Here is a 230,686-nt window from a genome sequence, read left to right on the forward strand (position 1 = left end):
AATCTATCGACAAGCCTGCTACGCCAGTTGCAGAGCCTGTGCCGGAGCCTGCACCGGCTTCCGGTCGCCAACCTTTGAGCTATGGCCGTGTCTGATTACCTGATACTACAAACTGCTTTGCGGGATGCCACCGCGCACCTGCTGATGTTGGCGCGAGAAGAGGCTTGGGATGAGTTGCAGTTGGCTTTGCCCGCCCAGAAAGCTGCCTTTGCCGCGCTTCAGTCTGCGCCCGCCGGCCTGGCTGCGCTGCCGGCGACGCTGCAGCTTGACCTGAGAAAACTGATCACGGAAACAGAATCTGCGAATCAGGAGCTTCTGTTGCGGCTTGCTGCATGGCAGCGTGAAGTTTCGACTATCCTTAAAGAAATCGATATGACCCGCAGCAATGGCAAGAAGATCAGCCGTGCTTATGGTGCTTGAATGTGTTTCTTTGGCGGACAGTGAAACATGAATGCTTTGTTCTCCAGTGGATGGCAGTGGCTCACCAGCCTGTTTCTGTTCTTGGCCTGTCTGGCCTATCTGGTGGTATTGCTGCGACGAGCAGCGCAGGACCGGCAATCTTCCCGGCAGTTGCTGGAGCGTGTTGAGACGCTGGAAGACCAGCTCCATGCGGTGCGGCGTGAGCTGGCTGGCCTGGCGGATTCCGTGCAGCCACAAACACCACCGCCCGATGAGGGCGAGACCGCCTATTCCCAAGCGATCCGGCTGGCCAAGCAGGGGCTTGACTCCTCTGCGGTGGCGGCCGGTTGTGGCATTTCCCGTGGCGAGGCGGAATTGATCGTCGCGCTCTATCGCGCTTCCCAGCGCCCCTGAACCGGTAGGCGGCCATGATTCCCGCCAATGCACTGGTATCGTCGCTTCAGACCTATATCAAGACAGCCGATACGCCGCTGATCCAGGTGGTGGATGCACTTCAGGAAATACAGCAGCTCTTTACGGTGGGCGAGCAAGTGCGTGCCACCGTTACCGGACTGCTGCCCAGCGGCCGTTTTTCGGTACTGATCAAGGATCAGTTGCTGGATCTGAACTTGCCGCGCAATACCGAGGAGGGTGAAGTACTGGATATGCGAGTGCTGGCCAACTCGCCCCGGTTGACGTTCCTTCTCCCCCGGCAAGAGGAGGCTGCGACACAGACGCAGACCTTGCCGCAGGCCCCGCCGGATACGTCCAGCAATGTCGACTTGAGTGATACCGCGCGTTTCCTGGGAAATCTGTTGACTGAGTCGGCCCAGCAGGAAGAACAGCCTGTGCAACCCCGGCTGACCTCCCTAGTGCAGCCCCCCTTGATCGAAACGCAGACCTCCCGTCCCGATACCATCAAGCTGGCGGAAGCACTCAAGCAGGCCTTGAGCGAAGGCGGCCTGTTTTACGAATCTCATCTTGCACAGTGGGTAACCGGCTCTCGTACCCTGGAGCAGATGCTGGCTGAGCCCCAGGCCAAGGCCTACGAAGCAGCCAAGCAAGCTGCCGAGCAGAAGCAGACTCCGGCTGCAGCAGAGCAGGGGCGCAGCGCGCGCCTGCCGAGCGATGCCAAGGCAGCACTGGCAGGTGCCTTGCTGGCATCCGACAGCGAGCAGACGGTGGATGAGCGGGCACGTCAAACCGCAGGGCAGAGTTTGCTGGATGGCAGTACCCAGGACTTGGACAATATGCCGCCGGCGGCGCGGCAGTTGATCCAGCAGCAGCTGCTGTTGATCGACCAGCGCCAATTGATCTGGCAGGGGCATGCCTGGCCGGGTCAGCCGCTGCGGCTGGAAGTGGAGGAGGACGAGCATGGTCGCAACGGCGATGAGCCGGAAGCCGCCAAGGTCTGGAGAACCCGCTTGCACCTGACCCTGCCTCATATGGGCAGCGTAGAAGCTATCATCAGCCTGACTGACCGCAGCCGCGTAGAGGTCGGTTTCCGCGTCAAGCAGGGCGATACTGCAGCGCGGATTCGCGTTGCGCAGCCGCGCCTGCAATCCCAGCTGGAATCCGCGGGCCTCGAGTTGCGGGCCAATCAGGTCATGGTCGTGGACGAGGAGTCGAATCTTGAGTAACGCGCGTCGCCCGCCGCTGCCGGAGGCGGTCGCGCTCGCCTACCGGGAGGGCGCCGCGGCCCCTCGCGTCGTGGCCAAAGGTCGTGGGATGCTGGCGGAAACCATCATCGAGAAAGCTCGGGCGGTGGGCATCTATGTCCATGAGTCTCCCGAGCTGGTTTCCTTGCTGATGCAGGTGGATCTGGACCAGCATATTCCTGCAGAGCTTTACCGAGCGGTAGCTGAACTGCTCGCCTTCATTCATTTCCTGGAGCGCGGCGTTGCCGCCGATGCACCAGCGTTCGATCTCAGCGCGGCCCTTCTGCCTAGCGTCGAATCCGACCAGGCCTGAACGTATTTCCCTCGCGCCGATTCCGGCGCGCTACTTCCTGTGATTTTCATTTCCTGTACGGGTTGTCCTTGCGGATAACGCCGTCGGCTACCTAGTTTCTTCCACTTTGCGTCTGAACGCCCTCCGGGCGGCAAGAACTTGCCGCCCCGGCTGCCGCTGACGGCGGTAGAGAGGAAATCTTTGCCGTCGGCGTATTTTCCCCGGAAATTTCTTGCCGCATTGCCGGCAATTGGGCGGCATTTATTGCCAGATGATTTGCCGTAAGCCATGGAAAGGAAAGAAATTTCCTGAAATATGGCATTTTTTATTTCTGGCACACCCTGTGCTTATAGTCATTCGTCCAAACTGTCATTAGCGTTGGAAATAGCCATGCTTAGACCGAAACGATTACAGGAGCTTCGCCATACACGCTGCAAAGTCGGCGCGATGGGGCTTGGACAGGACGTGAGAGCGGGGTGGGGTATGGATGCACATTAGCGACCTTACTCCCCGCGCAAGGATTCGAATTTTTCGATCCATTGCGTCTTGTGTAGTCGGTTTGTTGCCCGGGGGCATGGGTAGCAACCGTGGGGAAATGAAAGCAAACAAATAGCCACATTTCCTATTCGGTGATCGACATTGACCGCGTCCTGCTACCCAGGGCACACGGCGAAGGAGAGCAATCATGCAAGTAATCAATACCAACATTCCGTCGCTGAATGCGCAACGGAATCTGGATACCTCAAAAGGTAGTCTCGAGACGTCGCTGCAACGACTTTCCTCGGGTCTGCGTATCAACTCTGCGCGTGATGACGCTGCCGGGTTAGCCATTTCCGAGCGTATGACCACGCAAATCCGTGGTTCAGACCAGGCTCGCCGCAACGCTAACGACGGTGTGTCTTTGGCGCAGGTGGGTGAAGGTGCGCTATCGCAGATGGGTGACCTGCTGCAACGGGTGCGCGAACTGGCAGTGCAATCTGCCAACGCGACGAACTCGCCGCAGGATCGTGCCGCACTGAATGCCGAAGTGTCGCAACTGACCGCAGAACTGGACCGTTTTGCCGTCTCGACCGACTTCAACGGTTTGAAACTGTTCGACGGCAGTTACGGGGCTGCGATCTATCAGGTGGGCGCCAACGCCAACCAGACGATCACCGCGACCACCGCAAACTTCCGTACCAATAATTACGGTACTTACCAGATCTCGAATGTGACCCAGTTCGCCACCTATGCGGTGACGGGTAGCCTCACCGGCACCACGTTCGGTGGTCAGCTCGCCAGTGGCGGCACGGTGATTGCCGGTTCGGGCGGTGCGTCGGGTAGCGTGGCGATCAACGGTGGCAATGGTGGCGCGACCATCAGCACCTTGACTTCCGCATCCAGCGCCCGTGATGTGGCTGCTGCGATCAACGCCAGTAATACCGGTGTCCGTGCCACGGCGCGTAACCAGGCCAACGTCCAGTTTGCCAACACAACCGGCCTCTCGTACTCCGTGAACGTGACGGGTGCCAACCAGGTCCCGGTCAACGTGACCTTCCAGGTCAAGGATGGTCGCACGGCTGCGGGTCTGTCCGAAGCGGTCCAGGCATTCAACGATCGCTCGTCCCAGACCGGGATCACGGCGCGCCTGAATGACACTGCCGACGGCATCGTGCTGACCAATGACGACGGTAGCGACATCATGTTGCAATCGGTGTCGACCACGCAGAATGGTACCGTTTGCGGCACCATCTCCTTGTCAACCGGTGGCTTGGGCGGTACCCCGCTGGGGCAGGCCTTCACCATCACGGCAAACGGTTCCGGTGGTGCGGCAGGTGGCGCGACGGCAACGTCAGGGGATGTGCTGCGTATCGGTGGTCAGATTACGTTGGATTCGGACAAGAGCTATTCGATCGCAACCAGTAGCTTTGGCTTCCAGAGCGGTACGGTCGCCTCGTCCGGTAACTCCATCAATGCGACGTCCGGTCGGTTCCTGACTTCCGGTGTCAGTCTCGGTTCCAACCTGAAAGCCGTGAATACGCTGGATATCAGCACGGTTGATGGCGCCACCCAGGCACTGCGCATTGTCGATAGCGCCTTGGCAACCATCAGCGGCCAGCGTGCAGCCTTCGGTGCACTGCAGAACCGCTTCCTGGCAACAATCACCAATCTGCAGGTTACGTCGGAAAACCTGACGGCATCCCGCTCACGTATTCGTGACGCAGACTTTGCCGCAGAAACCGCCAACCTGACACGGGCACAAATTCTTCAACAAGCGGGTACGGCGATGCTGTCGCAAGCAAACGCCTTGCCCAATCAGGTCCTGTCGCTGCTGCGTAGTTAAGCCCCCGGATACTGGGCAGCAGTCTTTCCAGCCAGCGGTTAACTCCGCTGGCTTTTTTGCTTTGTACCCGGGGCGGGATGTGATCAGGCTGCCAATTGTTCCAGCTGGAAGCTGGCGCCGGCATCGAGCGCGAGTCGCTCGCGAAGATAGGGCAGGGTGGTTTGCAATTCTTCATGCAAGGACCACGGCGGGTTGAGGATGAACAAGCCGCTGCCGTGCATGCCAAATCCGTCTATGCGAGGGCGATGCACCGTCAGGCTGGCATGGAGCCAGCTCTTTACCGGTAGTTGCTTCAGATATTCCACCATCTGGCGGGGTTCGCTACGTTGCAAAAGCGGGTACCAGACGACATAGACGCCAGTCGCAAAGCGCGTGAGCGCGTCTTCCAGTGTTTCGACTACGCGCTGATAGTCCTTCTTCTCTTCATAAGGCGGGTCGATCAGCGTCAGCGCACGGCGCGTGGCTGGCGGCAATAGGGATTTCAGGCCGGCAAAACCATCCCCTTTCACCAGCTTGGCCTGCCGCCGGGCGGCGGCCATGTTTTCCTCTAATATGGGGAAATCGGTGGGATGCAACTCAAATAGCCGGAGCTTGTCCTCGGCGCGCAGCAGCGGTTGGGCAACCAGCGGCGAGCCGGGGTACAGCCGCAGTTGACCATCCTCATTCAACTCCCGCACTTGCGCTACATAGTCGGCCAATCCCTCCGGCAGATCCTGACGGTCCCAAAGCCGTGCAATGCCCCCCGCGTACTCTGCGTTCTTTGCCGCATAGCCTTCGTCGAGCTGATAGCAGCCAGCGCCAGCATGCGTGTCGATATACCAGTAGGGCTTGTCCTTCTGGTTCAGGTAGCTGATCAGGCGAGCCAGCACATAGTGTTTGAGTACGTCGGCATGGTTGCCGGCGTGGAAGGCGTGACGGTAGCTGAGCATGATGCAGACAATAAGGAGGTAAGCCTTGATTTTACCCTGTGCAGGCGGCCGTGCCGAATCGAAGGGAGCCTGGCTGGATAACCATATAGCAATTCGGTTTTTCTGCTTGCTCTGGCCTTCTGGTAAAACGTCTGTTCCGCTGGCCAGACTATTGGCTGCTCCCCGACATCAAGCGATACCAGTGTATGACCTCGATTTCTGATGCACGGCTGACTCATCTGAAGCAGCTTGAGGCCGAATCCATTCACATCATCCGTGAAGTGGCGGCCGAGTTCGACAATCCCGTGATGCTGTACTCCATCGGCAAGGATTCCGCCGTGATGCTGCATCTGGCCAAGAAGGCATTTGCACCCGGCAAGCCACCGTTCCCCTTGATGCATGTGGATACGACCTGGAAGTTCCAGGCCATGTACGAACTGCGCGAGAAACAGGCTGCCGAAGGCTGGAAGCTGATCACCCACGTGAACGAGGAGGGGGTGAAGGCGGGCATCAACCCCTTTACTGCCGGTAGCGCCAAGCATACCGATGTGATGAAGACGCAGGGGCTGAAGCAGGCGCTGGACAAGTATGGCTTCGACGCCGCCTTTGGTGGTGCGCGTCGTGACGAAGAAAAGAGCCGCGCCAAAGAGCGCGTGTACTCGTTCCGTGATCGCAATCATCGCTGGGATCCGAAGAACCAGCGGCCGGAGCTGTGGAATATCTATAACGCCCGGATAGACAAGGGCGAAAGCATCCGGGTCTTTCCGCTGTCGAACTGGACCGAACTCGACATCTGGCAGTACATCTATCTTGAGAATATCGAGATCGTGCCGCTGTACTTCTCTGCCGAGCGGCCGGTAGTCAATCTGAACGGCACGCTGGTGATGATCGACGATGACCGTATCCTCGAATATCTCACGCCCGAGCAGAAGGCCAGCATTACGAACAAGTCGGTCCGCTTCCGTACACTGGGATGCTACCCGCTGACCGGGGCGGTGGAATCCACCGCCGCGACGCTGCCGGAAATCATCCAGGAAATGCTGCTTGCCACGACGAGTGAGCGGCAGGGACGTGTAATCGACCACGACTCCAGTGGCTCGATGGAAAAGAAGAAAATGGAAGGGTACTTCTGATGTCGCATCAATCTGATCTGATCGCCAGCGACATCCTGGCCTACCTGAAGCAGCATGAGAATAAGGATATGCTGCGCTTCATCACCTGCGGCAATGTGGATGATGGCAAGTCCACCCTGATAGGTCGGTTGCTGCACGACTCCAAGCTGATCTTCGAGGACCAGCTCGCTGCGATCCAGCGTGACTCGCAGAAGTACAACACCACCGACGGCGAGATTGATCTCGCGCTGCTGGTCGATGGTCTGCAGGCCGAGCGCGAGCAGGGTATTACCATCGACGTAGCCTATCGCTACTTCAGTACCGACAAGCGCAAGTTCATCATTGCGGACTGCCCGGGCCATGAGCAGTACACCCGGAACATGGCGACCGGTGCTTCCACCAGCAATCTGGCCATCATCCTGATCGATGCCCGTCGTGGGGTGCAGACACAGACGCGCCGACACAGCTTTATCGTCAGCCTGCTCGGTATCAAGCATGTGGTCGTGGCGGTCAACAAGATGGATCTGGTCGATTTTGACCAAACGGTATTTGAGCGCATTCAAGCGGAATACCTGGCGTTCGCCGAGCAGTTGGGCATAGCCGATATCCGTTTCGTGCCGATTTCTGCCCTGCGTGGCGATAACGTCGTGACGCCGTCGGAGCGAGCTGGCTGGTATCAGGGCCCGACCCTGATGAACCTGCTGGAGTCCATTGAAGTGGAGGGCGATGTGCATCTCGATGCCTTCCGCTTGCCGGTGCAGTACGTCAACCGACCCAACCTAGATTTTCGTGGCTTTTGCGGCACCATCGCTGCGGGACATATTGCCCCCGGCGATACCATTGTGGCTTTGCCTTCCGGCAAGCAGAGCAAGGTCAAGGCCATCGTCAGCTATGAAGGTGAGTTGCCCCACGCGCATGCCGGGCAGGCGATCACGCTGACCTTGCAGGACGAGATTGATGTGTCGCGCGGCGACATGCTGGTCAAGCTCAATGAGACCCGGCCCAACATCTCGACATCGTTCGATGCCCACATTGTCTGGATGAACGAGCAGCCCTTGCTGCTCGACAAGGAATACGCCTTCAAGCTTGCCGGCAAGCAGGTCTTTGGCAAGGTGCAGCGGATTCTGCAGCGGGTGGACGTCAATAGCCTGGCGGCATCGGATGCCGATCAGCTCGCGCTCAATGAGATTGGCCTGTGCCGTATCAGTGTCAATTCGCCGGTGGTGTTCGATGCCTATCGGGAGTGTCGTGCCAGCGGCAGTTTCATCATTGTCGACCGGCTTAGCAATGCGACCGCCGGCGCCGGCATGATAGAAGGTGCTGCTGTGACGGAAGCCGGGCAGGAGACGCTGGATGAATTACAGCGCCTGAAGGCCTTCGAGCTTGAACTCAATGCGCTGGTTCGCAAGTATTTCCCGCATTGGGATGCGAAGGACATCAGCAAGTTGCTACCCAAGTAGTTAACCAGGCAGGCTGTACGTAGATAGCGGGTCGGCGCATGCGTCGGCCCGTTTCTTTTTCCGTGGCTTGTACTTGCAGGTACGTCGGCTACAGGGCTATTTTGGTTCAGAATGTCGGGGAAATATGAAACCGATTTCATATTATATACAACTGCAATGCATCTCCCTGTAAGGCTCGCCGCATGACCGCCACTTCCTCGAAATCCCGGCAAGGCCTGATTGGGCTCGCCTGGCCCATTTTCGTCGAACAGCTATTACATCTGACCACGGGCGTGATGGGTACCTTCATGGTCAGTCACATCTCGGATGATGCGGTGGCGGCGCTGGGTACGGCCAATCAGCTTGTCGTGCTCTTTGTCATCCTGTTCGGCTTCATCGGCATCGGCACCAGTGTCGTGGTGACCCATCATCTGGGTGGTGGCGACAGGGCTGGGGCGGACCAGATCGCCTCTACTGCGATCGGCATCAACACCTGGTTCGGCCTGATTGTCAGCGTGGCGGTGTATTTCCTGGCGGAGCCCATGCTGCGTCTGATGCAGCTCTCCGATCATCTGCTGGAGTATGCCGTCCCCTTTCTGGCGCTGATGGGGGGGACCTTGTTCCTGGAGGCCATGAATCTCGCTATCTCGGCGGTACTGCGCGCCCACGGCCATACCCGCGATCCCATGCTGGTGACACTGGGGCAAAATGTCCTGAACCTGATTGGCAACTGCGTCCTGCTGTTCGGCCTGTTTGGCGCGCCCAAGATGGGTGTGGTCGGGATTGCGCTGGCGACGATATTCAGCAGGCTGGTGGCCTGTCTGGTGATGTGGGCGCTGCTGGAGTACCGCACGCACCTCAAGGTACGGGCACGGGACTTCTTCAACTTCTCCCGCGAGCGCCTGGCGAAGATCCTGCATATTGGTTTGCCCGCGGCGGGTGAGCAGGTGAGCTGGTATCTGGCCTTCATGACGGTCACGGCTTTCACCGCCCGGATGGGCGACACCGAGCTGGCGACCCAGTCCTACGCCATGCAGCTGGTGTGGGTGATTGTCCTGTGCAGCGTGGCCATTGGCCTCGCGACCGAGATCATGATCGGCCATCTTGTCGGTGCCGGCGAGTTTGACGAGGTCTACCGACAGCTGCTGCGCAGTTTGCGGGTCGGCTTTGCGGTGGCCATCACCGTGGTCGTAATCGTGGCATTTTCGGCCCGCTGGTTGCTGGGCTGGTTTACCCATAACGAGGCGATCATTTCCGGCGGTGTGACGTTGATGTTCATCGGCATCCTGCTGGAGCCTGGGCGCGTCTTCAATCTCATCGTCATCAATGCCTTGCGTGCCACCGGTGACGCCCGCTATCCGGTCATGATCGGCGCGGTGTCCATGTGGGGCGTCATGGCTTTCGGTGCCTGGCTGTTGGGTACCTTCTTTGGACTTGGCCTGGTCGGGGTGTGGATCGCTTTTGCGCTGGATGAATGGTTGCGCGGCATCCTGATGTACCGGCGCTGGAAGCAGCGCAAGTGGCTGAAGTATGCCGAGCGTACCCACCAGGCGGTGAAATCCGCCGCCCAGGCAGCCTGACTCTCCCAGCCACCGCTTTGCCGGTGGCTTTTTTCGGGGCGGCAAAGCTTGCCGTCCCGCCACTTGCCGCAACCCTGCTAAACACCCAAGTGCTTGAAGTATCAGCACATGCTAAGGCTGGCATGGGCTGTGCTTTAGTTGTCCCGACAGGATCAATACAACAGAAAACGCCAGCGAGAACGCCATGCTCTCCAGCATCAACAAATACTTTGCTTCCAACGAAGCCGCCCTGAAGCTCAGGGCGACCCGTCAGGAAGTGATCGCCAGCAATATCGCTAACGCGGATACGCCGGGCTACAAGGCACGCGAATTCGACTTTGCGGCGGCCTACACCAATGCGTTGACGTCGCAGAAGGGTGGGCAGGGTATGGGGATGGCAAAGACCGATGCGCGCCACCTTGCCGGCAAGACCGGCAGCACGCTTGAGGCGGATCTGTTGTATCGAAATGATGTGCAGCCTTCCATCGATGGCAACACGGTGGATATGAATATCGAGATGAGCAATTTCACCGACAACGCCATCCGTTATCAGGCCAGCCTAACCTTCATGCAAAAACGTATCGAAGGCATGCGCGCCGCGCTGCAATCGCAATAAGTAGCAAGCCTCCGGGAAACGGGAGTAGTACACCATGTCATTGTTCCGAGTGTTCGATATAGCAGGCTCCGCCATGACGGCGCAGTCCATTCGCCTGAATGCGACGGCCAGCAACTTGGCCAACGCAGAAAGTGCGACGAGCTCGACCGGCCAGCCTTACCGCGCCAAGCAAGTGGTGTTCTCCGCGACGCAGCTCAACGCCAACCAGCCCCAGGCGGTCGGTGTCAGCGTGGCGGCCGTCTCCGAAGACCAGGCGCCGCCCCGGCTGGTGTACGACCCCAAGAATCCGCTCGCTGATGGCAATGGCTATATCGCCATGCCCAATGTGAACGTGGTGGAAGAAATGACCAACATGATCTCCGCTTCGCGTTCCTATCAGACCAATGCGGACATGATGAATACCGCCAAGACCTTGTTGCAGCGGACGCTGCAACTGGGTCAGGCTTGATTGAGGTGAATTGAAATGAGTACCGTCGGCGACGTCAAGAGCAGTGCAGACCTATTCACCAATCTCAATCAGGCCAGAGATACCAAGAGTAAGTCGCAGGAGACCCAGGATCGTTTCCTGAAGCTGCTGATCACGCAGTTGCAGAACCAGGATCCGATGAACCCGGTCGACAACGCGCAGAGCACCAGCCAGATGGCACAGATGAGTACCGTGACCGGTATCGAGAATCTGAACGCCAGTATCACCAGCATGATGACTACCTTTAACGCCGGCCAGTCCTATCAGGCGGCTGCGTTGATCGGCAAGCAGGTGCTGGTCGAGGGCGACACCATGCAGTTCGATGGCAAGACCGCGCTGACCGGTGAAATCGACGTGCCGGAAGGTGGCGCCCGAGTCTCGGTGGGGATTTATAACGCCAACAACCAGAAGGTTGACGAGATCGACCTGGGTGACCTGAAGGCGGGCCGCCAGGCCGTGACCTGGGATGGCGTGGGTTCGGATGGCAAGACCTTACCGGCAGGCACTTACTACGTCTCGGCCAACACAGAGGTCGCGACCGGCGCAGGCAAAGTGCTACCGACCTACACCTACGTCAACGTCAAGAGCGTCGCCCTGGAATCCGGCAATGTGAACCTGAGCCTCGCGGATGGCCGTGTCGTGCCCTACAGCAAAGTCAATAGCATCATGTAAGTCCCTGTCCCAACTCATAGATCGCGTTCAGTCTCGGCACTATTCGGTAGGAGAAACACCATGGGTTTTCAGCAGGGTCTCAGCGGGCTTAACTCCGCATCCAAATTCCTCGACGTCGTCGGTAACAACGTCGCCAACGCCAACACGGTCGGCTTCAAGGGCTCGCGTGCCGAGTTTGCCGACGTCTACGCCAATACGCTGGCCAGTACCAATGTGCAGGTGGGTATTGGTGGCAGAACCTCAAATGTGGCGCAGCAGTTTTCTCAGGGCAACATTACGAGTACCAGTAACCCGCTGGATATTGCCATTCAGGGGAACGGCTTCTTTCGCATGATCGATGCGGCGGGCTCGTACAGTTATGCCCGAAACGGTCAATTCCAGCTGGATCGTGAGGGTTATATCGTCAATAACGGGCAGAAGTTGGCCGGCTATGGCGTCAACCCCTCCACCAACCAGTTGATCACCGGTGCCAATCCGGCCCCCTTGCAGATCAAGACGTCCAATATTGGCGCGCAGGCAACTGGTGGCTCCACACTGAACAATGCTGGCCTGACCCTGGGGATGAACTTCGACGCACGTGCTCCTATCGTGTCGCGTGGTACAACCACGGCGTCGATAAGCGGTGCGCAACTGAATACGGCAGCTGCGGTTGGCGCGACGGTCGCTTATCAGACGCGCGTGACCGACTCGACCGGGCAGTTTCATGAAATGGATGTGACCTTGACCAAGGTTGCGCCAAATACCTGGTCTGTTGCAACCGCGTTGGATGGTGGCGCTTCTACGCCTACGGCGACACCGCTGGTATTCAATGCTGCCGGGCAGCTTCAATCAGGCGGCACACAGGCCGTGTCGTACAATCTGGGCTCACCCGCACCGGCTTACGGTACGACGCCACTGAATTTCAACCTGAATTTTTCAGGTATTCAGGAAACTGCGACTCCAGCGCCTGGCACGATTACCGTCAACGACACGGCCGCGCAGAATACGACGGTCTCGATCTACAACTCCAATTTGGACGCGGCAGATGCCGTGGGTATTTCGCATACCTACTCAAGTACTTTTCTTGACCCGAATGGTGCGAGCCATACCATTGATGTCACCTTGACCAAGGCCGCCACCAATACTTGGACGGCAACCTATTCGGTCGCCGGTGGGCCACCGGTTGCCGTGCCCGCTTCGGTAGTTTTCAATAGTCAGGGGCAATTGGTGGGCGGTGGCACCATTGCGGCTACCTACGCTTATCCCGCGGTGGGTACCTCGCCTGCGGGGACGATGAACTTCAATATCGGCGTTCAGGGCGTCACACAAAAAGCGTCGGCGTTCACTGCCGGTAGTATGCAGGCGCGCAGTACGCCGCCGGTTGTGCCATCGGATCCGACCAGCTACACCCACAGTACCTCGGCGGACGTTTACGACTCGCAAGGTATTGCCCATACGCTGACGTTCTATTTCACCAAGGTAGGTGTCAATGCCTGGGAGACCCAGACTAGCTTTGATGGCGGTGCACCGGTTACTCAGCCTGGTTACGTCACGTTCGATGCTTCAGGCAAGATGAATGGTGGTAGTCAATTGGCTTATACCTCGCCGATTCCGTCACCGAGCGGTGCTCAGACGCCGCTGTCGTTCAATACCTATTTCACGGGTACGACGCAATTCGGTAATCAGTTTGGTGTCAATACCCTTAGCCAGGATGGCTATGCGGACGGCAATATCACCGGACTGAGTATAGGCAAGGACGGCATCATCCTCGGTCGTTACTCCAACGGTCAGAACCGGACTATTGGTCAGATCACGCTGTACAACTTCGCTAATCCGCAAGGCTTGCAGCCCTTGGGGGATAACCGCTGGGCTGAGACATTTGCATCGAATCAGGCGCGCCTCGGTACGCCTGGGACCAGTGACTTTGGCTCTCTGCAATCCGGTGCCGTGGAAGATTCGAATATCGATCTGACCAAGGAACTGGTCGACATGATCACCGCGCAGCGCAGCTACCAGGCCAACGCGCAAACCATCAAGACGCAGGATTCCGTCCTGCAGACCCTGGTGAACCTCCGCTAAGGCATTGCCGTAGCCCGCTGAATCTCGCTCTGACGCTTGTTCGCCTGGTTTTGCCGGGCGTCAGGCGGCAGCGAGGGCGTATCGCTACGCCAAGGCTTGCCGCTGGCGGCCATTCTTGCCGCCACTGCCTGCATCCAGACCGACCATTGTCCGCGCAATGGCCGGTCTTTGCTTGATCTCGGCTATCTGGCACAGTTGGTGCTTATCTCTGTTCGACGCATCAACGCGACCCGTATAGAGGGACTAGCACATGGATCGGCTTATCTACGTGGCAATGACAGGGGCGAAGCACGCCACCCTGCAGCAAGCCACCGTTGCCAACAATCTGGCCAATGCCACCACGCCTGGCTTCAAGCAGGAGCTGGCTGCCTCACGCGCCGTACAAGCCGTGGGCGGTACGGGCTATGCCACTCGCAGCTTTACCCTGGAACAGACGATAGGTTCGGATTTTTCTCCGGGAACCTTGCAAACCACCGGGCGTGAGCTGGATCTGGCCGTGACGACCGAAGGCATGTTCGCGGTGCAGACCGGCAATGGTGAGGCCTACACCCGCAACGGTAGCCTCGAGATTGATGCCACCGGCTTGTTGAAGACGAGATCCGGCAATCCGGTGCTCAGCGATTCCGGCCCGATCATCGTGCCGGAAAACACCGTACTGACCTTCGGCAAGGATGGCACCGTGACCGCGGCGCCGATCAACGATCCCGCACAGACCAATGAAATAGGGCGGCTCAAGCTGGTGAAACCCGACGAGCGCCAGCTTGAGCGCGGCAGCGATGGTTTGTTCCGCTTGCGCGATGGCCAGCCGGCCCAGGTGGATGCCTCCGTGCAGGTCGGTAACGGCATGCTGGAAGCCAGCAACGTGAGCGCGGTCGATCAATTGGTGAAGATGATCGATTACCAGCGCAACTACGACCTTCAGGTACGAATGTTGCAAACAGCTGACCAGAACGCCCGTGCAGCTGCCCAAGTCATGGCGCTGAGCTGAGTTGGCGGCAATGAATAGTCAGAACGACAGGAATAACAGGAAAGGATTGCCGCTATGATGCGCTCACTTTGGATCGCCAAGACCGGCATGGACGCGATGCAGATGAACATCGACGTCGTGTCCAACAACCTCGCCAACGTCAATACCAACGGCTTCAAACGCAGCCGGGCCGTGTTCGAGGATCTGCTCTATCAAACCCTGCGCCAGCCTGGTGGGGCGACGAGCCAGCAGACCCAGTTGCCAACCGGCTTACAGCTGGGTACCGGTGTGAAGCCGGTGGCGACCGAGCGCATCCATACCCAGGGTAACCTGCAGCTGACCGACAATCCTTACGATCTGGCGATCAACGGCAAGGGCTTCTTCCAGGTAGATCTGCCTGATGGCACGATCGGCTATACCCGTGATGGCGCCTTCCAGCTCAACAACCAGGGCGTGATCGTGACGGCCGAGGGCTATCCTCTTTCGGGCAATATCACCGTGCCGCAAGGGACTACCCAGTTTGGCGTAAGCCGGGACGGTATCGTCACCGCACTGCAGGCCGGCCAGACCCAGGCGACCCAGATCGGCAATATCCAGCTGGCTAGCTTCATCAATACCGCAGGCCTGCAAAGCGTGGGTGAGAACATCTATCTGGAAACCTCCGCCTCCGGTGCGCCGCAGGTAGGAACGCCCGGCCAGAACAGCCTGGGTGTGCTCAACCAGCAGTATGTTGAAACGTCCAACGTGAATATCACGGAAGAACTGATCAACATGATCCAGGCTCAACGCGCCTATGAAATCAACTCCCGTTCGATCCAGACCTCGGATCAGATGCTGCAGAAGCTGACGCAGCTCTAATGCTGCTGGTGCCTAGAACCTAGAAGACGGGAGCGACTCATGTTTCGACTCATTCTTACTGCCGCGGCCGGATTGCTGCTCAGCGCCTGCGCAACCAGCGTGCCGCGCACGATTGTCAGCCAACCCACCAGCGTCCGGGTGCCGGCACCGACCACCCAGTTGGCCAGTAACGGCTCGATCTACCATATGGCCAATGCCCGTCTGCTATTTGAGGACCGGATGGCGCGCCATGTCGGTGACAACATCACCGTCCAGATCCAGGAGCAGGTCTCGGCCTCCAGTAACTCTGCCAACAAGGCGGCGCGCAAGACCAAGAACACAGGCTCCGTGACGGCAGGTACGTCGGGTACGTTGCGCGGCATTCTGGGTGGTATGAACATGGGGCTGGAGTCGGAGAACACCCATGACGGCAGCGGTTCGACCACGGCCAACAATAGCTTTAACGGCCAGATCACCGCGCAGGTCATGGATTTGCTGCCGAATGGCAATCTGGTGATCGGTGGCGAAAAGCAGGTAAATATCCGTGGTGAAATCAGCTACTTGCGTGTCTCAGGGATCGTGAACCCCAGCGATATACAGGCAGGCAATGTGGTATCCTCGCAGAAGATAGCTGAGGCCCGGATTGAAGAGATGGGCTCCGGCACGGTAGCCGCGGCCGATAAGGCAGGCTGGTTACAAAACCTCTTCTACAGCTTCTTACCATTCTGACCTGATGACTTTTGCCCGCACCGTCCGCCTGATCGCCTGCGTTCTCCTGATCTCCGGTAGCGGTGCGGTTTACGCCCAGCGTATCAAGGAGCTGGCCAGTATCGGCGGTGTACGTAGCAACCAGTTGATCGGTTATGGCCTGGTGGTAGGTCTGGATGGCAGCGGCGACCAGACCACGCAGACACCGTTTACGGTGCAAAGCGTCATCAATATGTTGACCCAGCTTGGCGTGACCATGCCGCCGGGTACCAATCTCCAGCTCAAGAACGTGGCGGCCGTCACGGTGACCGCGTCGATGCCAGCATTCTCACGTGCAGGCCAGGCGATAGACGTAACCGTCTCTTCCATTGGCAATGCCAAGAGCCTGCGTGGCGGCACTTTGCTGATGAGCCCCTTGAAGGGCGCGGATGGCCAAGTCTATGCGATTGCCCAGGGAAATCTGGTGGTGGCGGGAGCGGGCGCTTCAGCCGCTGGTTCCAGTACCCAGGTGAATCAGTTGGCGGTTGGGCGTATTCCCAACGGCGCAACGGTTGAGCGCGAAGTCCCGGGCGGGGTAGGCCAAGGTGAATTCATTACGCTGTCGCTGAACGATGCGGATTTCAGCACGGCAAGCAAGGTGGCTCAGGCCGTAAATGCCGGTATGGGAGCTACCACCGCTCGCGCGCTGGATGCCCGTACCATTCAGGTGAAAGCCCCGCAGGATCCGGATGCTCGCGTCAGTTTCATGGCCAAGCTGGAGAATCTGACGGTGACGCCGTCCGATGCCACTGCCAAGGTCATCATCAATGCACGCACCGGTTCTGTTGTGATGAACAAGGCCGTGACACTGGAGCCGTGTGCGATCTCCCACGGCAACCTGACGGTCACGATCTCGGCCAAGAATGATGTCAGTCAGCCCAATGCGCTGTCGGGCGGAAAGACCAAGCCGGTGCAGAATGCCACCGTCGACATCAAGGCAGAAAAGGGCGGGGTGACCGCCGTGCCCAAGAGTGCCTCCCTCAATGAAGTCGTGCGCGCGCTCAACCAGATTGGCGCGACACCGCAGGATCTGCTCGCCATCCTGCAGGCGATGAAATCCGCAGGCGCCTTGCAGGCCGAGCTGGAAGTCATCTGACCGGCAGCGGCAGAGCAAAGGGCGCTTCGGCGCCCTTTTTTATTGCTGCCGCCCAAGCGGACGATTTTGCCGCCTGGTTTGCCGCCACCCCGGATTTCCGCTTCTGTATTCTAATAATACTTAATTAAATCAATATATTGAGTGTTGGCATGTTATGTGCTTTTGATCATCCAGACTGATCTGGATGTTCGAAAGCACCATGCAAACCTCTACCGCCAACAATGCCAGCCTGAATGCCCGCCTCGCGATCGATGCCCAGGCTGTCGGTGACTTGCGCGCGAAGGCGGCCCGGGACCCCAAGGGAGCGGCCCGTGAGGTAGCAGGGCAGTTCGAGAAGATGTTCCTCGACATGGTCATGAAGTCCATGCGCGAAGCGACCCCCAAGTTCGATGAGCTGGAAAGTGACCAGGTCGGCATGTTCCGCTCGATGTATGACCAGCAGCTGTCGCAAACCCTGACTAGCGGTAAAGGCCTTGGCCTCGCCGACGTCATTGCCGCCCAGGTCGAACGCATGAACAACCCAACCAGCCTGCAAGTGCCGTTGCAACGCCCACTGCGTGACGCATATGGCCTCAAGTCGGCAACGGCTGCCGGCACCACCGGCACAAGCAGCGCACCGGTTGCCGCCAGCAAGTCCGAAGGTACCGCTGACGATTTCGTCAGCACCCTGGGGCAGGCTGCCGTCGGCGCTGCCCAATCGCTGGGCCTGTCGCCGCACCTGATGCTGGCGCATGCCGCGCTCGAAAGCGGCTGGGGCAAAAAGCCCATCACCGACAGCGCGGGCAACAACACCTACAACCTGTTCGGTATCAAGGCCAGTCGTGATTGGACCGGCAAGACAGCCGACATCACCACAACCGAGTACGTGGATGGTGTGGCACAGAAGCGTGTCGAGAAATTCCGGGCCTATGACAGCTATGCCGATGCCTTCTCCGATTACGCCCGCCTCCTGAGCAAGCGTTATGGCGATGCCGCCCAGGCAGGCAGCGATGCCAAGACCTTTGCCAGCGAACTCCAGCAAGGCGGTTATGCCACCGACCCGGCCTACGCCAAGAAGCTGACCCGCGTGGCTGAACACCCGGCACTGCGCGCCTATCGCGCAGCCGCCTGAGCGACAAGACAGCATGAAATCAAAGCCGCCCTGCGCGGCGAGGATGGAAGATCATGGGTAACAGTATTTACGGTATTGCCGTATCCGGCCTGAAGGCGGCGCAGATTGGTCTGACCACGACCGGTCACAACATCGCCAACGCCAACACGCCCGGCTATAACCGGCAGCAGATTGTCCAGAGCGCCGTGACGCCCTTCCCAACGGGTGGTGGCTTCCAGGGCCGCGGTGTAGAAGTAGATACCATTACGCGTATCTATAACGAGTTCATGGCGCGTCAGGTACAGACCGCAACGTCCCAGGACGGCTATCTGAGTAATCTTCAGTCTCATCTCTCCGATCTGGATAACCTGCTGGCCGATCCGTCTGCGGGTTTTTCGCCCTCGCTGCAGAGTTTCTTTACCGGTGTCCAGACGGTCGCCAATAGCCCACAAAATGTCCCAGCGCGGCAGGCCTTGCTGGGCCTCGCCCAGTCCATGATCACCAAGCTCAATACGGTCAATGACCGCATGGCGACCTTGCGTGACGACGTGAACACCGAGATCAAGGCCACGGTTGGCAATATCAATTCCATTACCAGCCAGATTGCCAATCTGAATGACCAAATCGCACTGGCGACGGGAGCGGGTGGTGGTAACCCGCCTAACGACCTGCTGGACCAGCGCGATCAACTGGTGACGGACCTCAACAAGTATGTCAAGAGTACTGTCATCAAGCAGTCCGATGGCAGCTACAACATCTTCATCGGCAATGGCCAGAATCTGGTTGTCGGTACACACGCATTCACCTTGGGGGCGGTACAGGCTGCAGATGATCCTTCACGCCTGGATGTGGCCTACCAGCAATTTGGTACGACAGCGGTCATTCCGTCGGAAATGATTACGGGTGGCTCGCTCGGTGGGGTATTGGAGTTCCGTAAAGACGTACTGGATGTAGCGCAGAATTCTTTGGGCCGGGTTGCAATTGCCTTGGCCCAGACTGTCAATGACCAACATCGCAAGGGGCAGGATCTTAACGGCAACTATGGTGGCAATTTCTTCCAGTTTCCGGTCGAGAACACCAATGCTCAGTACAACCTTGGTGGTGTTGCCGGTACCAACCTCACCGCGCAGTTGACGTCTGCGCAGCCGTTTATCGAAAGCGATTTCAATATCTCGCTCGACAGCACCGGTACCAACTACACGATTACCCGATTGACCGATGGGCAGACGGCATCCACTTCTCTGGCTGGTGGTGCCTTGACCTCTGCTACAGGTTTTGTGGCATTTGGCGTTCGCTTTACCCTTAGCGCAAATATCGCCAACAACACCAATTACGGCGTGAGTTTTAAACCTGCGGCATCAAACATTATTGCCAATGCCAAAAACACCGGTAATGCGGACTTGCAGGTGTCGCTGTCGAACCCCAGTCAGCTTACTACCAGTGACTATGAGTTCATTTACGACGGTCCAGACTATCGCGTGGTCCGCAAGGAGGACGGCGCGGTATTCAACGTCAACGCGGCGGCTTGGAATAATCCGCCTGTGACGGTTGATGGCATGCAGTTCCGTATCAATAGCGGGACCATCAAGCCCGGTGACCGTTTCACCGTGCAACCTACTCGTGGCTTTGCCGAGAATATGTCGGTAATGATCACCGATACGGCAAAGATTGCCGCGGCAGCGCCTATCAGCACCTCATCGGACACCGCAAGCATCGTGGCGTCGGTCAATAACACCAATACCGGTACCGGCACGATCACCGGTATTTCTGCATCCATTCCTGCGCAGGGCGGCGCTGCCACTAAGAAGATTGAATTGGTCTTCACTGGTGCCGCCACCTATGACATCCGTGATAGCGCCACAGGGGCGACCTTGGTCGCCAACCAAGCGTATACGGCGGGTAGCAACATTACCTACAACGGCTGGACCGTTCAGGTTGCCGGGGCACCAGCGATCGGCGATCGCTTTGTGATTGACCCGCGTAAAAACACGGGTAACGCAACTATCACCGCTGGCGCCGTAAGTACGGTTCCCGTCGATCTCAACCTCAAGGTGCCTGTTGCCATTCGTTTTAACACGCCAGCAACGACCTATGATCTGGTTGATCCTGCAACCGGAACGGTATTGAACAACCCTGCTGGCGCGCCCATGAGTAACCAGCCTTATACCTCGGGTGCCAATATCACCTTTAATGGTTGGACCGCGCAGGTCACCGGTATTCCAGCTGCAGGCGACACCTTCACTATCGGCCCGAACACGGCAGGCAAGGCGGACGCCAGGAACATGCTGTCGATTGGTCAGCTACAGACTGCGAACACCATGTCCGGCGGTACCACCAACTATCAAGGCGCTTATAGCAAGATCGTCTCGGATGTGGGGGTGCGGGCTAACCAGGCCAACATTAACCAGAAAGCTCAGGCGTCCTTGCTGCAGCAGGCCCAGACCAAGATGTCAGAGACATCCGGCGTGAACATGGATGAGGAGGCATCAAACCTGCTTATCTATCAACAGGCCTATTTGGCAGCCAGCCGCACGATCCAGATTGCCCAGAAAGCCTTTGAAGAAGTCTTGAACATCGGCCGCTAAGCCGGTTTCCAGTAGTAGCAGGAGTTAAGAATATGCGCGTCGCTACCAGTTCCATCTACAGCCAAGGCGTGTTCAATATGAACAATCGCCAAGTGGATTTGTTCAAGCTGCAAAATCAGCTTTCCACTGGCCGTGCCATTTTGACGCCGTCGGATGATCCCGTTGCCTCGGCTCGATCCCTGGATCTCTCTCAAGCGGTCAGCCTCAATAGCCAGTACGTTGAGAACAACAAGTACGCCAACGATGCGCTGGCGCTCACTGAAACCAATCTGCAGAACGTGATCTCCGCGATTCAGGATATCCAGACCCTTGCGGTGCAATCGGGCAATCCAGCATTGACTGCCTCCGAGAAGCGCACCATTGATGCGGATATCAAGGGCAAGTATCAACAATTGCTGGGTTTGGCCAATACCACCGATGGCAATGGCCTGTATCTCTTCTCAGGATACAAGGGCGACACCAAGCCGTTCAATGAGCTAGGCTTTGGTAATGTGCGCTACGACGGCGATCAGGGCCAGCGTGCAGTACAGATCTCACCATCCCGGCAAATTCCCGTATCGAACTCGGGTAACGATGTATTTGTAAACCTTAAGACGGGGAACGGTACCTTCGCTAGCAGCATGGGCCGCCCTGATTTTCCGCGTACTGTCGCTGTGGGTGATGGCGGGCCGCTTGAGTTCAGTCGCGATCCTGCTGGCGGCGCCGTCCCGGCAGATTACCGGGTAGATTGGAATGCGGCATCCGGTAACTACACCATTTCCAGGACGGGTACCCCGGCCGTTGCTCCGCTCGTGGTGAGCCATGCCGCGTTGGTTGGTGCTGCAGCGCCTGGCTTTTCCTGGCCAGGTAGCGGCTTGGTCATCAAGGCCCAGGGTAACCAGCCTACCGCCGCTACTGGCAGTGTCACGTTTGATGCTAACCAGACCAATAACCTGGGTACTGGCGTGATTAGTCCGGGGGTGGTGACAGACCCGCTCAAGTGGGCCAATGCCAATAATACCGAGCGCTATCGCGTCCAGTTCCATTCGGTCCCCGATCCGACTGATGCGACGAAGACGATTACCAACTACGACATCATTGATAACGATACGGCATCACCTAACTACAATCGTTCTTTGATTGACGGCTACAACTACAGTACCAATGTCCCGGCAGCGGGCCGGACCGATTCCGCCGGCACGCCAAATAGCTTCCCGAGGACCTATACAACAGGTGCCGATATTACTTTTGCCCAGCAGACCGGTGAAGCAACCCCGCTGATTGCCGGTTGGGATTTCGGCGCCAAGGTAGCCGTTTCGGGTGTTCCTAAGGATGGAGATAGCTTCAGCCTTGAGCCTAGCGTCGATAAAGACCTGTTCAGCACTTTGGGTGATTTCTCGAATGCACTGACCAGCTATACCAATAATGAGCTGGGCGGGGCTGAATTCCAGAATCGGCTGAATACCACCTTATCCAATCTCGATAATGCGCTCACCCATATTCTCAGCGTGCAATCGAGCGTCGGCTCGCGACAGAACGAAGGCTCATCGGTACAGGCTACCAACGAGGACCTCAATGTGCAGTTCAAGGCAACGATCTCCAAGTTGACTGACCTGGATTATGTGCAGGCCATCAGTGACTTCACCCAGACTCAGACCTATCTGGATGCAGCTCGCAAGTCGTTCTCCTCGATCCAGAACCTGTCCCTGTTCCAGTACATCAGCTGATCCAGAACCTGAAACGAAAAAACGCCGTGGTATATCACGGCGTTATTTCGTTTCGGATTCTCACTATCGAGTGGGGCTCAGTACTGTACCTTCACGGCATCCTCACCCAGCCAGCCTCGTAGCTCGGCCAGTAACTCATCACGCAAGGTCACGCCCCATTCCTGACCAAGCTGCACGGCGCAGGCAGCGCGTTCGTTGCGATAATCGATGCGTACCGGGCAGGCGCCGCCGGCGAAGGGGGCGACAAGCTTGCGCAACTTGGCCACGTCGCCATTGCCATTGATACCCAGGTTCAGCGAACGGGCAAAGCGGCTGCGCGCTTCGGCCAGGTCCAGAATACGCTCGGCGATAATCCGTAAGCCACCGCCGCCGCCGTAGCTGTCTTCGCTGGCCTTGACCTCCATGACCAGCAAGGCATCTTCCTTCAGCTTGTTGCGGGCTTCTTCATAGGCTTCGGCATACACCATGACATCGCGCTTGGTCGTGGCGTCATCCAGCGTGACAAAGGCCATCTTGCCGCGCTGGCCGATCTTGATCCGGACCTCCATGACCACGCCCGTCACCCATTGCGTCTCCTTGCGCGGCGAGAGGCGGGACAGTTCGGTCTTGGCGAACGGCCGCACGGCGCGCGCCTGCGCGGTAAATGGATGGCCGGAGAGGAAGAAGCCAATGGCGGTTTTTTCCTCCGCCAGCTTGGTCACTTCTTCCCAGCGCGGCACCTCAACCAGTTGCAGCGTGTGCTCCGGTTCCGGTTCGAAGGCATCGAACAGCCCACCCTGGTTGGCATTGGCCGCTGCCTGCTCAGCCGCCTCAAGCGCGAGACCTACCGTTGCCAGCAAGCTGGCACGGTGATCGCAGAGGGCGTCGAATGCACCGCCACGGATCAGTGCCTCGATCACACGTCGGTTGACGATGCGCTTGTCGGTACGGTGGCAAAAGTCGAACAGGTCCTTGAATGGGCCGCCCTGCTGGCGTACCGCGATCAGGTGTTCCACCGCGGCTTCACCGGTGCCCTTGATGGCACCTAGCGCGTAGCGGATCTCGGTGCGCGAGACCGGCAGGAAACGGTAGATGCTGTGATTGACGTCCGGCGGCAGGAACTTGAGCTTGTTGAACAGGCAGTCGTCGTAGAAGAACTGGAGCTGGTCGGTGTTGTCCAGTTCAGTCGACATGGTGGCAGCCATATAGGCCGCGCAGTGATGGGCCTTCAGCCAGGCGGTGTGGTAGGCCACCAGGGCGTAGGCCGCAGCGTGCGACTTGTTGAAGCCGTAGCCCGCGAACTTCTCCATGTAGTCGAAGATTTCGTTGGCCTTGGCCTCGTTGATATTGTTCTTGGCCGCACCTTCCACGAACATAGCGCGCTGGGCGACCATTTCCTCGAGCTTTTTCTTACCCATGGCACGGCGCAGCAAGTCGGCGCCGCCGAGCGAGTAGCCGCCGCATACCTGGGCGGCCTGCATCACCTGTTCCTGGTACACCATGATGCCGTAGGTCGGTGCCAGCACCGGCTCCAGCAGCGGGTGCAGGTATTCGAACTTCTCGCCGTGCATACGGCGGGTAAAGTCCGGGATCAGGTCCATCGGACCCGGGCGATACAAGGCCACGAAGGCGATAATTTCTTCGAACTGCTTGGGCTTGGCGTCCACCAGCATTTTCTTCATGCCGCTGGATTCAAACTGGAACACGGCGGTGGTATTGCCGTTGGCGAAGATCTTGTAGGCGGGGGCGTCATCGAGCGGCAGCTTGGAGACATCAACGTCCTCGCCGCTGAGCTGCTTGATGTACTTCTGCGCCAACTCGATGATGGTCAGGTTACGCAGGCCCAGAAAGTCGAACTTCACCAGGCCGACTTGCTCCACGTCGTCCTTGTCATACTGCGATACCGGCGAAGCATCTTCGCCGCTGGCGATGTACAACGGGCAGAAGTCGGTCAGCTTGCCGGGCGCGATCAACACGCCACCGGCGTGCATGCCGATACCACGGGTCAAGTCTTCCAGCTTCTCGGCCAGCTCCAGCAGTTCGCCCGCATCCTCCGCGTCGATCAATTCCTTGATCTGCGGTTCCATTTCCATGGCCTTGGAGAGCGATACCGGCTTGTTGGCCTCGAGCGGGATCAGCTTGGACAGGCGATCGCACAGAAAGAACGGCAGATCGAGTACGCGGCCGACGTCGCGCACCACGGCCTTGGACGACATGGTGCCGAAGGTCGCGATCTGGCTGACTGCCTCCACGCCGTACTTCTGCCGCGTGTATTCGATCACGCGCCAGCGATTTTCCTGGCAGAAGTCTACGTCGAAGTCGGGCATGGATACCCGCTCCGGGTTCAGGAAGCGCTCGAACAGCAGGGCGTATTTGAGCGGGTCCAGATCGGTAATATTCAGCACATAGGCGACCAGCGATCCAGCACCCGAGCCCCGGCCAGGTCCCACCGGGCAGCCGTTGTTCTTACCCCAATTGATAAAGTCGGCCACGATCAGGAAGTAGCCGGGGAAGCCCATCTTGATGATGGTGTCGCATTCGAACTTCAACCGCGCATCGTATTCCGGCCGGCGCGCTTCGCGCTCTGCCGGGTCCGGATAGAGGTGGGCCAATCGTACTTCGAGTCCGGCCTTGGCCTCCTGGACCAGGAAGTCATCCAGCGTCATGCCCTCAGGCACCGGGAACAGCGGCAGGTAATTCTTGCCGAGCACCACCGTCAGGTTGCAACGGCGGGCGATCTCTACGGTGTTGGCCAATGCCTCCGGGACGTCGTGAAACAGCTCGGCCATTTCATCGGGCGACTTGAAATACTGTTCTTCCGTATACAGCTTGGGCCGACGCTTATCGGCCAGGACATAGCCTTCCGCAATACAGGTACGGGCCTCGTGGGCCTTGAAATCATCGCGATCCAGAAACTGGATGGGGTGGGTGGCGACCACCGGTAGATCCAGCTGGCTGGCCAGATCAAGCGCACCGTTATTGGCGACATCGCACTTGCTGTCGCCAGTGCGTTGCAGTTCAAGGTAGTAGCTGTCAGGGAAATGCTGCGCCCACCAGCGTGCCTGGCTCTCGGCCAGTTCCAGATTGCCACTGAGCACCGCTTGCCCGACGTCGCCCAATTGGGCGCCGGACAGGGCGATCAAATGACGGTTGTCGCCATTTTCCAGCCAGGCGCGTTTGAGCTCGGCCCGACCTCGGTACTGGTTGTGGCGGAAAGCTTCGGTAATTAGCTCACACAGGCGGCCATAACCTTCGCGGTTTTTTGCAATCAGCAGGGCGCGGAAAGGTTTATCACGGTCTTCTTCGTTTTCCAGCCAGACATCGACACCGGCGATGGGCTTGAGACCGCTGCCGCGAGCGGTCTTGTAGTGTTTGACCATGCCAAACAGGTTCATCAGATCACTGATGCCCAGGGCCGGCATGTTGTATTGTTTGGCGCGTTGTACCGCGTCGTCGATGCGGACGATACCGTCGGTAACGGAGTATTCGGAATGCAGGCGGAGATGGATAAAAGCAGGGGACGTCATCCCCCGATTTTACCCGTCGGCAGCCTTGTCAGGGCTGGGGGAGGGCAGAAAAAAGTGGTGTGCGCCCCTGTGGGCGAGGACGTAGGGCGGTGGCAGGCGGTACTAGGCAGTAGGGAGTCGCCGGAATCCACGTTCGCCAGTCGTCGTGGCCTCGGATACCACTACCTGGGTGACCGTCGCGGCGGGTGGGCCGCGATGGCTCCAGGCCACCATCGCCACAACTGCTTCCTCCGAGCCTTCGATCTGCGCTTCGACCGTACCGTCGAATCGATTGCGTACCCAGCCCTGCAAGCCAAACTGCTCGGCCATGTTCTCGAAGGCATAGCGATAACCCACGCCTTGAACCCGACCATGGATCAGCAGGTGGCGACAGATCATGGAGACACTGTCCTTGCTCTCAGGACGGTCGTCAGCAACTGCCGGGCGTCGTCCAGGGATGCCACGATGCGGTGGCCCAAAGCGCGGACTTCATCCGAAGGCGGTTTCATGTCGGGCACTTGGATCGGCGTCATACCGGCGGCGAGAGCTGCCCGCACGCCGGGTTCGGAGTCTTCCAGTACCAGGCAATGTCTGGGGTCCACGCCGAGCAAGCCTGCAGCCTTCAGATAGATATCCGGCGCGGGCTTGGGATGTTCGATATCGCTACCCGTCACCACCACGGGGAAGTACTTGATCAAACCGCTGTGCGAGAGTTTCTGGTCAGCCCGTTCACGGCGGGTCGAGGTGGCAACGGCCTTGGGGATGCCCAGTGCGGTGAGCCATTCCAGCAAGGGTACGATCCCGGGCTTGAGTGGCAGCCCCTGCTCGACCTTCAGGTGATAGAGCTTGTCGGTGGCCAGCGCGATCGACATGGCATCCAGATCCGGCCGACGCGTGCGCAACAGCTCGAAACAGAGCTTCTCATGCAGGCCGACCATGGCATGCAGCAGCTCCTCCTCAAGCTCCGCCCCATGCTGGCGGGTGGCTTCCTGCCAGCAGGCCATGACGGCACTTTCGCTGTCTATCATCAGGCCGTCCATATCGAACAGGACGGCCGCGGGAAGGAAATCAATCTGCATGATTGGGTTTACCTGGCAAGGGCCACTCATGGGCCAGCAGGCCAAAGCAGTCCAGATCGTGGAATTGTCCGCTCCAATAGCCCTGTTGGCGATGCCGGCCCTCCAGGCGGAAGCCCAGCCGTTCGATTAGGCGGATGGAGGCCAGATTGTCGGGATGAATTTCAGCCTGCACGCGATGCAGGTCCATCTCGTCAAAGCCATAGGCCAATACGGCACGCAGGGCCTCACTCATCCAGCCCTGGCCCCAATGGGGTTTGCCCAGTTCATAACCCAGCACGCAATTGCGCCAGCCGCGGTTCCACTTGAACAGGCCGCAACTGCCCAACAACTGGCCGGTATCACGACGGGTGATGCCCCAGCGTATGCCGGGTGTCGGCGCTTTCCGCCATTCGGCAAACAACTCGATCAGTTGCAGGGCCTGCTTGCGGTCCTGGATCGGATCGGCGCCGAACCAGCGCATGGCATCGGTATCCGCATGGATGGCCAGTACGGCATCCGCATCGGCGGGTTTGAGCTCACGTAACAACAACCGGGGGGTGGTCAGTACAGGGAAGGGCATCTGCGTCCGGATAGGGGCGGGAGGCATGATGCGACCCCGGTCGGGCGATGCCGATCGAGGCCGCAGGGGAGTGTGTTAGCTGACGCGCATGCCGGGCTGTGCGCCGCTGTCCGGGTTCAGCAGGTAGATGCCGGGGCCTTCGCCGCTGGCAGCCAGGACCATGCCCTCGCTGATGCCGAACTTCATCTTGCGCGGCGCTAGGTTGGCGACCATGACGGTCATTTTGCCCACCAGGTCTTCCGGTTTGTAGGCCGACTTGATGCCGGAGAACACGTTGCGGGTATGGTCACCCAGGTCCAGGGTCAGCTGCAGCAGCTTCTCTGCGCCTTCAACATGCTTGCAGTCGATGATCTTGGCGATACGCAGGTCGATCTTGCCGAAGTCATCGATATTGATGGTCGGCGCAATCGCTTCGATCGTCGATACGGCGGGTTCTGAGGCGGCGGGCGCTGCGCTTTGCTTGTTGGCTTCTACCATGGCGTCTACTTGCTTGGGATCGATACGGGTCATCAGGTGGGAATATGGCTTGATTTCATGGTTCAGCAGCACGGTTGCGCTGTCGGCCCAGGTCAGTGGGGCAATATTCAGGAAAGCTTCAATGTCGGCGGCCAGTTTAGGCAACACCGGTTTGAGATAGACGGTCAGCAGGCGGAAGGCGTTGATCAGCAGGGAGCAGGCACCATGCAGCTCAGCGGCGCGTTCCTCCTGCTTGGCCAGCTCCCAAGGCTTGACCACGTCTACATACTGGTTGACCTCATCAGCGAGTGCCATGACCAGGCGCTGGGCCTGGCTGTACTCACGGGTTTCCAGCAGATTGGCGACTTCCTCGGCTGCGCCTTGCAGACGGGCGATCAGGGTGTTTTCCGGCAAGGTTGCGGCGAGACGGCCGTTGAACTTCTTGCTGATGAAGCCGGCAGCACGGCTGGCGATATTGATGTACTTGCCAACCAGGTCACTGTTGACGCGCGCAACGAAGTCATCGAGTGCCAGGTCGGCATCTTCGATCTTGCTGTTAAGCTTGGCGGCGTAGTAATAGCGCAGCCATTCGGGGTTCAGGCCGGCATCCAGGTATTCACGGATCGTGATGCCGGTACCGCGCGACTTGGACATCTTCTGGCCGTTGACGGTCAGGAAACCGTGGACGTTCACGGATGTCGGCGTACGGTAGCCGCTGTACTTCAGCATGGCGGGCCAGAACAGGGCATGGAAGTACAGGATGTCCTTGCCGATGAAGTGGTACAGCTCGGTTTCCGAGTCCGGCTTCCACCAGGCGTTGAAATCCTCGCCGATACGATCGAACAGGTTCTTGCAGGAGCCCATGTAGCCGACAGGTGCATCCAGCCAGACATAGAAATACTTGCCAGGTGCGTCAGGGATCTCGAAGCCGAAGTAGGGCGCATCGCGGCTGATATCCCAGTCCTGCAGGCCCGCTTCGAACCATTCGTCCATCTTGTTGGCGGCTTCATGCTGCAGGCGGCCGGTTTCGCGGGTCCAGCCTTTCAGGAAAGCTTCGCAATCGCCCAGCTTGAAGAAGAAGTGCTCGGAGTCGCGCATTTCCGGCGTCGCACCGGATACGACCGAGTACGGGTTCTTCAGGTCCGTCGGGCCATAGGTGGCGCCACAGACTTCGCAGTTGTCGCCGTACTGGTCCTTGGCGTTGCACTTGGGGCAATCGCCCTTCACAAAGCGATCCGGCAGGAACATCTGCTTGACCGGGTCGTACAGCTGGTTGATCACCCGACGGGCAATCTTGTTGTCGTCCTTGAGCTTGCGATAGATGTCGTAAGCCAGTTCCTTGGTTTCTTCCGAATCGGTGGTGTAGTAGTTGTCAAAACCGATCAGGAAGCCCTCGAAGTCCCGCAGTTGCTGGGCGTGCGACTTCTCGACCAGCTCCTTGGGCGTGATGCCCTGCTTCTCGGCGCTGATCATGATGGGCGTACCATGCGTATCCGATGCACACACGTAATAGCAGGTGTGGCCACGCATTTTCTGGAACCTGACCCAGATGTCGGTCTGTACGTGCTCCAGCAAATGACCAAGGTGCAAGGCTGAATTGGCGTAGGGCAGGGCGGAGGTAACGAGGATCTTGCGGGCGGACACGATGGAATCCTGACTGTGAAACGGATACGGAAGCTGCCGATTATAGCCGAACAGCTTAAAATGCCTGCCCTGCCGCTTAACTAAACTGTTGCCGCCGATGTTTGTACAGACGATTGATTACCGTGCCGAAGATGCGCCCAGCCACTTTGTCGCCTCGTTGCGCGAGACGGGCTTTGCCGTCTTGGAGCACCATCCGCTGCCGTTCTCGCTGATTGAAGCCATCTATGGCGAATGGCTGGATTTCTTCAATGGCGATGACAAGCAGCCCTGGCGCTACGATCCTGCACAGCAGGACGGCTGGTTCCCGCCCGATGTATCCGAAACTGCCAAAGGCAGCCGGCAACGGGATCTGAAAGAGTTCTACCATGTGTTCCCTTGGGGACGCATACCGCCGCAGTTGCAGGCCAATGCCGTGGCCTACCACAAGGAGGCCAACAAGCTGGCCGCCGAACTATTGGGCTGGATCGAGGCGGCCTTGCCTGCGGATGTCGCCAGTGGCCTGAGCGAGCCTTTATCCGGCATGATTGCCGAGAGTCCGCAAACGCTGCTGCGGGTGCTGCGTTACCCGCCGCTGGTGGGCGATGAGGCACCGGGTGCCTTGCGTGCCGCCGAGCATGAAGACATCAACCTGATCACGCTTCTGCCGGCAGCCACCGGGCCTGGCCTGGAGGTACGGGATCGCCAGGGTAACTGGCATGCCGTACCGTGCGAACTTGGCGCACTGGTCGTCAACGTTGGCGACATGCTGCAGGAAGCCAGCCGCGGCTGGCTGCCCTCCACGCCGCACCGGGTAGTGAACCCGGTTGGCGAGGCGGCCACCCGCTCCCGCATTTCCCTGCCCTTGTTCCTGCACCCGCGCAACGAGGTCGTGCTGTCCGAGCGGCACACGGCAGGTAGCTATCTGGATGAGCGCCTGCGTGAGCTGGGCGTACGCAAATAATCGATAGGCCGGTTTGTGCCGGCCGTCTGGAGTACTGAAGCATGGCTACCCTCAATGAACTGAATGCCGCACTGGCCCTGTGCGTGGACGAAGATACCGGCCGCGACTATGTGGCCATGCGCGCCGTCCGTGACCTGCAACTGGTCGGTACGGTTGCCAGTGTCACCATTTCGCTGCCGTTCCCGGCCCAAAGCCGCCACGCCGCCATCGCCCAACAGGTGGAAGCCGCCTTGCGTGCCGTAGCCGGTGTCGATACGGCTTCCGTCAAGGTCGAGACCCGTATCGAGGCCCACACGGTGCAGCGTGGTCTCACGCCGTTGCCAGGGGTGAAGAATGTCATCGCCGTTGCCAGCGGCAAAGGCGGCGTGGGCAAATCCACCACCGCGGTCAACCTGGCGCTGGCGCTGGCCGCGGAAGGCGCCAATGTTGGCATTCTGGATGCCGACATCTATGGCCCGTCCCAGCCATTGATGCTCGGCCTGCAAGGCCAGCGTCCGGAATCACCCGACGGCAAGTCCATCCTGCCCATGCGGGCGCACGGTCTGCAGGCCATGTCGATCGGTTTCCTGATCGATGCCGAGCAGCCCATGGTCTGGCGAGGCCCGATGGTGACCCAGGCCTTGATGCAATTGCTGAACGATACCCGCTGGGAGAGCCTCGATTACCTGTTGATCGACCTGCCGCCGGGTACGGGTGATATCCAGCTGACCTTGTCGCAAAAGGTGCCGGTCACCGGTGCCGTGATCGTCACGACGCCACAGGATATTGCCCTGCTCGATGCCCGCAAGGGGTTGAAAATGTTCGAGAAAGTCGGCGTGCCGGTGACGGGTGTGGTGGAAAATATGGCCATGCACATCTGCTCCAACTGCGGCCACGTGGAAGCGATCTTCGGCGAAGGCGGAGGAGGGCGCATGGCTGAAGAAAATGGCATCGAACTCTTGGGCCAACTGCCACTGGAGCTGTCGATCCGCCTCGCTACCGATCAAGGCAAGCCCAGCGTTGCGGCAGAGCCGGACAGCAAGGTCGCTGCGCTTTACAAGGCAATCGCTCGCAAGGTCGCCGTGAAGGTTGGTGAGAAAGCCAAGGATTTCTCGGCTAAGCTGCCGAAAATTGTGATTCAAAATACGTGAGGAACCCTTTCAGGAGCCACAGCTTGGTCCCTGAACGGACAACTCACTCCACGCGGAGTAAGCAATGAGCATCAAATCAGACCGCTGGATACGCCGGATGGCCGAACAGCACGGCATGATCGAACCGTATGAGCCCGGTCAGGTCAAGACAGTCAACGGCGAGCGTATCGTGTCCTATGGTACGTCCAGCTATGGCTACGATATTCGCTGCGCCGACGAGTTCAAGCTGTTCACCAACCTGAATTCGACCGTGGTGGACCCGAAGAACTTCGACCAGAACAGCTTTGTCGATGTGTCCGGCAAAGGCTATTGCATCATCCCGCCGAACAGCTTTGCTTTGGCCCGTACCGTGGAATACTTCCGTATTCCGCGTAACGTACTGACCATCTGCCTCGGCAAATCCACCTACGCCCGTTGCGGCATCATCGTTAACGTCACCCCGTTCGAACCTGAATGGGAAGGCTATGTCACGCTGGAGTTCAGCAACACCACACCGTTGCCTGCCAAAATCTACGCTGGTGAAGGTTGTGCGCAGGTGCTGTTCCTGGAAGCGGATCCTGACGATATTTGCGAAACCTCGTACCGTGATCGTGGTGGCAAGTATCAGGGCCAGGTGGGTGTGACACTGCCGAAGACCTGATTAGCGGCGACGCGATTGAGGCACCAAGAAAGACAGTCTGCATGGGCTGTCTTTCTTGGTAACTTAACTTCGTATAATGTTTATTATGTAAAGTTGTACAGATGGCTACACCGTCGCGTCAAGGCAACACTTGGCTTGTCTGATGGCGGACATATGGTTATGAATTTCCAGACACGAGATCTGAATATTCATAACCGTTTGTCTTCCGCTCTCTGCCGAGGCTCCGCCTGATATATTACTTTCCCGGAGAGATTTTAGGGTCGTCGGGCAGCCTGGCGGCCTCTTCAGGAGAGAGGACTCTATCAGGCGTAAAGAATTTCTGCTCGACGCTCCTCCTTTTTTTACCGTTACACCATGGCTTTACTGGTTTTTCCTTTCCCACCTCTAATTTACCAACATGCTTTAGCACTTCTTTGTATAAAGGGTGCTTTTTGTCCAGCAACAGCATCGCTCCGCTGTGAGTCTGCTCGGAAGGCCACAAATCTAGAGAAATGACCCCTTCTTCGTTAATTGAGGCTACGCCAATATACACGTTCTGCACGCCGCAACCCGCATGTACAGAAGCTGCAAGAACAGTTGCTACTAGTGTTGCTGCATATTTTATATTTAGCATCCCGATCCACCCTGCAAGCAAGCTCCCAGATTGTTCATGTATTCGAACAATTTTGGCCAATCGCTTTTAAATTTTTGATCCTTCCCAGCATATCTTGAGAAGCTTTCCGCAAAAGTTTCACTGCGACTATCTCTAAAATAGCTACGGATATCACTTCTATAATAGAAGTCATTGGAAACGGCAACCCTAAACGCTTTGCGGTTTGATAGCTCTCCTCCTCTGTCAATTGAATGGCCGAACTCATGAAAGAAAAGGTCATGGCTGCCATGCTGATATTTTCCCGACGTGGAAACCACAAGCGCCCTTGGACTTTTCCCTCCAGCTTCCGCCACCGGGAAGTCAATATAACCACCTGGAATTTTGTCCCAAGTTACATTTCCCCAGCCTCGGGCTACCGTATTCGTGAGGCTAGGAAAAGCATCTGCAACAGAATCTTTTGTAATGATCAGTTGGTTTCCAAGCTCTTGGAATCTATTTTTGTATACGTCCGGAAGAGCGTCAAATTTTGCGCGAATTGATGCTGCTGTTTCATATTTTTTGCTTATATCTCCAGGAGGGGCTGCATTACCAGAGCCCGCATTGACTTCTGTACTGCTGCCGTCTTCGCGAACTACTTGTACGTAACCGTCGCCGACTCTAATCTCTTTGACATCCTTTGCGCTCATTCCTTCCAAATCTTTTTTACACTCGGCGTTTCCCTTGCAAATCCCATCGACAGGATCTGGCACTGGCAGGTCTTTCGGGTCGCGCTTGCTTGGGTCATCTTTGTCTCCACCCAACCAAATCTCTTCCGCTCCTCCTCCAAAGGCGGGAATGGCCAAAAAACCAGTTGGATCTGTTAAGTTAGTAGGATTGTTCCAAACATAAGTGTAGCGGTTATAGCTTTGGCTATGCTCTGGATCCTGAATCAAAGGATCTGGACTAATAAATCGTGTTATGAGCGGGTCATACACACGACCATTCATGTGCACCAAATCTAACTGGTCCAACATCTCGTGGCCGGTAAAGCCCTTGTTGTCGATTCGACCATCAAGGCCATCAGTGGCGACGCTACCGTTCAAATTCCGGCGCTTGCCCCAAGCATCGTAAGCTAGACGCTCGATTAAATCGCCGGACTCATTGCTGATACCGATGACACTACCCAATCGGTCCGTGTGGGTCCAGTTTAGTTTAGTCGTCTGACCTGGCTCATCAATCTCAACGCCAAGCCCTGCCGGCCAATAGGTTTTGACAGTGTCATTGCCGTTCTTGGTTTCCACCTCCATCGCACCCGCATAGAGGATGTCTGTGCCATCACTCTTATGTTGCCGAGTACGTTGATGTTCTGGTCCGTAGACAAAGCTACTCCAAGCTCCCGTATTGTCATCACAACTGCTGCCGCCCTTGTTGATGCGGCGTGGCATATCAAAGCCGTTCCAACAAAGCGTGCGGCCAGCCCCCTCTGTTAGGTTTCCGTTTTGGTCATATGTGAAGGTACCAACACCAGGTACGCTACTGACCGCGTGGGGCAATCGGCCGCCACTATTGGGGTAGACATAGTTACCCGTTCCCACGCCAGTCTTACTGACGATGTTGCCGATTTCGTTGTAGGTAAACGTCTGCGCCTGGCTGGACTGGCCTACCACCTCGCTGTACTCCAAGCGATTGATCCGGTCGTAGTTAAATAGCTCCTGGAAGCCACCTTGGTCCCAGAACTGACTGCGTTGCTTGACGTTGCCAACAGCATCGTATTGATACGCTTCTTTTAGCCGCAGCGCGTCCGGTGCCAACGTAAGATCAGCTTCAAACAAGCGGCCAGAATACCGATTAAAGAGGCGATTGATCTGTAGCCGGTTCCCTAGGGCCGCATTGACAACCCGATTCGAAGCATCCTGAGCGGTGCTTTCCCACAGCAGACTGCCATTTCGCTCAATGCGATGCTGATAGCCGAGTTCGTTGTACTTGAAATCAAAAACCTTCGCCGCCGAGCCGCCGCGTTGCTGCTGTTGCTGCGTCACAAGGCCGCGGTTGTCATACGTCGTCGTGGAGGTATAAGTATCAGTGCCGAATTTGATCGTCGTTGCTTTGGGCCTGCCGAGATCCTCGTAGGTATGGGTACGGATGTAGTCCTTCGATGAGGAAGTGCCGGTATAGGCCTCGACCACCTGACCACAGCTCTTGGTGATCGCACACCCCCCGCTGACCTGGCCATAGACCCAATGGCTTTCCAGATCACCCTCGTCATAGCGAGCAGTCATCCGCCCCAAGTCATCGAATTCCATGCGTGTTGACTTGCCCGCGGCCAGCTGGGTTGGACTGACTTGTTTCAATGTTTGGCCCAGCGGATCAACCGTGTAGGTAATCGTGCCCAGGTCTGGGTCTCGCAACTCCTTTTTGCGACCCAAGTCATCGTAGACAACGGTGACGGCATTACCCTTATGGTCGGTAACGGTAGTCAAATTACCGAAGGCGTCATGGTCGTACTTTGTGGTAATGACGGTGCCCGCGTTATCACAACACAGCTCAACCTTCTCCAGTTGGCCGACAATATTGCGGTACTCAGTCTTTTTCTGCTTGAGCGGGTTTTCATAAGCTGTTACTGGGCCGCTATAAGTCGTGATGGAGACTCTTCCTACTCCCCCGTCATCGTAGGTTGTCGTCTTCTGTATGCGGTTGAGTTGGTCATAGCTTAGCGTCGAGCCCCGTTCCGGGGTCTCACCCTTGAAGAATGGCTGGTAAGTCGTTGACACACGATCTTGGCTATCAAATTCGCTCTGCGTATAAATCTCGCGCCCATCAAAGCCCCAGCTTTGGGAGCCGACAGTTCGCCCAAGCTTGTCGGCAAAAACTAGACTTGGTACAGCGATACGCTCTGTACTTTTGTAGCTCTCTGTAATTGCCACTTGATTTGCCCCAGAAATTGGACAGGCGGCCATGCACTGCTTACGATAGTAGAAGGTTTCCGTGATGTGAGGAGTGCCCGCAGCGCGTATCTCGCGGGTGCGTCGACCAAAACCATCTATATCCCAGCTCGTGGTTACATTGTTAGAGTCGGTAACAGAAGTTTGAACACCGGTCCGGCTGTCGTAGGTGCGAGTCTCAATATGATCGAGCGCATTCTTGATCCAGACCGGGAAGCGGTACATGTTGTCATAGCCAGTCTCGTTCAACTTGCGACTCTTGTCTTTACTACTAATCGGATCGCGCCAGTACTGAGTGCGCCTGCTTATTAACCCGACTGGGTTATCACGCGCATACACCGTCTTAAGCTGAAGTTCAACGTTGCCCGGTTCGATTGTTTCGGTATACAGCCGCCCCTTGCTGTCGTATTCAAAAGATGTATGTCGCGTCTGCTGACCCGCTGGCGATTGCTTAGTAAGTGCAACGTTACGAAGCACACCCAGTCGCCAAGTGCCAGGATCGTTGTCGTAACCATTGATTGTTCGAGTTAGAAACTGGCGACCATCGGCACCCACGGCAAGCACATCTACTTGGGTTGGGTTGCCATAGTTATCCTCGAACTTCGTCGTCGTGGTCGTCTTGCCTACGTAAGAACCGCCATAATCCCGGCGCTCGCTCACGCTGCTTGCCACGTAAACAAATGAGGTCTGCCCGTGGAGCTGCGGAATCACTTTCTCGGCGAACGTGCTCTCTGTTTCCTCCAACGCCGTTCCGTCGGACATGACGGTACGATGTTGCAACATGCCTACGTAAGGCCAGTCCTGACGATATACCTCAGTAGTACGCATTGCTACTTCTGACAGTTGTACTGTACGGCTTGCCATACCCACGCTACCACGGCCTGAGAGGTCAAGCGCCGCGTCAGCATAGCTGTAACTGTGCTCTCTATACCCGCTAACTGCTCCGTAGTCGAATTGCAGGCGGGATACCAACTGCCCTGGGTTAGCAATTGGCCTCAATGGATAGCTATATGTTTTCCCCTGGCTCTGTTGGAAGGCACCGCTACTCGCATATTTGGCACGTTGCTCGTGACCAAAGCCATTTTTGACACGAACAATTCGATCCAACCCATCATCGACATTTGGAGTGAAGAGTTCCCAGTGAGGGTCATCCGTGCCACCGATATAGGTCGCCATTTCCAGGCGTCCCTCACCCGTGAAGTCGCCTGCCATCGTGGCATTGGGAATACCTGGCTTGGAGGTAAACCAAGACGAGGGGGCACTCCCCTCGGTACAAGTGAACTTGTCGCCAAACAGACTGCAAGTACCCGCGTTGTAGAGCCACTGTATAGCGCCATTACCGAAGGCGTCACCGAACGCCATGGACTCATTCAGATTGGGGAGGCCGCCAGTTGTCAAACGGCAATCAAGGCTCGTTCCAGTTCCGTAGCATATCCCTCGTGGTGTACCTAGCTCCGGCTGACTGCGATCCACAAAGGGGTAGTCCAGATAGCCATCACCGTTAATGTCTACAACTAGCGAAGTCTGCCTTACGGTTGCAATCGTATCGAGCAATCCAGATACAGTTGGAGAGACAGTTGAAACCGGGTTGCAATCGAAGCCGTCCTTCCCTGTAAGACAGAGATCTCCGGTCGCAAACATATAGTCCGCAATACCATCACCATCAAAATCACTGCTTGCGCGTTCAACGTTGTTACGTACCCAAACGCCGTCAATGTCATCAGACATGATGCGTGCTTTGATTTTGTCGACATTGCGCCAAGGTTTACAAGTTACGCTCTGGCCAATGACGTTGCAGCGCTGACCTCCATTCAGCGTCAGCAGCATCTCACTCTTACCGTCGCCATCAACATCTGCAACGATGTCCGAGAACAGTTCCTCAGGTCCAAGATTGATCTCTGGGTCGCAACCCAGTGTTGCGGCATCTGCTCGACCGTTCACCCGGCAACGCAAAATCGCGAACTGGTTTCGTTCGTTTTCTGCGTCCCAGCTGACGCGTGGCCACAGAAGCTCGGGTCGACCATCACCATCAAAATCACTGATGATGGGCATGTAGATTTTCGACGCGGTACCCGAATACGTATAAGGGAGCGTCGGGAGTGTAGCGGGGGTCTGAAGCTTCACAAAGTTGGAACCCGTCGACAGGAAAATTCCGTCGCGAGCAACAATGTCGGACTTTCCGTCGCCATTCAGATCGACGACGGAAATTGACCCCTCGAAACTCTTATCCAGTAGTCCCGAGGCACCTTGTTTCAATGGAATACTGGGTCCCTGCCAACGTCCGAGCCCAACGTAGCTGATATTCGAAGCATTGCCCCAGTCAAATTGGGTAGCAGGCAAACAGTTATCCTGAGCATCACAAGCCTGTACCGATACCAATCGACTACGATAGCTGGTTGGGCTTTGGTCATAGGCAAGTCGATATTGCAATGCCTGAACGCCACGCGAACCATCTGGTTCCGTATCGGTAAACGATGTTACTTGACGCAAACGTTGGCGTTGATCCACATGACTGCCAAATAAATATGCAATACCAGTATCGGGGCGTTCTGCATTGGGATCTGCATCTGTGCCGTAGGCAAACTCAACTTTGCCATAATGGCTTAATCCCGCTGCGCTGTTGCCCCCCCAGCGAATCGCTTTCGGGGTGTGTTCCCCAGTCGAGGCATTCTCGTTGTACTCGTAGTCAATGGCATTCCCCGAACGATCTTCGGTGTGATGCAATGCCCAGCGCCAAGCAAGGCCATCGGCTCTTCCTTGTCCTTCTACATAGCTATCGGCGGTATCACCGTAGAAAAGTGTCTGTCCGCCCTTTGTCAGAATCTTGAAGCTCCGCTTTCCATTGGTGACCTGAGCAAGGATTCGACTAAATCCTTCGCGTTCGGTGCGATATTCCGCGCCATCCGACCAATAGTTCGCATTGCTCAACGGAAGGTTGATCAAAATCAAACGCTGCCCATCTAAGCAAAGTCGATCAGCCGTATTAAATCGAACAGCTCCTGCCGCACCATCGATGGCGATGCTCTGCGAACAACGAGTGATAGAAGACAGGCCGTTTAGCGCCCAGCCGATACCTAAAAGGCCATTCTTACTTTGGCTGCTATAGGCCAAATTGAGCGACGGCACCATCTGGCCCGTGCCCGGTGGCAACGTAAGAGGGATTTCGTAGGTGGCCGCACCGTTAGGCGTTGAATCGAGCGTGCCGGGGAGAGTGCCCGCGTCAGGGTTACGCAAATATGGCGTGACCAAATTGGCAAGCGTCACCCCCGTGCCAGCAGGGATTACCGTCAATTGCTTGTTAGAGGTCACAATCTCCGCTCCCCCCGTCGCATAAGCCGTTGCGACCAGCGAATACGTCCCGGCCGGCACAGCAGTCCAGGTATAGCGCCAAGCACCTGCACTAAAGACAGCATCACCTATACTTGCGCCGTTCTGCTGCGTGAACTTCACACTGGCCACGGCAGGCGTGGTGGCCCCTACGGTCACTGCCAATTCAATGTTGGCACCTGCTTGATAGCTTGTGCCAGCACTTGGACTGGTCCAGCCTATCGGGCTTGTACTGGCATCCCCATCCACAAAGACCTGCCGCTCTGCGGAATACAACGTGGTATTGCCCTGCCGCACCATTGCCTGGATACGGTATGGCGTGGTGCGGCCGGAGACGTCAGTGCGGCGGGCGTAGTAGGCGCCCTCCTCCGTGTCCTTGACGCCGTCTACCCATGTCTGTCCTTCGTCGAAGAAGAACTTCACCTCATCATACGAACCAGTGCCATTGCTGATCTTGGCTTTGGCAAAGATATCGGCCTTACCGGCGTAATGGCTCTGGTCAGCCGGGGTGGTCAGCGCAATGCGCAAGCTACCTGGCATGGTGCAGGTGTTATCCGCGCAAGGCAGTACGATGCTTTGTGTCTGTGCCGCGTTCTGTGCCACAGCATAGATTGGTGCACCCGCGAATGAACTGGTGTAAGCGCTAAGGTCGATGCGGAAGCGATGAGCCGTAGTCGTGCCACAGGAAGCAAATACACCTTTGTCGAACTCTTCCGCGAGATTCGCGACGGCATTTCCAATCAGGGTGCCGCCTGTGCTGGACGGAAAATTGGCGAACAGCTGAATGTTGATTCCCGCCTCTACGCCCTTCTCGCAAGCCCAGCCTATCAACTCCGGCTTGTCCGCCGTGTTGATGCGCACCCCCTGTGCTTGGCCACCTAGCTGATTTGCGGGATTGACGATATTGACCAGTACTGGCGTGGAGTCCTGATAGTTGCCCTGGCTATCGGTCGCCCGCAGCATGAATTGATAGGCGCCCGCCGAGACGGTCAAGCTCTTGCTGTAGGCCAGGCTGGCGGCGTTACCGGTTACGGTATCGACCGGTACTGGCTCGTAGCCCGAACCGGGATTACGGAAAAGCTCCAGTTTCACGACGTTACCGTCGCTGTCGCTGGCCGAGCCCTGGAAATTCACCGACGCCGAGGCCGCGCTGACGTTGTTATTGCTGGCCTTCAGTGTGACAGTCGGCTTGACACCAACGGGAACCGAAACCTTGAACGGTATGGTCTTGGTAACCTTGTAGCCAACATTGTCGGTTGCCTCCAGATAAAGGGAATAGTCCCCTACCGGCAATGAGCGAGTGTCATCAAAGCTCGCGTAACCGCTCTCGGCCAATACTGAGCCGTTCAGCTTCACAAGCAGGCTGATGATGCTGCCGCTCGGTGATTCCGCCTTGGCGAAAAGGCGCACTGAGGCTTGGCCTCCGCTCACAACTTTGAAGTCCTGGTCGACTTGCGGGGACGTGACCGTGAGGGTGGGCGGGCGATTGATATTCACCCAGATAAACGCGGGGTCCAAAGGCCCCAAGCCCTTGTTGTCCGTTGCCGTCAAGCCAACAATGTAGACATTAGGATCCAGCGTGAGCGTACCTTCAAAGGTGTCACCACTCATGTAGGAAACAGGTGCCTGCTGCGCTGTTGGTGGAGCACCATTTACCAGTAGTTGAATACCTGCAATCGTCCCATCGGGATCGGTAGCTTTGCCCTTAACCGTAAAGGTGTAGGGGCCACTCGAAGTTTGTGTGATGGATCCTGCTGGCTGGATGAAGCTGACTGTGGGCCGTTGGTTCTGTGCTGTCACCCTGATGGTGAACGGGTCCGAGTTTTTGGATAAACCGTTCTCGGTATACGCCCGGATATACACCACATGGTCGCCCACGCTCAGATTGGTGAGCAGGGTATCGTTACGCTGGGTATTGATCGGATAGGGCTCAGCCGTCTGCGAATAGCTGACGCTATAAGTCTGCCACTTAAGGATGTTCTCGCCTTCTCGCAGCTCGACTCTATTGACGGCATCGCGGTTTGAAGTCGCCTGGACGGTAAAGGCAATGCCAGCACTCAGAGTACCGCCTGCGGAGGCATCCCCTCCGGTGGTGGTCGGTGCTACCGACACGAAATTGACACCCATCCCGGTGTTTAAACTGATGTTTGGTTGGGCACTCTTGGTGGATGCGCCTGCGTTGTCACGCGCAATGGCGTAGATCGAATAGCTACCAGTGGCGTAACCGGCGGTATTCCACACGTAGACGTAGTGATTGTTGGTGCCCGTAGTTACCGTGCCGAGAACGGTATCCTGGTTGCTGGGATTGACCAGATGAAACTCGACGCTTGCGACGGAAACGTCATCTGTCGCCGTCACATCAATTGAAACGCGGTCACCTACCAACTTGTTGCCGGTATCAGCAACTATGCTGACAACGGGGGGCGGGTTGGTTGGCGCCGGGGTAACAGTGACAGTGATGGCGTTGCTCAGTGCACTAAGACCACCATTGTCTGTAGCGCGGACCCGTAGGGTGTGGGTGCCCACGGCCAGATTGACGCTCTGATTAACGGACGGGCCATTACCGTAGGCGATCTGGGTGCTGCCATCCACTACTTCGGTCAGAACTATCGCACCATCTGTATCGGCGCCATAGCCAGTCACAGTGAGGGTAGCATTACCATTGGCAGCGGCTTGAATCGTGATGTTGCTGGTCGGACTTGCCCACGAAGCCGTTGGCGGGACATTCGGCACGATGGCGCTGACAGTGACCGAGATGGCCGAGCTGTAGCCGTAGTCGCCGCTATCATCTTTGGCGCGTAATTGCAGGCTGTGGTTGCCAACCGCGAGGGTCAGGGTGCCGGATATTGAATTGGTGGTGACGGTCCGCTGCGGTTGGCCGTTATCAAATAACACCAGCTCAACGACCGAACCATCGGTATCTGCGCCCGAGCCGCTATACGGTACGGACGCACTTGTCCCTGCTGTTACCGAATAGCTGGAAGCCGGCCCCGAGAGGCTTGCCGTTGGCACCTTTTGATCAATGGTTGTTACCGGCGGCTCGGTAAAGTTGGCGGTACCGCCAGGGCCTGTAGCAGTCCATATACAGCTGGAGGGATAGCCAACCCAAGCTTTGCTGGCGACCGAAGTGCTGCTGTTGTTGACGCCTGAAACCGTACCACCACCATTAAATCCAGTCCCACTGGCTATGCAGCTGTAAGAGACCGACGTTGCGTTGCTGGTAGTCCACGTCACCGTAGCATTCTTGGTAGCGACCATCGGGGATGGGGTGCGGGAGATGGAGATCGTCGGCTGGGGGATCGCCTGCCCAACTGTAACCACAATGGGACTCGATATTCCAACGCCAGAATGGCGATACGAAGTCGTCGCACTGTAGTTGATGTCGTAAGCACGGGCGGTAAACGTGTAGGTACCGGCGGGCAAGCTACTCACACTAAAGCCGTAGCTGGGTTGGGCGCCAGACAGCGTCGCTATCAAGCTCCCGTCGCGGTAGAGCTCGACTTTGGAGATGGGCTTGTCAGCCCATTCGTCGTAGGCATAGACGCTGAAATTGACGCTGGCGGGTGCGGATACCGAGATATTCCCGGTTGGGGAGGTGAAGCTGACGGTAGGTGGCGCGCAGTTCCAGGAATCGTCGCACCCGGCCATGGCCGGTGCACTGAGAAGCAGCAATAAGACGCCTATCCATAATGCGGCAACAGCATGCCAAGAACGTTGAACAAACGTACCCACAACGTATGCATGGCGCATACGCCCTCCCCGATTAATTGTTCGCATCAAATTGTGGTCAGGACTGCGATCGAGCGCAGTCGCTGAAACCACTTCTCGCAGAGATCTTCCTTATCCCTACGTTTTTTGGGCTTAGTCGACTGTTAGTACATCAGTACAAACTGAAGCCGGCGGGATACTAGAGGAGCTTTTGAGAGGGCCGCATCCCCCAAATGGATGAAACTGGTGTTTTACCAACACAGAAATCGCGACTGTGCAAATTCGCCTGTTTTTCCGAGTTTGGGTAACGATGTGCCGTGAGCTCCTCTGCTAGACTCGCGCCGCATCATGATTCCCGCATTAACCCGTAGCGACGGGCTAAAGCGGCATTCATGCGAATGACTAAAACAATCCAGCAGAGGGAGCGGCACATGCGCAAGGCATGAGCCGGGGTGTGCCTGTTCCTATTTGCGACCCGAATGGCAGCGCTCCAAAACGCTTATGTGGCCCCCTACTTTCTCCGCCTATTTTTACGCTTTGCGCCGGCTGGCCAATGCGAGGCCATGGCTACTTGGCCTGGTAGGGCTGTCTTTGGTGGTTTTGAGCGTCTCGACCGTCGCCAACCTGCAGCAGCGCCGTAATCTGCACAACTTACGCAACGAAGCCGGTGCCCTACGCGCGGCCCCCAAGGCCAATTCAGCAGTGCAGGCGGAATCCGCCAAGCACGGGGTGATCAAGCTACCCGCGTTCAAGAGCGCGGCCTTTGTCGATGGCCTGGGCAAGCTCGCCGATGCGGCCAAGCTGCCCATGAATGAGATCACCTTCTCGCTCGACGACAATGCAGATCAACCTTATCTGCGCTATCGCGCCACGATGACGGTAGAGGCCAGCTATCCGGCGATCCGCCGGTTTGTAGAGAAGGTACAGGCCGACATGGATAACGTCTCGCTCGATACGCTCAATTGCACTCGAGCCGACATCGACGTCGCGGAAGTCAGCTGTGATCTGGGCTTGTCGGCCTTCTACGCACGAGGTGAGCGTGGATAAGGCCAGCCAGCGCCGCTGGTGGATCTGGCTGGGTTTGCTCGGGGCAACCATCGCCGCCATGGTGTACCCGACGGAAGAGGATGGGGCCGCGGTCAGCGAGGTAGCCCAGCCGAACCGGCCGGCCGCCGTCAGCGCGGTGCCGGGCCAGCCTGTGGCGTCTGCCGCGTCCGAGCCCTCTGCTGCCCTGCCGGACATGAAGGCCGACCCATTTGCGCCGCGTGGCTGGCAAGCGCCGCCCCCACCGCCGCCTCCGGCACCGGTGGTCGTCGCGCCCATTGCGCCACCTGCACCTGTCGGACCGCCGCCCCTGCCCTATCGCTTCATGGGCCGCCTCAATGATGGCGGCGACCAGGTGATCTACCTGAGCCATGGCGACCAGACCGTGATCGCCCGCGCTGGCGAGACCCTGGAAAGCACCTACAAGGTGCTGGGCATCGACGCCCAGCGCATCGAATTCGAATACCTGCCGACAGGCGACAAGCAGTCGCTGACGATTGCTGCTCCAGAAAACTGAACCTTATGCCGTCTCATTCTTCCTTTCATTTTCCGCTCAAGCCGCTATGTGCACTGGCGCTGCTGGCGCTCTCTGGTTGCGCCGCCGGCTACCATCACCGTAGCGGCCTGGAATACATGGACAAAGGGGCGTATGCGGAAGCCGTGCAGGAACTGCAGCAAGCGGCCGAGCTGGAGCCGCAGGATGTACGGTTCCGCACCGACTGGCTCAAGAACCGGGAGACTGCCACTCGCCGCTTGCTCGCGGCGGCCGACACGGCCTACCAGGCCGGCAAGCAGGACGAAGCCGAGCAACACTACCGTACCATCCTGAAATACGAGCGCAGCAATGCCCGCGCGGAAGCCGGCCTGGAAAAAATCACCCGGACCAGACTGGCGACAGAAGAAGCCACCAAGGCACGCGAGGCACTGACGCTGGGCGACACCGTTACAGCCATGAAGCTGGTCGGCCGCGCCCTGGACAATATGCCGGACCAACCGGAAGCCAAGGCGGTACGGCGCGAGATCGAAGCCCTGCAGGCCAAGGACATGCTGACCGCACCGACCTTGGGCACGTTGTACAAGAAGCCGATCAACCTCGAGTTCCGCGATGCCAGTATCAAGATGGTGTTCGAGGCGCTCTCGCGCACCACGGGCATCAACTTTATCTTCGACCGGGAAGTAAAAAGCGACCAGCGCACCACGGTGTTCCTGCGCCAGACCACGCTGGAAGACGCGATCGATGTGATCCTGACCACCAACCAGCTCGACAAGAAGATACTCAACGCCAGCAGCGTGCTGATCTACCCGAACAGCGGCAACAAGACCAAGGAATACCAGGATCTGGTTGTCCGGGCCTTCTACCTGGGCAGCGCAGAGGCCAAGCAGACCGCGTCCATGCTCAAGACGGTATTGAAGCTGAAGGATGTGTTTGTCGACGACAAGCTCAATATGCTGATTCTGCGCGAGCCGCCGGAGACCATCACCCTCGCCGAAAAGCTGATTGCGTTGCATGACCTGGACGAGCCGGAAGTGATGCTGGAAGTGGAAGTCCTGGAAGTAAACCGCTCGCGCCTGTTGGACCTGGGTATCAAGGTGACCGATCAGCTCACCGTGACACCGCTCGGCGGTACGGCCAGCGGTGGTAGCGATTCAGCCGGCTCGTCGAGCATCAGGCTCAGTGACCTCAAGCACCTGAATGCCGACAAGCTGGGCATTACGCTGCCGAGCGCCACGGTAAGCTTCCGCAAGGAAGATGGCGACGCCAACCTGCTGGCCAACCCACGTATCCGTGTGCGCGACCGGGAAAAAGCCAAGATCCTGATCGGCGACAAGGTGCCTGTCGTGACCACCACGACTACGCCCAATGGTTTCCTCAGCGAGAACATCCAGTACCTGGACGTCGGCCTTAAGCTGGACGTCGAACCGGATGTCCATGTCCGCGATGAGATCGGGCTCAAAATCGCGCTGGAAGTCAGCTCATTGGTCAGCACAGTCAAGACCAACAACGGTTCTCAGGCCTACCAGATCGGTACCCGCACCGCGAGCAGCGTGCTGCGCCTGAAGGATGGCGAGACGCAGGTGCTGGCCGGTTTGATCAGTGACGAAGACCGCTCCGCTGCAAACCGTATCCCTCTGCTCGGGGATTTGCCTATGTTGGGTCGCCTGTTCTCCAGCCAGAAGGACGACCGCAAGAAGACCGAAATCGTACTGTCGATCACGCCACGGTTGATCCGCAATATCCAGCGCAAGGAACCTGCAGCAGAGTCGTTCTGGTCCGGTACCGAGGCCAGCCTGCGGACCAAGCCCTTGCAGTTGCGCAGTATTGAAAGTGTGCCCGCCACATCCAAAACAAATGCGGTGAATACATCCGCCCCAGCAAGTAGCGGCCCAGTCGCCAAGCCTGCGCCCGCAGCCGCCACGGGGGGTATCAAACTCAATTGGCAGGGACCTAATCAGGCCAAGGTGGGTGAACCGATTACGTTGGAGCTACGGCTGGATAGCGTTGAGACATTACGTGCCGCACCGATCCAGTTTGCCTACAACCCGGCGATGTTCGAGGTCGTGGCGGTGAAGGAAGGCGATTATTTCAGCAAGGCAGGCAAGGCCAACTTCACCCAGTTAATCGACAAACCCAGCGGCCGAGTGTCGATTGGCCTGGCCAGCGGTGAATCTACAGGCGCGAAGGGCGAAGGCCGTTTGTTCAGCGTAGAGCTCAAACCACTACAGGTACAGCCGGAGGCGGAGATCAGCCTGGTCGCGATGACCCCAGTCGGTAGTCAGCAGGCGGTGGCTAGGCCTAACCTGCCCATCGCCCACAAGATCAATATCGTTCAATGACCCAGGCGCCGCCCTCTTCTTCGCGTCACCTGCGCGGCTTCAGCTTTGTCGAGTTGTTGGCCTCGTTGGCCATTCTCGCGCTGCTGGCGTCCGTCGCCATGCCGCTGGCGCAGACCACGGTCAAGCGCAGCAAGGAGATGGAATTGCGGCGAGCCCTGCGTGATATCCGCCAAGGGCTCGACGCCTATAAGCAAGCGTCATCGCAAGGCCTGGTTGCGACCTTACCCGAACAAAGCGGTTACCCGGCGACCTTGATGACCCTGGTCAACGGCGTGAGCAACGCCAAGAACCCCACTGGCCCCAAGCTTTATTTCCTGCGCCGACTACCGCGTGATCCCTTCTTCACCGATGCGACCGTGACAGCGGCCGACACCTGGGGCAAGCGCAGCTATGAGTCGCCGCCGGATAACCCCAGAACAGGCGACGATGTATTCGATGTGTATTCCCTGTCCGATCAGGTCGGCCTCAATGGCATCGCCTACAAGGAGTGGTAAGCGTGCGTAATCGTGGCTTCACCATTATCGAACTGCTGGTGGCCTTGGCCATCATCGCAACCTTGTTGTCCATCGCGGCGCCCCGTTATATCGGCAATGTGGACAAGGCCAAGGAGGATGTCTTGCGCGAGGATTTGTACATCCTTCGCGATGCCATCGACAAATTCTACTCGGACAAGGGCAAGTACCCGGAGAAGCTCGATGACTTGGTCGAGCAGAAGTACCTGCGGGCGATCCCGGTCGACCCGTTTACCGAGAGCGCTAAAAGTTGGGTATCGGTTGCACCGACCGACAAGTCGGCGGGCCTGATACAGGATGTAAGGAGTGCCGCACCCAACAAGGCCCGCGACGGTACTTTCTTTAAGGACTGGTAGCGGTGCGACATCAAACGGGTTTTAGCTATTTCGTGGCGCTGTTTGTGGTGGCGATTGCGTCCATCGTCGCACTGCGGGCGGTGCAGAACAGCGCGACCGCCGAGCGACGCGCGCGCGAAGCGGACCTGCTGTATGTCGGCCAGGCCTACCAGGAGGCGATACGCCAGTACTACGAGCTGTCACCAGGGTCCGGCAAACGTTACCCACCCAATATGGAGGCGCTGCTTAGGGATTCGGACACCACACGAACCCGGCGCTATCTGCGACGCGTGTACCGTGACCCGATCACTGGAAGCCCTACCTGGGGCGAAGTACCGGCCTTGGATGCGACCGGCAAGGTAGTAGGGATCAAGGGTGTGTACTCCTTATCCACCCAGCAACCGATCAAGGTAGATGGATTTCCGGCGGCGCTGGCGAGTTTTACTGGCGCAAAGCGCTACATGGATTGGCAGTTTGTGTATCAACCCAATTAAGGGCGCCATGCCCACAGGAGCGGAGCGATGAAGAAGAAACAATATGGTTTTACCTTGCTGGAACTGCTGGTGGTCTTGCTGATCATCGGCCTGCTATCGGCCTTTGTCGGCCCCAAGTACTTCTCGCAGATTGGCCGGTCAGAGCAGAAGGTGGCCAAGGCGCAGATCGAGGCATTCGACAAGGCGCTGGACCAGTACCGGATCGATGTCGGTGCCTACCCTACTACCGCGCAAGGCTTGGCGGCCCTGTATGCCGCGCCCAATGGCGAAGGCAAATGGCATGGCCCCTACCTCAAGAAGGCAGTTCCGGCGGACCCCTGGGGCAAGGCCTACGAGTACAAGTCCCCCGGCGACAACAAGCGCGACTTCGACATCATTTCCTATGGCAAGGACGGTAAGACCGGTGGCGCTGACGACGATGCCGACGTGACCAGCTGGACCGACCAGGCCAAGAGCTGACGGGCGGGCACGGTGCCACGTTTCCAGGCCAAGGTATTGAACGCCAGCATGGCGGTGGAGCTGGTGGAGCTTGAGGCTTCCAGCGAGGAAGAGGCACGCCATTTCCTGGCGTCGTCCGGCAAACGTTTGCTGGCCTTGCAGGCCAAAGGATCGAGCCGCCCGAGTGCATCCCGTAGCCGCTTCAACCTGACAGTCTTCAACCAGCAGTTGCACTCCTTGCTGGAAGCAGGCCAACCGATTGTCGATACGATCGAGATCCTGGGCCGTAACGACAAGGCCGGTCGACACCAGGCGGTATACGACAGCTTGCTGCTGAGCCTGCAGCAGGGTAAGCAGCTATCTGAAGCCATGGCAGGTCTGCCCTCGGTCTTCCCTCCGCTGTATGTGGCGATGGTCAGGGCCAGCGAGACCACGGGTACCGTGCGGGCCTCGATTCGCCGCTTCATGCACTATCAGAAGCAGGTGGACGACATACGCGGCAAGCTTGTCTCGGCGGCGATCTATCCCGCTATCCTGGTCAGCGTCGGCTTTCTGGTGATCGCATTCCTGATGCTGTACGTGGTGCCGCGTTTCAGTGCCGTGTTCGACGATGTGGCCGTCCGCAACGCCAGCTCGGCTGGTTTTATCCAGATATGGGGCGGCTTTGTACGCCACCACGGTGCGGTGGCCTGGACGAGCTTCTTTGCCGTCATCGGCATCCTGTTGGTTCTGGTACTGCACCCCAGCGTGCGTGGCTGGCTATCCCGCCGCTTGCTGACCCTGCCCTGGGTGGGGGAGAAGCTGTGGATACTCCAGTTGGCGCGCCTTTACCGTACCTTGGGCATGTTGCTCAAGAGCGGCGTGAGCGTGCTGGCCGCGATGCGGATGACCGAAGCGTCGCTGCCGATCGCCATGCGGGCTGATCTGCAAACGGCGGCCCAGGCGGTGGCGGAGGGGCGGCCGCTGTCGGCCGTATTGACGGAAAACCAGCTCAGCACCGAGGTGGCGCAACGGCTGCTGGTGGCTGGGGAATCCTCCGGCAATCTCGACGAAATGATGGAGCGCATTGCCGACTTTTACGATCAGGAAGTCGCCACCTGGGTGGACGTGGTCGGCCGCCTGGTCGAGCCGGTACTGATGGTCGGCATCGGCCTCGTGATCGGCGCCATTGTGATGATGCTCTACACGCCTATCTTTGATCTGGCCAACGCAATCTGATGACTCAAACGCTTACCCTACCCTCTCTCAAAGCTGCCACGCTGGCGGCGACGCCAATGCATGACTGGCTGAGCCTGTTGGTCGAACAAACCGATGCCAGCCGCGCCGACTTGTTGGCGCAGGCCGCGACATTGGCGGGTTATGCCGTGCTTGATCACCATGCACGCTGGCCGCTGCGGCCGGATTTCGAATCCGCTGCCTATAGCGACATGGTGGAACGCGCGGCCATGGTGGGCATTGATGAGGCTGGCCGACATTGCGCCGTGAGTGGTCAGCCGCTCGATGGCACCCTCGGCGCGTGGTTGGCGGGCCTGGGGGTCGCGCTGCATGAGGTCTACCTGGTCGATCCGCAAGTGCTCCGTCGCGAACTGGACAAGCATGAATCCGCTTTCAGTGCGGTGGCGGATGCCGTCGGCGTCGAGCAGGTGATTGAGCTGGCGCGCGATGACAGCGCCGACCTGACGTTGACCTCGATCCAAGGGGAATCGAGCCCCGCCGTGCGGCTGGTCAATTCGACAGTGTTCGATGCCTTGCGCTATGAGGCCAGCGACATCCACCTCGAATCCATCCCTCAGGGACTGGTGGTGAAGTTCCGTATCGATGGCGTGTTGACCAAGATCGCGACTGTCAATAACCCTGCGCTAGCCGAGCAAACCATAGCCCGTATCAAGGTACTGGCTGAACTGGACATTGCCGAGAAGCGGGTGCCGCAGGATGGCCGTTTCCGGGTTGCCTCCAAAGGCCGGGATATCGATATCCGGGTGTCGATCATGCCGAGCATCCATGGTGAGGACGCGGTGCTGCGTATTCTCGACAAGCAAGCCTTGATCGACCAGGTGCAGCGCCTGTCGCTCAATTCCTTGGGCTTTGATCAGGAGACCATACGCTTGCTGCGGCGCCTCTCGGCGGAGCCCTACGGCATGATGCTGGTCACCGGCCCGACCGGTAGCGGCAAGACCACCACGCTCTATGCGGCGCTGACGGAGATCAATAATGGTGAAGACAAGGTCATCACCATTGAAGACCCGGTGGAATACCAGTTACCCGGTGTGCTGCAGATACCGGTCAACGAGAAAAAGGGCCTGACTTTCTCGGTCGGTTTACGCTCCATTCTGCGGCACGACCCGGACAAGATATTGGTGGGTGAGATCCGTGACCCTGACACCGCCCAGATTGCGGTGCAATCCGCCTTGACAGGCCACTTGGTGTTTACCTCGGTACACGCCAATAACACCTTCGATGTGATCGGCCGTTTCATGCACATGGGCGTGGACCCCTATAACTTTGTGTCCTCGCTCAATGGCGTGGTGGCGCAGCGTTTGGTGCGGCAGAACTGCCCATCCTGCGTGGAGGATATCGAGATCGACCCCGAATTGTTGGCGGAGTCCGGCATTCTGGATAGCCGCAGTTATCGATTCCGTGCCGGCAAGGGCTGCACCCACTGCCGTGGTACCGGCTACAAGGGTCGCCGCGCGGTGGCGGAAGTACTGCGGTTGACCGATGAAATACGGGAGATGATCGTGAGTCGGGCCTCGATCCGGGCGCTCAAGGAACAAGCCCGCAAGGAAGGTACCCGTTTTCTGCGCGATGTTGCGCTGGAACTGGTGCGTGAAGGACATACCACGTTGCAGGAGGTGAACCGTGTCACTTTTGTGGCCTGATACCCTCCAGCTAGGGTTGTTTCCTGGGCATTGCTGGCTGGCAGATCGCGCCGGCACCATTGACCATAATCCAGCACAAGGCATGAAACTGGGCGATGCCCTGCTCAATGCCTTGGCCGATCTATTGGCACAGCAGGCGGAACGGCGACATAAAGGGAGCCGTATGACCGTCATCGTCTCCGATAATCTGGCTGCGCTCTCCACCTTGCCCTGGCAAAGCGATCTACAGCGCAAGGAGGAACGTGAGGCCTATGCCCTCGCCTGCTTTGAACAGCAGAATCTCACCGTGGATAGCAACTGGGTAATGCAAGCTGATTTCCGCCACCATGGTGCAGTGGGACTGGCCTATGCCTTGCCGCGAGATTGGCTGATCCGCCTTGTGGACCTGCTAAGCGCCCATGATCTGAAGCTGCTGGAAGTCTTGCCCGTAACCGCCGCCGCCTATTACCGCCACAAGGCCGTACGTAAGGGAGGCAGTACCCTGCTATTACGCGAAGCAACGCGAACCACCGCACTGCACTACAGCGGGGCCACCTTGCGGGAAGTCGATGTGGAGCCCGTTACCGGCGGGAGTCAGGACCCGGGCCGGCGGCTTTTGACACGCCGGTGTGCCGAGATAGACGATATCGACACGGTGTTCGAATGGTCACCGGAACCATCGGATCACGCCAAGCTGGCCAGCTATGTCACGGCCATGCTGCCGACTGCCCAGCATGTGCGTATCGCCCGGGAGGCATGGCGTTAAGATGGATAGACTCGATCACTACCTGCGCCCCCGTCCAAGGCACGGCTGGGTGTTTGTTCTATTTGCCGGGCTGATACTGGCCGGTGCCGCATGGCTTGGATATCAAGCCTATCGGCAGCATCAAACCAGCTTGCTTGCAGAGGCGGGCAATGCGCGTTTGCGCAGCCAACTCGTCCAGAAGGTTGAACCGGTAGATAGCAAGGAACAGCAAGCCGAACAGAAACATTGGGCAAGCATCAAGGCCGAACGGGACTTCCCCTGGCAGACGGTGTTGATCGCCATGGAGAATACCGCTGCCAAGGACATTGAACTGCTTGAGTTCTTGCCTGAGAAGCGTAACCGGCAATTGGTGTTGAAAGGCGAGGCAAAGGACCAGAAAGCGCTGGTTGCCTATATCGAGGCTTTGTCCGCGCAACCCGCCTTGCGGCAGGTCCATCTCGCGCATCAGCAGGCCTTGGTGCGCGATCGGCTGGAGACCGTGGAATTCGAGATCAAGGCGAGACTTTGACCACGACAGCAGGTTCAGGGCACCGCGTCGCGTGCGAGTATCGATCTAGGCCGGTTAGTCGGCGGTTAAAAACGGAGAGAACCATGGGGCTGGCGGCGATGTGCAGTCGGCCGCTCTCAGGGGCGTATACGGCGTTTATGTGGCATGACACCAGAAATCTGCTGGTGTCCAAGGTAGCGGCTGTTTAGTGTGGTGCCGCCGAGCCCGTAAACTCCCCCATTTGGTGATCTACGAATCAAACGATCCTCGACGTATACTGGGCCTGCCTGTCGTCGGTAGCCTACCGACCCCTTCGCCACTGGCGTTGATGAGGGCTAGCGCGGGCGGCTCCCGCGCGGCAGGCTTTTCCCCGCCCTTCCGCCTAGGCGTGGATCGCTGAATCACGCGATGTAGTGATCACACCTACCGACATGCCTATCACCGGCTGTAGTTGAATGTCGAGCTCAAGACTTAATGAGGTCTCGCACCCGTCGCGTGGACAGTTGCAGACGGCGGGCAATCTGATTGGTCGACTCCCCTGCTTGGTATGCCACGAGTATTTCTCGGTTCCGTTGAGCGAGTTGAGCGCCCTGCCCTTTGGGGATGTAGATTTGCTCGCCGGCCAAGTGCTTTAACAGTCGGTCGGTGCTCTCTGGCCCGATGGCAGAGACCAACTGGTTGAACACGGTGCTACGCTCGTTGCCCAATTTGGGCAGCTTGATGGAGACCCCGCCCAACTGCTGGCGCAGTCGATCCGCAATGTTGTCCCCGAGAAGCTGGATGACGGCTTGATAGGCCGATTCTGAGGTTGGTGCACGCATGTCGTCTCCTGGGCGATGGAATGGTTTCCAGCTGGCAGAGCGAATGGTGGGTGTTTCTGAGCGGTTTGCTAAGAGTGACCGATGTCAGCGCTTTGGCGGGTATTTATCAGGTGGGGGCTTTGAGGATTCGCCAGATCTGTCGGTCCGAGATCCGATTCCGTATCGACAAGCTCATGACGGGGTATGACCGGGATGAAGCGGAAATTCCACCACATCACCTGCAAGGCACTGATTTGTAGTAGATAAGTGCGCTAAGTCGTTCTCCCCTCTTTCGACCAAACCATGTCCTATGATCATTCATATCTATGGTGGCTCATGGAGGGGAAATGGCTTCAATCGAGAGGACTGCTTATCCAGTATTTGCCAAGGCCTACAGCGCGAAGGAGTTACAGCAGTACTTCGTGCCCACGGCGGACGAGATCGCGTGGCTGACCACGCGGGGACGTACCGCCTCCCTCCGATTGGGCCTTGCCGTATTGCTGAAATCTTTCCAGCATCTGCACTACTTCCCTGCCCTTGATGACATCCCCACCGTAGTTGCTGACCACATTCGCAGTGCACTCGGCCTGGGGGAAGGTATCGAGGTGGACTACTCCGCCAAAAATACTATCTATCGCCACATGGCGGCAGTCCGCGATTACCTCCAGGTAACCCCCGTGTACGGCCAAGCGAGTCTGGAGGCGGCGCAGCGGTTTGCTTATGCAGCTGCCAAGCTGATGGATCAGCGCGTCGATATCATCAATTCGGTGGTCGAAGAGCTTGTTGGTCAACGATTTGAGTTACCTGCATTCAGCACCTTGGATGAGTTGGCCGAACGTGTTCATGCCGACGTTCAAGGCAACATCTTCGATACCGTATTCAACCGGCTTTCTGCGAACCATATTGCCACGCTGGTGGCGCTCTATCGCACCGACAATATGGAGCGGCGCCTGAGTGAGTACAACGAGCTCAAGCGATCAGCGCGCAGCCCGACACGCAAGCACATGGACATGGTGGCAGATCACCTGGCGTGGCTGGAGTCGTTAGGTACGGTTGAGGATGTATTCGCTGGTATTCCCGACACCAAGATCAGGCACTTTGCGGCCCAAGCCCTCGCCTATGATGTGGCCGAGCTGAATGAGTGTGCCGAGCCCAAGCGCCATACCTTGACCCTGGCGCTGATCCACCGGATGCAAGTCCGGGCGCGTGACCAGCTCACGGAAATGTTTCTGCGACGAATGGCCACCATCCACAAACGCGCTAAAGAGGAACTCGAAGGGATACAGCGCAAGCAACGTGGCCAGGTTGAGCGCTTGGTCTGCACGCTTGATGGTGTGCTGGAAATCGTAGAACGGGAAGCCGACGACGCGATTGCTGGGCGGGAGGTCCGTGAATACCTCGCCCCCTCTGGTGGCATTAATCAGCTTCGTCTCAACTGCGCACAGGTCCAGGCCAATAGCGGCACCAATCATCTTCCCCTGGTCTGGGAGCACTTCAAGAGCCACCGATCAATCCTTTTCCGACTGGCGCACTTACTGGATATTCGGCCCACCAGCCAAGATACCGCCCTCCTGGATGCGCTAGAAGTGATCACGCACTATCAGGACAAGCACCGGATTGAATGGATTCCAGAAAGTCTCAGTCTGTCCTTCGCCTCAGAACGCTGGCGCAAACTGCTCATGCCGGCATCCGGTACGGGCGTGGGCATCAATCGCCGATACCTTGAAGTGTGTGTGTTCTCCTACCTCGCTGAGGAATTGCGCTCTGGCGATCTCAGTATTGCAGGATCTGAGGAGTTTGATGATTACCGGCGGCAGCTTCTGTCTTGGGAAGAATGTGAGGCCTTGTTGCCCGCCTATTGCGAGAAGATCGGCCTGCCACTGACTGGCAAGGATTTCGTGGACAGCTTGCGAACCTGGCTGACAGAAACTGCCAAGACGCTCGATGATAAGTTCCCCCAATGCCACGGCGACGTCGCCATCGGTGCCAACGGCGAACCCATTGTTCGGAAGGTCATTGCCAGGGAGATCCCGCCCTCAGCCATTTCGCTGCAGAACGCCCTGGTACAACGTATGCCAGCCCGGCATGTATTGGATGGTTTGGCCAATATCGAACAATGGATAAATTACACACGTCATTTTGGGCTGCTGTCAGGCAATGAGACCAAGCTCAAGCAGCCCGCTGAGCGCTACCTGATGACGATCTTTGCCATGGGCTGCAACCTGGGACCCTCTCAAGCAGCGCGGCACCTGGTCAAAAAGAACATCAGTGCGCATACCCTGTCCTTCGTCAATCGACGGCACCTTTCCCTGGAGAACCTGGGGACTGCCCAGCGAGAGCTCAACGAGATCTACTTGCGGCTGGACCTGCCCAAGGTATGGGGCGACGGCAAAACGGTAGCGGCTGACGGTACCCAGTACGATTTCTATGATGAAAACCTGCTGGCGGGCTACCACTTCCGCTACCGCAAGATGGGCGCGGTAGCCTATCGGCACGTTGCCAATAACTACATCGCCGTGTTTCGGCATTTCATACCACCCGGCGTCTGGGAGGCCATCTATGTGATCGAGGGCTTGCTGAAAGCGGGCCTCAGCGTCGAAGCCGATACGGTGCATTCCGACACGCAAGGCCAGTCGGCGACGGTCTTCGCCTTTACCCATCTGCTGGGTATCAAGTTGATGCCGCGGATACGGAACTGGCGCAACCTGATCCTGTATCGTCCCGATAAGGCCACCAAGTACGAGCACATCAATCGTCTCTTCAGCGAAACGGTCGATTGGGATCTGATCGACAAGCATTGGCAGGACTTGATGCAGGTCGCCCTGTCCATCTATGCCGGCCGTATATCCTCGGCAACCTTGCTCCGCAAGTTGGGTTCCTATAGCCGGAAGAATCGGCTGTACTTCGCCGCCCAGCAACTGGGGAACGTCGTCCGCACCGGCTTCCTGCTGGAGTGGATCGGCAGCCGCGAATTAAGACAAGAGATCACTGCCAATACCAACAAGATCGAGTCGTACAACGGCTTTTCAAAGTATTTTTCTTTTGGCGGCGATGTGATTGCCGTGAATGAACCTGATGAGCAGCAAAAGCGCCTCCGCTACAACGACCTGGTATCCAGTGCGATGATCCTGCAGAACACGGTAGACATGATGCGGACATTGCGCACCTTGGAGAGCGAAGGCTGGAAGGTGACCGAGGAGGACCTCTCCTTTCTCAGTCCCTACCTCGTGGCCCATATCAAGCGGTTTGGCGAATACAACGTCAGGCTGAACAAGACACCAGAATCCTGGATACATGAGGAGGCGTTTCAATACGCTGCTGGGTCGGCCCGGATGCAGAGCCGGACCGCAAAGAAGACGATGAGGACGTAAATGGCGAGCTTTACTGCGATCTCGAAAGAGCGCTTCAACGCTATCTGCTATTGCCGGGCACCCACGCTGAAACTCTTTACCGAAGAGATCGAATGGTTCGAGCTCGAACAAGAGGGTATTCGCCTGGTAGCGGCGGTTGCGCTCTGCAAGATTGATAAGGACTACAACGCCATCATTTTGGGTAGAGATGCTCGCCGGCTCTACCGCGCAATCCACGTGATCGTGTCTAAAGCGAGCGTGGCTGAGGTTTTGGCGGCCATGACGGAGCAAGTGGCAGCGCTGATTGCGAGCCATGTGGATGGTGTCTTCCCGCAAGGGGATGAAGAGATCGGCCCGTTTTACCTACTCCGGCAAAAGGTCCATTCGGACAAGTTCAACCGATACTTTCAGATGTTGAACAATGACCCTATGTACCATCCGGCCAAAGTGATGCTGGAGGAGCTGGCTTACTCGTATACCGATCCAGATGGTGTGTTCATCCGGCACTTCCAGTCCAATGACTTCAATGCCCGTCTATTGGAGTTGTACTTGCATGCGGTCTTCTATGAGCTCGACTTCACGGCCGATCGCCAGCATCCGCAGCCCGATTTTCTGATCAGCAAATGGGGAAACACGATTGCAGTCGAGGCGGTCAGCGTCGCCCAGATTGATCCGGATGAAGCGCCCGTGGCGTTGACAGCGGCCGTGGCTGAAGAGCTGGATCGGCACGCCATGGAGGACATGCCTTTTCGGTTCCATCGTGCCTTATTGAAAAAGATGCGGCACAAGCCTGAACCAGCGAACAAGCACTACTGGGAATTGGCGCATACCGTAGGACACCCCTTTGTCCTGGCGATACAGGATTACTCCCGCAAGATGTCGATGACCATTTCAGGTGAGGCGCTCCAGCGCTACCTTTACGGTTTTACGGTCGATCAGGAGGGATGCCTGCAAAGAGCCGAATCGCATACCGTCGGCAATCGCAGCATTCCCGTCGGCTTTTTCCGGAACCCACAGAATCGCCATGTTGCAGCGGTCATGCTGGCGAGAGGAGCGACGCTGCCCAAGTTCAATCGCATGGGGCGTATGGCCGGTCTGATCAGTCCAACGTCTTTTGCCGTGCTGGAGGGACTGCGAACAAACGGCAAAGGCGAGTACGAGGAGTTTGTGAGCATTGTCGATCATCCCGGTCACAAAGAGAGCTGGCACGAAAGCCTGGTCATTTTCCATAACCCGCTGGCAGACAACCCTCTGAATATGGATCTCTTTCCGCATGTGATTCATGTCAGGGGCGAGGAAGACGGGTTTTCAGAGTACATCCCTTCAAACTTCATCGTCTCCTCGGCAACCAGGATGTACCGCGTCACAGAAGACATGGCCATCGAGCTGCGGCAGAAATGGCATGAATCTCCTGCAAACCCGGCTGCAGCGTCATTTACAGACCAGGCAGACCCTGGACCGCCTGCGCCGACATAACCCTGGCACAGTGGTCAGTTCGGCCTACGCTTGACCTTGTTGTTGCCACCTTGGAGGTGTGTATGGAGTTTCCAGAGCCAAATTTCAGCCTCACCCCCTATGGAGAGGTCGACACCAAAAGGCTAGCCTGGCTACGGGAGACCTATGACACGGCAACCCTCCTCCAGTTCGTGGACCAACTGGACGCCCTGAAGCCGAGGTTAGCCGCTAACGGAGGGATTCGGGATGATCTGCTTCAGCTTCATCGCATGGCACATACAGTGATCAACGACGCCAATTTGGCCGAGCCTCAGAACGAAATGACGCTCTGGGAAGTGGCGAATGAGTTGGCTGACGAGTTGTACAACATTTCCGATGTTTTTTCCCAAGCTGCACAGCGATTACGCCCTTTGGTAGCTTTGCGACCAGATCAGGGAGACTGAGGCTGCTGTTCCGCGGAACGGCGGCGGTTTGGGGCGCCTGTCCTGCCAGCTTGTTCCGGTGCAATTGACTAGTTGTATCGCTGCTAGAATCCGTGGAATGGCACAACGCGACCCTATCACCGACCAGTACTTCAATCAGGTCAACATAACGCTGGAAGTAGATGCCGGTATTGATGACGATGAGTTCGACCTATACAACAACGTCGACACGTTGGCTCGACTCACGGGTGCACCGGATGGCAGCACGATTCTGGTAAGCCGCCGGACGGGTGGTGAGGACGGCTTCCACCTCAAAGTGACCAATACAGGCGTGTTCCAGTACCCCTCCGAGTTCATGCTCTTTAATGATGGGGACTCGCTCAGCCTGATGCTGTGGGTTGATTCCATTTACGTAAAGGAAGCACTACAAGGCATCGGGATCGGAACTCGCTCGGTGATGATCAGTCTGAACGAAGCAAAGACCATCGGGGTGCGGAGGGTTGCTTTGTGTGCCGCCGGCAGTGCGGCGAACCAGACAATGTTCTGGGGTTTTCATGTGTGGCCAAGTATGGGATTCAATGCGGAACTACCGCCCGCCATCAAGGCAGACTTGCCCGAGGAACTGGTCCACGCCGAATATCTCTCTGATCTGATGCTCAGCGACGTTGGTGAGCGATGGTGGTATCATCATGGCGTATCGATTGATGTTGAATTTGATCTTTCAGATCAGAGTGTTAGTTGGGATTTGCTGAAGCGGTACGCAGAAGCGAAAGGTATCGGGCTATGACGACCAAATTTATTATCAGCCTGAAAAAGCTGAAGCCGACCTCCAAAGAGGCGGTAAAGAGCAGTTTGGCAAACAGCCGCACACATACGCGCGGAGTCGTTGCTTTCAAGAGCGATGTCGTCAGCTTGGAGCTGCCTCGTTCAGGGACCCAAATTCAGATCAAGAAAGTTCGTGCGGGCTAGCCTCTCCACCCCGCACCAGTCGACCCAGGGACCTCGCCATGGCGAGGTCTTTTGATTCCTAGGTCACACAGAGACCACCCATCCGTATATGCATGGGCACTCGGATCAGGGCAAGCCTTCGCCATGGGAGGCAGGCTTGAGGTGGTCCAAACGAAGCACACCAAAGGGGTCGGTCGCATCGATATAGCGCATGGCGGATTTCACATCTCGCCAACCGATGTATTCCATCAGGGTCTTTATATCCCAGCCGTTGGCGGTGGCCCAGCCGGCAAAACCTCGCCGCAACGAGTGGCTGCTGAAATCGTCCGGTGCCGGCAGGCCCGCACGGGTGAACAGACGCCTCATGAGGGGAATTAGGCTGTTCGGGTGTAGGCCTGCATCCCCAATTCCGCCCCACCGATCAATGCCCCTAAATACCGGCCCGTGGGTCAACTCCGAGAGCGCGATCCAGTCCCCATAAGCCGCGACGGGGCACAACCGCACCAGCGCCGGCACTTGGAAAGTGCGCCCCTGCAGTTGCCTGTCGCCTTTGCTTTGCGGTAAGAAACACTGCATTCCCTTACCTGGGGACAAGGTGACAAATTCCACCTGTAGCCGCTTCAGCTCATCGCCTCGAAACCCGCGCCAGAATCCAACCAGTAGTAGTGCCTTGTCGCGGCTATGACGTAGCTCGGCAGCACGGTCGCCACGCTCCTGACTCAGCCGAATGGCGCCATCCAGCCAGTTGACTACCAACTCAAGCTGCTCGACCTGCAAGGGAACGGCTTGCTTCTCAATTGCGGGATGTAGCGCCTGGATACCTTTGAGCACCTTGCGAACGACGGGCGCCTTGGTCGGGTCGGGAAAACCCTGTTCCTGATGCCATTGCGCCAGCGCCGCCAACCGTTGCTTTATCGTGCTGATGGCCAACTGGCCAGCATAGTCAGCCAGGTAGCGCGCAATGCTGTCAGCGGTAGCCGGCAGGAATCCGCGCCATTCCACCTCGTAGTGCCGGATGGCGGACTCATAGCTGCGCCGGGTGTTGGCCCGGGTAGCGGCATCCAGGTAGCGATCTAGCGTACTCATGAGGCTGTCTTGCCTTAACCCAGATGGGTATGTCGCTCCGGTTTTGCTTCGGTCTCCATTACGGCCAATCCATGCAATATCCCGCAGGAGTCGGTGGCGCGCTCGGTCTGACACTGCTGTCGCAGCTGGGTCAATTGCAGCTTGAGCTGCAGCAACTCGGCGATCCGTTCATCAACATGGCCAATGTGTTCATCGAGCAGGTGATTGATCGCGCCACAACCATCGTTGGGTTTGTCCATCAGTCCGAGCAGCGCGCGAATCTCGCTATGCGTCATGTCCAGTGCCCGGCAATTGCGGATAAAACGCAGACGATCAACATGAGCTTCTCCGTAGCTGCGGTAGTTACCGGCTGTCCGCTCAGGTTCGGGCAGCAGGCCTTCCTTCTCGTAGTAGCGGATCGTCTCAACAGTGCATTGTGCAACCTGGGCCAATTCACCAATTTTCATGTCCATCACCTCAAAATGACTTGACTCTATAGTAACTTCAGGGTGTTTGATTTGCCATGTCTAATCCTTTCACGGATATATGCCATGTCTATCTTTCGACCCGTAAAGCCGGCTCAAGGTCACGCAGCCTGTGGCCACGACCACGACCATACTCACGCTGAGCATGCTGCTACCGATGGCCACAGCCACAATCGCGACCATGACCATAGCCGTGACCACGGACACGACCATGCTCATGATGCGGTAAAAATTGCGGCAACTGAGAGCGCTGCGGTTGACGCTTGTCTGCCCGGTTGCTGTGGCGGTAGCGCTATGGAGCCTTTGCTGGGCATGACCCCTCAGGCGGAGTTAACTGAGCTGCCTGCCGGTAGCATTCGCAGCCGGATTCGTATTGCACAGATGGATTGCCCGACTGAGGAGACACTCATCCGTAAGAAGTTGGGCGCGATGGGCGAAGTGCAATCGATGGACTTCAATCTGATGCAACGCATGCTGACGGTCATCCATACGCAGGACTCGCTGCCCCAGGTGGAAGCGGCTATCCGTACCTTAGGCATGACACCTGAGGCCGAGGGTGAGGCCGCGTCGGAAGCGCCAGCCGCCGAAGCACAGGTGAAGTGGTGGCTGCTGGGCCTGTCAGGCGCGCTTGCCATCGGTTCGGAGGCAGCCAGCTGGGCGCAACTGTCAGTCTGGCTTAGCGCCATTCTTGCGGTAGCGGCGATCGCAGCCTGCGGTATCGGTACCTATAAGAAGGGCTGGATCGCGCTGAAAAACCGCGAACTCAACATTAATGCCCTGATGACCATCGCGGTTACAGGTGCCTTGCTGATCGGCCAATGGCCCGAAGCCGCCATGGTAATGCTGCTGTTTACGGTTGCCGAGCTGATCGAGGCGAAGTCGCTGGATCGAGCCCGCAACGCAGTCCGAGGGCTGATGCAGCTCACGCCGGAGCTGGCGACCGTGAAGCAAGCGGATGGTAGCTGGCTGGCCGTGGAAGCAAAGTCTGTTGCCCTGGAGAGCGTGGTCCGGGTTAAACCTGGTGAGCGCATCGCACTGGATGGCATCCTGATCACGGGGCAATCCACCGTGGATCAGGCGCCGATTACCGGCGAGAGCTTGCCCGCCGACAAAACAGTTGGCGACACGGTCTTTGCCGGTACCATCAACCAGGCGGGCTCGTTCGAGTACCGGGTAACCGCTGCTGCCAACCGCAGCACCCTGGCCCGCATCATTCATGCAATCGAAGAGGCACAGGGCAGCCGGGCTCCTACTCAACGGTTTGTGGACCAGTTCGCCAAGATCTACACCCCCTTGGTCTTTGTGATCGCACTCGGCGTAGCGATTCTGCCTCCGTTATTGACCGGTGCCAGTTGGTTCGACTGGGTCTACAAAGCCCTCGTGCTGCTGGTGATCGCTTGCCCCTGTGCCTTGGTGATTTCCACGCCGGTGAGTATCGTAAGCGGCCTCGCCGCAGCAGCCCGGCATGGCATCCTGATCAAGGGTGGCGCTTATCTGGAAGAAGGTCGCAAGCTCACCTGGCTGGCCTTGGATAAGACTGGCACCATCACGCACGGTAAGCCTGTGTTGACCCATACAGTGGTCCTGAAAAAGGTCGACGGCGTGAATCCGGTGCAAATTGCTACCAGCCTGGCGTCTCGCTCGGACCACCCGGTATCGCTGGCTATTGCGGTGGCCGGCGAGCAGGCCAACGTTACGCACCTGGACGTGACGGACTTTGGTGCAATCCTTGGGCGCGGTGTGCGCGGTACCGTGAACGGGACGAGCTACCAGCTCGGCAATCATCGCCTCGTCCACGAGCTCGGCGTGTGCTCTCCTGAGCTGGAGGCCAAGCTCGGCGAGTTCGAGAAGGCCGGCAAGACCGTCATCCTGCTGACCGACGGACAAAACGTGCTGGCGCTGTTCGCGGTGTCCGATACGGTGAAGGAAAGCAGTCGCGCTGCCATCGGCGCCCTCCACGAACTGGGTATCAAGACCGTGATGCTCACCGGCGACAATGCGCATACCGCGCGCGCCATTGCGGACCTTGTGGGTATTGATGACGCGCGGGGCGACCAACTGCCGGAAGACAAACAGAAGGCCATTCAGCAGTACGCCAAGGAAGGCGCCGTCGGCATGGTAGGTGATGGCATCAACGACGCTCCCGCGTTGGCCAGTGCCAACATTGGCTTCGCCATGGGTGCGGCGGGTACGGATACCGCGATCGAGACGGCGGATGTGGCCCTGATGGATGACGACTTAGGCAAAATCGCACGCTTTGTGCGCCTATCTCGCGCTACCTATGCCGTGCTGGTCCAGAACATCGTTTTGGCGCTCAGCATCAAGGCAGTGTTCCTGGTACTTACCGTGATGGGGCTCGGCACGATGTGGATGGCGGTATTTGCCGACGTAGGAGCAAGCCTGTTAGTGGTGGGCAACGGCCTTCGTCTGCTCCGGAAGTAACCCAGCGAGGATGCGTTGCCGTTGGCACTAGCAACAAGGGGCTGGTCGCATTGCCAGCCCCTGGTTACCGGCTCAAGTTCCGGTACTACTCTGTGGCATCCACTCGATTCACTAGTGGGAAACGCAGACTGATGATGATCTCGTTGCCATCATGTTGGGCGTCCACCGACCCCTGATGGACCTGCATGATGGAACGCACGATCGCCAGCCCGATGCCGGTACCTTCCACGTCACGCGTCACAGGTGCGTTGCCTCGAATAAAACGAGCGAACAATCCCTGCAAGTCGGCTTCGGACAACGCCGCGCAGGCATTGCTGACGGAGATCACCTGGTGCTCGGCTTCCCTACAGATATCGACGTGGATCGTGGTGCTCGGTAGCCCGTATTTCACAGCATTGGAAAACAGGTTGGTCAATGCCCGGTGCACCATCAACCGGTCTGCGAAGAGCGTGCCGGTGCCGGTGACCTCGATGTGCTGCTGCTTGTCGGAGGCGATGTATTCGAAGAACTCCGCCACCTGCTGGACTTCGTGCAGTAGATCAACCTGGGTACGTTCCAACGCCAGCATGCCGTGGTCCGCGCGCGCCAGGAACAGCATGTCTCCGACCATGTGTTTGAGCTTGCCGAACTCTTCCAGGTTCAGATGGTGTAGCTCTTCATACTCTTGAATCGACCTCGGCCGGCTCAGTACCACCTCAGTCTTTTGCAACAGGCTGTTGATGGGCGTTCGCAGCTCGTGGGCAATATCGGCGGAGAACTGTTCCAGGTTGCTGAAGCTCTGATTCAACCGGGCCAGCATCAGATTGATACTCGCCACCAGGCTACGAACTTCATCTGGCGCTTTGCCGATAGCCAGCGGTGTATGCAACTGGTCGGCCGTCAGTTGCTCAGCCTCAGTGGCCAGCTTCTCTAGTGGCGCCAGGCCGCGCCGAATCACCAGGTACCCGATACCGCCACACAGCAGCGCAGCAAGCAAGCTGATGGCAACGGCCGTACTGCGGTAGCGCTTGATGATGAGTCGGGAGTCTCGGACGTTCACTGCCAGGTAGACGGCATCTAACGGCTTGGGGCCGCCATTCTTGATGGCGCTCTTACGGACCAACCAAGCTTCGTTCTCGTGATAGAGCGACATGATCTTCCGATCGGGAATGTCGCCGCTCATCTCTAATGCGTGCTGGAACTTCAGCTCCGGCACTACCAGCCATCCAGATCGGCCTTTTACGCCGAACAGCAACCGGGGGTGTCCGGTTGTGATGTCCTGCAACTTCTCGACCAAGTCATAGGGCTGGATGTCACTGGGCATTTCTTGGATCAGCTGCTCCAGCGCATTCATCTTGCCCTGGATCTCTTCACGGTCCGCCGTGTTGAGCTGCGCTTCCAGCGCCACATAAAACATCAAGCCCGCGCCAGCAATGACGAGGGCTGAAGTGATGGTCAGCACAACGATCAGCCGAACCGCGAGACTGTTGCTACCGCGTAGCCATTTCAATCGCGCATCTCCATGACGTAGCCAAAACCACGAACCGTATGGATATACGGCTTCTCGAAGGGGTCATCGACCTTGGCCCGTAAGCGTCGGATGGCCACCTCGACGACGTTGGTATCCCGATCGAAGTGCATCTCCCAGACCAGTTCCGCAATCAGGGTACGTGACAGCACCTCGGTTTGCCGACGCAGGAAGAGCGTCAGCAGCGCGAACTCCTTAACGGTCAGGTCGATGCGCTGCCCGTTTCGTTCCACCTTACGCCGCATTACGTCGAGCCGGAGGTTCCCTATCGTAAGCACGTTGGAATCTTGCTGCTTGCCCCGGCGTAGAATGACTCGCACGCGGGCTAGCAATTCGGAAAAAGAAAACGGCTTGATCAGATAGTCATCGGCCCCTAGCTCCAGGCCCCTCACGCGATCTTCAACCATGTCGCGGGCGGTGAGAAACAGCACCGGCATCATTTGCGTTTCCCGCAGGCGCCGCATCACTTCCCAGCCGTCCATTTCGGGCAGGCCAATGTCCAGAATGACCAAGTCGTATTCGATCGTGGTGCCTTGATGTAAGGCATCAGGACCCGTACGTACCCAGTCAACGACAAGGCCATTTTCACTGAGCCCTTTGACCAAGTATTCGCCGATATGGACTTCATCTTCCGCCAGCAGTATGCGCATTCAGTAACACTCCCCTGCAATAGACAGACACGGTTTCATAAGCCCGATGCTCAGGTCGTCAGGCCGCTGGGCCTCGGCTGAAAGGGGGAGGGATAGCCTTGTGTACTGTTGTATCTGATACATCTGTTAGTTGCCTTCTAAACTGCGGCAGCACCGGATCGTGCCGTTACATGGCGGTGGATTAAGCACCCTGAAGTAACTTTAGGGTCAAGCCCGTTTAGCGGGCGCCCATCGTTGGCTGCAAAGAAAAAAGCCCGGCACAGGGGCCGGGCGAATTAAGACGCAATGAACTTCGACGAAGGCCCTCATGTATCCACCAAAGGGCATGGACACACCCTCGTCAGCGAAACCGGAGTTCGGCTCACGTGACACCATTCTGGCGGGGCCTAACCGTCAACTTGCCAACAATCAGATGACAAAATTGAAATCTAGGTGTCCTTTCGGTACGCCCAGGCATACAGCGCGGGCAGAACCAACAGGGTCAATGCGGTGGAGGAGATGATGCCGCCGATCACCACAGTAGCCAGTGGCCGCTGAACTTCGGCACCGGTACCGGTGGCCAGTGCCATTGGGATAAAGCCCAGCGAAGCCACCAGCGCGGTCATCAGCACCGGTCGCAACCGTGTCATCGCACCGTTGAAGACCGCGCCAGCCTTGTCCATGCCTTCCTCTCGTAGCTTGTTGATGAAGCTGATCATCACCAGGCCGTTGAGCACCGCCACACCTGATAGGGCAATGAACCCCACCCCCGCAGAGATCGACAACGGGATATCCCGCAGCCACAGGGCCAGTACGCCACCGGTCAGGGCGAATGGCACGCCGGTGAAGACCAGTAGGCCGTCCTTGGCGTTGCCGAAGGTCGCGAACAGCAGACCAAAGACCAGCAGGAGCGACAGCGGCACAACAATCTGCAAGCGCTTGGCGGCCGATTGCAGCTGCTCGAACTGACCGCCCCAGGTAATCCAGTAGGCAGATGGCAGCTTGATATTGCTATCGATGCGCTGGGTTGCCTCGGCCACGAAGCTGCCGATGTCCCTATCACGCACGTTGGCGGAGACAACGATACGACGCTTGCCGTTTTCTCGGCTGATCTGGTTCGGGCCTTGCGACAGTTCGACGTTGGCTACTTCCGACAGCGGGATGGAACCGCCATTGGCATCGGGGAGCGGGATGGGCAGGCGCTTCACTGCATCGATATCGTCGCGCAGCATTTCGGGCAGACGTACCATGACGTCAAAGCGGCGGTCCCCTTCGAACATCACGCCTGCCGTCTTACCGCCCACGGCCACTTCCACCACGTCCTGCACCGAGCGCATGGACAGGCCGTAGCGCGACAAGCGTTCGCGATCAATGGCGATGGTCAGCAAGGGCAGGCCGGCAACCTGCTCAACTTTCACGTCTGCCGCGCCCTTGACGCTGTTCAGGACCTTGGCAATGTCGTTACCGCTCTTGAGCAGCACATCCATGTCATCACCGAAGACCTTGATGGCAATGTCGCCACGCACGCCCGACAGCAGTTCATTGAAGCGCATCTGGATGGGCTGGCTGAACTCGTAGTTGCTACCCGGTATCTCCGCCAGTGCCATTTCCAGCTCGGCACGGATGTCTGCCATGCTGCGGCTTGGATCCGGCCATTCAGATTGCGGCTTGAAGATCACATAGGTGTCTGCAATCGACGGTGGCATCGGGTCGGTGGCTACCTCAGCAGTACCGATCCGGGCAAACACCGTCTTGACCTCCGGGAAGGACTTGATGCGTTTTTCCAGTTTGGATTGCAACGCGATTGATTGCTCCAGGCTGGTACCCGGTATGCGTAACGCCTGCACGGCGAGGTCACCTTCCGAGAGGCTAGGAATGAATTCCGTACCCATCCGGGCGGCCAGAATGGCAACCAGCACAATCATCACGCCAGCGCCGGCAAAGAGCTTACGGGCGTTGCTCAGGCTCCAGTTCAGCACAGTTTTGTAGCTGCTGCTGGCGGCCCGCATCAGGGCGTTCTCTTTCTCGGACACCTTGCCATTCAGGAACAGCGCAACGGCGGCCGGCACAAAGGTCACCGACAGGATCATGGCACCGAACAGGGCGATCACGACGGTAAAGGCCATGGGTTGGAACATGCGGCCTTCCACGCCACTCAGGGCGAAGATCGGCAGGTAGACCACCATGATGATCAACTGGCCGAACAGGAGGGCGCGCCGAGCATCCTTGGACGCTTCGAATACCAAGTGGAAGCGTTCGCGGCGAGTCAGCACCCTACCCAAGCGGTGCTGTTCCTCTGCGATACGGCGGATACAGTTCTCAACGATCACCACGGCGCCGTCGACAATAATGCCGAAGTCCAGCGCGCCCAGGCTCATCAGGTTGGCGCTCACCTTGTTCACGTACATACCCGTCAAGGTAAATAGCATCGACAGCGGAATCACCATGGCGGTGATCAGTGCTGCGCGGATGTTGCCCAGGAACAGGAACAGGATGGCGATCACCAGCACGGCGCCTTCCAACAGGTTCTTCTTGACCGTGTTGATAGCCTTGTCGACCAGTTGGGTGCGATCGTAGACCGTCTTCGCTACGACGCCTTCCGGCAGGGTGCGATTGATATCAGCCATCTTCTTGCCGACCGATGCTGCAACGGTACGGCTGTTTTCACCCATCAGCATGAAGACCGTGCCGAGCACCACTTCCTCGCCATTCTCGGTGGCGGCACCTGTTCTTAGCTCTTTGCCCAGGCTGACAGTCGCGACATCGCGGATATAGACCGGGGTGCCGTCGCGAGAACCAATAACGATACGCTCGACATCTGCCAACGTTGCGACCTGGCCCGGCACGCGCACCAGGTACTGCTCGCCATTGCGCTCGATGTAGCCGGCACCGACGTTGTCGTTGTTGGCGGACAGGGCTTCGGTAATGTCCTGGAAGGTCAGCTTGTAGGCGATCAGCTTGGCAGGATCCGGTGTGACATGAATCTGCTTGGCATAGCCACCGATGGTGTTGACCTCGGTCACACCAGTGACGTTGCGCAGTTGCGGCTTGATGATCCAGTCCTGGATCGTGCGCAGATCGGTCGGGGTATACGGTGTACCGTCAGCCTTCTTGGCACCAGGCTTGGGTTCCACCGTCCACATGTAGATCTCACCCAGTCCGGTGGAGATCGGTCCCATGGTGGGCGAGATGCCTGGCGGGAGCTTCTCCTTTGCCTCCTGCAGACGCTCGTTGATCATCTGCCGGGCAAAGTAGATATCTGTACCTTCCCTGAAGATCATGGTCACCTGCGACAGACCATAGCGCGACAGTGAACGGGTCTGCTCCAGGCTGGGCAGCCCGGCCATGATGCTTTCAATCGGGAAGGTAATGCGCTGTTCTGACTCCAGCGGCGAATAGCCCGGGGCCATGGTGTTGATCTGGACCTGGACGTTGGTGACGTCCGGTACGGCGTCGATGGGGAGCTTCTGATAGCTGTAGACACCGAGGGCGCCGACGCCGAGCACGGCGATCATGACCAGCCAGCAGTGTTCTATGGCAAAACGGAGGATGCGATCAAACATGTCTCATCCCCATCAGTGCGCGTGGGAAGCCGTCGCCTTGCCGATTTCGGCTTTGACGACATAGCTATTGGTAGACGCATAGGCTTCGCCAGCCTTCAGGCCTTTGACGATCTCAACCCATTCCGCATTCTGGCGGCCAACCTCAACCTCTCTAGGCTCGAACTTCTCACCTTCGCGGACAAAGACCACGGCCTTGCCTTCCAGGGACTGCAAGGCGTTGGGTTTGACCGCAACCTGGGTTTTGACCGAGCCATCGGCAACTTCGATGTTAACGAACATCCCTGGGCGCCAAAGGCCCTTGGCGTTATCAATGGTGATACGCGCGGTCGCCGTGCGAGTCTTCTCGCCGATCAAGGCGCCGATATGGGCGATCTTGCCTGTGGTCGACAGGCCCTGGTCCTTGGAACGGACGGTGACATTCTGGTCGAGCTGGATCTGGTTGATGTTCTTGGGGTAGACGGCAATCTCGGCCCAGACGTTGTTGAGGTCGGCGATCTGGAACAGGGTTACGTCTTCCTTGACCGCTTCGCCGGTGGTCGCGTGCTTCTCGACGATGGTGCCGGCGAAGGGCGCCCGCAGTTCATATCGAGCCAGCCCGAGGTTCTGCTTGGGGATACTGGCACCAATGGAAAGCAGGCGATCACGGCTGCCTTGCATGGCGATTTCGATCTCGGCTAGCTCCTTTTTGGCATTCAAGTACTCCTGTTCCGCGGAGATCTTGTCTTGCCAGAGCCGCTTCTCGCGTTCGAAGTTGGAGCGAGCCAATTCCAGCCGCTTCTCGTTGGCCAGATACTCACTGCGCCACTCGGCCAGGGTCTGGCTTTCCAGTGTGGCCAGCACATCGCCCTTGCGTACTTTGTCGCCCACGTTCTTGTTGATGCCGACGATCACGGCTGTCACGCGTGGCGTGATTTCCGCCAGGCTGTCCTGGTTGAAACGTATCTCGCCCGGCAAGGGCATGGTATTGGCGACCAGGGCCGGCCCCGCTCTCTCAATCGAGATGCCGGCAGCCTTCACGCGCGCGTCGTTCAGCGTGATGGCCCCCTCTTCGCCATGCTCTTCTTCACCTTCCTGATGCGTCTCGCCTTCCTTGTGCTCATCACCCGCTTCGGCCTTCCCTTTGGGACCTGTGGTGCCTTCTGCGGAACTGAGTAGGCCATAGCTGGTGGCGCCCAGCCCGGCCCCCACCGAGGCTGCGACCAGCACCGCAATCAGTATTTGCTTGTTTTTCATGAACTTTCACTTTCGTTGGCAATGAACCAGAGACAGCGTGGCCACGCTGTTCTATTGGTTGGAGGTCGAGCCTGCGCGGCCGAGCAGGCGATCGAACTCGGCTTGCTGGTTGATGTATTGCTGCCACAGGGCGGTACGTTCCGAACGCGTGGACAATAAACTTCTTTGCGCATCTAAAATGTCGAGGAAGTTATATCGACCCAATTCATAACCTTGCTGGGCCGTTTGATAGGCAGATTCAGCTGTGGGAATTACGCTCTCTTGATATAACCGTATCCGCTCAGTAAGGGATTGCAATTCTGTGTGAAGTGCTTGTAATTGCAATTCTGAATTCAGTGCCGTGGCTTCTGCATCGGCACGGGCTTGCTGCAATCGAGCAGATGCGCCAGCCACCTTGGCCGAATTGCGGCTAAATAATGGAATCTCTAACGTAACGCCAAACTGCCGGCTGCTATTTGAGGTTGCCGGTATTTTCTTTACGCCGCCCGATAAAATGAGATCGGGCCAATATTGTGCTTTTTGAGAAGCCAATTCAGCCGTTTGAATGTCAACTTGCGCGGAATTCATGAGTACCTGGGGCGATTGCCGGAAAGTCTCGGCAACTTTTTCCCATGGCAATGGCGGACGAGGTAGGCCAGGGAGCGGGTGATCGGACTCAGGCAAAGGCTGACCGACCAGCTTTTCCAGCTTAAGCACGGCCAAGCCGTGCAGGCGCTCTGCACTATGGAGGTCTTCATTGGCCAGGATGGCGGGTAGTTTGGCCTTGGCAGCTTCTACTGGCGGCACTCGGCCGGCTGCGAGCTTCTTCTCCAGCACCGTGCTGAAGTTCTGGGCGATCTGTGAGCTGGCACGTGCTTCGCGGATGCGTAGCTCCGACAGGCTGAGGTCATAGAAGGCGCGATAAACCTCAGAGCGCACATCGCTCTGAACCTGACGCAGGGCCAACTGGACCTTGCGCTCCTCGGCTGCAGCAATGGTCTGGCGCAGACTGATTTTGCCGCCCATTTCTATGCGCTGCCTCAGCTCGACAGTCCGGGACGGTTCGGCCGTGCCGATGTCTTCTCGCGAATAGCTGATCTCAGGGTTTGCCCAACCGCCCGCAGCTCGATATCCCGCAGCAGCAGCGTCTGCAGCGGCCTTAGCCGCTATCACACGGGAAGAGTTCATCTCCGCCTGAATGAGCAAATCCTCTAACTTGGGTGGGGATGCAGCCTGCGCCCAATGGCTACTAGCCATGGTCAGCAATACGATACCGAGTGAGCTTGTCTTGGTGAGCATGAAACGGTTACCTCTGCCAGCAGCAACGCGAAGTCTTTGGCTCGCACTAACCAAAACGGGCGCTACGACTGGAAATGAGTCTTTCAATGGGTTGAGCTGCCTATACAACGGCAAGAAACGTGGGCAGTCGCACCTTGGCTGCCGTACTACTGACCACGTTTTGATACAGCGACACTGACCCTCGCTTAACGGTCGCGCGAGCGAGTCACGGAGACGGGAGCCTTGTTCTTCTGGTACTCGCCATCCAGCGTGATGTAGGTGGCCATGACCTTGGGGTTGCCGAAGGTGTCGAACTTCCAGGCAAAGTTCTTCTTCTCGCCCGGCGACAGGATCACGCCATGGAAGTCATTGCTGACGTTGGAAGGGTCTTTGCGGAACAGCTGCGCGTATTCGGCAACGGCGGGCTCATCGCCGACCACGAATGCGACGACTTGATTGCTTTGGTTTTCCAGATCAAAACGGACACGCTCGCTGCTTTCTACTGAAAACCACGAGCGGCTGACTTTGCCATCGGCACCGAGTTTGAATTCGTAGCCGCGATCAGCGAATTTAACCGAAGCGGGCGATCCGAAATTAACATCTGAATTGCTCAATTGACGGGGCGTGCCTGAATGGGAGTGGGAATAACCGTCGTTCGCTTGGCTGATACCAATAGTTGCAGCGGCAGTCAGAAGGATAGGGAAAAGGGTTTTGAATTGCATGGCTTGCTCCTTACGGCGTTGGGGGTTATTTGCATAATTTCCTTATGCTGGTCGCCATTTTCCGGGATGCAAGCCAACAAACTCTCGTCAAAATAATTACAAATTCGTAATCCGCGAGCGGGTTTAGATAACAATTCTGTAATCAGAATGTTGGCGATTTGTGGGCTTTGGGTAGATAGGGTGGGAATGGCGCCGCTGATTCAATTGCCTCAATTGCTTCGCGCGCACCAGGTTTTTAATTCTTATTCCACGACCTAAAACAAGGAGCCGCAATGAAACGTATTCATTGGATAACACTGCTGATGGCGAGTGCCTCGTCCTTTGCTGCTAACGAGGTTGTCCTCTATGGACGTGTGCTGGGGGGTGTGCAGAACGTCAACGCCGCTGCGCGCGCCGAACGAGCGTTCTTTCCCGCAGACGCAGGCGCGGTTAACAGCAGTACCGAGGTAAACGACCTGTACAGTCGCTGGGGCATCAAGGGTGAAGAGGCGCTGCCCGATGGCATGAAGGCCTTCTTCCAGGTCGAATCCGGCATCGGGATTGATGCGGCAGACGCCACCTTCTACGTGGGCAAGAACGGCTTTGCCTCGCGTGAAGGCTGGGTGGGCCTGCAAGGTGATTTCGGTTCGATCAAGCTGGGCCGTGGTAAGACACCCTACACGCTCGCGGCTGAGTTCTACGACAATTTCATCGGTACCCACACCTTCGGGTCGGCAAACTTCGGTACCGGCTACTACGGTCTGGGCTCCAACTACCGCAGCAACAACACGGTTTGGTATGCGACGCCAAAGTTCGGCAACATCCAGGGGGATGCCGCCTACTTCACCGGTGAAAACAAGTCAGCCAACGGGCTCGATTCTCGCGGCTGGGCGTTCCGTATGGTGGGCACCTGGGATTCGTTCGACACGCATATCGCCTACCAGAAGGCCAAAGACTATGAGGCTGTCAAAGGCGCGGAACTCGACCAGTTCGTGGCGGGCGGCTCGTACTACCTCGGCCGGCTGAATTTTGGCGCGCAACACAGCCAGAACAAGCTGCGGACCGGCGGCTTGGAAACGAAGGTGAAGGCGTCCTCGCTGTTCGGCACCTACTCCTTTGATGACATGGGTACTGCGCTGCGCGTGGGCTATGTGCGCCAGACATCGGGCGACACGAAGGCTAATGTGTTCAACGTAGGTGGCCAGTACAACCTGTCCAAGCGTACCTATGCGCTGGCTGAATACTACGCGAAGCGAGTGAACAATGGCCCTGATCCGGCAATCGTCACCGTGGGTCTGGGCCACGATTTCTGAGTCAAGGCTGCGCCGTCTGAGAACGGCGGGTAGCGTTGGGTAATGAAGCAAGAGCAAGCGGCGCCTATTGTTGGGCGCCGCTTGCTCTGATACTCGTCAATTCTGGTCGCAACGAGCCGGTGACGAAGATTGCTGTAATTTTGTGAGCAACCATTACAATCAAGTTCACGCAACTTTGAGCCCGCTTGTGTGACCAAGCGCACTATGCGACCGATGTTCCGCCACTTCCTGCTGCTGTTGATTGCCCTCTGCTTGCCTCTGGCCAGTTGGGCAAACGCGGCTGGCTCCGTGCGACAACCTTGCCCCATGATGACTTCGGGCATGGCGGGTATGCATGCTGATACGGCCAAGATGGATTGCTGTGCTGATGCGGCGACCATGGCCAAAACCGGCAGCCCATGCAAGACCGGTCAGGAGTGCAAAACCGGCAGTCTTGGGCAAGTCAGCGTGGTTGCCGTTTTCACCTCAGTCCAGAATGAATCGCCGCAGGTTGGCGCTCAAGCCGACCACCTACCTCCTGCCGAGCCCTCAAGCGTCTGGCGTCCCCCTCGCTACATCTAACTCCCTGAAGTTCGTACCAGCCGTTTAGGCGGTTGGCCTTCGTGCGTCTTGCCCGCAGCGATTGCTACAGGGCAGCGCGACGTAATCATGGAGTCGGACCATGTTCTCTTTCCCAAGCTGGCAGCGCTTGCCTGTCACGCTGGCGCTGGCCGGGCTATCGGCGGCCGTACCTGCTGCCCCGTTGAGTTTCCAGGCGGCCCTTGCCGCTGCCGAACGCAATGCCCCGCAACTGGCTGCGCAGAACGCCAGCATTGACGCTGCCCGTGCTGCCGCCATTCCAGCCGGCGCCTTGCCCGACCCCAAGCTATTTGTGGGTGTAGATAACCTGCCGATTTCGGGCGCTGATCGCTGGCGTCTGAACCGCGACTTCATGACCATGCAGAAGATCGGCGTGATGCAGGACGTCCCCAATGCCGCCAAGCGTCAGGCGCGTATCGAAATGGCCGACGCCACCATTGCCATTAGCGAGGCTCAGCGCCGGCTGGTCCGGCTCGCCGTACAGCGCGAGACGGCGTTGGCCTGGCTTAACCGCTATTACCTGGAACGCAAGCTTGCGCTTTTTGACGAACTAGATAGCGAGAACCGCTTGCTAGCAGATAGCGTGCGTGCCCAACTGGCTGGCGGCCGAGGTATGGCAAGCGATGCACTGATGCCGCGCCAGGAAGCCGCCATGTTGGCCGAGCGGCGTGACGAGTTCGTCCGCGACTTGGCTGTTGCCCGCGCGGCACTCCGGCGTTGGGCCGGGCCGGACGCAGACGATGGCTTGCAGGGCGATGCCCCCGTCTTTGCTGCAGATGCCAGTCATTTACAGCACCGTCTGCAAGACCACCCTGATCTAGCAGTATTTCAACCGATGGCAGCGCAGGCCCGCGCGCAAGTGCGGGAGGCGGAAGCAGGCCGCAAACCAGACTGGGGCGTCGAGTTCGCCTATCAGCGCCGGGCGCCACAGTACGGCGATATGGTGTCGATCCAGTTCACCTTTGACCTACCGATCTTTCAGTCCACTCGGCAAAGCCCGCCGATTGCGGCCAAGCAGGCCGAACTGAGCCGCATCGAAGCCGAACGCGAGGCCATGCTGCGCGAGCACGGCCAGCAGCTCGATACCGACCTGGCCGATTACGCTCGGTTGGAGCGAGCTGTCGCCCGTCAGCGCGCCGAGCTGCTACCCCTCATCCGGCAAAAACTTGACCTGCAACTGGCCAGCTATCGGGCTGGCCGCGCCGAGCTCGGCAGCGTGCTGGCAATCCGCCGTGAACTGCTCGATGCCCGCCTCAAGCAAATCGACCTCGACAGCCAGCGCGCCCAACTGGCGGCGCGGTTGCACTTCACCTATTCGGAAGACCAGCAATGAAAAACCACCCCTTCAAGCTCGCCACCCTGCTGGTCGCCGTGGCAGCCGCCAGTGCAACCGGCGGCTACTGGTGGGCGCAGCGCGGCACCGTGAGCAACATCCCTGCAAAGACCAACAGCAGTGGCGGCGAACGTAAACCATTGTACTGGTACGACCCGATGGTGCCGGCCCAGCACTTCGACAAAGGTGGCAAGTCGCCCTTCATGGATATGCAGCTGGTACCCAAATATGCCGACGAAGGCGGCGAGGCGGCCGGCGTGAAGATCGACGCCGGGGTGCGGCAGAACCTCGGTATTCGGCTGGTCAAGGTCGAACAGGTCAGCCTGGCGCAGACGATCACCGCCGTTGGCAGCATCGCTTTCAATGAACGCGATGTGGCGGTGGTGCAGGCCAGGGCCGGCGGCTTCGTCGAGCGAGTGTATGGCCGCGCTCCCGGTGACGTGGTGGTGGCCGGTGCGCCCCTGGCCGACGTACTGGTGCCCGACTGGGCTGCGGCGCAAACCGAATTCCTGGCGTTGGCGCGCAGCGGCGATAAGGCGCTGCTGGAAGCTGGCCGCCAGCGGCTACGGTTAACCGGCATGCCAGCTGGGCTGATTGCCTCAGTCGAGCAGACCGGCCAGGTTCATGCGGTCACCACCATCACCACACCGATAGCCGGGGTGATCCAGAGTCTCGACGTGCATGCTGGCATGACCCTGAGCACCGGCATGACGCTGGCCAAGGTCAACGGTCTGGCTACGGTCTGGCTGGAAGCAGCGGTACCCGAGGCACAGGCCGGCTTGGTCAGCGTCGCGCAGACAGTGCAGGCGCAGTTTGCTGCCTACCCCGGTGAAACCTTCCAGGGCAAGGTGATTGCCGTGCTGCCGGAAGCCAATGCGGAGAGTCGTACGCTGCGGCTGCGGGTGGAAATGGCCAACCCGAGAGGCCGCTTCAAGCCCGGCATGTTTGCCCAACTGCAGTTGACGGCAGGTGATCCCAAGCCCGCGCTGTTCGTGCCCTCCGAGGCGGTGATCCGTACCGGCAAACGTAATGTGGTGATCGTAGCCCTGGATGGCGGTCGCTTCCAGCCGGTTGAAATCGAGCTGGGCCAAGAGTCGGCCGGCAAGACCGAGATTCGCCAGGGTTTGAGTGTCGGCCAGCAGGTCGTAGCGTCAGGCCAGTTCCTGATCGACTCGGAAGCCAGCCTCAGCGGGGTGGTGGCACGCATGGGTGGCACGGCGGACACCGATAACGCTACGCCCGCTACGGGTGCGCAGGCCGCAACGCTGCATCATGGCGTCGGCAAGGTCGAAGCGGTAACCGCGCAGGAAGTAACGCTGTCGCACGAAGCCATCCCCTCGGTTGGCTGGGGTGCCATGACCATGCCATTCAAGCTGGCCAAACCAGAGCTGACCAAGGGCATCAAGATCGGCGACCGGGTCGGCTTTGACTTCGTGGCGGGAGAAGGCAGCTTCGTTATCCAGCAGTTCGGCCAGCCAGGAGTCCGGCCATGATCGAAAAACTGATCCGCTGGTCCATCGCCAACCGCTTCCTCGTGCTGTTGGCGACCCTATTCCTGGCCGCATGGGGTGTATGGGCGGTGAAAACCACACCACTCGATGCGCTGCCTGACCTTTCCGACGTGCAGGTCATTATCCGCACCAGCTACCCGGGCCAGGCGCCGCAGATTGTCGAGAACCAGGTCACTTATCCGCTCACCACCACCATGCTGTCGGTGCCGGGCGCCAAGACCGTACGCGGCTTCTCCTTCTTCGGCGACAGCTTCGTCTATGTCTTGTTCGAGGACGGCACCGATCTGTACTGGGCCCGTTCGCGCGTGCTGGAGTATCTGAACCAGGTACAGGGCAAGCTGCCGGCGACGGCCAAAGCTTCATTGGGGCCGGATGCGACCGGTGTCGGCTGGGTGTATGAGTACGCTCTGGTCGACAAGACCGGCAAACACGATCTCAGCCAACTACGAGCCTTGCAGGACTGGTTTCTCAAGTTCGAGCTGAAGAGCCTGCCCAATGTGGCCGAGGTCGCCAGCATCGGCGGCATGGTCAAGCAGTACCAGGTGGTGCTCGATCCACAGAAGTTGGTGGCCTATGGGGTGACGCACCAGCAAGTGGTGGCCGCCATCCAGGGCGCCAATCAGGAAACTGGCGGTGCCGTGCTGGAGTTGGCCGAGACCGAATACATGGTGCGGGCCGGCGGCTATCTCAAAACCCTTGATGACTTCCGCGCTATCCCGCTCAAGACCGCAGCTGGGGGTGTGGCAGTACGACTGGGTGACGTGGCAACGATGCAGCTGGGGCCGGAAATGCGCCGCGGTATCGCGGAGTTGAATGGCGAGGGCGAGGTGGCCGGCGGCGTGGTGATTTTGCGTAGCGGCAAGAACGCCCGCGCCACGATCGAAGCCGTGCAGCAGAAGCTGGCCGAATTGAAGAAGAGCCTGCCTGCCGGTGTCGAGATCGTTCCTACTTACGATCGTAGCCAGCTGATCGACCGCGCCGTCGATAACCTGACGCACAAGCTGATTGAGGAGTTCATCGTCGTTGCTGTGGTCTGCGCCATCTTCCTGTGGCACCTGCGCTCGGCTCTGGTCGCTATCGTGGCGCTGCCGCTGGGGGGGATGGCCGCCTTCATTGTCATGCGCCACCAGGGGGTGAACGCCAACATCATGAGCCTGGGTGGTATCGCCATTGCCATCGGCGCCATGGTGGATGCGGCAGTGGTGATGATCGAGAACGCGCATAAGCACATCGAGCACTGGAAGCACGAACACCCTAATCAGAAGCTGGAAGGCAGCCATCACTGGCAGGTGATGACCGAGGCGGCGGCCGAGGTTGGGCCGGCGCTGTTCTTCTCGCTACTGATCATCACGCTCAGCTTCATCCCGGTATTCACCTTGGAAGCGCAGGAGGGCCGGCTGTTTGGCCCGTTGGCCTTTACCAAGACCTATGCCATGGCGGCGGCGGCCGGCTTGTCGATCACGCTGATTCCGGTGCTGATGGGTTACTGGATACGGGGATCTATCCCTGCGGAAAGCCATAACCCGCTCAACCGTAGCCTGATCTGGCTGTACAGGCCGCTGCTCGACTGGGTGCTGCGTCGGCCCAAGACCACGCTAGTGCTAGCCGTACTGGCCTTCGCCACCACGGCGTGGCCGATCGCCCACCTGGGCGGTGAGTTCATGCCTCCCTTGAACGAAGGCGATCTGCTTTACATGCCGTCAGCGCTACCGGGGCTATCCAGTGCCAAGGCCGGCGAGCTATTGCAGCAGACTGATAGGCTGATCAAGACCGTGCCCGAAGTCGCCAGCGTGTTCGGCAAGGCCGGCCGCGCCGAAACAGCCACCGATCCGGCACCGATGGAGATGTTCGAAACCACCATTCAGTTCAAGCCGCGCGAACAGTGGCGGCCGGGCATGACGCCGGAAAAGCTGGTGGACGAACTGGACCGGGTGGTGAAGGTACCAGGGCTGTCGAACATCTGGGTGCCACCGATCCGCAACCGTATCGACATGCTGGCCACCGGCATCAAGAGCCCGATCGGGGTGAAGGTAGCCGGTACCGATCTGGCCGCGATTGACCGGGTAGCCAAGGAGGTTGAGCAAGTCGCCAAGACGGTACCGGGGGTGAGTTCCAGTTTGGCCGAACGGCTGACCGGTGGCCGCTACATCGACATCGATATCGACCGAATCACGGCCGGACGTTATGGACTCAATATCACTGACGTCCAGTCGGTGGTGGCCAGCGCCATCGGTGGCGACAACGTCGGCGAGACGGTGGAAGGGCTGGCGCGCTTCCCCATCAACGTCCGTTACCCACGTGAAATTCGCGATTCGCTCGACGGTCTGCGTAATCTGCCGATCCTGACCCCCATGGGGGCGCAGATCACCCTGGGTACCGTGGCGCAGATCAAGGTCAGCGAAGGTCCGCCGATGCTGAAGAGCGAGAATGCCCGGCCGTCCGGCTGGGTGTATGTCGACGTGCGCGGCCGCGACTTGGCCTCCGTGGTGGCGGACCTGCGCGCCGCCATCGGTCGTGAGGTCAAGCTCGACCCAGGCATGAGCCTCAGCTACTCGGGCCAGTTCGAATTCCTGGAGCGGGCCAATGCGCGCCTAAAGCTGGTGGTGCCGGCGACGCTGCTGATCATCTTCGTGCTGCTCTACCTGACCTTCCGTCGCTTTGACGAAGCGGCGCTGATCATGGCGACCTTGCCGCTGGCGCTGACCGGCGGGGTGTGGTTCCTCTACCTGCTCGGCTACAACCTGTCGGTGGCCACCGGCGTTGGCTTCATCGCCCTGGCCGGCGTGTCGGCCGAGTTCGGCGTGGTGATGCTGCTGTATCTGAAGCAGGCGGCAGCCAAGCGGCAGGAGTACGGCCTGGAGCTGACGCCCCATCTGCTCGATCAGGCCATCCGCGAAGGCGCCGTACTGCGGGTGCGGCCCAAGGCCATGACGGTGGCGGTGATCCTGGCTGGCCTGTTGCCTATCCTGTTCGGTAGTGGCGCCGGCAGCGAGGTGATGAGTCGCATCGCCGCGCCAATGGTGGGCGGCATGATCACGGCACCACTATTGTCGATGCTGGTGATTCCGGCGGTGTATTGGCTGATGAGAAGAAAGAAGTAGACCTAATACGGTTTCGTACTGGTCGAGCTGGGTTTAATCCAATGGAAACACCTTAAGGCGTGATAATTCATCATTATCACGCCTTGAATTTTTACCTTAACTCCCTAGATATTGTCGGAAAATAGTATGTAATTACATGGTATGTAATTGTTACGATATTTCACGGAGATCTCGCCATGGCGCGCACCGGCATCTACAAGTCAGAGGTCAAGAAGGCTCGCGATGCGCTGCTGGCACAGGGTAGGCGGCCATCGGTGGATGCTGTGCGTATCGAACTCGGCAATACCGGCTCGAAAACCACCATCCAGCGTCATCTACGCGAACTGGACGAGGAAGAGAGCGCCGGGTTTGGCCAGGGCGTTGCGGTGAGCGATGCAATTCAGGATCTCGTCGGCAAGCTGGCCGGGCGGCTGCAGGAGGAGGCGGAAGCACGCATCATCGAACTGCGCACTCAATACGATGCCAAGCTGTCCGAAAAGGACGCGTTGCTTGGTCAGCATCGCGCTGAAATAGACGGTCTTCGCGGTCAGCTGCAGCGCACTGAAGGGGCGTTAAATACTGAGACAGCCGGCCATGCAGAAGCCCGCCGGGCGCTGGCTGAAGCGGGCACCACGAATGAGAGGCTGATCCAGCAAGTTACCGACCTGAACGACCGGCTCAAGGACAACGAGGCGCACCGCCAGTCCCTGGAAGAAAAGCATCAGCACACTCGCGAGGCGCTGGAGCACTATCGGCAGTCGGTAAAAGATCAGCGCGAACAGGAACAGCGCCGGCACGAGCACCAGGTGCAGCAGCTTCAGGTCGAGATACGGACCTTGAGTCAAACGATGATCGTGAAGCAGGATGAGTTGACGCGTTTGCATCAGGAGCTGGCCACGTCGACCGCAGAACTTGCCGCCGCCAAGCGGGATCTACGACGGGAAACGCTAGCGCTTGAAAACGCTCATCGCCAGCAAACTCAGCTGCAGCAACAAGTCAGCGACCTCAATGCAACAATGACGAGCCTAGCTAGCCATGTACAGCAAGGCGAGGTGGCGCGCATCGAGCTGAACCGGCAACTTGGACTGCAGCTTGAATTGTCGCAGGAGCAGGGTGCAGAGATTGCCCAGCTCAAGGCGCAAGGCCCGGTGCGCGCAGTTCGGCTTGCGATGGTTGAGAAACCAAGCTTGGCACCGGCCTATATTGCCCATCTGGAGAAGCGCCTGGCGCTGCCGCAACATGAGAGGGATCGGGGCCCGGCAAGCTGCTGGAACAAGTATGCCCAAGGCATCTATGCCGTTATGGATGTGGATCTCGGCAAGCCCGTGGCCATTGTCGAAGCCTCCGGTGTCGATCACGTTGAACCGGCCTGGTGGGTCGATAGCGAGTTCCGTGGCAAAGGGTATGGTTCAGCCTTGATCGATGTGCTTGTCGTTCACCTACGTTCTCGCGGCGTCACGCGCCTGGGTCGCATTCCCATTGATAGCCTCGTGCCTGAAGAAGCAGCTGCATCAACTCGGATGGCCGCAAAGCTACGTGAACGTTGGGACAAGCTTGACTCTCCGTGCTAGGGGTTTTTCACGGTGAAAAAAGGAACATCTGAATAGCGCAATAACTCGACGGGGCCATGCAATGAAATACCTTGAACGATTCGAGGACTGCCTCATCAACCCAACTGAAGCGGACTTATTGGACCGCGACCCGATAATGGCATTCTCTTTCTATCTGTCAGGTCGTGTCGCGGTTCTGAGCGAAGTCGCTGCTGAGATCGTTGAGGATCTTGACGTTGGCTACAGCGGGGTTTCCATCAACGGTGCAAGAATTGCGCACGCGGAAAAGCTTATGTGGCTGTGGATACTTGGGGCATACGAGGTTGTTCGCACAATGCACCAAGCCAAACAGTGTTTTACCCAACCTATTGCGGCCGATCTCGGCCAACTGAAGAAGCAGCTGGCCACGATTAGGATGCCGGCAGCCAAGATGGAGAAAGCGAGGAGTCAGGTACCTGTGACATCAAATCGCAGCGCATCAGGCTGGGATTTTTCAAAGAAGGATATCCTGGTGAACGACCCAGATGATTCAGTAAATGTTTCTGCTCGCGCACTGTTGGCTGAATTTGACCGCGTATTCTGCGGCATCAAGCGGGCAGACGTGCTGCTATCACACCAAGCGTCTTACGAAAGATAGCCTGTCGGGTGCATTGGTGGGTTCATAAGGATGGGGAAAGGTCAGGCCCTCAGAATGCGTGAGCCTGCCCCGATGAAAGAGAGCAGAGCGCCAAGTCAAGATTGTCCACATACAAATCAATAACTTACAGTTGATATGGTGGAAATTCAGCCTTATCCCGGTCATACCCCATGACCGCTTCGCGACCGCTATAGCCATTGGTAGTGAGCCGGCCGAACTCTGAGCGTATGCGACGGTGGCGAAGTACGCGCAGAGCGGCGGTACATTGGGGAATGTAGAGTTCTTCGCCACCATAGTGGTAGGCCAGTTGATTGGCGGCGACCTCCCCCACGACATCGACCAGCGCGCCGTGACGAATTTCGCCAAGACGGCTTCGTCCCTTAGACACTGGGAAGGTGATCCCGCCATAGGCTTCGACCAAGCGCAGTACGGTGGGCAAGCCGATGATCTCGGCCATGTCGCGTATGGTGTCCGGCAGGAAAGCCGTCAAATTTGGCGCGAGTTCGAGCGTGTCAGTGATTTGCATGGCAAATGACATTAGCCATGCACGACCTGTTACTCGACGGGAAATGTTTCTATCCGGCGCCGCAGCCTCGGCAGAACTCTTCGAGCTCTGCTGATCGCGACATTGGTTGGGACTGACCACCACAAATCATTCTGATGCGGCGAAGGAAGGCCAGCAACGCAACTACGAGAGTTACTCACGTTTCAGTCGCTTGGATTCTGAACTGACGAGTTCGAGTACGGTATTTAGGCTCTCCTCCAGCTCAGCGTGATACCGCTTAATGAAGTTTGATACTGCTTTGTTCTGCATCAGGCGGTTGACGTAGGCAGAGGTTACGACGAGCGTGAGCATGGTATCCCCCACCTTTTGCTCGATGCCGACATACCTCTCCTGCAGCTTGGCCATCTCTCGCTCCATCTTGGCGATATCTTCGGGCTGCGGCTCACATTTCTTGATGGGGATCTTCTTGCCGATCAGCATTTCCGGCGAACTCGACAGGTAGATCATCTCGGCATAGGGCGCTGAAAATCGACCTGCCGCCATCATCAGTTCTGCCGTTTCAATCTGCCGCATTGGCTTCATCTTGCGCAGGATGTCGAACACCCTGGCGGCTACCAGTTGGTCCTTGAGCGCCTCGGCTGCCTCTGGGGCAATGCCATCCAGCAGCTTGGTACGTTGATGGACACGCTTCACGTCAATGCGCAATACAGTCGCAATGCGTTCGGGAGACAAGCCGCGCTGAATGGCGGTTAGGATCATGCGATGCTCCTGGACGGCACCAACGCGATTCAGCTGCCGGTTGTAGGTGAACCCTTCGTCGTCGTGAGCCACAATGCAGAGCGCGGTCTTGGCCCTAAGCTGCCGAAGCGCCACCAGACGGTAGCCGCCGTCCAGTACGAGATAGTTTGTCGTCTTGAGGTGGTCGGGATCTTCGGGGTAGACAATCAACGGTTCGATGATGCCCAGCTCCTGGATCGAGCTGATCACGCTGAGGAATTTCGCCCCCCTTGTGAGAGCACTCGTGTAGGTGCGGGTCGGTATCAGCCGGTCTAATTTGACCGAGATGGTTCGTCCGTCGAAGGCTTGCTGTGCGTGAGTCATGCCGGTACCTCCTCGTGCAGGAGTTTGGCGACGCTCTGGGGCATATCCAGTAATTCCTCCGCTCTCAAGAGGGTCCTGAAATGTTCATCGGCGAAGAGGCGACGAAGCGCGGCCGAGAGCACCATCAACCGCCGATCATTGAGCTCTGCCTTTTGAATGGCAACGCGTTGCCGGCGAACTTCTTCGCGATAGATTCTCAACAAAGACGCCGCTGTCAGCTGTTCTCCACGTCGAGTGGAAGCTCTATATCGCTTCCCCTGCGCCTGTCGTTGGTTCACCAAGCGCCGGACCTTATGTAGCTGATCACCGCGCAGCACACCGGTCTCATAGGCGCTGAGCAGTGCCGATTGAATTTCTGTGTCGTGCCCGCGTGCGATGGTCGTCGCCAGTTCAATGGATAGCCATCCCCGTTCCACCGCAGCGATTAGGCGCTCTTCCCCTTCTCGCAATAGCAGGAGTACGCAGTTGATGTAGCTCGTATCGAGACCGGTTTTCTGAGCGATCTGGGCCGACGTGTAGCCCCGGTCTTCCAGAATTCGAACGGCTTGCAGGAGGTCAAAGTTTGAGTGGTGTCGTCGAGCCAGGTTTTCTACCAGGCTGATCAGATATCGATCTGCGTCTCCTGCCTCGATAAGCACACTGGGGATCGAGGGCTCACCCAGAATCTGGAATGCCTCAAATCGGCCTTGGCCGCATACCAGGTCGTACAGTGGCCCATTCTCATCTTTGCCCCGGAGTGTGACCGTGACCGGGCGCTTGAGGCCAACGGTCGCAATGCTATTCACCAGCTGTGCAAATATCTTCCGATTCCTGCTACGAGGATTGAGCACCCTGATGCGATCAAGGTCGATATGAATGATTGGCCCCGCTTTCCCCACATGCAAGGCTTCATGCTTAAAAACTTCGTCGTTGCGCATAGCTATACCTCGTGAAGATCGACGCGACGCCCTAGTTCGATGAGCGGCTGCAGGTCGTCGTACCGAAAGGCATCAAGCACCACTCCCGGGTTCGTGCGATGCAATCGCATCCTTGGGCTCGCAATCGCCGCCCTGGGCAGCAAGAAATAGTCCAGTACTCGGGTAGCGCCGCGATCCATCCGGACGAGGAGATGCAAATCGGGTGCTCGCAGCACGTCGTATCGAACACACCAAGACTCCTTCCGAACCTTACCGAGCGACATGCGACAGCATTGAAAGCCCACGGTGAGTTCTTCCCCAATACGGAACAGTCTGCTCTTCACGATGGGGACGGCATCGACACCGGCAGCGACAAGGGAGTCCAACACCTGGCTGAAGTACCTGGGCGCAAATTTGTTGACCTTACTGCGCTCGAAGTGCTGTTTAAGGCAGACAGGTAGGGGATAGTTCACCAGGGCATATGCTTGCTCAAGACTACCGAAGCGGGCTCTGTAAGCCTGTGAGGTAAACGGCGAATCCAGTGAGGAGTCAATCAGTCGTTTAGTGAGGTAGTGATGTTTGCTAAGTAGCGCCCGCAGCGCATTGATCATTTCCTCGTTCGAGTGACAGTGTTTCAATGAAGCGAAACGGGCCTGTGCGGCGAGAAATAGGGGCTTCTCGATGATGGCTTCGAAGGCACCCTCATGGCGAATCCACTCTCGGGAGTCTCGCTCGCGAGTTCGTTCTCCAAGCACACAACGGTTTCGACCAAAAACCATGTTCCCGATGTACTTCTCGTTCGACAGCACCTCTTTGACCCGATGCAAGGTCCAGGGCGTGCCATCAGTCCATACCGTCCCCGCCGCCGCTAAGTGGCGGCAAATTTCGATCATTGAAAGATGCTGCTCGGCAAAGGCCGTATAGATGTAGCGGACGGTCTGACACTCTGACTCCGGCCCCGGTACGAGAATCAGCCGATCGGTCGCAGAGGACTTGCGCTCGCCCGGGCCGATGATGCGCTGTCGCCCCCCCTCGGAAGAGACCGATACTCTCCGTAAACCGTAGCCAGCCATGCCGCACAACCAGAATCCCATCTTTGCGAGGCGAGTCTGGCCGATCCGTACCTTGGTACTCAATTCACGACTATATTCCCCCGCCATCGAGCGCTTGAGCTGCTTTACCATGCCGGCGACAGGCGTGCCGTCATTGATAAATTCTTCCGCACAAAAATGGACCCGCACGCCGGCTTGCCGACAACTTCGCTCGTGGGCCGCACTTTCGTCTGGATCTTGAAAGCGTCCCCACCGCGTCATGTCGTAAACGAGGATTTCGGTGAAATCTGCTGCACCTGCTTGGACTACTTTTAACAGCGCGGATAGTCCGGGTCGCCGGGCCAAGGTGAGACCGCTTATCCCTTCGTCAGAGTACGTTCTGACAATCAAAATGTTGTTCGCACGCGCATACTCGTTGAGCGCCTGCAACTGGTTGAGCGTTGAGTACTCCTGTTGATCCGTCGACATTCGGACATAGGCAGCTCCCCGAGCGAAGGCCACGGTGCCTGTATTTTCGGATATGGGCGCGTTAACCGAGTCCATCTTGCCGAGCTCCTGTGAACATCAGATCAATGAAATGCTCAGACCTGCTGACAGCCCTTTGGCATGACCATAGCCAAGGAGTACTGAAAGATGTTCACTATCTCGGGCAACAACTTGCCGACGCTCAGACACACAGAGCCGATACGGTCCGACTACCCCGGCCGTATTGCTGAGGCGATCCAGCGAGAGCTAGGAGCGAGCCGCGGGGCGGCCAAGACGCTGATGCGGTGGACGGGTGTGAGTGAGCGGACCGCGAAGAACTGGATGGCAGCCAAGAGAGGGCCAAGTGGTGTCGACCTCCTTTGCCTGGCCAGGCACTCCGATGAAGTACTGCGGGCCATGCTGATTTTGATAGGCAAGCCTACGTTGAGTACGGCCGTCGGAACCAACCAAGCTAAGTTGCTACTTGTTCAAGCAATAAAATTGCTTCAGGGAGATGAGGAGCACTAACCAGCTTCCCTTGTCGTAAAAACGTTCTAGACCGCTGATGGCCTGCGATTGTCATTTGGCTGTGAACGTGGTCAATCGCAAAGAAGAGTCCGACGATAAATTGACATCCTCCCGAATCCTGCCACAAGCGGACAGTCATCTAAGCAAGCTTGAACGACCGGGGTTCGGCCATAGCGGACGGTTAATGAGGTACGCCGGAAGGTCTGCTATCCGCCATAAGCGGTCATTGAGCGCCTTGGAAATTTAGGACACTTCAGGCTGTCATAAGCTCGTGATGGCAAAAGTTAAGTCGGTATCGGGGGCGCGGATCGCAGCATTACACCAGCTGCAAATCCGCGGGTGCGATTCAATTAAGGGCTGACAATGACCTTGATGTCCGAGCCCGAGATACTCTTGATGTATGAGTAGCTCGTTCCCAAGACGGCCAACTGTTCCTGCGATACCTTCTTCGCTGATATCGCAGGTTGGACGATCACAAATTTGAAGATCAGCTCATGGTCGTAGCATTTGTTGCGCAGTATCTCCAACTGCTGAGGCGTGCCTTTCAGGATTCTGTCGAAGTCCTTTAGCAGTGATTGCTGGTAACGATCCATCAGTCGGTTGAAGAACTTATCGCCCGTGTACAGCCATTTCACCGATCTCGACGCCTGACCGCATACCTCATAGACGTCGGCGACGCGGGCTCCGGGGGCGTCCGTCACAGGGCAGAATTTGCAATGGTAAAGGTCGATGTAGATGGCATCTTTGTTTTCCCGAATTGCCACCAGATCAGCAATTTCGCCATTACCGTCATCGTTGAAGACGATGGAGTAGTCATCAGCGATTTTGTCGAAGGTGAAGCCCTGTACCGAGTCCTTACGTCGCTCTGCACGCATGGATTCCTGATGGATTTTCGTCGTTCCCCAATCCCAGGGTTCGAGCAAACCGGCAGGCAGTTTTACATCTATGCTGTTTAGCGAGTACTGACGGTAGTTGCCTTGCACCATGGAACCGTCGACGTTGAGCAATACAAGCGGCTCTGCATCGAGGTACGAGTCCAGTGGCATTTCGTCGGGGTGAAGGATCTTCACACCTGGGCAGGAGGTCTTGTATGCGTCCTCCAACAACTCGATGGCAATGGTAGTGAGACGACGCTCTTCGCCATCGTTACCCACGACAAGAACGGGGATCTCTAGCGTCCGCGCCCCACTGTACTCAGGCTTACCAAGCTCGACGTCGAGAAGGTTGAAGGTCTCTCCCTGATAATATAACGAGATCCTTTGCTCGTTTTCGATTGCGATCGACACAGGCCAGTCGGCGTAGAACAGGCCTTCTGGCCATCTGTCCTTGATTTGGTCAACACGCATGACATTTTTGAGTACGTCGGTAGGGTCGATGGTGTTGTCGTTGAGTTTGACCGACATGCGCTTGCACCACTCGACCCAGTAGTTGATTGGAGAGGAGTTCATCTCCCAGATCTTGCCCTTGTGAGAGCAGCCCACGGTGGCTCGTTCTCCATCCTCAAAACCGGTGGCGAAGATGTTGGACTTTGTCGCATTGCCTTTCTCGATGTCGCTAATCACCTGGTTGATATCGCGCCCCACGTGCATCGTGAATCGCAGGTCTTTCCGGGCGCGGGACAAGCCAACGTTCTGCAGCTTCATCAGCTTGATGTCGTGGAGCGTACGGAAGGTCGGCTCACCATTGATGCAACGAGGGTCTTTGGCTACCAGGTTGAGAAAGCGCGTTGCCTGGGTATCGTCACCCGAGGTGTGAATGAACAGGGTTTTCTGCGCCTCGTTATAGAAAGCGATGTACAGATTCCAATTGGTATCGATAATTTCTTCGGTCTGAGCCCACCCAACCAAAGTCTCTCGCCGAGTCACGACAATGACGGTATCGGCCTGATCATTGATCGATATGTACTTCAGTGCTTCCCTGCGTCCATTCAGACCGTGCGCACGCTGTGGTGTCCAGTCTTTGGGGGAGACGTGATACGCCACGGCGCTGATTTTGGGGTTCGGGTTCAGCCCAAAAATCACTTGAGTATCGCCACCGTCAGCAAACTGCTCGTTGAAGTCCTCCTTCTCAATTTCCCGGCTTACCTTTTGCTCGCTCACGTTGCGAATGACGGCACCCCAGTCAGCACTCTCCTTGTAGAGGTCTGCCATCTGGTGGTCGGTTTTCTGGTTAGCGATGTTCGCCACGAACTTGGCATCACCAAGGGCGGCATCAACCCTCGTCAGCCGACCAATGAACTGGAGCGTCACCGCAGGGCTTTGATGTTGATCATGAATTGCGGCGATTTTGAGCTCAGGCAGATCGAAACCTTCCCCAAGCATGTCGACGCAGACGATGATCCGGTGCTGCTTCTTGACGATCTCGGCCATCACTCTGGCTAGGTTCGGTACCTTACTGTGAATCAGGACTGGCGTTAGATCGGCGTGCTGCCTGTAAATCTCAAACAGGTCCGTTGCCCGCCTGTGTGACTTGGCTCGCACCATCATCAAATGGTTGTACCCAGCCTTGAGGTCAGCCCGGAGCAGCTCAACAGCTTTGTCTGCGATGGCCTGATCGGACAGCTTGAGGTTGTATTCTCGTACCGGATGGAACTCAATGCCTTTGAAATAACCATCAAGCTGCGCATCCCGGAGCGGGTAGTTGTAGATGATCTTGCCGGCCAGAGGCAGACCATCCTCCCGGAATGGCGTTGCTGTGAACTGAATGCAAGGTTTGCCGCTGAAGGCGGTTTTGATTCGGTTCCAACTCGCTGCCACGACATGGTGAGCCTCATCTATCATCAGGTGGCTGCACATGTTCACCAGCGCCCCCAAGGCAGCGTCTTCGAATAGCAGGAGGGCCTGGGGTGTGGCCACAATGATGTTGGCAGTAGCTAACTCTGCAACCTGCGCCTGAGACAGCTTTGAATCAATGGCTTCAACAATGGGGTTGCGCGCCATGTCCGATACTGCCCCCACGGTGCGGAGTGTCTTCATCTCCGTACACTTGCCCACCAACTGTGTTCTGAGGGCGTCTGAGGGAACCAGGATCAAGGTTCTGGCCATCCTCGCAGCGATGATTAGTGCGAGCATGGTGTCAGTCTTCCCTGTACCGGTCGGCATGACCACGGTGGCGGTCGAGGAAGGATCAACCACCAGGTGCCCCAAGGTAGCGTAAAGCGCAGCCAGTTGCGGCTTGCGTAGCCCGGGTGCGTTCGTCTCGGGATCGTCGATTCTGAAATTGAAGAGATGGTTTTGCCAGCTCTGGTACACATCCAAATACGTTATGACTACATCGTCCATGGCGACTACCTAGAGGCAGAAAACTTCTTGGGGAAAGGTGGCGATATGGTGGCACGCCCCTATTGCTTTCATGACCTTAACCGCGTGGAGATATTCTCGATGCTTTCACTATTTCAGGACAGTTCATTTTCTACGGCGACCTGGCGGGCGCTCGCGCCATGCTTGCTCGATCAGTTCCGGGGTAATGGCTTCCCGAAGTACGCGTAAAGCGTTATCGGAATACCGTGGATGTCTCTGAGACCCGAATTCGAACACCATGACGTTGGCCGGGTTCTCATCTATTCTCAGAAAGTCGCGAACGGCCTTGGACTTGTTGGCCGACAGTTTCAACTTGTCCGCCAGTGCGCTGGGACTCCAGTGATATTTTTTCTGGAGATCCACTTCACGGATTGCCGCAGCGCCTTCTGGATCGTCGCCGGACACGTAACGAATTGCCGGCGCATCTTCCGATTTGGTGATTCGAACTCGAATCGTCGGACCTTCACCCTCCACGTTCGAAGCCAGTGTCATCAAGCGCGGGAACACCTGCTCCAACGGCGTGTCTGCCTTGATCGCCTCCTCGATACGATCCAGGTCTCGCTTAGATACCGCCACTTCTTCACTGACGTGGGCCTCCATGGCCAGTAATGCAGTGATTCGCCCTCTCGCTTCATCTCGCGCTCGTCGCCCCGGAGCCAGCAGGTCTCGAATCTGCAAATACTCCCGATTCACCAGCATCAAGAAATCAGGGAAAGGCTGAGTGGATATGGGTAGAACCCGTAGCGGCAGGTTGTCGGCAAGCGTGTCTTGGAAGTGCGCCGTCAGGATTTCATCTATTGTGGTGATCAGTGCCCTGGCGTTGATGTATAGCGCATCCTCGGGAACTACGATCATCCAGTGCTGGGCCTGGTCGCGCATAGCGTCGATGACGCGGATGGACCCGGCTTGCGCTGTGCTCAGCCAGCCCTGGGCCAGGGCCAGGTTCAACGCTTTCTCGATTCCAATCGAGGTCCCCTTCTCCTTGTCGAATACGTCCAGCCCCTTCTGAACCAACAGCGCTTTGATGAGCATTTCACTGGTGTGTTGCAGCATGAGCAGGACCGTTTCCGGCCTCCCATCATCGTCGTGGTTGTTGAACGCTTCCAACCCACGCTTCAACGAAGCGATGGCCTTGGCTTTCAGTGTCCTGGCTTCCCTCTTAAGCTTCACAATCACCCTCGCCTTTGGCTAACTTCGGATGCGTAGTACTGTGGTGCGTCGTCGCAACTTCTCGAGCAACTTCAACTTTCCCTCGAACTATCCTGCCTTCACCAGCTTCGCCGCGCTGGGATCGTAGGTATAGTGCCGCTTTGCTACCCGAAGTAGACTCCTCTGCGTAAGCCTCCGAGCGGCCGCTTTGGCCGAATTACGGCCTAAGCAGCGGTGTTGGTGGCTTGCCCTTGCAAATATGACCGAATCCCGGCCAAAGCGGGCATTCTTAGGTATGACCTAGATTGTCCGCTGATGGAGATGATGGCCAAACTACTACCGGCAACTCGCCAGTCGGGCCGCCGTACCGGCCCGACTTAAACAAGAGGGCCTCCACGAAACCCGAGGTGGTTCAGTCGGACGGTTGGCCTTTTAATTAGCAGCCGGGACGGATAACGCATTAAGCGTTTCCGTGGTCATCAATCCATTTGGTGAGAATCCCTTCACCTTCTGGAACAACTTCAGCGAGGTTTTGGTCTCGCTATCCAAAGTGCCATTGACCGTCCCGGCGTAGAGCCCCAATCGAGTCAGTGCAATCTGCACACGCATAATTTGCAACTGCCGCTTTTCTGCCACCGATAAGTCAGTTCCAGCATCGGTAGCCTGGAGAGGTTCAGACTTTGGTGGGTGGAGGCTACTCGAGCGCGTGTCCGATGGGTTCGATGACGAGGACGCTGGTGAGGCTGCCGAGGGAGCCGTTGCAGGAGAAGTCGGAGCTACGCTGCTTGGGGATGGTGTTGCCGGTGTGTAGCTGCTGCTGCCGCCAGAACTCGAATAATGCGACGAATGGGAAGAGTGAGAGCTGTGGCTTGAGTGCGATCGATGTCCCGCGAACAGGTTGTCTGCCGGATGATTGAGTGGACGTAGGGACACCGGATCAGGCTCTTGTGGTGTTTGGGGTTGCAGTAAGGCTTGTACGCCCGTGCTGGCCTTGGTGGAAACAAGGGGAAGGCCCGCCAGGAATAGCGCCAAAGACGTCCGAAATTTACTCATGCTGCCACTACCTCCTTGATGGGGTTTATTGTTCCAGGTCGCCAACCCTTCTCATGCCAGGCAAACAACCCTGCACATGAATCACGTACAGCGCAGTCGCGGCATTCGTCTACATGGACCTGTTTCCAGTCAGAAATACTGCGTCGTGCATAGGGCCATAGCGATCGTGGGAGCGTGCAGAGCGGCGTGTTCATTAGTATGCAGGGCACGCCATATCGTCTGAGGGCCGCCACGCCTTGCCCCATCTCCTCGTGCCATGTGGCTAGGTCAACTTCGCAGTGCTCGCGATTGGCCAATGCGTACCCAATCGGCTCGCATCCCATCAAGGCGACCTCCCGCACGAATGGCAGATTTCGGCCTATGAAGGCGCATAACTCGGGGAGCACTTTCAGCACCGGTTCGATGAGCACGATGCGCAACTGGATTGCCTGGCCGTGCGCTTGGAGCTGCAACAGCCCTTGCAACGTTTCTTCGAAGGCACCGTGGCTCTGGACTACAAAGTCATGCAGGAAATCAGCATGGCCATAAAGTGGTACCAGCCAACTCACCTTGCCGTGCAGGCCCTCGAGTACAGAGGTCGCAGTCGGCGCTTGGGCAAGCAGCCGGCCGTTCGTCAACAGCTCCATTTTTGTAATGGGATGGTAGGCCGCGATCGTATCAATCACCTCGCGAACGCGGGCTCCCAGTAGCAGCGGCTCGCCGCCCGTCATGCCCAGATGCGTCGGAGAATTAGCAATGTGCTTGACCACCGCTATCGCCTCGTCTGCAAGCCAGCCGTCATCCTGCCGAGTAGGTGGCTGGGAACACATCAAGCACAGGCTGTTACATCGGTTGGTGAGAAACACGGCATGATGCTGATCACTATCTCGATACAAGACTTGCAGCTCGTGTCGCGCAGGATTCGTGACGATCACATCGCCTGGCTGCAGCGCTGAGATGTCATCACAACCCACCGACGACATCGTTTCTTCCGAGGCTTTGCCCTGGAACACCGGAAACAAATTGCTCAGACCGGCGGCTTGGAGCCGGGTAACGGCGTGATATGCATCCGGACCGTCGATTGGAACCAGAAACCGAAGCTCCGCCTTCCATTGAGCAGCCAGGTCATCTATCCCCGTGACTCTCATCACTTGTCGTGTAGATATTCCATTCAAGCTGGCTGAAAACCTACGCATGCATGCCTCCGCCAGGCTCGGAGGTACCCGCCCATCGATGTGCCAAATCGAGGAAGGCATTGTCGGCGGTGTTCAGCCTATTGAAGAGGTAGTCGAACAGCCATAGGTTGCGTCGGCAATGATCTGTGAGGTGGACCGGCGCTTGCTCGTCTCCAAACTTGCCATAGGCGTTGACGGGGTCGGGCCCACAGTAGCTGTTGTAGGCGCAAGTATCACAGCCCGGCACATATCGTCCCAGGCTTGCCCGTACTAGCCGACGCTGTATCGGGCTGCTCAAAAGGGCTTCGAGCGGTTCGCCAACTTTCCCTAGGCGTAATCCGTGATCGCCCATTTCCACCAGCATGCGGGCTTCGTCGCTGGGGTAGACGTAACCGTCGTAGTTGTAAACCAGTGCCGCGAGGCCCGCCCCCGTTGGGCTCTGCAGATCCACATAGCCGGCATCGAAGGGTGACAGGATCTTGTTGAGGGAGACCGACGCGCCGATTTCTCTGATCGGCGCACCTTGGCGGTTCCAGTGCAAAATGCGCTCAAACGCTCGATCATAGAAAGCGGCGAATTCGTCCTGGCTATAAGCGAGCGTATGCGCATTGCGAACGGCAAAGCCGTAGTGGCTCAAGGGGCGTAGGAAAACCTCCAGGAAGCCCAGGCGCACGTACTCGTCGACGATTTGTTCCGGGTATTGCAGCGACGCCCGGGTCACGGTAACCAGGGCTGAAACACTGTCAGCACCGAGAGCGCGGCGAGCCAGTTCGACACCTGCCAGTGTGCGGGCATGGCTATCGCGCCCCGGCAACGGGCGATTCTGATCATGCAGTTCCGCCGGGCCATCGATGCTGGTGGAGAGATACACGCCATGCTGCTTGAAGAAGTCGCACATGGCCTTGGTCAACTGATGGAGCGTCGAGGTGACGACAAATCGGATACGCCGGTTTGCCGATTCATTCTGGCGGCTTATCCGTTCTATCGCATGCTGGATCAAGTCAAAGCGCAGTAGCGGATCGCCGCCCTGAAACTCCACCGTCAAGGTGGGCGCTTGGCTTTGAAATATCGTATCGCAAGCGGCGTTCAGGTCCTCGATCCGCATTGCGTGGCTGTCATCGTCAAGGGAGCGACTGACTTGGCAGTATCGACAAGTGTGGGCGCACTGCAGTGTGGGGACGATGATATGCAGCGACGGTCCTGATAGAACGGTTTCCTGTTTGGCTGTAAGTCGCGAGACAAGCAGCTGTCGTGTACCGGCATTTCCGCTGGTGGCGCCGAGAAAAAATTTGGACTTCAGGGTCGCTATATGCCCGACTGCCAAGGCTTCCCTCTGATGAACTAGGTTATGCAGATCGTCGTTACTGAGAAAGGCATGGTCCCCAGCTTCGCTGACCGCCACGATCTTGTCCGGGCCGAGTCGCCTGAATCGAAATGGGTAGAGTGTCAGGGGATAGGCGGCGCTCAACGTGCACCTGCCTTGATCAAGACAGCGTCTACGATTTGGGTGATCTGGTCTTCAGATTGCTCGGTAATAGCCCGACGTAATGCCTGGTCCGCCAAGCATTGCTGGATCCGCGCCTCTAACTCGGCAGCATGCTCGTTTGCATTACCAAGCGCTTCGACCCATAGCCTGCCATCGTCGTCTTCGCGCATCCTGAGCTTCAATGAGCCCTGGCACACTGCAATCGTGCGCAGTATATCGACCTGAGAAAACGATGCCGGTACCTGGACAGGTACCCATACTGCTTGATGTACGCGTTGCATACACCCTCCTCCCACCAGTACGTAATTCGTGCTCTTGTTGTCGTTCAACTCTAGCACGCCCGTACAAGCGTTTGCATCCGGAAGAGCAATTCATGGCTCAAGTTGTATCGCTGCTGCGATAGAAGAAAGGCACCCGTAGGTGCCTTTCTTCATGGTCCAAGCTACTAGCAGCAATTAAATTAACGCTGGTCCAGCTCTGTTCAATTCTGCGACTGAATGAACAGTGGCCGCTGCACGCGGAACTACCCGGCGCTCTACGAACTCCAGCGCTTCAGATGCAGTGCTGCTGAGGCAGGAGGTGATACTTCCTAGCTCCGCAATCAACACGCCAAGCTTGGCAAACTCACGACCGTCAACGGTCGTATCCAGGTCATGGTTCAGGATACGGCCCAGTCCTTCGATGCCCTCGCCGATGAGGGCTAGCCGGTCGGCGGCTCTTCTGCCATACACGACCACCTCCTGCTCAGACTTGCCATTCAGATGACGGGATTGGGTAATGAGGCCGATGCTGCTTTCATTCATTGTTAGTGCTCGCAAATTTGGTTAGTGCCTAAATGGGGCTGGATGTGGGTGATGGGGTCGCTTCAGGTGGATTTGCCCTGGCTTCTGCCGAGCCAGTTCCCCAGTGCGCCGATGACACGCTGGGCCGCCGCCATATCCAAGAAATTGGGATGCTCGACCCGAGCGCGAACCTTCATCCACTGGATGAATCTCGGATCATCCAGCCCGCCGTAGCCGGCTTTCTGGGCCCAATCCGACAGCAAGGACATTTGCGCCTCAGTAGGCCGGCCAGGAGCACGGTTCGTCTCTGTGCTGGCTTTGCGTTGAGCCGAGGTCGACACAAAACCAAGGCGCTGAAACTCCGCCATCACGGCGTTGAAGCCCTTCTCCGACAAATCCGTCGTGCTATGGACTCCTCCAGTTCTCAATAGCAATGCCCGATAATCTTGCTCGCTCATATCGAGTTTCCGCTTGGCAACCTGGACCAGGGTGACCTTTCGTTTATCAAGCATGCCCTACCCTCCCCGGCCATCGGTCAAAGTGGCAATGTCGATGAGGCCATAGCGATCATTCGAGCGGCGAAAAGCCTCCACGATCGCCCGAAGCTGACCCGGTCCGGTGCCAACCTTGACGCACCAATCCCGCTCGGCCCGGCCGGTCACACCCCACGCTGCCATCACGAGATCGACGTCGTGCTCAGTGACCCCTTTGGATGCCACCCGCCAACTCGCCATGCGGCTCAGCAACTGTGCATGTGACTGCTTGCCAGCTGCGAGGCGACGGTAGATCTCGCCGTTGTTGAGTAACGCTATGCCAAATAGACCGCGATCCACAAAGGTCCGCAGGCCATTCAGAATGCGCACCCCGTGGTCCAGCTTGGCGTCTGCCAAATGCTGCGCTTCATCGACGATCAGCAAACCGCCCCGTCCTTCCGTTGTCTCGCTGATCCAGCGGCTGATCGCAAACTCATCCCCGGTTGGAGGGAAGCTGTCATCGCTACGGCGCAAGCTCTCGCTAATCTGGCAGAGCACATTCCGAGGGGTCAGGCCCCATTCGCTGAGGCTGACCTGCCAGATGGGACATTCGAACCCTTCCTCCTTGCGGCAGCGCGCCAAATACTCCCGCAAGGCGCTGGTCTTGCCGGCGCCAGGCTGGATGGCGATGTCCACCATGACGGCCATTTCTCGGGCCGTGTTGAAGGCATCAAGGACGGTCTTGGTAACGCTGGTTTCCACAAATCCGGGATGCCGCTTCTTGGCATCTGTCCGCTCTATATCGATCTCTTCAAACCGCGCGGTCAGCCCGCGCTCTATACGCTCCGCCTGACAAGGCTCGCCGGCCCGGCGTGGAATCCATAACCACCGGTCTTTTTTCAGCCACATCGTGATCACTTCTTCGCTGATCCCGATTTCGTTGCCGAAGCGCGCCAGCGTAAAGCCGTTGGACAGTTCGTCCATCAGGCGGTTTTTGAGGGGTTCCCATACCGCCATATTGATGGCTTCGGTGCCATAGTCGACACCATTCAAATCCAGTACCATAGTGATTCCTCTTGTTGTACAGACGCGCTAACGGGCTGCCACCCGTGAACGCTTCGATCAAGCCGCTTTGGTTATCTGACCAAGGCGGCGTTTTCGTTCTAGAGCCTCTTTTTCCTTCGCTTCATCGCGTTGCCGCTTCAACTCCGCCAAGTCCGCCTGGGTTCGCATACCGGTCGGAGCCGGTTTCGCGGGCACGGGTTTGCGATGGATTTCGCCGGTCAATTTGTTGCGCCAGGCATTGGCCTCGTTGTCTAACGGCTCCAAGGTGCGTTCCGGCTCGGCCGCTTTGGTGACGTATCGCGGTGCCTCAATCAGCAGTGCGTTGCTGGGTTGTGGAATGGGCGTTAACTGGGGCGGCTTGCTCATGTCCGGCAAGGCCAATGGGGCCTTTGCCTTGATCCGCTTCACGGCCTGCTTCTTGGGCGCCATGTGGGCGTGCTTGGTGCGGCTGTGCGCGGCCGCTTCCTCGCCGCCGGCCAGGAAGTCGATACGCTCAATGCGTTCGGCGTCGCAGATCCAGGTCAAACCGTCGTAGACAGCCACCTTGGCATCCGGATTCTCTGGGTCGAAATAGACCTGATACTGCTTCTGCCGGGCGGACAAGGGCAGATCGGCCAAGGCATCGGACCAATAGCGGCATAGGCCGTAGCCCTCGATCTTGAAGCGGATGCTGGCATCGTCCTTCTGCAGCTTGAGGGTGTTCACGCCCTGCAGAAGCAACCGAAGATGAGCCGGATCAGGTTGGTGTACCACCGCCGAGGTAATCAGTTCGGCATACAGGTCATAGGGACTACGCCCACCCATACCCTGGCCACGATGCGGTCGGCGATTGAACTCTTCCAGAACGGTTGCCAACTTGATCCCGTAAGCCTCAATGGGGATGGCTTTACGCCGATCAAAATCCTCAGGCTTTTCAACCGGATTGCGGCCGCAATAAGCGCCTTGGAATTCGGGTGCTTTGTCGCAATGGTCCGCGACATAACGCCAGAACGACTCCACTGGCTTGTCCTGACCCCGTCCTGGTTTGGACCAATGCACTTTCGTGCCCATATGCGTCAGCGCACCGATCGGTTCATCCGGTTTGACCTGGAATCGATAGCGGGTCTTCTGCTGGCCGGTAAAGGCCTTGTTGGCATACTCGCGGCCATTGTCCAATTTAACCCCGGCTGGCTTGGCATTCGTCCGTTCCAATGCCATGCGATAGCAAGCCATCACCAATTCGCCGGTCGGATTCAAATACCCCTTGGCGCTCAGTACCAGCCGCGTACGCACCTCACGCCAGACCACGATAAAGGGCCGCGCAATGGTGCCGTCCGGCCAGACGCAGAACACGTCCGCCCGACGACCATCCGATTCCCAAAGTTCATGCAAACCCAGGCTTGCATAATCGCGCTCAACCGCCGGAAAACTACGCTCCAGAGCGGCTGCACCTTGTCGGCCCAGCTTATGCAGCCAAGCCGGTTCCTGCGCCAAACGACGCAGCACAGTTTTGGTGCTCGGAATATGCCAACCATGCTTTAAAGCCTCTTGGCGTGCCTCCTTCACGATCACCTCGCCCTTGGGGGCGGATGTGCTCAGGTAGCGTGCCAAAATCCATTCATAGGCAGGCTCTGAAAACTCAGCCTGTTTGCCCCGCCCGAGGTATTTGGGGGCGAGCAATGGCAACCAATGCTCTTGAGGATGGCCTTTGACCAGACGGCGATAGTTCCACAGCGTAACGCGTGTAATACCGTGCTGAGCGGCAACGGTGGGTTCGATTACCCCAATAGGTATGCCGCTGGCCTGAAGTTCCTGGAATGCCAATAGAGCTGCCAGCGCCTTCTCCGCACGTTGCTTAGATACGGCATTGGATCGTTCATAGCCTTCCCATAGCGTGCGGTATTCCTCGGCGGGCCATGCCAACCGGACAGGCTTTGGCGCCGATTTAGAAGGACGTATCGCGAGGCTGGTTGCGGCGACTTGTGCAACCGGGCGGGCTGCTTGCGCTGGGGCAAATGGATTTGCTGTTAGCGTTGCGGTGTTCTCTGCTGGTTTAACCGACTTTGCCCAGGCGATTTGCGCTTCTTTTGGCAGGCTGGTTAAAAGAACCAAGTAATTGCCGCGCCCATCATTTTCATCTTTACGGGCTTGGTATTTATTTGCAGCGACATGGCGCTGAATTGTGCGTTTGTCGACGCCTATCAATGTCGCGACATCACTCACTGAAAGCCAAACGAGCGGGGAAGGTTGATTCACGCTATCTATATGTTTTTTCATGATTATTTGACGCTGTCGCGATCAAAATGTTGAGGGGTGGTATCTCCGTAGTAGGTCGCGACATGTCGCGACTTTCAGCCCTCCACTATTTCCCCGTCTTTGATGCCGAGTAGCACTGCGATTTTGTGTGCCTGTCCGTACTGGCACTTGCAATCGCCCCTGACTACGGCGTTGACCTGATTTCGACTAAAGCCGTGTTCGCGTGCCCAGGACGAGACGCTGATTCCACGACGAATAAAGTCTTCCCGAACTTCTTGCGGAGTACGCAGCTTGCGTGCTTTCATGGTTGCATCCTCAACTAAGTGAACCCAATCGGGTGCACTATATGCACCCGATTGGGTGCTTGTCAACAGGTGCGCAATGTCATTTGGTGGTCGTTTGAAGCAAGAGCGAGAAAGATTGGGCCTCTCCCAGCTAGACCTAGCGGAGAAGCTGGGTATTCATCGCAATACCGTGGTGCGATATGAAAGTGATAAGCGGCCTATCACGGGCGACACGTTGGAGCTTCTGCATAAGGCAGGAATCGATCAGCTGTACGTGATGACGGGGGAGCGTCGCGGCTCCGATAAGCGAGTACGAGAGCGAGTAGAGGCCATAAAGGAGGCTTTGGGTGCCCCGCTGGTGCACGTACTAGGTATCAGCGATGATGAGGTGATGGAGCTTAGTCGCGAGGTAGACAAGCGTACGGAGGCACTGTCTGATCGGTGCGAGGAACTCCCTAGTGGGACCGTCCAATGGCAGGAGTACTTGGACGAACTAGCTACGCAATATCGTGTTCTATGTGAGCCTCTTGTGCGCAATAGCCCGCGATTCAAGGAGGCTAGCATGACTCTCGATACAAACGTTATGACCGCGATATTTGAAGGGCTAGAGGCAGCTCAGGCCAAGCACGGTTTACTTGCTGTAGAGCGACGGGCGAAAGTGGTGGCAATGCTCTATCGAGCGTTTATTTCCAGCGGCAAAGTTGATCCCCGGACAATTGACGAGGCAGTTTCACTAGCTGTCTAAGCACTTCGGCGCAAAGCCCGCTCGGACTTTGCGCAGTCTTGTATTCAAAACTGCTCGTCTCGCGCCCATTTCTGCGCACAATATTCAAAACGTTACACTTCCCATTGGATTCCCATAAACCCGCGTCATTGCTGGCCATTGTCACAGTAGACCCTTAGGTTCTTTCCTCCAGGAATGAGTGTCCCCCCTCATTGTCTCCGCTGCCTGCTTAACCTCCTCTTTTCCTCCTACTCCCCCTCAACGCCCGGCCTTGTCGGGCTTTTTTGTGGAGTTCCGTAACGTGTTACGAAACGCAAGATTGCCGTACTGCCCCGGCGTCAATCAGGCCGCCGTGGTGCATGTGGCAAAGTCGTTTAAGGCCGTTACGCTATTCTTGGAGACTGATCTGCTCTGAGCTTTGGGCCGTCTACTGGCAAGTCCCTTGATGCTTGAAAAGTCGCTTGGTCTGCCATGTCCAGGCGCTTGGAGAGTTCGTTAGTAACAGCATCTCGCTGTTCAACAAGTGTCATTGGAACCGGCTGAAGGGGCGGTGCCATGCCCTCCGCAGGCGCCCTGCCAGTGAATGAACATCGAGGGGCGGCAGCAGGCATTGCGCTCGCCGCAAGGGATATCGGTGCCGACGTTGCGTACCTGTTGCGCGTTCCGGGTGAAATGCAGCCACTGCGAAAATCCGCCCGCTGGCGCTTCTGGCAGTTCAGCTAATGGCTTGGCTGCAATACGTTTCTTGCTCATCTATACGGTGACTCCCCCTGATTTGGCTTGTGATCGCCTTTCTAGCGAAGGCGGATCAAGCATGCCAAAAACAGGGAGAGCAGGCTACTCTATGGGTAAGGCCGGGGCAGGCGACGTAATCAGATCGCCGCCCTACCCGCCTGATGTTCTCAGGACTTCACACCAGCATCAGCCACTGCTCGCCATTGCCAAGGCCACTTCAGGCTAGGCTCAAACAGCGCAATCAAGATCCCCGCCGTCAGCACTGCGCTGCCCAGCCAGAATTGCGGCCCCAGCGTCTCGCCAAACATCAGCCAACCCGCCAGCGGCCCGACCAGCAGGCCGGCGAAGCTGCCGGTTTCGGCGATGGTGGCGTCAGCCGTGCGGTAGCCGATGACAAAGCACAACATGCAGGTGACGTTGACCATGGCGGTGAGTGCCAGCAAGGCCCAGCCTGCGGCAGTGAAGTCCGGTACGCCGAAGCCGGCCAGCAGGCCAAATATGGTTGCCTTGCCGGCATAGGTCCACCAGATGATGGCCAAAGGGGTCTCGGTCTGGCCGTGCTTGAGCAGCACGCCCAGCATGGCGTCGCTCACGGCGCAGCCCAGGGCAACGGTGACGGCAAGGTTCACGCCGTGGCTGACATCCGGATTGGCTACCAGCCAGACGCCGGCGAAGCCGATCAACACGCCCAGCCAGCGGACTGGTCGCACGGCCTCACGCAGGAACAGCATGGCCAGCGGGATCAGCCAGATAGGCGTCGTCAGTTGGTAGGCGGTGATCTCTCCCACACTGAGATGCTTGAGCGCATACAGCGTACCGATAGCCGATAGGGTGTTGAACAGGGCCCTGAAACCGTGCAGCCAGGGCTTCCGGGTGCGGATGGCGGTTGCGCGGCGACGCAAGGCCCACGGGGCGATCAGCGCCAGTACCATGAGGCATAGCGGCCACATGAGCATCTGGCCGTCGTACTGCAGGCTGAGTTGCTTGAGCAAGGCGTTGACGATGCTGTAGCAGCTCATGCCCGCAACCACCCAGAGTACTGCCAGGAAGTTGTTTTGCCGTGTTTTTCGCATGACTGCCTCTTGCCTGGCCGTGATTGGATGGCAAGAGCATAGGGCTTGGCAGCCGGCTCGACTAACGCCGAATTCGCATGCAAGCTATGCGTATTGCGCATAGCTTGAGATCGCCATGAAACGCCTGCCACCGCTCGATGCATTGCACGTGTTCAGTGTCACCGCCCGTAGCGGGAGCATGAGCCGCGCCGCCGAGCTGCTGCATGTCACACAGAGTGCTGTCAGCCGGCAGATCGGCCAGCTGGAGGATTTTCTCGGTCAGCCGCTGTTCTTGCGCCAGGCCCGCGGGATAGAGCTGACCGTTGCGGGCCGACGGCTGCTGCAGCCGGTCGAGCAGGCATTCGATGATATCCATCGTGCCGTCGATAGCTTGAGGCAGCGGCCGACCGATCTCAAGATCAAGCTGCCGCCGACACTGGCGCTGCGCTGGTTCCTGCCGCGCCTGCCTGACTTTCAGCGGCGGCATCCCGAGATAGAGGTGCGCATGAGTACTTCTTCGTTCAGCTCGGTCGCGTTTGAGCGCGAGGACTTCGACGCTGCCATCATCGCCACCGCAAGGCCGCTTGAGGATTGCTTCAGCGAGCCGCTATTTCATGAGGAGCTGACCCCTGTCTGTGCCCCGCAGGTTGCCGCCCGCTTGCAACGACCGGCCGATCTGGCACGAGAGACCTTGATCCATCTGAGTCCCGACTACGCAGACTGGCGTAGCTGGCTGGCGTTGGCGGGGGTACAGCATCCGCAACTGGAGGCCGGGCCCAGCATTGAGGTGCTGGACATGGCGGTGAACCTGGCGGCACAGGGGCATGGCGTCGCCATTGCTGATCCCTTGCTGATTGCCGATGATCTCGGCTGTGGCCGGCTGATTGCGCCGTTTCGTCAGCACATGCTGCACACCAACTACTTGTACAGCTTTGCCTGTACCCGCAGCAGGCGCCAGGAGCCGGCTATCGTGGCTTTGCGGGATTGGCTAAGGGAAGAGATCGACCTGGCCATCGCGGCTTGCATGGCCGACGGTGCCCGGGGCCAGGATCGATCGTAGCGGCGGGTTGGCGCTAGCTCGCGAGCTAGATCAGTGCTGCTGCAATGTCATTCAGTTCCGGCAGGGATTGCGCATTCCAGCGTATCAGCTTGATCCCTGCCGCCTGGAGGGCCTGGGTCTTGCTGTGGTCGGCTTGCTGCTGCTTGGTATCGGTCAGGTCGCCCAGCTCCACGGCCGCCACGATCTGCAGGGTCTGGTCGCAGACCAGAAAATCCACCCGCAACGGGTCGATGTGTTTTTGCCATTGCTCGGCATCATGGCCTGGCTTGGCAGAGAGGAAGCCACCCAGGCTGACCTTGGCGAAGATCAGGTGGCCTGGCAGGGATTCGATCAAGCGATGGTAGAGGTCCTGTTCCGACGTGGACAGCGGTCGCTTGGCCTGGACGTGCCATTCGGTTGGCGAGGTGGTTTCGACTTGTGGCTGCGAGTGTGTGGCCTTGAAGACCAGGAAGCCTGCGACGAGCAATACGATGATAGTGGCGAAGATAGCCATGAGATTCCCCCTTTTAAGGACTGTTTTTCGATGCCTCTTCTCGGAGGAGGCGGGAGGATACCAAAACAGGGGGAGATGGTTCTGGGTAAAACAGGCATGGCGGCCGAACAGGGATCACTCCCCTGCCCCGCTTGCACCCTTACTTGGCGCCGGTGATGGCCCGTAGCTGCCGCATGGCCTCAAGTTTTATCGCCTGGGCGGATTCGGTTTTGTCGGGTTCGCTGTCTGAGATGGATTTGGCAGCAGGCTTGGCCGCGTTGGACGCCTTCATGGCCTCTATGAAGCGTGAAGGCGCTTGCCCGGCCCGATGCAGCAACCAGAGGGCATGCTTGGCTCGGGTAATGGCGACGTAGAACAGGTTAAGTTCGATGGCGCGATGCTCGTTGGCGTCTTCCCAGGCACCGTCGAGCGACGGAGGAACCGGCACCTTGTCCGCGGAAGTATCCGCAAGGATCACCTGCTCGAACTCCTTACCCTTGGCGCGCAGAAAAGTGCTCACGCAGATGGTGCCGGATTCGTTGGCGGCGGCACTGCCGGTGCGGGTGACCAGCCGCGCCTTTATCATCTGCTTGAACATCTGGCCCAGTGTGAGCTGGTATTCGCGGGTATAGGCCAGGAACGCATCAAGGGTGGCAATGGTTTCGCGCTGCGTTTCCTGCGAGCCGGTATCTTCCGTGATCAGATGCTTGATACGCAGTTGCTTGATCAGGGTGTCCAGCGCGGTGGCGGCATCGCTCTTGGCATTGAAGGCGTGTCCGGCAGCCCAGAACGCTTGCAGTTCTTGCAGCCGCCTCTGGTAGACAGGCCGTTCCGGTGAATTCTGGACGGCCTTGGGCATGGTCAGCCGAATGTATTCGGCGCCGATTCCCGCAGCCTTATCCATCTTGGCGAGTGCCAGATAGGATTCCCATGCGCTGTCCTTGTCCCACATGGGGAAAAAGAACTTGCCGGCTTCGATCATCTTGTGAGCCCGGACTTCGCCATCCAGGCTGTCAAGAAGTCCACAGTCGGCGGCCAGCAGCGTAACGATGGCCTCGAGTGTGTCGTCATAGGCAACGGCCTTATGGCCCAGCATGGTGTAGGGCATCTCCGCAGCGATCAGCGCAAATTCGAGCGGCAATGCCTCGCTACGTTGCCGAAACAGCACGCCGGTTCGCCAATCGGGTTCCTTGGCTCGGCCGCTGGCGATGATATCGATGATGGCCTGCGGGTCCTTGATGGCCTTACCCTGGATCGTTGTCTTGTGGCGGGTGGCCGAGGCGAACTCTTGTGCAGGTTGGCCGTAACACTGCATCAAGGGCTTCATGCGCTTGGTGAGGTTGCTGCCAAAACGATGCGACTCATTGATGGGCATGGTGACTACATTGCCGACCAGCCGGGGGAAATCCTCCGCCATTACATTGGCACGGGCGCCCTGCTTGGTTTGTACGCACTGGTTCTTGTCGCCCACCACGATGACACGGCAACCTGTTTGCCGGCTGCTGAGCGCGGCAGACAGTAGCGCTGTGTTCAGGTCGTTGCCTTCGTCAAAGCCCATCACCTTGTAGCTGGCCAGCAGGCGCGCCACGGCGGGATCTGTCCGTTGCCGGTGCAGGATCTCAAGTGGCAGGTCGGGGAAGGTCAGGAAATTTTCCTGGATGCGGATACGCTCGAATGCCACCAGGCTTGCGACCGTCAGCTCGGGTTGCCGGGCCAGGCTGGACAGCCACGGGATATCAACATTGTCTTCCTCCAGTATCGCTTTCAGATCAAAGCGATATTCGCCCTTGATCCTGGCGATGGCATCGTACAGACCCTTCAGGTTTCCGGGATTGGCTGGCAGCATGCCGGCTTCGTCATCATCTTCCAGCAGTAGGCGGCCTGCTTCCATGGCTCGCGCCAGTACCTGGGAGAGGCGCTCATCGCTCTCCGGTAGCACCTCGCCGCCTTCCTTGAACCGGTCAATACGATTACGCAGCTTGCCGCACAGACCGTGGATGGTCATGGCGCGCGGCAGTTTGATACGGTGTCGTTTCTCCAGTGCTTCCAGAAAGGCCGAGAGGTGATCGGCCGCTGGTCGAGATACGGTGAGCATGGCGATTTCGTCGGGTGGCACACCGGCGCGGCAGTGCTTGAGCGCCAGATGCCCCAGCAGCGTGGTCTTGCCACTGCCGGCAATGGCATCGCCATAGATGCCCTCGGCGCTGGCAACGAGGATGTTCTGCTTTTCGTCGGTCAGGGCCGATGGATCTAGGACAAAGTTCACGATATCCGGGACAACAAGGTAGGTCGTATAGGGTGGCGCGTTGTAGCAAGAATGGCAAATGCGGGTTTACCGTGGCCCGGCGTCGGGCGCTATCGAGTTGGGTTCGATGATGATCAGCAGATCACCCTCACGAATGATCGTATCGTCGCCTTCCCAGAAGCCCACGGTCTGGTTGGGGCGGTGCAACCTGACCACCAGTTCCGGTTTGACCTCCCGCATGCGAAGCCCGATTTCGCGCGCTTGTGCCGGGCGTTCGATCAGCTTGATCCGACCATCTGCCTGCATCAGGTCGCTGACGTAGTCGGCAATATTCGAGGACTGTACCGAGTTGGTCATCAGGTAGCCGCCGATCATGGACGGAGCAACCACGGCGTCGGAACCTGCCTGTCTGAGCAGCTTGATGTTTTCTGCCTCGCGGGCCGAGCTGACGATCCGTACTTGTGGGTTCAACTGCCTGACGGTCAACACGGCCAGGACGGTGGCGTCATCCCTGCCCAGGCAGATCATGATGGCACGGGCCTTCAGGATGCCGGCTTCGCTGAGGTGCTGCTCCGAGGTGGCGTCACCCAGCAGGCCGATATACCCCGTCGCGGCAGCTACCGTGAGCCGGGAGGTGTCCAGGTCGAGTACCAGGATCTCTTTGGGATCCGTACCACGCGCCACGGCTTCGCTGGCGGCGCTCTGCCCGCCGTGGCCAAAGCCGCAGATGATCAGGTGTTGGTCCAGCTTTCCTTGCAGATGCTGCATACGTCGTGCCTCTATCCATCGTTGGAGCACCAGCTCGTAGGCCGTGCCCATGAAAATCAGCCAGATCATCAGGCGCAGCGGTGTGACCAGCAGGGCATCGACGATGCGTGCCCGGTCCGATACCGGCACGATATCGCCATAGCCCACGGTAGTGATCGTGACGGCGGTGAAGTACACGATATCGGTAAAGCTGACATCGCCATCGATCTGATCCTTGAGGCCATCACGATCGACCCAGAAAATAACCAGCACGCAGGCCACCAGTATTGCCAGGATGGCGCATCGGGCCAGTAGCATTTGCAAGGGCGTGCGCTCGGCCTTGATAAAGATCCGTGAGCGAGTACTGCTGCTTTGAGGCCTCACTTTAGTGGTGTCCCTCGTTTGCGGCGGGCATCTTCAGCCAGTTCAAACCGCCGTCAACGACCTTCAGGCAGAGGTCGTCGGCAATGCCGGGGACCTGTTGTCCCTTGTTGTCATAACAATGGCATTTGTCCCGGCCTGCATTGCGGGCGCAGCCCACCACGGCATCGATCTGGCGTTGCTTCGCAGTGCGCTCCGTCTCTACAGCCTGATTCTGCGATAGCTTGGCCACCGCTGCCTCCGATTGCCGCTGCAGTTTGGCGGTCATCTCCGTCGTGGTGCGGCTGATATGGCTGGTCATTTGTGTCACGGCCGTATTGGCTGCGTAGTAGCGGATGCCAATGATGGCGCAGATAACGATCAGTCCCCCCAGCAGCAAACGCATGGTTTCCTCTGTCTCTCATACCGAATAATTATGCGGCCAACTATATCTGGCTTGGCACACCTCGGCGATGGCTAGGCGACAAGGAAAGGCCGGCATGCGTAGCGCGATGCCGGCCTTTGATTACCGTGACTGCGATGACACGTTGGCGACGGGTCAGACCTGTGCCATGCCACCATCCACAAACAATTCGGCGCCGTTGACGAAGCTGGCGTCGCTCGATGCCAGGAAGACAGCAGCCTTGCCGATCTCGGCGGGCTCACCCACCCTGCCCATCGGGACCTGGCTGGCGAGGTAACTCAGAAGGCCTGCTTGCGCTTCCTCGGTGGGAGCCAGATCAACCAGGCCCGGGGTACGGATTGGGCCGGGACTGATGGTGTTGACGCGGATACCACGGTCTTTCAGGTCCAGGATCCAGCTGCGGGCGAAGTTGCGTACCGCCGCCTTGGAGGCGCTGTAGACGCTGAACGAGGCGGTGCCCATGCTGCCCGTCGTTGAGCCGGTAAGAATGATGGAGGCGCCATCCACGAGCAGCGGCAAGGCCTTTTGTACCGTGAACAGCAGGCCTTTGACATTGCGGTCGAAGATCTGGTGATAGTGTTCTTCGGTAATGTCGGCCAAGGGCAGCATATCGCCACCGCCCGCGTTGGCGAACAGCACATCCAGCCTGCCTGCCTTCTGCTTGATCTCGGCATACAGGCGGTCAAGTTCAGCCAGGTTCGATACATCGCTACGCAGGCCAACGGCCCCCTTGCCGATCAACTGGACTGCCGCATCCAGCTCTGCCTGCCGGCGGCCGGTAATGAATACGGTGGCACCTTCCTCGGCAAACGCCTGGGCTGATGCCAAGCCTATACCGCTGGTACCACCAGTAACCAATGCGATCTTGCCTTCGAGTTTCTTGCTCATGATCTATCTCCTAGTACGTTGGAAGTGTTTCGGCCTTCGGTCGGATGCGATTGCCGATGAGCACACTGTAAGGAGGGTTTATTGTTCAATAAACCAGCTAACTTCGATAATTGATTCCAGTTTTATGGACAATTGATGGGGAGTGGATTAACGCCCCGATAACGATCAATTGATACGATCAGTATTTTCAATGGAACCATCGCCAACCAGCCTATCCATAGCCGTATAAGGTTCCGGTTGTTGCCACGAGGCTTATGGTCCTTCGCACGGTTTGGAAATTTCCGCGCGATTGCCTAATACGCAGATGACGGCGAATTAAGCGCGGATTCGGAGGGATACTATGGCTTGGGAGAAAAATCTCGAACGATGGGTATTGGAAGTCCGGCGTCGTACGCCCGTCGCAGCGAGATTGTCGCTTTGGGATGGACGTTACTTCGATTTTGGCGAATTCAATGCCCCCGATGTCACTTTGCATGTCACCGGTCCTTCCGCCTTCAATTACTTGCTTGAGCCTGACCTCGACAGCTTGAGTGAGGCTTATATCCGGGCGTTGATCAATGTAGAGGGGCGGCTAGAGGATGTGGTCGAGCTGGCTTATGGCCTGGCCCAGGTGGATGTTGGCAGCCGGCTTGCCCGCATCACCAGCTACTTCCGTCATAACCGGCGTAGTGATCGGCAGGCAATCCAGTACCACTATGATGTCTCCAACGACTTCTACGCCGCCTGGCTGGACCCGAACATGGTCTATTCCTGCGCCTATTTCGAGACGGGCCGAGAGGATCTTGCGACCGCGCAACTCAAGAAGATCGACCATATCCTGACCAAGATTCGGCTGAGCCCAGGGCAGAGCCTGCTTGACATTGGCTGCGGCTGGGGCGGTTTGGTCATGCGGGCAGCCAGCCGCTTTGGTGCACGTTGTGTCGGGATTACCTTGTCAGAGAACCAATACCAGTGGGCAACTGAGCGAGTCCGGGCTGCTGGTTTGGACAAGCAGGTGGAAATCCGTTTGCAGGACTATCGCGATATCGAGGGTCAATTTGACCGGGTTACTAGTGTCGGTATGTTCGAGCATGTGGGGCTCAAGCAACTTCCGGCTTACTTCGGTCGTATACGCGAGTTGCTGGCTGATGACGGCCTAGTGCTGAACCACGGTATCACGTCGACCGATCCGTTCAGTGGCGAGACACCTTTTGGTGCCAGCGATTTCATCGAAAAGTATGTTTTTCCTGGTGGTGAGCTACCGCATCTGGCCCTCGTGATGCAGAGCATGCAGCAAGGCGGGCTGGAGGCGCTCGATGCCGAGAATCTGCGGCGTCACTACGCCCGTACTTTGTCGATCTGGTCCGATAATTTCGAGCGCAAGAGCGAATGGATCAGGCAAGAGGTTGGCGAGGAGAAGTTCCGTATCTGGCGGATCTATCTCGCCGGTTGCGCCCATGCCTTCCGCAACGACTGGATATCCATCTACCAGGTGCTATGTGGCAAGGCGCAGCGCCAGGCCGATGCTCTGGAGTGGTCACGCAACTACATGTATGCAGGCGAATTGGCGCAACGGTGATGCTTCGACCTCCCTGGGGGCTACAGGTGGTCCCGTATCAGTTGCTCAAGTACCTGGTAGAGGGTGGCCTTACGCAGGGCGGCCACTTTCTTGAGCTTGGTGATCGCCAGCTCGTCCAGATCGCACGCAAAGGGTTTCGGAATTCTTGCCGCCGTGGTCTGCCCAGCCGAAAGGAAGCCGGCCTGTCGTTGCAGGCTACGGCTGCGGCGCTTGCGTTCTGCTGCTGTCATGGCCTGCTCGCCCAGCGCAGGACGGCCCCGCTTGGGAGGGATGGCCGCGGCTGGGGGCGTTTGCTTTGTTTTTGCCATGGGTAAGGGATGACGTGACCAAGTTTCATTGTATCCGTATTTAGTGACTAGTCATGAAATAAAAGTTGAAAAACGGCCTGCTGCTCCTTTCGGAATCAGGTAGGCCGGGATGGATCAGGCTGCTGCGGGGCTGAGGAGGCGCCCTATCATTTGTTTGACTTCCGTAGCGGCCATTGCCGGCTGCTCAAAGGGGAACAGGTGCCCCCCCTCCACTTTTCGCAGCTGGATACCGAAATGGCGAACCATATGGGCAAGGTCGCTACGCCTGACGTAGTTTGACTTGCTACCGCCGATAAAGCCCGCCGGCACCTGCAGTTGCCCGCGGTACTCCGGTAGATTGTGTGGCAGACCGCAATAGATCAGATGTTCCACTTCCGGTTCGAAGCGCAGACGCACCCCTCCTTCAGAGGCCACCGTACCGGCTTCCACATAATCTCGCAGGCAGCTCGGGTCGAAGTGGGCAAACATGCCGCGGCCCAGGAAGTGCTGATAGGCCGCATCCTTGTCCGGCCAGGTACTACGCCGGGTCAAGGTGCCCTTGCCGGGTGTCAGTCTGTCGATGAAGCCCAGGCGCTTGCCTAGCCAGAGCGCAGTGGATACCGGCCGGCCGAACACTGGAGAATCGAGCAGGATTACGGCGCGGAACAGTTCCGGTCTTTGCAAGGCGCCCAGAAGGGACAGAAACCCGCCCAGCGAGTGGCCCACGGCAATGACAGGCTCCTTATAGCGCTGCTCGATATAACGCAAGGTCTCTTCGATCAGGTACGGCCAGCAGTCTGTTACCGGGTAGCGGGGGTCATGGCCGATCGTATCGATATAACCCACGTCGTAGTCGGCCTCGAAGTGCTGGAGGAACTGCCGGTAGCTCCCGGCTGGGAAACTGTTGGCATGGGAAAAATGTAGGGGGGGCTTGCTGTTTGGCATATCTATCAAGCGATTGCTTTGTTGGCGGGCAAAAAATAAGCCGTGTGAACCCATCAGGCCTGATTCCTCAATGGGGCCGACACCTTGCGCAAGGGGGCGGCCTGGAAAACATCATCGGCGGACAACATGGCCGCCAGTTCGTGAGCGGGCATAGGTCTGCCCAGCAAGTAGCCTTGGGCGATGTCGCAGCCCGCGGCGCGCAGAAAGTCGAATTGCTCTATGGTCTCCACGCCTTCCGCCACCACCTTGAGCCGCATCTTGCGGGCAATGGCGACGATGGCCTCGGTAATGGCCTGATCATCGGCATCGTGGGGGATGCCAGCGACAAAGCCGCGATCGATCTTGAGATTGTCGAGCGGGTATTGCTTGAGGCTGACCAGGGACGAGTAGCCGGTACCAAAATCATCAATCGACAACGCCACCCCCATTGCCCGTAGTTTATGCAAAAGCGTCACGGCATCCTGCGGCTTTTGCATGATCGTGCTCTCGGTGATTTCCAGCTCCAGCATGCTGGGGGGAAGCCGGCTCTCGCTCAGGGCTGCACGTATGGTATCGAGCAAATGATCATCGGCAAACTGGCGGGCGGAGAGATTGACTGCGACATGGGCCAGCGCATGCCCCGCATCCAGCCATTGCCTGCCTTGACGACAGGCTTCGTGCAGCACCCAGGCGCCGATGGGAACGATCAGGCCGTTCTGCTCGGCCATCGAGATGAACTGCGCCGGCGGCACCAGCCCTAGTTCGGGATGGCGCCAACGGATCAGGGCTTCAACGCCAACGATGCTGCCGTTGCTGGTTGCGACCTGGGGTTGGTAGTGAAGTTCGAATTCCTGGCGTTCCAGCGCATGCCGCAAGCTGTTTTCCAGTAGCAGATGTTCGAAGGCCTGTGCGTTCATTTCCTTGGCGAAGAACTGATAGGTGTTCTTACCCCGTTCCTTGGCCCGGTACATGGCGACGTCGGCATTCTTGAGCAAGGCGGTGGCATCGATCCCGTCATGCGGATAGACCGCCACGCCCACACTGGCGGTGACAAACATCTCATGCCCATCGATCACGAAGTGCTGCGCCATCGCATTCACGATACGACTGGCGACATCGGCGGCGACCTCTGGGGCGCTGAGATTTTCCAGCACGATGGTGAATTCGTCGCCGCCCAGGCGGCCCACCAGGTCGGTCTCCTTGACCTGGTTCCTGAGTCTTTCCGTCGCCGCAACCAGCAGGCGATCACCCGTGCCGTGACCCAGGGTGTCGTTGATGGCCTTGAAACGGTCAAGGTCCAGGAACAGTACGGCCAGTGATTGCCGGTGTGCCTTGGCCCGATTGATCTCGTGCTCCAGCTGACTCATCAGCCCACTGCGGTTCAACAGGCCGGTCAGGCCATCATGGTTGGCCAGGTAGTGGAGCCGGTTTTCGGCTTCCTTGCGGCTGGTGTAGTCGGTAAACACCCCCACATAGCTGCTGATCCGGTCGGAATCGTCTCGTACGGCCGAGATCGACATCCAGACCGGGTACCACTCGCCATTCAGGCGGCGGTCGCGCATTTCGCCTTGCCAGTGGCCGTCTCGTGCCAGGTGGTCCAGCATTTCGCGATTGAATTCCGCCCGTGCGTCCTGGCGCATTAGCATGCGGGATACCTTGCCGATAGCCTGCTGGGCCGAGTAACCGGTAATGCGGGTGAAAGCCGGATTGACGGCAACGATACGGCTGTCGGCATCGGTAATCAGGATGCCCTCGGTGGCGGACTCGAACACCCGCTCTGCCAGCCGTGACTGCAGCTCCGCCTCGATACGCTGGCTGACATCGAGCGCAATGCCGATAACCGCCGGGCGTCCCTGGTACTCGAACATGCGGCCATGGGCTTCGGTCCACAGGTAGCTGCCGTCGCGCTTCATGGCCCGGTAGGTATAGCGCACGCTATCGAGCTCGCCGGCCAGGCGGCGACGGTGATTCTCGCGCAGCAGGGCGAGGTCCTCCGGTGCGGTAACGGCCTCGACCGGCAGGTCGATGAGTTCCTCCGGGCTGTCGTAGCCCAGTACCCTGGCAAGCTCAGGGTTGGCATAAGCGAGCTTGCCATCCTGGACGACATAGAGGCCAACCAGGGACAGCTCCACGAAAGCACGGAACTTTCGCTCGGATTCGACTTGGCGCCGCTCCGCAGCTTTCACGAGGCTCAGGTCGCTGAGTATCGACACATAATGGCTTGGCGCACTACCTGCATCCTGGACGGCGTTGACGGACAGCATGGTGGGATAGACGTTGCCATCCTTGCGTAAAGCCTCGAACTCCCCCTGCCAGCGACCTTCGCTGGTGGCGATGGCGAGTACCTTTTCCAGCCGCTCCCCCGACATCCGATGCTCGAGTGCGAGGACGGGTTCGCCGAGCAGTTCTTCCCGGTTATAGCCGGACAGGCCCTCCAGGGCGGGGTTGACCGCGACGATGATGCCTTGCGCATCCGTGACCACGATACCTTCGCTACTGGCCTCGAAGGCGCGTGCATAGAGTGCCAGTTCCTGCTGGGCGACCACCCATTCGGTGATGTCCAGCAGCACGCCCATGACGTAACTCTCCCTGCCCTCCTCCACCGTCCGGCTGCTGACTTCGCACTGTCGAATGGTGCCGTCGCCACGAATGATACGAAAACTGTAGTGCGAACTGTCTTCGTCCTGATCCGGGCTGCCGTTCAGCAGATTTTCGAGCAGGGGCAAGTCTTCGGGGTAGATGAAAGTGCTGAAGGGATGATCCAGCAGCTCATCCTGTGATCGACCCAGCAGGTTCGCCAGCGCCTGATTGCTATAAATGATGCGATCCACACTCAACGAAAAGAGGCCGACCATGGATTCGTCAAGGAACTCGGATAGCTGCCAGTCGGTTTCGTGTATTCGCCTGGCTGCAGGCGCAGGACGACAAAGATGCATGACCACCGCGCCCAGCAGGATAGCCAGTGCCAAGGCCAACCACGCCGGCAAACTCTTGGCGAACAGGATGGCGGCGGCAACGGTCAGGCCCAGAACTGGGGCCGGCCATATCGGTGGGGTCTTCTCCATCGCTCTCTTTTAGGTTGGGCGGCGGCGATTGCAGGATGCCGCGCCTGTTTCGGGCGTATGTCTGCGTTCGATTGTAAGGGAAAACCCGATCCGCGCCAGCGGCTCTTTTCCCAAGGACGGTCTATGCTTGGGACAGCCATCTGCCGGCAGGTCTGCGAATGGCAGGCTTACCGACCCCAAACCGGATGCGGCACCGCTACCCATCAATGCCCAAACGCCTATCTCCCAGTCTTCTCTATGTGCTGATTGCCGCAGCATGGATTGCCTTCTCGGATCGCTTGCTGGCCGCCTTGATCACTTCGTCTTCCTTGCTCAATCGCTTGCAGACGCTCAAGGGCTGGTTCTTTGTCCTGGCGACCGGCGCGGCATTGCACTGGCTGCTAAGACGCGGACAGCGCGACAACGATGCCTATCGCTGGCGCATACAGGCGCTCAGTGGTTTCTACGAGGCCGTCTCCCAAGTGGCCAATGCGGCGATGCGCGCGGAACATGCCCAGCCCTTGTTTCAGGCAGTCTGTGAGGCAATCGTTGCCAATCCAGGCATCTGCGTGACGGCGGTTACCTTGATTGAGCCGGGTGGAAAAAGCTTGCGTAGCCAATACGCCACCGGCTCGGCCGCCAGCATGTACCAGCATGCGCTGTCGCTGGACCCCGGCAATGTGCAGGCGGCGTCGGTCTCGCTGCGAGCCATCCAGTCCGGCAAGCCCTGTATCTGCAACGACATCGGTACCGAGCCGGGGTTCGAGAGCTGGTATGCCCTGTATGCCTCGCACGATATCCAGTCCTTCTCGGCGTTTCCCCTATCCGAAGACGGCGTGATTGTCGGTGCCCTGGCGGTAGCCAGCCGGACCAAGCATTTCTTTGATGAGGATCTGGTGCAACTGTTGGTCCGGCTCTCGGATGCGCTCTCGTTCGGCATGGGACATGTGCGCAATCTCAAGCGGCTCAAGTTGATGGACCGCCTTATCGAACGGGCCAACGATGGCGTGGTGGTTGCCGATCGTCATGGCGTCATACAGGCGGTGAATCCACGTTTTTGCGAGATCACGGGTTATGCGCAGCACGAGCTGGTCGGTCAATCGTTTACCTTGCTGCGGTCAGGGCGTCAGCCGCCGGACTTCTTTGCCGACATGTGGCAGCGTTTGCGACAGCAAGGGCACTGGCGGGGCGAGATATGGAACCGGCGCAAGAATGGCGAGGTATATCCGGAGTGGCTGGCCATCTCGGCGGTCTACGACGAGCAATCCGAGATCGAGCATTACTTTGCAGTGTATAGCGACCTCAGCGAACGGGTCGAGGCGGAGCAGCGTATACGTGAACTGACCACAGTCGATCCCTTGACCGGCGTACTGAATGCCGAGGTTTTCCGGGCCCGGCTGGCGGAGCACCTGCAATCCACTCGGCAACAGAAGCATCGTGCCTTGGTGGGGGTGCTGAACCTCAATCGTTTGCGTGTTATCAACCAGGTCTACGGCCGGGAAAAAGGTGACCGGGTGCTGCGGGAGATCGGTGAGCGCTTACGGGCACTGGACCTGCCTGATGCACTAATTGGCCGGCTGGGCGGCGACGAATTCGGCATTGCAGTCGGCGGATTGAATACGCTTGAGGACGTGATGTTGCAGGCACGTCGCCTGGCCAGTTGCTTCAATGCCTTGTTCGCCCTGGATGCAGATACCCTGTTGATACGCCCGAGCATTGGAGCCGTGTGCTTCCCGGAGCACGGCGAGGATACGGTGACGGTGCTGGCTCACGCCACGGCCGCCATGCAGCGCTGCAAGCGGGAGGGGCTGGATACGATACGCCTCTATACGCCGGATCTATCGCATGAGGTCAGTGCACCGTTCGAGCTGGAGCAGGACTTGCGGCGCGCCATCGACAACGGCGAGCTGTGGTTGGCCTATCAGCCGCAGGTGAGGCTGCTGGATGGCCGTCCTATCGGCATGGAGACCTTGTTGCGCTGGAATCACCCCACCCTGGGGCTGATATCCCCCGCCAAATTTGTACCGGTGGCTGAGGAATCCGGCCTGATCCTGCCGATCGGCGAATGGATACTGTTCGAGGCGTGCCGGCACGCCGCGGCGTGGAATCGTGGCCGTGCCGTGCCGCTTCGCGTGGCGGTGAACGTCTCCGCCGTGCAGTTCCAGCGCCAGAACTGGCCGAGGCTGGTTGAGAAGGCATTGACCGCAACCGGGCTCGATCCGGCCTTTCTTGAGCTGGAGGTGACCGAGAGCGTGGTCATGCAGCATATCGATGCGGTAGCCATGCGCTTGCGCGCGCTGAAGGCGCTGGGTGTCCAGCTGGCGATTGATGATTTCGGTACCGGCTACTCTTCCCTGGCCTACCTGAAGCGGCTCCCCATCGATCGGCTCAAGATCGATCAGAGTTTTGTACGCGGTTTGCCGGGTGATGCCGGTGATTCGGCTATCTCGCGCGCCATTGTCGGTCTGGCCGGTAGCCTGGGCTTCAATACGATAGCCGAGGGCGTGGAAACGGCGGAGCAGGCGATGTGCCTGTTGGCGATGGGATGCCCGGAGGCGCAAGGCTGGCACTATGCCAAGGCCATGCCGGCCGCGGAGTTCACCAGTTGGCTCGAACGGGTCGATCAGGCCTGAGCGTCTGCAAGGGAATTGTTTGTGGAATCGGGATGGCAGCGCGGCGGCGCGGCGTATAATCGTCCGCCTTGTGTGTTCCAGTCAGCCCGCCCACGATGCCTTCGTTGCTGCCGTCCCTCGCCCTTCCACCAGCCGGTCAACGTTTACGTCTGGCCTTGCCACCGGGATCGGCCGATGCCAGCCTGCTGGCGACGCTCAGCAGTGCCGCCCGTCCCCTGGTTATTCTGACCGCCGATGCACAAACGGCGAGCCGCCTGCATGACGAAATTGCCTGGTTCGCCCCAGAGAAGGTCGTGGCCTTGCTGCCCGACTGGGAAACACTCCCTTACGACAGTTTTTCCCCGCACCATGATTTGATCTCCGAGCGGCTGGCCACGCTCTGGCAAATACGCCAGCAGCAAGCGGACGTGGTGATCGTGCCTGCCCAGACGGCCCTGATGCCGCTGCCACCGGTCGAGTACCTGACCGCTTACAGTTTCTTCCTGAAAGCCAAGACGCGCCTGGACGTGGAGAAGCTACGGGCCGACCTGACCTTTGCCGGCTACAACCATGTCACACAGGTCTATGGACCTGGCGAATTCTCGATTCGCGGCGGATTGATCGATCTGTTCCCCATGGGTTCCACCCTGCCGTACCGGCTGGATTTGTTCGGTGACGATATCGAGACCATCCGTACCTTCGATGTCGACAGTCAGCGCAGCATCTATCCAGTGCCGGAGATCCGGCTGTTGCCAGCCCGGGAGTTTCCGCTCGATGACGGCGGCCGAGCCAAGTTCCGCTCGCGTTTCCGTGAGGTATTCGAAGGCGACCCGAGCAAGTCGCGGGTCTACAAGGATATTTCCAGCGGATTGATACCGCCGGGCGTCGAATACTACCTGCCGCTGTTCTTCGACCAGACCGCGACCCTTTTCGACTATATCGGTCCCGATGCCCTGCTGGTTCAGCACGGCGACCTGATGCAGACCTGCGACCGCTTCTGGGCCGATACACATAGTCGCTACAAGATGCTGGCGGGCGACAAGGACAAGCCACTGCTGCCACCGCACGAGCTGTTCCTGGCTACCGATCGCTTCTTTACCCTGATGAAGTCTTACCGACGGCTGGAGTTGAGTACGACCGGGCCTGCGGTCGAGGACGCCAGGGACATGGCTTGGCGCGAAGCCAGTCGCGCGCTGCCGGAACTACGGGTCGATCGCCGTGCTGACAATCCGATCCAGAAACTGGCGGATTTTGTCGCGGGCTTCGATGGTCGGGTATTGCTGCTGGCTGAATCGCTGGGGCGACGGGAAACCCTGCACCAGTATTTCAACGAATATGGCCTGAAGCTGGCCGTTGCTGAAAGCTGGCTCGATTGCGAAACATCAAGCGAGCGGGCTCTGCTGGCTGTCTCTCCGCTATCTGCCGGCTTTATTGCCGGCCAGGTGGCCATCATCACCGAAGCCGACCTGTACGGTCAGACCAGCTCGCTGAGTCGCCGCAAGGCCCAGAAGCGTAGCAATGCGGAAGGCATGCTGCGTGACCTGACCGAGCTCAAGGTCGGCGACCCGGTTGTCCACGAGCAACATGGCATCGGCCGCTACAACGGCCTGGTCAGCATGGATCTGGGTGAAGGTGCCACGGAGATGCTGCTGCTGGAGTACGCGGGCGGCGATAAGCTCTATGTGCCGGTGGCGCAACTGCATGTCATCAGCCGTTATGCAGGTGGTGCCGAAGATAGCGCTCCGCTGCACAAGCTGGGCTCCGGTAACTGGGAGAAAGCCAAGCGCAAGGCGGCTGAACAGATACGCGATACCGCGGCCGAGCTGCTGAACCTCTATGCCCGCCGAGCCGCGCGCGAGGGCTATGCCTTCGGTTTCAAGACCCACGACTACGAAGCGTTTGCCGCCGGCTTCGGTTTTGAGGAAACCGCCGACCAGGCCGGTGCCATCGAGGCGGTCATCGCCGACATGACGAGCGGCAAACCCATGGACAGGCTGATCTGCGGCGATGTGGGCTTTGGCAAGACCGAAGTCGCTCTGCGGGCCGCCTACGTGGCGGTGGCCGATGGCAAGCAGGTCGCGGTGCTGGTGCCGACCACGCTGTTGGCCGAGCAGCACTTCCAGAATTTCTCGGATCGCTTTGCCGACCTGCCGGTCCGCGTCGCGGAACTGAGCCGCTTCCGCTCCAAGAAGGAGATCGACGCTGCGGTTGCCGGTATGGAAAGCGGCGGCATCGATATCGTGATCGGCACCCACAAACTGGTCCAGGATGGCGTGAAGTTCAAGAACCTGGGTCTGGTGATCATTGATGAGGAGCACCGCTTTGGGGTGCGCCACAAGGAACAGCTCAAGGCGCTGCGCAGCGAGGTGGATGTACTGACGCTGACGGCAACGCCTATCCCGCGTACGCTGGCCATGTCGCTGGAAGGCTTGCGGGATTTCTCGGTGATCGCGACGGCGCCTAGCCGCCGGCTGGCGATCAAGACCTTTGTCGCCAACTGGAGTGACGGAGTTATCCGCGAGGCGGTCCTGCGGGAGCTCAAGCGCGGCGGCCAGGTGTTCTTCCTGCATAACGAGGTGGACACCATCATCAATATGCACGAGAAGCTCGCCGCCCTGCTGCCGGAAGCACGTATCGCGGTGGCGCACGGCCAGATGCGCGAGCGGGATCTTGAGCAAGTGATGCGCGACTTCAACCAGCAGCGTTTCAACCTGCTGCTATGCACCACCATCATCGAGACGGGTATCGACATCCCGAATGCCAATACCATCATCATGAACCGCGCCGACAAGTTCGGCCTGGCGCAGTTACACCAGATGCGCGGCCGGGTTGGGCGTTCCCATCACCAGGCCTATGCCTATCTGCTGGTGCCGGACATGAAGAGCCTGACGCCTGCCGCCAGCAAGCGGCTGGAGGCCATCCAGCAGATGGAGGAACTGGGTTCCGGCTTCTACCTGGCCATGCATGACCTGGAAATCCGTGGTGCTGGTGAGGTACTGGGGGATGACCAGTCAGGCGAGATGCAGGAGATCGGCTTCTCGCTCTATTCGGCCATGCTCAATGAAGCCGTGAAGGCGCTCAAGAAGGGCATCGAGCCCGATCTGAACGCGCCGTTGGGGGTAGCAACCGAAATCAACCTGCACAGCCCTGCCCTGCTACCGAACGAGTACTGCCCGGATGTGCATGAGCGGCTGGTGCTGTACAAGCGCCTTGCCAACTGCGAGACCAACGATGATCTGGATGACATGCAGCAGGAGCTGATCGATCGTTTCGGCCTGCTGCCACCGCCAGCAAAGATACTGCTCGATTGCCACCGCCTCAGGTTGATTGCCAAGCCGCTGGGCGTGCTGAAGCTCGATGCGTCGGAAGTGGCGATATCGGTGCAGTTTGCCGCCCAGAACACCATAGACCCGATGAAGGTGATGAAGCTGATCCAGCAAAAGCGTAACTACAAGTTGGCTGGCCCCGATCGCCTGCGGGTCGAAAGCGCCCTGCCCGATCCGGCCATTCGCGCTGTCAGGGTCAAGGAACTGCTGCAGGAGCTAGTGTAGTTTCCAGGATCACAACACGCATGCAACACAGGCTGTAGACACTAGTGCAATCAAAACAAGCACTTCGGTGTGGCGTGCTGAGTATCGCCCGGGACAGCGGGCCGAATGGCTTGTATGGCCTGCAATTTTTGACCACAATCAAATCAAACCGGAGGACGTAATGACCGCAGTACCCGCCCTCAACTTGCCGATGACTGGCAACCAGACTTTCGATACTGCCGCACTCGCCGGCTCGCCTTACGTACTCTTCTTCTATCCCAAGGACAACACACCCGGTTGCACGACCGAGAGTGGTGATTTCCGTGATCAGCATGCAGCCTTCCTGGCCGCTGGCGCCAAGGTGTTTGGCATCAGTCGCGATAGTGTCAAATCCCATGAAGGCTTCAAGGCCAAGCTGGAAATGCCCTTCGAGCTGGTATCCGACCCCGAAGAGGTGATGTGCGAAGCGTTTGGCGTGATGAAGCTGAAAAATATGTATGGCAAGCAGGTGCGCGGCATAGAACGCAGTACCTTTGTGGTGGATGCCAAAGGACAGATCGTGAAGGAGTGGCGTGGCGTAAAGGTGCCAGGCCATGTGAGTGAAGTGCTAGCTTTCGTGCAAACGATGAAATAAGTGAAACGCCCGTCCCTGTGACGGGCGTTTTGCATACAGGGGTCGGTATCTGCCGATCCGGACGATGTCGGAGCCTGCTCCGACCTATCACCTAGCCCGAGGAAACTATGGCCGCTGCTCGTAAAGCCAAAACCACCAAGCTCTTTGTGCTGGATACCAACGTGCTGATGCACGATCCCACCAGTCTGTTCCGTTTTGAAGAGCACGACATCTGCTTACCCATGGTGACCCTGGAGGAGCTGGACGGTCACAAGAAGGGAATGAGCGAAGTAGCGCGCAATGCCCGTCAGGCTAGCCGCTTCCTGGACGATATTGTCAGTGGCAGGGAAGCCGAAATCGTCAGCGGCGTGCCACTCACCGGCCCATCGAAAGGCATGGCCAGCGGTAACCTCTTCTTGCAGACGCAGGCCACCAAGGTCGAGCTACCGGCCGACTTGCCGGTCGGCAAGGCGGATAACCAGATACTCACGGTGGTGATGCAACTGGCCCAGCAGCATCCCAAGCGGGATGTGGTGCTGGTGTCCAAAGACATCAATATGCGCATCAAGGCGCGGGCGCTGGGTCTGGCTGCCGAGGACTACTTCAACGATCAGGTACTGGAAGACACGGACCTTCTGTACACCGGCGTACGCGAGATAGAGCAGTCCTTCTGGGAGAAGAATGGCAAAGATATGAAGAGCTGGCAGGAAGGTGGCCGCGCCTACTACCAGCTGAAGGGCAACGATTGCGCCAGCCTGCTGCTGAACCAGATGATCTGGCAGGAGGCGGAAAAACCTTTCCTCGCCATGGTAAAGCAGGTCGAAGGCAAGACCGCCGTACTGGAGTCCATCAAGGACTATAGCCACCCGAAAAACGCCATCTGGGGGATTACTGCACGCAACCGCGAACAGAACTTCGCCATCAACTTGCTGATGAATCCGGATATCGACTTCGTCACGCTGCTGGGCCAGGCCGGTACCGGCAAGACGCTGCTGACGCTGGCGTCCGCACTGATGATGACGCTGGAAGAGAAGCGCTACACCGAGATCATCATGACCCGGGTCACCGTGCCGGTGGGTGAGGATATCGGCTTCCTGCCGGGTACCGAGGAAGAGAAGATGATGCCCTGGATGGGGGCGCTGGAGGACAACCTCGATGTCTTGAACCAGACCGATGGTGAATCCGGCGAATGGGGTCGTGCTGCGACACGGGACCTGATCCGCTCACGCATCAAGGTCAAATCCTTGAACTTCATGCGCGGCCGGACCTTTCTCAACAAGTTCCTGATCATCGACGAGGCGCAGAACCTGACGCCCAAGCAGATGAAGACGTTGGTGACCCGTGCGGGACCGGGTACCAAGGTGGTCTGTCTCGGCAATATCGCGCAGATCGATACACCTTACCTGACCGAAGGATCGTCAGGCTTGACCTATGTGGTAGATCGTTTCAAGGGCTGGGGGCATTCGGGACATATCACCTTGCAACGCGGCGAGCGTTCGCGACTGGCCGACCACGCTGCCGAAGTGCTATAAAAGCGGCCGCAAACCGGCGCCCGGGCTGCGTTTGGCAGTCCGGGCGTTTTACTGTTTGCATTCGTCGGCCGGCAGCTAAACTTACGGTCAACCCAGAGAGACAGACAGGCCTCCATGACCATCATCGCCGTATTCAACCAGAAGGGTGGCGTGGGCAAGACCACCACGACGGCCAATCTCGCTGCCGCCATGGCCAGGAATGGTCTGGCACCGCTGGCGATCGACCTGGATCCCCAGGCCCACCTCACGACCATGTCGGGCCTCAATCCCAAGGTCAAGGAGACGGTTTACAGCTTTTTCCAGGATCAGATACCGCTGTCTGATCTGGTCAAGCAACTGCCCAACCAGGTCAACCTGATCGCCTCGCATATGGAATTGGCCCGGGTGGACATGATGCTTACCCAGAATCGGCGCGATTTGCGGCGGCTCAAGATCGCCATGGCAGAGGAAATGTTGTCCAGCAGCGACACACCGGTGTTGATCGACTGCTGCCCCATGCTGGGCGTGCTGTCCCTGTCGGCATTGATGGCCGCAGATGTGGTGCTGGTGCCGGTCACGGCTGAATACCTCGCCATGAATGGCGCTGCGCAACTGGATCAGACCTTGCAGGGCCTGGCCACCAAGGGCCTGTACAGGCCTCGCAAGGTATTCATCAATAGATATCAGCGGGGGCATTCGACTTCGGAGAAGATCGCCCATGAGCTGACACGCCGTTATGGCAAGGACTTTTGCCGTACTCGGGTATTCGAGAGTCAGAGTGTGCTGGAGGGCGTCGGCAACAATCAGGATGTCTTCAGCTTTGCGCCGGATTCGGAAGGGGCCGAAGATTTCAGCTACCTGCTGGATGAGTTGGTTGAGTCAGGTTTTATCCGGGTGGGTAAGTGATATTTCGTTTTCTGTTGTTACTGTGCCTGGCCGCCTTTGCGAGCGCGGCAGATATCGATGGCTTGTGGGATTACGACAGACCGGTCGAGTCCGAAGCCAAGTTCCGGGAAGCCTATCGCAAGGCTGAGCGGGAGCAGGATGTCGCGGCGCAGGCTGAACTATTGACCCAGATTGCGCGTGCCCAAGGTATGCAGGGGAAGATAGAAGAGGCAAACAAAGCCCTTGATGCCTTATCTACGAGCCTGGGGGAGCTGCCGCCCCTGGTAAGCGTGCGCTACCTGCTGGAGCGTGGACGGCTGCTGATTGCCGCGGGCGAGCAGAAGAAAGCGTGGCGATGGTTCCGTAATGCCATGCTGCTGGCCCAGCGTAACAACCTGGACTTTCATGCCATTGATGCCATGCACATGCTGGGTATTGTGGAACCAGGCAAGACGGCGATCGACTGGAATCTCAAGGCCATTGCCGTGGCCGAGCGCAGCAGCCAGCCACATGCGGCCGATTGGCTGGGGTCGCTCTACAACAACCTGGCCTGGGTCTATCACGATCAGAAAGACATGACCAAGGCGCTGGAGTATCTGCGCCGCGCACAGACCTGGCATGAGCAGCACGGTGGCGGGCGGCGCCTGCTGATCGCCCGCTGGAGCGTGGCAAAGCTATTGCGGGAAACCGGCGATCCTGAGCGAGCCCTGACCATACAGCTGGACCTGGAACGCGCCTGGAACAAGTTGGGTGAAGAAGATGGTTATGTCTACGAGGAGATCGCCGAAAATCTGTTTGCCTTGGGGCGTAACGATGTTGCCCGCAGCTATTTCCGTCGTGCGCTGGTTACGCTGTCCAGGGACGGCTGGCTGGTCAAGACGGAGCCGGCACGTATCGCAAGATTGAGACAGCTGGCCCAGTAGCCGCCGAACCGCGCTTCCTATCCATTTCACACGCCCTTACTTCATGACCCTATCTGCAACTCACGCACTGCCCGAGCACTGCCCCAACTGCGATGCCGCCGTCCATGGTCCCTATTGTGCTCAATGCGGCCAGGAGACAGTGATAGAAGCGCCTTCCATGCATGAGTTCGTGCATGAGTACCTGCATCATTATGTTGCGCTGGAAGGTAAGCTCTGGCGCACCTTGTGGACCCTGATCCGGCGGCCTGGCCTGCTGACGATCGAGTACATCCGCGGCAGGCGCCGACGTTACGTCAAGCCGCTGGCACTCTATATCACCACCAGTTTCCTGTTCTTCCTCTTGACGGCGCTGATCCCGACTGGCGGAGAGCCGGAGGAGAGGCCCGACGAGGCCAGCGTGGCGACGAGGTCGACCGATGCAGGAAAATCGGAGGCATCGCCCGATTCCAGGCCGAAATCTCGCCGCGAGGGACATGGTGTATCGTCGGCAGCGACGCAGGGCGGCGCTACCCAAGAACCGCCGGAGCAGCACAAGGAGATTGCCGAGGGGCTTGATATCGCCAAGGACGCGGTGGATGACACGAGTCCCTGGCTGGAGCGACTGGCTGAGCGGGCCCGAAATGCCCATGCGCACTACAAGCAGGACCCGGAAGGCACCAAGGAGCGCTGGTGGCACAATTTCCGCGCCCGTATCCCCTACCTGATTTTCCTGATGATGCCGATGTTTGCCTTTGGTAGCTGGGTGCTCTATTTCCGGCGGAAGCGCTACTACGGGGAGCATTTCCTGATGGCCTTGCACCTACACGCTTTTGTGTTTCTGTCCCTGCTGCTGACCTGGTGGCTACCCATACCGGGCATGACAGCTTGGCTGTCCATTGGCTGGTGGATCTACATCGCCCAGGCCAACCGCAGGGTGTTTGGTGGCGGGCTGTTCGGACAGCTATGCCGCTCGACCTTGTTGCTGACTGGCCAGGCTGTCGCACTCAGCCTCGGTGGGCTGATCCTGATCGTGGTGGTCTTGCTGAGCGCCTGATAGCGAAGTCAACGTGACCAGAAAAAAGGGTGGCCCTGGCAGGTCCACCCTTTTTCTTTTCATTATTCCCCGTCTACCCATCCGCCGCCTGGCAAGGCCGCGTTTTCGAATCGGGACCAGTGACCCAGGAAGGTCAGCCGAACCGTACCGGTCGGGCCGTTCCGATGCTTGCTGATGATGATCTCGGCAAGGCCCTTGTCGGGCGAATCCGGATTGTAGTACTCATCCCGGTACAGGAAGATGATCAAGTCGGCATCCTGTTCAATGGCGCCGGATTCCCGCAAGTCAGACATCATCGGGCGCTTGTTGGGACGTTGTTCAACTGCACGGCTCAACTGCGACAGCGCAATCACCGGCACGCGCAGCTCCTTGGCCAGACCCTTGAGCGAACGGGAGATTTCACTCACTTCCGTCGCCCGGTTCTGGTCTTTGCCGGAGCCTGACATCAGCTGGATATAGTCGATGACGATCAGGCCCAGCTTGCCATTGAACTGTCGCGCCAGTCGTCTAGCCCGGGCCCGGAGTTCAAGCGCCGTCAGGCCAGGGGTCTCGTCGATGAAGATATTGGCTTCAGACAGCTTGCCGGCGGCATAGGTCAGCTTTTGCCAATCGTCGTCTTCAAGCCGGCCCGTCTTGATCTTGTGCTGATCGAGGCGGCCGACCGAGCCGATCATCCGCATCGCGAGCTGCGCGCCGCCCATTTCCATCGAAAAGATGGCAACCGGCAGGCCGGAATCGATGGCGACGTTTTCTGCCAGGTTCACCGAGAAAGCGGTCTTGCCCATGGATGGGCGGCCGGCCACGATGATCAGGTCGCCGGGTTGCAGGCCGGATGTCCGGTTGTCAAAATCGGTCCAGCCGGTCGGGATGCCGGTAACGGCATCCGGATTGTCGCGGCTGTAGAGTTCGTCGATACGGGTGACGACTTCTTTCAGTAGTTGCGGCATGCCCAGAAAGCCCTGCTTGCCACGTGCCGACTGCTCGGCAATCTCGAACACCTTGCCCTCGGCCATGTCCAGCAGCTGCGCGGCCTCCCTGCCTTTGGGGTTGTAGGCGGCGTCGGCAATCTCGGTGCCGATGGCAGCCAGCTGGCGCATGATGGAGCGCTCGCGCACGATTTCAGCGTAGCGCTTGATATTGGCCGCACTCGGTACGTTCTGAGCCAGGCTGGCCAGATAGGTCAGGCCACCGACGTAGGCCAGCTGGTCGGCATTATCCAGCGATTCGGCCACCGTGATGGCATCGGCGGGTCGACCCGTCTCCACCATGCGGGAAATATGACGGAAGATGACGCGATGGTCGTCACGGTAGAAGTCTGGTTCCGTGATCGCGTCGGCAATCCTGTCCCATGAGCCGTTGTCGATCAGCAGGCCACCCAGCACCGACTGTTCAGCCTCGACCGAATGCGGTGGCGTACGGATGTTCGCCAGTTGCGAGTCTTCTGGCGACATATCGGGGGTAAAATGCTCGGCGTCGTCTTGGTCAAATTGCATGTGCGGGGGCTGGCGCTTAGGATGCGCGACCTTGCAGTCGCGATTAAAACCGCATTCTACCCGTACATCCGTCGAAAATCCGTCATGCCCCAAGTCCGCAAGTCCGTTCTGGTCCCCTACCCCGCTGCCAGCATGTTCACCCTGATCGACGGTGTCGAGGATTACCCTCGCTTCTTACCCTGGTGTGGCGACACGGAAATCCACCTGCGCGATGAAGACTGGACCATCGCGACCGTGGGTATCGACTACCTGGGACTGAAGTCGTCCTTCACCACAGAGAATCGCAAACAGCCGGACTTGATCACCATGGAGCTCAAGGACGGTCCGTTCAAGAGCTTGACTGGCGCCTGGCGCTTCGTCGTGCTGGCCGAGGATGCCTGCAAGGTCGAGTTCGAACTCGACTATGAGTTTGCAAGTCGCACCTTGGAGGGGTTGGTAGGACCCGTGTTCAGCAAGATAGCCGGCACCTTTGTCGATGCCTTCGTCAAGGAAGCCGGGAGGCGCTACGGATGAGCGATACGATCCAGGTTGAAGTGGCGTGCGCCATTCCCGACAAGCAGCGTCTGGTTGTGCTGCATCTTGCAGCAGGCAGCACGGTTGCCGACGCGCTGGCTGCCTCAGGCCTTGCGGCTATGTTTCCCGAGCTGACATTGGCAGACTGCCCGGTTGGCGTTCATGGCCGCGTGTGCGCGCCTAATGCGGTGCTGAGGGAGTTGGACCGGGTGGAGGTCTATCGCCCTCTGCTGGCAGACCCCAAGGATGCGCGACATCGGCGTGTCGCGCTGGGTAAGACGATGAAAAAGGCAGGCGACGAATAAGTCCTGCTTATTTGCCGGCTTTGCCACACCAGTAGGCCTGGTCCTTGCGGTAGCCCTCCAGGGCGCTCTTCATCTGGGCTGAGGTCAGATCATATTCCTTGCCCTTGGCATCCTTGCCGGTGACATAAGCGACGTCCCCCATGGACTGGATATGTGCAGTCAGTTTGTCGCAATTGGCACGCGCTTCCTCCGGCGTGACTTTCGCTTCCTTCAGGGCGGGCTCCTTCTTGGGCTCAACCACCGATGGCTTGCCTGTTCCGCTGGGGACCTGTGGCGCGACGCTGTTGCCGGGCAGCTTGACGGTGGCGCTCTTCGCAGCGGGAGGCGGCTGGTCGCCATATTGCACCTTGCCATTGGCATCCACCCACTTGTAGACCTCGGCAAACGCCAAGGAAGATGCGAGCAAGGCGCTCAGGCAAAAAGCGATGCGAAAATGGTGGTTCATACTATTTCCTCTTGAGCCGGTGCGGCCAACGGTAGGGGTTCGCTGGATGAGACATCATCAAAGCGCACGTGCTCGATCTCGACAAAACGCTTGCTGATCTTTTCACTGGTGACCTGTACCTGCTGGGCATCCTCGTGGGCCATGCGGATATGGTCGGCGAGCTTCTTCATACGCTGGTCAAAGCGGCTGAACTCCTTGCTTAGCTTGCCTAGTGCGTCCTTGATGATATGTACCTGACGGCGGGTTTCAACATCTTTGATGACCGCTCGCGCCGTATTGAGCACGGCCATCATGGTGGTTGGCGAAACAATCCACACCCGCTTGCCCATGGCGTACTGCACCAGTTCCGGGTGGTAGGCATGGATTTCGGCAAAGACCGCTTCGGCCGGGATAAACATGACAGCACCGTCTGCCGTCTCGCCGGGGATGATGTACTTCTCGCTGATGGCATCGATGTGCTTCTTCACATCGACCTTGAAATGTCGCTGCGCCATCACCCGCTCCGCTTCCACGCTGGTAGCGAACATGCGGTGATAGTTTTCCAGCGGGAACTTGGAATCCACCGCCAGCGTGCCAGTCGGCTCCGGCAGGTTCAGGATGCAGTCGGCACGCGTGCCATTCGATAGCGTGGCCTGCATCTGGTAGCAGGAGACCGGCAAGACATTGCTGACCAGATGCTCGAGCTGTACTTCGCCAAATGCACCGCGCGAGCGCTTATCGCCCAGTAGTTCCTGCAGACTGACCACGTTTGTCGTCAGGCCGTCGATCTTCTTCTGGGCCTCGTCGATGGTGGCGAGGCGGGCCATGACATTGGCGAAGGTTTCATTGGTCTTCTTGAAGCCTTCTTCCAAGCGTTCGCTGACCTTGCCGGATATCTGCTCCAGTCGCTTGTCTACCGTTTCGCCAAGCTGGGTGACAGTCTGGGTCAGCTGTTCGGTGGTCCGGCGCAGGGTGTTGAGCAGCAGCTCCTGCTGGGCGCGGCCCTGTTCGCCAACCTGTTTGCTGACGGTTTCGAGAATTTCCGTGCGCAAGGCGTCCTGCTTTTGCTGCACTGTCTGAGAGATGTCTGCGAGTTGCTTGGCGATGGCCTCGCGGCTGTCGGCCAGGGCCTGGGTCTGGGTCAGTTGCATCGATTGCAGTGCATTGGTCTGGGCAATCTGCGCCGCTTGCAGGGCCTCGGTCTGCGTCGCCCGTAGCGTCTCGAGCCCAACCCGCGTGTCCTTGAGTTCAGTCCCTACTGCCTCGCGCAGGCGATCAAATGACTGCCCCACGCTGTCGCGCAGCCGCTCCCCGGATTCCTGAACGCTATTGCGCAGGCGGTCGCTCTGTTCTGCGAAACCATGGTTGAGGGCATCGGACTGGCGCTGCAAACCGGCATGCAGATCGCTCAGCATGGCCCGGTGTTTTTCTTCCAGCTGGGCGGAGAGCAAATCCAGCGTGCTTCGCTGTGCCTGAGCCAGAACGCCCAATCTGACGATCACCAGGCCGCCAGCCAGCAATACGACCAATGTGACGATACCAAACAAGACTTCAATCATAGTGATATTCCAAGAGCATTTACCTCTGGCGCGATCATACGCCCTACCCTGAGCCGCGGGGTACGCAGTGCTCGCACTGCCTGGTATTTTAATTTCATTTTGTTATAAAAAAACAATTCTTTATTCCTTGTGAGAATTTTCGCTGCGTCCGAATATGCATGCATCGAATAATGATCAATTGATCAGTACGGGATAAGGAATAAAGGTCAATGACGTCCGTCATCTTGCTCGCAGGCAGCCCCAACAACCTGTCGCGCTCTACTGCCCTGCTGCAGCGTAGCGCGACGGTGCTGACAGCGCACGGGATCGACAGCCAGTTAATTAGCGTGGCGGACTTTCCGCCCCAGGCTTTGCTCTACGGCTGGAAGCATGCGACCGAAGTTGCCAGCTTTCTGTACAACATTGCCCGGGCAGATGGTGTGATTGTCGCGACGCCTGTCTATAAGGCGGCTTACAGCGGGGCCTTGAAGCTGCTGCTTGACATCCTGCCGGAGCGGGCGTTTGCCGGCAAAGTCATACTGCCACTTGCGGTTGGGGCCAATCCCAATCATGTGCTGGCGGTGGATTATGCGCTCAAGCCCGTACTTGGCGCGCTCAAGGCGAAGCAGATACTTGACGGTGCCTTCGCGGTCGATGGGCAGATTGAGTATCGACAGGATGGCAGCGTGCAATTCGAGGATGAGTTGCAAGCCCGGCTAACGACCGGCCTGGCGCGCTTTATTGATGCGCTGCCAGCCGCACCGTTACCAAGGCATGACCCAGGTTTGTTGGCTCAACGGGTGGCCGCAGCCCAGTTGGGTGTTTGAGGACATACGATTCCACCACCGCCTGCGTTGGGGAGCGCGGGTCAGCCCCGCCCCCATGGGCCTAACTCCTGTCCGTGGGGGCGGGCGGCGGTGGATTCACCAAGGCTTGGCGAATCAATCCAAGCAGTGCCTTGGACCATGCATTTTTGGGGCGGATCGGGCTGCCGGCAACGGGCTCGGCGGATATCGGCAAATTGTCATCGTAACCAACCAGCAGGAGCTAAGCAGATGAGCATCAAATCCATCAACGTCCGCAACCAGTTCAAGGGTTCCATCAAGGAAATCATCGAAGGACCGGTCGTGTCCGAGGTCGATGTGGCAACCCCCGCGGGTGTCGTCACCTCCGTGATTACGACCCGTTCCGTCAAGGAGCTGGATTTGAAGGTTGGTTCGGAAGTCATCGCCTTCGTCAAATCCACCGAGGTGTCCATAGCCAAGCTATGAGGGTTAACCTCCGTTTGCCTTTTCTTGGTGCAGACGGCTTGCCGAATTGGCCGGCCGACTGCAAGCTTGCCTGCCAATTACATCCCGCAAATTGACCCATGCACATCGTCATCCACCCTGGTTGGCAGGATTCAGGTCCTGCTCACTGGCAGTCGCTCTGGCAGCTAGAATGGGCATCCCAAGCCTCCCGCGTACCTCAGGCCGATTGGGACAAACCTGATCTGGATTCATGGGTGGCAACGCTGGACCGGCACCTGGATGACAAGGTCGATGAAGTCATTGTGGTGTGCCATAGCCTGGGATGCCTGACGCTGGCTCACTGGGCGGTGGCGTATCCGGAGCGTGCCGCGCGCCTGGCGGGTGCGCTGCTGGTCGCCCCGGCAGATGCCGAGCGAGTCGACGCCCCGCGAGAAATAGTGGGCTTCGCGCCCATTCCTCAATCAGCCCTCCCCTTTCCTGCCATCGTCGTGGCGAGTGATGACGATCCATTCTGCCGGATCGAACGCAGCCGGCAGTTCGCTACTGCCTGGCGTAGCAGCTTGATAACGCTGGCTGGTGCAGGCCATATCAATGCGGCAAGCGGGTTTGGCGATTGGCCACAAGGTAAGCAGCTATTGGCCGGTTTATTGGCTTGAATCGCGCGCTGTACTTGCCTTTCATCGCTTCCGGTTCCAAACTGGAAAACCCGACGTCATACGCCTGCGCTGCAATGTTTCGCTGCTTGTCTCTCCTCCTGGTGTTTTCCAGCGTTTTTTCGCTGGCGGCCGAGTCACGTCAAAGTCTGGAGACCGTGGCTGAAGCGGCCAAGACTTTCCTGGCAGCACAGCTGAGCAGCTATGGTGATCGGGCCAGCTTTCAGTTGGGTAAGCTGGATAATCGCCTGGAGCTGGCGCCTTGCCAGAAGCTGGATGTCGTGTTGCCAAACGGGAATCGCCTTGTTGGCAATTCCAGTGTACGTGTCACCTGCAGCAAAGGCGCCAAATGGTCGGTCAATCTGCCGGTGGCAATATCGATACAGGCGGATTACTGGGTGGCGACCCGTGCTCTGCCCTCCGGTTATGAACTGACCGAGAATGATATGGAACGTCGCAGCGGGGATCTTGCCCAGTTGCCGGCGACAGTCGTCGTCGATCATACGACGGCGGTGGGGCGTACCTTGATTGGCGGCACGCCCGCCGGCGCGCCACTACGTATTGATCAGATGCGGGCACCTTATGCCGTCAAGGCCAATGAGTACGTCAAGGTCATTGCGTCCGGCCAGGGGTTCGAGGTGGCGAGCGAAGGCCGCGCTTTGAGTAACGCCAACGAGGGGCAGCAGGTCAGCGTCAAGATGATTACCGGGGCGACCGTGCAAGGTATTGCGCGCGGTACCGGCACCGTCGAGATCCGCTACTAGCCTGGTTGCGCTGCAGCAATTATCGGTGCTTGGGCGATCCCGCCCTGGGCGTGTTCGCTAGACCCCCGGCCCCCCCGCAAGTAGAATCGCCTGTTCTTCCCACTTTGGCGATATCGACTTACTCTCCATGCAGGTATTCCGTGGTGCCCCTTTCTGCCCGGCCGGCCCTTGCGCCCTGACCATCGGTAACTTCGATGGCTTGCACCGTGGGCATCGCGCCATGCTGGATCGCCTGATCGGCGAAGCGAATCGCCTTGGTCTACCGCCTGCTGTCCTGACCTTCGAACCCCACCCGCGTGAGTTCTTTACCCCGGATGCGGCGCCAGCGCGCTTGTCCAGCCTGCGGGAGAAGCTCGAACTCTTGCGTGAGGCCGGGGTCGCTCGCGTCTACCTGGCGCATTTCAGCCGCAATTTTGCTACCTTGTCTGCCGAGGCCTTTGCCCGCGACATTGTTGCTGGCCAGATTGGCGCGCGTTATGTACTGGTGGGCGACGACTTCCGCTTTGGCAAGGGACGAGCCGGCGACAATGCCGCTTTGGCCCAGTTTGGGCATGCGCTGGGCTTCCTTGCCGAAGCGATGCCGGAGATCGCCGTGGATGGCTTGCGTGCATCCAGCACCGCCGTGCGTGATGCGCTCGCACTGGGTAACCTTGCCTTGGCAGAGCGCCTGCTCGGGCGGCCTTATCGCATCAGCGGCCGAGTGGTACATGGTCAGAAGTTGGGGCGCCAGATCGGCTTCCCGACTGCCAATATCCAGGTCAAGCACAATCGCCCTCCCCTTAACGGCATCTTTGTGACAGCCGTGCATGGCATCGGTGATCAGCCCTTGTTGGGCGCTGCCAGCCTGGGCAAGCGTCCCACCGTGGACGATTCCGGCCGTATTGCATTAGAGGTTCATCTGCCGGACTTCACCGGCAATCTGTACGGCCGCCATTTGCAGATCGATTTCCTGCACAAGCTGCGTGACGAGGAAAAGTACGATGGTCTTGATCCGTTGATAGCCCAGATCAAGCTCGATGTGGAGAACGCACGCGCCTACTACCGCGAACGAATTAGCCTCCCCCGTCCGTGAGCGGACGGGGGCTGCACTGCATATGCCGGCTTGCCAGGGCAAGCCGTGGACCTGAATACACTGAGCCATCACCATGTCTGAACAGAACAAATACCCCGTCAACCTGCTGGATACGCCGTTTCCCATGCGGGGTGACCTCGCCAAGCGTGAGCCCGCCTTCCTGGCGCGCTGGCAGGCGCAGAAGCTGAACGAGCGTGTTCGCGCCAATAGCGCCGGTCGTCCGAAGTTCATCCTGCATGACGGCCCTCCCTATGCCAATGGCGATATCCATATCGGCCACGCCGTCAACAAGGTGTTGAAGGACGTCATCGTCAAGACCAAGACGCTGGCAGGGTTTGACGCGCCTTACGTGCCGGGCTGGGATTGCCATGGCCTGCCCATCGAGCACCAGATCGAAAAACTGGTGAAGAGCGACAAGAAGGCCATCGAAGCCGCGCCTGCCATCCACGCCAAGATCGTCGCCTTCCGCAAGGAAAATGGTCTGGATGAAAAAGCCATCCATTTGCCGGCTGATTTTGTCCGTACCTTGTGCCGCGAATATGCCGAGATCCAGATCGAACGGCAGAAGAAGGACTTTGTCCGTCTTGGCATCACCGGTGACTGGGATCATCCGTACAAGACCATGGCGTTCGATACTGAAGCCAACATCATCCGCACGCTGGGTGAGGTGCATCGCCAGGGTTATCTGGTCAAGGGCCAGAAGCCGGTGCACTGGTGCGTGGACTGTGGCTCTTCGCTGGCCGAGGCCGAAGTCGAGTACGAAGACAAGAACAGCCCGGCGATCGATGTTGCTTTCCCTGTGAAGGATGTCGCGGCGCTGGCCGCTGCATTCGGCCTGCCTGCCGACAAGCTGGCTGGTGTGCCCGCCTACGCCGTGATCTGGACGACCACGCCCTGGACCTTGCCCGCCAACCGGGCTGTCTGCGTCCATCCCGAGCTGACCTACGACCTGATCGAGACCCCGAAAGGTCTGCTGATCCTGGTACGGGAGCTCGCTGAGGCAGCGCTCAAGCGCTATGGTATCGAATCGGTAGAAGTCATCGCCCAGGCACACGGTAGCAAGCTTGAGCATCTGCGCCTGCAGCATCCCTTCTATGAGCGCGAGTCGCAGATCATCCTCGGCAACCATGTGACGACCGATGCAGGTACCGGTCTTGTCCATACCGCACCGGCCCATGGCCTGGATGACTGGCTGGTCGGCCAGCACTATGGCTTGAGCAATGACAATCCGGTTGGCAACGATGGCCGTTTCAAGCCAGGTACCGAGCTGTTCGAAGGCAAGACCGTCTGGGAAGCCAATCCGCTGGTGATTGAGAATCTCGCCGCCAGTGAACTGTTGCTGGCCAATGTGCGCCTGAATCACAGCTACCCGCATTGCTGGCGCCATAAGACACCGATCATCTTCCGTGCCACCGCACAGTGGTTCATCAGCATGGAGAAGCCGGGTCGCGCAGGTCATGCACTGCGGCAGGTTGCTCAGCAGGCTGTAGATGCAACCGAGTTCTTCCCCGACTGGGGCCGTCCGCGCCTGGAATCTATGATCAACAATCGCCCGGACTGGTGCGTGTCGCGCCAGCGTAACTGGGGCACGCCGATGACCTTCTTCGTCCACAAGGTCACCGGTGAACTGCACCCGCGTTCGCTGGAGCTGCTGGAACAAGTGGCGCAACGTGTCGAGAAGAGCGGTATCAATGCCTGGTTCTCGCTAGAGCCCGCCGAGCTGCTGGGCGACGAGGCTGCAGATTACGACAAGCTCAAGGACACGCTGGATGTCTGGTTCGACTCCGGTTCGACCCACTTTGCCGTGTTGCGGCAACGTGCCGAACTGGCCTGGCCCGCCGATCTGTATCTTGAGGGTTCTGACCAGCATCGTGGCTGGTTCCAGTCCAGCCTGCTGACTGGCTGTGCCACGCAGGGTCGGGCCCCCTACAAGCAATTGCTGACCCATGGCTTCACCGTGGATGGCAAGGGCGAGAAGATGTCCAAGTCCAAGGGCAATGTGGTGGCACCGCAGAAGGTGATCGACCAGTACGGTGCCGACATGCTGCGCCTGTGGGTGGCGAGTACCGACTACTCCGGCGAAATGAGCATCTCGGACGAGATCCTCAAGCGCGTGGCCGATAGCTATCGTCGCGTGCGCAATACCTTGCGCTTCCTGCTCGCCAATCTCAGCGATTTCGATGCCGGCAAGGATCTGGTGGCGGCGGATCAACTTCTGACCATCGACCGTTATGCCCTGGTGATGGCGCAGCAGTTCCAACAGTCGGTGACCGCTGACTACGAGCGCTACAGCTTCCACACGGCCATGCAGAGCATCCACCACTATTGTGCGGACGATCTGGGCGGCTTCTACCTCGACATCCTGAAGGACCGGCTGTACACGACGGCGGCCAATAGCCCGGCCCGCCGTTCCGCCCAGACTGCGCTGTACCACATCACCCGCAGCCTGGCGCTTTTGCTGGCACCGGTGCTGAGCTTCACCGCGGATGAGGTGTGGAGTACGCTGAACGGCAACGGTGACGACAATACCCTGCTGCACACCTGGTATGCCGTTCCGCAGCCGTCGGATGCGGCGGCGCTGGCGGCCGACTGGGCCGGTGTACGTGATCTGGTGGCACAGGCCAAGAAGGAAATGGAAGTGCTGCGCGAGGCCGGTTCCATCGGTTCCAGCCTGCAGGCCGAACTCTCGATCACGGCGGATGCCAAGCTGTATCCCTTGCTGGCTGCGCTGGGCGATGACCTCAAGTTCGTGTTGATCGTATCCGGCTTCACCTTGCAGTCCGGTGCCGAGAATCGCGTTGAAGTCACGCCTGCCAGTGCGGCCAAGTGCGAGCGTTGTTGGCACTATCGCGCCGATGTTGGTCAACACGCGGAGCACGCTACCTTGTGCGGCCGTTGCGTCAGCAATCTGTTCGGTAGCGGCGAGGTGCGGCCTCATGCTTAAGGCGGGACTGACACGTTGGTTGTTGTTGGCGCTGGTTGTGATCGTGTTTGATCAGGTCAGCAAGCAGATGGTGGAGGCATCCCTGCAGTTCGGGGATGTCGTACCGGTCTTCAGCGGCTTCAATGTGGTACTGACCTACAACAAGGGGGCTGCCTTCAGCTTTCTCGCCTCGGCGGGGGGCTGGCAGCGTCATTTTTTCACCATACTGGCACTGGCGGTTTCGGCTGCCATCATCTGGACGTTGAGCAAGCACCATAACGAGCGACGCCTGGCGCTGGCACTGTCGCTGATACTGGGTGGCGCTATCGGAAACGTGATCGATCGTGTCTGGTATGGTCACGTAATCGATTTTCTCGATGTTTACTGGGGCGTTTCGCACTGGCCCGCATTCAATATCGCTGATTCGGCCATCTGTGTTGGTGCGGTGCTCATGGTACTGGATGGCATACTGAAACCCGCCAAGCCCGCTGACCAGCCTGGTTGAATTGCAGGAACTTATTATGAGCAGCATGCAAATCATACTCGCCAACCCACGCGGCTTCTGTGCCGGGGTGGATCGCGCCATCGCCATCGTCGAACGCGCGCTCAGCCAGTTTGGCGCGCCCATCTATGTGCGCCATGAGGTCGTCCACAACAAGTTCGTGGTCGAGGATCTCAAGAACAAGGGCGCCATCTTTATCGAGGATCTGGCGGATGTACCTGAAGGCGCCACGCTGATCTACTCGGCACACGGTGTACCGCAATCGGTGCGGCGTGAAGCTGAAGAGCGTGGCCTCAAGGTCTATGACGCCACCTGCCCGCTGGTCACCAAGGTCCATGTCGAGGTCAAGAAGCTGCGTGAGACCGGTTACGAGATCGTGATGATCGGCCATCGCGGCCATCCGGAGGTCGAAGGCACCATGGGCCAGTCCAACGGCGGCATGTACTTGGTCGAGGATGCCAACGATGTCTTGGCGCTGGTCGTGGCAGACGAGAGCAAGCTCGCTTACGTCACCCAGACGACCTTGAGCGTTGACGATGCTGCGGTGGTGGTGAATGCGCTCAAGCAACGCTTCCCCGATATCGTCGGGCCCAAGAAGGACGATATCTGCTACGCGACCCAGAACCGCCAGGATGCCATGAAGAAGCTGGTCACCGAGACCGACGTGGTCGTCGTGGTCGGGTCGCCCAATAGCTCGAACTCGAACCGCCTGCGAGAAGTGGCGGCCAATGCGGGCCTGGATGCCTACTTGGTTGATAACGCAAACGAGCTGCAGTCGGCCTGGTTTGTCGGCAAGCAGCAGGTGGGTGTTTCGGCCGGCGCATCTGCGCCGGAGGTGCTGGTTCAGGAAGTCATTGATCGTATTCGTTCTTTCGGTGCTCAGTCCGTGCAGGAAATGGAAGGCACGATCGAGGGCATCGTGTTCTCCCTGCCCAAGGGGCTGAGCGGCGAACGCGCGCAGTAAGCCAGTAAGCGATCAGCAAAAAGCCCGGCATTGCCGGGCTTTTTGTTTTTGTACCGCTCCCGTGCCATCGCGCCTACTTGGCCGTTTTGGCGGCCTCCGCCGCTTCAGGCGCATCCTTGCTGGCGGCGTCGACGGCCCAGCCGCCTACTTTGACGACACCCTTGCCGGTCGCCACGGCCACGTCCGTTGTCACTTCCACGGCAGTGACGGCCGTACCGATCACGGCCGAAGTCACGGTCACGACGGCGCAACCGGTCAGGGAGGTGAGGCAAACCAGCAGCAAGCTGGCAACGATCAATCGATTCATTCAGTGTCTCCGGCGCAGGTCAGTCAACCTGCAATACGATCTTGCCCATGTTACGGTTTTCTTCCAGCCAGCGGTGTGCTTCCGCCACATCGGCCAAGGGGAAGCTACGATCCTGGGTCAGCTTGATCCTGCCTGTGGCCAGCGCTGGCAGGATGGTCGCGCGAAGCGCCTCGGTGAGGCGGGCCTTCACCACGAGCGACTGTGGACGCAATGTGGAACCTTGCAGGCGTATGCGCTTGACCAGCAACTTGCCTAGATTTAGCTCTGCGCTGCTGCCCCCCATCAGGCCGATCAATATCAGGCGGCCATCCGCCTTGAGGCAGTTCAGGTTGGCGTCCAGATAACTGGCGCCTATGCAGTCAAGGACGATATCAACACCACCTGAAGGCTTGATCGCATCGGCGAAGTTTTCCTGCCGATAGTTGATCGTGTGCTCGGCGCCCAAGGAGCGGCAGAACGCAGCCTTCTCTTCGCTGCCAACGGTGACGACGGCGCCGGCGCCGTGAAGCATCGCCAACTGAATGCTGGCGGCTCCCACCCCGCTGGCCCCTGCGTGTATCAGGACGCGCTCCCCTGCCTGCAGCTGGGCCAATTCGATCAGGTTCAACCAGGCTGTCATCCACGCCTCGGGCAGACCGGCCGCCGCTTCGTAGCTTAACCATTCGGGCTTTTTGATGGCGCAGGCGGTTTCCAGCAGAGCGAACTCAGCGTAGCCGCCACCTGCCACCAGGCCGAACACTGCCTCGCCGGGCAGGAAACCGGTTACGTCCTCACCCATGTCCTCAACGTCGCCCGCAACTTCCAGCCCGAGTAGCGGGGAGGCGCCCGGCGGCGGCGGGTAGCGCCCTTCCCTCTGTACGATGTCGGCACGATTGATGCCCGCTGCTCTAACACGAACCAGCAACTGGCCTTTGGCCGCTGTTGGTCGGGGCTGTTCGCTCAGCTGCAGGTTGGCTGCCTCCCCGGGGGCCGTTTGGGTAATGGCGCGCATGCCTGGGGTCATGTGTGTACCACGCTCAGGGCAGCATCCTTGACCTTGCCCGCTTCGTGCGGCAACGCTAGGTAGTCGGTCGATTGCATCTCGGTCAAGCGGCTGGCTGTGCGGAAGAATTCATGGGCGAAGCTGCCCTCGGTGTAGATCTCTTCGGCAACCGTTTCGGCCGAGATGATCAACTTGACCCGGTAGTCGTAGAACACGTCCACCAGCCAGGTCAGGCGTCGCGCTGCCGATGCGTCGCGTGCGGTCAGCCTAGGGACTTCGGACAGGAAGATGGTGTGGTACTGGCAAGCTAGCCAGAGATAGTCGGTTTGCGAGCGCGGCCCTTCGCACAGCTCCTTGAACGTGAACCAGATCACCCCCGGGGCATGGCGCTTGGCCTGGACCTTGCGCTCCTCGATGGTCAATTCGAGCGGCAGATCACTGGCGGTGGCCAGCTTGGAGAAGATGGCGTTGAGTTCGGCGTCGGTTTCGGGCGTGAGCGGGTGCAGATAGGTGCGTGCCTGGGTCAGCGTGCGCATGCGATAGTCGTTGCCGCCATCGACGTTGACGACCTCGACATTGCGCTTGATCAGGTCAATGGCAGGCAGGAAGTTGTGGCGCTGCAGACCATTGGGGTAGAGATCATCCGGTGCATAGTTGCTGGTGGTGACTAGGACGGTGCCGAGATTGAACAGATGCGTAAAAAGGCGTGCGAGGATCATCGCATCGGCAATGTCCGAGACATGGAATTCATCGAAGCACAGCACGCGCGTATCACGCGCAATATTTTCCGCGACTTTGGCCAGCGGATCTTCTTCGTTCTTGAGCGAGCGCAAACCATCATGCACCTCTTGCATGAAATGATGGAAATGCAGCCGGCGCTTGCGTTTGAATGGCAGGCAGGCGAAGAAGCCATCCATCAGGAAGCTTTTGCCCCGGCCTACGCCACCCCAGAAGTACAGGCCTTTGGGGATGTACGGTGTGGGCAAAAGGGTACGGCCGAACAGGCGGTCGCGTTTGCGTTTGAATTCGGTCAGTTCGTCATACAGGCGTTGCAGGTGCCTGATAGCGTTCTCCTGCGAGGCATCACGCTGGAAACCGGATTGCTCGGCAGCGGTCTCATACCAGGCCATAGGTGGTGTACCGGGCTGGATGTGGGCAGTAAAAACGTGTTGTGACATATCGGCGCCAGCTTGGTTGATGCCCGCGATTATAGCCTTCACGCAACACAGCAAGACCTTGAGCAATCACTCGTATATATTGAATGGGGGCGCACCCACAGCAGATCAAATCCTAAAAGCGCCCTTCTCAAGCATGCAAACTCAGGAGCATAGCAACATGGCCAGAATCGCACTCGTCACCGGCGGCATGGGCGGAATCGGAACCGCTATCTGCCAGAAGCTCGCCGACGCCGGGCATACCGTTGTTACCACCTATAGCCGACCGGGTAAGGAGATTCAGTGGTTGGCGGACCAGAAGGAAAAAGGCTACACATTCCACGCCTACCAGTGTGACGTCGCTGATTACGACGCTTGCCAGGCGCTGGCTGCAAAAATCCTGGCGGAAGTCGGCCAAGTGTCGGTTCTGGTCAACAACGCCGGCATTACCAAGGACACGACCTTTCGCAAGATGGGCAAGGTGGATTGGGATGTGGTGATGCGTACCGATCTCGACTCGGTCTTCAATGTCACCAAACCTTTTATCGACGCCATGACCGACCACAATTTCGGCCGTGTGATCAATATCTCGTCGATCAATGGGCAGAAGGGCCAGTTTGGTCAGACCAACTATTCGGCAGCCAAAGCAGGCATGCATGGTTTCACCAAGGCACTGGCGCAGGAGGTGGCAAAGAAAGGCGTTACGGTGAATACCGTCAGCCCCGGCTACATTGCGACCGAAATGGTCATGGCGGTAAAGGAAGAAATCCGTCATGCCATTATTTCCGGCATACCGGTCAACCGTCTTGGAACACCAGAGGAAGTCGCGCAGCTGGTGACTTTCCTGGCGGGTGATCAGGCGGGCTTCATCACCGGTTCCAATATCGCCATCAATGGCGGCCAGCACATGTTCTGATACAGGCCGATGAGGTAACGAAAAAGGCGCTGGATAGCGCCTTTTTCGTTACAGGGATCAGAACTTGGTGCCGATACCTGCCCCCCATACGACAGGGTTGATCTTTAACGTGCCGAGCCCTGCGCCGCCTCGCACATTCACATCGGTCTTGATGTAGAGCTTCTTCACATCGACATTGACGAACCAATCCTTGTTAATCGCAATATCAAACCCTGCCTGCAAGGCACCGCCGAAGCTGTTTTTGTCGACATCAAGCGCAGCTGCGCCCGCGTGCAGGTCCACGTTGTAGAAGCGGGTGTAGTTCAGTCCGGCGCCCAGGTAGGGGCGGACGGTAGCTTCTGGTGCAAAGTGATACTGCAAGGTAAGTGTCGGTGGGAGATGGCTGACCTTGCCCAGGCTGGCGCCGCCGGCCGTTACCGTATGCCGTGCCGTACCCAGGATCAGCTCTGCACCCAGCTTGTCGGTCAGCATGTAGGTGAAGTCCAGCTCCGGCGTGGCCTTGCTGTCCACATCCACTGCCAATGCATTCAGTGTGCCGGTGGTCGACACATCGGGTGCGACATTGATGACCCGGCCTCGTATCAGCAAGTCGCCCTGTGCAGCCATGGCGGAGCCGGTCATGAGCAGGCCGGCAATGACGAGCAGTTTACGTTGCATGGTGTAGTTCTCCGTGATGTTGCCCACGCGGTTGCGCGAGATCGACCACACCTTACAAAGCTTGCCGTAGTCAGATATTGCGTTTAGTCATAAAACCACTAAATCATCATGCCGGTTACGTATTTCTGCATGCCCGCAGTAAAAATAAAGTCTTTTAAATCATGGTGATAAATATTCTCAAATTGCCGGGTCCGGCGTTGCGGCGGTATCCTGTTGCTTTGCTCGACTTTGAGAGCCAGTCATGACCGTCGTCATCAAGACCCAGGAAGACATCGAAAAAATGCGCGTCGCCGGCCGTTTGGCAGGCGAAGTGCTGGACTACATCACCCCTTTCGTCAAACCGGGGGTGACGACCGCTGAGCTGAATCGGCTATGCCATGACTACATGGTAAATGTGCAAGGCACCGTCCCCGCGCCACTGCATTACTGCCCGCCCGGTTACACACCTTACCCGGCTTCGATCTGTACCTCGGTCAACCAGGTCATCTGCCATGGCATTCCTAATGACAAGGCCTTGAAGAACGGCGATGTGGTCAATCTCGACATCACCGTAATCAAGGATGGCTACCATGGCGACAACAGCCGCATGTACATGGTTGGAGACGTTCCGTCCCACGCCAAGCGTCTCGCGCAGATCACCTATGAGTGCATGTGGATCGGCATCGACATGGTCCGGCCGGGAGTGCGATTGGGCGACATCGGCGCGGCCATCCAACACCATGCCGAGAAGAATGGCTATTCGGTGGTTCGCGAGTTCTGCGGGCATGGCATCGGCAAGAAGTTCCATGAAGAGCCGCAGATCCTGCATTATGGCAAGCCCGGTACCGGTTTGGCGCTGCAGCCCGGCATGATCTTTACCATCGAGCCCATGATCAATGCGGGCAAGAAGGAAATTCGCGCCATGCCCGATGGCTGGACCATTGTGACCAAGGATCGCTCCTTGTCGGCCCAGTGGGAGCACACGATACTGGTGACCGATACCGGCTACGAAGTATTGACGCAGTCCGAGGGGACCCCTGCCAAGCCCGCCTTCCTGGCGACGCCCGTCGCAGCCTGATCCACCCATATTGCACGAGGAAACGCCGGTACACCGGCGTTTTTGCTGTGCAAACCTTGCCTGCCAGATACCATGCTCATAGCGATCAATCTTGCCGTCCTGGATGAGGCGAAGGCATTGCTGCAATTGCAGCGACTCGCCTATGCCCAGGAAGCTGAGCTGATCGCTTATCCTGACCTGCCGCCGCTCAGGGAGACGTTGGACGACCTGATGCACTGTGGCGAGACCCTTTGGGGCTGGCAGCAAGGCAACGTACTGCAGGCTGCGATCGGGTTTGAGCGTAGCGGGCCTGGGCTCCATATTTGTCGCATGGTCGTTGACCCCGCCTGGCAGCGGCGAGGTCTGGGACGCCAACTGGTGCAGGCGGTGCTAGCGCATGCGGACGGGCATGGCGTATCGGTATCCACCGCCCTCGCCAATCTTCCCGCCGTCGCACTTTACGAGGCGCAGGGTTTTGTAGTGCAGCAGACACTGCATACACCGGACGGCCTGGCGCTGGTCCTGCTAAAGTATCCTGCTGCTGGCCGCTAGCTTAGCTTCTGGCCACAAGCGCCCTACCCGCTGCCGAGATCCCGAATACCGCCATGAATGCGCCTGTTTCCATCCCTGATCTACGCCGGCAGTTGCAGACTGCACGAACCGCGCTGTATGCCGACTATCGTGACCCGGAGCAGGCCGCGGCCCTGCTGGAGGCAGACGCCCTGCTGGTTGACCAGTTCCTGGTCGCGCGCTGGCAAGAGCTTGAGATTGATCCCGCCGCTGCCCTGGTAGCGGTGGGTGGCTATGGTCGGGGGCATCTCTTCCCCTGTTCGGATATCGATCTCCTGATGTTGCTGCCGGAGGCAGCCAGCCAGGCAACGCTGGACAAGTTGCAGGAGCTTGTCGGCCTGCTATGGGATCTGGGCCTTGAAGTCGGACACAGCGTGCGTACGCTGACTGAATGCCTTGAAGAGGCCAGCAAGGACATCACGGTCCAGACCACGCTGCTAGAAACCCGCCTATTGGCCGGTTCGGAAGTTGCTTACCACCAGCTTGTCCGGGTGGTGTTCGAACAGCTCGATCCCCGTGCCTTCTTTGAAGCCAAGCTGCTTGAGCAGCAACAACGCCATGAACGTTACCAGGGCTCGGTCAACAAGCTGGAGCCCAACGTCAAGGAGGCGCCCGGCGGCCTGCGCGACTTGCACTTGATCCTGTGGTTGGCGCGAGCCTGCAAGCTTGCGACCGATTGGGGCGAGCTGCACAAGGCGGGCGTACTGACCGGGCAGGAGCTGCGCAAGCTCAAACGCGCCGAGAAGATGCTCTGGTCCTTCCGTATTGCCCTGCACCTGACTGCCGGGCGGCGTGAAGATCGTATCCTGTTTGATTACCAGAACACCTTGGCCAACCGTTTCGGTTACACCGATACCGATGCCAACCGCGCCAGCGAACAGCTGATGGCGGTGTACTACCTGTCGGCCCGTATCGTGGCGCAGCTACAGCCGCTGATCATCCAGGCGATCCGTCGCAAGCTGTATGGCCGTGCCCAGCTTGAGATCCGCCAGCTCAACGAGCGTTTTGTCGCCCGGGGGCCGCTGCTTGAGATTGCCAAGCCGGATGTCTACGAGCAAACACCTTCGGCCATACTGGAGACCTTTCTGGTCATGCAGCAGCATCCGGAGCTGACGGCGATCGGCGCGGATACCCTGCGGGCGCTCTGGCATGCCCGGCCTCGCATCAACGCCGCTTTCCGTCGGGATCCGGTCAACAAAGCGCTGTTCATGCAGATCGTCCGGCAGCCGTGGGGAACCACGCGGGTGATGCGCCGCATGAACCAGTACGGCGTGCTGGGTCGCTATATCCCGGCTTTCGGCAAGATCGTCGGGCGCATGCAGCATGATCTTTTCCACGTCTACACCGTGGACGAGCACATCCTGATGGTGTTGCGGAATCTGCGCCGCTTCGCAACAGCCGCGTTCAACCATGAATACCCGACCTGCTCACAGTTGATCGAAGCCTTCGAGCGACCCGAGGTGCTTTACCTCGCCGCCTTGTTCCACGACATAGGCAAGGGCCGCGGCGGCGATCATTCGCAGCTGGGCAAGGTCGATGCCCGCGAGTTTTGCGTGGCCCATGAGTTGAGCCGCGAAGACACGGACATGGTGGCCTGGCTGGTCGAGCACCACCTGACCATGTCCAGCGTAGCGCAGAAGCAGGATGTGTACGATCCGGATACCGTCGAGGAATTTGCCCAGATCGTACGTGACGAGCGCCATCTGATCGCGCTCTACCTGTTGACCGTTGCCGACATCCGCGGCACCAGTCCCAAGGTGTGGAATGGCTGGAAAGCCAAATTGCTGGAGGATCTGTACCGGGCTACGCGCCGCTACCTCACCGGCGAGACGCTGAACGCAAACGATGCGCTCGACGAGCGCCGCTCCGAAGCCGCCAGCCTGATGCGACGCCACGGCTTGCGAGACGATGCCCACCTGCCGTTCTGGAAAACGCTGGATCCGGTCTATTTCCTGCGCCATGAGGCGCCGGAGATTGCCTGGCATGGCCGTGTACTCTGGGGGCGCTACGACAAGGACGAGATCGTCGTACGTGCACGTCCGGCAGAACAGGATGAAGGCCTGCAGGTGCTGGTCTACTGCCCCGACAGGGCCGACCTGTTTGCCCGTATCTGCGCTTTCTTTGAGCGCGCGGGCTACAGCATTTTTGACGCCAAGATCTACACCACCCTACGCGGTTACGCGCTGGACAGTTTCTATGTCCACATCGCGGATGGCCGGGATACGGATTACCGCGACCTGGTGGGCTATATCGAGTATGAGCTGGCGCAACTGATCATCCGTGACGAGCCACTACCAGCACCGATCAATGGTCGCCTGAGCCGGGTGCTCAAGCACTTCCCCCTGCCCCCGCAGGTGCTGATCCGCCAGGACGACAAACAGAAGCTGCACATCCTGTCCCTGGTGGCAGGTGACCAGCCCGGCTTGTTGTCGCGCATTGCCAGGGTGCTATCGGCACATGGCATCGCCATCCACTCTGCCAAGATCATGACGCTGGGCGAACGTGCCGAGGATACCTTCACGATTTCCGGCGCGGCCCTGGCCGACCCCAAATCCCTGGTGCGATTGGAAGCCGACCTGATGGAAACCTTGCGGGTGCAGCGCTAGGCGGATTTAGCCTATCACCACCTGGTCATTGACCAGGCGAACCCGTCCGCCGGCCTTGTCTTCGATAACCTGCAAGAGTTTCTGGCCAAATTGCAGGTTGGCACCACCATGAATGCGCTTGGGCGCTTCGATGCTGGCGCCATCTGCCATTTCCATTTGCTCTGACAGCTCGCTGAGCTTGCTGTCCAGTTCCTTCACCTCGGCCTCATACAGCTCCCGCGTATGTTCGGCCTTCTCTCGCATGCCACCTACGGCCTTGGCCGGATTCTGGTCAAAAAACGCGAGCAACTGGCGCAGCTTGGCCAGTTCTTCCTGCTTACGCTTGCGCAACTGTTCGGTCTGGCTGCGCTCGGCGTTGAGGTAGGGGTTGAAGCCAACCTGGACCAGGGTCGGCACGCCCGATGGCGAGCCGATGACCGGCGCACGTACCAGCAGATGTGCCCTGGCATGACCGCCAATCAGGCTGCCCTGGTTGCTGCCCGGCTTACCGATCACGATACTTTCGCCGGCAGTCAATTCACTCTGCCGGATACCGCCTTCGGCTTGGATTGCCTTGCCGGCCTCCACCGCTGCATGCTCGATGAACTTGGCCTGGACGGTACCGTTGCAGCGTATCCGTGCGGTACTGGGCTCGCTCTCGGCCCCCGCTGCATGTTCCGCCTTGCCGATGATGCCGCCTTTGCAAACCACGTTGCCGCCGGCGATCACTTCGGCGGCCTCTATCGTTCCGTTGACAATCACATCCCCGGCAACTCTTACCGCCATGCCGGCCTTGATGTCACCATTCACCTGCAGCGTACCGTCGAAGGTGATATTGCCGGTTGTCAGGTCGACATCCTCGACATCGATCAGCGGGTTCACCGATACACCGTTTTCGGTCAGGCTCGGTGCACCGGAGATCGTGGCCAGCAGCAAGTCCGGGTTCTGCTCGTCAGGCGCCGCACCTGCCAGACTCTTGCTGAATGGTGGATCCGGTATCGGTTTGGCCAGCACCGGGCGGTCAAACACATCCACTCCGTTTTTTCCTTGTACTGCCGGTGTCCGTTTCATCAGCGGTGTGCCGGGGTCGACCACGATCAAGGTGCCCAGGTCACGGTAGTCGACGATATCGTTCTCGTCGTGCTCCATTTTCTGCGCCTTGAGGGCTTCCAGCAGACTGTCGAAGCGGGCGGGAATGCCGGATTCCGGCTCTTCCCCCTCTGCGATGATGAGGTCGCTGCATTGCCCGGCAAGGAAGGCTGCCGCTAATGCCGACTCTTTCAGGCCATGGCTGATATTGCGACTGCGCAGTGCTTCGCGCACCTTCTCCTCCGACACGGCACTGCCGCCCTGAGGGGGGGTAAGGGTCAACCAGGCGGACATGCGGCTTTGCGAAACGGAAATATCAAAGCTGCCATCGATCTGGCGGCCAATGACCATTTCCTGTGGTTCGCTGAAATTCTTGACCTTGTCGAGGAAGGTCGAAATCGCCTGCTCGTCAAGCGCGCACCCTGCCAGGCCCCGGGTTTCCAGCACCGCCTGCAGGGCAGCCCGATCCGGCGCGGCAACACCATCTGCTGGGGCATACTGCGCCGTCAATTGTTTACTGGCCGAATCAACACTGATTTCGAAGCCGCTCAGCACTTCTGTCATGGTATGTCTCGCCCGTTATTTTTATCTGAGTTTGCTAATGTAGCTGACTGCTCAGCAACTTATCAGCAATTCCTCAGCTAACTTCACACTAGTTGCAGGATAGTTGCAGCGAGAGAGTTGGCGACGCCCGGTATACTTGTCGGTTTCAAGCCTTACCTAGATACCGACATGCCTGTCCTCATAGTTGAAAATGCCTGCCTGGCCTTTGGTCACGTCCCCCTGCTGGATCACGCCGATTTCGTGCTGGAACCCGGAGAACGTGTCGGCCTGATCGGTCGCAACGGGGCGGGCAAGTCGTCGCTTCTGAAAGCCATCGCTGGCGTGACCAAGCTCGATGATGGTCAGATCCGGGTTTCCAATTCGCAGCGCGTGGCCTATGTGCCGCAGGAGCCGCCGATGGATCCCGAGGCGACGGTATTCGACGCCGTGGCCGAAGGGTTGGGCGACCTAAAGCAGATCATCAAGGACTACCATGCTGCCGCTCATGCTGCCGAGCATGATCCCGCCGCGCTGGACCGGATGATGGAATTGCAGCATGAGCTGGAAATTCGTGACGGCTGGCGCCTCGATTCCTTGGTATCCGGTACCTTGAGTCATCTGGGCCTGCCGGCCGATAAGAAAATCGGCGAGCTGTCCGGTGGCTGGAAGAAGCGCGTTGCGCTGGCGCGTGCCCTGGTCTCCGAGCCGGAACTGTTGCTGCTGGATGAGCCGACCAACCACCTTGACCTGTCGGCGATCGAGTGGCTGGAAGGCCTGATCCGCAATTTTGCCGGCGCCGTGCTGCTGATCACCCATGACCGGCGCTTCCTCGATAACGTTTCCACGCGCATCATCGAACTGGATCGCGGCAATCTGAGCAGCTTCCCAGGTAACTTCACTACTTACCAGGAGCGCAAGGCGGAAATGCTGGCGCAGGAGGCCGTGGAGAACCAGAAGTTCGACAAGTACCTGGCGCAGGAAGAAGTCTGGATACGGCAAGGCATCAAGGCCCGCCGTACCCGTAATGAAGGCCGTGTTCGTCGCCTGGAACAATTGCGACGAGATCGCGCTGCGCGTCGCGAACGGGTTGGCAATGTGCAGTTCTCGCTCGACTCCGGAGAGCGTAGCGGCAAGCTGATCGCGGAGCTCGAGAATGTCAGCAAGGGCTATGACGGCCGCACGCTGATTCGTGATTTCAGCAGCCGTATCCTGCGCGGTGACAAGATAGGTCTTGTCGGCCCCAACGGTGCCGGCAAGACCACCCTGCTGAAGCTGATCCTGGGCGAGCTGCAGCCTGACAGTGGCACGGTACAGCAAGGCAGCAAGCAAGAAATTGCCTACTTTGACCAGTTCCGTTCGGCCCTGCCGGAAGATATGGCGATCTGTGACGTGATCAGCCCGGGTAGCGATTTCGTGGTGATCGGCAACGAGAAGAAGCACGTCATCAGCTATCTGGAAGATTTCCTGTTTGCGCCGCAACGTGCCCGTAGCCCGGTGAAGTCCTTGTCGGGTGGCGAGCGTGCCCGCCTGCTGCTGGCGCGTCTGTTTACCCAGCCTGCCAACATCCTGGTGCTCGACGAACCGACCAATGACCTCGATATCGACACGCTTGAACTGCTGGAGGAATTGCTTGCGAACTACGCTGGCACCGTGTTTCTGGTCAGCCATGACCGGACCTTCCTCGATAACGTCGTGACCCAGGTCATTGCGTTTGAAGGCGACGGTACTCTGATCGAGAATCCGGGAGGCTACGACGACTGGATGGTCGCCCGTGCTCGCATGCAGGCTGCTGCCAAGGCCCCTGTTGCCAAGGTAGAGCCGGCAAAGCCGGCGGCTGCAGCCCCGCGGACGAATAAGCCCACCAAGATGAGCTTCAACGAAACCCGTGAGCTGGAGCAGTTGCCGAAGGAGATTGAAGCGCTGGAGGCGGAGCAGGCGGACCTGCAGGAGCGTCTGCTGGATCCGAATGTCTATCGCAATGCACCGGTTGATGCTGCGACCTGGCAGGCCCGGATCGATGAGATCGACATGGCGGTGCTCGACAAGATGGAACGTTGGGAGTCGCTGGAAAAGAAACGCCTCGGCGAAAGCTGATCGACGGTGGACTTAGGCGGCTCAGGGCAGTAACGGCAGCCGCTTGAGTATCCGCTCGTATTCGCCATTGCGGCGGATTTCGGCCAGACCCTGGTTGAAGTCCGTCACTAGCTTCTCATAGCCTTTCCTCTGTTTCGCGATGCCCAGGTAAAGCGGCATGGTCAGTACCGGCGGCTCCAGCCACATCACCCTCGCCGATGCGGCCGGTAGCTCCTTGCGCAGCAACCAATTGCCCACAGCGCGATCTATCAGTACCAGATCAAGGCGGGCAGCATCTAGTTTGCGCAGGTTGGTCAGGTCATCCACCGCGTCTTCGGTCCGCAAGGCGGCCGCTTCGAACGCGGGTGGGTTGGCGTAGCCCCGGACCGTGCCGATCAGGCGGGTCTGCAGACTTTGCAGATTGCTGACATTGAGTTCGGCATCGCGTCGCCCGTAGAAACCCAGATGGGTATCGATCACCGGCGAGGAATAGGCCAGGAATTTTTCGCGGTCTGCCTGGTACCAGACGGCCACCACGCCATCGTACTTGCCTGCAGAGACCTCCCTCATCAGACGCGCCCAAGGCCGGAACACCAGCGTCAGGTCGTAACCGGCTGACTTGAAGGCTGCGCGTGACAAGGCTGCCACCGTCCCTTCTTCCGGCAGGCTTTCCGAAAAGTAAGGTGGGTAGTCGGTCGAAACAAAGACCAAGGGCTTGCCTGCCTGGGCAGTGGCGGGCATCAGTCCCAACAGCGCGGTAATCAGTAGCAAGCGTCTCATCAGTTTGCGGGCACGCGGTGGGAGGCTATCTCAAGTATTAGTCTATCCAAGCGATTGCTGATCGACCAAGTTGGTTTACGCGTTCTCCATAAGATTGTCCTGACCGTCATGCCCGCTATGGGCATGATTTCAAGTGCATCCCGTGCGCCACAAATCGACTTTAGTGGTGCAGTGGCCTACAATCGCGCCCTTTTCTCATTGAATTCAGGCAGCTAGCCATGTCGCCCATCGCTCAGGAAGTCGCCCGTCGACGCACTTTCGGCATCATCTCCCACCCGGATGCCGGTAAAACGACGCTGACCGAGAAACTGTTGTATTTCTCGGGTGCCATCCAAATGGCTGGCACGGTCAAAGGCAAGAAGACCGGCAAGTTCGCGACGTCCGACTGGATGGAGATCGAAAAGCAGCGCGGCATCTCGGTGGCTTCGTCGGTGATGCAGTTCGATTATCGTGAGCATGTCATCAACCTGCTCGACACCCCGGGCCACCAAGACTTCTCGGAAGATACCTATCGTGTGCTGACTGCGGTGGACAGCGCCCTGATGGTGATCGATGCGGCCAAGGGCGTGGAAGAGCAGACCATCAAGCTGCTCAATGTCTGCCGGCTGCGCGACACACCCATCGTCACCTTCATGAACAAGTACGACCGTGAAGTCAGGGACTCGCTGGAGTTGCTGGACGAGGTGGAGAGCGTACTCAAGATCCAGTGTGCCCCCATTACCTGGCCGATTGGCATGGGCAAGACCTTCCGCGGTGTGTACCACATCCTCAAGGACGAGATCCTGCTGTTCTCCCCCGGCGAGGATCGCAATATCGAGGATGTCGAGGTCATCAAGGGCATCGATAACCCCCGACTGGACGAACTGTTCCCGCTGGAAATCGAGCAGACCCGCATGGAGCTGGAACTGGTTCGCGGTGCATCGCATCCGTTCGAGCTGGATGCCTTCCTTGCCGGTACACAGACCCCCGTATTCTTCGGCTCCGCCATCAACAACTTTGGCGTGCGCGAGATTCTCAATGCGCTGATCGACTGGGCGCCGGCACCGCAACATCGCGATGCAACCGTACGTGATGTGAAGCCTGATGAAGAAAAGTTCTCCGGCTTCGTCTTCAAGATCCAGGCCAATATGGATCCCAAGCATCGCGACCGGATCGCCTTCCTGCGCGTCTGCTCCGGCAAGTTCGAGCGCGGCATGAAAATGAAGCACCTGCGACTGGATCGTGATGTCGCGGCCAACTCGGTCGTGACCTTCATGGCGGCCAGTCGTGAGCAGGTCGAAGAAGCTTACGCAGGCGATATCATCGGCGTGCCCAACCATGGGAATATCCAGATTGGTGATAGCTTCACCGAGGGTGAGAAGCTGGCCTTTACCGGTATCCCTTACTTCGCCCCTGAGCTATTCCGTACGGTGCGTATCCGTAACCCACTCAAGCTCAAGCAGCTCCAAAAAGGTCTGCAACAGTTGGGCGAAGAAGGTGCGGTCCAGGTCTTCAAGCCATTGAGCGGCGCAGACATGATCCTGGGTGCCGTGGGCGTACTGCAGTACGAAGTGGTTAAGAGCCGGCTGGAAAACGAATACGGTGTAGACGCGGTCTTCGAGAGTTGTGCCATCCATAGCGCACGTTGGGTGAGCTGTGAAGATGCCCGTATGCTGGTCGATTTCGAAAAGAGCCTGATCCTCAACCTGGCGCGTGACGCTGCGGACAATCTGACCTACCTCGCGCCGAACCGCGTGAACCTGCAACTGGCGGAAGAGCGCTGGCCCAAGGTGCGCTTCCATGCCACGCGTGAGCACTCTGCCAAGCTGTGATCGCAGGCAGGATGTCTCCATGAATAAAGCCGCCCTTGAGGCGGCTTTATTCATAGCGGCCTGCTAAGGCCGGAGCGAGGTGCTACTGACGGATGAAACCATCCAGTCCGCGCATGGTGCTATCGAGCGTGCCCACGGCATTGGCAATGGCTTCGGCCGACGAGCTGGCGTTGACCATGCTGGCACGAAGTTCGGCGATATCGGCGGCGATCGCCTGAAATTGCCCTGATTGACGTGCCTCATTATGAGCGACATCACCAATCAGGTTGTTGACGCGCTTCGCCCCCGCAATGATCTTGTCGAGACGCTGGCTGGCTTCGGTCGCGCTTGCGCTGATTTCGCCCATACGCTGCTTGCCGTCTTGCATCGCCGACATGGCCTGGCCTGTTCCCGTCAGGATGGCACCGATCTTGGTCTCGATCTCGCGAGTGGCCGTACTGGTCCGCTCAGCCAGTTTTCGTACTTCGTCGGCGACGACCGCAAAGCCACGGCCCTGCTCACCGGCCCGTGCGGCTTCAATGGCGGCATTGAGAGCCAGCAGGTTGGTCTGATCGGCAATTTCGCGGATGACCTGGACAATGTTGCCGATCTCGTCGCTACGCTTGGCCAACTCTTCAATACGCGTGGCAGAGTCGCTGACGACACTGGAAGCCTTTTCCAGGCTCTGCAGTGTCTTTGTCATGGCAATGCCCCCCTCGCCTGCCAGGCGGCCGGCTTCCTGGGCTTCTGCGGCTGCCTGACCGGATTGCGCTGCACTACGGACTGTGACTGCGGCGATCTCGTCCACGATGCGTGCCATCTGGTCAGCTTCTACCGCCTGCTGGCGCATGGTCTGGCTGATCGAGGCGGTGCTTTGGCTGATCTGTGCGGTTTCCTTGGATGCGGTGCCAATGGCGCCGGTGACCTCACCAAACAACTGCTGCATGGCGGTTCGTCCGAGCTCTGCATCCTGCCGTGCCTGCTCGGTCTTCTCCACGCTCTTGAGCTTACCGAACTCGAACACCAGCGCGAGGGAGAAGATCACGATCGTGAGGCCCATCAGCGACCGGAACTGGAGCTGTGGATGCAGCTCCGGTCCGAGTGGGCTGTGCGGCAAAGCCCAGCCGTGCTTGTGGGCAAGGAAGAAGAGTACGATCGCCAGTAGCGAGCAGCCGCTCCAGAACATGCCGCTCTTCCTGCCGCCAATGAACATGGAGGCGATCGGTACCAGCAGGAACCAGGGTGACGACGAGGACTCGATGCCGCCGTTGACGTAGCACATCCAGAGCACCATGCCGAAGAACACCGCAATGGCGTATTCGCGTACGAGCATCAACAGGCCGGTGAGCTTCATCAGGAATGCGGCGCTCAGCATCAGCAGCCCGGCCGTCAGGATGCCAATGCCCATGGCGCTGTGGCCAAGCTTGAAGTAATTGATCGCGAAGATGGGGACGAAGATGGCTGCCAGCAGGGTGGCGCCAATGATGTTGCGCGCCCGGCTGAAGTCGAGCGGGTTTTGCCGGATGGCATCCGGAATGAACCAGTCTAGGGCGTTACTGAAGGTGGTGCCGATGGTCATGCTGTCTCCTTGGCCGCATGGTTTGCAGTCTCGCGGCCATATTAAAGCAAGCGCTTGAATGAATCACGCATGACGCAACACAAGGGCGAGGCGAAAAAAAATGGCCTGGCTGATTTAGCCGGGCCATTAAAGATACAAAGGAGAATAGAGGAGAAACATCGAATGAGTGCACACTGCACACATCGATATTAGTATTTTCTTTTATTGGTACGGCCGTGTCAATTTGTATTTTTGTACGGATGTACTGATCTGATCCGAATGAGACAGCTAGCCGTAAGGTGGCGGGGATAGGCGGTATAATCGTGTTTTGCCGAACCCGTTTATCCCGCCTATGCAAGCCCTGCCCCTCTTGTCCGATCCGCGCCGCTACGGCGCCGAGCCCTCCGCCTTGCTTCATACGCTTGCTGCCGCCCTGCTCAATGAGCGCGATCTGGGCCGCCTGGTTGCCGCAGAAGCAGCGCTTGATCAGGAGCTGGAACGCCTGTTGCAGCAAAGCGAAGACGCCGCCATCGCGACGGCGCTGTCCAGTGCGCCCGGCGTGGCCGTATTGCGGTTGCTGAGTGAGCGTCTGCGCGTGGCCGTTGAACGGCCCGCAGCGAGTCGCACGCAGCATGCAGTCATCTTCGCCTTGCCGCTCGTTGTCGTGGCGGGTGTACGTGGCAAGCATGTGATCGACGGCAAGCTGCCTGATATCGCTGCGGTACAGGCCTTACTGACCGAGCATGGCCTATTGAAGGCGGGGGCTGATATTTCCCTTTCCAGCAAGCTGCTCGACCGCGATCAATTGCTGAGTATCCAGCCCAGCCAACTGAGCCGCTGGCGGGACGTCCTGCAGTATGCGTCCGGCGGTTTGCCGCATGAGCTGCAGCCCTCGCCTATCCAGGTCGATGGTGATGGCGTCTATCTGCGCTACTTGGTCGGTGTTGCCATGCAACCCGCCGATGAGGCGCCGGTCGTGCAACTGAACGCACCGCCCGGTGCGTGGGCAATGGCATTGACGAAGCTACTGGGCGAACAGCTCAAGCATGACGCCATGACGCTTTTCCCCCTGCCGCGTTCGCCGCAGGCCTGGTTAGCCGCCCTGGACGATGGGCGCGTCGCCCAGCAGGAAATCCGCTTCCAGGTTTTTGCCAGCAATACCTTGCGCAAGCTGCGCGAAGCTGGCGAAACACCGGTGGCCGTACTGTCCAGCCATGACAGCGGCGAATTACGGGTGACCCTTGGTGCGGAAAAAAATGGCGAGGAATGGGCCGGGTTCATCTGGCCGCTCGGTCCGCTGGATCGGGTCGATGCCATCCAGCACATGATGGTTGAGCTGCTGCGCGAGTGCCATCATGACGACATCCGGGTATTGCCGGGCATCTTGCCGACCGTAAAGGACAACCTGCCCTACTTCCCCTTGCCGACAGAACTGCCAGAGACCGCGACGAGGCACTAATGAGCTACTTCAAGCATCACGTCTTCTTCTGTACCAACCAGCGTCCCAATGGTGAAAGCTGCTGCGCCGATTTTGCTGCCAGCGACATGCATAGCTATGCCAAGAACCGCGTCAAGGAACTGGGGCTGGCGGGCGAAGGCAAGGTACGGACCAATAAGGCCGGCTGCCTTGATCGCTGCGCCCTGGGCCCCGTCATGGTCATCTATCCCGACAACGTCTGGTACCAGTACGTCGACAAGGAAGACGTGGAAGAGATTATCCAGGAGCATCTGGTCCACGGCCGGGAAGTGGCCCGCCTGAAGATCTGAACGATGAAGTCACCGCAATTTCAGACTGTTGATATTCCTGGTCCGCAAGGCCGGCTGGATACCCTGCTGCTCGACAGTGCGCTCGATGAGGGCGTTCGGGGGGTGGTCCTGATCGCCCACCCCAATCCGACTCAGGGCGGTACCAATACCAACAAGGTCGTGCAGACACTGGCGAAGGTGTTTTCGCGCCAGGGCTACGCCGCCTATTGCCCCAACCTGCGTGGCGTGGGCAATAGCGAGGGCGAGCATGACTTTGGCGCGGGAGAGGTCGATGACATGGCCGCAGTGCTGGACTATGCGCGCAATGCCTATCCTGGCTTGCCCGTGATCCTCGCTGGTTTCTCCTTCGGCACCTTTGTGCAGTCGCAGCTGCGGGCGCGCCTGGCAGAAGGTGAGATAAGCCGTCTGGTACTGATTGCACCAGCGACCAGCAAGTGGGCCTTCCCGACCGTGCCGGCTGACACGCTGGTCGTTCATGGCGAGCAGGACGACGTTGCCCCGCTGGCTGCCGCACTGGATTGGGCCCGGCCGCAAAGCCTCCCGCTGGTTGTCGTCCCCGGTGCGGGTCACTTCTTTCACGGCAAACTGCCCTTGCTGACCGATATCGTCAACCGCAGTTTCTGATTCCGGCTCAAGAGTCTGCCATGCAATTACGCGCTGACCTGTTCTCCCCCACGCTGCTATGGGTCGGCAACGCCCTGGTCGTGGCTGTCCTGGCATGGCGGTCTCGCCAGATTGCCTGGCGTAGCCTGCCCCAGGCGCAACTGACGGGTTGGCTCGGGGCCAGCACGCTGATCGCCGTGCTGTGGCAGTTTGCTGCCAGTGTCAAACCCGGCATCAGCTTCCATTTACTGGGGGCATCTGCGCTTACCCTGATCGCGGGACGCGACAAAGCCCTGCTTGGTCTTGCCGCCGTTGTGTTGGCCAGTTGTGCCAATGGTAGCGGCGATTGGCTGAGTGCGGGCTGGAGCTGGCTGCTGGGGCCTTTGCCGGCGGTATTGGTGGCAGAGTGTCTATTGCGGCTCAGTCGGCGCTACCTGCCAACGAACTATTTCAGCTATTTCTTTGCCAATGCCTTCTTTGGCGCGGCGATCAGTTTCTGCACTGCAGCCCTCGGTCTGTTGAGTTTTCATGCCCTGATCGGCAGCTATGCCCTGGACTATCTGATCGATGAGGCCCTGCCCTACTACCTGCTGTTCAGTTGGTCGGAGGCCTTTACGACTGGCATGGTCATGGCGGTGCTGGTGATCTATCGACCTCAGTGGGTGGAAAGTTTTGACGACCAGGCCTATTTGCAAGGCTGACGCAGCTAACGCCCGCCCCAACTCCAGCCCCGGTACTGCATGACATTATCGCGGGTCACCAGGCTGGTCGGCATGAGCAAGGTCGCCTTGGCTGGCCGTTTTCCCTGCAGCAGTTCATAACCCACCAGTACGGCCCGGTCTGCCATCTGGTAAGGGTCCTGGCTGGCGGAGGCTCGGATCAGGCTGTCGGACTTCAGGGCCTGTTCGATATCGGGAGCGCCGTCGACCGAGGCAATCAACAACTGCCGCTTTCCCATGCGTCTTGCTGCCATATCGGCGCCGATGGCCTGGCGGTCGTTGACGGTAAAAACGGCGTCGACCGTGGGGAAGCGCTTCAGATGGGCCAGCATCAACTGCATGCCGCCCCAGCGCGATCCCTTGCCATCCTCCGTGTCCGACAGCACCTTGATGCCGGGATAGTGATGCAAGGCATCGTGACAGCCCGCAATGCGGTCGGTAACGGAGGAAATCTGCGGACCATTCTGCATAATCAGGCTGCCCTGCCCCTTGAGTGCATTGGCCAGGAAGGTGCAGGCCAGCTCCCCGGCCTGTCGGCTATCGGTCCGCACATAGGCGTCTGCGCCATCCGCCTCGACATCCACTGCCACGACGATGATCCCGGCTGCCCGCGCTGCTGCAACGGTGTCGGCGATTTTGCGGCGATCTGCGGCGGTGATCAGGATCAGGTCAACGCGCTGGGCGATCAATTGTTGGATATGGGCGATCTGTCGATCTGCCGAATACTCGTTGGCCAGGGTCGTCAGTTTGACCGATGGATTGATATTGCGCGCCTTGGCCTCTGCCCCTTTGACGAGTGCAACATAGAACGGATTTTCCAGTGAGGCGATACTGAGGGCAATAGAGCCGAGCGGGCGTGGCTTATCCACCGCTGACGCAAACCCGGCCGCAGCCAGCCAGGCTGCCCAAGCGACAAATCTGCAAACCATGCCTGTCACCTCTTATAGGTTCTTATCGTCGCTGATTTAAATGTAGCTGTTCTCCAAGGCTTTGACAGGCAATAAAAAACCCCGCCTTGGGCGGGGTTTCTGAACTGCGGCGGACCTTGATTACAGCGCGCCGGCGTTCTCTGCCAGGTACTTGGCAACACCTGCAGCGTCGGCCTTCATGCCGGCCTTACCCTTGTTCCAGCCTGCCGGGCAGACTTCGCCGTGTTCTTCGGTGAACTGCAGGGCGTCGACGACGCGCAGCATTTCATCGATATCACGACCCAGGGGAAGGTTGTTCACGACCTGGTGTTGAACCACGCCGTTCTTGTCGATCAGGAAGGAGCCGCGCAGGGCAACGCCATCAGCGTGCTCGACATCGAACGCCTTGCAGATTTCGTGCTTGACGTCGGCTACCAGCGTGTAGCGAACCGGGCCGATACCGCCCTTGTCCACCGGGGTGTTACGCCAGGCGCTATGGGTGAACTGGCTGTCGATCGACACGCCGATCACTTCCACATTGCGGCTCTTGAACTCTTCAACGCGATGGTCGAAGGCGATCAGTTCCGACGGGCAGACGAAGGTGAAGTCCAGCGGGTAGAAGAACACGACTGCGTACTTGCCCTTGGTCGCTGCACTGAAAGTGTAGTTCTCGACAATCTCACCATTGCCCAGTACTGCAGCTGCGGTGAAATCCGGTGCTTGCTTGTTTACGAGGACGGCCATATCGGTTCTCCTGATTTAGGTTAGACAAAGACGCTCAAATTTAGGCCTGATGCGGCGTTGCGTCCAATTGAATCAGTACAACATTGCAATAGATAACACCTATCGACATGATCAATCACTTAAGATGGGTCTTGCACCGGTAGCTACCATGCCATCACTCGGCATGACCGTAACCGCGCCTTGAGGACCGATCTGTCGCAATGTCCCTCAGCGCCGTTGCAAGCGCATGACGCTGCGGGAATCGGAATCAGCGCTTAAGCGCGGCAAAGGCCGACGCCATCGCCGTATCGGCCTGCGGCTGTCGCTCCTGACGCTTCTGGCCGGTGGCTGCGGGCGATCGTGAATTCCCGCGTGGCTCGGCACTCGGCGTATCGTCCAGCCGCATGGTCAGGGCGATGCGCTGGCGCTTCACATCCACTTCCAGCACCTTCACCTTGACGACATCACCCGCCTTGACCACGTCGCGCGGGTCCTTGACGAACTTGTTCGCCAAGGCAGAGACATGCACCAACCCGTCCTGGTGCACACCGATATCAACGAAGGCGCCAAAGGCAGCCACATTGCTGACGACCCCTTCCAGGATCATGCCGGGTTGCAAGTCCTTGATATCTTCCACGCCATCCTGGAAATTGGCTGTCTTGAACTCCGGGCGCGGATCGCGGCCGGGCTTGTCGAGTTCCGCCAGAATGTCGCGTACGGTCGGCAAGCCAAAGCGCTCATCGGTGTATTCGCTGGCATTGAGTTGCTTCAGGAAGCTCGAGTCCCCCAAGACCGACTTCATATCACGGCGACTGTTGAGCAGAATCTTCTCTACCACCGGATAGGCTTCCGGGTGCACGGACGAGGCATCAAGGGGGTTACTACCGTTCATGACCCGCAGGAAGCCCGCAGCCTGTTCAAACGTCTTGTCGCCGAGCCGCGGTACCGCTTTGAGATCGGTGCGGCTCAGAAAAGCGCCATTGGCGTCACGATGGGCGACGATATTAGCTGCCAGCGTGGGTGTCAGGCCGGATACCCGGGCCAGCAAGGCGCTGGAGGCCATGTTCACATCTACACCGACGGCGTTCACACAATCCTCCACCACGGCGTCGAGCGAGCGTGCCAGCTCCCCTTGGTTCAGGTCATGTTGGTACTGGCCAACCCCGATCGCCTTGGGGTCGATCTTCACCAACTCGGCCAGTGGGTCCTGCAGGCGGCGGGCAATCGATACCGCGCCACGCAGGCTGACATCCAGTGCCGGGAATTCCTTGGCTGCGAGTTCGGATGCGGAATACACCGAAGCGCCGGCTTCCGACACCACGATCTTCTGCATCTTGAGTTCCGGATGCAGCTTGATCAGCTCGGCTGCCAGCTTGTCGGTCTCACGGCTGGCCGTGCCGTTGCCGATGGCGATCAACTCGACCTGATACTGCTTGGCGAGGCGAGCCAGGGAGTGCAGGCTGCCATTCCAGTCGTTGCGCGGCACGTGCGGATAGATGGTGTCGGTTGCCACCAGCTTGCCGGTGCGATCCACCACCGCCACCTTTACGCCGGTACGCAGGCCCGGATCGAGGCCGAGTGTGGCACGTGGGCCTGCCGGTGCAGCCAGCAGCAAGTCCTTGAGATTGCTGGCGAAAACCTTGATCGCATCGCCTTCTGCTGCTTCACGGATGCGGTTGGTCAGCTCGACTTCCAGTGACAGGAATATCTTGGCGCGCCAGGCAAGCCGCACTCCGTCGAGCAGCCAACGGTCCGCCGCCCTGCCCTGGTCGCGGATATTGAAACGCATGGCGACACGGGTTTCGCCCACGCTGGCGCGCCCGGGTACCGGTTCGGCCTCCTCGGGAAGGACGAGCGTGAAGTTCAGTACGCCTTCGTTACGGCCGCGCAGTATGGCCAGCACGCGATGCGAAGGGGCCTTGGCCAGCGGCTCGCGATGATCAAAATAGTCGGCAAACTTGGTGCCCTCTTCGCGTTTGGCCTCATCGGCCAGGCTGACGACGATCTCGGCGCGGCTCCAGAGCATTTCCCGCAACTCGCCTAGCAGCGTCGCGTCCTCCGCATACTGCTCGATCAGGATATGCCGTGCGCCATCCAGGGCGGCCTTGGTATCCGGCACCCCCTTCTCTTCGCTCAGGTAGGCCGTGGCTTCAGCCTCCGGGTTCAGGGTCGGGTTGGCGAGCAAGGCCTCGGCCAATGATGCCAGACCTGCCTCGCGGGCGATCTGGGCCCGTGTACGGCGCTTTTGCTTGTAGGGCAGGTAGAGATCTTCCAGCCGTTGCTTGTTGTCGGCACCGAGGAATTCGGCATGCAGCTCCGGCGTCAGCTTGCCCTGCTCCTGCACCGATGCCACCACGGCGGCACGCCGTTCTTCCAGCTCCCGCAGGTAGCGCAGGCGTTCTTCCAGATGGCGCAGCTGCGTGTCATCCAGGCCGCCGGTGACTTCCTTGCGGTAACGCGCGATAAACGGGACGGTGGCACCCTCGTCCAGCAGGGTGACCGTTGCGGTGACCTGGCTGGCGTGGCAATTGAGTTCCTGAGCGATACGGAGTTCGATGGATGGCAGCATGGGGCAATCTGGAAAGGCACGGCCCGACGTCAGACGCCGGGCCGTAGGGGTTTGATACAGAGAGGATTATTTGTCGAGCAGTATGCGCAAGGTACGACGCAGCGGCTCGGCGGCACCCCACAGCAACTGGTCACCGCACACGAAAGCCGATACATACTCGGGACCCATGTTCAGCTTGCGGACGCGGCCGACAGCGATATCGAGCTTGCCGGTAACGGCGGTCGGCGTCAGTTCCTGGACGGTGACGGCTCGGTCATTGGGGACAAACTTGACCCACTGGTTGTTGCCCTTGATCAGCGATTCGATCTCGGCAAGCGGCAAGTCCTTGTTCAGCTTGAGTGTCAGCGCGAGGCTGTGGCAACGCATGGCACCGATACGCACACACAGGCCATCTACCGGAATCGCCTTGCTGTTGCCCAGGATCTTGTTGACCTCGGCCTGGCCCTTCCATTCTTCTTTGGATTGACCATTGTCGAGTTGCTTGTCGATCCAGGGGATCAGGCTACCCGCCAGCGGTGCACCGAAGTGTTCGGTCGGCAGGCTGTCCGCGCGCATGGTTTCTGCCACGCGACGATCGATTTCCAGGATGGCCGATGCCGGATCTTCGAGCAGATGGGCAACCGACGCATTCAGGGCACCCATCTGGGTCAGCAACTCGCGCATGTGCTGCGCACCGCCGCCCGATGCAGCCTGGTAGGTCATGGACGAAACCCACTCCACCAACCCCGCCTTGAACAGACCACCCACGCCCATCAACAGGATGGAGTTGGTGCAGTTACCACCGATGAAGTCCTTGCCACCCTTGGCAATCGAGGTCTTGATGCCATCAAGGTTGATGGGGTCCAGCACAATCACCGCACCGTCTGCCATACGCAGCGTGGAGGCGGCGTCGATCCAGTAGCCATTCCAGCCAGCAGCGCGCAGTTGCGGATGGATCTCGGTGGTGTAGTCACCACCCTGGCAGGTGATGATGACGTCCATGCCCTTCAGGTCTGCGATGGACTTCGCGTCCTTGAGTGGCGCACTGCCGCGGCCAACATCAGGGCCTGCACCGCCGACATTCGAGGTGGTAAAGAACACCGGGTCCACATGGGCGAAGTCATTCTCTTCGCGCATTCTTTGCATCAGCACGGAACCGACCATCCCGCGCCAACCGACCAAACCGACTTTCAACATGATTGCGTTTCCTATGATCCAGTTTTAAGTGAAGCCTCATACCCTGGATCGGCAATACTTGCTGGCAGCCCGCGGCTCCATGAGCCGGGCGCAATACGCCATCAAAGCCTCGAGTTGAGGAATCAAGAGTTTACCGCATGACGAGCCCGTCATGGGTATTTAGCCAGGGTTGCGGCAGGAAGGGATTCTGCGGGCGAATGAGCCATTGCAGAATCCATCTCCTGCTTATAGTTCTTATAAGCCTGGCTTATTGCTTGAGTGCGGCAACCACGGCGTCGCCCATACCGGAGCAACTGACCTTCTGGGTGCCCGGCTCGTAGATGTCGGCAGTGCGGTAGCCCCGGCGCAGGACGGCCTGGACAGCACCCTCAATGCGCTGTGCGACATCTTCGCGGGCAAAGGTATAGCGCATCATCATGGCAAGGCTCAGGATGGTGGCGAGTGGATTGGCCAGGTCCTTGCCAGCGATATCTGGCGCCGAGCCATGGCAGGGTTCGTACAGGCCCTTGTTGTTGGCATCCAGCGAGGCGGAGGGCAGCATGCCGATCGAGCCGGTCAGCATGGAGGCTTCGTCACTCAGGATGTCGCCAAAGATATTGCCGGTGACGATCACATCGAATTGCTTTGGATTGCGAACCAGCTGCATGGCAGCATTATCGACGTACATATGGCTCAGCTCGACGTCCGGGTATTGCTTGGCGACGTCGATGACGATCTCTTTCCAGAACTCGGTACATTCGAGCACGTTGGCCTTGTCGACCGAGCACAGCTTCTTGTTGCGCTTGCGGGCAATATCGAACGCTACCTTGGCGATGCGACGGATCTCTGATTCGCTGTAGCGCATGGTATTGAAACCCTCGCGCTCGCCAGCGGCGTTGACATGGATGCCACGTGGCTGGCCGAAATAGATATCCCCCGTCAGTTCCCGCACGATCATGATATCGAGCCCGGCGACGACTTCTGGCTTGAGAGTGGAGGCATCGGCGAGTTCCGGGTAGAGCATGGCAGGACGGAGGTTGCCGAACAGGCCCAGGTCCTTGCGGATGGCCAGCAGGCCTCGCTCCGGGCGCTTGTCGCGCGGCAGGCTGTCGTACTGCGGGCCACCTACGGCACCGAGCAGGATAGCGTCGGCTGCGCGCACTGCCGTTTGCGTGGCTTCAGGATACGGCTCGCCGTACTGATCGTAGGCGGCGCCGCCCAAGGGCACGGTCACGGTCTCGAATGCCAGGCCGTCAGCCTTGAGTTGATCCAGCACGCGTACGGCCTGCGCAACGATTTCCGGGCCGATGCCGTCACCGGGGAGGATGGCGATTTTCATGTCTATCCCTCTGTCATTTTGGGTTGTTCGAGCAAAGCCCGGACAACCTGGTAGCAATCTTCAATATGGCTGTCACCCAGTCGGGTAACGACGCCGTAGCTCATGCCGGCGGCGACTGCCTGGCCGGCAAGGGGCACAAAGCGCAGCAGGGTCTTGCCGATCAGGCGTGCCCCTGCTTTTTGCAGTATGAGTTTGGCCAGCTGCTTGGTAACCAGCTTGCCGATCAGTTCACTGCCGGCACGGCCGGCCGCCAGCAGAATGTATTTGCGGGTAGCGGGGTCCAGCTTGGCGAGTTCGGTATGCGACAGGCCAAAGCGGGCGCTGATGGTTTCCAGCAAGGTCGAGAACACCAATACGTCGGCCAGCATGTCCATGCCCGGCATGGGAATGACGGCGGCGCCGGCCGAAATCTTGGCGCGTTGCCGCACCAGGGCACGGCACTCCTGCTTGATCTGTTCCAGTTCAGAGAGGTTCACGGGCAGCATTGTCAATCCTGATCGGTCTTGCGGGTCAGTCTATCCACCAGCAGTTTTTCGCAGCATTTGAATCCCAGCCAGCACGCCAGGGCCAGGTAGCTCAACAGGGTCAGTTCGGTCAGCTGTTCCAGCGCGCCATCCTGGGCGACATCCCAGCCATAGTTCCAGAACAGCTCGAGATTGGCGCGAAGCAAGGACACCAGGTTGAGCGAGGCGATGCCGAAGCCGACGAAGCAGATGCCCATCAGCAGGAAGGTAAGCCAGCTATGCCGTTGCAGCAGCGAAAGCAGGCGGGTACGAAACCGAGACAAACTGCCCCGCCTGATCATGCCGGCCTCGATCAGGCAAACAGCCAGGGCTGCTGTTCCCGGCGCTGCACTTCGAAAGCCTTGATCTTGTCCGCATGGTTCAGCGTCAGGCCGATTTCATCCAGGCCATTGAGCAGGCAATGCTTGCGATGGCCGGTGATATCGAAGCTGAACACTGCGCCGGCCGGGGTCGTGACGGTCTGCTGGGCCAGGTCGATAGCCAGTTGGTAGCCAGGTTGGGCTTCCGCTTCGGTAAATAGCTGGTCAACCACTTCTGCGGGCAGGACGATGGGCAATACGCCGTTCTTGTAGCAATTGTTGAAGAAAATATCGGCGAAAGACGGTGCAATCACCGCCCGGAAGCCATAGTCCTCCAGCGCCCAGGGAGCGTGCTCGCGCGAGCTGCCACAGCCGAAATTTTCCCGTGCCAGCAAGATCTGCGCGCCGACATAGCGCGGGAAGTTCAGGACAAAATCCGGATTGATGGCACGTTGGCTGTTGTCCATGCCTGGCTCGCCATGGTCCAGATAGCGCCACTCGTCAAACAGGTTGGGACCGAAGCCCGACCGCTTGATCGACTTCAGGAACTGCTTCGGGATGATCGCATCCGTGTCGACGTTGGCCCGGTCTAGCGGGCAGACCAGCGCATTCAAGGAAGTAAAGGCTTGCATGGTGTCTCACTTTGCAACCACGCTGCATCGCAGCGCAGTAGGAATCGGCTACTTGGTGGCGGCTTTCTCGATGGCTTCGCCACCCTTCTTGATGTCCTTGCCGACACCTTGCATGGTGTTGCATGCGGCAAGCTGGGCGGCAGCAATGATCATCAGGGCGATTAACGTAATGCGTTTCATGGCGATGGAGGTCCTTGGTAGGGTCTGTGCTCAGGCAAAAGTTCGCACATCGACGAAGTGACCGGCAATGGCGGCAGCCGCAGCCATTTCCGGGCTCACCAGGTGGGTGCGTCCGCCCTGCCCCTGGCGACCTTCGAAATTGCGGTTCGAGGTCGAGGCGCAGCGCTCGCCTGGCTCCAGCCGATCGGCATTCATGGCCAGGCACATGGAGCAGCCTGGCTCGCGCCATTCAAAGCCAGCCTCGGTAAAGACCTTGTCGAGACCCTCGGCCTCGGCCTGTACCTTGACCAGGCCTGAGCCCGGTACGACCAGGACCAGCTTGACGTTGGCTGCTTTCTTGCGGCCCTTGGCGATCGCTGCGGCAGCGCGCAGGTCTTCGATACGCGAGTTGGTGCAGGAGCCGATAAAGACCTTGTCGACCGGAATCTCGGTAATGGGTGTATTGGCACTGAGACCCATATAGCTCAGCGCGCGTTCCATACCGGTCTTGCGGGTGGCGTCGGCCTCTAACGCGGGGTCCGGCACGCGATCATTGACGGTCACGACCATCTCGGGTGAGGTGCCCCAGGTCACCTGGGGGGCGATCGCGTCGGCGTGCAGTTCGACGACCGCGTCAAACCGGGCGCCTTCATCGCTGACCAGCGTGCGCCAGTAGTCCGTGGCCTTGGCCCATTGTTCGTCCTTGGGAGCAAAGGGACGCCCTTGCAGATAGTCGATGGTGGTCTGATCGACCGCTACCATGCCTGCCCTGGCGCCAGCCTCGATGGCCATATTGCACAAGGTCATGCGACCTTCCATGCTCAGGTCCCGTATGGCGGCGCCGCCGAATTCGATGGCGTAACCCGTACCGCCGGCCGTGCCTATCCGGCCAATGACCGCCAGTGCAATGTCCTTGGCGGTGACGCCGGTTCCCAGCTTGCCATCTACCTTGACCAGCATAGCCTTGGATTTCTTGGCGACCAGTGTCTGGGTGGCGAGGACATGCTCGACTTCCGAAGTGCCGATGCCGTGCGCCAGGCAGGCAAAGGCGCCGTGGGTGCTGGTATGCGAATCGCCGCAGACCACGGTCATGCCGGGCAAGGTGGCACCCTGCTCCGGGCCGACCACGTGGACGATACCCTGGGCCTTGTCCTTGAACGGGAAGTAGGCCAAGGCCCCAACCTCACGGATATTGGCGTCCAGTGTCTCGACCTGCTGGCGGGAAATGGGGTCCTTGATACCCTCATCCCAATGGTCGGTCGGCGTATTGTGATCAGCCGTCGCCACGATGGACGAGATACGCCATGGCTTGCGGCCAGCCAGCTTCAGCCCTTCGAAGGCTTGCGGACTGGTGACTTCATGGATCAGGTGGCGATCGATATAAAGCAAGGCGGTGCCGTCTGCTTCTTCGTGTACCACATGGCTATACCAAAGCTTGTCGTAGAGGGTCTGGGCCATCGTTTTTTCACAGCCAGTTGCGATTCGGGGGATATTGAACTTATCACGCGGCGACGCGTACCGGCAACCGCCGAAGGTTAACCAACTGTGTCAGGCTGATACGCATGAAAAAGCCCGCTGCAGAAAGCTGGAGCGGGCTTGGGATGCGGCGCGTACCGACAGGCGCAGCTACTGTTTTTCGTTCAGTTGCGGCCAGGCCATGCGCAGGTAGTAGCCCATCGACCATAGGGTCAATAGTGCAGCCACGAACAGGCAGACGGAGCCCAGGCGCTGGGTATCGAGGCCGGGTATGAAGTTTTCATGCAGCAACAGGACGGTAATGGCCACCATCTGTGCGGTGGTCTTGAGCTTGCCGACGAAGGAGACGGCGACGCTCTTGCTCGACCCTAGTTGCGCCATCCACTCACGCAAGGCGGAGATGGTGATTTCACGGCCGATGATGATGGCGGCCAGCCAGGCATCGACGCGCTCTAGCTGGACCAGCAATATCAGGGCGGCAGCGACCATCAGCTTGTCCGCCACCGGATCGAGAAAGGCGCCGAAGGGGGACTGCTGGTCCCATTTGCGGGCCAGCCAGCCATCGAACCAGTCGGTGATGCCGGCCAGCATGAAGAGCGCTGCACCGGCCAGGTTCTTCCAGAGCGGGTGCATCCAGGTATCGGGCAAGTAGAAGACACCCAGGATCAGCGGAATCATCAGGATTCGCGCCCAGGTCAGCAGATTGGGGAGATTTAGGGGCATGAGGCGGGAAGCCGCGTAAGGTGATTTCAGTGTAGTGCGTTGTAGATTTTTTCAGCGAGCGCCTGATTGATGCCGTCCACCTGGCATAGATCGTCGACACTGGCCGCCTTGACGCCTTGCAGGCCGCCGAACCGGGTAAGTAGTTTTTGCCTGCGCTTGGCTCCAATCCCTGCGATATCTTCAAGGCTGGAGGAGACCCTTGCCTTTCCCCGGCGGGCGCGGTGCCCGGTAATGGCGAAGCGGTGTGCCTCGTCGCGGATGGTCTGGATCAGGTGCAATGCGACCGAATCGCGCGGCAATTGTAGCGTTTCGTTTCTGGAAGGAACAACGAGTTGCTCCAGTCCAGGCTTGCGGGTCTCGCCTTTGGCGACGCCAACCAGCAAGGCACCACTCAGCCCGACCTCTTCAATCACCTCCACCGCCACCCCGATCTGGCCTTTACCGCCGTCGATCAAGATGACGTCGGGCGCCAGACCTTCTCCAGCCGCTATCTTGCCATAGCGCCGGGTCAATACTTGCCGCATCGCTGCGTAATCGTCGCCGGGGGTGATGCCCGTGATGTTGTAATGGCGGTATTCCTTGGGCTGCATGCCGAGTTTGTCGTAGACCACGCAGGAGGCCACGGTAGCCTCCCCCATCGTGTGACTGATGTCGAAACACTCGATGCGCTGGGCGCTATCGGGTAGCTGCAGGGCTTCCTGCAAGGCCTGCAGCCGGCCGACCTGGGTGGATTCCAGCGACAGTCTCTGACCTATCGCCAGTTGGGCATTCTTCAAGGCCATTTCCAGCCATACCCGCCGCTCGGCGATGGGGTTGGAGACGATGGCGATCTTGCGGCCCGCCTGGGCGCTCAGTAGTTCGACCAGGGTGGCATTGTCGCTGACGCTATTGCAGACGATGACCGGCGGAATCGTGCGGTCCAGATAATGCTGTGCCAGGAAGGCTTCCAGCGCGCCCTGTGCGTCGTAATCCTCTCCGTGGCTCGGAAACAGCGACTTGTCGCCGACATGGCGGCCACCGCGGATCATGACCAGATTGACGCAGACCAGGCCGTTCTCGACCGCGCAGGCGACGATATCGGCGTCGGTTTCGCTGGCGTTGCTGGAGACGAACTGTTTCTCCTGCACCTTGGCGAGTGCCTGGATCTGGTCGCGATAGGCGCCGGCCTCTTCAAACTGCCAGGCCGCAGCGGCAAGCCTCATCTTCTCATCCAGGACATCCAGCAGTTCGTTGGCCTTGCCCTGCAGGAACTGGGTAGCATGGCTGACATCACTGCGGTAGTTCTCGTCGGAAATCTCTTCGACACAGGGTCCGCTGCAACGCTTGATCTGGAACAGCAGGCACGGGCGGCTTCGGTTCTCGAATACCGTGTCCTCGCAGGTGCGCAGCTTGAATACCTTCTGCAGGAGCTGAATGCTCTCCCTGACCGCGTAGCCATTGGGAAAAGGACCGAAATACTGGTTCTGCTTGTCCAGTGCCCCGCGGTAGTAGGCCAGCCTGGGGTAGCGGTGGCCGGTCAGTACGAGGTAGGGATAGCTCTTGTCGTCGCGGAACAGGATGTTGTAGCGCGGTCCGAGCGCCTTGATCAGGTTGTTTTCCAGTATCAGCGCTTCCGCTTCGGAGCGCACGACCGTGGTCTGGATATCGGCAACCTGTCCCAGCATCAACTTGATACGCGGTGACTGGTCATTTTTCTGGAAATAGGACGAGACCCGTCGCTTGAGATCAATGGCCTTGCCAACGTACAGCACGTCGCCCTTGCCCGAGATAAAGCGATAGACGCCTGGCAGATTAGGCAGGCTGGCGAGTATGGGTTTGGGGTCGAACGGCGACATGCCGTTATTTTACCGGGGTCGCGGCGTTATTGGGGGGCGCTTGGTGTCGTAGCAGGCTCGCCGGGGGCGAGAGGCGGCGTTACCGGGGCCGGTGCCGTAGCGGGCGTGACAGCAGGTGGTGTACTTGCCGGTGCAACTGCAGCGGGCGCCGGGGCCTGCACGGGTGCAGGCTTGGTTTCGAGTATCTGGAAGAACACTTCGTCCTGCCGCACCATGCCCAGCTCGTTGCGGGCACGCTCCTCGATCGCGTCACTACCTGTCTTCAGGTCGCGGACTTCCGCGTCGAGCGCGTCATTCCTTCCTTGCAGCTTGGCGTTCTGGGTCTTCTGCTCGGCCAGTTGCGACTCAATCTGCCATACCTTCAGCCACGAGCCCTTGCCGATCCAGAGCGGCCACTGGAGCAGGACAACGACGCTGGCGAGAATGATGGCGAGAATGCGCATGGCCGCGATTGTAGGGGGGAAGCGATGACTGGGCAAAAAAACAAGGGGCGTTCAAGCGCCCCTTGTTCTTATTGCCACCGCGCAGATCTGTTATTTCTTGATCTGGTAGAAGGCCTCGCGGCCTGGATAGTAAGCGGCATCACCGAGCTCTTCTTCGATACGCAGCAACTGATTGTATTTGGCCATACGATCCGAACGGCTCAGCGAACCGGTCTTGATCTGCATGCAGTTGGTGGCGACGGCCAGGTCGGCAATCGTGCTGTCTTCGGTCTCGCCCGAGCGATGCGACATGACCGAGGTGTAGCGATTACGCTTGGCCAGGTCCACGGCTTGCAGGGTCTCGGACAGGGTGCCTATCTGGTTGACCTTGATCAGGATCGAATTGCAGATGCCCTTAGCGATACCTTCGGCCAGGATCTTGCTGTTGGTGACGAACAGGTCGTCACCTACCAACTGAACACGGGCGCCAAGGCGGTCGGTCAGCAGTTTCCAGCCGTCCCAATCGCGCTCGCCCATGCCATCTTCAATGGAGACGATGGGATACTTGTTGGCCAGGCTTTCGAGGTAGTCGACCATCTGTGCCGAGGTGAGCTCACGCTTGTCGCTCTTCTTGAACACGTACTTGCCGCTGGCTTTGTCGTAAAACTCGGAAGCCGCGCAGTCCAGGGCGATAACAATGTCGCCGCCGAACGAATAACCGGCTTTTTCGACGGCAGTCTTGATCAGCTCCAGCGCTTCTTCCGCGTTGGCCACGTCCGGTGCGAAGCCGCCTTCGTCACCCACCTGGGTAGGCAGGTGCTTATCGTGCAGGATCTTCTTGAGGTTGTGGAACACTTCTGCGCCGTAACGCATGGCTTCGCGGAAAGTCGGTGCACCAACCGGAACAATCATCAGTTCCTGGAAGTCCAGGCTGTTGTTGGCGTGCTCGCCACCGTTGATCACGTTCATCATCGGTACGGGCAGCGCCATCGGGCCGGAGCCGCCGATGTAGCGATACAGCGGCAGGCCTGCTTCTTCTGCAGCAGCTTTGGCGACGGCCATCGAAACGGCCAGGATGGCGTTGGCGCCGAGACGCCCCTTGTCTTCGGTGCCGTCGAGATCCAGCATGGTGCGGTCGATGAAAGCCTGTTCCGAGGCATCAAGACCGATGATGGCTTCGCAGATTTCAGTATTGATGTGCTCAACCGCCTTCAGCACGCCCTTGCCCAGGTAGCGGCTCTTGTCGCCGTCACGCAGTTCAAGTGCCTCGCGCTCGCCGGTGGAGGCGCCACTAGGTACGGCGGCACGACCCATGACGCCGCTTTCCAGCAGCACGTCCGCTTCAACGGTCGGGTTGCCACGAGAATCCAGAATCTCGCGGGCGATGACTTCTACGATTGCGCTCATCGGTATTTCCTTGATGCGATGTGGGGGTTTCGAATCAGGCGATCTTGGCGGAGCTCACCTGCTGTAGGCAAGCTCCATCAACATTCAAGCAAGTGCTTTATTAGCAGACCCGATCGCCGGGTCTGCTACAGGATCAGCAGCTACGACCTTCGCGACCATGCTCACGGGCGTAAGCGATCGCGGCTTCGACATAGGCTTTGAACATCGGGTGGCCGTCACGCGGCGTCGACGTGAATTCCGGATGGAACTGGCAGCCGAAGAACCAGCGATGGTCCGGCAGCTCGACGGTCTCGCACAGGTGGTTAGGGTCGGTGGACCGACCGCTGACCTTGAGGCCTGCTGCTTCCAGTCGTGGCAAGTAGTGGTTGTTCACTTCGTAACGATGGCGATGACGCTCGACGATGCGCTCGGCGCCGTAGACGCGGGCTGCCAGCGAGCCCGCTTCCAGATCGCACTCCTGGCTACCCAGGCGCATGGTGCCGCCCATGTCGGAGTTGGCGTCGCGGATTTCGATCTTGCCATCGTGGTTGACCCATTCGTCGATCAGTGCCACGACCGGGTAAGGTGTTTCCAGCGTGAATTCGGTCGAGTTGGCATCGGCCATGCCAGCCTTGTGGCGGGCGTACTCGATCAATGCCAGCTGCATGCCCAGACAGATGCCGAGGTAAGGCACGTTGTTCTCACGGGCGTACTGTACCGCGCGGATCTTGCCTTCCACGCCGCGCTTGCCGAAGCCGCCCGGTACCAGGATGGCATCCATGTTCTTGATCTGCTCAAGATTGCCGCCTTCGAGCTCTTCAGAATCCACGTAGTGGATCTTCACTTCGCTCTCGGTATGAATGCCGGCGTGCTTGAGCGCTTCGATCAGCGATTTGTAGCTTTCGGTCAGGTCGACGTACTTGCCAACCATGGCGATGTTGACGGTCTGTTTCGGATTGTCGATCGCATCGACAATGTGATCCCACACCGCCAAGTCTGCCGGGGGCAGCTCCAGCTGCAACTGCTTGCAGATGATGTCGTCGATATGCTGTTCGCTCAGCACGCGCGGAATCTTGTAGATGCTGTCCATGTCCGGGCAGGACACAACGGCTTTTTCCGACACATTGGTGAACAGGGCGATCTTGCGCTTCTCTTCGTCCGGCACCATGCGGTCTGCACGGCAGATCAGTACGTCAGGCTGGATGCCGATCTCACGCAGTTCCTTGACCGAGTGCTGCGTCGGCTTGGTCTTGATCTCGCCAGCCGCTGCAATGTAGGGCACATAGGAGAGGTGCACGAAGCAGGTGTTTTCACGACCCAGAACCACACCCATCTGGCGAATGGCTTCCAGGAACGGCAGCGATTCGATATCGCCGACGGTGCCGCCAACTTCGATCACGGCCAGCTCTGCATCGCCAGCACCCTGGTCGATGAACAGACGGATTTCATCGGTGATGTGCGGGATGACCTGTACGGTCTTGCCCAGGTAGTCGCCACGACGCTCGCGCTTGATGACCGACTCATAGATCTGGCCGGTGGTGAAGTTGTTGGACTTCTTCATCTTGGCGTGGATGAAGCGCTCGTAGTGACCCAGGTCGAGGTCGGTTTCCGCCCCGTCTTCGGTGACGAACACTTCGCCGTGCTGCAAGGGAGACATGGTGCCCGGATCCACGTTGATGTAGGGATCGAGCTTCATCATGGTGACTTTGAGGCCGCGGGATTCGAGGATGGCCGCAAGTGACGCGGCGGCGATGCCTTTCCCCAGAGAGGAGACAACGCCGCCGGTAACGAATATGAACTTGGTCATGTGAGAATCACCCAGTGGTAATTCCGTATTTTACCCTGATCGTCCCTCCCTCTCAACGCGTCGACCTTGTCTTGTAATAAAAAAGGAGCGTCCGCAGGACGCTCCTCTTCGGTTCAAGCCAGCAACGACGGGGTTTTAGCCCAGTTCTTTAGCCAGATAGAGCCAGGTCTCGACCACAGTGTCCGGGTTGAGCGATACCGTCTCGATACCCTGCTCAACCAGCCATTTGGCAAAGTCGGGGTGGTCCGACGGGCCTTGGCCGCAGATACCGATGTACTTGCCTTGTGCGCGACAGGCCTTGATTGCCATCGACAACATGGCCTTCACGGCTTCATTGCGCTCATCGAACAGGCTGGCAATCGGGCCGCCCGAGTCACGATCCAGTGCCAGGGTCAGCTGGGTCATGTCGTTCGAACCGATCGAGAAGCCATCGAAATGCTCCAGGAACTGGTCGGCCAGGATGGCATTCGAGGGAATCTCGCACATCATGATCAGGCGCAGCCCATCACGACCACGCTCCAGGCCTTGTTCCTTCAACAGCTCGACGACCTTGCGGGCTTCATCGAGCGTACGCACGAACGGAATCATGACCTCGACGTTGGTCAGGCCCATCTCGTTGCGCACCTTCTTGATGGCGCGGGTTTCCAGTTCGAAGCAATCGCGGAACGATTCGCTGATGTAGCGCGAGGCGCCACGGAAACCGATCATCGGATTTTCTTCGTGCGGCTCGTAGTTCTGGCCGCCGATCAGGTTCGAATATTCGTTCGACTTGAAGTCGGACATCCGGACGATGACCTTCTTGGGGTAGAAGGCGGCGGCGAGTGTGGCAATGCCCTCGACCAGCTTCTCCACGTAGAAGTCCACGGCACTGGCGTAGCCACCAATCCGTTCGTCCACCTGCTGCTTGAGGTCCCACGGTAGGTTCGGATAAGCCAGCAAGGCCTTGGGGTGGATGCCGATCATGCGGTTGATGATGAATTCCAGCCGGGCGAGGCCTACCCCTTCGTTGGGCAGATGGCTGAAATCGAATGCCAGTTCGGGGTTGCCGACGTTCATCATCAGCTTGACCGGGCTCTTGGGCATCGAGTCGAGCTTGAGGTCGATGATCTCGATCTCCAGCTTACCTTCATAGATATTGCCGGTATCACCTTCCGCACAGGATACGGTGACATAGTCGCCGTCCTTGAGCGCGCGGGTCGCATCGCCGCAACCCACGACGGCCGGGATGCCTAGTTCGCGCGCGATGATCGCGGCGTGGCAGGTACGGCCGCCACGGTTGGTCACGATCGCCGAAGCACGCTTCATCACCGGTTCCCAGTCTGGGTCGGTCATGTCGGTCACCAGTACGTCGCCTGGCTTGACCGAATCCATTTCGCTGGCATCCTTGATCAGGCGAACTACACCCTGGCCGATCTTCTGGCCAATGGCGCGACCGGTGGCCAGTATGGCGGACTTGCTGTTCAGGCGATAGCGACGCAGCGTATCGACACGCGCTTCCTGTGACTTCACCGTCTCGGGGCGGGCTTGCAGGATATAGAGCTTGCCGTCCACGCCGTCACGGCCCCATTCGATATCCATCGGACGGGCATAGTGCTTTTCGATGATCAGCGCGTAGCGGGCCAGTTCCTCGACCTCGGCATCGGTGATCGAGAAAGCATTGCGGTCGACATCCGGTACGTCCACGGTGCGCACCGACTTGCCGGCGGCGGCTTCGGTCGTGAACTCCATCTTGATAAGCTTGGAGCCGCGGTTGCGACGCAGGATGGCCGGCTTGCCCGCGCTGACATTGGGCTTGAAGACATAGAATTCGTCGGGGTTGACGGCACCCTGTACCACCGTCTCGCCCAGGCCGTAGCTCGAGGTCACGAACACGACGTCATCGAAGCCCGATTCGGTATCGATGGTGAACAACACGCCGGCCGCGCCCTTGTCGGAGCGCACCATGCGCTGGATACCTGCCGACAGGGCCACGTTGGCGTGTTCGAAGCCCTTGTGCACGCGATAGGAAATAGCGCGGTCGTTGTACAGCGAGGCGAAAACTTCCTTGATCGCGTGCAGGACATTGTCCACGCCGACGATATTGAGGAAGGTTTCCTGCTGACCGGCAAAGGAAGCATCGGGCAGGTCTTCTGCGGTTGCGGAGGAGCGGACGGCCACCGAGATGGTCGCGCCGGAGTCGGCTTCCATCTTGGCGTAGGCGGTACGGATTTCCGCATCCAGCTCTGCCGGGAACGGCTGGTTGACTACCCACTGGCGGATTTCCTTGCCGACGCGAAGCAGGTCGGTCACGTTTTCCACGTCCAGGCTTGTCAGCGCGGCGTCGATCCGGGCGGCCAGTCCATCGTGGGCGAGGAAGGTCCGATAGGCCTCCGCTGTCGTGGCAAAACCGCCCGGTACGCGTACGCCCGAAGCGGCCAACTGGCTGATCATTTCGCCAAGCGAGGCATTCTTGCCGCCTACTCGCTCTACGTCGGTCATGCGCAGCTCGTCAAACCAGATGACGTTCTTCTCTGCCATTTTTGTTTCCTTGCAGGGATTTTGGGGAATCTGAGACCGCGATTCTAGCCTGTTTGCGGCCCATCACGCAGCCGTACAAGATGCACGGTGGCGACCTATTTTTGCGCAATGCAACATGAGGCCTTAGCCTCAGGGTAAGGAAAATGTAGTCGAAATCACCGAGTTACAAGAGTTGGGTGGCAGAATGACTGCTTTCCCTGATGTTGCATCTGCACAACCTGCTCGCGGACCTGCCGGCCGCTGTGGCAACATGATTCGAAGTCCTGTTCTCCAGAAAGCGTCCCATGTCCAAGCATCGCACCGTCTTTTTCATCTCCGACCGAACCGGCATTACTGCCGAGATGCTTGGTCATAGCCTGATTACCCAGTTCGAGGGGATCGAGTTCAAGCGCATCACCCTGCCCTTCGTCGATACCCAGGAAAAAGCCCAACTGGTCGCGGAGCGCATACGCCAGACCGGTGCGGCCGACGGCGCCCGTCCACTGGTGTTCGCCACCTTCGTCAAGGATGAGATTCGCGACATGATCCGTATCCCGGAGGCGCACGTGGTCGATTTCTTCGAGACCTTCATCGCCCCGCTGGAAGCCGAGCTGGAAAAAGAGTCGTCGCACACGGTTGGCAAGAGCCACAGCATCGAGAACTTCCATGAGTACAACGCCCGGATCGAGGCGGTGAACTACGCGCTTGCCCACGACGACGGCATCAAGCCGGCCGATCTGGATACGGCCGACATCGTGCTGGTCGGTGTTTCCCGTTCCGGCAAGACGCCGACCTGTCTTTACCTGGCCCTGCAATATGGCATCAAGGCGGCCAACTATCCGCTGACACCGGACGATTTTGGCCAGCCAGGCCTGCCCAAGCCGCTGCTGCCGTTCAAGCACAAGTTATTTGGCCTGACCATCGTGCCTGAGCGCCTGTCGCAGATTCGATCGGAGCGCAAACCCGATAGCCGCTATGCCTCGATCGACAACTGTCGCTTCGAGGTGGCCGAGGCCGAGGCAATATATCGTAATGCCGGCATTCCGCACCTCAATACCACCAGCAAATCGATTGAGGAGCTGGCTTCCACCATCCTGCACAAGGCCAGCCTCGCTCGTCGTATCTACTGATCGTTGGATCAGTCCCCCAGGCCATTGCGCTTGCTGGCCCGCCAGATCGACCAGATCAGCCAGATACTGTTGAAGAAGGCGATCAGGAAGCCGACAAAGCCAAAGGCCGGTAGTCCGAACAGCCTCGGGCCGGCCGGAACGGTCATGACAATGCTGGAGCCGATGATCAGGCAGCCGGTGACGATGCCCAGCGTCAGCCGGCTGGCAGCGCGGTCAATCTGTTGGCCGAAGTGATCCAGCCGCTTGAGGTCCAGATCTATCTTGAGCTTGCCGCGGCGTGCCGCCTTGACCAGCCGCGAGAAATCACGCGGTAATCCACCAACCAGGGTCAGGATTTCCCAGAGATTGCGCCGCCCCTTCTTGACCAGCGAGCCCGGCGAGTAGCGGTTCAGCAGCACTTGCCGCACGAATGGTGTCAGATGCGGCACCATCTGGAAGTCAGGGTCCAGCTGCCGGCCCAGGCCTTCCAGCGTGATCAGTGCCTTGAACAGCAGTGTCAGGTCTGCGGGCAGGGTGATCGCATGCTCGCGCATGATGGCGATCACGTCGTTCAGCAGCTGGCCAAAGCGGATGTCCTTCAGCGACAGGTTTTCATAGTTGAAGATGAACTCCGCCAAGTCGGCTGAAAGCTTCTCTTCATCGACCGGCGTGTCGGCCGTCCAATCCAGCAGCACGTTGAGAATGCCGCGCTCGTCACGTGCCGCCAGCGCGGCCAGCAGATCGACGATCTCATCCCGACGCGGTGCAGGAAGCCGGCCCACCATGCCGAAGTCGATGAAGGCGATGCGGTTGTCCGGCAGGTAGATGACATTCCCCGGGTGGGGGTCGGCGTGGAAATACCCGTCTATCAGGACCATCTTGAGCACTGCATCGGCGCCGCGCTCTGCCAGCAGCTTACGGTCCAGTCCGGCGGCCTCCAGCAGGTTCAGCTCGTTGCCGGGCACCCCGCCGATAAAGGCCTGTACGTTCACGATTTCATTGGTGTAATCCCAGAAGATCTCGGGAATCACAATGTACGGATCGCTGGCGAAATTCTCGGCAAAGCGGCGATGATGCTGCGCCTCCTGCGCGAGATTCAGCTCGCGCCGCAACGATTTGGCGAACTGCTCGACGATCCTGACAGGCTGGTACTGGCGGGAGTCGGGAAATTCGAACTCCACCAGACTGGCCAGGTGATGCAGCACCCGCAGGTCGGATTCGATCTTGGTAACGATATTGGGTCGCCGTACCTTGAGGATGATGGGCCTGCCATCCGGTAGCCGGGCACGGTGAACCTGGGCGATCGAGGCCGATCCGATCGGCGTTTCATCAAGATCGGAGAACATCTCGCTCGGCGGCCTGCCCCAGACCCGTGTTAGTTCGGCCTCCAGTTCCGAGAAGGGACTGGCCGGCACATTCGATTGCAGCTTTTCGAATTCGGCAATCCAGTCTGGCGGGAATACGTCCACCCGGGTGGCCATGACCTGGCCCAGCTTGATGAAGGTCGGTCCCAGTTCTTCGAGCGCCCGACGCGCCCTGACCGGTGCATCCTGCTCCTCGCGGGTAGTATCATCCGGGAGGTCCAGCGATTCGCCGGCCCGCTCGAAGGTGCGTTGCACATTGAGGCGGCGAACCAAATCGCCAAAACCGTGTCTGGCCAGGACGCTGATGATTTCACGTATGCGCGGCAGGTCGCGCATCAAGCTGATGGTTTCGCGTAGCATGGCTCGATTCTAGTCAAACTGCTGGTTTTCGTCGGTTCACATAACAGTGGACCACGGTTTACACTATCCCGTTAACCCTTTTTAGAGTGCCGGCATGACGTTTAAATACCGACACCTGCTCTTCCTGCCCTTCGCCTGTTTCGCCCTCGCCGCCCCCAAGAATGAACCTGCCAGCCCGCCTGACGACGCGCTGTCCGCAGTGGAAAACGAATCGGGGTCGCGTTTCGCACAGGACATCATGCTGCAAGCCCTCGGGCTGATCGGCGTGACCTATCGTTGGGGCGGCAACTCCCCTGAGAGTGGCCTGGATTGCAGCGGTTTCATCAAGTACGTATTTCAGCAGGCGATGAATATCGCCCTGCCCCACAATGCTTTTGCCATCAGCCGTCTGGGTGATGACGTCGACAAGGACGAGCTCAAGCCAGGTGATCTGGTGTTCTTCAACACCCTGGGCCGCAAGTTTTCGCATGTCGGCATCTATATGGGTGACGATCGCTTCATCCATTCGCCGTCCAAGGGCAGCAAGGTACAGGTCGTCCGCCTGTCCGATGCCTACTGGGCCAAGCGCTTCAACGGCGCACGGCGGGTGACCAATGAAAGCGTGGCGGAACGCAGCCCGCGCCTGGCACAGCTGATGGCGGAAGGCCGGGAGGTAAGCAGCAAGAAGTCCAGCCGTAAATCCTCCGCCAAGAGCAGTGCAGGTAAAAGCAAGAAGTCCGCATCAAGCAAGAAGAGCAGCAGCAAGAAGCGGCGCTGACAAAGAAAAACCGGCGTGAGCCGGTTTTTAATGACTGCGCAGGCCTTGGCCTCTTGACCTATTCGGTATAGAAGGCCAACGGTCCGGTGCTGGTAATGCCGATGTTGAAGTGCTGGCCGTGGGTCGTGCCCTTGCCTGCCAGCTCGGTATTGCGGACGATCTCGTGCAGTAGCTCCAGCTCCTTGAACTCTTCCACCAGCTCACCGTTTCCATTGAGCATGACTTCGATCCGTTCCCGGTCCGGGTGGGTGCCCATCACCTGGATACGGCTACCCTCCCCCCACCATTGCAGATGCACTGGTGGTGGTACTGGAACCGACTGGGTGGAAAAGAGATCGGCAATGAGCCGGCCATAGGCCGCGAGGTTGCTCGCGGCTTTGCTGCGAATGGCATCCAGCTGAACGCCAGCCTGGTCTGCCGAGATGCCAAATATGCGGGCCAGACCTTCGTCCAGCCGACTGTCGTGTAGCGCCACCATGAAATTGCTTCTCCGAGATGATGAAAAAACCGGCGGTTCATGCCACCGGCCTGTTGTTAAGTTCGAACCGTTATAGACAGGACGAGAACGATTACCGATTGAATTTTTCAATCCTTTTCGCGGAAACGCACCGGAACATCCGGTGCGGTCACGTCGATCTCAGCCCTGCTTTGCCCGCTTGATCAGTTCATACAGCAGTTCATGCGCCGCACGCGGACTCAGCTCATCGGCATCGATTGCCTGCAGTTCTTCGACGAGCGGATGCGGCACGGGTTCCGGCTCGATCGCTTGCGGCATCGAAAACAGATCTCCCTGCCCACCCTGGGTCGCACGCTGGTTTTCCAGCTCGGTCAGATAGCGTTTTGCCTGCCGTATCGTATCGCGTGGCACCCCGGCCAGTTGCGCCACCTGCAAGCCGTAACTCTGGCTCGCAGGCCCTTCCTGCACGCTGTGCAGGAACACGATCTTGTCCTTGTGTTCGACCGCGTCCAGGTGAACGTTGGCCACCTGCGGATAATCCAGTGCCAGGCGGGTCAGCTCGAAGTAGTGGGTCGCAAACAATGTGTAGCTGCGGTTCTTCTCGATCAGCGCCCGGGCGATGGCCCAGGCGAGCGCCAGGCCATCAAAGGTCGAGGTGCCTCGGCCGACTTCATCCATCAGTACCAGGGCGTGTTCGCCGGCGTTGTTGAGGATGTTAGCGGTTTCGGTCATTTCCACCATGAAGGTCGAACGGCCGCCGGCCAGGTCATCGCTGGCGCCAATGCGGGTAAAGATACGATCGAGTCGGCCTATCACTGCTGTCTTGGCGGGGACGAAGCTGCCGATATGTGCCAGCAGCGCGATCAGTGCGGCCTGCCGCATATAGGTTGATTTACCGCCCATGTTCGGACCGGTGATCAACAGCAGCTTGCGGGAGGCGTCGAACTTCAGGTCATTGGCGATGAAGGCCTCGCCGGAGCTATCGCGTAATTGCTGCTCGACGACAGGATGACGGCCGGCCTCGATATGCAGGACGGTGCCTTCCTGGAAGCTTGGAGCCACCCAATCGAACCCTCGCGCCCGTTCAGCCAGTACGGCCAGTACATCAAGCCCGGCGACGGCCTGGGCGAGCAGTTGCAGCGACGGTACTACCGCACCGAGGCTGTCGAGCAGGCCTTCGTACAGCACTTTTTCCAGCGCCAGTGAACGTTCCTGGGCAGACAAGGCCTTGTCTTCGAACGCCTTCAATTCCGGCGTGATATAGCGCTCGGCGTTCTTCAGCGTCTGGCGACGGCGATAGTCGTCCGGCACCTTGTCCCCATGGCTGTTGGTGATCTCGATATAGAAGCCGTGGACGCGGTTGTACTCCACCTTGAGATTGGGGATGCCGCTGCGCTCGCGTTCGCGTGCTTCCAGTGCCAGCAGGAAGTCGCCATGGTTGGTCTGCAGCGCCCGCAGCTCGTCCAGCTCGGCATGAAAGCCCGCACGTATCACACCGCCCTCGCGGAGCACGACGGACGGCTCATCCATCACGGCGCTGGACAGCAGGTCCAGGGTTTCCGACGGGGGCTGCAGTTGCCGGCCCAGTTCTGCCAGCAAGGCGTTCTCAGGCAATAGCGGTACCAGTCCCGGCAAGGTCCTGAGACTGTCGCGCAGACTGGAAAGATCACGCGGCCTGGCCGAGCGCAGCGCCACCCGGGCGGCGATCCGTTCGATATCGTGGATATTGGTGAGCTGCTCGCGCAAGGTGCCCAGCTCGGCCGAGGCCACCAGGGCACCGACCGCATCCCGCCGACGTGCCACCTTGGCCTGATTCCGCAATGGGTGATGCAACCAGTGCCTGAGCAGGCGGCTACCCATGGAGGTCGCGCACACATCCAGCAAGGAACACAGCGTGGGCGAAGCCTCCCCCCGGATGGTTTCGGTCAGCTCCAGATTGCGGCGCGTGGCGGCATCCAGCGCCAGATACTGGCCAGCCTGTTCTAGTGTCAGGCCGTTGACGTGCGGCAGCGCCCCGCATTGTGTCTGGCGGGCGTACTCGAGCAGTGCGCCAGCGGCACCCACCGCTACGTCCGGGTTGTCGATGCCGTAGCCGCTCAGGTCCTGGACCTGAAATTGTCTGGCCAGATTGCGCGCAGCGGTTTCGACATCGAACTGCCAGTTGGCGATGCGCTTCACGATATAGCCGCTCGCTGTCGCCAGCTCCAGCGTCAGGTCGTCCGGCAGCAGGATTTCTGCCGGCTTGAGCCGTTCGAGTTCGGAGGGAAGCGCGTCGACCGCAGTCTCCATCAGGCGGAACTCGCCCGAGGCCAGCGATAGCCACGCCAATCCAAGCCGACCCTTGACCGCGTTGACGGCCAGCAGGATGTTGTCGCGCTTGTCGTCCAGCAGCGCGGCGTCGGTCAGGGTGCCTGGCGTCAGGATACGGACCACCCGTCGCTCGACGGGCCCCTTGGTGGTGGCGGGATCACCAAACTGTTCACAGATGGCAACCGACTCCCCCAGCTTGACCAGTTTGGCCAGGTAGCCTTCGGCGGCATGGTAGGGAATACCGGCCATCTTGATCGGTATGCCGGCCGACTGGCCGCGTGCGGTCAACGTAATATCCAGCAGGCGCGACGCCTTGACGGCATCATCGAAGAACAACTCGTAGAAATCCCCCATGCGGTAGAACATCAGCTTGTCCGGGTGCTGAGCCTTCAACGCAAGGTACTGCTGCATCATCGGGGTGTGTTTTTCCACCTTGCCAAATCCCTAAAGTAATCTCGTTTTATCTACCTTGGGATGCGCTATCCCAGGTGCCTGCGCGCAGGCAGGGCAAATTGGGCTGCATTATCCAATGCCGGCCCGGTTTGCTGGTATGCAAATTTGCTTGCTGAACCAACCTTCGCGATCTTTAGCCGGCCAAGTCGTCAAGAAATGCAAAACGGGATGAACCTGTGCGGTTCATCCCGTTCTGTTTGAGCAGGCGACGGCCCGCTGCGATCAACCTTGCAGGGTTTGCAGCAGCTGGCCGAAGACGCGTGGCGTACCGGCGACCACGTCACCGCTTTCCATGAAGTCCGCCTCACCCTTGAGGTCAGTGATCAGGCCGCCGGCTTCCAGGATCAGCAGGCTGCCTGCCGCGATGTCCCAAGGTTGCAGACCCAGTTCCCAGAAGCTGTCGTAGCGACCGCAGGCCACGTAGGCCAGGTCCAGTGCCGCTGCGCCGGGGCGACGAACGCCAGCCGACTTCTGCACGACTTCCTTCAACTGAGCCATGTAGCGGTCCAGCCGGCTGAAATCCGAGTACGGAAAGCCGGTACAGACCAGCGAGTCAGCCAGTTCCTTGGTCTTGGAAACACGGATACGACGGTCGTTCAGGAAGGCACCAGCACCGCGGGTGGCGGTGAACAGGTCATTGCGGTTCGGGTCGTAGACAACGGCCTGGCTGATCTGGCCACGGTGCTCGAGCGCGATCGAGATGCAGTATTGCGGCACGCCGTGCAGGAAGTTGGTGGTGCCATCCAGCGGGTCGATGATCCAGGTGTAGTCGTTGTTGCCGCGGGCACCGCCCTCTTCCGCTAAAATCGCGTGGGTCGGATAGGCTTCCAGCAGGGTATCGACAATCGCTTTCTCGGCAGCACGGTCAACATCGGTCACGAAGCTGTTGTGCTCTTTGCGCTCAACGCGCAGCAGATCGAGATTGTTGGAGGCGCGCTGGATAACGGTAGCGGCGCGGCGGGCGGCCTTGACGGCAGTGTTGAGCATCGGGTGCATGGCAATTCCTTCGGCAACGAAAACAGGCTTCCCACCGAGGAACAATAGACGAACCGACCAAGCAGTGTTGGCGTGGCACACGATGCGGCAGGAAGCAAAGAACAGGAAACGGCGTGGATATCACAACCCACGCCGTTGAATTTTCATGATATTACGCGAAGTTGATCAATGAATAAACCGGAAACCCACGTACTCGACCGAGTTCGTGTCGTGCTCTCGCATACCAGCCTGCCGCGCAACATCGGTTCGGTGGCGCGGGCGATGAAGACCATGGGCTTGTCGCGCCTCTATCTGGTCAATCCCAAACGCTTTCCCGACGTGGAGGCAACGACGCTTGCGTCGCGTGCCGACGATATCCTGGAGAACGCCATCGTCGTCGCCAGCCTGGATGAAGCACTGGCCGGTTGCACCCAGACCGTGGCGACCTGCCCGCGAGTACATGAACTCAGCGTGCCCCGGCACAATCCGCGGCAGATAGCCCCCATCCTGGTGGAGCGTGCCATGCAGGGCGAGGAAGTGGCGCTGGTATTCGGCACCGAGATGTCCGGGCTGACCAACGACGAAGTGCGCATGTGCAACCGTCTGGTCACGATCCCGACCAACCCGGATTATTCCTCGCTGAACCTTGCCCAGGCGGTGCAGATACTCGCCTATGAAATGCGCTGTGCGGTGGACGACGACATTGGCCATCTGGAGGAGAAGCCACAGCTGGCTGCGCACGATGACATCGAGCGTTTCTATACCCACCTTGAGCAGACCCTGGTCGGCCTGCACTTCCTCAACCCGGATAACCCGAAGCGTCTGATGCCGCGCCTGCGCCGCATGTTCGGCCGCATCCAGCTGGAAAAACTGGAGGTCGATATTCTACGAGGGGTACTGAACGCGGCCCTGCCCCCTGAGGGCAAGCGCTGACAAGGCTGGACCGGGCCGGGCCGAAGGCCTGGGTACGGCCTAGTCCTGGTCGGTATGGGTGTCTGCCAGCGTGACCGGCACGACAACCAGACCTGCCCGTAAGCCATTCTTGACCTTGCGGTTGGGAAATACGATGCGGGCCCCGGATTCATGAATGACAAAGCGTGACTCACCGTCCTCGGCAAGCAGGTAGCCCTGTGCGAGTTCGGTGAAATTCTCCACCGCATCGGCCAGGTGCAGTTCGAAGGCATCGGTCTGCTTGACCACCTCGCGCGAGACCTGGAACAAGGTCACCTCGCCGGCCTCGGCGCTGTAATCCGCCCGCTCGCCCGCCATCAATTGCCGCAATTGCCCTTCCAGCAGCGCCAGGTTCACCGACTGGTTCTGGCCAAACGGCCGCGCCTTGCCCAGCTCCAGCGTAAAGCCGTGGGCACCGCAGTGTCGGCGAGTGAAGTAGGAGAAGGTCGGCGATGTCTTCGACTGCAAGAGCACCGCCTCGATTCCGCAGGCCGCCAGCCGGCCGATCTCGGCTGCATCGAAGGGCTGCTCGTGCGGATAGGGATAGATGGCGAACTTCTCGATCTTCGAGCCGCGTATCGCGGTATGCAGATCGTAATGCAGCTTCCAGCGCTCGCCGGATTGCGCAAAGAAGGCCTGGACCACAGTTTCCAGCTCACGCGCCCGGGTCGCGGCCGGACCTTCCCCCGTTTGTTCGCGTGGCTTGCCGAACAGCCGGTTGAGATCATCGTCGAGATAGCGCTCGTTGCGACGTAGTGCCTCCGGGTTGCCGAAAGCAAACAGCACCCGCGCGCGCACCTGCAGCGTGCCGTCCAGCGCGGTTTGCAGCAACCGCGCTACCAGCTCGACTGGCGCGGTCTCGTTGCCGTGTATGCCGCAGGAGACGAACAGGTCGAAAGCGGGGTCAGCCGGCTCCAGCGCGATCAGGCCCTCGCCCAGCATGTCTACCCGGAAAACATCCGTCGTCTTTTCGGGCCGGGGTATCCAGGCTTCGTTCTTGAGCAGGTGTTCGAGATAGTTCACGCGGTGTTCGTGCTCAGGCGAGTTGGAAGGGGTAGACGCTGCCGAGCTTGAGGATCTGGCTCAGCTCGTCCAGCGCAGTACGGCATTCCTGCAGCAGTTGCGGGTCCGCCAGGTCTGCGGCGGTCAGTTGATCCCGGTAGTGCTTGTCCACCCAGGTATTCAGGGTATGGAACAAACTCTCGTTCATCATCACGGCGGGATTGACGGCAGCCAGCTCGACATCGCTCAGGGCGACACGCAGACGCAGGCAGGCCGGGCCGCCGCCGTTCTGCATGGACTGCTTGAGGTCGAATACGCGCACTTCATCGATGGGGCCGCCACTGCTACGCAGCTTTTCCAGGTACTGCCAGACGCGCGCGATATTGCGGGACTCTTCCGGCACGACGATGATCAGCTTGCCGTCGGCCTTGCTCAGCAATTGGCTGTTGAACAGATAGGACTTCACCGCTTCTTCGACCGAGACCTCCGCCTCGGGTACTTCGATGCCGACAAAGTGACCGCCAACGGCTGCCAGCTTGCTATTGAGCTCGGCCAATACCTTGGCCTGGTCGACAAACGACTTCTCGTGATGGAACAGCACATTGCGGTTGCCGACCGAAATCACGTCGTTATGGAATACACCGAGGTCGATGGTGTCAGGGTCCTGCTGGGCGTACACCACCAGCTCGTCGCGCAAGCCATGCAGACGGGCGATGGCCTGGCTTGCCTCCAGCGTCTGGCGCGCCGGGAACTTGCTGGGCTTGGGATAGCGCTGGTCAAAGGCCGCCTGGCCGAAGACAAAGAATTCGACGCCGGGTTGGTCGTACTCGGCACAGAAGCGGGTGTGATTGGCTGCGCCCTCGTCACCAAAGTGCATCTGGGCCGGCAAGGCCGGGTGGTGGGCGAAATGACGCTCATCACTGAACATGGCGCGCAGAATGCGGCCTGTCGTCGGGTGTTCGATCGAACGGTGGAACTTGTTGTTGAGGTTGGCCGGCGTGAAATGCACCTTGCCATCGCGGGTGTCGGCGCTGGGGCTGACGGTCGCCGCGTTGGCGGTCCACATGGTCGAGGCCGACGAGCTGGCGGCCAGGATGGCCGGTGCTTCCTTGGCTGCCTGGGCGATAACCTGGGCATCGGTACCGGCAAAGCCGAGTAGACGCAGGCTGGCTACGCTGGGACGTTCATGCGGGGCGAGAACGCCTTGCTTGAAGCCCGCGTCATGCAGGGCTTTCATCTTGGCAAGGCCTTGCTTGGCCGCCTGGCGCGGGCTGGCGATCACATTCTGGTTGCCGGTCGAGGCCACATTGCCGTAGCTCAGGCCGGCATAGTTGTGCGTGGGGCCGACCAGGCCGTCAAAGTTTGCTTCAAAAGCTGCCATCGTCTTGTCTCCCTTGGGTGGATGGCTTACAGGCGCATGCCTGCGGGCAACTGCGTGGGCAGCGTCAGCGTGGGGGTTTCGAGACCGGCGACCGGATAGCTGCAATAGTCCGCCGCATAGTAGGCACTGGCCCGGTGGTTACCACTGGCCCCAACGCCACCAAAGGGCGCGGCACTGGAGGCGCCGGTCAACTGCTTGTTCCAGTTGACGATCCCTGCCCGGCTCTCCTGCCAGAATTGTTCATACAACGCCTGGCTATCCGACAGCAGGCCGGCAGCCAGGCCATAGCGGGTCGCATTGGCCAGTTCGATCGCTTCTTCGAAGGTGTCGTAGCGTTGCAGCTTGAGCAACGGGCCGAAGTGTTCTTCATCGATCAGCTTGCTGACCGAAGTCACGTCCAGGATACCTGGTGAAAGCAGGGCCGTGCCTTCTTCCAGGCGGCGCATCTCGAGCAAGGGCTTGGCGCCACGGGCAACGAGGTCTGCCTGGGCGACCAGCAGGTGGCTGGCAGCCGCGAGCGAGATGACGGCACCCATGAACGGTGCTTCCTCATCGTCCCAACGGCCGACCTTCAATTGACTGCTGACCTCTACCAGCCGGGCGAGGAAGGCATCCCCTTCGGCGCCATAAGGCACGATCAATCGCCGGGCGCAGGTGCAGCGCTGGCCAGCCGAGATGAAGGCGGACTGGATGGTCTGGAATACCGCAGCATCGATGTCGGTGACATCCTGCACGATCAGCGGATTATTACCGCCCATCTCCAGCGCCAGGATCTTGTCGGGGTGGCCGGCAAACTGCTTGTGCAGGTGATGGCCCGTCAATGACGAGCCGGTAAAGAACAGGCCGTCGATGCCTGGATGGCCGGCCAGTGCCACGCCAGTATCGCGGGCGCCTTGCAGCAGGCTGATCACGCCGGCTGGCAGGCCGGCCTGCTCCCACAGGGCCACGGTCTTCTGGGCCACCAGAGGTGCCAGCTCAGACGGCTTGAACAACACGGTGTTGCCTGCCAGCAGGGCCGGCACGATATGACCGTTCGGCAAGTGACCAGGGAAATTGTACGGACCGAACACCGCCACCACACCGTGGGGTCGATGGCGCAGAACGGCCTGGGCGTCGCCCAGCGTGCTTTCCTTTTCGCCGGTCCGCTCCTGGTAGGCTTTGACCGAGATATCGACCTTGCCGATCATGGTCTGCACTTCGGTCAGCGCTTCCCAGCGTGGCTTGCCCGTTTCCAGGCCGATCGCGTCGGCCAGTTCCGCCTTGTGTTCGGTCAGGAGTTCGGCAAAGCGGCGGACGATGGCTTCGCGACCCGCAAAGCCGAGACGACGCCAGGCCGGAAAGGCGGCGCGTGCGGCGTGCACGGCAGTATCGACCTGTTCTGCACTGGCGCTTGGACCCTGCCAGGCGATTTCCTGGCTGACGGGATTGCGGGAGGCAAGGCGACCGCCCTGCCCGTCTTGCCATGCACCGTTGATGTATAGCTGACTCATCGCTGTGCTCCATTGTTCTCGGGCTGGGCCACGGTTGGTTCTCTCTATCCTTGCCTTAGCGGCGTGCCGACAGTGGCACGGCGCGTACGCTGCTGCCGGGTGTGATGCCCAGCTTTTCGATGAGTTCGCGTGTCAGCGGCAGGCCGTTGGGTAGCGGCTCGGTCTGCGCCAGGCAGACCCGGAAATCATCCAGGCTGCGGTTGCTGATCAGCCAGTTACGCCCCTCGGTAGCGTCGGCAGGCACGGCGGTCAGCAACTGGCTGTCGCGGACGGCACGAATGTCGTTGCGTGCGCATTCGATCGTGGGGCCGGCGTCGAAGATGTCCACATACCCGTTGTAGCGGAACCCCTCACCTTCCAGCATCGCCAGCGCGGGGCGCGTATTGGCGTGCACCTGGCCAATGACCTCCCTCGCCGCTTCGCTGAGGAAGGCGGTGTAGACGGGATGCTGCGGCATCAGCTCGGCAATGAAGGATTTCTGGCCGATGCCGGACAGGTAGTCTGCTTCGGAAAAATCCATCTTGAAGAAATGCCGGCCCAGGCTTTCCCAGAATGGCGACAGGCCGGTTTCGTCGGATACGCCGCGCATCTCGGCAATCACCCGCGGGCTGAAACGCTCCGGGAATTCCGCCATGAACAGGAAGCGGCTCTTGGAGAGCAGGCTGCCATTGTTGTCGCGGCGGTATTCCGCCTGCAGAAATAGCGAACAGAGCTCGGCGGCACCGGTCAGGTCGTTGGTCAGGAACAGCGTATCGAGCCGCCGGTAGATGCCGATCTCGCGGGAGCTATGCACCGCGGTGCCGACCCGATAGTTGTACCAGGGCTCGGTCAGGCCGACGGCACCCTCGATGCCGCATATGCCGGCGACGTGGCCGTTCTGCTCTTCGTCCTCCATCACGAACACGAAGCTCGAGTCACCCGGGTTGGGGGCGCCTGCCTGCGAGGCCAACGAGCCTGCGATGCGTTTCTCCAGCCGCTCCTGGTTGACCGGCAGCGTGGTGACCCCCACCCCGGTACTGCGTGCCAGTTGCAGCAAGGCGTCTAGGTCATTCTGACGTATGGATCGAACCAGCATGTTCTGCAGTCTCTCAGAGCGGTGCGATACGCACGGTGTCGCCCGGGGCAAGTGCCAGGGCGTTCAGTATCTCGGTGGACAGGACGATATGCCCATCGCAGTGTTCGGCTTCGGCGACGGTGGCACGGAAGTCATGCTGACGGGTAGTTGCAACCAGGAAGGCATGCGGCCCTGCCTTGCCGCTCGCGACGGTGGCGAGCTGACTTTGCGCAACGGTACGGATACCGCGGGTGCTGGCATACAGGGTAGGACCCCCATCGAAGATATCAATGTAGTTTTCGGTCTCGAATCCTTCCCGGGTCAGGATGTCGTACGGCACCCGGGCGTGTTCACCCACCTGGCCCATGACTTCCTGAGCGGCATCGCTGAGCAGCGGAACATAGAGCGGGTGCTGCGGCATCAGTTCTGCAATGAACTTGCGCCCCTTGATGCCGCAATGCAGTTCGGCTTCCTGGTAGTCGATACCGAAAAACACTCGGCCCACTGCATCCCAGAAAGCACTGTTGCCCTGCGGATCGGTGACGCCGATCATTTCCGACACCACGGCCTCGGCAAAGCGCTCCGGCCACTGGGCGATGAACAGCAAGCGCGCGCGCGACAGCAGGTCCGACCAGCGGGTGAAATGCAGCCCCTCGCGCAGATAGAACGAAGATAGCAGGCTGTTGCCGGTCAGGTCGTGGCACAGGGACAGCGCATGGATGCGGTTGTGGATATTCAAGCCAGGCGACGCGTGCACAAAGGCTTCGTTGCGATAGCTATAGAAGGGTTCGTTGAACCCGGCCGACGCCACGATGCCGGATACGCCGACCAGCTCGCCGCCATCCATCGCTTCCATGACGAAGAAATAGCTCTCCTCACCATGGAAGCTGACCTCGGCGGCCAGCGAATCAACTGAACTCTGTACCTTGCGGTAGAGGGTTTCCCGATCCGCAGGCAAGGAGGTAACCCCGGCCGGGCTGGCCTGTGCCAAGGCTTCTATGCCAGCAAGATCGGCCAGGCGGGCCGGACGGAGTACAAACATGGTGTTGTCGCTCAAGCCGAAATGACGGATTTGACCGCGCGTTCGAATCGCGTCAGGCCTTCGTCGATATCCGCATCGGGTATCACCAGGCTAGGCGCAAAGCGGACGACATCCGGTCCTGCCTGCAGGATCATCAGGCCTTCCTTCGCCGCGGCCGTCATGAAGTCCTTGGCACGGCCCTTATAGGCCTCGGCCAGCACGGCGCCGATCAGGAGGCCCAGGCCGCGAACTTCTGCAAACACCCCGGTTTCGCTGGCGATGGTGTTGAGCCGGTCAACAAAGCGGGCGTGCTTGGCCTTGATGGCGGCCAGCGTTTCCGGCGTATTGACGATATCGATGACCGCTTCGGCCACGGCACACGCCAGCGGGTTGCCGCCATAGGTCGAGCCGTGAGTACCCACGCCGAAGTGCTTGGCAATCTCGGCGGTGGTCAGCATGGCACCGATCGGGAAGCCACCGCCCAGCGATTTGGCCGAGGTCAGGATGTCCGGCGTCACGCCGTACTCCATATAGGCGTACAACGATCCGCTACGGCCTACACCGGTCTGGACTTCATCCAGGATCAACAGTGCCTTGTGCTGGTCGCAGAGCTCACGTACGCCCTTCAGATATTCGACGGTGGCGGGCAATACGCCGCCCTCCCCCTGCACCGGCTCGATGACCACGGCGGCAGTCTTGTCCGAGATCGCGGCCTTGAGGGCATCCAGATCGTTGTAGGCAATGTGCTTCACACCCGTGGGGCGTGGGCCAAAGCCGTCCGAGTACTTGGGCTGCCCACCTACCGTGACCGTGAAGAAGGTGCGGCCATGGAAGGAGTTGGTCGTGGAGATGATTTCGTACTTCTCGCTGCCGTGCAGGTCGATTGCCCACTTGCGGGCGAGCTTGAACGCGGCTTCATTGGCTTCTGCGCCGGAGTTGCAGAAGAACACGCGGTCGGCAAAGGTGGCGGCAACCAGCTTCTTGGCCAGACGCAAAGCTGGCTCGTTGGTCAGCGAGTTGGACACGTGCCAGACCTTCTGGGCCTGTTCGGTCAGGGCCTTGACCAAGGCGGGGTGGGCGTGTCCCAGAGCATTGACGGCAATGCCACCGGCGAAGTCAACATACTCACGGCCGGTCTGATCCCAGACGCGCGAGCCAGCACCCTTGACGGGGATATAGTCGGCGGGGGCGTAGTTGGGCACCATGACCTGGTCGAAATCGGCGCGGTTTACAGTCTGGCTCATTGCGTGGGTCCTTTCTGGGATGCTTGATTTGTATTGTAGAGGTCGCGGCAAGGCTTGAATTCCGACATTGCGACATCTTTGTTCGTGTAAGCAGGAGGCCGGGCTGCTGCCTGCGGGCCTATCCTGCTTCGGTCGCTACCGAGCCGCGCTGGCGATCATCACGCGGCGTGACATTGAAGAAGTTGCGGTAGGCGCTGGAAAAGTGTGGTCCGCTGGAAAAACCACAGGACAGGCCGATCTGGATGATGGACTTGGAGGTCTGTCGCAGCATCTGCCGAGCGCGGTTGAGGCGAAGCTCCAGATAATACTGCGACGGTACCCGGTCCAGATGCTGCTTGAACAGGCGCTCAAGCTGCCGCCGCGAGACACAGACATGCTGGGCGATCTCGTCGGTAGTCAACGGATCTTCCAGATTCGCTTCCATCAGCATGACGGCCTGGACGAGCTTGGGCTGATTGCTGCCGACCCGGTTTTGCAGCGGAATGCGCTGCCGGTCATCCCGGCCGCGTATGCGTTCCAGCAGCAGCGTCTCAGCCACGCTGGCGGCCAGCTCCGCACTATGCTGGCGAGCCAGTAGATGCAGGAAAAGCTCGACCACCGCGATACCGCCACCACAGGTGGCGCGGTCGCGGTCCATTTCGAACAGGCTGGACGACACGATGATGCTGGGATGGCGCTCGCTGAACAATTCCAGCAGCGACCAGTGGACTGTCGCACGGCAGCCATTGAGCAAACCTGCGGCTGCCAGCCAGAAAGGGCCGGCATGCCAGCCGCCGATCAAACACTTGTGCCGTCCATAGCGCTTGAGTGCCGCTACGACGGGATCGTGGGCATCGAACTTGGCTGGCAGGCGATGGGCCGCAACAAACAGGAAAGGCAGCGGCTGATCGACATCCAGCACGCCATCAACGGCCTGCGGGCGACCGTTCGATGCGATGACGGCGGCGCCGTCGATGGAGAGCAACTGGATCTGGTAGAGGGCTTCACCGTTCAGCTGGTTGGCCTCGGCCGTGCCATCCAGCAACAGACCAAGCTCGCCGGCGGCGAACCCAGGCAGAAGCAGGATGCCGATGATTTGCGTCGCCGGCTTGTCGGCGTAATCGAACATGCCGGGTTCCAACAGGTGAGTGGACAGTTGCTCGTGCCGGACTTCCGCGAGCCGCAGAAGCCCGGGGGCGGTCACTTGAGGCTGCCCGACAGAAATTGTTTCAGGCGTTCGCTGCTCGGGTTGACCAGGACTTCCTTTGGGTTGCCCTGCTCTTCGATACGGCCCTGATGCAGGAAGATCACATGGTTGGAGACCTCGCGGGCGAAGGCCATCTCGTGGGTGACCACGACCATGGTACGGCCTTCCTCGGCCAGTGCCTTCATGACCCGCAACACCTCGCCGACCAGTTCGGGGTCGAGCGCAGAGGTGGGTTCATCGAACAGCATGACCTCCGGTTCCACCGCCAGCGCCCGGGCAATCGCCACACGCTGCTGTTGGCCACCGGACATATGCGCTGGGTACTTGTCTTCCACATTCTTGAGGCCGACTTTTTCCAGGTATTTGCGCGCGCATTCGATGGCAGCATCCTTCTGCACGCCCAGTACGTGGACCGGCGCCTCGATGATGTTCTCGAGTACCGTCATGTGCGCCCATAGGTTGAAGTGCTGGAACACCATGGCGAGCTTGGCGCGCATCATCTGCAACTGACGCTCGTCCGCTGCCTTGAACATGCCGTCCTTGGCCTTGATCAGCTTCATTTCCTCGCCGGCCACCACGATCTTGCCGGTGTGGGGGCGTTCCAGCATGTTGATGCAGCGCAGGAAGGTACTCTTGCCGGAACCGGAGGAGCCGATGATGCTGATGACGTCGCCTGCGTGGGCTGTCAGCGAGACGCCCTTCAGTACTTCATGGCTGCCGTAGCTCTTGTGCAGGTTCTCGACAGATAGCTTGATGCTCACAGTGCTCTCCAGATATTTGCTTTTGCAAACAATTGCTTGTTCGTTTCAATGCGTTCGGTGCCGGGGCTTCAGGCGCTCAGCAGGTAGCCACTACGGAAGGGCACCTTGCCGGCGATCTTGCCGATATCCATACCAGTCGTGGCGTAGCGCACATAGGGGCGCGCATAGAACACGCCATCCACGCCGGCCTGGATGGTGCTGACGCGTTCAGTCAGGGGGTCGATGATGTCGGCCACAGCTTCCCCGGCCTTGATATGACTGCCTACCGCCTTGTGGAAAGCGATCACGCCCGCATGGGGTGCGTGCAATGTCTCCGAGCCGGCCAGCGGTGTTGCCTCGCAACGGGCAGGTGGCATACCGGTCGGGTTGCCGGCAAGTACCCCGCGATGCTGCAGGAAAGCCACCAGATTGGCGGCATCCTGCTCCGCCAGGTGATGGTAGACATCACTCGCGCCGCGCAGCTCGACGGTGGCGGACAAGCACGCCAGCGGAATCGGGAAGCGACCTTCATAACGCTCGGCCAACTGCCACCATGGTCCGCTCAGGGCTTCGTCGAACGAGGCGCCGCCCGAGCCCTTGGCCAGCAGGATCGCTTCGGCGCCCAGGTAGCGGCATAGCGGCTCTGCCTGCGGCAGGTAGGGCGTCTCGGTGTAGACGTGCATCACGGCCTCGAAGTCGCAATGCAGGTCGAGTACCACGTCGGCATCATGTGCCAGCGATACCAGCGTGTGGCGCAAGGCTTGCAGCTCGGTTGCGGGCTGGGCCGTCGACAGTGCCCTGCGCATTGCGCTGCGGATTAGCTGTTTGTTGCGCTCGGCATCCGACCCGAGCTGGGTTTCAAGTTCATCGCCAATCAGGTCGGCAAAGTCGGGATAGTGCCGGTTGAAATTCTCTGCGCTGGCCAGCTCAAAGCGGCCAAGCTGGGCATGCAGCACGGTCTGGTCCAAGCCTATCGGGTTGGCGACCGGCACCACCACGACCTCTCCCAGGATCTCGCTGCGTGCTTCGAGCGTCGCGAGCAGTTGCTTGAGATGGTGCAGAACCAGCATGCCGGGCAGCTCATCGGCGTGCAGGCTGGCTTGCAGATAGACCTTCTGGCCCTGTCCTGGCTTGCCATAGTGGAAGCTGAGCAGCTCCCTGCTGGTGCCCAGGCCGGGAGACAACAAGGCGTGGCGTTGGGTATGCATGATTTACCCCTTGCGCGGCTGCAGGTAGGAAAGCCAGCGGCGCTCCGCCATCCGGAACATCCAGACCAGGCTGAAGGTCAGGACCATGTAGATCGCGCCGGCGGTCAGGTACGGTTCGAACACCAGATACTGTTCCGACCGGATCCTGTCGGCCACGTTGGTGATGTCCGTCAGCGCCGGCACGGTGCTGGCCAATGAGGTGCCCTGCAGCATCATGATGACTTCATTCGAATAGGCCGGCAGCGTGCGACGCAGCGCCGAGGGCAGCACGATGCGACGCATCAACTGCCATTTGCTCATGCCCATGGCACGCGCGGCTTCGATTTCGCCATGGTTGGTGTCGCGTATGGCACCGGCGATCATTTCCGTGGTGTAGGCGCAGGTGTTGAGCGTGAACGCCAGTACGGCACAGAAAAAGGCATCCTTGAACGGCTTGAGCAGCAGGACCGTGTCCCAGTTGTTCTGAATGATGTCCAGTTGTGCCAAGCCGTAGTAGATCAGGTAGACCTGGATCAGCATGGGCGTGCCACGCATCACATAGGTATACAGCCATACGGGGGTGGATACCCAGCGCTTGCGCGAAACCCGCATCATGGCCAGCGGGATGGCCAGCACGCCACCGATCAGGACGGAGATGAGGGTTAACTCCAGGCTGACCAGGATGGCCTTGCCGAACATGGCCAGCGTTGCCGGCTCGAATATGGTGCTGAAATCCATTAGAACTCTCCCCTGCGGACGCCCATCGAGTAGCGTTTGTCGACGTGCTTGAGGACCAGCAGCGAGACGGTGGTGAATGCGAGGTAGATGCCACCGACCAGGAGATAGAACAGCATGGGCGCCAGCGGTGTCAGGGAGCGGGTAGCGGCCGATGCCTGCTTGGCCAGCATGGTCATGTCGGTCAGGCCGATGACCGATACCAGCGCCGTCGCCTTGATCAGGACGAGCCAGTTGTTGGTGAAGCTGGGCAGCGCCAGACGGATCATCTGGGGCACGATGATATGAAAGAACACCCGGCTACGGCTCATGCCGAAGGCGTAGCCCGCTTCCATTTGACCCTTGGGAATCGCAATGATGGCGCCGCGGAAGGTTTCCGTCATGTAGGCGCCGTAGATGAAGCCTATGGTGATGACCCCGGCGACAAAGGGGTTGATCTCGACATAATCGGTATACCCGACGCTTTCGAGCGCCTTGTTCAGCAGCATCTGACCGCCGTAGAACAGCAGCAGCATCCAGACCAGTTCCGGCACGCCACGAATGATCGTGGAGTAGATGCCGGCCAACCAGTTCAGTGGTTTGTTCGGAGAGAGCTTGGCGGTGGCGCCAAGTAGGCCCAGCAGGATGGCTACGACCAGGGATCCTAGCGCGACGGCAAGCGTCAGGCCGGAACCTTTTAGAATATTGATTACGTACTCTTCCATCATGGGTCTCGCGCGCCGCGGACGTCAGCGGCATAGGTAAGGGTAGCCTTGGCCCCGCCTTCGAGCAGGGCCAAGGACAAAAGGCGCGCGATCTTACGCTGCCTTTCAGTTACCGGGGAGTATTAAGAGCCCCAAACGTCAAAGCTGAAGTACTTGTCGTTGATCTTCTTCCAGGTGCCGTTGGCGCGGATGGTGTTGATGGCCTTGTCCAGCGCACCCTTCAGGGCAGTATCGCCCTTGCGCACGGCTATACCAGCACCTTCGCCGAAATACTTGAAGTATTTCTTGTCGCTCAGTACCGGGCCAACGAAGCCCCAGCCCTTGCCGTCGGCAGTCTTCAGGAAGCCTTCATACACTTCCACGCTGTCCGCAACCGTACCGTCGAGACGGCCAGCCTTGATGTCCAGGTAGACCTGGTCCTGGGCTTCGTAAGGAACAATGGTCACGCCAGCCGGTTCTAGTTCGCCACGGGCGTACTTTTCCTGGGTGGAAGCCTTGAGCACGCCGATCTTCTTGCCCTTGAGGTCAGCCGGCACGTTCTTGGCGGTGCCGAGCTTCACAACAACGCGCGACGGCGTGTTGTAGTACTTGCCAGTGAAGTCGACGGCTTTCTTGCGGTCTTCGATGATGGACATCGAGGAAATGATTGCGTCGTATTTCTTGGCGTTCAGGCCAGGAATCATGCCGTCCCATGCTTGCTCGACGAAGACACACTTGGTCTTGAGTTCTGCACACAGTGCGTTGGCAATGTCGACGTCAAAGCCGGTGGGCTGGCCTTCCGGTGTCTTGTAGGTGAAAGGCTTGTAGGTCGCATCGATGGCAACGCGAATTTCCTTCCACTCAGCTGCGGAGGCTGCCACGGACAACGCAAAAGCGACAGCACCGATCAGCGCGGTTTTCTTCATTGCGATACTCCTCGTTATTAAGGGATGCGTGAAAATGGATCAGGCCCGGCCGCAACGGTAGCGGTTTCGGAGCCAGTACCGGCGCTGATTGTAATACCGCAAACCCACTGCTTCCATGTTCCAAAAGCGACATATTCGTATACGGGTGGCCGGCGCATATATTCCTGCAACACCTATGTGCATTTATTCGGGTTTTCCCTGTCTGATTGCCCTGTGGCGGGGTGTGGCTATAACAAAGTGTCGCATCCCCTAATACAGGTAGTCTTTGCAGCGGCGCTACAATGTGCCTGCAATCGCCGCAAAGGATGCGGCCTAGCCAGAAAGAGCGGGCGCGCAAAATGCGCCAGGCTCCGATGCCCAACAGGAGACAAACCAAGATGCAAAGCTTCCAAGCCAGCCTCGTCGCCGATATCCAGCGCCACTCGAGCGCCCGCGAGGCCGGAACGGTCAACCTCAGCAACCTGATCCAGAGCTACTACGCCGACACTGATGCACACGACCTTGCTACTCGTGATGCGCAGGACTGGTATGGCGCCCTGCTCGCCCACGTCAAGCTGGCTGCGGCTCGCAGCAAGGGTGAGGCCCTGGTCCGGGTATACAACCCCAGTTTCGATGATCACCGCTGGCAATCGAGCCACACCGTCATCGAACTGGTCAATGACGACAAGCCTTTCCTGGTTGATACCGTCAGCCTGGCGCTGAGCCGCCTGGGTTACAGCATTCACCAGATTATCCACCCAGTACTGAAGGTGGAACGGGACAAGGCGGGCAAGCTGATCGAGACCGGCAAGGGCGTGGCGGAATCCTGGATGCATCTGGAGATCGACCGGGTCAGCGATAAGACCAAGCTGGAAGAGATCAAGTCCGAACTGCTGCGCGTGCTGGGGCAGCTCAAGGACTGCGTGGAAGACTACGACGCCATGGTCACCCGTCTGGGTGAAGTGCGGGCCGAGCTCGCCAAGGTAAAGCCGGCAACCGACAAGGCCGAATGGGCAGACAGCCTGGCCTACCTGGATTGGCTCAAGGACGATCACTTTGTGTTCCTGGGGTATCGCGACTACGACCTGACCGATAGCAAGAACGGCGTACAGCTGGCTATCGTCAAGGGATCGGGCCTGGGGCTGCTGCGCGGCGAAACGCGTGGCGCCCATTCGGCAAGCTTTGCTGCCCTGCCGGCCGAAATCCGTGCACTGGCGCGCGACAAGACGCCCCTGCTGCTGACAAAGACCAATTCCCGCTCCACCGTGCACCGTGGCAGCTACCTCGATTGCGTGGGGCTGAAGCGTTACGATGCCAAGGGCAATGTGACCGGTGAACGTCGCTTCCTGGGGCTCTACACCGCCAAGGCCTATAACACACCGCCGCACCAGATCCCGGTGCTGCGTCGCAAGATCGCCGCCATCATGGCGACCAGCAATGTGTCGGCCGAAAGCCACAAGGGCAAGACCCTGCTGAATGTGCTGGAAACCTACCCGCGTGACGAACTGCTGGAAATCAGCGAGTCGGCCCTGACTGAAATCGCCGGCCGCATCGTCGCTATGCAGGAGCGCAGTCAGGTTCGCGCCTTTATCCGTGAGGATCTGTACCGCCGTTATGTATCTGCGCTGGTCTATCTGCCGCGTGATAACTACAACACCGACGTGCGCATCAAGATGCAGCAGCTGCTGCTCAATGCCTTCAACGGTACGTCCGCCGAATTCAATGTCTTGTTGTCCGACTCTGCCCTGGCCCGTATCCAGTTCATCGTCCGTACACCGGCAGGCTCCACCCTGCCCGACTACGACCCGCGTGAGATCGAGAACCAGATCGCCCAGGCGACGCGTCGCTGGTCGGACGACCTGCAGCTCAACCTGACCGCGCACGCCGGTGAAGAACGCGGCATGGCCCTGTTTGGCAAGTATGCCAAGAGCTTCCCTGCTGCTTACTACGCTGACTACGACGCCCGGACGGCGGTCTACGACATCGACAAGATCGAGCAGGCACTGAAGGAACAGCGCCTTACGCTCAAACTCAACGATGCCACGCTGGCCGACCCGACCCAGCACCGTTTCAAGATCTTCCGCGAGGACCCGATCGCCCTCAGCGACAGCTTGCCTGTCCTTGAGAATATGGGTGTGCGCGTTATCGAAGAGCAGCCCTATACGCTGAAATTTGCCGATGAAGGCCGTGCCTGGGTGACTGATATTGCGCTCAAGTTGCAGCAAGCCGGTCTGCTGGATGATGAGAATCGCCGACACGCCTTCCAGGAAGGCTTTGCGGCCATTTTCGAAGGCCGGGCCGAGAACGACCGCTTCAACAAACTGATCCTGCTGGCTGGTTTGCAATGGCGCGAAGTCGTGCTGCTGCGCGCCTACGCGAAGTACCTCAAGCAATTGGGCCTGAACTACAGCCTGGATCATATTGCCGATCGCCTGGCGCACTTCCAGGACATCGCACGTGATCTGGTCACCCTGTTCCTCGCGCTGCAGGATCCCAAGCAGAAGCAGGCCAAGCAGGTTGCCGGTCTGAGCGACAAGATCAAGGAAGCGCTGGCCCAGGTGCCGAGCATCGATGACGAGCGCATCCTGTCCGGCTTTTACCACACCATTACCGCCACGCTGCGTACCAACTACTTCCAGCCGGCGGCCGATCGCAGCGTCAAGGATTACATCAGCTTCAAGTTTGAAAGCGGCCGTATTCCGAACATGCCGCAGCCGGTGCCCCTGTACGAAATCTTCGTCTACTCGCCGCGCGTGGAAGGTATCCATCTGCGCTTTGGCAAGGTGGCGCGTGGCGGCCTGCGCTGGTCCGACCGTAAGGAAGACTTCCGTACCGAAGTGCTGGGCCTCGTGAAGGCGCAGCAAGTCAAGAACACGGTGATCGTGCCCGTCGGTTCCAAGGGTGGTTTTGTGCTCAAGCAGGCGCCGACCGAGCGTGAGGCCTACCAGGCCGAAGGCGTGGCTTGCTACAAGACCTTCATCCGCGGCCTGCTGGACCTGACCGACAACCTGGTCGAAGGCAAGGTCGTGCCGCCCAAGGCCGTGCATCGCCATGATGCCGATGATCCTTACCTCGTCGTCGCGGCCGACAAGGGCACCGCAACCTTCTCCGACATCGCCAACGGCGTGTCGCAGGAGTACGGTTTCTGGCTGGACGATGCCTTTGCCTCGGGTGGCTCGGTTGGTTACGACCACAAGAAGATGGGCATCACCGCCAAGGGCGCCTGGGAGTCGGTCAAGCGTCACTTCCGCGAGATGGGCCACAACACCCAGACCCAGCCCTTCACCGTGGCCGGTGTTGGCGATCTGATGGGCGACGTGTTCGGCAACGGTATGCTGCTGTCGGAGCAGATCAAGCTGGTGGCGGCGTTCAACCACCTGCATATCTTCCTGGACCCGAGCCCGGATACTGCCAAGAGCTTCAAGGAGCGGCAGCGCATGTTCGCCCTGCCCCGCTCAAGCTGGGAAGACTACGACAAGAAGACCTTGTCCAAGGGCGGCGGCATCTATTCGCGTAGCGCCAAGTCCATTCCCCTGTCGCCTGAAATCCGCAAGGTACTGGATATCACCGACGAAGCCCTGGCGCCGAACGATCTGATCCGCGCGATCCTTAAAGCGCCGGTCGACCTGCTGTACAACGGCGGTATCGGTACCTACTTCAAGGCCAGTACCCAAAGCCATGCCGAGGCCAGCGACCGCAGCAACGATGCCTTGCGTATCGATGGTCGTGAAATCCGTGCCAAGGTCGTCGGTGAAGGCGGTAATCTGGGCTTCACCCAACTGGGTCGGGTCGAGTACGCCATGAATGGCGGCCATATCTGTACCGATGCCATCGATAACTCGGCTGGCGTGGATTGCTCTGACCACGAGGTCAACATCAAGATCCTGTTCGGCCGTCTGGTCCAGGGTGGCGACATGACCCTCAAGCAGCGCAATACGCTACTGGCTGAAATGACCGACAACGTGGGCCAGCTAGTCCTGCGTGACAATTATCTGCAGACCGCTGCCATCAGCCTCGAGCTGCAGCAGGCCCAGTCGTTGTTGTCGGTGCATAGCCGCTTCATGCAGAGCCTCGAGAAGGCGGGCCGTCTCAGCCGTCGTATCGAGTATCTGCCTAACGACGTGCAACTGGCCGAGCGGCAGCAAGCCGGTGCTGGCCTGACCAGCCCGGAACTCGCGGTACTGCTGGCGTATGCCAAGCTGGGCCTGTTCGATCAGTTGATTGCTTCGTCCCTGCCGGCCATGCCGGAATGGAACGAGCTGCTGGCGGGCTACTTCCCGGTCAAGATGGCGGAGAAGTTCAAGAAGCAGCTGCCTAGCCATCCTCTGCGCAGTGAAATCGTGGCTACCGTGCTGACCAACGAGTGCGTCAACCGCATGGGCATCAGCTTTGTATTCCGCGTGGCCGAGGAAACCAACGCCGCACCGTCCGCCATCGTGCACGCCTGGAGCCTGGCTTCCAGCCTGATGCAGGCAAACAAGCTGTGGGCGGAGCTGGAGGCGCTGGACAACCAGGTGCCGACCGGAACCCAATATGCGTTGATGCTGGAAGTACGCAAGCAGCTAGAGCGTGTCGCGCGCTGGGTGCTAAACGTGCAGTTGACCGAAAGCGATGCTGCGGCCCGTATCAAGCAGCTGACGGAAGAGATCCCGGCCTTGTTGCCCAAGCTCGACAAGTGGCTCTCGGACAAGCCGGCCTTCACTAGCGAACGTGATCGCCTGAAGGCTGCCGGCGTCAAGGCTGAACTGGCTGCCCGCGTGGTGAACCTGGACGCCCTGCTGGCCCTGCTGGATATCGCGGGCTTGGCTCGTATCACCAAAACCTCGGTGGAAGATGTTGCAGCGGTGTACTTCAAGCTAGAGAGCGCCTTGCAGATCGACTGGCTGCGCGGGGTCGTGGATGGTTTGCCGCGCGACAACCGCTGGCAGACGCTGGCTCGCATGGCCTTCCGTGACGAGCTCTATCGTGAGCACACCAATCTGACCGCGCGCGTGCTGCAGGAAAGCGGCAGCATCAACAAGCGCGTGGAAGGCTGGCTGAAGGCGAGAGAGACTGCGCTGGAGCACGTTGGCCGCATGTTTGAGGAGTTGCGGATCGCTACGCCTGACCTGGCCATGATCTCGGCGGCCATGCGGGAGATTCGCAGCCGGCTCGCAGCCTGATCCTGTCTTGTTGTAAAGCGGCAATATCAACGGCCGGCATCTTTGATGCCGGCCGTTTTTTTGCTGTTAAACTGAGTTGAGAACAAGAATGCACCGTTCGGCCCCTTAATGCTTTCTACAAGAAAGGGGCCATGCTGGTAGCAACGGCCCTGCCCGCCTGTCGGCGTGGAGCCGGAGGAATTTTCCTCGAGCATCACAGTATCGCAACGAAACTGATTATTGCTGCACGAGCCCAGAGCGCCCTTCATCCTATGGAACAACAGCCCAACATCCTGATTGCCGACGATTATCACCAGATGCGTCTGGCTGTGCAGCACGTGCTCAATGGTATGGAACTGCGCAATCTGCATGCTGCCAGCCATGGGCTGGAAGCGAAGCGGATCATGGAGTCCTTGCCGATCTCACTGATCATCGCAGACTGGAATATGCCGGGAATGAACGGCTATGACCTGCTCTGCTGGTGCCGGAACAACCCGAGTTATCGGGATATCCCCTTCATGCTGCTGACAGCGGAGTCGGACAGGGAGTGCCTGTCACGTGCCATCGAGGCCGGCGTCAGCGACTATCTGGTCAAGCCATTTACGGCCGCGACCTTGCGGGCACGGGTCCTGAAACTATTGGGTAAGTCCTCTGACCCAGTCCGTAAGCTACCGCCAAGGCCCGCCTTGCCGGTGCTGGCCGATGTGCCGGTACTGGGCATGGTGGCGCCAAGCGAGGAACGGCTGGCCAAGGCGACCGTGCTGATCGTAGATGACGTGGCAACCAATATCGAGGTCATCGCCGGGATACTGAAGCAGGAATACGCCATCAAGGTGGCCATCAGCGGCCGCAAGGCACTGGAGATCGCCTTTAGCGACACACCGCCCGACATCATCCTGCTGGATGTGATGATGCCGGAGATGGATGGCAATGAAGTGTGTCGCCAGCTCAAGGCCAACCCGGCCACCCGCGATATCCCGGTCATTTTCCTGACCGCCAAGGATCAGGTGGATGATGTGGTCGATGGCCTGGACATGGGCGCGGTCGACTATGTCGTCAAACCGGCCCAGCCCGCGATACTGAAAGCCCGGCTCCGGACTCATCTGCGCCTGAGCCAGGCCCAGATGGACTTGCGGCATCAAAACGTGGTCATGGCCGACAATGCCCGCCTGCGCGAGGATATCGAGCGAATTACCCACCACGATCTGAAGAATCCGCTGGCGGCCATCATGCATACCGCGGAGCTGATGCTGCTCGATAGCGACTGGCCGGAAAGCCAGCGGGAGCGCCTGGCTTTGCTGGAAGGGGCCGGTCGGCAGGCGCTGGACCTGGTCACGCTCTCGCTGACGCTCTACAAGATCGAGCAAGGCGAGTTTCAGCCTGACTTGCGCTCGATCGACATCGCTCGCCTGATCGAGGCGGTCGTCCGGGAAACCAGGCTCCATCTGGCGTGGAAGAACGTGGGTATCCAGCTGGATCTCTCGGATGGTTGCCTGGTTCAGGCGGAACAGGCCCTTTGCCGTTCGGTCTTTGCCAATCTGCTGAAGAACGCGGTCGAGGCTGCACCCGAAGGTAGCGAAGTGCGGGTGCAGTTGGCGCGCGATGATGATCGTTTCCGGATCGAAATCCAGAACCAGGGCGCGGTGCCGGCAGCCATCCGGCCGCGCTTCTTTGAAAAGTATGTCACCCATGGCAAGACGGATGGCACGGGCTTGGGCAGCTATTCGGCGAAGCTGCTGACCGAAGCCCAGGGCGGAGATATCAGTCTGGCATGCAACGACGAGCAGGATTCCACCTGCCTGGTTGTGCGCCTGCAGGCCAGTAGCTGACGCATGCGAGCCCCGTCCCGACTTGACCTGCTGCGCATGCTGGTGGTCACCGCCTTATTCTGGCTCGCGGCGGAGCTCGGTCGTGCGTTCATCACCAAGGGTTATCTCACACCAGTCTGGCCGCCGGCTGCAGTCGCCTGTGCCGCCGCGCTGCTCTATGGTCCGCGCAGCCTGCTGGGGGTGGCCGCCTATATCTTCTATGACTATGTGTCCGCGGACTTTGGTGATGCCAAGCGCTACCTGCACGGCTTGATCGAGCCGATCTGCATGTACATCACCACGGGGGTGGTGGCGATGGTTGCCCGGCGTTGCCGGCTTGACCTTGCACTTGGCAGCGTCCGCGATACGGTCTTGCTGATGATGATGGCACTGCTCTATGCCGCCATCAGCGCCACGCTCGGTACCTTGGGTTATTGCGGTTGGGCGGCGACCTTGCGCTGTACCGAGGATGGCTGGATTTCCCATTGGGCACAGTACGGCGTGGGTGATCTGTTCGGCCTCTGGATCTGCCTGCCTGCACTGGTGTCATGGGGCTTGCGGCTGGATAGTGCGAGTCGTGAGCGGCTGCTCGATCCAGAGAAGTATCGCCCCATTCCGCTCAAGCAGACGCCGCAGCAGATCGTCTATGTCGCGAGTGGCCTGGGGTGCGCTGCCCTGGCCTGGTGGTATACGCGCTATGCCGCGCTGCCGGTCCAGGTCGTCGGTTTCATGGCCCTGCCCTTGCTGGTCTGGGCTGCCCTGCGGTTTCCGCCGTTGTTCGTCCACTCCGCCATTCTGGTCACCGGTCTGGTGACCATCGGGCTGCAGCTGACGGCTCATGCGCAGATGTTTGGCGATACGCCGACCTATCTTGCCTCCCTGTTCCTGTTTCTACTCAGTCTCTCCATGCTGACCTTGCTGGTTTCCGCGGTGGTTCAACAACAGCGGGAGCTGGCAGCATCGATGGCCCATCAGGTGGAGCAGGCACGAACCGAGGTGCTCCTGGCTGCCGCCCCCGAAGCCATCATCAGCATCAACGGCAGGGGTGTGATCACCTATTGGAACCCGGCCGCGGAGCGTATCTTTGGCTGGAGCCGCCAGGAAGCAGTGGGCAGGCCAATCAATGACGCCAATTTCCTGATGCCGGAGGTGCTGCGAGAGATTGCCGCCTCAGGGCTGGAGCGTTTCAGCAACTTGGGACTGGGGACCTTGCTCGATCATGTGGTGGAGCTTGAGTTGCAGCATGTCGACGGGCGCGTGGTGCCGGTCGAGCTTGCGGTAACCGGCTATCGTGAGGAGCGTGACTGGCATGCGACCGGCTTTGTGCGGGATATCAGCGAGCGCAAGCGTAACGAGGTCGCGCTGGCGGCGGCCGAAGTCCGGGCCAGGGACCTGACCGACAAGCTGCCGCTCGCCGTCTTCCAGATGCGATTTGTCGACGACAAGCCGCAGGTGACCTTCGCCAATGCCCAATGGCAAGAATTCGGGCCTTCCCCGGAAGCCATCATGACCGACGCAGGCGAGGCGCTTAGCCTGATTGTGGAGCGGGACCTGGAGAATGTGCTGGCCAGCCTGCGGGAAGCCGTCGGAACAAGTCATCCCTGGGAGCAGGCGTTCCGTATACGTCGTAGCGATGGTCAGCAGCGTTGGATCTGGGGCGAAGCAAGACCAAGCATCGTGGCGGGTGGCGAGATTGTCTGGAATGGTTATTGGCAGGATATTACCGATAGCCAGCAGGCCCAGGCGGAGTTGGCCGCCGCCCGTGACCAGGCCCAGGATTCACGCCGCCGCCTGATTGACCTCTCCGATGCCTTGCCACTGGGTATTTTCCAGCTGCGCCTCGAGCCTGATGGTCGCCTGCACTACCCGTTTGCCAGCGCCAAGGTCAAAGAAATACTGGGGGTCGATTACACCGATCTCCAGGCAGACCCGACTGCGCGATGGCGGCATGTGATGCCCGAGGACCGGATCGTGGCGCAGGGCGTTGTGCGACGGGCGATCGCCAATCGGCAGAGCACTGACTTCGAGCACCGCGTGATACTGGATGGCGAGGCACGCTGCATCCAGGTGCGTAGCGTCTGTAGCCCCTTGCCGGACGGTGCCTGGGTCTGGAATGGCTTCTGGATGGACGTGACCGAGGCTAGGCAACAGGCGGAGGCCATCCGGCTATCCAAGGAGGAGGCGGAGTTGGCGACCCAGGCCAAGTCCATGTTCCTGGCCAATATGAGCCACGAAATCCGCACCCCCATGAATGCCGTCATCGGTATGGCCCACCTGGCACTCAAGACACAATTGACCTCTAAACAGCGTGACTATCTGGAAAAGATCCACACCGCCGGCGTGTCCTTGCTGGGTGTTATCAACGACATTCTCGATTTTTCCAAGATCGAGGCGGGCAAGCTCGATATCGAGTCGGTCGATTTCGAGCTGGATGAAGTGCTGGCCAATGTCGCCACAGTTACGGGGGGGCGAGCAGAAGACAAGGGGCTGGAATACCTGTTCGACATTCCCGCCGATGTTCCCCGGCGCCTCAATGGTGACCCGCTCAGGTTGGGACAGGTACTGATCAATCTGATCAATAACGCCGTGAAGTTTACCGAGCAAGGGGAAGTCAAGCTCTCCGCCAGGATTGAGCAATTGGACGAAACCTCGGTGACCCTGGCTTTCGAGGTGCGCGATAGCGGTATAGGCATGAGCCCGGAGCAGACCAATCAGCTGTTCCTGGCGTTCACCCAGGCGGACGGTTCGACCACCCGCCGTTTCGGCGGCACGGGGCTGGGCCTGAGCATTTCGCGCCGGCTGGTGGAGATGATGGGGGGACAGATCAGCGTCGAGAGCGAGCTGGGCAAGGGATCCGTGTTCCGCTTCAATGCGCACCTTGGCATCAGCCAGGGGGAGGCCAATTCCTGTCGCGTCCTGCCGGCGGCGCTGAACAATATGCGGGTGCTGGTGGTGGATGACAATCCGGTCGCACGCGATGTGCTGGTCGGCGCACTGGACTACCTGCCCTTCCGCGTGTCGGCCGTGGATTCCGGTGCTGCAGCCTGGGCCGCCATTTCGGAAGCCGATGGCAATGACCCGTTCCGGGTTGTACTGACCGATTGGCAGATGAAGGGGCTGGACGGGATAGAACTGACCCGACGGGTCAAGCAGGATGCAGGACTGCACGCCGCGCCCATGATGGTTCTGGTTACGGCGTTTGGCCGTGAAGAAATACGTACGCGAGCCGAACAGGCCGCCGCCGATGGCTTCCTGCTCAAGCCGGTCAACCGTTCGACCTTGATCGATACCCTGGTGACCCTGGTCGGTAACGAGAACGAGGGTGAAGGCGTCTCCGCGCCCGAGTCCGTCGGCCAGGTGCTCGACGGCGCCCATGTCCTGATCGTCGAGGACAATGAGGTGAATCAGCAGATTGCCCGGGAGTTGCTCGAGGGAATGGGATTGCAGATCGATATCGCAGCGAATGGCAAGATCGCTGTCGATCAGTTGCGGCACTACGGGCCCGACTACTACAGCTTGGTATTCATGGACTTGCAGATGCCGGTCATGGATGGGCATGAGGCCACCTTGACCATCCGTGCGGACCAGCGCTTCCGGAATCTGCCTATCGTCGCCATGACGGCGCATGCGATGGTTGAAGAGCGGAATCGGTGCCTGCGCGAGGGCATGCAGGACCACATTAGCAAACCGATCGAGCCCGAGGCACTGTTTGCCTGTGTTCGCCGTTGGGTTGGAGGAGAAGCAGTGCAGGAGTTGATGTCGCACCAAGCAGCACCGCAAGGGCTGCCGCAGGTGCAAGGTCTGGATAGCGAAGCGGGTTTGCGTCGCGTGGGAGGAAACCGGCAGCTCTATCTGAAATTGCTGGGCCAGTTCTCGGAGCGATTCGTCAACTCGGCTGGGCGCATACTTGAGCAGCTACCCGTTGATGTGCTTGCTGCGGAACGCGAAGCCCACTCCTTGCGTGGCGTGGCGGCTAATCTTGGTGTAATCGCAGTGCAGGAATTGTCTGGCCAGATCGAGCAAGCCCTCCATGCTGGCGAAGCGAAGGGACACATTGAGGCGATGGCGCAGGAGCTCGATAGCGTGCTTGAACGCATCTGTGCCGAGCTGGCGCAGGCAGGTGGTGAGGCACCGGCGACCAAGGTCGAACCCGTTGTACCGGACATCGATCTGGCCGTGTTGTTGCCACAGTTGAGTCGCTTGCTGCTGGAGAATGACGGCGACGCCATCAGCCTGGTAGAGCAATACGGTGCGGGCTTGCGCAAGCAGTTGGGTACCTCCTTTGCCGCAGTCGAGCAGGCCATAGGGCAGTACGATTATGACGCCGCGCATGTTCTGCTCGGCGTGCTGGCGCAGCGCTCCGGTTTGTCGCTGGAGCCAAATAGCTCGCTTGGTTCTTCCCTATGACCGATCATCCGGATCCATCGAAATCGACTGAAAACTGGCGGCGTGAGTTCGAGGCTGGCCTCGGCTTGATGCGTGACAACCCTGCCGCCAGCCGGGCACAGGGGGCCGAGCTGATCGCCGCAGGGCAGCGCAACCAGCAGCCATTGCTGGTGTGCTATGGCGAACTGCTGCAAGGCCTCAGCGATTACTTCGATGATCACAACCAGGACACCGAAGCCCGTTTCCGGCGGCTTGAGGCGGAGTTGGGTAGTCTGAACGACCGGGACGGTCAGTTGCTGAGCCGCTTTGGCATCCTTGCCGTGTTGCGTGTGCAGGGGCGTACGGCGGAAGGCTATGGTTACGGGCAGGAGCATGTACTGCCGCTGTTGCCGAGCCAGCCCACCATGAGCAGCGTGCTGGCCCTCAATACGCTGGGCATCCTTGCCCAGGAGTATGGCCTGACCGACGAGGCGCTACGTCATTTCTATGGCGCGCTCGAAGCGGCGCGCAGCATTGGGCTCAAGGCGCGCGAGGCGCAGATCACCTGCAATATTGGTGAGCTTTTCTATATCTGCGGCAATGCCGAGGATGGCGAGACGATGCTCTGGCAAGCCAGGCAGCTGGCCATATCGGCCGGTGAGCGCTGGTTACTGCCCTTCGTCAACCTGATACTGGCCTTGTGCAAACTGTCGCGGGACGACAGCGCCGGTGCCTATGAAGTCATCAAGGACTATCTGGGTGACCATGCCGACATCCGTAACGCTTCGCCGTCCAATCGGGGCTTCTTCCAGGCGGTAGCCGCCTATACGCTGGCGGAGCAAGGTGAGCTTGATGGCGCGGAGCGGCTGTGCCAACTGGCGTTGGCGCAAATGCATCACTATGAAGAAAAGCATCTTCGTCCCTATACATGGTGGGCCAGCGGGCATATCCACTTCCTGCGTGGCCGGCATGATGAGGCGATTGCCGACTTGAACCGGGCGATCGACGAGATTGGTGATGTGGGCTATGTGTTCATGCCTATCCGGGCCAGCAAGGAACTGGCCGATATCCATGCTGCCCGAGGCAACTGGCAACAGGCGCTGAATGATTACAAGCGCCATCATGCCTACTACGAGCGCGCCCAGAATCAGGCGACGCGTACGCGCATACAGATACTCAGCATCCAGAGCGAGCTGCGTGAGGCTGAGAGCAATCTCAGTCATGCCAAGGAGGCGACCCAGGCCAAGTCCATGTTCCTGGCAAACATGAGCCATGAAATCCGTACACCGATGAATGCCATCATCGGCATGGCCCACCTGGCGCTGAAAACCCCCTTGTCGCCCAAGCAGCGCGACTATGTCGACAAGATCCATACCGCAGGTCTGTCCCTGCTCGGCATCATCAATGACATCCTCGACTTCTCAAAAATCGAGGCGGGTCGGTTGGATATCGAGTCGGTAGATTTCGATCTCGACGAAGTCCTGGCCAATGTCGTCGCGATTACCGGTGGCCGGGCCGAGGAACAGGGACTGCGCTATCTCGTCAATGTACCGGCCTCGGTGCCCCGCAATTTGAAGGGGGACCCATTGCGCCTTGGGCAGGTGTTGATCAATTTGCTCAATAACGCCGTAAAGTTCACAGAACAAGGCGAGGTGACATTGAGCGCGCGCCTGGAACAGGATGGCGAGTCCGATCTGACCTTGGCTTTCGAAGTCCGCGATAGTGGCATAGGCATGAGTAGCGAGCAGGCCGGCCGCCTTTTCCAGGCATTTACGCAGGCAGATGGGTCGACTACGCGCAAATTTGGCGGCACCGGCTTGGGTCTGACGATCTCCCGCCGCCTGGTCGAGATGATGGGGGGGCAGATCAGCGTACAAAGCACGCTGGGCGAAGGCTCATGCTTCCAGTTCACCGTCTGCCTGCAGCGGGGTGAAAGGCGGCGGCAGGCGCGCACCGATGCCGGCTCGGCAATCCCTGCCCTTCCAAAGTTTCAGGGAATCTCAGTCCTGCTGGTGGAAGACAATGAGATCAACCAGCAGATTGCCGTTGAGCTCCTGCAGGCTGCCGGGGTGGCCGTAGAAGTCGCCAGCAACGGCCGGGAAGCGCTCGATCTGCTGTTGCTGCAAGAGTTGCCGCCCTATGACCTGGTATTGCTGGATGTGCAGATGCCCATCATGGATGGCTATGCCACCGTCAGGGCTATCCGCGCCGAATCCCGGCTTGCCGACCTACCTGTTGTCGCCATGACGGCGCATGCCATGCATGAAGAGCGTCAGCGTTGTCTGGACGCGGGCATGAATGGTCATCTTGCAAAGCCCATCACACCGCAGGGACTGTTCGATACGGTGGCGCACTGGACCAGCATGCGGCCGCGCACCGCCAAGCAGGCGCCCCAGTCGCTCAACGAACGCTTGCCGGTGCTCGCCGGCCTCAATACCGAAAGCGGCCTTGCCCGAACGCTGGGCGATCATGCCCTGTACATGGCCCTGCTGGATCGCTTTGGCCAGGAGCAGGCTGGCGTGGTGGACCGCATCCGGCAAGCCTTGCCGCACGACAAGGCAACGGCAAGACGTCTCGCTCATACGCTCAAGAGCGTGGCTGGCCTGATCGGCGCGGTGGATATCCAGAGCCTGGCTGGGGAGATGGAGGATGGCCTGCAGGATGCCGCAGCGGTGCCGAGAAGCGAGCAACTGAAGCAGCTCGAGCAGGCTTTGGCGAACCTGTTGGACGGCCTGGCTCAGTTCAAGGGTGGCTCGCCGTCCGTCGAGCCGGAAGGCAGCCCGCTAGGTCAGTTGATCAAGTTGCTCAATGCCCAGGATGGCGAGGCCATCGACTACTTCGATCAGCACAGAGTGGCCTTGCAGCAGTCCTTGCCGGACAGCCTACTGCAAAAGGTGGAGCGGCAGATCCGGCAATACGACTATGACTCCGCATTGGTACTGCTGGACGCTCGCTAGGGGATATTTCTGATGACAGAGCCAACGCCCAAGCAAACCGTGTTGATCGTGGATGACACGCCCGACAACATCCAGTTGCTGACGGCGTTGCTGCGGGATCGTTACCGGACCAAGGTGGCGACCAATGGCTTGAAGGCGATCGAGATCGCCAGTGCTTCACCGGCGCCGGACCTTATCCTCATGGATGTGATGATGCCGGAGCTCGATGGTTACGAGACCACCCGACGCCTGAAGCGGAACCCGGCCACGGCGGCGATCCCGGTGATCTTCCTGACCGCCAAGAGCCAGGTGGAAGACGAGGAGCTGGGCCTGCAGGTCGGCGCGGTTGATTACATCACCAAGCCGATCAGCCCGCCTGTGGTCCTGGCGCGGGTCAGGACTCATCTGGCATTGCGTCGTGCGCAATTGCTGCTGCAGGACCAGAACCGTCATCTGGAACATCTGGTACAAAAGCGCACCGAGCAATTGGTGCAAATGCAGGACGCCACGATCTTTGCCATGGCGACATTGGCCGCTACGCGGGACAACGAGACCGGCAACCATATCCGTCGTACCCAGAACTACGTCGCAGCGCTGGCGCGGGCCTTGCAGCCTCACCCACGCTTTTCGGCAGTGCTGACCGACGAGAATATCGAGCTGCTGTTCAAGTCCGCGCCCTTGCATGACATCGGCAAAGTTGGCGTGCCGGACCGCATCCTGCTCAAGCCCGGCAAACTGACGGACGATGAGTGGGAGATCATGAAGCTGCATACGGTCTACGGTCGGGACACGATATTGCAGGTAGAGAGAAACTTCGGCGAGAGCAGCAGCTTCCTGACTTTTGCCCGGGAAATCGCCCACTCCCATCAGGAGAAGTGGGACGGTTCCGGTTATCCCGACGGACTGGCGGGTGATGCCATCCCCATTTCGGCGAGGTTGATGGCGGTGGCCGATGTCTATGACGCCATGATCTCCAAGCGGGTCTACAAACCCGCCTTCTCTCATGAAAAAGCGATCGCACTTATGCAAGACGGCCGTGGCGCCCATTTTGATCCGGACATGCTGGATGCGTTTATGGCGATTGAAGCCGAAGTACTGGCGATTGCCGATCGCTTTCGCGATGAGGAAACGACACCGGAGTAAGGTGTCGCCCCCTGCCCTCTGCGCTGGCGTAAAAAGGCAGCGACCTGTTTCTCCTGTTTCCTTATCGGCATGGCACCCGGTCAGTACCTTTGGCCCTGTGATCCCGGCGTATAGGCCCTGGGCTTTACCTTTGCCGGGATAAGCGGTTGAATGCCGTCATATTTGACTGGCCGGCAACAATGAAAACGACCCTGGAAGAGCTACTCGCCTTCGTCACGGTGGTAGACCGTGGCTCCATCACGGCTGCCGCAACCGAGCTGAACCTGACGGTATCCGGTATCAGCAGGGCATTGAGCCGCCTGGAGGAAAAGCTGGGCACTACCCTGCTCAATCGCACTACCCGGCGGTTGGAACTGACCGAGGAAGGCCAGCTGTTTCTGGGCAAGAGTCGCGGCATTTTGGCTTCGGTCGAGGATGCCGAAGAGCAACTGGTGATTCGCCGCCAACAGCCTGCCGGACGCTTGCGCGTCAATGCCGCCTCCCCTTTCATGCTGCACGTGATCGTGCCTCTGGTTGGCGAGTTCCGTGCCCTGTATCCGCAGATCGATCTGGAACTCAATACCGACGAGCTGTACATCGACTTGCTTGAGCAGAGGACGGACATTGCTATCCGGATCGGGGTATTGAAGGACTCCAGCCTGAATGCCCGCTCATTGGGTAGCAGTGCCCTGCGCTTGCTTGCCAGTCCGGGCTATCTGAGAGACCACGGTGTACCCCAATCCGTTGCTGACCTTGCACAGCACACCCTGCTCGGCTTCAGCCAGCCCGATAGCCTCAACTACTGGCCGATACGGGATGCGCTTGGCAACGAGTTGTACGTCAAGCCGGCGGTTGCCGCATCCAGCGGCGAGACCTTGCGGCAGTTGGCCTTGGCGGACGCTGGCATCATGTGCCTTTCCGACTTCATGACTCGCACCGACCGGCGGGAGGGACGCCTGATCCAGGTGCTGGAGGAAGAAACCCTGGACGTGCGACAGCCCATCAATGCGGTCTACTACCGCAATACCCAACTGGCTGCACGGATCGCCTGCTTCCTCGACTTTGTCAGTAGCCGCAGCGGCTGGTAGCGGCCGGGCTCAGGGGTTCAGTGCCTGTGCGAGCAGGCTTTGCGCCACGCTTGGCAGTACGCAGAGGACGGCATTGCCGGGGCTGTAGGTCTGGCTGGCTGTGTAGGCGCCTTCAATCAGCAAGGCCAGTGCCTGGGCGAGTGGCAATGGTGACGGTACGCCGGCAGCCGTTGCCAGGGCGATCAGCCGCTCAAGCAAGCGCTGCTTGTTCTCTGCAATCATCTTGCGTACGAAGTGATCCGGATCTGAAAACTCCGCCGCCAGGTTCACGAAGGGACAGCCCCGGTAGCCTGCGACCTGTGTTCTTGACGCGAGGTCGGTGAATATCTGCAGCAAGGCCGCTGCAGGATCGTCCGGGTGCTGGTCCGTGCTGCGATTGAACGTGGCCCAGAATTTCTCATCCCGCCTCAGCAGATACTGTTTGAGCAGTTCATCCTTGGAGCTGAACTGGCGATAGAGGCTCATCTTGTTCACGCCGGCCTGCTTGACGACGGCATCAACCCCGACCGCCCTGACCCCTTCCTGATAGAACAACTGCTCGGCGGCATCGAGTATGCGCGCCGAGGCAATGGTGCCCTCGGTCATGGTACGGGTGCTGGCGTGGCGCATGGCGAACTCGTCTAAGGCTTGGACTTGACATGTTACCGCTCGGTACATAGCATGAGCAAGCGATGTTACCGATCGGTAACATTGTATTCCCTGCAGATATCACTTTCTTGAGGATCGGTGCATGCAAGCACTCGTCAACTGGACTCGTGGCCGTTTTCACTACGGTTGGCTGGTCATCGTCGTCACCTTCCTGGTCATGTTGGTCACCGCTGGTACGCGGGCTACTCCGAGCGTCATGATGGTGCCGCTCGAACAGCAATTTGGCTGGAGCCGCACCACCATTTCACTGGCACTGTCGATCAATCTCGCCCTGTTTGGCCTGATGGGGCCGTTTGCCGCCGCGGCCATGCTGCGCTTTGGCCTGCGTCGTACCGTGCTCATTGCCCTGACGGTGCTCTCGATCAGCGTGGGGCTCTCCAGCCTGATGCAATCGAGCTGGCAATTACAGCTGATCTGGGGCTTGATCGTGGGTTGCGCCACCGGTGCAACGGCAATGACACTCGGGGCGACGGTGGTGAACCGCTGGTTTGTCGAGAAGCGCGGTTTGGCGATGGGGATCCTGACGGCGAGTTCGGCTACCGGGCAGCTGGTTTTCCTGCCGTTGCTCGCGGCGATCACCGAACAGCACGGTTGGCGCCCCGTGGTGCTATTGGTTGCCATGGCAGCTGCCTGTATCCTGCCGCTCGTGGCCTGGCTGATGCCGGAGCGGCCCGTTGAGGTGGGTTTACGCGCTTACGGCGAAGCAGCCGACGCACCGGTGGCGCCCGCTCAAATGCAAAACCCGATCGCCATCGCGTTCGGGGCCTTGGCCAAAGCTTCCAAATCGCGTGATTTCTGGTTGCTGTTCTTCAGCTTCTTTGTCTGTGGTGCCAGCACGAACGGCTACATTGGTACGCACTTCATCGCCATGTGCGGTGATTACGGTCTGACACCCGTCAAGGGCGCCGGCATTCTGGCGGCGATGGGTATATTCGACCTGTTCGGGACCACCCTGTCCGGCTGGTTGTCGGACCGCTACAACGCCCGCATCTTACTGTTCTGGTACTACGGCCTGCGTGGTCTGGCGCTGATGTACCTACCCTATGCGTTTGGCGTTGAGTTCTTCTTCGGCCTGCCCTTGTTCGCCCTGTTCTATGGCCTGGACTGGGTGGCGACGGTGCCGCCCACCGTCAAGCTGACCACCGACCGCTTCGGTAGCCGAGATGCCCCGGTTGTATTTGGCTGGATCGTTGCGGGTCACCAACTGGGTGCGGCATTTGCCGCGCTGGGGGCTGGCCTGCTGCGTAACAGCCTGGGCAGTTACACGGTTGCAACCATGATCTCCGGGGTGCTTTGCCTTGTGAGTGCGGTGGTGGTGCTACGGATCAACCGCAAGCCGGCGCCGGTTCTGGCGCATGCGTGAACGGGTTGTGGCAGGGAGCTGAAATGACAACGCGCAAAATCAAGTCCTTGATTTTGCGCGTTTTTATTGGTGGAGACGGCGGGAATTGAACCCGCGTCCGAAAGTCCTCCACAGAGGGTTCTACATGCTTAGTCTGGCCAATTGGTTTTAACGGGTGACACGCCGACCGACAGGCTTGGCAACCGCGAGCCACCTAGATTTAACTGTGCGACAAGTAGCCCGCCGCACAGCGATCTCATGTAAATAACGCTGCCGCCGGTTGCCCGGCCTGACCCATGAGCAGATCAGTGCAGCGTCTGGCCGGGATTAAGCGGCTAGAGCGTAGGTTTCGTCGTTTGCGACTAAAACAGTTCAGCGTTTAACGGGGTTCTGAGATCCCGGCATGCCCCCACCTGCTTTGCAACCCCCGTCGAAGCCATGTCGTCCCCGTGGGTACATCAGATGAAGAGAAACAATTATACCTGCTTGGGGGGCAACAGGGCGAGCAGTTCCATGGGAGACGCAATGCGCATGTCCGCGCCCCAGGCGTCGGGATGGTCGGTATCGGCGATATAACCGTAGTCTGCCAGCACGGTCTTCATGCCCACGGCACGGCCCGCCACGATATCGCGCTCTGCATCGCCCACGTACCAGCAGGACGCCGCCGCAAGGCCCATGGCTTCGCAAGCGTATTGCATGGGGCGCGGATCGGGTTTCGGCACGCCGACCGTGTCACCGGATACCACGACGGCGGGCGGAATGCTGAAACCGAGCGTTGGGACCAAACGGTCGGTAAAGCGCATGGGCTTGTTGGTGATGATGCCCCAGGCCAGGCCGCGTTCGGCCAAGGCCTCCAGCATGGGATTGATGCCCTCGAACAGCACGGTCTGTTCGCAGAAACCGTCCTCGTAATGGTCGAGAAAGCGCAGGCGCAACTCGTCAAACCCCGGCGCCTCACGCTTGATGCCAAAGCCAAGCTCCACCAGGCCACGCGCACCGTGGCTCGCCAAGGGACGGATCAAGGCGTGTGATACCGGTGGCCGCCCCTCTTCGGCCAGCAGCCGGTTCAGCGCGCCACCAAGATCCAGTGCGGTATCGGCCAGCGTGCCGTCCAGATCGAACAGGATGGCGCTGATCACGCGACGCCCTTGCGGCAGGCCACCAGGTAGTTGACGCTGGCATCGTCATTCAGGTGGTAGCTTTTGGCGATCAGATCGTAAGCCATACCCTTGAGCTCGGCGGGTTCGAGGTCATTGCCGCGCCCCATGCGGATCAGCTCGGATGGCTTGAGGAACTTGGCATAGTCGTGTGTGCCCCGAGGCAGCAGCCCCAGTACATACTCCGCACCAACCACGGCATGGATATAGGCCTTGGGATTGCGTGAGATGGTGGAAAAGAACACCCAGCCACCCGGCTTGACCAGTTTCGCGACCGCCGCGACGACGCTGCTGGGTTCAGGCACATGCTCCAGCATCTCCATGCAGGTCACCACGTCAAAGCTGGCGGGCATTTCTTCGGCCAAGGACTCGACCGGCTGACAGCGGTAGTCGACCTTGACCCCGGATTCGAGGCCATGCAGCTTGGCGACTTTCAACGACTTTTCCGCAAGGTCCAGGCCCGTAACGGTGGCGCCGGCCTTGGCCATGGCTTCTGCCAGGATGCCGCCGCCGCAGCCGACATCGAGTACCGATTTGCCAGCAATGGCAGCATGTCCGTCGATAAAGCCCAGACGTAGCGGGTTGATTTCATGCAAGGGACGGAACTCACTTTCCTTGTCCCACCATTTGTGGGCCAGGTCGGCGAATTTGGCCAGCTCTGCCGGGTCGGCATTGGTCAATGTCAGGTCTTGGGTCATGGTCATGTCAGTAGCTTGATTATCCAATCGGGATGCAAGGCCCAGCCGGCGAATCCCGCCAGGCCAAAGACGACGCCGCCAGTGCCGAAGGCCCAGCTCAATAGCAGCATCTTGCGTTTTTCAGTAAGCGCCGCCACCGCCGCGACAGCAATCGCGATCGAGAGCAAGGCGTCGGAGAGGTCGAACTGGTCGTCGTGATAGCCCAGTGCATCATATTGCGCTTCCAGGCCCTTGGCCTTGGCCTTCAACTCGTCCGAATCCTTGTCCAGCTTGGCGATCTTGCTGCTATAGCCGTCGATGAACTGCTGGGCGGAGGCATTGCCTTGCAGCTTGTCGAGTTCCGCCTGGCTCACGGCAGATTCGGACACATAGCGTTTCAGCCGCTTGGCCTGATATTCCGCCCAGGTGTCCACCGCGTCCGCCTTGGCGACCTGCATGGCCTGGACGATGTTGTCGTCCTTGATCTTGCAGATGGCCATGAATACCGAGAGCACGACCACCGTCGCCGCAACCCAGTTATTCAGGGTCTGGTTCTTGCCGGTCACTTCCTGTGTTTCCATCTCCGTCCCTGTCATAGGCTTGCGTTGTGTTTGGGGCCGATACGAGACTGCCACCAGCGCGTCTTGGCCTGGATTTGATCCCGCTTGAGGCCGGTGAGTTCACGCTGTGCCAGCAGGCAGCGCCCCGCGATCCAGACGTGGCTGATCTGCTCGCGCTGCGCGGCATAGACCAGGGTCGACAATGGGTCGAAGGTCGGCAGTGTTTCGAGCGCCGAGAGATCGACCGCAATGATATCTGCCTGCTTGCCGGCCACCAGGCTGCCAATACGGTCGGCCATGCCCAGCGCCCTGGCGCCGGACAGCGTGGACATCTCCAGGGCTGCGGCAGCATTCAGCGCTGTTGCGTCGCGTGATTCCGCCTTGGCGAGCAAGGCCGCCAGCCGGGTATCACCCAGCAGGTCGAGCCGATTGTTGCTGGCCGCGCCATCGGTACCGATACCCACATTGACGCCAGCTTGTTGCATGGCATGAATACGTGCGAAACCCGAAGCGAGTTTGAGATTGCTGGCCGGATTATGTGCGATATGGACGCCGTGCCTTGCCAGCATGGCGATCTCCGCATCGGTAGCATGCACCATGTGCGCGGCGACCAGGTTGGGGCCGAGCAAACCCAGGCCCTGAAGCCGGGCCAAGGGGCGTACACCGTATTGCTTCAGGCTCCCCTCGATCTCGTCCTGGGTTTCGTGGATATGGCAATGGATGCCCATATCCAGTTGTTCTGCCAGAGTCAGTACCTTGCTGAAGGTCCGGTCCGATACGGTGTAGGGGGCGTGGGGCGCGAGGCTGAAGTCCAGCAGCGCTTCGCCATGGAAGGCGTCGCGAGCAGCCAGGGCCTTGCCGATATAGTCGTCCGCGTGCAGGCCATACCCGGTTGGAAACTCCAGAATGGAACAACCCACCACGGTGCGCATGCCCGCGGTCAGCCCGGCCCTGGCAACCGCTTCGTGATGGAAATACATGTCATTCACCGTGGTTGTGCCGCCACGGATCATCTCGGCCATGGCGTGCAGGGTGCCATCGAAGACAAACTCGTCGGAGACATGCTTTGCTTCCGCGGGCCAGATATGGTGATTGAGCCAGTCCATCAGCGCCAGGTCGTCGGCGAGGCCTCGCAGCAGGCTCATGGCTGAATGGGCGTGGAGATTGACCATGCCCGGCATCAGGGCATGGTCAGGCAGTTCGAGATGCGTAGCGTCGGGGTACTGCTGGCGAACGATCCGGCTCGGCTGGATGGCGATGATCTGGCTGCCCTGCATCACCAGGGCGTACTGTTCGAGGACAAGACCATGGGGCTCAATGGGGATGAGCCAGCGCGGGTGCAGGCAGCTTGTTGCAGTCATGGAAGAGCCCGGATCGGAAACATGCGGATTCTAACAGGCCCGCCGCGCGAGAAAACGGGCTGGATCCAGCGCCAGTACCAAATCACGCTCCAATGGCAGCGGTTCGCCTTCTATCTGGCAGGCAAGCAGTTCGGCCATTAGCCCGCTCCAGACCAGACCCCGGGCACCAAACCCCGTCAGGGCATAGAGGCCTTGGCGACGCGGGGCCAGATGCAGGCTGCCGGCGTGCTTACTCAGGAACGCCTCGGCGTCGGCGATGGGACCAACTATGGGTAGTCGGTCGGGTGTTCCGGGGCGCGAACAGCGTCGGCCTGCCAACTGTTCCGCATCGAAACGGCTCTCATGGCCAGGCAGCATCTGAGAGAGCAGTTGCAGGTTCGCCGCCTGAGCCTGACTGCTACTTTCGCCATCAGGCGATGGAGAGGAGCCGAGGCAGGCTGCCTCATCCGAGCCGGGCGTCAGGTAGCCGCCTCGACACACCACGGTCTTGATCTGCGGTGCTGCCAGGGGGGGTAAATGGCTGACCAGGCGCTGATCTCGGCCCAGAATCAGATCAGGTACGAATCGATCAGCATCGGCCGCGTTGGCCAGAATGACGGTAGGCGCTTCCGCCAGTACGCTGCCCTGTTGGTCCAGGGCTAGCCAGCGATCGTGACGCCATTCGAGCCGTGCGATCTCGGTGCCAAAGGAGGCCGTGATTGCCTTACCTGCCTTTTGCAGTAGCTTGTTTACCAGGTCACGGGGGCGTATCCATCCCGCTGAGGGAAACCATAGGCCAGCTCCGGCTACCGGTTGGCCCGCCAGCTCGCTGGCCTGTGTCTGGTCTACATACGCGAGGTAGTCAGGCGGCCAGCCTTGCTGTAGCGCAATCTGCTGGAAGCGTGCGTCCTCGGCTGGTGTACGTGCCAACTGTAAGGCACCGACGCGATGTAAGGAAGGGGCTGGCAACTTGTCCAGCCAGCGTTGACCATACAGAAAACCGGCACGGGCAATGCGAGCCTGCAGATTGTCGTCCAGCGAGACAACCGGACGGTAGGCGCCCGCCAGGTTGCCGGAGGCCCCCTGCGCAGATGCAGCGCCCTGCTCCAGCAGGCTGATGCGCCAGCCGCGCTGAGCCAGTCGCTCACAGATGGCACTGCCCGCAAGGCCCGCCCCGATCACGATGGCATGCCGCTCCTGGGCGGGTGCGAGATCTGCCCGCTTACCGCGGAAACTGCCCGCCAGCATGTGCCGCTTATAGCCAAAGCCCGCTTTGCGGGCAACGGTAAAACCGGCACTCTCCAGCCCCCGCCGGACCTCGCCCACCGCCGTGTAGGTAGCCAGCGTCGCCCCCTCGTTGGCCAGCCGGGTGAATTGCTTGTAGAGCGGTATCTGCCATAGCTCGGGATTCTTGCGCGGCGAGAAGCCATCGAGGAAGAAGGCGTCGATGCGGGCGGATAATCTGGTAAGCAAGGACAGGGCATCACCCAGCAACAGGGTCAGGACCAACTGGCCGGCTTCCAGTTCTATCCGGTGCAGGCCGGGAACCAGAGCGGGCCACTGCGACAGCAGTTGCTCGCCCAGTGCGGCGAGTTCCGGCGTCGTGGCGAGAAACTGCTGATACAGACGACCCAGGTCCGACTGGGTGAAGGGGTGCAGCTCGCAGGAGATGAAATGCAGGCGCTCCGCGCGATGGGGATCATGGCGCCAGGCGTGCCAGGTTGCGAGGAAGTTGAGCCCCATGCCAAAGCCGGTTTCGCAGATGGCGAACTGCCGCCTGCCCTGCCAGCGTCCAGGCAGGCCGTTGCCTGCGAGGAACACTTCCCGCGATTGTGCGAAGCCACCGGCCTGCGAGTGGTAGATATCGTCGAATGCTGCGGAGTAAGGCGTTCCGTCGTCGGTAAAAGCGAGTTCAGCGGGCTGTAGGGCGAGCATAAGGCGAGTATGCCAGTCGTAATCGACTGGGGCTGTGGTTGAACTGGCGAGGCATGAAGCAAAAGAGGCGCGGTATTCCGCGCCTCCTTGCCTGAAACCGTATCAGTCTTCCCGGCGCATCTGCGGGAACAGGATAACGTCACGGATCGAAGCTGCGTCGGTCAGCAACATCACCATGCGGTCAATGCCGATACCGCAGCCACCGGCTGGTGGCATGCCGTATTCCAGCGCCCGGACATAGTCGGCATCGTAGTGCATCGCTTCGTCGTCGCCGGCGTCCTTTTGCCGAACCTGATCGAGGAAGCGTTCCGATTGGTCTTCCGGATCGTTCAGCTCGGAGAAGCCATTGGCCAGTTCACGGCCTACGACGAACAACTCGAAACGCTCGGTAATGCCTGGGCGAGTATCCGAGCCACGTGCCAGCGGGGAAATCTCGACCGGGTAATCGATGATGTAGGTCGGGTCCCACAGCTTGGTTTCGGTGGTTTCTTCGAACAGGCTGAACTGCAGGCCTGCAACACCGCTGGTGGCGAAAGACTTGCCACCCAGACGCTCGATCTCACCCTTCAACCAGACGCGGTCGTTCAGCTGCGCTTCGTTGTATTGCGGGTTGTACTTGATGATGGCCTGTACCACGGTCAGGCGCTCGAATGGCTTGGACAGGTCTACGACCTTGCCCTGATACTCGATCACCGCGTGGCCATGCACGGCGCGGGCGCATTCGCGAATGACGTGCTCGGTGAGGTTCATCATGCGACGGTAGTCGCAATAGGCCTCGTAGAACTCCATCATGGTGAATTCCGGATTGTGGCGAGTACTCATGCCTTCATTGCGGAAGTTCCGGTTGATCTCGAATACCCGCTCCATGCCGCCCACGACTAGCCGTTTCAGATACAGCTCCGGCGCGATGCGCAGATACAGCGGCATATCGAGCGCGTTGTGGTGCGTGGTGAATGGCTTGGCCGCAGCACCGCCCGGGATCGGGTGCATCATCGGGGTCTCGACTTCGAGGTAACCCTCGTCGACCATGACTTCACGGACCTTCTGGACGATCTTCGAGCGACGGATAAAGGTCTCGCGGCTCTGCTCGTTGGTGATCAGATCCAGATAACGCTGGCGGTACTTCTGCTCCTGGTCCGTCATGCCGTGGAACTTCTCCGGTAGCGGACGCAGCGACTTGGCCAGCAGACGGACCTCCGTAACCATGACGCTCAACTCGCCGGTCTTGGTCTTCATCAGCGAGCCCTTGGCACCGACGATATCGCCCAAGTCCCAGGTCTTGAAGCCTGCCAGGGCGGTTTCACCCACCTGGTCGAGCGAGACGTATAGCTGGATTCGACCGGAGCCATCCTGCAAGGTGGCAAAGGCAGCCTTGCCCATCACCCGCTTCAGCATCATGCGGCCAGCGACGGAGACTTCTATCTTGTCAGCCTCCAGCGCTTCCTTTTCTGCGCCATCGTGATTGGCATGCAGGTCGGCGGCAAGGTGCTTGCGCTCGAAATCGTTGGGGAAGGCCGGGCCGAGCTTGCGGATTTCCGCCAGCTTGGCGCGTCGTTCCGCCATCAATTGGTTGTCGTCGAGGGTGAGGGGGCTTTCTTGTTCGGCCATGGTTTGCTCGTTAACTCTCTGATTTTCTTGAATCTTAAACGCCCTGCTTGAGGCTCGCTTCAATAAAGATATCCAGGTCGCCGTCCATCACGCCCTTGACGTTGCCAACTTCCACGCTGGTGCGCAGATCCTTGACGCGGCTCTGGTCGAACACGTAGGAACGGATCTGGTGGCCCCAGCCGATATCGGACTTGCCCGCTTCCAGCGACTGCTGGGCTTCCATGCGCTTGCGCAGCTCCGCTTCATACAGCTTGGCGCGCAGCATCTGCATGGCCTCGTCCTTGTTGCGGTGCTGGGAGCGGTCGTTCTGGCACTGCACGACGATACCCGACGGATTGTGCGTGATCCGTACGGCGGAGTCGGTCTTGTTGATGTGCTGTCCGCCGGCACCGGAGGCGCGATAGGTATCGATGCGCAGGTCGGCCGGATTAATCTCGATCTCAATGCTGTCATCCACTTCGGGATAGACAAACACCGAGGAGAACGAGGTATGGCGGCGAGCATTCGAATCGAACGGCGAGACGCGTACCAGGCGATGCACGCCAGTTTCGGTACGCATGAAGCCATAGGCGTATTCGCCGGTGAGCTTGAGGGTACAGCTCTGGATGCCGGCAACTTCACCTTCGGACTCTTCCATCACCTCGACGCTGAAGCCTTTGCGTTCGCCGTAGCGCAGATACATGCGCATCAGCATGCCGGCCCAATCCTGCGCCTCAGTGCCGCCGGCACCGGACTGGATGTCGATAAAGCAGGCATTCGGGTCCATCGGATTGCTGAACATCCGGCGGAATTCCAGGTCGGCAATCCGGGTCTCGGCTTCGGCCAGGTCGCTGGCGACCGACTCGATGGTGTCCCAGTCCGACTCCGGCTTGGCCATGTCGAACAGATCGCGGCTATCGGCAACGGTCTGGGCGATCTCGTCCAGTACCAGTACCACGGCCTCGAGCAGCTTCTTTTCCTTGCCGATTTCCTGGGCGCGCTTAGGGTCGTTCCACAGCTCCGGGTCCTCGGACAGTCGGCTTACTTCTTCCAGCCGGTCTTTTTTGCCAGGGTAGTCAAAGATACCTCCGCAGCTCGTCGCCACGAGCGGCGAGGTCGGCAATGCTGTTCTCGATCTGATTGAGGCGTTCGGCTTCCATGGCGTGACTCGGCTAGTAGGGACGCAAGGTCGTGCTGATTCACCGCGGCGAATCGCCCTTCCAAGGCCCTGATGTCTTGGGGAAACCGGGAATTATACCTGATGCCGGCCCTGCCAACCCGATTGCGTCGCATCGGGCCGGCGGGGGGCTGTATTTGGCAGCGTTCAGGCCTTGCGCGCAGCTTCGGCCGCAATCACCCGCTGCCGCCGGCTTTCCGCCACGCACATGCCGGAGGCGACGGAGACATTCAGGCTTTCCACGGTGCCAAACATCGGGATGTTCACCAGGATGTCGCAATGCTCGCGCGTCAGACGGCGCATACCCTCGCCCTCTGCACCCATGACCCAGGCCAGTGGGCCGGTCTGGTCAAAGTGGAACAGATCGGTATCGGCGTCCATGTCGGTACCGGCGATCCAGATGCCGGCATCCTTCATCTCCCGCAGGCTGCGGGCCAGGTTGGTTACGACGATGTAGGGCACGACCTCGGCCGCGCCGCAGGCTACCTTGGAGACCGTGGCATTGATGCCGACGGATTTGTCCTTGGGGGCCACCACGGCATGCACGCCCATCGCATCGGCAACCCGCAGGCAGGCGCCCAGGTTGTGCGGATCGGTAATGCCATCCAGGATGAGAATCAGCGGCGGCTCGTTCAGATCCTCAAGTACATCCTCCAGGGCCAGGAAGGTCTTGGTCGCGTCGATCACCGCTGCGACACCTTGGTGGCGATGGTGCCCGGTCAAGCCGTCGAGCCGTTTTGCGTCGGCAGGGATCAGGCGTACGCCGGTGTGCTCTGCCAGCTTCAGCAGATCGTGCATGCGGGGGTCGTGCCGTTCCTTGGCGACATACAGTTCCAGGACGCTGTCGGGCAGCCGGGACAATCGTGCGGTGACGGCATGAAAGCCATGGAGTACGCGGGTATTAGCCATTTTTTTTGTCCTCGAATGCATGATCAACCAGTAGCTGCAGACTGCGCCTGCCCTGCCACTCGTTGACGGAAAGTTGATAGACCGCCTCGATACGCTCGGGTAGCGGTTCGGCGCGTTGGAAGTACATGGCGTCGAACAATTGGCCGCCCTGCCCTTGTAGTTCGAGCTTCAGGTGTTTCTCGCCGACGATACGCTGCTTGCAGACGCGGAAATGACCGATGAATCGGGGGGCGGGGAAACCCTGGCCCCAGACCCGGCAATCCAGCCGTTCAGCCAGATCCATGTTCATGGTCCGGGCATCCAGCTCGCCATCGGTTTCCACGGTACGCGTCAGTGCGCTTTCGGCGATCAGCTCGCGGCAGACTGCCTCGAATGTCTGGCGAAACATCTCAAGGCCGTCGGCGGTTGTCAGGGTCAACCCCGCCGCCATGGCGTGGCCACCGAACTTCGCGATCAGTGCCGGCTCCCGCTTGGAGACCAGGTCGAGCGCATCGCGCAGGTGCAGGCCGGGTATGGATCGTCCTGAACCCTTGATTTCGCCGGACAGGCCTTCCGCGAAGACGATGGTCGGGCGGTGGTGCTTGTCCTTCAGTCGGCTGGCGACCAGGCCCACTACCCCCTGGTGAAAATCTGGGTCGAATACCGTCAGGCTGTACCGGTCGCCCACTGCAATCTGCTCCAGCTTGGCCTGGGCGATATCCTGCATCTCTGCCTCAATGCCACGCCGCTCCCGGTTGAGCTGGTCCAGCTCCCTTGCCATTGCCAGCGCGGCCTCGGTGTCATCCGTTGTCAGGCAGGCGATGCCCAGGCTCATGTCGTCCAGGCGACCGGCAGCATTCAGGCGTGGCCCGAGCATGAAGCCCAGGTCAAATGCGCTGGCGCGACGTGCCTCGCGGCCCGCGGCCTGATAGAGGGCCTGTATGCCCACGCAAGCCTTGCCCTGCCGGATGCGCTTGAGCCCCTGTTCGACCAGGATGCGGTTGTTGGCATCGAGCTTGACGACATCGGCCACGGTGCCGAGTGCCACGAGATCAAGCAGGCAGGCCAGATTGGGGCCGCTACCCTCGCCAAACACACCGCGTTGGCGCAACTCGGCACGCAGGCCTAGCAGGACGTAGAACATGACACCTACGCCAGCCAGATGCTTGCTGGCAAAGTGACAGCCGGGCTGATTGGGGTTCACGATCATCGTTGCCGGCAAGGTATCCCCTGGCAAGTGGTGATCGGTGATGAGCACCTCCATACCCAGTTGTTGCGCGCGTTCCACCCCGGCGACGCTGGCAATGCCGTTGTCGACGGTAACGATCAGCTTCGCGCTCTTGGCCGCAGCCAGATCGACAATCTCTGGCGTCAGGCCGTAGCCATACTCGAAACGGTTGGGCACCAGGAAATCCACTACGGCACCCAGCATGCGCAGCCCGCGCATGCCGACGGAGCAGGCGGTGGCGCCGTCGGCGTCGTAGTCCGCGACGATCAGGATGGGTTCCTGGGCCTTGATGGCGTCTGCGAGGCGCGCCGCCAGCGCCGACACGCCTTTGAGTCCATCAGTAGGAAGCAGATGCTTGAATTCGGCCTCTAGCTCTTCGATGGCGGCTATGCCACGAGCAGCGTAGATACGCGCCTCGATCGGATGCAGGCCGGCGGCCAGCAGGGCGTGCTCGGCGGCGGATGGGACAGGGCGTGTCAGAATATGCATTGAGTCAGGATAGGCCAGGCAAGAGAGCGGCAAGGTACCAGATACCGGTACCTTGCCATTAGGCGGGTTCGGCCAGCCGATCGGCGATATTGACGGGGCGACGCCACCACTTCCAGCGCTCCGCCCCGCCCAGCGTGGCCTGCAGGGTCTGGTTGCTGCCTGGCAGGACAAGGGTCAACTCCTTGATCTGTCCTGCTTTCCATGCGTCCAGCAAGGGCTGGAACCAGCTACGTTCGAGTGCTTCAAGCTGATCACGCCAGCCATGCAGGTCGCCCTGCTTGGCCGGTCGGCTCAAGGCGTCGAGCCAGACCAGCGTGTTGTCACCGTGCTCGGCCTGGAGGCGTGAGGGCAGTACGGCATAGGGTACGCCGGCAGCAAGGGCCAGCCCTTGCGCCAGGACATCATCAGCCAGTACGTGCCGGTATACCGTTTGTGCCGGGGGCAGTGCTTCGCCCTCCCCCCAAAGCCAGATCGAATTCACGGCGGGTTTACCCGCCTGTTCGCGCTGGTCGTTGACGGACTGGGTGTAGAGCAGCATCTGCAATTCGTTCAGGAACCGATGCCAATGCAAGGCCCGGGGGCCCTTGGGTAAATGGGCATGTATGTCCTGGCCGGTAACGTCGGCCAGGCTGGTGGTCTGCAGGTCGGGGGTATCGGGCAGGCGCAAGTACCAGCGGCTCGGCGTGGCGGCGACAAAGAGATAGCCATCGGCAACATAGAGCTTGTTCAGTGCGGCGACCAGTTGGTCGGCCTCGGTTTGTTCGAGCTGCAGGTAGCTGGCATCGAACAGGATCGCGCGATCCCGGTCGGGTCGCAGGTACACCGGATCAGCGCGCAGCCAATGACCTTCTTCCGCATTGGGATGATCAATGGCCATGCTGAGCCGCGCTGCGCCGGCCTGGCGAGCGTTGAATTGATCACGCAGCCATGTCTCGGCGCCAAGGCCGGGTAAGGCCTGTTGGGTGGCTTTGCCCAGCAGGGTCGCAAGTGCGGGCAAGGCAAGTTCTGCCGCGGGATTGAAAGCGGGCTGCCGCACGAAGCGCAGGTCGGGCAGTACAACGGTCAGGGCCATCAGATGCTCGGTTCCGGCTTGCTGGGCGTAGCTGCAGGTGTCGCGGCCTGGCGCTCAACACGATAGAACACGCAGTCGGCACCCAGCTCCTGCTGAGAGATGACGCGAAAGGCGATATCCCCTTCCCGCGTTGCCGGTGCAACGTAGGTCTTGCCGATTTCGAGCTCGGCTTTCGCCACGATCAGGAGGTGAAGGTTGCCATTCAAAGGGTCGGGACGGAGATAGATGCCGAGCAGGTTGTCCCAGGCATGGTGCTCGGTCACCATTTCCCATTGGGATACCTGGGCCTTGCGGGTAATGCGGATGGATTCGGGATCCCGAGCCAGCAACTGGATGCCCGCCATGACGTCATCGTGTCCGCGGACAATGGCCCGCCTGACCATGCCGATGCGCCAATTGACGTCCTTGTCGGTCTTGATGCCGACCAGCATGCCTACCTTGGCCCAACTGCTGCGCTTGGGCAGCTTCAGGCCCACGCCGGTGGCGCTGACGTCTTCGACCAATACCCGTTCTATGGTCGTCTCGTTGGAGCGGACGGTGGTCTTCTGTGTGGCCTGTACGACCATGCGCCGGATGGCGCCGAAGTCGTAGCACAGGCTCAGCGAGCCGGAAATGGTCTTGCGCTCAGACTGACGCTTCATATCGCGCCCGGTCCAGCGGTTCTTCAGGTGTTTCAGTACAACCAGGGTTTCGGCGACATCGAGCTGGCCGGTCGGGTCCATCTTTTGCGGCACCTTGTTCTGGGCCGTAATCAGGTTTTCAAGTGCCACGAGTTCCAGCACCGTCTTTTCCAGGCCGTAGAACAGTCCGTGACCATCCTGCCGTGCCTTGGTCGGCATCTGAGTCAGCACGGTGGGCGGGTTGTCATCATCGTTCGCCTGTCCAAACGGTGTCTGGCTCGAGTGTTGGCTGCTGACCTGAATAAAGCTCGCCAGTACATCGGCCACCCGGTCGGCGATCAGCAGCTGCCGGCCTTGCAGATCCTGGGTCAAGGTACGGGAAAGTAGTACTAGATGGGCAAGCTGCTTCTGCAGCTTGCCGGCTTCGGAATCCGGCCGCCCCATGCGGGAGGTGAGTGTTCCGCTGAGCCCCAGGGCGAATTCGGCTGCGGGCTTGATCTCGTGCCACGGCAGGCGGTCGGCTTTGGGCTCGCGGACAAAGCGCACCACATGGTCGCGACCGATCCAGTACAGCCAGTTTGCTACTGAGATTTGCAGCAAGGGCGTGTTGGCAGGCTTGCGGCCAAGTTCGACCATCTCCCGCCGCATCGCATCGGTATAGGCGTCCACGATGGCGCTACAGATCGGTACGGTCGTCTGCAGCAGCAGGCTCAAGCGGGCATGGTTGCTCTTGGCTTCCAGCATGCCGGTCATGGCACCTTCGACAATGGTGCGCAGGTGGGCATCAATGCCTCGCAGCACAACCAGGCCGTCGCTGCGATTCTCAGCTCTGCCTTGCTCCTGCTGCAGCCATTCGCTGATCGACTGCATAGCTTGCACGGGCGGCAAGGATGCAGCGCTTTCGATCGTGGCGATGGCCATTTCAAGGCGTGACTCTCTGCCGAAGACGAACAGTTTTTTTAACGTATCTATCATTTCGCCAACCTTGGGTACCGCCGCATTTTAGCTGTCTAGCAGTAGACATGGTTAATAAAGCAAAGTGCCCCCTGCTAGGGGTTTACCACAGGTGTTGCGTTCTTGCTGACTAAAGCCGACCGTCCGGGCATTGGTTCGCATGGAGCGCTGTGGCACACTGCGCCCTCGCCTACTCTTCGTGGTCCAGTGTGAATTCCTTTGAATGGCTGATCGGCCTGCGCTACACCCGCGCCAAGCGCCGGAACGGATTTATCTCCTTTATTTCTGCCGCATCCATGGCTGGCATCGCCTTGGGCGTCATTACCCTGATTACCGTCCTGTCGGTCATGAATGGTTTCCAGCGCGAGATTCGGGATCGCATTCTCGAAGTGGCTTCCCATGTGCAAGCCAGCGGAGAAGGCGGTCGCCTGGCTGCCTGGCCTACGGTGGCCGCAGATTTGAAGCGTGAGCCGGAGGTCCGTGCCACCGCGCCCTATGTTCAGGCGCAGGGGCTGGTGTCGTATGGCGACGTGATGCAAGGCACGATCGTGCGTGGTATCGAGCCCGCACTGGAGGAGCAGGTCGCGGGGCTTGGTCGGCATATCATAGCGGGCCAACTTGATGCCTTGAAGCCGGGAGCGTTCAATATCGTCCTGGGCCAAGAGTTGGCGCGGGCTCTTGGCGTGGGTCTGGGTGACAAGGTGACGCTATATGTCTCGCAAGGCAATATCACCCCAGTGGGCATGGCGCCACGTCTGCGCACTTTCACCGTCGTGGGCTTGTTCCAGATCATGTATCAGTATGACGCGGGTCTCGCCCTGATCAACCTGCAGGACGCGCAGCGGCTCTATCGCATGGGTGATCAGGTCAGTGGCATCCGCCTGAAGATTGCCGATCCGATGCAGGCGCCTGTACTTGCCGGTCGGATACAGGCGAGCCACCAGTCGCTGGTGCTCAGTGACTGGACCATGGAGAACGCCAACTATTTCCGTGCGGTGCAGATCGAGAAACGCATGATGTTCCTGATCCTGACGCTGATCGTGGCCATCGCAGCCTTCAATCTGGTATCGAGCCTGGTGATGACGGTGACGGACAAGCAGGCGGATATCGCAATCCTCCGCACGCTGGGTGCGTCGCCTGCCAGCATACTCAAGATATTCGTTATTCAGGGCGCCACGATCGGTATCGTCGGAACGGTGGTCGGTGTACTGGGCGGCGTCTTGCTTGCGTCCAATGTCGGCGCCGTGGTCGGTTTCTTTGAGACCCTGCTGGGCATGAAAGTCTTGTCGCCGCAGGTGTATCTGATCTCGGAACTGCCGAGCGAAGTCCTGCCTGCCGATGTGACCTTCATCGGTTGCATCTCCCTGTTCCTGGCGTTCGCTGCGACGCTCTACCCTAGCTGGCGCGCTGC

Annotated in this window: 184 protein-coding genes, 1 other RNA gene and 1 pseudogene (2 of these 186 running past the window's edge); 88 read left to right on the plus strand and 98 right to left on the minus strand. The window is 59.2% G+C overall.

Features of this window, described 5'->3' with window-relative positions:
• The 6 genes from fliS to ACYVHK_RS21715 all read left to right on the plus strand — a co-directional run.
• Positions 1-95, plus strand: partial view of a flagellar export chaperone FliS gene (fliS, locus tag ACYVHK_RS21690; RefSeq protein WP_460536495.1) — the 3' portion only. The gene continues 373 nt to the left of window position 1, outside the view; the window shows 95 of its 468 coding nt (coding positions 374-468); its start codon lies beyond the left edge, outside the window; its stop codon occupies positions 93-95.
• Complete coding sequence (locus tag ACYVHK_RS21695; RefSeq protein WP_460536497.1) at positions 88-420, plus strand: hypothetical protein; 333 nt, start codon at positions 88-90, stop codon at positions 418-420. The genes fliS and ACYVHK_RS21695 overlap by 8 nt, the downstream gene beginning before the upstream one ends.
• 27 nt (positions 421-447) lie before the next feature.
• Positions 448-813: a DUF2802 domain-containing protein gene (locus ACYVHK_RS21700; RefSeq protein WP_460536499.1), complete on the plus strand. Its 366-nt coding sequence runs from the start codon at positions 448-450 to the stop codon at positions 811-813.
• Positions 814-827: 14 nt separating this feature from the next.
• Complete coding sequence (fliK, locus tag ACYVHK_RS21705; RefSeq protein ID WP_460536501.1) at positions 828-2,039, plus strand: flagellar hook-length control protein FliK; 1,212 nt, start codon at positions 828-830, stop codon at positions 2,037-2,039.
• Positions 2,032-2,370 (plus strand): EscU/YscU/HrcU family type III secretion system export apparatus switch protein, encoded by a 339-nt coding sequence (locus ACYVHK_RS21710; RefSeq protein WP_460536503.1) that lies wholly within the window; start codon positions 2,032-2,034, stop codon positions 2,368-2,370. Before fliK ends, ACYVHK_RS21710 begins: the two co-directional genes overlap by 8 nt.
• Positions 2,371-3,034: 664 nt before the next feature.
• Positions 3,035-4,672 (plus strand): flagellin, encoded by a 1,638-nt coding sequence (locus ACYVHK_RS21715; protein WP_460536505.1) that lies wholly within the window; start codon positions 3,035-3,037, stop codon positions 4,670-4,672.
• An 83-nt stretch (positions 4,673-4,755) separates the two neighbouring features.
• Here ACYVHK_RS21715 and ACYVHK_RS21720 read toward each other — a convergent pair whose 3' ends face one another.
• Complete coding sequence (locus ACYVHK_RS21720; protein WP_460536507.1) at positions 4,756-5,601, minus strand: 23S rRNA (adenine(2030)-N(6))-methyltransferase RlmJ; 846 nt, start codon at positions 5,599-5,601, stop codon at positions 4,756-4,758.
• Between the two features lie 185 nt (positions 5,602-5,786).
• On the opposite strand from ACYVHK_RS21720, the gene cysD reads away from it, so the two are divergent.
• The 14 genes from cysD (at position 5,787) to flgL (ending at position 22,530) form a co-directional block, all read left to right on the plus strand.
• A complete protein-coding gene (gene cysD / locus ACYVHK_RS21725; protein WP_460536509.1) occupies positions 5,787-6,713 on the plus strand; it encodes a sulfate adenylyltransferase subunit CysD in 927 nt (308 codons plus the stop codon).
• Complete coding sequence (gene cysN, locus ACYVHK_RS21730; protein ID WP_460536511.1) at positions 6,713-8,152, plus strand: sulfate adenylyltransferase subunit 1; 1,440 nt, start codon at positions 6,713-6,715, stop codon at positions 8,150-8,152. The genes cysD and cysN overlap by 1 nt, the downstream gene beginning before the upstream one ends.
• A 182-nt stretch (positions 8,153-8,334) precedes the next feature.
• Positions 8,335-9,711 (plus strand): MATE family efflux transporter, encoded by a 1,377-nt coding sequence (locus ACYVHK_RS21735; protein WP_460536513.1) that lies wholly within the window; start codon positions 8,335-8,337, stop codon positions 9,709-9,711.
• Positions 9,712-9,895: 184 nt separating this feature from the next.
• Positions 9,896-10,306, plus strand: coding sequence for a flagellar basal body rod protein FlgB (gene flgB, locus ACYVHK_RS21740; protein WP_460536515.1), 411 nt, complete (start codon positions 9,896-9,898; stop codon positions 10,304-10,306).
• A gap of 34 nt (positions 10,307-10,340) precedes the next feature.
• Positions 10,341-10,754: a flagellar basal body rod protein FlgC gene (gene flgC / locus ACYVHK_RS21745; RefSeq protein WP_460536518.1), complete on the plus strand. Its 414-nt coding sequence runs from the start codon at positions 10,341-10,343 to the stop codon at positions 10,752-10,754.
• Between the two features lie 15 nt (positions 10,755-10,769).
• Positions 10,770-11,444, plus strand: coding sequence for a flagellar hook assembly protein FlgD (locus ACYVHK_RS21750; RefSeq protein WP_460536520.1), 675 nt, complete (start codon positions 10,770-10,772; stop codon positions 11,442-11,444).
• Positions 11,445-11,504: 60 nt separating this feature from the next.
• The gene (locus tag ACYVHK_RS21755) at positions 11,505-13,502 is read left to right on the plus strand and encodes a flagellar hook protein FlgE (RefSeq protein ID WP_460536522.1); all 1,998 of its coding nucleotides are present in this window, start codon (positions 11,505-11,507) and stop codon (positions 13,500-13,502) included.
• A gap of 250 nt (positions 13,503-13,752) precedes the next feature.
• Positions 13,753-14,490 (plus strand): flagellar basal body rod protein FlgF, encoded by a 738-nt coding sequence (gene flgF, locus ACYVHK_RS21760; RefSeq protein ID WP_460536524.1) that lies wholly within the window; start codon positions 13,753-13,755, stop codon positions 14,488-14,490.
• A 54-nt stretch (positions 14,491-14,544) separates the two neighbouring features.
• Positions 14,545-15,327 carry a flagellar basal-body rod protein FlgG gene (gene flgG, locus ACYVHK_RS21765; RefSeq protein ID WP_460536526.1) on the plus strand — a complete coding sequence of 261 codons (783 nt, stop codon included), beginning with the start codon at positions 14,545-14,547 and terminating at the stop codon, positions 15,325-15,327.
• 39 nt (positions 15,328-15,366) lie between these two features.
• Positions 15,367-16,035 (plus strand): flagellar basal body L-ring protein FlgH, encoded by a 669-nt coding sequence (locus ACYVHK_RS21770; RefSeq protein ID WP_460536528.1) that lies wholly within the window; start codon positions 15,367-15,369, stop codon positions 16,033-16,035.
• A gap of 4 nt (positions 16,036-16,039) precedes the next feature.
• On the plus strand, positions 16,040-17,149 hold the full coding sequence (locus tag ACYVHK_RS21775; RefSeq protein WP_460536530.1) for a flagellar basal body P-ring protein FlgI: 1,110 nt from the start codon (positions 16,040-16,042) through the stop codon (positions 17,147-17,149).
• Between the two features lie 199 nt (positions 17,150-17,348).
• Positions 17,349-18,260, plus strand: coding sequence for a flagellar assembly peptidoglycan hydrolase FlgJ (gene flgJ / locus ACYVHK_RS21780; protein WP_460536533.1), 912 nt, complete (start codon positions 17,349-17,351; stop codon positions 18,258-18,260).
• Positions 18,261-18,313: 53 nt separating this feature from the next.
• Positions 18,314-20,824 carry a flagellar hook-associated protein FlgK gene (gene flgK / locus ACYVHK_RS21785; protein WP_460536536.1) on the plus strand — a complete coding sequence of 837 codons (2,511 nt, stop codon included), beginning with the start codon at positions 18,314-18,316 and terminating at the stop codon, positions 20,822-20,824.
• A gap of 32 nt (positions 20,825-20,856) precedes the next feature.
• Positions 20,857-22,530 (plus strand): flagellar hook-associated protein FlgL, encoded by a 1,674-nt coding sequence (gene flgL / locus ACYVHK_RS21790; RefSeq protein ID WP_460536538.1) that lies wholly within the window; start codon positions 20,857-20,859, stop codon positions 22,528-22,530.
• Positions 22,531-22,607: 77 nt separating this feature from the next.
• Here flgL and dnaE read toward each other — a convergent pair whose 3' ends face one another.
• The 5 genes from dnaE to metG all read right to left on the minus strand — a co-directional run bounded on the left by dnaE (position 22,608) and on the right by metG (position 29,756).
• Positions 22,608-26,036 (minus strand): DNA polymerase III subunit alpha, encoded by a 3,429-nt coding sequence (gene dnaE, locus ACYVHK_RS21795; RefSeq protein WP_460536540.1) that lies wholly within the window; start codon positions 26,034-26,036, stop codon positions 22,608-22,610.
• A 102-nt stretch (positions 26,037-26,138) separates the two neighbouring features.
• Positions 26,139-26,414: an acylphosphatase gene (locus ACYVHK_RS21800; protein ID WP_460536542.1), complete on the minus strand. Its 276-nt coding sequence runs from the start codon at positions 26,412-26,414 to the stop codon at positions 26,139-26,141.
• Complete coding sequence (locus ACYVHK_RS21805) at positions 26,411-27,094, minus strand: HAD family hydrolase (protein WP_460536545.1); 684 nt, start codon at positions 27,092-27,094, stop codon at positions 26,411-26,413. The genes ACYVHK_RS21800 and ACYVHK_RS21805 overlap by 4 nt, the downstream gene beginning before the upstream one ends.
• Positions 27,084-27,680 (minus strand): GNAT family N-acetyltransferase, encoded by a 597-nt coding sequence (locus ACYVHK_RS21810; protein ID WP_460536547.1) that lies wholly within the window; start codon positions 27,678-27,680, stop codon positions 27,084-27,086. Before ACYVHK_RS21810 ends, ACYVHK_RS21805 begins: the two co-directional genes overlap by 11 nt.
• Before the next feature lie 48 nt (positions 27,681-27,728).
• Positions 27,729-29,756 carry a methionine--tRNA ligase gene (gene metG / locus ACYVHK_RS21815; RefSeq protein ID WP_460537086.1) on the minus strand — a complete coding sequence of 676 codons (2,028 nt, stop codon included), beginning with the start codon at positions 29,754-29,756 and terminating at the stop codon, positions 27,729-27,731.
• A 94-nt stretch (positions 29,757-29,850) separates the two neighbouring features.
• On the opposite strand from metG, the gene ACYVHK_RS21820 reads away from it, so the two are divergent.
• The 3 genes from ACYVHK_RS21820 (at position 29,851) to dcd (ending at position 32,463) form a co-directional block, all read left to right on the plus strand.
• A complete protein-coding gene (locus ACYVHK_RS21820) occupies positions 29,851-30,693 on the plus strand; it encodes an isopenicillin N synthase family oxygenase (protein ID WP_460536549.1) in 843 nt (280 codons plus the stop codon).
• A gap of 41 nt (positions 30,694-30,734) precedes the next feature.
• On the plus strand, positions 30,735-31,823 hold the full coding sequence (gene apbC, locus ACYVHK_RS21825) for an iron-sulfur cluster carrier protein ApbC (protein ID WP_460536551.1): 1,089 nt from the start codon (positions 30,735-30,737) through the stop codon (positions 31,821-31,823).
• Positions 31,824-31,887: 64 nt separating this feature from the next.
• Positions 31,888-32,463: a dCTP deaminase gene (gene dcd / locus ACYVHK_RS21830; protein ID WP_460536554.1), complete on the plus strand. Its 576-nt coding sequence runs from the start codon at positions 31,888-31,890 to the stop codon at positions 32,461-32,463.
• A gap of 235 nt (positions 32,464-32,698) precedes the next feature.
• Here dcd and ACYVHK_RS21835 read toward each other — a convergent pair whose 3' ends face one another.
• Both ACYVHK_RS21835 and ACYVHK_RS21840 read right to left on the minus strand, forming a co-directional pair.
• On the minus strand, positions 32,699-33,076 hold the full coding sequence (locus ACYVHK_RS21835) for a hypothetical protein (RefSeq protein ID WP_460536556.1): 378 nt from the start codon (positions 33,074-33,076) through the stop codon (positions 32,699-32,701).
• The gene (locus ACYVHK_RS21840; protein ID WP_460536558.1) at positions 33,070-43,053 is read right to left on the minus strand and encodes an Ig-like domain-containing protein; all 9,984 of its coding nucleotides are present in this window, start codon (positions 43,051-43,053) and stop codon (positions 33,070-33,072) included. The genes ACYVHK_RS21835 and ACYVHK_RS21840 overlap by 7 nt, the downstream gene beginning before the upstream one ends.
• A 459-nt stretch (positions 43,054-43,512) precedes the next feature.
• Here ACYVHK_RS21840 and ACYVHK_RS21845 point away from each other — a divergent pair, with 459 nt between their 5' ends.
• The 11 genes from ACYVHK_RS21845 (at position 43,513) to ACYVHK_RS21895 (ending at position 52,801) form a co-directional block, all read left to right on the plus strand.
• On the plus strand, positions 43,513-44,058 hold the full coding sequence (locus tag ACYVHK_RS21845; RefSeq protein WP_460536560.1) for a hypothetical protein: 546 nt from the start codon (positions 43,513-43,515) through the stop codon (positions 44,056-44,058).
• Complete coding sequence (locus ACYVHK_RS21850) at positions 44,051-44,572, plus strand: hypothetical protein (protein WP_460536562.1); 522 nt, start codon at positions 44,051-44,053, stop codon at positions 44,570-44,572. Before ACYVHK_RS21845 ends, ACYVHK_RS21850 begins: the two co-directional genes overlap by 8 nt.
• Positions 44,573-44,577: 5 nt before the next feature.
• Positions 44,578-46,890 carry a cohesin domain-containing protein gene (locus tag ACYVHK_RS21855; RefSeq protein WP_460536564.1) on the plus strand — a complete coding sequence of 771 codons (2,313 nt, stop codon included), beginning with the start codon at positions 44,578-44,580 and terminating at the stop codon, positions 46,888-46,890.
• Positions 46,887-47,384, plus strand: a complete 498-nt coding sequence (locus ACYVHK_RS21860; protein WP_460536566.1) for a prepilin-type N-terminal cleavage/methylation domain-containing protein — start codon at positions 46,887-46,889, stop codon at positions 47,382-47,384. The genes ACYVHK_RS21855 and ACYVHK_RS21860 overlap by 4 nt, the downstream gene beginning before the upstream one ends.
• Before the next feature lie 2 nt (positions 47,385-47,386).
• Positions 47,387-47,758, plus strand: a complete 372-nt coding sequence (locus tag ACYVHK_RS21865; protein WP_460536568.1) for a type II secretion system protein — start codon at positions 47,387-47,389, stop codon at positions 47,756-47,758.
• Between the two features lie 2 nt (positions 47,759-47,760).
• On the plus strand, positions 47,761-48,231 hold the full coding sequence (locus ACYVHK_RS21870; RefSeq protein ID WP_460536570.1) for a type II secretion system protein: 471 nt from the start codon (positions 47,761-47,763) through the stop codon (positions 48,229-48,231).
• 27 nt (positions 48,232-48,258) lie between these two features.
• On the plus strand, positions 48,259-48,690 hold the full coding sequence (gspG, locus tag ACYVHK_RS21875; RefSeq protein WP_460536572.1) for a type II secretion system protein GspG: 432 nt from the start codon (positions 48,259-48,261) through the stop codon (positions 48,688-48,690).
• A 12-nt stretch (positions 48,691-48,702) separates the two neighbouring features.
• The gene (locus ACYVHK_RS21880; protein WP_460536574.1) at positions 48,703-49,887 is read left to right on the plus strand and encodes a type II secretion system F family protein; all 1,185 of its coding nucleotides are present in this window, start codon (positions 48,703-48,705) and stop codon (positions 49,885-49,887) included.
• A complete protein-coding gene (locus ACYVHK_RS21885; RefSeq protein WP_460536576.1) occupies positions 49,887-51,548 on the plus strand; it encodes a GspE/PulE family protein in 1,662 nt (553 codons plus the stop codon). Before ACYVHK_RS21880 ends, ACYVHK_RS21885 begins: the two co-directional genes overlap by 1 nt.
• An 82-nt stretch (positions 51,549-51,630) precedes the next feature.
• Positions 51,631-52,293 carry a hypothetical protein gene (locus ACYVHK_RS21890; protein ID WP_460536578.1) on the plus strand — a complete coding sequence of 221 codons (663 nt, stop codon included), beginning with the start codon at positions 51,631-51,633 and terminating at the stop codon, positions 52,291-52,293.
• Position 52,294: 1 nt separating this feature from the next.
• Positions 52,295-52,801, plus strand: coding sequence for a PilN domain-containing protein (locus ACYVHK_RS21895; protein WP_460536580.1), 507 nt, complete (start codon positions 52,295-52,297; stop codon positions 52,799-52,801).
• Between the two features lie 443 nt (positions 52,802-53,244).
• Here ACYVHK_RS21895 and ACYVHK_RS21900 read toward each other — a convergent pair whose 3' ends face one another.
• Positions 53,245-53,601 (minus strand): Mor transcription activator family protein, encoded by a 357-nt coding sequence (locus ACYVHK_RS21900; RefSeq protein WP_460536582.1) that lies wholly within the window; start codon positions 53,599-53,601, stop codon positions 53,245-53,247.
• A gap of 326 nt (positions 53,602-53,927) precedes the next feature.
• Between ACYVHK_RS21900 and ACYVHK_RS21905 the strand changes: the two genes are divergently transcribed.
• From ACYVHK_RS21905 to ACYVHK_RS21925, 5 genes are all read left to right on the plus strand, one after another.
• Positions 53,928-56,951 (plus strand): Tn3 family transposase, encoded by a 3,024-nt coding sequence (locus ACYVHK_RS21905; RefSeq protein WP_460536584.1) that lies wholly within the window; start codon positions 53,928-53,930, stop codon positions 56,949-56,951.
• Entirely contained in the window at positions 56,952-58,406 is a 1,455-nt protein-coding gene (locus tag ACYVHK_RS21910; protein ID WP_460536586.1) for a hypothetical protein, read from the plus strand.
• Between the two features lie 62 nt (positions 58,407-58,468).
• Positions 58,469-58,828 carry a Tn3 family transposase post-transcriptional regulator TnpC gene (gene tnpC / locus ACYVHK_RS21915; protein WP_460536588.1) on the plus strand — a complete coding sequence of 120 codons (360 nt, stop codon included), beginning with the start codon at positions 58,469-58,471 and terminating at the stop codon, positions 58,826-58,828.
• A 97-nt stretch (positions 58,829-58,925) separates the two neighbouring features.
• Positions 58,926-59,594 carry a GNAT family protein gene (locus ACYVHK_RS21920; RefSeq protein ID WP_460536590.1) on the plus strand — a complete coding sequence of 223 codons (669 nt, stop codon included), beginning with the start codon at positions 58,926-58,928 and terminating at the stop codon, positions 59,592-59,594.
• The gene (locus ACYVHK_RS21925; protein ID WP_460536592.1) at positions 59,591-59,776 is read left to right on the plus strand and encodes a hypothetical protein; all 186 of its coding nucleotides are present in this window, start codon (positions 59,591-59,593) and stop codon (positions 59,774-59,776) included. The genes ACYVHK_RS21920 and ACYVHK_RS21925 overlap by 4 nt, the downstream gene beginning before the upstream one ends.
• Positions 59,777-59,881: 105 nt before the next feature.
• On the opposite strand, the gene ACYVHK_RS21930 is transcribed toward ACYVHK_RS21925, so the two are convergent.
• Both ACYVHK_RS21930 and cadR read right to left on the minus strand, forming a co-directional pair.
• Positions 59,882-60,841: a tyrosine-type recombinase/integrase gene (locus ACYVHK_RS21930; protein ID WP_460536594.1), complete on the minus strand. Its 960-nt coding sequence runs from the start codon at positions 60,839-60,841 to the stop codon at positions 59,882-59,884.
• Positions 60,842-60,855: 14 nt separating this feature from the next.
• The gene (gene cadR, locus ACYVHK_RS21935; protein ID WP_460536596.1) at positions 60,856-61,287 is read right to left on the minus strand and encodes a Cd(II)/Pb(II)-responsive transcriptional regulator; all 432 of its coding nucleotides are present in this window, start codon (positions 61,285-61,287) and stop codon (positions 60,856-60,858) included.
• A gap of 312 nt (positions 61,288-61,599) precedes the next feature.
• Here cadR and ACYVHK_RS21940 point away from each other — a divergent pair, with 312 nt between their 5' ends.
• A complete protein-coding gene (locus ACYVHK_RS21940; RefSeq protein ID WP_460536598.1) occupies positions 61,600-63,747 on the plus strand; it encodes an HAD family hydrolase in 2,148 nt (715 codons plus the stop codon).
• Between the two features lie 85 nt (positions 63,748-63,832).
• Here the strand turns inward: ACYVHK_RS21940 and ACYVHK_RS21945 are convergent, their stop codons facing one another.
• The 6 genes from ACYVHK_RS21945 to ACYVHK_RS21970 all read right to left on the minus strand — a co-directional run bounded on the left by ACYVHK_RS21945 (position 63,833) and on the right by ACYVHK_RS21970 (position 72,658).
• Positions 63,833-65,236 carry a sensor histidine kinase gene (locus ACYVHK_RS21945; RefSeq protein ID WP_460536600.1) on the minus strand — a complete coding sequence of 468 codons (1,404 nt, stop codon included), beginning with the start codon at positions 65,234-65,236 and terminating at the stop codon, positions 63,833-63,835.
• Positions 65,233-65,904, minus strand: coding sequence for a response regulator transcription factor (locus ACYVHK_RS21950; protein ID WP_460536602.1), 672 nt, complete (start codon positions 65,902-65,904; stop codon positions 65,233-65,235). The genes ACYVHK_RS21945 and ACYVHK_RS21950 overlap by 4 nt, the downstream gene beginning before the upstream one ends.
• A gap of 428 nt (positions 65,905-66,332) precedes the next feature.
• Positions 66,333-69,446 (minus strand): efflux RND transporter permease subunit, encoded by a 3,114-nt coding sequence (locus tag ACYVHK_RS21955; protein ID WP_460536604.1) that lies wholly within the window; start codon positions 69,444-69,446, stop codon positions 66,333-66,335.
• Positions 69,447-69,458: 12 nt separating this feature from the next.
• On the minus strand, positions 69,459-70,679 hold the full coding sequence (locus ACYVHK_RS21960) for an efflux RND transporter periplasmic adaptor subunit (RefSeq protein WP_460536606.1): 1,221 nt from the start codon (positions 70,677-70,679) through the stop codon (positions 69,459-69,461).
• Positions 70,680-70,730: 51 nt separating this feature from the next.
• A complete protein-coding gene (locus tag ACYVHK_RS21965; RefSeq protein WP_460536609.1) occupies positions 70,731-71,957 on the minus strand; it encodes a TolC family protein in 1,227 nt (408 codons plus the stop codon).
• Positions 71,958-72,142: 185 nt separating this feature from the next.
• The gene (locus ACYVHK_RS21970) at positions 72,143-72,658 is read right to left on the minus strand and encodes a hypothetical protein (protein WP_460536612.1); all 516 of its coding nucleotides are present in this window, start codon (positions 72,656-72,658) and stop codon (positions 72,143-72,145) included.
• A gap of 272 nt (positions 72,659-72,930) precedes the next feature.
• On the opposite strand from ACYVHK_RS21970, the gene ACYVHK_RS21975 reads away from it, so the two are divergent.
• The 6 genes from ACYVHK_RS21975 (at position 72,931) to ACYVHK_RS22000 (ending at position 82,640) form a co-directional block, all read left to right on the plus strand.
• On the plus strand, positions 72,931-73,950 hold the full coding sequence (locus tag ACYVHK_RS21975) for a porin (protein ID WP_460536614.1): 1,020 nt from the start codon (positions 72,931-72,933) through the stop codon (positions 73,948-73,950).
• Between the two features lie 661 nt (positions 73,951-74,611).
• Positions 74,612-75,862 carry a TolC family protein gene (locus ACYVHK_RS21980; protein WP_460536616.1) on the plus strand — a complete coding sequence of 417 codons (1,251 nt, stop codon included), beginning with the start codon at positions 74,612-74,614 and terminating at the stop codon, positions 75,860-75,862.
• On the plus strand, positions 75,859-77,355 hold the full coding sequence (locus tag ACYVHK_RS21985) for an efflux RND transporter periplasmic adaptor subunit (protein ID WP_460536619.1): 1,497 nt from the start codon (positions 75,859-75,861) through the stop codon (positions 77,353-77,355). Before ACYVHK_RS21980 ends, ACYVHK_RS21985 begins: the two co-directional genes overlap by 4 nt.
• Positions 77,352-80,474, plus strand: coding sequence for an efflux RND transporter permease subunit (locus tag ACYVHK_RS21990; protein ID WP_460536621.1), 3,123 nt, complete (start codon positions 77,352-77,354; stop codon positions 80,472-80,474). Before ACYVHK_RS21985 ends, ACYVHK_RS21990 begins: the two co-directional genes overlap by 4 nt.
• Before the next feature lie 176 nt (positions 80,475-80,650).
• The gene (locus tag ACYVHK_RS21995; protein WP_460536624.1) at positions 80,651-82,024 is read left to right on the plus strand and encodes a GNAT family N-acetyltransferase; all 1,374 of its coding nucleotides are present in this window, start codon (positions 80,651-80,653) and stop codon (positions 82,022-82,024) included.
• Positions 82,025-82,085: 61 nt separating this feature from the next.
• Positions 82,086-82,640: a hypothetical protein gene (locus tag ACYVHK_RS22000; RefSeq protein WP_460536626.1), complete on the plus strand. Its 555-nt coding sequence runs from the start codon at positions 82,086-82,088 to the stop codon at positions 82,638-82,640.
• Between the two features lie 124 nt (positions 82,641-82,764).
• Here ACYVHK_RS22000 and ACYVHK_RS22005 read toward each other — a convergent pair whose 3' ends face one another.
• The 15 genes from ACYVHK_RS22005 to ACYVHK_RS22075 all read right to left on the minus strand — a co-directional run bounded on the left by ACYVHK_RS22005 (position 82,765) and on the right by ACYVHK_RS22075 (position 100,188).
• Complete coding sequence (locus ACYVHK_RS22005) at positions 82,765-83,166, minus strand: Mor transcription activator family protein (protein WP_460536628.1); 402 nt, start codon at positions 83,164-83,166, stop codon at positions 82,765-82,767.
• 171 nt (positions 83,167-83,337) lie between these two features.
• A complete protein-coding gene (locus ACYVHK_RS22010; protein WP_460536630.1) occupies positions 83,338-84,246 on the minus strand; it encodes a ParB/RepB/Spo0J family partition protein in 909 nt (302 codons plus the stop codon).
• Positions 84,243-85,163 carry a plasmid partitioning protein RepB C-terminal domain-containing protein gene (locus ACYVHK_RS22015; RefSeq protein ID WP_460536632.1) on the minus strand — a complete coding sequence of 307 codons (921 nt, stop codon included), beginning with the start codon at positions 85,161-85,163 and terminating at the stop codon, positions 84,243-84,245. Before ACYVHK_RS22015 ends, ACYVHK_RS22010 begins: the two co-directional genes overlap by 4 nt.
• 2 nt (positions 85,164-85,165) lie before the next feature.
• On the minus strand, positions 85,166-86,737 hold the full coding sequence (locus ACYVHK_RS22020; protein WP_460536634.1) for a recombinase family protein: 1,572 nt from the start codon (positions 86,735-86,737) through the stop codon (positions 85,166-85,168).
• An 800-nt stretch (positions 86,738-87,537) separates the two neighbouring features.
• The gene (locus tag ACYVHK_RS22025) at positions 87,538-90,468 is read right to left on the minus strand and encodes a DEAD/DEAH box helicase (RefSeq protein WP_460536636.1); all 2,931 of its coding nucleotides are present in this window, start codon (positions 90,466-90,468) and stop codon (positions 87,538-87,540) included.
• 123 nt (positions 90,469-90,591) lie between these two features.
• Entirely contained in the window at positions 90,592-91,656 is a 1,065-nt protein-coding gene (locus ACYVHK_RS22030; protein WP_460536638.1) for a hypothetical protein, read from the minus strand.
• A gap of 411 nt (positions 91,657-92,067) precedes the next feature.
• A complete protein-coding gene (gene hxsA / locus ACYVHK_RS22035; protein ID WP_460536640.1) occupies positions 92,068-92,688 on the minus strand; it encodes a His-Xaa-Ser repeat protein HxsA in 621 nt (206 codons plus the stop codon).
• Entirely contained in the window at positions 92,685-93,863 is a 1,179-nt protein-coding gene (hxsC, locus tag ACYVHK_RS22040; protein ID WP_460536642.1) for a His-Xaa-Ser system radical SAM maturase HxsC, read from the minus strand. Before hxsC ends, hxsA begins: the two co-directional genes overlap by 4 nt.
• Positions 93,856-95,310, minus strand: coding sequence for a His-Xaa-Ser system radical SAM maturase HxsB (gene hxsB / locus ACYVHK_RS22045; protein ID WP_460536644.1), 1,455 nt, complete (start codon positions 95,308-95,310; stop codon positions 93,856-93,858). Before hxsB ends, hxsC begins: the two co-directional genes overlap by 8 nt.
• Entirely contained in the window at positions 95,307-95,609 is a 303-nt protein-coding gene (locus ACYVHK_RS22050) for a hypothetical protein (protein WP_460536648.1), read from the minus strand. Before ACYVHK_RS22050 ends, hxsB begins: the two co-directional genes overlap by 4 nt.
• A gap of 174 nt (positions 95,610-95,783) precedes the next feature.
• Complete coding sequence (locus ACYVHK_RS22055) at positions 95,784-96,131, minus strand: hypothetical protein (protein ID WP_460536650.1); 348 nt, start codon at positions 96,129-96,131, stop codon at positions 95,784-95,786.
• 62 nt (positions 96,132-96,193) lie between these two features.
• Positions 96,194-96,622 (minus strand): regulatory protein GemA, encoded by a 429-nt coding sequence (locus ACYVHK_RS22060; RefSeq protein WP_460536652.1) that lies wholly within the window; start codon positions 96,620-96,622, stop codon positions 96,194-96,196.
• A 3-nt stretch (positions 96,623-96,625) separates the two neighbouring features.
• Complete coding sequence (locus ACYVHK_RS22065; RefSeq protein ID WP_460536654.1) at positions 96,626-97,648, minus strand: TniB family NTP-binding protein; 1,023 nt, start codon at positions 97,646-97,648, stop codon at positions 96,626-96,628.
• Positions 97,649-97,705: 57 nt separating this feature from the next.
• Complete coding sequence (locus ACYVHK_RS22070; RefSeq protein ID WP_460536656.1) at positions 97,706-99,904, minus strand: transposase domain-containing protein; 2,199 nt, start codon at positions 99,902-99,904, stop codon at positions 97,706-97,708.
• Positions 99,905-99,978: 74 nt separating this feature from the next.
• A complete protein-coding gene (locus tag ACYVHK_RS22075) occupies positions 99,979-100,188 on the minus strand; it encodes a DNA-binding protein (protein WP_460536658.1) in 210 nt (69 codons plus the stop codon).
• Positions 100,189-100,264: 76 nt separating this feature from the next.
• Here ACYVHK_RS22075 and ACYVHK_RS22080 point away from each other — a divergent pair.
• Positions 100,265-100,411, plus strand: a pseudogene (locus tag ACYVHK_RS22080) (helix-turn-helix domain-containing protein); the annotation flags it as partial.
• A gap of 318 nt (positions 100,412-100,729) precedes the next feature.
• A complete protein-coding gene (locus tag ACYVHK_RS22085) occupies positions 100,730-100,912 on the plus strand; it encodes a hypothetical protein (RefSeq protein WP_460537100.1) in 183 nt (60 codons plus the stop codon).
• A 495-nt stretch (positions 100,913-101,407) separates the two neighbouring features.
• Here the strand turns inward: ACYVHK_RS22085 and ACYVHK_RS22090 are convergent, their stop codons facing one another.
• Together ACYVHK_RS22090 and ACYVHK_RS22095 are read right to left on the minus strand one after the other, a co-directional pair.
• Positions 101,408-101,644: a hypothetical protein gene (locus ACYVHK_RS22090; RefSeq protein WP_460536660.1), complete on the minus strand. Its 237-nt coding sequence runs from the start codon at positions 101,642-101,644 to the stop codon at positions 101,408-101,410.
• A gap of 149 nt (positions 101,645-101,793) precedes the next feature.
• Positions 101,794-102,699: a DMT family transporter gene (locus tag ACYVHK_RS22095; protein ID WP_460536662.1), complete on the minus strand. Its 906-nt coding sequence runs from the start codon at positions 102,697-102,699 to the stop codon at positions 101,794-101,796.
• Between the two features lie 115 nt (positions 102,700-102,814).
• On the opposite strand from ACYVHK_RS22095, the gene ACYVHK_RS22100 reads away from it, so the two are divergent.
• A complete protein-coding gene (locus ACYVHK_RS22100; protein WP_460536665.1) occupies positions 102,815-103,738 on the plus strand; it encodes a LysR family transcriptional regulator in 924 nt (307 codons plus the stop codon).
• A gap of 25 nt (positions 103,739-103,763) precedes the next feature.
• On the opposite strand, the gene ACYVHK_RS22105 is transcribed toward ACYVHK_RS22100, so the two are convergent.
• The 5 genes from ACYVHK_RS22105 to ACYVHK_RS22125 all read right to left on the minus strand — a co-directional run bounded on the left by ACYVHK_RS22105 (position 103,764) and on the right by ACYVHK_RS22125 (position 108,874).
• On the minus strand, positions 103,764-104,231 hold the full coding sequence (locus ACYVHK_RS22105) for a PDDEXK family nuclease (RefSeq protein WP_460536667.1): 468 nt from the start codon (positions 104,229-104,231) through the stop codon (positions 103,764-103,766).
• Positions 104,232-104,370: 139 nt separating this feature from the next.
• A complete protein-coding gene (locus ACYVHK_RS22110; RefSeq protein WP_460536669.1) occupies positions 104,371-106,476 on the minus strand; it encodes a DEAD/DEAH box helicase in 2,106 nt (701 codons plus the stop codon).
• A 66-nt stretch (positions 106,477-106,542) separates the two neighbouring features.
• Positions 106,543-107,520, minus strand: coding sequence for a potassium channel family protein (locus ACYVHK_RS22115; protein WP_460537088.1), 978 nt, complete (start codon positions 107,518-107,520; stop codon positions 106,543-106,545).
• Between the two features lie 67 nt (positions 107,521-107,587).
• Complete coding sequence (locus tag ACYVHK_RS22120) at positions 107,588-107,968, minus strand: hypothetical protein (RefSeq protein WP_460536671.1); 381 nt, start codon at positions 107,966-107,968, stop codon at positions 107,588-107,590.
• A 153-nt stretch (positions 107,969-108,121) separates the two neighbouring features.
• Positions 108,122-108,874 (minus strand): SDR family NAD(P)-dependent oxidoreductase, encoded by a 753-nt coding sequence (locus ACYVHK_RS22125; RefSeq protein ID WP_460536673.1) that lies wholly within the window; start codon positions 108,872-108,874, stop codon positions 108,122-108,124.
• A gap of 340 nt (positions 108,875-109,214) precedes the next feature.
• Here ACYVHK_RS22125 and ACYVHK_RS22130 point away from each other — a divergent pair, with 340 nt between their 5' ends.
• A complete protein-coding gene (locus ACYVHK_RS22130; RefSeq protein WP_460536675.1) occupies positions 109,215-110,432 on the plus strand; it encodes a class I SAM-dependent methyltransferase in 1,218 nt (405 codons plus the stop codon).
• A gap of 20 nt (positions 110,433-110,452) precedes the next feature.
• Here the strand turns inward: ACYVHK_RS22130 and ACYVHK_RS22135 are convergent, their stop codons facing one another.
• From ACYVHK_RS22135 to ACYVHK_RS22145, 3 genes are all read right to left on the minus strand, one after another.
• Complete coding sequence (locus ACYVHK_RS22135; RefSeq protein WP_460536677.1) at positions 110,453-110,662, minus strand: hypothetical protein; 210 nt, start codon at positions 110,660-110,662, stop codon at positions 110,453-110,455.
• 192 nt (positions 110,663-110,854) lie between these two features.
• Complete coding sequence (locus tag ACYVHK_RS22140) at positions 110,855-111,664, minus strand: alpha/beta fold hydrolase (protein ID WP_460536679.1); 810 nt, start codon at positions 111,662-111,664, stop codon at positions 110,855-110,857.
• 53 nt (positions 111,665-111,717) lie between these two features.
• The gene (locus tag ACYVHK_RS22145; protein ID WP_460536682.1) at positions 111,718-114,708 is read right to left on the minus strand and encodes a PAS domain S-box protein; all 2,991 of its coding nucleotides are present in this window, start codon (positions 114,706-114,708) and stop codon (positions 111,718-111,720) included.
• A 206-nt stretch (positions 114,709-114,914) separates the two neighbouring features.
• On the opposite strand from ACYVHK_RS22145, the gene ACYVHK_RS22150 reads away from it, so the two are divergent.
• From ACYVHK_RS22150 to ACYVHK_RS22180, 7 genes are all read left to right on the plus strand, one after another.
• On the plus strand, positions 114,915-117,320 hold the full coding sequence (locus ACYVHK_RS22150; RefSeq protein WP_460536684.1) for a bifunctional diguanylate cyclase/phosphodiesterase: 2,406 nt from the start codon (positions 114,915-114,917) through the stop codon (positions 117,318-117,320).
• Positions 117,321-117,415: 95 nt separating this feature from the next.
• Positions 117,416-120,850, plus strand: coding sequence for a transcription-repair coupling factor (gene mfd / locus ACYVHK_RS22155; RefSeq protein ID WP_460536686.1), 3,435 nt, complete (start codon positions 117,416-117,418; stop codon positions 120,848-120,850).
• A gap of 160 nt (positions 120,851-121,010) precedes the next feature.
• Positions 121,011-121,463, plus strand: coding sequence for a peroxiredoxin (locus ACYVHK_RS22160; RefSeq protein WP_460536688.1), 453 nt, complete (start codon positions 121,011-121,013; stop codon positions 121,461-121,463).
• Between the two features lie 107 nt (positions 121,464-121,570).
• Positions 121,571-122,974 carry a PhoH family protein gene (locus tag ACYVHK_RS22165; RefSeq protein WP_460536690.1) on the plus strand — a complete coding sequence of 468 codons (1,404 nt, stop codon included), beginning with the start codon at positions 121,571-121,573 and terminating at the stop codon, positions 122,972-122,974.
• Between the two features lie 114 nt (positions 122,975-123,088).
• Positions 123,089-123,859: a ParA family protein gene (locus ACYVHK_RS22170; RefSeq protein ID WP_460536692.1), complete on the plus strand. Its 771-nt coding sequence runs from the start codon at positions 123,089-123,091 to the stop codon at positions 123,857-123,859.
• Positions 123,856-124,761, plus strand: a complete 906-nt coding sequence (locus tag ACYVHK_RS22175) for a tetratricopeptide repeat protein (protein WP_460536694.1) — start codon at positions 123,856-123,858, stop codon at positions 124,759-124,761. Before ACYVHK_RS22170 ends, ACYVHK_RS22175 begins: the two co-directional genes overlap by 4 nt.
• A 157-nt stretch (positions 124,762-124,918) precedes the next feature.
• Positions 124,919-125,794 carry a DUF3667 domain-containing protein gene (locus ACYVHK_RS22180; RefSeq protein ID WP_460536696.1) on the plus strand — a complete coding sequence of 292 codons (876 nt, stop codon included), beginning with the start codon at positions 124,919-124,921 and terminating at the stop codon, positions 125,792-125,794.
• Positions 125,795-125,856: 62 nt separating this feature from the next.
• On the opposite strand, the gene dnaB is transcribed toward ACYVHK_RS22180, so the two are convergent.
• The gene (gene dnaB, locus ACYVHK_RS22185; RefSeq protein ID WP_460536698.1) at positions 125,857-127,287 is read right to left on the minus strand and encodes a replicative DNA helicase; all 1,431 of its coding nucleotides are present in this window, start codon (positions 127,285-127,287) and stop codon (positions 125,857-125,859) included.
• Positions 127,288-127,371: 84 nt separating this feature from the next.
• Here dnaB and ACYVHK_RS22190 point away from each other — a divergent pair, with 84 nt between their 5' ends.
• Both ACYVHK_RS22190 and ACYVHK_RS22195 read left to right on the plus strand, forming a co-directional pair.
• The gene (locus ACYVHK_RS22190; RefSeq protein ID WP_460536700.1) at positions 127,372-127,800 is read left to right on the plus strand and encodes a type II toxin-antitoxin system RatA family toxin; all 429 of its coding nucleotides are present in this window, start codon (positions 127,372-127,374) and stop codon (positions 127,798-127,800) included.
• Positions 127,797-128,105 (plus strand): RnfH family protein, encoded by a 309-nt coding sequence (locus tag ACYVHK_RS22195; protein ID WP_460536702.1) that lies wholly within the window; start codon positions 127,797-127,799, stop codon positions 128,103-128,105. The genes ACYVHK_RS22190 and ACYVHK_RS22195 overlap by 4 nt, the downstream gene beginning before the upstream one ends.
• 7 nt (positions 128,106-128,112) lie before the next feature.
• Here ACYVHK_RS22195 and ACYVHK_RS22200 read toward each other — a convergent pair whose 3' ends face one another.
• The gene (locus ACYVHK_RS22200) at positions 128,113-128,550 is read right to left on the minus strand and encodes a DUF4124 domain-containing protein (RefSeq protein ID WP_460536704.1); all 438 of its coding nucleotides are present in this window, start codon (positions 128,548-128,550) and stop codon (positions 128,113-128,115) included.
• Positions 128,547-130,088: a DNA recombination protein RmuC gene (locus ACYVHK_RS22205; RefSeq protein WP_460536706.1), complete on the minus strand. Its 1,542-nt coding sequence runs from the start codon at positions 130,086-130,088 to the stop codon at positions 128,547-128,549. Before ACYVHK_RS22205 ends, ACYVHK_RS22200 begins: the two co-directional genes overlap by 4 nt.
• 209 nt (positions 130,089-130,297) lie before the next feature.
• Here ACYVHK_RS22205 and ssuE point away from each other — a divergent pair, with 209 nt between their 5' ends.
• The 8 genes from ssuE to ispH all read left to right on the plus strand — a co-directional run bounded on the left by ssuE (position 130,298) and on the right by ispH (position 138,195).
• Positions 130,298-130,894, plus strand: coding sequence for an NADPH-dependent FMN reductase family protein (gene ssuE / locus ACYVHK_RS22210; protein WP_460536708.1), 597 nt, complete (start codon positions 130,298-130,300; stop codon positions 130,892-130,894).
• 228 nt (positions 130,895-131,122) lie between these two features.
• Complete coding sequence (locus ACYVHK_RS22215; RefSeq protein ID WP_460536710.1) at positions 131,123-131,338, plus strand: TOBE domain-containing protein; 216 nt, start codon at positions 131,123-131,125, stop codon at positions 131,336-131,338.
• Positions 131,339-131,436: 98 nt separating this feature from the next.
• The gene (locus tag ACYVHK_RS22220) at positions 131,437-131,973 is read left to right on the plus strand and encodes an RBBP9/YdeN family alpha/beta hydrolase (protein WP_460536713.1); all 537 of its coding nucleotides are present in this window, start codon (positions 131,437-131,439) and stop codon (positions 131,971-131,973) included.
• An 86-nt stretch (positions 131,974-132,059) separates the two neighbouring features.
• Entirely contained in the window at positions 132,060-132,734 is a 675-nt protein-coding gene (flgA, locus tag ACYVHK_RS22225; protein ID WP_460536715.1) for a flagellar basal body P-ring formation chaperone FlgA, read from the plus strand.
• Between the two features lie 127 nt (positions 132,735-132,861).
• Positions 132,862-133,806: a bifunctional riboflavin kinase/FMN adenylyltransferase gene (locus ACYVHK_RS22230; RefSeq protein WP_460536717.1), complete on the plus strand. Its 945-nt coding sequence runs from the start codon at positions 132,862-132,864 to the stop codon at positions 133,804-133,806.
• 73 nt (positions 133,807-133,879) lie between these two features.
• Positions 133,880-136,750 (plus strand): isoleucine--tRNA ligase, encoded by a 2,871-nt coding sequence (gene ileS / locus ACYVHK_RS22235; RefSeq protein ID WP_460536720.1) that lies wholly within the window; start codon positions 133,880-133,882, stop codon positions 136,748-136,750.
• On the plus strand, positions 136,743-137,234 hold the full coding sequence (gene lspA, locus ACYVHK_RS22240) for a signal peptidase II (protein WP_460536722.1): 492 nt from the start codon (positions 136,743-136,745) through the stop codon (positions 137,232-137,234). The genes ileS and lspA overlap by 8 nt, the downstream gene beginning before the upstream one ends.
• 16 nt (positions 137,235-137,250) lie before the next feature.
• Entirely contained in the window at positions 137,251-138,195 is a 945-nt protein-coding gene (gene ispH / locus ACYVHK_RS22245; RefSeq protein ID WP_460536724.1) for a 4-hydroxy-3-methylbut-2-enyl diphosphate reductase, read from the plus strand.
• A gap of 73 nt (positions 138,196-138,268) precedes the next feature.
• Here ispH and ACYVHK_RS22250 read toward each other — a convergent pair whose 3' ends face one another.
• From ACYVHK_RS22250 to zapE, 3 genes are read right to left on the minus strand one after another with little or no spacing between them, the layout of a single operon-like run.
• Entirely contained in the window at positions 138,269-138,502 is a 234-nt protein-coding gene (locus ACYVHK_RS22250; protein ID WP_460536726.1) for a hypothetical protein, read from the minus strand.
• Positions 138,503-138,521: 19 nt separating this feature from the next.
• Positions 138,522-139,493 (minus strand): NAD(P)H-quinone oxidoreductase, encoded by a 972-nt coding sequence (locus ACYVHK_RS22255; RefSeq protein WP_460536728.1) that lies wholly within the window; start codon positions 139,491-139,493, stop codon positions 138,522-138,524.
• 8 nt (positions 139,494-139,501) lie between these two features.
• Complete coding sequence (zapE, locus tag ACYVHK_RS22260; protein WP_460536731.1) at positions 139,502-140,662, minus strand: cell division protein ZapE; 1,161 nt, start codon at positions 140,660-140,662, stop codon at positions 139,502-139,504.
• 157 nt (positions 140,663-140,819) lie between these two features.
• Here zapE and phbB point away from each other — a divergent pair, with 157 nt between their 5' ends.
• A complete protein-coding gene (gene phbB, locus ACYVHK_RS22265; protein WP_460537090.1) occupies positions 140,820-141,554 on the plus strand; it encodes an acetoacetyl-CoA reductase in 735 nt (244 codons plus the stop codon).
• A 57-nt stretch (positions 141,555-141,611) separates the two neighbouring features.
• Here phbB and ACYVHK_RS22270 read toward each other — a convergent pair whose 3' ends face one another.
• Positions 141,612-142,211 carry an OmpW/AlkL family protein gene (locus ACYVHK_RS22270; protein ID WP_460536733.1) on the minus strand — a complete coding sequence of 200 codons (600 nt, stop codon included), beginning with the start codon at positions 142,209-142,211 and terminating at the stop codon, positions 141,612-141,614.
• A gap of 241 nt (positions 142,212-142,452) precedes the next feature.
• On the opposite strand from ACYVHK_RS22270, the gene map reads away from it, so the two are divergent.
• The 3 genes from map (at position 142,453) to ACYVHK_RS22285 (ending at position 146,423) form a co-directional block, all read left to right on the plus strand.
• Positions 142,453-143,268, plus strand: a complete 816-nt coding sequence (map, locus tag ACYVHK_RS22275) for a methionyl aminopeptidase (RefSeq protein ID WP_460536736.1) — start codon at positions 142,453-142,455, stop codon at positions 143,266-143,268.
• A 72-nt stretch (positions 143,269-143,340) separates the two neighbouring features.
• Entirely contained in the window at positions 143,341-143,799 is a 459-nt protein-coding gene (locus ACYVHK_RS22280; protein WP_460536739.1) for a GNAT family N-acetyltransferase, read from the plus strand.
• Positions 143,800-143,852: 53 nt separating this feature from the next.
• Positions 143,853-146,423: a [protein-PII] uridylyltransferase gene (locus ACYVHK_RS22285; RefSeq protein WP_460536741.1), complete on the plus strand. Its 2,571-nt coding sequence runs from the start codon at positions 143,853-143,855 to the stop codon at positions 146,421-146,423.
• A 6-nt stretch (positions 146,424-146,429) separates the two neighbouring features.
• On the opposite strand, the gene ACYVHK_RS22290 is transcribed toward ACYVHK_RS22285, so the two are convergent.
• Positions 146,430-148,055 carry a DUF342 domain-containing protein gene (locus tag ACYVHK_RS22290; protein ID WP_460536743.1) on the minus strand — a complete coding sequence of 542 codons (1,626 nt, stop codon included), beginning with the start codon at positions 148,053-148,055 and terminating at the stop codon, positions 146,430-146,432.
• 168 nt (positions 148,056-148,223) lie between these two features.
• On the opposite strand from ACYVHK_RS22290, the gene ACYVHK_RS22295 reads away from it, so the two are divergent.
• A complete protein-coding gene (locus ACYVHK_RS22295; protein ID WP_460536746.1) occupies positions 148,224-150,128 on the plus strand; it encodes an ATP-binding cassette domain-containing protein in 1,905 nt (634 codons plus the stop codon).
• 21 nt (positions 150,129-150,149) lie between these two features.
• Here the strand turns inward: ACYVHK_RS22295 and ACYVHK_RS22300 are convergent, their stop codons facing one another.
• Positions 150,150-150,887: a substrate-binding periplasmic protein gene (locus ACYVHK_RS22300; RefSeq protein ID WP_460536749.1), complete on the minus strand. Its 738-nt coding sequence runs from the start codon at positions 150,885-150,887 to the stop codon at positions 150,150-150,152.
• Between the two features lie 218 nt (positions 150,888-151,105).
• Between ACYVHK_RS22300 and ACYVHK_RS22305 the strand changes: the two genes are divergently transcribed.
• Positions 151,106-152,698, plus strand: coding sequence for a peptide chain release factor 3 (locus ACYVHK_RS22305; protein ID WP_460536751.1), 1,593 nt, complete (start codon positions 151,106-151,108; stop codon positions 152,696-152,698).
• Positions 152,699-152,780: 82 nt separating this feature from the next.
• Here ACYVHK_RS22305 and ACYVHK_RS22310 read toward each other — a convergent pair whose 3' ends face one another.
• Positions 152,781-154,256: a methyl-accepting chemotaxis protein gene (locus tag ACYVHK_RS22310; protein ID WP_460536753.1), complete on the minus strand. Its 1,476-nt coding sequence runs from the start codon at positions 154,254-154,256 to the stop codon at positions 152,781-152,783.
• 331 nt (positions 154,257-154,587) lie between these two features.
• Here ACYVHK_RS22310 and ACYVHK_RS22315 point away from each other — a divergent pair, with 331 nt between their 5' ends.
• From ACYVHK_RS22315 to ACYVHK_RS22330, 4 genes are read left to right on the plus strand one after another with little or no spacing between them, the layout of a single operon-like run.
• Positions 154,588-155,694: a hypothetical protein gene (locus ACYVHK_RS22315; RefSeq protein ID WP_460536755.1), complete on the plus strand. Its 1,107-nt coding sequence runs from the start codon at positions 154,588-154,590 to the stop codon at positions 155,692-155,694.
• Positions 155,694-156,002 (plus strand): (2Fe-2S) ferredoxin domain-containing protein, encoded by a 309-nt coding sequence (locus tag ACYVHK_RS22320; protein ID WP_460536757.1) that lies wholly within the window; start codon positions 155,694-155,696, stop codon positions 156,000-156,002. Before ACYVHK_RS22315 ends, ACYVHK_RS22320 begins: the two co-directional genes overlap by 1 nt.
• Before the next feature lie 3 nt (positions 156,003-156,005).
• Positions 156,006-156,626, plus strand: coding sequence for an alpha/beta hydrolase (locus ACYVHK_RS22325; protein ID WP_460536759.1), 621 nt, complete (start codon positions 156,006-156,008; stop codon positions 156,624-156,626).
• A gap of 20 nt (positions 156,627-156,646) precedes the next feature.
• Positions 156,647-157,306 (plus strand): energy-coupling factor ABC transporter permease, encoded by a 660-nt coding sequence (locus ACYVHK_RS22330; protein WP_460536763.1) that lies wholly within the window; start codon positions 156,647-156,649, stop codon positions 157,304-157,306.
• Between the two features lie 5 nt (positions 157,307-157,311).
• Here ACYVHK_RS22330 and ACYVHK_RS22335 read toward each other — a convergent pair whose 3' ends face one another.
• The 16 genes from ACYVHK_RS22335 to ppsA form a co-directional block, all read right to left on the minus strand.
• On the minus strand, positions 157,312-158,253 hold the full coding sequence (locus ACYVHK_RS22335; RefSeq protein WP_460536765.1) for a substrate-binding domain-containing protein: 942 nt from the start codon (positions 158,251-158,253) through the stop codon (positions 157,312-157,314).
• A gap of 120 nt (positions 158,254-158,373) precedes the next feature.
• Positions 158,374-158,976 carry a peroxiredoxin gene (locus tag ACYVHK_RS22340; protein WP_460536767.1) on the minus strand — a complete coding sequence of 201 codons (603 nt, stop codon included), beginning with the start codon at positions 158,974-158,976 and terminating at the stop codon, positions 158,374-158,376.
• Positions 158,977-159,223: 247 nt separating this feature from the next.
• On the minus strand, positions 159,224-161,524 hold the full coding sequence (locus ACYVHK_RS22345) for a Tex family protein (RefSeq protein ID WP_460536769.1): 2,301 nt from the start codon (positions 161,522-161,524) through the stop codon (positions 159,224-159,226).
• A 66-nt stretch (positions 161,525-161,590) separates the two neighbouring features.
• Entirely contained in the window at positions 161,591-162,700 is a 1,110-nt protein-coding gene (gene asd, locus ACYVHK_RS22350; protein ID WP_460536771.1) for an aspartate-semialdehyde dehydrogenase, read from the minus strand.
• 247 nt (positions 162,701-162,947) lie between these two features.
• Entirely contained in the window at positions 162,948-164,024 is a 1,077-nt protein-coding gene (leuB, locus tag ACYVHK_RS22355) for a 3-isopropylmalate dehydrogenase (protein ID WP_460537092.1), read from the minus strand.
• Entirely contained in the window at positions 164,021-164,503 is a 483-nt protein-coding gene (locus ACYVHK_RS22360; protein ID WP_460536773.1) for a hypothetical protein, read from the minus strand. The genes leuB and ACYVHK_RS22360 overlap by 4 nt, the downstream gene beginning before the upstream one ends.
• A 2-nt stretch (positions 164,504-164,505) precedes the next feature.
• Entirely contained in the window at positions 164,506-164,805 is a 300-nt protein-coding gene (locus ACYVHK_RS22365) for a hypothetical protein (protein WP_460536775.1), read from the minus strand.
• Between the two features lie 29 nt (positions 164,806-164,834).
• On the minus strand, positions 164,835-165,473 hold the full coding sequence (leuD, locus tag ACYVHK_RS22370) for a 3-isopropylmalate dehydratase small subunit (protein WP_460536777.1): 639 nt from the start codon (positions 165,471-165,473) through the stop codon (positions 164,835-164,837).
• Between the two features lie 48 nt (positions 165,474-165,521).
• A complete protein-coding gene (locus ACYVHK_RS22375; protein WP_460536779.1) occupies positions 165,522-165,653 on the minus strand; it encodes an entericidin A/B family lipoprotein in 132 nt (43 codons plus the stop codon).
• A gap of 30 nt (positions 165,654-165,683) precedes the next feature.
• Positions 165,684-167,090 (minus strand): 3-isopropylmalate dehydratase large subunit, encoded by a 1,407-nt coding sequence (gene leuC / locus ACYVHK_RS22380; protein ID WP_460536781.1) that lies wholly within the window; start codon positions 167,088-167,090, stop codon positions 165,684-165,686.
• Positions 167,091-167,258: 168 nt separating this feature from the next.
• Entirely contained in the window at positions 167,259-167,831 is a 573-nt protein-coding gene (gene pgsA, locus ACYVHK_RS22385) for a CDP-alcohol phosphatidyltransferase class-I family protein (protein ID WP_460536783.1), read from the minus strand.
• Positions 167,832-167,857: 26 nt separating this feature from the next.
• Positions 167,858-169,666, minus strand: a complete 1,809-nt coding sequence (gene uvrC / locus ACYVHK_RS22390) for an excinuclease ABC subunit UvrC (protein WP_460536785.1) — start codon at positions 169,664-169,666, stop codon at positions 167,858-167,860.
• Positions 169,667-169,692: 26 nt separating this feature from the next.
• Positions 169,693-170,109, minus strand: a complete 417-nt coding sequence (gene ftsB / locus ACYVHK_RS22395; RefSeq protein WP_460536787.1) for a cell division protein FtsB — start codon at positions 170,107-170,109, stop codon at positions 169,693-169,695.
• Positions 170,110-170,199: 90 nt separating this feature from the next.
• Positions 170,200-171,495: a phosphopyruvate hydratase gene (gene eno / locus ACYVHK_RS22400; RefSeq protein WP_460536789.1), complete on the minus strand. Its 1,296-nt coding sequence runs from the start codon at positions 171,493-171,495 to the stop codon at positions 170,200-170,202.
• 133 nt (positions 171,496-171,628) lie between these two features.
• Positions 171,629-173,281: a CTP synthase gene (locus ACYVHK_RS22405; protein WP_460536791.1), complete on the minus strand. Its 1,653-nt coding sequence runs from the start codon at positions 173,279-173,281 to the stop codon at positions 171,629-171,631.
• A 135-nt stretch (positions 173,282-173,416) separates the two neighbouring features.
• A complete protein-coding gene (gene ppsA, locus ACYVHK_RS22410; RefSeq protein ID WP_460536793.1) occupies positions 173,417-175,798 on the minus strand; it encodes a phosphoenolpyruvate synthase in 2,382 nt (793 codons plus the stop codon).
• A gap of 284 nt (positions 175,799-176,082) precedes the next feature.
• On the opposite strand from ppsA, the gene ppsR reads away from it, so the two are divergent.
• A complete protein-coding gene (ppsR, locus tag ACYVHK_RS22415; RefSeq protein ID WP_460536795.1) occupies positions 176,083-176,907 on the plus strand; it encodes a pyruvate, water dikinase regulatory protein in 825 nt (274 codons plus the stop codon).
• Positions 176,908-176,915: 8 nt separating this feature from the next.
• Here the strand turns inward: ppsR and ACYVHK_RS22420 are convergent, their stop codons facing one another.
• The gene (locus ACYVHK_RS22420) at positions 176,916-178,610 is read right to left on the minus strand and encodes an ABC1 kinase family protein (RefSeq protein ID WP_460536797.1); all 1,695 of its coding nucleotides are present in this window, start codon (positions 178,608-178,610) and stop codon (positions 176,916-176,918) included.
• 94 nt (positions 178,611-178,704) lie between these two features.
• Between ACYVHK_RS22420 and ACYVHK_RS22425 the strand changes: the two genes are divergently transcribed.
• Complete coding sequence (locus tag ACYVHK_RS22425) at positions 178,705-179,367, plus strand: C40 family peptidase (protein ID WP_460536799.1); 663 nt, start codon at positions 178,705-178,707, stop codon at positions 179,365-179,367.
• 58 nt (positions 179,368-179,425) lie between these two features.
• Here ACYVHK_RS22425 and ACYVHK_RS22430 read toward each other — a convergent pair whose 3' ends face one another.
• From ACYVHK_RS22430 to ACYVHK_RS22440, 3 genes are all read right to left on the minus strand, one after another.
• The gene (locus ACYVHK_RS22430) at positions 179,426-179,845 is read right to left on the minus strand and encodes a hypothetical protein (RefSeq protein ID WP_460536801.1); all 420 of its coding nucleotides are present in this window, start codon (positions 179,843-179,845) and stop codon (positions 179,426-179,428) included.
• A 159-nt stretch (positions 179,846-180,004) separates the two neighbouring features.
• Positions 180,005-182,548 carry a DNA mismatch repair protein MutS gene (mutS, locus tag ACYVHK_RS22435; RefSeq protein ID WP_460537094.1) on the minus strand — a complete coding sequence of 848 codons (2,544 nt, stop codon included), beginning with the start codon at positions 182,546-182,548 and terminating at the stop codon, positions 180,005-180,007.
• Positions 182,549-182,809: 261 nt separating this feature from the next.
• Positions 182,810-183,583 carry an inositol monophosphatase family protein gene (locus ACYVHK_RS22440; RefSeq protein WP_460536803.1) on the minus strand — a complete coding sequence of 258 codons (774 nt, stop codon included), beginning with the start codon at positions 183,581-183,583 and terminating at the stop codon, positions 182,810-182,812.
• 168 nt (positions 183,584-183,751) lie between these two features.
• Between ACYVHK_RS22440 and ACYVHK_RS22445 the strand changes: the two genes are divergently transcribed.
• Positions 183,752-184,495, plus strand: coding sequence for an RNA methyltransferase (locus ACYVHK_RS22445; protein WP_460536806.1), 744 nt, complete (start codon positions 183,752-183,754; stop codon positions 184,493-184,495).
• A gap of 39 nt (positions 184,496-184,534) precedes the next feature.
• Here ACYVHK_RS22445 and astE read toward each other — a convergent pair whose 3' ends face one another.
• From astE to ACYVHK_RS22505, 12 genes are all read right to left on the minus strand, one after another.
• Complete coding sequence (gene astE / locus ACYVHK_RS22450; RefSeq protein ID WP_460536808.1) at positions 184,535-185,536, minus strand: succinylglutamate desuccinylase; 1,002 nt, start codon at positions 185,534-185,536, stop codon at positions 184,535-184,537.
• 13 nt (positions 185,537-185,549) lie between these two features.
• Complete coding sequence (gene astB, locus ACYVHK_RS22455; protein WP_460536810.1) at positions 185,550-186,896, minus strand: N-succinylarginine dihydrolase; 1,347 nt, start codon at positions 186,894-186,896, stop codon at positions 185,550-185,552.
• A gap of 26 nt (positions 186,897-186,922) precedes the next feature.
• Positions 186,923-188,386: a succinylglutamate-semialdehyde dehydrogenase gene (astD, locus tag ACYVHK_RS22460; RefSeq protein ID WP_460536812.1), complete on the minus strand. Its 1,464-nt coding sequence runs from the start codon at positions 188,384-188,386 to the stop codon at positions 186,923-186,925.
• 55 nt (positions 188,387-188,441) lie between these two features.
• A complete protein-coding gene (gene astA, locus ACYVHK_RS22465; RefSeq protein WP_460536814.1) occupies positions 188,442-189,461 on the minus strand; it encodes an arginine N-succinyltransferase in 1,020 nt (339 codons plus the stop codon).
• Positions 189,462-189,474: 13 nt separating this feature from the next.
• Positions 189,475-190,482 carry an arginine N-succinyltransferase gene (locus ACYVHK_RS22470; protein WP_460536816.1) on the minus strand — a complete coding sequence of 336 codons (1,008 nt, stop codon included), beginning with the start codon at positions 190,480-190,482 and terminating at the stop codon, positions 189,475-189,477.
• Positions 190,483-190,493: 11 nt separating this feature from the next.
• Complete coding sequence (locus tag ACYVHK_RS22475) at positions 190,494-191,705, minus strand: aspartate aminotransferase family protein (protein WP_460536818.1); 1,212 nt, start codon at positions 191,703-191,705, stop codon at positions 190,494-190,496.
• Positions 191,706-191,823: 118 nt separating this feature from the next.
• A complete protein-coding gene (locus ACYVHK_RS22480) occupies positions 191,824-192,813 on the minus strand; it encodes a GlxA family transcriptional regulator (RefSeq protein ID WP_460536820.1) in 990 nt (329 codons plus the stop codon).
• A 71-nt stretch (positions 192,814-192,884) separates the two neighbouring features.
• Positions 192,885-193,652: an ABC transporter ATP-binding protein gene (locus tag ACYVHK_RS22485; protein ID WP_460536822.1), complete on the minus strand. Its 768-nt coding sequence runs from the start codon at positions 193,650-193,652 to the stop codon at positions 192,885-192,887.
• Between the two features lie 68 nt (positions 193,653-193,720).
• Complete coding sequence (locus tag ACYVHK_RS22490) at positions 193,721-194,839, minus strand: succinylglutamate desuccinylase/aspartoacylase family protein (RefSeq protein WP_460536824.1); 1,119 nt, start codon at positions 194,837-194,839, stop codon at positions 193,721-193,723.
• A gap of 3 nt (positions 194,840-194,842) precedes the next feature.
• On the minus strand, positions 194,843-195,556 hold the full coding sequence (locus tag ACYVHK_RS22495; protein ID WP_460536826.1) for an ABC transporter permease: 714 nt from the start codon (positions 195,554-195,556) through the stop codon (positions 194,843-194,845).
• Positions 195,556-196,257 carry an ABC transporter permease gene (locus tag ACYVHK_RS22500; protein WP_460536828.1) on the minus strand — a complete coding sequence of 234 codons (702 nt, stop codon included), beginning with the start codon at positions 196,255-196,257 and terminating at the stop codon, positions 195,556-195,558. The genes ACYVHK_RS22495 and ACYVHK_RS22500 overlap by 1 nt, the downstream gene beginning before the upstream one ends.
• Positions 196,258-196,379: 122 nt before the next feature.
• Positions 196,380-197,162: an ABC transporter substrate-binding protein gene (locus tag ACYVHK_RS22505; RefSeq protein WP_460536830.1), complete on the minus strand. Its 783-nt coding sequence runs from the start codon at positions 197,160-197,162 to the stop codon at positions 196,380-196,382.
• A gap of 377 nt (positions 197,163-197,539) precedes the next feature.
• Between ACYVHK_RS22505 and ACYVHK_RS22510 the strand changes: the two genes are divergently transcribed.
• Positions 197,540-202,303 carry an NAD-glutamate dehydrogenase gene (locus ACYVHK_RS22510; RefSeq protein WP_460536832.1) on the plus strand — a complete coding sequence of 1,588 codons (4,764 nt, stop codon included), beginning with the start codon at positions 197,540-197,542 and terminating at the stop codon, positions 202,301-202,303.
• A gap of 26 nt (positions 202,304-202,329) precedes the next feature.
• On the opposite strand, the gene ACYVHK_RS22515 is transcribed toward ACYVHK_RS22510, so the two are convergent.
• Positions 202,330-202,653, minus strand: a complete 324-nt coding sequence (locus tag ACYVHK_RS22515) for a hypothetical protein (protein WP_460536834.1) — start codon at positions 202,651-202,653, stop codon at positions 202,330-202,332.
• Here ACYVHK_RS22515 and ACYVHK_RS22520 point away from each other — a divergent pair.
• From ACYVHK_RS22520 to ACYVHK_RS22540, 5 genes are all read left to right on the plus strand, one after another.
• The gene (locus ACYVHK_RS22520; RefSeq protein ID WP_460536836.1) at positions 202,633-204,111 is read left to right on the plus strand and encodes a response regulator; all 1,479 of its coding nucleotides are present in this window, start codon (positions 202,633-202,635) and stop codon (positions 204,109-204,111) included. The genes ACYVHK_RS22515 and ACYVHK_RS22520 overlap by 21 nt on opposite strands.
• Before the next feature lie 3 nt (positions 204,112-204,114).
• On the plus strand, positions 204,115-208,497 hold the full coding sequence (locus ACYVHK_RS22525; protein ID WP_460536838.1) for a response regulator: 4,383 nt from the start codon (positions 204,115-204,117) through the stop codon (positions 208,495-208,497).
• Positions 208,494-211,412: an ATP-binding protein gene (locus ACYVHK_RS22530; protein WP_460536840.1), complete on the plus strand. Its 2,919-nt coding sequence runs from the start codon at positions 208,494-208,496 to the stop codon at positions 211,410-211,412. Before ACYVHK_RS22525 ends, ACYVHK_RS22530 begins: the two co-directional genes overlap by 4 nt.
• Positions 211,413-211,424: 12 nt before the next feature.
• Positions 211,425-212,534: an HD-GYP domain-containing protein gene (locus ACYVHK_RS22535; RefSeq protein WP_460536842.1), complete on the plus strand. Its 1,110-nt coding sequence runs from the start codon at positions 211,425-211,427 to the stop codon at positions 212,532-212,534.
• Between the two features lie 179 nt (positions 212,535-212,713).
• Positions 212,714-213,601, plus strand: a complete 888-nt coding sequence (locus ACYVHK_RS22540) for a LysR substrate-binding domain-containing protein (protein ID WP_460536844.1) — start codon at positions 212,714-212,716, stop codon at positions 213,599-213,601.
• A gap of 9 nt (positions 213,602-213,610) precedes the next feature.
• On the opposite strand, the gene ACYVHK_RS22545 is transcribed toward ACYVHK_RS22540, so the two are convergent.
• Positions 213,611-214,210: a TetR/AcrR family transcriptional regulator gene (locus ACYVHK_RS22545; RefSeq protein ID WP_460536846.1), complete on the minus strand. Its 600-nt coding sequence runs from the start codon at positions 214,208-214,210 to the stop codon at positions 213,611-213,613.
• 121 nt (positions 214,211-214,331) lie between these two features.
• Here ACYVHK_RS22545 and ACYVHK_RS22550 point away from each other — a divergent pair, with 121 nt between their 5' ends.
• Positions 214,332-215,612 (plus strand): MFS transporter, encoded by a 1,281-nt coding sequence (locus tag ACYVHK_RS22550; protein ID WP_460536849.1) that lies wholly within the window; start codon positions 214,332-214,334, stop codon positions 215,610-215,612.
• Positions 215,613-215,679: 67 nt separating this feature from the next.
• On the opposite strand, the gene ssrA is transcribed toward ACYVHK_RS22550, so the two are convergent.
• The 12 genes from ssrA to ACYVHK_RS22610 form a co-directional block, all read right to left on the minus strand.
• Positions 215,680-216,040: a transfer-messenger RNA gene (ssrA, locus tag ACYVHK_RS22555) on the minus strand.
• Positions 216,041-216,067: 27 nt separating this feature from the next.
• A complete protein-coding gene (locus tag ACYVHK_RS22560) occupies positions 216,068-216,730 on the minus strand; it encodes an HAD family hydrolase (protein ID WP_460536851.1) in 663 nt (220 codons plus the stop codon).
• Positions 216,727-217,452: a bifunctional 2-polyprenyl-6-hydroxyphenol methylase/3-demethylubiquinol 3-O-methyltransferase UbiG gene (gene ubiG, locus ACYVHK_RS22565; RefSeq protein ID WP_460536854.1), complete on the minus strand. Its 726-nt coding sequence runs from the start codon at positions 217,450-217,452 to the stop codon at positions 216,727-216,729. The genes ACYVHK_RS22560 and ubiG overlap by 4 nt, the downstream gene beginning before the upstream one ends.
• Positions 217,449-218,006, minus strand: coding sequence for a DUF4337 domain-containing protein (locus ACYVHK_RS22570; RefSeq protein WP_460536856.1), 558 nt, complete (start codon positions 218,004-218,006; stop codon positions 217,449-217,451). The genes ubiG and ACYVHK_RS22570 overlap by 4 nt, the downstream gene beginning before the upstream one ends.
• A gap of 11 nt (positions 218,007-218,017) precedes the next feature.
• A complete protein-coding gene (locus ACYVHK_RS22575) occupies positions 218,018-219,346 on the minus strand; it encodes a TRZ/ATZ family hydrolase (protein WP_460536858.1) in 1,329 nt (442 codons plus the stop codon).
• Between the two features lie 30 nt (positions 219,347-219,376).
• Complete coding sequence (gene mnmC / locus ACYVHK_RS22580; protein WP_460536860.1) at positions 219,377-221,260, minus strand: bifunctional tRNA (5-methylaminomethyl-2-thiouridine)(34)-methyltransferase MnmD/FAD-dependent 5-carboxymethylaminomethyl-2-thiouridine(34) oxidoreductase MnmC; 1,884 nt, start codon at positions 221,258-221,260, stop codon at positions 219,377-219,379.
• Between the two features lie 102 nt (positions 221,261-221,362).
• Positions 221,363-222,868, minus strand: coding sequence for a lysine--tRNA ligase (lysS, locus tag ACYVHK_RS22585; RefSeq protein WP_460536862.1), 1,506 nt, complete (start codon positions 222,866-222,868; stop codon positions 221,363-221,365).
• 34 nt (positions 222,869-222,902) lie between these two features.
• Positions 222,903-224,007, minus strand: a protein-coding gene (gene prfB / locus ACYVHK_RS22590) for a peptide chain release factor 2 (RefSeq protein ID WP_460536864.1) whose coding sequence is annotated in 2 segments (ribosomal slippage) — positions 222,903-223,925 and positions 223,927-224,007 — 1,104 coding nt in all. Because the reading frame shifts where the segments join, the coding sequence is not laid out codon by codon here.
• Between the two features lie 164 nt (positions 224,008-224,171).
• Positions 224,172-224,933, minus strand: a complete 762-nt coding sequence (rlmB, locus tag ACYVHK_RS22595; RefSeq protein ID WP_460536867.1) for a 23S rRNA (guanosine(2251)-2'-O)-methyltransferase RlmB — start codon at positions 224,931-224,933, stop codon at positions 224,172-224,174.
• On the minus strand, positions 224,926-226,629 hold the full coding sequence (gene recJ, locus ACYVHK_RS22600; RefSeq protein WP_460536869.1) for a single-stranded-DNA-specific exonuclease RecJ: 1,704 nt from the start codon (positions 226,627-226,629) through the stop codon (positions 224,926-224,928). The genes rlmB and recJ overlap by 8 nt, the downstream gene beginning before the upstream one ends.
• A 58-nt stretch (positions 226,630-226,687) precedes the next feature.
• The gene (locus ACYVHK_RS22605) at positions 226,688-227,701 is read right to left on the minus strand and encodes a hypothetical protein (RefSeq protein ID WP_460536871.1); all 1,014 of its coding nucleotides are present in this window, start codon (positions 227,699-227,701) and stop codon (positions 226,688-226,690) included.
• Positions 227,701-229,296, minus strand: coding sequence for a hypothetical protein (locus tag ACYVHK_RS22610; RefSeq protein ID WP_460536873.1), 1,596 nt, complete (start codon positions 229,294-229,296; stop codon positions 227,701-227,703). The genes ACYVHK_RS22605 and ACYVHK_RS22610 overlap by 1 nt, the downstream gene beginning before the upstream one ends.
• A 188-nt stretch (positions 229,297-229,484) precedes the next feature.
• Here ACYVHK_RS22610 and ACYVHK_RS22615 point away from each other — a divergent pair, with 188 nt between their 5' ends.
• Positions 229,485-230,686, plus strand: partial view of a lipoprotein-releasing ABC transporter permease subunit gene (locus ACYVHK_RS22615; protein ID WP_460536875.1) — the 5' portion only. The gene runs 37 nt beyond the window's last position; the window shows 1,202 of its 1,239 coding nt (coding positions 1-1,202); it begins with the start codon at positions 229,485-229,487; the stop codon falls past the right edge of the window.

The sequence above is a fragment of the Chitinimonas naiadis genome (assembly GCF_054780835.1).

Coding starts and splice junctions, on each gene's coding strand:
- ACYVHK_RS21805 (WP_460536545.1), bottom strand. CDS start 27,094: ATGCAGATTGATTTCCTTCCCGCGGCCGTCCTGTTCGATATGGACGGC.
- flgB (WP_460536515.1), top strand. CDS start 9,896: ATGCTCTCCAGCATCAACAAATACTTTGCTTCCAACGAAGCCGCCCTG.
- ACYVHK_RS21905 (WP_460536584.1), top strand. CDS start 53,928: ATGGCTTCAATCGAGAGGACTGCTTATCCAGTATTTGCCAAGGCCTAC.
- ACYVHK_RS22125 (WP_460536673.1), bottom strand. CDS start 108,874: ATGAGCAAGAAACTCGAAGGCAAGATCGCATTGGTTACTGGTGGTACC.
- ACYVHK_RS22330 (WP_460536763.1), top strand. CDS start 156,647: ATGCAATTACGCGCTGACCTGTTCTCCCCCACGCTGCTATGGGTCGGC.
- cysD (WP_460536509.1), top strand. CDS start 5,787: ATGACCTCGATTTCTGATGCACGGCTGACTCATCTGAAGCAGCTTGAG.
- ACYVHK_RS22445 (WP_460536806.1), top strand. CDS start 183,752: ATGAATAAACCGGAAACCCACGTACTCGACCGAGTTCGTGTCGTGCTC.
- ACYVHK_RS22025 (WP_460536636.1), bottom strand. CDS start 90,468: ATGGACGATGTAGTCATAACGTATTTGGATGTGTACCAGAGCTGGCAA.
- ACYVHK_RS21735 (WP_460536513.1), top strand. CDS start 8,335: ATGACCGCCACTTCCTCGAAATCCCGGCAAGGCCTGATTGGGCTCGCC.
- ACYVHK_RS22290 (WP_460536743.1), bottom strand. CDS start 148,055: ATGACAGAAGTGCTGAGCGGCTTCGAAATCAGTGTTGATTCGGCCAGT.
- ACYVHK_RS22480 (WP_460536820.1), bottom strand. CDS start 192,813: ATGTTCGATTACGCCGACAAGCCGGCGACGCAAATCATCGGCATCCTG.
- ACYVHK_RS21720 (WP_460536507.1), bottom strand. CDS start 5,601: ATGCTCAGCTACCGTCACGCCTTCCACGCCGGCAACCATGCCGACGTA.
- ACYVHK_RS22575 (WP_460536858.1), bottom strand. CDS start 219,346: ATGACTGCAACAAGCTGCCTGCACCCGCGCTGGCTCATCCCCATTGAG.
- ACYVHK_RS21955 (WP_460536604.1), bottom strand. CDS start 69,446: ATGTTTGATCGCATCCTCCGTTTTGCCATAGAACACTGCTGGCTGGTC.
- uvrC (WP_460536785.1), bottom strand. CDS start 169,666: ATGTCGCCGTTCGACCCCAAACCCATACTCGCCAGCCTGCCTAATCTG.
- cysN (WP_460536511.1), top strand. CDS start 6,713: ATGTCGCATCAATCTGATCTGATCGCCAGCGACATCCTGGCCTACCTG.
- ACYVHK_RS21975 (WP_460536614.1), top strand. CDS start 72,931: ATGAAACGTATTCATTGGATAACACTGCTGATGGCGAGTGCCTCGTCC.
- ACYVHK_RS22250 (WP_460536726.1), bottom strand. CDS start 138,502: ATGAATCGATTGATCGTTGCCAGCTTGCTGCTGGTTTGCCTCACCTCC.
- pgsA (WP_460536783.1), bottom strand. CDS start 167,831: ATGCCCCTAAATCTCCCCAATCTGCTGACCTGGGCGCGAATCCTGATG.
- ACYVHK_RS22145 (WP_460536682.1), bottom strand. CDS start 114,708: ATGGAGAAGACCCCACCGATATGGCCGGCCCCAGTTCTGGGCCTGACC.
- ACYVHK_RS22165 (WP_460536690.1), top strand. CDS start 121,571: ATGGCCGCTGCTCGTAAAGCCAAAACCACCAAGCTCTTTGTGCTGGAT.
- ACYVHK_RS21985 (WP_460536619.1), top strand. CDS start 75,859: ATGAAAAACCACCCCTTCAAGCTCGCCACCCTGCTGGTCGCCGTGGCA.
- leuC (WP_460536781.1), bottom strand. CDS start 167,090: ATGGCCCAGACCCTCTACGACAAGCTTTGGTATAGCCATGTGGTACAC.
- ACYVHK_RS21845 (WP_460536560.1), top strand. CDS start 43,513: ATGTGGCCCCCTACTTTCTCCGCCTATTTTTACGCTTTGCGCCGGCTG.
- ACYVHK_RS21930 (WP_460536594.1), bottom strand. CDS start 60,841: ATGAGTACGCTAGATCGCTACCTGGATGCCGCTACCCGGGCCAACACC.
- ACYVHK_RS22310 (WP_460536753.1), bottom strand. CDS start 154,256: ATGACCATCGGCACCACCTTCAGTAACGCCCTAGACTGGTTCATTCCG.
- ACYVHK_RS22570 (WP_460536856.1), bottom strand. CDS start 218,006: ATGGAAACACAGGAAGTGACCGGCAAGAACCAGACCCTGAATAACTGG.
- ACYVHK_RS22505 (WP_460536830.1), bottom strand. CDS start 197,162: ATGAAGAAAACCGCGCTGATCGGTGCTGTCGCTTTTGCGTTGTCCGTG.
- tnpC (WP_460536588.1), top strand. CDS start 58,469: ATGGAGTTTCCAGAGCCAAATTTCAGCCTCACCCCCTATGGAGAGGTC.
- ACYVHK_RS21885 (WP_460536576.1), top strand. CDS start 49,887: ATGACTCAAACGCTTACCCTACCCTCTCTCAAAGCTGCCACGCTGGCG.
- ACYVHK_RS22180 (WP_460536696.1), top strand. CDS start 124,919: ATGCATGAGTTCGTGCATGAGTACCTGCATCATTATGTTGCGCTGGAA.
- astA (WP_460536814.1), bottom strand. CDS start 189,461: ATGCTGGTTCGATCCATACGTCAGAATGACCTAGACGCCTTGCTGCAA.
- ACYVHK_RS22510 (WP_460536832.1), top strand. CDS start 197,540: ATGCAAAGCTTCCAAGCCAGCCTCGTCGCCGATATCCAGCGCCACTCG.
- ACYVHK_RS21995 (WP_460536624.1), top strand. CDS start 80,651: ATGGCGCGCACCGGCATCTACAAGTCAGAGGTCAAGAAGGCTCGCGAT.
- ACYVHK_RS21890 (WP_460536578.1), top strand. CDS start 51,631: ATGAAACTGGGCGATGCCCTGCTCAATGCCTTGGCCGATCTATTGGCA.
- ACYVHK_RS21750 (WP_460536520.1), top strand. CDS start 10,770: ATGAGTACCGTCGGCGACGTCAAGAGCAGTGCAGACCTATTCACCAAT.
- ACYVHK_RS22230 (WP_460536717.1), top strand. CDS start 132,862: ATGCAGGTATTCCGTGGTGCCCCTTTCTGCCCGGCCGGCCCTTGCGCC.
- ACYVHK_RS22015 (WP_460536632.1), bottom strand. CDS start 85,163: ATGCGCAACGACGAAGTTTTTAAGCATGAAGCCTTGCATGTGGGGAAA.
- ACYVHK_RS22305 (WP_460536751.1), top strand. CDS start 151,106: ATGTCGCCCATCGCTCAGGAAGTCGCCCGTCGACGCACTTTCGGCATC.
- mnmC (WP_460536860.1), bottom strand. CDS start 221,260: ATGCTCGCCCTACAGCCCGCTGAACTCGCTTTTACCGACGACGGAACG.
- ACYVHK_RS22550 (WP_460536849.1), top strand. CDS start 214,332: ATGCAAGCACTCGTCAACTGGACTCGTGGCCGTTTTCACTACGGTTGG.
- ACYVHK_RS22105 (WP_460536667.1), bottom strand. CDS start 104,231: ATGGCTATCTTCGCCACTATCATCGTATTGCTCGTCGCAGGCTTCCTG.
- ACYVHK_RS22095 (WP_460536662.1), bottom strand. CDS start 102,699: ATGCGAAAAACACGGCAAAACAACTTCCTGGCAGTACTCTGGGTGGTT.
- flgK (WP_460536536.1), top strand. CDS start 18,314: ATGGGTAACAGTATTTACGGTATTGCCGTATCCGGCCTGAAGGCGGCG.
- ACYVHK_RS22200 (WP_460536704.1), bottom strand. CDS start 128,550: ATGAACCACCATTTTCGCATCGCTTTTTGCCTGAGCGCCTTGCTCGCA.
- ACYVHK_RS22220 (WP_460536713.1), top strand. CDS start 131,437: ATGCACATCGTCATCCACCCTGGTTGGCAGGATTCAGGTCCTGCTCAC.
- dnaB (WP_460536698.1), bottom strand. CDS start 127,287: ATGCAATTTGACCAAGACGACGCCGAGCATTTTACCCCCGATATGTCG.
- ACYVHK_RS21970 (WP_460536612.1), bottom strand. CDS start 72,658: ATGCAATTCAAAACCCTTTTCCCTATCCTTCTGACTGCCGCTGCAACT.
- hxsA (WP_460536640.1), bottom strand. CDS start 92,688: ATGAGTAAATTTCGGACGTCTTTGGCGCTATTCCTGGCGGGCCTTCCC.
- ACYVHK_RS22010 (WP_460536630.1), bottom strand. CDS start 84,246: ATGACTCACGCACAGCAAGCCTTCGACGGACGAACCATCTCGGTCAAA.
- ACYVHK_RS22430 (WP_460536801.1), bottom strand. CDS start 179,845: ATGGTGGCGCTACACGACAGTCGGCTGGACGAAGGTCTGGCCCGCATA.
- ubiG (WP_460536854.1), bottom strand. CDS start 217,452: ATGACCATGACCCAAGACCTGACATTGACCAATGCCGACCCGGCAGAG.
- ACYVHK_RS22005 (WP_460536628.1), bottom strand. CDS start 83,166: ATGCAAATCACTGACACGCTCGAACTCGCGCCAAATTTGACGGCTTTC.
- gspG (WP_460536572.1), top strand. CDS start 48,259: ATGAAGAAGAAACAATATGGTTTTACCTTGCTGGAACTGCTGGTGGTC.
- ACYVHK_RS21840 (WP_460536558.1), bottom strand. CDS start 43,053: ATGCGCCATGCATACGTTGTGGGTACGTTTGTTCAACGTTCTTGGCAT.
- ppsA (WP_460536793.1), bottom strand. CDS start 175,798: ATGGCAGAGAAGAACGTCATCTGGTTTGACGAGCTGCGCATGACCGAC.
- ACYVHK_RS22605 (WP_460536871.1), bottom strand. CDS start 227,701: ATGGCCCTGACCGTTGTACTGCCCGACCTGCGCTTCGTGCGGCAGCCC.
- ACYVHK_RS22520 (WP_460536836.1), top strand. CDS start 202,633: ATGGAACTGCGCAATCTGCATGCTGCCAGCCATGGGCTGGAAGCGAAG.
- leuD (WP_460536777.1), bottom strand. CDS start 165,473: ATGCAAGCCTTTACTTCCTTGAATGCGCTGGTCTGCCCGCTAGACCGG.
- ACYVHK_RS22160 (WP_460536688.1), top strand. CDS start 121,011: ATGACCGCAGTACCCGCCCTCAACTTGCCGATGACTGGCAACCAGACT.
- ACYVHK_RS22345 (WP_460536769.1), bottom strand. CDS start 161,524: ATGCTGCCATCCATCGAACTCCGTATCGCTCAGGAACTCAATTGCCAC.
- ftsB (WP_460536787.1), bottom strand. CDS start 170,109: ATGCGCATTCTCGCCATCATTCTCGCCAGCGTCGTTGTCCTGCTCCAG.
- ACYVHK_RS22255 (WP_460536728.1), bottom strand. CDS start 139,493: ATGCGCGCCATTACCCAAACGGCCCCCGGGGAGGCAGCCAACCTGCAG.
- ACYVHK_RS22375 (WP_460536779.1), bottom strand. CDS start 165,653: ATGAAACGCATTACGTTAATCGCCCTGATGATCATTGCTGCCGCCCAG.
- dcd (WP_460536554.1), top strand. CDS start 31,888: ATGAGCATCAAATCAGACCGCTGGATACGCCGGATGGCCGAACAGCAC.
- fliK (WP_460536501.1), top strand. CDS start 828: ATGATTCCCGCCAATGCACTGGTATCGTCGCTTCAGACCTATATCAAG.
- astB (WP_460536810.1), bottom strand. CDS start 186,896: ATGGCAGCTTTTGAAGCAAACTTTGACGGCCTGGTCGGCCCCACGCAC.
- ACYVHK_RS22090 (WP_460536660.1), bottom strand. CDS start 101,644: ATGAGCAAGAAACGTATTGCAGCCAAGCCATTAGCTGAACTGCCAGAA.
- flgG (WP_460536526.1), top strand. CDS start 14,545: ATGATGCGCTCACTTTGGATCGCCAAGACCGGCATGGACGCGATGCAG.
- ACYVHK_RS22280 (WP_460536739.1), top strand. CDS start 143,341: ATGCTCATAGCGATCAATCTTGCCGTCCTGGATGAGGCGAAGGCATTG.
- ACYVHK_RS22360 (WP_460536773.1), bottom strand. CDS start 164,503: ATGCTGCCCGTGAACCTCTCTGAACTGGAACAGATCAAGCAGGAGTGC.
- lysS (WP_460536862.1), bottom strand. CDS start 222,868: ATGGCCGAACAAGAAAGCCCCCTCACCCTCGACGACAACCAATTGATG.
- ACYVHK_RS22215 (WP_460536710.1), top strand. CDS start 131,123: ATGAGCATCAAATCCATCAACGTCCGCAACCAGTTCAAGGGTTCCATC.
- ACYVHK_RS22100 (WP_460536665.1), top strand. CDS start 102,815: ATGAAACGCCTGCCACCGCTCGATGCATTGCACGTGTTCAGTGTCACC.
- ACYVHK_RS22020 (WP_460536634.1), bottom strand. CDS start 86,737: ATGGACTCGGTTAACGCGCCCATATCCGAAAATACAGGCACCGTGGCC.
- ACYVHK_RS22500 (WP_460536828.1), bottom strand. CDS start 196,257: ATGGAAGAGTACGTAATCAATATTCTAAAAGGTTCCGGCCTGACGCTT.
- ACYVHK_RS22535 (WP_460536842.1), top strand. CDS start 211,425: ATGACAGAGCCAACGCCCAAGCAAACCGTGTTGATCGTGGATGACACG.
- ACYVHK_RS22120 (WP_460536671.1), bottom strand. CDS start 107,968: ATGCGTTTGCTGCTGGGGGGACTGATCGTTATCTGCGCCATCATTGGC.
- ACYVHK_RS22070 (WP_460536656.1), bottom strand. CDS start 99,904: ATGAAAAAACATATAGATAGCGTGAATCAACCTTCCCCGCTCGTTTGG.
- ACYVHK_RS22075 (WP_460536658.1), bottom strand. CDS start 100,188: ATGAAAGCACGCAAGCTGCGTACTCCGCAAGAAGTTCGGGAAGACTTT.
- ACYVHK_RS22315 (WP_460536755.1), top strand. CDS start 154,588: ATGCAAGCCCTGCCCCTCTTGTCCGATCCGCGCCGCTACGGCGCCGAG.
- ACYVHK_RS22495 (WP_460536826.1), bottom strand. CDS start 195,556: ATGGATTTCAGCACCATATTCGAGCCGGCAACGCTGGCCATGTTCGGC.
- ispH (WP_460536724.1), top strand. CDS start 137,251: ATGAGCAGCATGCAAATCATACTCGCCAACCCACGCGGCTTCTGTGCC.
- ssuE (WP_460536708.1), top strand. CDS start 130,298: ATGACGTCCGTCATCTTGCTCGCAGGCAGCCCCAACAACCTGTCGCGC.
- ACYVHK_RS22490 (WP_460536824.1), bottom strand. CDS start 194,839: ATGCATACCCAACGCCACGCCTTGTTGTCTCCCGGCCTGGGCACCAGC.
- flgF (WP_460536524.1), top strand. CDS start 13,753: ATGGATCGGCTTATCTACGTGGCAATGACAGGGGCGAAGCACGCCACC.
- ACYVHK_RS21715 (WP_460536505.1), top strand. CDS start 3,035: ATGCAAGTAATCAATACCAACATTCCGTCGCTGAATGCGCAACGGAAT.
- ACYVHK_RS21920 (WP_460536590.1), top strand. CDS start 58,926: ATGGCACAACGCGACCCTATCACCGACCAGTACTTCAATCAGGTCAAC.
- ACYVHK_RS21860 (WP_460536566.1), top strand. CDS start 46,887: ATGACCCAGGCGCCGCCCTCTTCTTCGCGTCACCTGCGCGGCTTCAGC.
- rlmB (WP_460536867.1), bottom strand. CDS start 224,933: ATGGCTAATACCCGCGTACTCCATGGCTTTCATGCCGTCACCGCACGA.
- hxsC (WP_460536642.1), bottom strand. CDS start 93,863: ATGCGTAGGTTTTCAGCCAGCTTGAATGGAATATCTACACGACAAGTG.
- ACYVHK_RS21895 (WP_460536580.1), top strand. CDS start 52,295: ATGGATAGACTCGATCACTACCTGCGCCCCCGTCCAAGGCACGGCTGG.
- ACYVHK_RS21775 (WP_460536530.1), top strand. CDS start 16,040: ATGACTTTTGCCCGCACCGTCCGCCTGATCGCCTGCGTTCTCCTGATC.
- ACYVHK_RS22425 (WP_460536799.1), top strand. CDS start 178,705: ATGACGTTTAAATACCGACACCTGCTCTTCCTGCCCTTCGCCTGTTTC.
- ACYVHK_RS22115 (WP_460537088.1), bottom strand. CDS start 107,520: ATGCTACTGGCCCGATGCGCCATCCTGGCAATACTGGTGGCCTGCGTG.
- apbC (WP_460536551.1), top strand. CDS start 30,735: ATGGCTACCCTCAATGAACTGAATGCCGCACTGGCCCTGTGCGTGGAC.
- map (WP_460536736.1), top strand. CDS start 142,453: ATGACCGTCGTCATCAAGACCCAGGAAGACATCGAAAAAATGCGCGTC.
- ACYVHK_RS22420 (WP_460536797.1), bottom strand. CDS start 178,610: ATGCTACGCGAAACCATCAGCTTGATGCGCGACCTGCCGCGCATACGT.
- ACYVHK_RS22205 (WP_460536706.1), bottom strand. CDS start 130,088: ATGATTGAAGTCTTGTTTGGTATCGTCACATTGGTCGTATTGCTGGCT.
- ACYVHK_RS22050 (WP_460536648.1), bottom strand. CDS start 95,609: ATGCAACGCGTACATCAAGCAGTATGGGTACCTGTCCAGGTACCGGCA.
- ACYVHK_RS22515 (WP_460536834.1), bottom strand. CDS start 202,653: ATGCAGATTGCGCAGTTCCATACCATTGAGCACGTGCTGCACAGCCAG.
- ACYVHK_RS22340 (WP_460536767.1), bottom strand. CDS start 158,976: ATGGCCGTCCTCGTAAACAAGCAAGCACCGGATTTCACCGCAGCTGCA.
- ACYVHK_RS22300 (WP_460536749.1), bottom strand. CDS start 150,887: ATGAGACGCTTGCTACTGATTACCGCGCTGTTGGGACTGATGCCCGCC.
- ACYVHK_RS21770 (WP_460536528.1), top strand. CDS start 15,367: ATGTTTCGACTCATTCTTACTGCCGCGGCCGGATTGCTGCTCAGCGCC.
- ACYVHK_RS22335 (WP_460536765.1), bottom strand. CDS start 158,253: ATGGTTTGCAGATTTGTCGCTTGGGCAGCCTGGCTGGCTGCGGCCGGG.
- ACYVHK_RS21755 (WP_460536522.1), top strand. CDS start 11,505: ATGGGTTTTCAGCAGGGTCTCAGCGGGCTTAACTCCGCATCCAAATTC.
- ACYVHK_RS22270 (WP_460536733.1), bottom strand. CDS start 142,211: ATGCAACGTAAACTGCTCGTCATTGCCGGCCTGCTCATGACCGGCTCC.
- ACYVHK_RS22065 (WP_460536654.1), bottom strand. CDS start 97,648: ATGGTACTGGATTTGAATGGTGTCGACTATGGCACCGAAGCCATCAAT.
- ACYVHK_RS22195 (WP_460536702.1), top strand. CDS start 127,797: ATGAGCGATACGATCCAGGTTGAAGTGGCGTGCGCCATTCCCGACAAG.
- ACYVHK_RS21950 (WP_460536602.1), bottom strand. CDS start 65,904: ATGCGCATACTGCTGGCGGAAGATGAAGTCCATATCGGCGAATACTTG.
- ACYVHK_RS22000 (WP_460536626.1), top strand. CDS start 82,086: ATGAAATACCTTGAACGATTCGAGGACTGCCTCATCAACCCAACTGAA.
- ACYVHK_RS22085 (WP_460537100.1), top strand. CDS start 100,730: ATGACTCTCGATACAAACGTTATGACCGCGATATTTGAAGGGCTAGAG.
- ACYVHK_RS22320 (WP_460536757.1), top strand. CDS start 155,694: ATGAGCTACTTCAAGCATCACGTCTTCTTCTGTACCAACCAGCGTCCC.
- ACYVHK_RS22440 (WP_460536803.1), bottom strand. CDS start 183,583: ATGCACCCGATGCTCAACACTGCCGTCAAGGCCGCCCGCCGCGCCGCT.
- astD (WP_460536812.1), bottom strand. CDS start 188,386: ATGAGTCAGCTATACATCAACGGTGCATGGCAAGACGGGCAGGGCGGT.
- phbB (WP_460537090.1), top strand. CDS start 140,820: ATGGCCAGAATCGCACTCGTCACCGGCGGCATGGGCGGAATCGGAACC.
- ACYVHK_RS21965 (WP_460536609.1), bottom strand. CDS start 71,957: ATGCTCACCAAGACAAGCTCACTCGGTATCGTATTGCTGACCATGGCT.
- ACYVHK_RS22170 (WP_460536692.1), top strand. CDS start 123,089: ATGACCATCATCGCCGTATTCAACCAGAAGGGTGGCGTGGGCAAGACC.
- ACYVHK_RS22325 (WP_460536759.1), top strand. CDS start 156,006: ATGAAGTCACCGCAATTTCAGACTGTTGATATTCCTGGTCCGCAAGGC.
- ACYVHK_RS22190 (WP_460536700.1), top strand. CDS start 127,372: ATGCCCCAAGTCCGCAAGTCCGTTCTGGTCCCCTACCCCGCTGCCAGC.
- ppsR (WP_460536795.1), top strand. CDS start 176,083: ATGTCCAAGCATCGCACCGTCTTTTTCATCTCCGACCGAACCGGCATT.
- ACYVHK_RS22405 (WP_460536791.1), bottom strand. CDS start 173,281: ATGACCAAGTTCATATTCGTTACCGGCGGCGTTGTCTCCTCTCTGGGG.
- ACYVHK_RS21910 (WP_460536586.1), top strand. CDS start 56,952: ATGGCGAGCTTTACTGCGATCTCGAAAGAGCGCTTCAACGCTATCTGC.
- zapE (WP_460536731.1), bottom strand. CDS start 140,662: ATGTCACAACACGTTTTTACTGCCCACATCCAGCCCGGTACACCACCT.
- ACYVHK_RS21900 (WP_460536582.1), bottom strand. CDS start 53,601: ATGCGTGCACCAACCTCAGAATCGGCCTATCAAGCCGTCATCCAGCTT.
- flgJ (WP_460536533.1), top strand. CDS start 17,349: ATGCAAACCTCTACCGCCAACAATGCCAGCCTGAATGCCCGCCTCGCG.
- ACYVHK_RS21960 (WP_460536606.1), bottom strand. CDS start 70,679: ATGAAAAACAAGCAAATACTGATTGCGGTGCTGGTCGCAGCCTCGGTG.
- ACYVHK_RS22610 (WP_460536873.1), bottom strand. CDS start 229,296: ATGATAGATACGTTAAAAAAACTGTTCGTCTTCGGCAGAGAGTCACGC.
- ACYVHK_RS22140 (WP_460536679.1), bottom strand. CDS start 111,664: ATGCCAAACAGCAAGCCCCCCCTACATTTTTCCCATGCCAACAGTTTC.
- ileS (WP_460536720.1), top strand. CDS start 133,880: ATGTCTGAACAGAACAAATACCCCGTCAACCTGCTGGATACGCCGTTT.
- ACYVHK_RS21990 (WP_460536621.1), top strand. CDS start 77,352: ATGATCGAAAAACTGATCCGCTGGTCCATCGCCAACCGCTTCCTCGTG.
- ACYVHK_RS21925 (WP_460536592.1), top strand. CDS start 59,591: ATGACGACCAAATTTATTATCAGCCTGAAAAAGCTGAAGCCGACCTCC.
- asd (WP_460536771.1), bottom strand. CDS start 162,700: ATGTTGAAAGTCGGTTTGGTCGGTTGGCGCGGGATGGTCGGTTCCGTG.
- ACYVHK_RS22540 (WP_460536844.1), top strand. CDS start 212,714: ATGAAAACGACCCTGGAAGAGCTACTCGCCTTCGTCACGGTGGTAGAC.
- ACYVHK_RS22285 (WP_460536741.1), top strand. CDS start 143,853: ATGAATGCGCCTGTTTCCATCCCTGATCTACGCCGGCAGTTGCAGACT.
- flgL (WP_460536538.1), top strand. CDS start 20,857: ATGCGCGTCGCTACCAGTTCCATCTACAGCCAAGGCGTGTTCAATATG.
- ACYVHK_RS22295 (WP_460536746.1), top strand. CDS start 148,224: ATGCCTGTCCTCATAGTTGAAAATGCCTGCCTGGCCTTTGGTCACGTC.
- recJ (WP_460536869.1), bottom strand. CDS start 226,629: ATGCATATTCTGACACGCCCTGTCCCATCCGCCGCCGAGCACGCCCTG.
- ACYVHK_RS21820 (WP_460536549.1), top strand. CDS start 29,851: ATGTTTGTACAGACGATTGATTACCGTGCCGAAGATGCGCCCAGCCAC.
- ACYVHK_RS22150 (WP_460536684.1), top strand. CDS start 114,915: ATGCCCAAACGCCTATCTCCCAGTCTTCTCTATGTGCTGATTGCCGCA.
- ACYVHK_RS22525 (WP_460536838.1), top strand. CDS start 204,115: ATGCGAGCCCCGTCCCGACTTGACCTGCTGCGCATGCTGGTGGTCACC.
- ACYVHK_RS22470 (WP_460536816.1), bottom strand. CDS start 190,482: ATGTTTGTACTCCGTCCGGCCCGCCTGGCCGATCTTGCTGGCATAGAA.
- ACYVHK_RS21940 (WP_460536598.1), top strand. CDS start 61,600: ATGGAGCCTTTGCTGGGCATGACCCCTCAGGCGGAGTTAACTGAGCTG.
- ACYVHK_RS21800 (WP_460536542.1), bottom strand. CDS start 26,414: ATGATCTGTCGCCACCTGCTGATCCATGGTCGGGTTCAAGGCGTGGGT.
- eno (WP_460536789.1), bottom strand. CDS start 171,495: ATGAGCGCAATCGTAGAAGTCATCGCCCGCGAGATTCTGGATTCTCGT.
- lspA (WP_460536722.1), top strand. CDS start 136,743: ATGCTTAAGGCGGGACTGACACGTTGGTTGTTGTTGGCGCTGGTTGTG.
- ACYVHK_RS21855 (WP_460536564.1), top strand. CDS start 44,578: ATGCCGTCTCATTCTTCCTTTCATTTTCCGCTCAAGCCGCTATGTGCA.
- ACYVHK_RS22545 (WP_460536846.1), bottom strand. CDS start 214,210: ATGCGCCACGCCAGCACCCGTACCATGACCGAGGGCACCATTGCCTCG.
- ACYVHK_RS22475 (WP_460536818.1), bottom strand. CDS start 191,705: ATGAGCCAGACTGTAAACCGCGCCGATTTCGACCAGGTCATGGTGCCC.
- ACYVHK_RS22060 (WP_460536652.1), bottom strand. CDS start 96,622: ATGCTTGATAAACGAAAGGTCACCCTGGTCCAGGTTGCCAAGCGGAAA.
- ACYVHK_RS22130 (WP_460536675.1), top strand. CDS start 109,215: ATGGCTTGGGAGAAAAATCTCGAACGATGGGTATTGGAAGTCCGGCGT.
- ACYVHK_RS21810 (WP_460536547.1), bottom strand. CDS start 27,680: ATGCCTCCCGCCCCTATCCGGACGCAGATGCCCTTCCCTGTACTGACC.
- ACYVHK_RS22530 (WP_460536840.1), top strand. CDS start 208,494: ATGACCGATCATCCGGATCCATCGAAATCGACTGAAAACTGGCGGCGT.
- dnaE (WP_460536540.1), bottom strand. CDS start 26,036: ATGACGTCCCCTGCTTTTATCCATCTCCGCCTGCATTCCGAATACTCC.
- ACYVHK_RS22055 (WP_460536650.1), bottom strand. CDS start 96,131: ATGAATGAAAGCAGCATCGGCCTCATTACCCAATCCCGTCATCTGAAT.
- cadR (WP_460536596.1), bottom strand. CDS start 61,287: ATGAAAATTGGTGAATTGGCCCAGGTTGCACAATGCACTGTTGAGACG.
- ACYVHK_RS21835 (WP_460536556.1), bottom strand. CDS start 33,076: ATGCTAAATATAAAATATGCAGCAACACTAGTAGCAACTGTTCTTGCA.
- ACYVHK_RS21980 (WP_460536616.1), top strand. CDS start 74,612: ATGTTCTCTTTCCCAAGCTGGCAGCGCTTGCCTGTCACGCTGGCGCTG.
- mutS (WP_460537094.1), bottom strand. CDS start 182,548: ATGATGCAGCAGTACCTTGCGTTGAAGGCTCAGCACCCGGACAAGCTG.
- ACYVHK_RS21700 (WP_460536499.1), top strand. CDS start 448: ATGAATGCTTTGTTCTCCAGTGGATGGCAGTGGCTCACCAGCCTGTTT.
- ACYVHK_RS22135 (WP_460536677.1), bottom strand. CDS start 110,662: ATGACAGCAGCAGAACGCAAGCGCCGCAGCCGTAGCCTGCAACGACAG.
- flgC (WP_460536518.1), top strand. CDS start 10,341: ATGTCATTGTTCCGAGTGTTCGATATAGCAGGCTCCGCCATGACGGCG.
- mfd (WP_460536686.1), top strand. CDS start 117,416: ATGCCTTCGTTGCTGCCGTCCCTCGCCCTTCCACCAGCCGGTCAACGT.